This window comes from Pseudomonas putida, assembly GCF_001636055.1.
Classification (GTDB): domain Bacteria; phylum Pseudomonadota; class Gammaproteobacteria; order Pseudomonadales; family Pseudomonadaceae; genus Aquipseudomonas; species Aquipseudomonas machongensis.
In genome coordinates this window covers 2,166,814-2,397,499 of the sequence record NZ_CP011789.1, presented here as the reverse complement: position 1 = coordinate 2,397,499, position 230,686 = coordinate 2,166,814, and the positions used below count along the sequence as shown (strand labels likewise).

The following is a 230,686-nucleotide window of genomic DNA, read 5'->3' as shown; positions in this document are numbered from 1 at the left end:
TCGCCGCTCAGCCCTTGGGCCGATTTTTGCGGCGGCATACATTAACAGCTTTGTGCGGTTAGCGGCTATTGACGCGCTGCTCGAGCAGCACCCGATTGGACAGCGACACCAACTCGCCATCATCGGTCAGCAGCGTCGTCTTGACCGTCCCGATCTCTTCGATATGCCCTTCGACCTCTCCAATCCGCACCTGCTGGCCAACCTGATACAACTCGCGCACGTAGATCCCGGCAAGGATCTGTCCGGCGATTTCCCGGCTGCCCAGGCCCATTGCCAAGGCCACGGCCAGACCAACGGTAATCAGTCCGATGACGATCACATGGTTGAGCAAGTCGGTCTTGACCTCAAGCTGGCTGATCGCCACCGAGATCGCGATGATGATGACCAGCCCCTGGGCAATGCGCCCGACGCCCGCTGCGTATTCCAGGCCGATGCCTTCGGCAGCGCCGCGCACCAGGCCGTTGACCAGCTGCGCCAGCAGTACACCGGCCAGCAATACCAGCGCCGCACCAAATACTTTGGGCAGGTAGAGGGCAAGCATGTCGAGGGTGGCGGAAACCCGCTCCAGGCCCAGCGATTCGGCGGCGGAAACCAGGAAAATCAGCAGGATGAACCAGTAGACGATCTTGCCGATCAAGGTCGAGATCGGCACCTGGATACCGACCCGGCCGAGCATCTTGGTCAGCCCGGTCCCGCTCATCAGGCGGTCGAGACCGAACTTGGCGAGCAGCTTGGACAGCAGTGTGTCGAGCAGCTTGGCCACCACGAAACCGAGCAGCACCACGACCAGCGCGCCGAACAGGTTGGGGATGAAGTTCGCCACCTTGGTCCAAAGGGCAGTCATGGCGGTGACCAGGCTCTGGGTCCAGAGATCGAGTTCCATATTCAATCGGCCTTATCAGCTTTCTGTCTGCCAGCGGCAGGGGTACGGCGCACCGGCGCGACATGCGCCGAGCCATTGTTGACAGCGATCAGCAGCGCCTGGCTCCAGCGGCCCAGCAGGCTGAACAGATCGCCCGCGCCAACCTGACGGTTGGCGGTTTTCAGCACGCGACCCAGGCAGGCATCGTCATCTCGGTCATGGCCGGACGGCGACGCCTTGAGCAGGTCGCGCAAGGATTCTTCAAACGGATCGTGCATGGGCACCTCGCGTGATGTCAGTCAAAGACGAGAGCTCTGGCCAACGGGTCACACAGCGATGTGGGACGAATGTTTCAAAATACATACGTGATCGTCGCTCAGACCCAGCGCAACTTGCGCAACAACCACCATTGCCCTGCGGCCAGACCCAGCACCACCAGGCAGGCGAACAGGAAGCCGTAGGGATTCTCGGCCCCCGGAATACCACCGACATTGATGCCGAGCAGGCCGGTGATGAAGCTCATCGGCAGGAAGATGCAGGTGATGATGCCGAAGCGGTACATGGTCCGGTTCATCCGCTCGCTGCGCCGCCGGTCCTCGCCTTCCAGCACCAGCGCAGCGCGCTCTCGGGCCAGTTCCAGCTCCTCGAGATAACGGATCAGGCTGTTGTTCAGCTCGTTCCAGTAATCGGCATCGGCGTCGGCGAACCAACTCCACTTGTTGCGCGAAAGCTGAGCATAGATGTCACGCTGCGGCGCCAGGAAGCGACGCAGGCCGGCGGCACGACGACGAATCTGCTGCAGGTTGCCCTGGGCCGGGCTATACCGTTCGTCGGATTCTACCTTTTCTTCCTCGAGATCGACCGCTTCGGACAGGTCGCTGACCAGTGCCTGGACCTTTTCGGTCAACAGTTCACCCATCAGCAGCAGCAGTTCGGAGGCCGATTTCGGCCCCCTGCCCTCATCCAGTTGCTGCAAGACTTCATCGCTCGCGCGCAAAGGCCGCAGCCGCAATGAAATGACGCGCTGCGCTTCGGCGAAGATGCGCACCGAAACCATGTCTTCCGGCTCTGCGCCAGGGTTGAGGTTGACCCCGCGCAGAAACAGCAGCAACTGCTCGTTGGCCAACGGCAGCAGGCGTGGGCGAGTGTTCTCCTCGAGCAGCAGGTCGCAGGCGAACTCGCTCAGGCCGCTGTCGTGCAGCAGCCAGGTGCGGGTTTGCGGATGACTGCGGTCCCAGTGCAACCACAGGCTCTCTTGCGCCTGCAATTGCAGGTTGTCCAACTCGGTACGGGCAATGGCGCGCGCGCCTCCCTTGCCGTCGAGCACCAGGGCATGGACCAGCCCCCACTGCGCGTTGTCTTCCTCGAACATCAATGCTCCATCAGCGCGCGCGGCGCATCACTCCGGCATTTTCAGGGGGCTTGGCGAGACGATCACGCCATTGTTGTCGGCGTAGATGTATTCGCCGGGGCGAAAAGTCACGCCGGCAAAGCTGACCACGACGTCGAGGTCGCCAATGCCGCGCTTGTCGGTCTTCATCGGATGGCTGGCCAGGGCCTGCACGCCGACATCGGTCTGCACCAGCACATCCACGTCACGCACACAGCCGTAGATCACCAGGCCTTCCCAGCCATTCTTCGCCGCTTTTTCCGCGAGCATGTCGCCCAGCAGCGCCCGGCGCAGCGATCCGCCGCCATCGACCACCAGGACCTTGCCCTTGCCGTCGAGCTCGACCTGCTCCTTGACCAGGGAGTTGTCCTCGAAGCACTTGATGGTGACGATCTGGCCGCCGAAGGAATCGCGGCCGCCGAAATTGCTGAACATCGGCTCCAGCACCTGGACCAGGTCCGGGTAGGCGTCGCACAGGTCGGGCGTTACGTAATGCTGCATGAGAAGCTCCTGTCAGTCACAACGAAAGCGGATATCGGGCAAGGCTACACCCTGAAGGCCGTTGCAGTCATCCGGGACCAGGCAGTCAGTTCGGCGCTACGACTTGCCCGCGAATGACCTGCTTACTCAATTGTGGCGGGCGGCGCCTGAACGTCGCTCAGCCAGCGCGCCACCAGCGGCCACACCTGCGTCTGCGCCGCCTTGCTCACCAGCATGTCGACATGCCCGAAGGCTTCGAAGCCCTCTTCACGGCCCAGGCGCAGGAACTGCTTGCGCTCATCGCCCCACTGCTCGAACAGTTTGCGACAGGCCCACACCGGATCCTGGAAATCCGCCGCACCCGCGACCGCCAGCAGCGGTACATCCATCTGCGCCAACCCCGCCCACCAGTCTCGGTCCTTGACTCCGAAACGGCCGAACAGACCATGCCAACGCAAGCTTTCCAGGGCCAGCCCGATCGGCTCGTCCTCCGGCCCACGCTTCAACCTGGGGCCGGAGAGCTGGGCAAAACGCTTGACCAGCAAGCGCGCACCCCACGCCACTGGCGGCACTTTCAACGGCCAGTAGACCCGGCTGACCTGGGTGCCGAACAACGCCACGCTGGCCACGCAGGCGCTGTCCAGGTAGCCGCCACCCAGTGCGGCCGCCAAGGTGGTGCCGCCCAGCGAATGGCCAATCCAGTGCGGCGCCTGGCCGGCCATTTCCTGGACGAAGGCGCCGATCACCGGCAGGTCGAAACGCGCGTAGTCGGCCACGGTGTTCTGTCGCCACTGGCGATTGCGCGGCGACAGGCCATGCCCGCGCATTTCCGGAATCCACACGTCGAAACCGGCACGTGCGAGGAAAGCCCCCAGGCCAATGCCCTTGGGCGAATACCAGAAACGACGATTGGAGAAACTGCCGTGCAGGAGAATCACCGGCACTCCGGGGGTGGAGTGTTGATCGGCAAGCCCGAGACGGGTCAGGGCCAGTTCGACACTGGCGTCGGGGCTGTTGCCCGCCTTGATCCGGTAAACGTCTTCACAGAGGTCGCCGCGGCGCTCGGCACTGAGCAGGGCCACGGGAAAAAGGGTGCTGCTGCTTTGCATGGATTCACAGAATGAAAAGAGGAAACAGGATGGGGAACTGCCACGCTGAACCTGGGCTGCAGCGCATTCGCGGGCAAACCCGCTGCCACAGGGCTCGGTGGCAGCGGGTTTGCCCGCGAAAAGGCAGAAACGCGGAGCGCGTCAGGACGCGCCCCGCGCGGGTTACATCAAGCGGCGCCCTGACCTTCGGCCAGGAAGAACCAGGTCTCGAGTACCGAGTCCGGGTTCAGCGAGACGCTCTCGATGCCCTGCTCCATCAGCCACTTGGCGAGGTCAGGGTGGTCCGATGGGCCCTGGCCGCAGATGCCGATGTACTTGCCGGCCTTGTTGCACGCGGCGATGGCATTGGCCAGCAGCTTCTTGACCGCAGGATTTCGCTCGTCGAACAGGTGGGCGATGATCCCCGAGTCGCGGTCCAGACCCAGGGTAAGCTGGGTCAGGTCGTTGGAGCCGATCGAGAAGCCGTCGAAATATTCCAGGAACTCTTCGGCGAGGATGGCGTTGGACGGCAGCTCGCACATCATGATCACGCGCAGGCCATTGTCGCCGCGAGCCAGGCCATTCTCGGCGAGCAGGTCGACGACCTGGCTGGCTTCGCCCAGGGTGCGCACGAACGGCACCATGATCTCGACATTGGTCAGGCCCATCTCGTTGCGCACGCGCTTGAGGGCGCGGCACTCGAGCTCGAAGCAGTCACGGAACGACTCGCTGATGTAGCGCGAGGCACCGCGGAAGCCCAGCATCGGGTTTTCTTCTTCAGGCTCGTAGAGCTTGCCGCCGATCAGGTTGGCGTACTCGTTGGACTTGAAGTCCGACAGGCGCACGATCACCTTTTTCGGGTAGAAGGCTGCGGCCAGGGTGCTGATGCCCTCGACCAGCTTCTCGACATAGAAGCCCACCGGATCGCTGTAGCCAGCGATGCGCTTGTCGACGCTCTCTTTCAGCTCAGGCGGCAGGCCCGCGTAGTTGAGCAGGGCCTTGGGATGCACGCCGATCATGCGGTTGATGATGAACTCCAGGCGCGCCAGGCCTACGCCCGCATTGGGCAGTTGGGCGAAATCGAAGGCGCGGTCGGGGTTGCCGACGTTCATCATGATCTTGAATGGCAGTTCCGGCATGGCATCCACCGAGTTCTGCTTGACGTCGAAGCCCAGCTCGCCCTCGAAGATGAAGCCGGTGTCGCCTTCGGCGCAGGATACGGTCACGCCCTGGCCATCTTTCAACACCTGGGTGGCGTTGCCGCAACCGACCACGGCCGGGATACCCAGCTCACGGGCGATGATCGCGGCGTGGCAGGTGCGGCCACCGCGGTTGGTGACGATGGCGCTGGCGCGCTTCATGACCGGTTCCCAGTCCGGGTCGGTCATGTCGGAAACCAGTACGTCGCCTGGCTGCACCTTGTCCATTTCGGACACATCGTGGATCACGCGGACCTTGCCAGCGCCGATACGCTGGCCAATGGCACGACCTTCGACCAGTACCGTGCCCTTCTCTTTAAGCAGGTAGCGCTCCATGACATTGGCGCTGGCGCGGCTCTTCACGGTCTCGGGGCGAGCCTGCACGATGTACAGCTTGCCGTCGTCACCGTCCTTGGCCCATTCGATGTCCATCGGGCGCTGGTAGTGCTGCTCGATGATCATCGCCTGCTTGGCCAGTTCGTTGACCTCGGCGTCGCTCAGGCAGAAGCGCGCACGCTCGGCACGGTCGACCTCGACAGTCTTGACCGAACGACCGGCCTTGGCTTCGTCGCCGTAGACCATCTTGATCGCCTTGCTGCCCAGGTTGCGGCGCAGGATGGCCGGGCGGCCTGCCTGCAGGGTGTTCTTGTGCACGTAGAATTCGTCAGGGTTGACCGCACCCTGCACGACGGTTTCACCCAGGCCGTAGGCGCCGGTGATGAACACCACATCGCGGAAGCCCGACTCGGTGTCGAGGGTGAACATGACGCCAGCGGTGCCGGTTTCCGAACGCACCATGCGCTGCACGCCGGCCGACAGGGCGACCAGCTTGTGGTCGAAGCCCTGGTGCACGCGGTAGGAAATGGCGCGGTCGTTGAACAGCGAGGCGAACACTTCCTTGGCCGCGCGGATCACGTTGTCTACGCCACGGATATTGAGGAAGGTTTCCTGCTGGCCGGCGAACGAAGCATCCGGCAAGTCTTCGGCAGTCGCCGAAGAGCGCACGGCCACGGCCATGTTGTCGTTGCCGGCAGCCATTTCGGCGAAGGCGGTGCGGATTTCGGCGTCCAGGCGTGCCGGGAAATCGGCCTCCATCACCCACTGGCGAATCTGTGCGCCGGTCTTGGCCAAGGCGTTGACATCGTCGACATCCAGCGCGTCGAGCGCGGCATGGATGCGGTCGTTCAGGCCACTTTGTTCGAGAAAGTCGCGATACGCCTGAGCCGTAGTGGCAAAGCCGCCCGGCACCGATACGCCGGCACCGGCAAGATTACTGATCATCTCGCCCAGGGATGCGTTCTTGCCCCCCACATGCTCTACATCATGGACGCCGAGCTTATCGAGGGAAACTACGTACTCTACCAAGGTGATCTCTCCACTAACTGTATTGGAAAAGCTCAAGGGCGCCCGCCTGTCGACTCAGCGGCTGGGCCGGGACGCTTGTGGCCTGGACCTGGAAAATAAGTGAGAATGCCGAACGACCGCGTTCGGCAAACCGAACCTATCATATCCAGAAACATTCGGCAGCTTAAGGCCTCAGGTGCAAATGAAACGATCCGCGTTCTTCATCTCCGACGGTACCGGCATCACGGCCGAAACACTGGGCCAAAGCCTGCTGGCGCAGTTCGAAAGCATTCCCTTCGCCAAATTCACCCGCCCCTACATCGATACGCTGGACAAGGCACGCGCCATGGTCCAGCAGATCAATGCCGCGGCCGAGCGCGACGGTGTGCGCCCCATTATCTTCGATACCATCGTCAACCAGGACATCCGCGAGGTCATGGCTACGTCCAATGGCTTCATGATCGACATCTTTTCGACGTTTTTATCCCCGCTCGAGCAGGAATTGACCGCCCATTCGTCGTATTCCGTGGGCAAATCCCACTCGATCGGTGGCAATTCCAACTACATGGAGCGCATCGAGGCGGTCAACTTCGCCCTGGACAACGACGATGGTGCGCGCACCCATTACTACGACAAGGCCGACCTGATCCTGGTGGGTGTGTCGCGCTGCGGCAAGACACCAACCTGCCTGTACATGGCCATGCAGTTCGGCATCCGCGCCGCCAACTACCCGCTGACCGAAGACGACATGGAGCGCCTGCAGTTGCCAGCGGTGCTGAAAAAGCACCACAACAAGCTGTTCGGCCTGACCATCGACCCCGACCGCCTGACCGCCATTCGCCACGAACGCAAACCCAACAGCCGCTATTCGAGCTTTGCCCAGTGCGAATTCGAAGTGCGCGAGGTGGAGAACCTGTTCCGCCGGGAGAACATTCCCAACATCAACTCCACGCATTTTTCGGTGGAAGAGATTTCGGCGAAGATTCTCGTGGAGAAAGGCGTGGAGCGGCGGTTCAAGTAAGGTCCGCGGAAGCCTTTTAGCGGGCAAGTCGCAGCGGCGAGCCACAGCCCACAGGGCCGCTAGAGACGAACAAAAAAGCCCCGGCATTGCTGCCGGGGCTTTTTCATTTCAGGGCCAAGGTCAGGACGGAATCACAACCGACTGCCCACTCAGCGCCAGGTCGACCAGCTCGCGGTTGGCCACCGCGTACATCGCATAGTCGGTGCCTGTGGCGTTGCGCAGGTCGTCGAGCATGGCGCGCCAGCGCTCGACCATCACCCGGTGCTGCTCGGCCCACAGGGCCACGCGGGCGTCCATGTCGTCCGGTGCATCGGCCATCTGCAACACGGAAATGGTGATCGCGCGCTGCTGCAGGTCGATGTCGTCGCGGAACGCTTCGCGGGCCAGCGCCTGCCAGTTGTTCTCCACCGGCAGGTTGCTGATTTCCTGCAGGTACCAGGTCAGGTCGAGCGCGCTGCCCACGGCGAAGAACGCCTTGGCCACCTGCGCCGGATCGTGACCGGTGACATCCGAAGCTTCGATGATCGGCAGCAGGGTGTACAGGTGAGTAGTGCCTGCCACCATACGCGCCAGCAACTCCGGCACCCCGGCTTCGACGAAGCCCTGGTAGCGCGCCTGCCAGCGTTCGCGGGTCGGCCCTTCCAGCAGTTCGTCGAGCTTGAGCCCCAGTTGCGCGATCTTCGGCCCGAAATGGGCAGCGTCACGACCGGCATCCTGCTCGTTGCGACGGCTGCGCAGGAACCAGCGGGTGGCACGACGCCCCAGGCGCATCAGCTCGTCCATCAGGGTCAGCTGGATCTCGGCGGGCACCTGGTAGTCCAGCGCCTCGATCTGGCGGAACCAGTGCGGCAGGTGGAAGATGTCGCGCACGATCACATACGCACCGGCAACGTTGGCCGGGCTCATGCCGGTGGACTCCTTCAGGCGCTGCACGAAGGTGATGCCCATGTTGTTGACCAGGTCGTTGGCGATCTGGTTGCTGACGATCTCGCGCTTGAGGCGGTGACGGCGCATGGCCTCGGCGAACTTGCTGACCAGTGACGGCGGGAACGCCGTCTCCATGTCACGGGTCAGGTAGTCGTCGTCCGGCACCAGCGACTTGAGCAGTTGCTCCTTGAGGTCGATCTTGCTGTACGAAATCAGCACCGACAGCTCGGCACGGGTCAGGCCCTGGCCAGCCGCCAGGCGTTCGGCCAGTTGCTCTTCGGTCGGCAGGAACTCGATGGCGCGGTCCAGCTTGCCCCGCGACTCGAGGTCGGCCATCAGGCGCTTGTACTCGGCGATCCGCTCGCGGGCGCGGCGGGCCGCAAGCGACAGGGCCTGGGTCTGCTTGTAGTTGTTGCCGAGCACCAGCGAGGAGACTTCCTCGGTCATGCTGCCCAGCAGCTGGTTGCGCTGCTTCTCGGTCATGTCGCCAGCCTGCACCACTTCGTTGAGCAGGATCTTGATGTTGACCTCGTGGTCGGAGCAGTCCACGCCACCGGCGTTGTCGATGAAGTCGGTGTTAGTGGCGCCGCCATGCAGGCCGAACTCGACGCGACCGAGCTGGGTCATGCCCAGGTTGCCGCCCTCGCCCACCACCTTGCAGCGCAGCTCGTTGCCGTTGACGCGCAGGGCGTCGTTGGCCTTGTCGCCGACATCGGCGTGGCTCTCGCTGCTGGCCTTGACGTAGGTGCCGATACCGCCATTCCACAGCAGGTCGACCGGCGCCTGCAGCAGTGCGTGCAGCAGTTCGGTCGGGGTCAGGCGATCGGCTTCGATGGCGAAGCGTTCCTTCATCTGCGGGCTGATGGCGATGCTCTTGGCGCTACGCGGGAAAATCCCGCCGCCTTCGGACATGATCGCGCTGTTGTAGTCGGTCCAGGCCGAACGCGGCAGCTCGAACAGGCGCTTGCGCTCGGCGAAGCTGGTGGCCGGGTCCGGATTCGGGTCGACGAAGATGTGCAGGTGGTTGAATGCGGCTACCAGTTGCAGCTTGTCGGACATCAGCAGGCCGTTGCCGAACACGTCGCCGGCCATGTCGCCGATGCCGACCACAGTGATCGGGTCTTCCTGCACGTTGATGCCGCGCTCACGGAAGTGGCGCTGCACGCCCACCCAGGCGCCACGGGCAGTGATGCCCATGCCTTTGTGGTCGTAGCCAGCCGAGCCACCGGAGGCGAAGGCATCGCCGAGCCAGAAGCCGTAGTCGTTGGCGATGCCGTTGGCGATGTCGGAGAAGGTCGCGGTGCCTTTGTCTGCAGCTACTACCAGGTAGGGGTCGTCGTCGTCATGACGCACCACGTTGGCCGGCGGCACCACGCCACCGTCCTTGAGGTTGTCGGTGATGTCGAGCAGGCCACTGATGAAGATGCGGTAGCAGGCGATACCCTCGGCGGCGATCTCGTCGCGGCCGCCACCCAGCGGCAGGCGACGCGGCAGGAAGCCACCCTTGGCGCCGACCGGTACGATCACCGAGTTCTTCACCTGCTGCGCCTTGACCAGGCCCAGCACTTCGGTGCGGTAGTCTTCCTCGCGGTCCGACCAGCGCAGGCCGCCGCGGGCGACGTTGCCAAAGCGCAGGTGCACGCCCTCGACCCGTGGCGAATAGACGAAGATCTCGAATTTCGGCACCGGCTTGGGCAGCTCGGGGATCAGGCGCGGGTTGAACTTGAAGCTGAAGTACGACTTGCTCTGGCCAGCGGCGTCGGGCTGGTAGAAGTTGGTGCGCAGGGTGGCCTTGATCAGGTCCAGGTAGCGACGCAGGATGCGGTCCTCGTTGAGCACCTGGACGTCGTCCAGGGCGGTGAGGATCGCCTGCTCCAGGCGCTGCTGCTTGTCGTCCAGGTCATCCTGGCCGAGCTTGCGCGCGAGGTAGAAGCGGGTCTTGAACAACCGGGTCAGTTCGCGGGCGATGTCGGTGTGGTTGTTCAGGGTGCTGGCGATGTAGCCCAGATCGAAGCCCAGGCGGATCTGCTTCATGTAGCGGGCGTAGGCGCGCAGCAGTGCCACATCGCGCCATGGCAGGCCAGCGGTGAGCACCAGGCGGTTGAAGGCGTCGTTCTCGGCGTCGCCCTTGACGATGTGGATGAAGGCATCCTGCAGGGTGTCGTTGAGCTGCTGCAGGTCCAGGTTCAGGCCTTCGCTGTAGGTGAAGGCGAAGTCATGGATCCAGAACTCGCGACCGTTGGCGTGGCGCAGGCGGTACGGGAATTCACCCAGCACGCGCAGGCCGAGGTTCTCCAGGATCGGCAGCACGTCGGACAGCGCCAGCGGCGTGTCGGCGTGGTACAGCTTGCAGTGCAGCTGGCGCTCGCCCAGTTGGGTGAGTGGCTGGTAGAAGCTCATGGCCAGCGGCTTGGCTTCGGACAACGCCAGCACATGCTGCATGTCCACCACCGCCGAATGCGCGGCGAAGCGCTCGCGGTAACCCGCCGGGAAGCCCTTGGGGAAGTCGGCGAGGATGTTGGTGCCCTGGGCTTCGCCGAAGTTCTCCACCACCAGCGCGGAGAAGTCGTCCTGCCACGAGCGGCAGGCCTGGATCACTTCGTTTTCCAGCTGCTGCGGGTCGATGTCGATGCGGTTCTTCGGGTCGACCCGCAGGATCAACTGCACACGCGCCAGCACCGACTCGGAGAAGAAGGTCCAGAACTCGCAGTCGGTAGCCTTCAGGCGCTCCATCAGCACCTGCTGGATCTTCTGGCGCACTTCGGTGGAGTAGATTTCACGCGGCACGTAGGCCAGGCAGTAGCAGAAGCGGCCGTACGGGTCCTTGCGCAGGAACACGCGGATCTTGTTGCGTTCCTGGATCTGCACGATCGACATGACGGTGTTGAACAGCTCGTCGATCGGGGTCTGGAACAGGTCGTCGCGCGGCAGCACTTCGAGCACCTGCGTGAGTTCCTTGCCCAGGTGCGCCTTGGGGTCGAAGTGCGAGCGGCGCTCGATCTCGGCGACTTTCCCGCGGATGTACGGGATGGTGTACACGCTTTCACCGTACACCGTCGAGGTGTACAGGCCCATGAAGCGGCACTCCTTGATGACCTTGCCATCGGCATCGATCTGGCGGATCGACACGTAGTCCGGGTAGGCCGGACGGTGCACGCGGCTTGGTTGCGAAGCCTTGGCGAACGACAGCAGGCGCGGCTCGCGCAGGTAGCTGACGGCGTAGTCCTCGATGCGCAGGTCTTCATTGCTCAGGCCGCTGCGCAGCACGCGCGGCAGGCCGAGGAAGGACGATTCGTCGTAGACCAGGCTGCCGCCGGCAGCGTCGGACTCGACCACGAACTCTTCATAGCCGAGGAAGGTGAAGTGGTTGTCTAGCAGCCAGGTGAGGAAGCTCTGCACCTCGGCCTTGTCGTTCTGCGCCGGGCCGAAGGCGTTTTCGCCCACCAGCGCCAGCAGGTCGCGGACCTTGGCCTTCATCGGGTCGAAGTCGGCAACGACGACGCGCACATCGGCCAGCACCAGCTCCAGCTCGCGGGTCAGGCTGGTCAGCTCGGCGGCATTGGCGCAGCGGTCGATCTCCAGGTACATCAGCGACTCGTGGCTGACGCCTTCACCCTGGGTGCCTTTGGGCAGCAGTTCGAGCAGCTCGCCCTTCGGCCCGCGGCGGGCGCTGAGCACGGTAGTCTGCAGGGTGTGGATGCTGTAGCCGCGGCGGTTGAGTTCGGTGCGTACCGAGTCGACCAGGAACGGCAGGTCATGGTGCAGGACTTCGACCACGGTGTGCGTGGACTGCCAGCCGTGGCGTTCGTAGTCAGGGTTGTAGACCCGCACTTGCGCAGTGTTCGGGTCGAAGCGCTCGATGGTGCGCCAGGCAGAGAGGGTGCAGCCGGCCAGGTCGGACAGCCGACGCTGGGTGAGTTCGTCCAGAGAGATGATGCCGAAGAACTGTTCGGCGAACAGCGCCACTTGTGGCAGGGACTGCTCGCTGATGTGCTGCGCCAGGGCCGCCTGCAGTTGATGCTGGAAGTCGGCTTTGCTGGCTGCGGTGAAAAACGCCATCTGTGGTACTCCGCTTGGGCTTTGTTATAGGTGAAGCGTCGTGTACGTGCGCCATGTACGGATCAACGATAGCCAACCCGTAGCAGGAAGACGGTAAAACCAAGGCGTAGGACGCTTCCTTCGCGTCCATGTTCCAGGGATGGGCAGCTGCAAAGACGACTGCCGGTGGCTGTGTCTTTACGGTTGTCCATCAACTGGGCAGCTTAACGACTGAGCGGTCATCCCGGCTTGCAGCGCTGCGACATATTCGGTCAAAGGGCGGTAACATTGCGTTTATGCGCAAGGCCCAGACTGGCACAATCGCATTTCATTTCCTTGAACCGAGCTGCCCATGCAACTGAAAACCGCCCTGCTCTTCGCCACCCCCTGCGATGACGAGGAAGACAACATGGCGACCCTGTGCTGCCACAGCGACAAGGGCCAGATGTTCCTGCTCACCCGCTATCCGGACGAAGACACCGTCGATCTCACGCTGGACGACGAACCGTCGACGCTGGACGGGCTGAAAGTGACCTTGAGTGCCGAGCGCCTGCTGATCGAGGTTTCACCAGGGGATCGGGATGCACTCAGGGGTGATGAATCGCTGGAGATCCTGCTTACGTCGGCCGGAAGCGATCTGGAGGAAGTGGCGCTGACGCTGCGCAATATTCTCGAGGGAACGGGGACGTTCGTTTCCGAGATCTGAGACGGCGCTCCCGTTGCGGGTCAGCCCGCACAGGGGTAAGCAAGCACCGACAGCGCACACAACAAAGGCGACCCAAGGGTCGCCTTTGTGTACTTGCGGATCAGCGCATGGATCGAAAGCGCTTACTTGCTTTCCTTCGCGAGGGTGCCCAGCGACGCATCCTTGACCAGGTAGCGGCCTTCAAGGTCGCTCAGCACCTTGAGACTGTTGCGCCCCATGACCACGCCGACTTCGACTTCCTGCTTGAGGTAGATGACCTCACCGGCCTTCGCGTTCACGGTCATCTCGGCCCAGTTCTCGGCCTTGGAGCTGATCCCGAATTACACAAATCGCTGTAATAAGCTGGTTTGACTGCTCCTCCAGAGGAACCCCCACCCCATAACTTCAAGAACTTGGCTTGCCCGCTATTTTTTATCGAAGGGTCCAGTCATGTATTGATATAAAATGAATAAATTGCTCTGGAGCGTCTTCCAAAGAAGACCTATGGTCCGTCACAAAACTAATCCCCGTCAATATGCTTCCATTTTTCCCCAAAAGAAAGTCATCATCCGCATCATTGAACAAAACATCAAATTCCTTTTCCAATCGCCGAAGGTCATCCCCCACACTGACATTATTAAATTTCCCACAATACCCCTCACCTACCGCAATCCTATAAAGCTTTCCGCTACTCTCAAAGTACAGCGACACCATCTCATTCATAAATCTATATGAAAGTAACCGCTCATTACCAAAACCAATCTTCCTCTCAACTCCCACCCATGAGTTATTCTTAAGGAGAATATCACGAACAGCCACTTCCGGACCGTACCACTCAACCGCACCAACTTTATTGCCAACGTCGGAAAACGTTTCACCTAGAGAAAATCCAGCGGCTGACGTACCCGGGACAAGATCAGAGTACAAATCAGGGAACAAATTGCTCATAGATCACTCCCACCCTTTCCATTCACCGCCTTCATATTTCAGACGATTTCCATGGGTATCATAGTATTGTTGATAACGCGTAATGGTGCCAGGACTAAAATCAGGCGAAGGATCAATTACCCGTATCTCTATATTTTTATTGCCAATCTTTGCAGTACTAATAATTTTATAATACGGACTATCACCGTGAGTTCCCCCACCTGGATGGAACTCTACCTCTTTTATTGCAGGGTGTCCTTCAACGCTAAAGACCTTTGCTTTACCTGAAGTTCCAGCCAATGGTGCTTTCGGCGTAACGCTCGCACCATCAAGCGTTAGTGACTGCTTGATATCATCAATCGATTTACCCCACATGCTAGACGGCGATTCAGCAATATTTCGAGGAATACCTGCCTGGGCGGCCAGATCGTCTCGCAGACCAACACGCGCGATTGCAGACGTAGCCGGTACTTCTGCTGCACCAGTCGCTTTCGCCCCACCTGCCAATTTCGAGTCAGCAACGACTACAGGCCCCGCTCCACCCTTGATGGCAGGAATCCCCAGTGTAGCCATCCCCAGCAGGCCGGCCACCATATTACCAGCGGCATTCCATCCATCACCATCAACCGCTTGCTTGGCACCCTGGGTAAACTGCAGCGCCCCGTTGGTCGCCGCTACAGCCCTGATCGTGCTGCCGATAGAGCCGGTCAGGAAGTAGATCGCAGGATCACCCAGGTTGGCCAAACCTTGCTGCTGCTCGCCAATGCGCAGGCTGGACTTGGCATCAAGGTAGGTCTGCTCGTCGACGCTGCGGTCCCGAGTCCAGGCCAGGTTTTCAACCAGTCCCATTTGGCTGCGCTGAGCATCTGCCCACGCGAGCTTGTCCTGGCTGCTACCTGCATAGGGATAGCCATAGCCCAAGGTCTGCTCACCACTGAGCAAACTGGCGACACTTGCCTGGACGGTTGCCAAGCTATGGCTGATACCCAAGCCATTTTGGGCATCCAGTTTCCTGACGGCATCCAGTCTCTCGAAGGCATAAACCTGAAGGTATGCCGCGAGCTCGACCTTGTCATCCTGGCTAAGCAATGAGGGATCGCGCTTGTAGACTTGCAACAGCTTGTCGCTACGCTGATCCGCGCCTTCGAGGTTGACCAGATCACGCGCGGCGTCCATTCCGCCGTCTTTGCGATAATTGTCCCTTGCCTCGTCTCGCTGCTTGGCCGAATGGTCCCCAAGGATGTTGTATTGGGTGCCGTTCTTGGCGACCCATGCCGCTTTGTTCAACGAGCTGGCATCAGCATCCTCCTGGCTTGCCGCCGCCAGCACCCCGACGATCTGCGAGCTCATGGTCAGCAGGTTTTCATTTCCTCCAACCAGCTTGTTGAGCTGTACCACCAGCGCTTCATTCGCGCCGGCCGCCAAGGCACCCGTTTTGAAGTCACCGCCAGTGGCCTTCGACAGCAAGCCACCCACCATCGCATGGATGGCAATCTTGGGAAGGCTGCCGTTCTCGATGCCGAACTGCTTGGTGTAATCCCCCACCGCATTGAAACTGGCTGCCGCCAGCGTATTGAACAGCGCGCTTTTCAACGCATCGCTGGCACTGCCGCCCTGCCCAAGGGCTTTGCTCAGCAGCAGGGAGGTGCCATTCTGCAACGTCTGGTTGGCTGCGAACTGACCTACGCCTTTGATCGTGTACAGTTTCGGCCCCAGGACTTTGCCCGTGACTGGGTCAGTTTTCGTTCCCGTCCAGCCATCGAAATAGGCCGCTGTCAGACCTGCAGCCACACCCGAAATGACATAGCCTTTCATCGCATCGGAGGAGGTCACATCCTTGACCACAGCCCCCAGATTGCCTCGATTATTGACGACGCTTACCGAAGCATTGGTCGCAGCGCCCGTGGCAACGGCCCCGACGGCGGCTCCAGCGACACCGCCGTTGGCCCAAGCCGCTGCGGCAGGGCCGACGACGGCCGCCATGACGATCGCAATCGCGAGCTGAGCAGCCGGCCCCAACCCCGAATTGCTGTACTTGAACGAGTCGTGGATTTCCTTGACCTGACGCCAGTCCACGCCACCTTGTGCTTCGACCTGCTTGAGCCAGGCCAGCTTGGGATCGGCCTTGACCATGGCATCGATGGACTCGCTCACCGTCTGCTGGTTGACCTGGCGCACATCCACATGAATCTTGCCAACGGCATTGATCACCAAGTCGCCTTTGGCGACCAGCTCGCTCTGGCGAACCGTTTCATCCGTACGGCCCTCGCCCTTCATGCTGAACCAGCCAACGTTGGACTTGCTCTTCTCGTGACTCTCCTGATGCAGGTCCTTGACCGCCTCGAACGTCACCGCGCCGCCACTATCGATGGTCAGGTCATTACCCGAGGCGAGCTTCGCCCCCTGGTACAGCTGATCACCACCGCTCTTGAGCGTCAGATCACCACCGCTGCTGACTTCGCTGCCCACCGCCTTGACGTCGGTGACTTCGTCGCGCTGGGTCTGCTTGCTGCCCCAGCCGCCTTTCTTGCTCATGTCGTACAGCGAGTACTGGCTGTCGTTGGCCGCCAGCAGTTCCAGCTTGTCGCCCGCCACCAGGTAGGCTTCCTCGCCGGCGCTGACTTTGCTCGCCACCAGGCGCAGGTCACGCCCGGCGTCGATGGCCAGGTCGCCGCCGGCCTTTACCACGGCAGACTGCTGCTCGACGTCATCCTCCTGCCGCTCGTACTTGGTCTTGCCCTTCTTGCCCTTGGCGTAGCTGTGCTCCTCGTTCGCCGCAGCAGCCAGGGTCACGTCGCGGCCGGCCTGCAGGGCCAGGTCGCGGCGTGCCTCGACTTCGCTGGCGACGATGCTCAGGTCCTGGCCTGCCGTGGCGGTGAGGTTGCCGCCTGCGCTGATCTCGCTGCCGTACTGGGTGATGCTGGTGTCGTGGCCGCTGACACGGCGGCGTTGATACTCGTGGCTGTCGACGCCTTCCTGGCTGACGATGGACAGGTCGCGACCGGCATCCAGCCTGATATCGCCACCCGCCTTGAGCACCCCGCCCACGTTGCCGATATCGCGCCCGGCGGTGATGGTCAGGTCGTTCGCCGCCTCGATGCGCGCAGCAGTGTCGACCAGGTCCTTGGTCACATGCTCACCACCGGCCCGGCCTTCCAGGCGGGTGACGCTGCGTTCGTTGATCACGTCGCCGGTCAGCGCGGTCAGGCTCACTTCACGACCGGCGATGATCCCGCCCTGGGCGTTGCGGATCGAGTCGGTGGCGAGCATGTCCAGGCGTCCGCCTGCTTCGATCAGCCCGCTGTTGCTGATGTTGGTGGCGCTGGCGGCGAGGTTGTTGGTGGCACGCAGGGTGCCGACGTTGACCAGGTCGCCGCCGCTGATCAGGTTGACGTCACGGCCCTGGATCAGCGCGCCGTTGGGGGCGACGCGACCGTTGGCGTGGGCCAGGTACAGCACTGGGGCCAGCACCTTCTCACCGTTGACCTCGACCTGCTCCATCCAGACGATGTCGTGGGTCAGGGCGGCGACCTGCTCGGCGCTGAGCGACACGCCCACGCTCAGCGACAGCTTGTCCTTGCTGGCGATGGCGTTGTCCATCAGGTAGCGGAACAGCGTCTCGTCGCTGGTCATGCCATCGATGTAGCGCTGGCCGGTCCGGGCCACCACGGCTTCGCGGATCAGGCGTTGTTCGTAGAGGCCGTCGCCCAGGCGCTTGATGGCCTGGTCTGGATTGACGTTGAGCTGGCCAAGCAGGTAGTCGGAGCTCAGGAACTGCTTGAGGTCGGTCAGGGCCGGGTTGGTCTCCACCAGGTATTTGTGCGAGGTACTCGGCACGCTGCGCTCAGGTACGCCCTGGACCAGTCGAACACCCGCTGCCAGGCCATCCAGCGCCACACCGGCGCCGCTGACGGCGCCTTGGGCCGCAGCCGAGCCTGCGGCGGCCAGCGTCTGCGCTGCACGGTTGTCGGCATTGGTGGTGCTGGCCAGCGGTGAGATGAAGGTGCCACTGCCTGCTTGGGTATGGTCGGCGGTGGCGCCCAGGGCATCGCCGCTGATCGCGGCCTGACCGGTCTGGGTGCTGATGCGGAACAGGCCGTTGCTGCCTTGCGGCAGGCTGAAGCTGGGCAGCGTGACCGGGTTGACCTGGCGCTGGGCGAGGTCGGGCGGCAACTGCGGGTTGAGCGCGCGCACCTGGGTCTGGGCCTGGCGCGGAGCAGCCGTGGCATCGCCACGGGCGCCGATGGTACCGGCGCCGGCCTGGTTGACGCGCACCACGCTGTTGTCGATGCGCTGGGTGGCGTTGATGGTCACCGCGCCAGCCGACTGCACGACCGCCGGGGCAACCACGGCGCCAGCGATCGGCGTCCTGTTGTCGATGACGTCATAGATGCTGTACTGCGGATACCCCGCAGCGGCCATGACCTGGTCGAGGGTCAGCGAGCCGGGGTTCTGGTTGAACTGGTTCTTGGCCTGGATGAACGCGTTGTACTGGCCGCGATCACGGGTATACATGCTCGCGGTGAGGTTGCGCTGCTCGCCTCCACCGGCGCCCTTGTTCTCGAACACCGCCGTGTTGATGGCGATATCACCCGCCGCCGAAACACTGCTGTAGTGGTTGCGGAATGCGTCACCGGCGAAGGTCAGCTTGCTGCCGGTGGTGATGAAGGCGGTGGGGGTATCGCGGTCGATGACGTCTTCCCAGCTTTCCGTTGCCGAGAAGTACAGCTCGCAGCCCTTGCCCTTGCAGCGGTCGTCGGAATAGACGTTGACGTTGCCGGCGACCAGTTTCTTGGTCGAGCTCAGGAATTCCTTGCGGTTGAGCAGCGTGTCCACTGCCAGGGTCATGTTGCCGGCGCTTTCCACGCTGCCGGAGATGTTGTCCAGCAACACCGCGCGGGCACTGGCGTTGCCGGCAAAATCAAGGGCACCAAGGCTGTAGATATCGCCGTAGTAGTTGCTCAGGCTGCCGACGCGCAAGGTCATGTCATTGCCGCTGAACACCAGGCCGCGCTGGTTGCTCAGGCTGTTGGCGGCCAGCTTCACCGCCGCAGCGCCACCCAGGGTGCCGCGGTTTTCGAGGCTGGCGGCCGTCACCGTCAGGCCGCCCAGGGCGGTCAGGCGACCGTCGTTGCTCAGCAGGTTGCGCGCGGTCACCGCGGTGTCGGCGCCACCGGCCAGGCTGGCGGTACTGGACAGGCGGATATCGTTGGCGCCCAGCGTCAGTGCGCCAAGGCTGCTCAGGCGGCCACTGCCGTCATAGTTGCCGGTCAGATCCAGTTGCAGGCTGCCATCGCTGGCCAGCAGGCCATGGTTGGTCCAGTCGCCGCCCCGGCCCTTGAGGCTCTCGACGGCCAGCAACTTGCCGCTGGCGGTCTGGACGAAGCGACCGATGTCCAGCTCCAGGCGCCGGGCTTGCAGCACGCTGCTGTTGGTCCAGCTGGCAGCGGCGATGCTCAGCAGGCCATCGGTGTGCAGCACGCCGCCGGCCTGAGTGACCTTGTCGGAAGCCAGGCCGAAGCTACCCTGGCCGGTGTGCAGCAGTTGCCCGCCGCTGTTGCTCAGGCCACCGATCTGCAGGTCGAGGTCCTGGTTGGCGGTGGCCAGCACGCCGTTGTCGTTGAGCAGGTTGCCCGCGACGATCAATCGACTGGTGCCGGTCTTGCCAAGGGCGCGCAGGTTGCCGCTGCGGTTGTCGAGTTCGTTGGCACGCAGTTGCAGCTCGCTCTCGCTTTCCAACTGGCCGAGGCTGTTGTACAGCGCGCCGCTCAGGCCAAAGTCGATGCGCCCGGCGCCGATCTTGCCGCTCTGGTTGAACAGTTGCTGGCCCTGCACCTTCAGCAATCCGGCCGCGTACAGGCCACCGCCGCGGTTGTCGAGATCGGCGGTGACGATCTTGCCGTCACCGCCCAGCGCCGAAAGGTAGCCGCCCTGGTTGTTCACCTTGGCATCGGCTGCGATGTCCACGGACTGCGCCTGGGTGGTACCGCCAGCGTTGTCGAACAGGTCGCTGAAGACGCCCTTGAACAGGCCTTTGGCCGCGCTGAGCATGCCGCTGCCACTGTTATCGAGGCTCGCCGCGTGCAGTTCGAGGTTGCCTGCCTGGCTCTCCAGGCGACCGCCGCGGTTGTCCAGGCGCTTGTCCAGGCGCACATCGATATCGCCTTGGCTCTTGAGCGTGCCGGCCTGGTTGTCCAGGGCAACGGCATGGATGTCGAGCTTGCCGTGCTCACTGAACAACAGGCCATCGTTGCCGTTGAGCAGATCGCCGCTCAGGCGCAGCACCAGGTTCTGCTGGCTGGCCAGATTGCCACCGTGGCTGTTGTCCAGCGTGCCCGAATCGACATGCAGCAACCCATGGCTGATCAGCTTGCCGCCTTGGTTGTCGACACGCGCGGCCTTGAGCAGCAGGTCGGCGCCACTGACCAGGCGCGCGCCGTCGGTATTGAGCAGTGCATCGGCCAAGGTCAGGTCGAGCGCCGCGCGGCTGATGAGCTGGCCCTTGCCGTTTTCCAGACGCTTGCCGGCGACGCTGATCGCCTGGCCGTTGATCTGCCCGCCCTGGTTGTCGATGACGGTGCTGTCCTGGTCGAGCGTCAGGTCACCTGTGGCGGAAATGAGGCCGCCGCTGTTGTCCAAACGATCGCCGACACTGAGGGTGATCGCCTGCTCCGAGGAGACGATGCCCTTGCGGTTGTCCAGGCTGGCCGCCGTAACCTGCTGGCGGCCCTTGCTGACCAGAGCGCCCTGGTCACGGTTGTCGAGGGCGCCTGTCAGGGTCACGGTAAGATCGCCGTCCTTGCTCGACAGTGTGCCCTCGGCGCTGTTGTTCAGGTCGCTGCCGGTGACCTGCAAGCCTTGAACGCCGGACATCAGGCCCTTGGTGCTGTTGTCCAGCTGTGCCGCCTCTAAGGTCAGCCCGCCGTCGCTGAGGATGCGGCCCTGCTGGTTGTCGATGCGCTTGGCGAGCAGGCTGAAGGACTGCTGGCTGGTGACTTCGCCAGCGCTGTTGTCGAGCTTGCCCAAGCGCTGGATGATCAGCGGGCCATTGGCACTGATCAGGCCGCCCTGGTTGGTCAGGTCGCCGCCGTTGAGGTCGAGGTCGAGTTTCTGTTCACCGATCAGACGCCCCTGGCGCTGGATCAACGCACTCACCCGCAGCAGCAGATCGCCCTTGGCGGAGATCTCGCCGCCCTCGCTGGAATCGACCTGCCCGGCCACCAGCGTCAATTCGGCATCGCTGTGGATGCGACCGCCGCGCTGAAGGGCATCGGCGCCGTTGCGCACGTCGCCCGTGGTCAGGGTCATGGCCTGCTTGCTGCTCAAGGCGCCGCCACGGTTGTCGAGGCCGTCGCTGGTGACGGTCATCGCCGCCTGGCTGATGAGCTGGCCGCCCTGGTGGTTATCCAGTTGTCCGGTCGTGACGGTCAGGCCGGTGTTGCCCGACAGCAGGCCGCGCTCGCTGTTGAGCACACCTGCACTGGTGACGGTCAGCGCTGCGGCGGCAGAAAGGATGCCCTGGTCGTGGTTGTCGAGTTGGCCGTCGATCACGGCCTTGAGGGCCTTGCCGCTGGCCAGGGTGCCGCCGCTGAAGTTATCGAGGCTGGCAGCCTCGACGTCGAGATCGTGGCTAGCCGACAACACGCCCTTGAGGCTGTTGTCCAGAACACCGGCAATGCGCAGGGTCAGGTCCTGGGCGCTGATCAGGCGTCCGCCACGGTTGTCGAGGCGGTCGGCGACCAGGCTGAAGCCGTGGTCGCTGGAAATCTCTGCGCCGTTGCGGTTGTCCACCGCGCCGATCTGGCGCAACAGCAGGCTGCCTGGCGAGCGCAGCAAGCCCCCGTCGCGGTTCACCAGCTGGCCGTGCTGCAGGTCGAGGTCGATGCCGGTCCCGCTGACCAGTTGCCCGTGGTCATGCTGGTCGAGGCCGGTCAGCGTCGCATCGATCTGGCCGGAGGCACTGATGCGACCACGGGCGCTGTTGTCGAGCTGGGTGGCGACCAGCAGCAGGCTGCCGGCACCGATGTTGCCCTTGGCGCTGTTGTCGATGGCGCCGCTGCGCAACTGGGCATGGCCAACTGCACTGATGGCGCCGCCCTGGCTGTTGTCCAGGCGGGCGGCGTCAAGCACCAGCCCGGCATCGGTCACCAGAATGCCGCCCTGGTTATCCAGCAACCCTTGGCTGGTCAGGCCCATGGCAGCGATGGCCGAGACCTTGCCGCCCTGGCGGTTACGCAACGTGCCGGCGTTCAGCGTGAGGGTGCCGTCACTGACGATGAGGCCAGCGTCGCTGTTGTCCAACTGGCCGTCCAGGGCCAGCTCGATATGCGTGTGGCTGCTCAACCGGCCGCCGTTGTTGAGCAGTTCGGTGCCTTTCAGGCTCAGGCTGTCGTAGCCGCTGAGCAGGCCCTTGTTCTGGTTCAGCAGGCGCTGGACGGTCAGGGTCAGGCCACGGTCGCCAATGACCTTGCCAGCCTGGTTGTCCAGCAGTGCGCTGGCGTCGAGCACGACCTTGCCTGCGCTGGAGATCTCACCCTGCTGGTTGAGCACGCGCGCCGCGCGGATGTCGACCAGGTGGGTCGCGCCAATCCCGCCGCCGTTCTGGTTGTCGATCGTGTTGGCGGTGAGCAGCAGGCTGCCCAGGCTGGTCAGCCTGCCGCCCTGCTGGTTCAAGGTGCCCAGGTGAGCTTCGAGGTCACCCTTGGCAGTGATGTTACCCAGGCGTTGATTGTCGACCTTGTCGGCGATCAGCTCGAGGCGGCCATCGCTCTGCAGGTGGCCGGCATCGCTGTTGGCCAGGCTGGCAACTTCGATGTGGGCCTTGCCCTTGGTGGTGGCTACGCCCTTGTCGCGGTTGTCGAAGTCCCCACCGGTGACGGTCAGCGAGCGGTCGGCAAGCACCAGGCCGCCACGGTTGTCGAGGCGTTCGCCATGCAGTGAGAGATCGCCGACGCTCGACAGCATGCCGTTGTCGCGATTGTTCAGGGTGGCCACTTTGACGGCCAGTGTGCCGTCGCTGAGCAGGTTGCCCTTGCCGCTGTTGTCCAGGCCCACGGCTTTGAGATCGAGCAGACGCTTGGCCGAGATCAGGCCGAGGCGGTTGTCGATGTCGGCGCTGGCGACTATCAGCACGTCGCCGCCCAGCATCTGCCCGCCGCTGTTGAGCAGCCCGGCGGTGGTGATGTCGAGGCGATCGGCCTTGAGCTTGCCGCCGTTCTGGTTGTCCAGCAGCGCGCGGGTGGTCAGCCTGGCCTGCTTGTCGCTGCCGATCAGACCGTTGCCGCGGTTGTCCACCTGGGCGGCGGTGACCTGCAGATCCCCCTGGCCGACCACGCGGCCGCCACGGTTGTCGAGGTTGCCGGTGATGTCCACCACGGCCTGGCCCTTGCCTTGCAGCAGGCCTTGCTCACGGTTGTCGATCGCACCGCCCGTGGCTTTCAGGGTGTCGTCGGCCAGCACCTGGCCTTTGCGGTTATCCAGCAGGCCTGCGGTCAGCGTGGTGGTGCGGCCCTTGAGGCTGCCACCTTGGTTGTCGAGCGTGGCGCTGCTGTCGATCTCGAGGTTGCGGTTGGCGACCACGCTACCGCGGTTGTGCAGGGTCTGGCCCTTGAGGCTCACGTCGCCCTGGGCGTTGCGGCTGTTGTCTGGCTCCACGCCGGCTTCGATGATGCCCTGGTTGTCGATCCGCGCGCCCTGCACGCTGATGCTGCCCTTGGCGGCGAGGCTCTGGCCGACAGTCACATCGTCACGCACACGCACGGTGGCGCTGCCGGCGGTGTAGGTCTTGCCGGTCAGCTCGGCGCTTTGCGCGGCAATCTTCAGGTCGCCGGCGCTGGAGGTCTGAGCAAGCGTCACCTTGCCGTTGGCGTCTACCTGGATATCGCCGGTGGTAGCGGCCATGTTGCCAGCCAGCTTGACGCCCACGCCCTGCTCGGTGCCGACCAGGCGGATGGTGTTGGCATACATGCCGCCCAGCGCCGAGCTGTCGATGGCCAGCAGGGGCTTTTCGCTGCCGTCATCGGCACGCGGGGTGGCTTGCAGGGTATCGGCCTGGACGTCGTTGCGCCCGGTGACGATGTTCAACTGCTTGGCATGCAGCTCGGTATTGAGCTTGGCACTGCGGGTGATCAGGTCGAACTGGTCGAGGTTGGTGGCGTTGAGCGCATCGCCCTCGATGGCGATGTCGCCGCCATCGACCTGGAAGCGGTCCAGGCGCTCGCCGTCCATGATCGGCTTGCCGGTGGTGAGGGTCGCCCGTGGCGTGTTGATGAAGCCGCAGCCGTTGCAGGTGATGCCGTGGGGGTTGGCGACGATGACCCGGGCCGCCTGGCCCGCCACCTCGGTGTAGCCTTGCAGGGTACTGCGGTTGCCGCCGGTGACCTGGTTGAGGATGACCTGGGCCGCCTGCCCCCTGAGATTGGGGTTGCCGACGATGATGCCGCCCAGTTGAGTCGACTGGGTCTTGCCGGTGGCGTTGTTGAGGATCAGCCCGTTGCTGCCGACGTTGTAGTCACGGAAGGTGTTGCTCGACAGGCCGCTGCCGTTGGGGGTGGCGATATTGACGATCGGCACCCCGTTGCCGGCCTGGTTGATGCTGGTGTTGGCATTGGCCGCCGCATCGACGGTCAGCTGTGCAGCCGTGCTGACGATGGGGTTGAGAAACATCACGCCAGCAACGATCAGGGCGATGCACTGGTTCAGTGGGGTGCGGATATCCATGTCGAACAAACTCCAGTCGCAGCTCAGGCCAGTTGCCGGCCTGCCCCGCAAGGGGCAGCGATGTCACGGGTAATGGGTAGGGCCGGCGCTCAGAAGAAGGCGTCGACGCGGAAATAGATCGGGTGCTCGCGGCGGGTTACCGCATCGGGGCGCTCCAGCGAACGGGCAAAGGTTGCGCTGGCAGCGAAGTACTGGCCGCGCACATTGAACTCCAGGGCATTGCCGCTCAGGCGCCCATGGTCCTTGCCGTTGCCATGCTGGCCCTTGATCACACCGGCGTCGTAGGCGAACGCCATGCCGTATTCGCGCAACCAGGGCTGCAGCGCAGCCCAGGTGACCGGCCGACGCCAGCGCAACTGGTTGCGCCAGTAGCCGCCGCTGTCGCCGGTGAGGGTCTGATCCTTGAAGCCACGCACCGAGGTCAGCCCGCCGACACTGATGCGCTGGGCACTGTAGAGCGCGTCCTCGCTGCGCTGGCCGGTGGCCAGGCTGTCGAAGCTGAACTGCTCGCCCCACAGCTGGAACGGCTGCAGGTAGCTCAGGGTCAGGGTGTACTTGTTGTAGCGCGACACCGGTTCGTTGCCGTGGGGGTCGCCTGCGCCCTGGGCGTCGAGCGCGCCGATGCCCTGCTGCCAGCCGGCATCGAGGTTGACGAAGGCATTGCCGATGCGTCGGCCGTGGTTGACGCCAAGCTGACGCTCGGTGATGCGGGTGCTGGAGACATCGATCAGGGTGTCGTCAAGGTAGTTGCGCGCACGCAAGTGGCTCACCCCGATATTCACCGCCGTCTTGCTCAGGCTGTCGCGGTGGATCACCCGTTCGGCCTGGAACTGGTGCACGCTGTTGTCGCCGTCGAGCTTGAAGGGAAAGCCGCTGGAGGTGTCGCGGGTGCGGTAGTAGTTGTGGTTGTAGCTGTAGTTGAAGGTCCACCAGCCCCACGGCAGGCTGTAGTTCAGGCCATGGCTGTCGGAATGGCGCCAGTGGTCGCTGACCACATCACGCCCGCCCCTGAGGCTCAGCTGATCGGCCAGGCCCAACGGGCTGTCCCACTCCAGGCCCAGGTTCATCTGCTGCTCGCCGCTGCTGGCATCACCATTGTTGTGGCGGCTGGCCGAGACTCGCCAGGGTTTGTCACGCTGGCCCTTGAGCTGCACGCGGCTACCGCCGACTTCCTGGCCTGGCACCAGCTCGACTTCGACCTGACGCGACGGCAAGCGACCAAGCTGGTCGACCATCTGCTCCATGTCGCGCAGGTTGAGCACTTCGGAGACCTGGCCGGGGAAGGTCATGGCCATTTCCCGTGGGCTGGCAAGCGCTGAGCTGTCCAGGCCTTCCAGGCGTCCTTCGACGATGATGATCTGCAGGATGCCCGAACCCAGGTCCTGCTGCGGCAGGTAGGCACGGGTGGTCAGGTAGCCACGGTCGATGTAGTGATCGGTGATGCGCTTGAGCAGGCCGTTGAGCTCGCCCACCTGCAGGCACTTGCCTTCATAGCCCTCGACCAGTGCCTGGCGTTGCCGCTCGCTGAGCAGGGTCGCACCTTGCAGCTCGACGCTGCGGATCTGGAAGCACCGCCCTTGCTCCGCGGGCGCCACGGGGGCCTGAGGGGCCTGCTTGCCGGGCAATTGCTGCAGTTCCTCAAGGCGCTTGCGCTGCTCTTGCAGAAGGTTTTCCTGACGGTCACGAATCAGGTCGCGGTCGCCGGGAGACTGGAAGGGGGCGGCACTGGCAAGCAGCGGCAGGAGCGCAAAGCCGGTCGCCAGCGCACGGAGGAAGAGGGACATGCAAGTAATCCGTCACTTGAGAACTGATCGCATCACTGCGAAAGGGTGCGCAGGATACAAGAGCAGAACCACGCCATCAACGCGCCACTCAGTGCTTTGCGACGAACGCTGATACGTTTCCATGCCTGGAATAGCGGAGGGATGCGGGACTGGGGGATCGGGCGGGGTTTCGGACAATTGCTACAGAATGAAAAAAGCCCGCCAGTGTGATAGCGGGCAAGGACCTACGAAGATTCTTCTAGCGACCAACTAGCTCCCACGATAGGTCGAATAGCTGTACGGCGAGATCAGCAACGGCACGTGATAGTGCTCCTGCCCTTCATCGATGCCGAAGCGCAGCACCACGACATCGAGAAACGCCTGGTCAGGCAGTGCAACACCTTTGGCCCGGTAGTAGTCCCCGGCGGCGAACTGCAACTGGTAGACACCAGTACGGTAGTCATCGCCCTGCAACAAAGGCGCATCGACACGGCCATCGCTGTTGGTCAGTGCGCTGTTCACCAGCTCCAGTTGCTGGCCTTCGACACGGTACAGCTCGACCTTGATCGAGCTGCCCGGGCAGCCGTGAGCGGCATCCAGTACGTGTGTGGTCAAACGTCCCATTTGCTTGTCGCCTCTTGTCGTTTGCATGGGCAGAAAATACACGGCATGCACCAACACGAGGCTGACGAAATGCCGGAATGGGCTCATTAAGACACTTTCGATTCAGATTGTACACAATTTTTTGAACCCCGCTGCGCACCGCTCACACCAGGCCTTCCGAGCATGAGCATCCGTCGCAAATACAGGGCCTGTGCAGCAGGCCGAGGCATTATCTGACCGATCAGGCAGGTTTCTTGCAGTGCTTTTCCAGCCTGAGTTTGAGGCGACAAGTGGGAAGAAATGCGGAAAAACGGGCTTACAAATGGTCAAATAAGTTGTATACAATCATCCCATCCGGTGCGTGCGACAACCCGCCGCGGTCCACCCACCACCCGCACCTACGAACATAAGGAAGACTGCAGTGAGCGCTGACTACCCTCGCGACCTGATCGGTTACGGCAACAACCCACCTCACCCGCAATGGCCGGGCAACGCCCGCATTGCCCTGTCTTTCGTGCTCAACTACGAAGAAGGTGGCGAGCGCAACATCCTGCACGGTGACAAGGAATCCGAAGCCTTCCTCTCTGAAATGGTGGCTGCCCAGCCGCTGCAGGGCGTGCGCAACATGAGCATGGAGTCGCTCTACGAATACGGCAGCCGCGCCGGGGTGTGGCGCCTGCTCAAGCTGTTCAAGGACACCGGCGTACCGCTGACCGTGTTCGCCGTGGCCATGGCCGCCCAGCGCCACCCGGACGTGATCCGCGCCATGGTCGAGGCCGGCCATGAGATCTGCAGCCACGGCTACCGCTGGATCGACTACCAGTACATGGACGAGGCGCAGGAACGCGAGCACATGCTCGAGGCCATCCGCATCCTCACCGAACTGACCGGCGAGCGCCCGCTGGGCTGGTACACCGGGCGAACTGGCCCGAACACCCGGCGCCTGGTGATGGAGGAAGGCGGCTTCCTCTACGACAGCGACACCTACGACGACGACCTGCCCTACTGGGAGCCGAACAACCCCACCGACAAGCCGCACCTGGTGATCCCCTACACCCTGGACACCAACGACATGCGCTTCACCCAGGTGCAGGGCTTCAACTGCGGCGAGCAGTTCTTCCAGTACCTCAAGGACGCCTTCGACGTGCTCTACGAAGAAGGCGAGCACGCGCCGAAGATGCTCTCCATCGGCCTGCACTGCCGCCTGGTCGGCCGCCCCGCGCGCCTGGCAGCGCTCAAGCGCTTCGTCGAGTACGCCAAGAGCCACGAGCAGGTCTGGTTCGCCCGTCGCGTGGACATCGCCCGCCATTGGCACGCCACCCATCCGTACAAGAAAGAGAACGCCTGATGACCGCTTTCAACACCCTCAAGCCCTCGACCCTCGGCCGTGACGCCTTCGTCGCGGCCTTCGCCGACATCTACGAGCACTCGCCGTGGGTCGCCGAAAAAGCCTACGCGCTGGGCAACCTGAGCGAGCTGGACGAGATCGAGGTGCTGCACCAGCGCATGAGCGACATCCTGCTCAGCGCCAGCCACGCCGAGCAACTGGCGCTGATCAACGCTCACCCGGACCTGGCCGGCAAGGCAGCGGTGCAGGGCGAACTGACCGAATCGAGCACCAACGAACAGGCCGGCGCCGGCATTCACCAGTGCACTGCCGAAGAGTTCGCACGTTTCACCGAACTCAATGACGCCTACAAGGCAAAATTCCAGTTTCCGTTCATCATGGCGGTCAAGGGCAGCAACCGGCACCAGATCCTCGCCTCCTTCGAAAAGCGCATCCACAACGACACCGATGCCGAATTCAAGGAAGCACTGGCGCAGATCAACCTGATCGCCCTGTTCCGCCTGCTGCAGCTTTGAGGACCAAACCCGGACTGGCCCGAGTGCGTGACGCGACCGCACCCAGGGCCTGCCCGAACGAGGTCCGCCCTACATACCGATAACGAATACAGAAGAGATAACCGCATGCGTACCCTGATGATCGAGCCCCTGACCAAAGAAGCCTTCGCCCAGTTCGGTGACGTGATCGAAACCGATGGCAGCGACCACTTCATGATCAACAACGGCTCGACCATGCGCTTCCACAAGCTCGCCACGGTCGAGACCGCCGAGCCGGAAGACAAGGCGATCATCAGCATCTTCCGCGCCGACGCGCTGGAGATGCCACTGACCGTACGCATGCTGGAGCGCCATCCGCTGGGCAGCCAGGCTTTCATTCCGCTGCTCGGCAACCCCTTTCTGATCGTGGTCGCGCCAGTTGGCGATGCACCTGTATCAGGCTTGGTCCGAGCCTTCCGCAGCAACGGCAGGCAGGGCGTTAATTACCATCGCGGCGTCTGGCACCACCCGGTGCTGACGATCGAAAAGCGGGATGACTTCCTGGTGGTTGATCGCAGTGGTTCCGGCAACAACTGCGACGAGCATTACTTCACCGAGGAACAGATGTTGATCCTCAATCCCCACCAATAAGAAAAGGTCGGTCATCCCGGGTCTCGGCCTGTCGGTGATCGGCAGAGGTACATACTGTGGAAGCACACCTTCACGAATGGCTGAACCTGAGCATTCGCTGGGTTCACATGATCACCGGCGTAGCCTGGATCGGTGCATCGTTCTACTTCGTCTGGCTGGAGAACCACCTGAATCGAAGCAACCCGCGCGATGGGTTGTCAGGTGACCTCTGGGCCATCCATGGCGGTGGTATCTACCACCTGGAGAAATACAAGCTCGCACCACCGAAAATGCCCGAGAACCTGCACTGGTTCAAATGGGAAGCCTACTTCACCTGGATGTCCGGGATCGCCTTGCTGTGCGTGGTGTTCTACTGGAACCCAACCCTGTACCTGCTGGCACCTGGCAGCACCCTGAGCGGCGCCGAAGGCGTGGCCATCGGCATCGGCTCACTGGTCGTCGGCTGGTTCGTCTACGACTTCCTCTGCGACTCACCACTGGGCAAGCGCCCCGCCCTGCTCGGCGCCGTGCTGTTCGTGCTGATCATCGCGGCGTGCTGGGGCTTCAGCCTGGTGTTCAGCGGTCGTGGCGCGTACCTGCACACTGGCGCGATCATCGGCACCATCATGGTGGGCAACGTGTTCCGCATCATCATGCCGGCCCAGCGCCAGCTGGTGGCGGCGATCGAGAACAACCAGACCCCTGATCCGGTACTGCCGGCCAAGGGCCTGCTGCGCTCGCGACACAACAACTACTTCACCCTGCCGGTGCTGTTCATCATGATCAGCAACCACTTCCCGAGCACCTACGGCAGCCAGTACAACTGGCTGATCCTGGCCGGGATCGCAGTGGCTGCGGTACTGATCCGTCACTATTTCAACACCCGCCACGACAGCAACAAGTACGCCTGGACTCTCCCTGTAGGTGCCCTGGCGATGATCTGCCTGGCCTATGTGACCGGTCCCAAGCCGCTGCCGACCTCGCCCGAGCAGGCTGCTGCGAAGATCGAGTACCAGCCATTGCCCGCCACTGCAGTCGGCGGCAAGACCGCTGCCGAGCTGCGCGCCGAGGAAGCTGCCAAGGCTGCCCAGGCACCTGCCGAAGCGCCGGCCCAGGCCACCGCCCAGGCTGCGCCCGGCAACTTCGAGAAGATCCACAACGTCATCCAGGAACGCTGCACCGTGTGCCATTCGTCGAAACCGACCAGCCCACTGTTCAGCACCGCCCCGGGCGGCGTGATGTTCGACACCCCGCAGCAGATCCAGGCCCAGGCCGCGCGCATCCAGGCGCAGGCCGTCGCCAGCCAGATCATGCCGCTGGGCAACATCACCCAGATGACCGTCGAGGAACGCAAGCTGGTCGGCGACTGGATCGCCAAGGGTGCCCCGGTCAACTGACACCCCACATCCTGTTTGTGGGAGCGGGCTTGCCCGCGTAGAGGCCGGTGTTGCCGGCCTCGCTTCCAATGAAACACCGTAACAAGCAAGCATCGAGCGTACGGCTCCATCCGGAAACCCCAGGTCCTTCAACCGAAGCGCCTGCCGCCTGGAGCCGCCCGCTTGGATCCGAGAATAAAAACAAAACTCGAGGTGCTGCATGTCCGAGTCACCCAAGGCGTACATCCCCGTTGCGCCGCCACGACAGCCCCTGCCCCTGTTCCAGCTGATCCTGGTGGGCCTGCAACATGTCCTGCTGATGTACGGCGGCGCCATCGCCGTGCCGCTGATCATCGGCCAGGCCGCCGGGCTGTCCCGTGAAGAAGTCGCCTTCCTGATCAACGCCGACCTGCTCGTGGCCGGTGTCGCTACCATCATCCAGTCGTTCGGCATCGGCCCGGTGGGCATCCGCATGCCGGTGATGATGGGCGCAAGCTTCGCCGCCGTCGGCAGCATGGTGGCCATGGCCGGCATGCCCGGTGTGGGTTTGCAGGGGATCTTTGGCGCGACCATCGCCGCCGGGTTCTTCGGCATGCTGATCGCGCCGTTCATGTCCAAGGTGGTGCGCTTCTTCCCGCCGCTGGTCACAGGTACCGTGATCACCTCCATCGGCCTGTCGCTGTTCCCGGTCGCGGTCAACTGGGCCGGCGGCGGGCAACAGGCGGAAACCTTCGGCTCGCCGATCTACCTGATGGTCGCAGGCCTGGTGCTGGCCGTGATCCTGCTGATCAATCGCTTCATGCGTGGCTTCTGGGTCAACGTGTCGGTGCTGGTGGGCATGGGCCTGGGTTATGTGCTGGCCGGTTCCATCGGTATGGTCAACCTGTCGGGCCTGAACGAAGCGCCTTGGCTGCAGGTGGTCACGCCACTGCACTTCGGCATGCCGACCTTCAGCCTCGCGCCGATCCTGTCGATGTGCCTGGTGGTGGTGATCATCTTCGTCGAGTCCACCGGCATGTTCCTGGCCCTGGGCAAGGTGACCGACCGCGAGGTGACACCCGGCATGCTGCGTCGCGGCCTGCTGTGCGATGCCGGCGCCTCGTTCGTGGCCGGTTTCTTCAACACCTTCACCCATTCCTCCTTCGCCCAGAACATCGGCCTGGTGCAGATGACCGGGGTGCGCTGCCGCTATGTCACGGTGGTCGCGGGCGCGCTGCTGATCCTGCTCAGCCTGCTGCCCAAGGCGGCCTTCCTGATCGCCTCGATCCCGCCTGCGGTACTGGGCGGCGCGTCCATTGCCATGTTCGGGATGGTCACCGCCACCGGCATCAAGATCCTCCAGGAGGCCGACATCAGTGATCGGCGCAACCAGTTGCTGGTCGCAGTCAGCGTCGGCTTCGGGCTGATCCCGGTGGTGCGTCCGGAGTTCTTCGCGCAGATGCCCCAGTGGATGGAGCCCATCACCCACAGCGGCATCGCCATGGCCACGCTCAGCGCCCTGATACTGAACGTGCTGTTCAACATCCTCGGGGGCGCCGAACGCGCGACCCACAACGAGGCCTGTCACCCGCACTGAGTCAGCGGGCGGCGCCCTGGCCGCCCGTCTCGTCCAAGCAGTGAAACGCAGTACCGGCGGCCCACGGGAGCGGGTCGTCCGGGGCGCCTGCGCGCCGAAGAAACCTCGAACAACAACAAGAACACGGGAATTCGCACATGAAGCGCACCACCTCGTCCCTGCTGCTGGGCAGCAGCCTGCTGGCCACCCTCCCCGCGTTCGCGGGCGACTGGCTGCAATGGCACGGCGAAAGCCTGACCTACCTCTACGGCAAGGATTTCAAGGTCAACCCGGACATCCAGCAGACCATCACCTTCGAGCACGCCAACAAGTGGAAGTACGGTGACACCTTCCTGTTCATCGACAAGATCTTCTACAACGGCAAGACCGACGCCAGCAAAGGCGTGAACACCTACTACGGCGAGTTCAGCCCGCGCCTGTCGTTCGGCAAGATCCTCGACCGCAAGCTGGCCTTCGGCCCGGTCAAGGACGTGCTGCTGGCCATGACCTACGAGCGTGGCGAAGGGTTGAACGCCGCCTACCTGATCGGCCCCGGGTTCGACCTGGACATCCCTGGCTTCAACTATTTCTACCTCAACATCTACCTGCGCAACACCGAGGGCAGTCGCCCCGGCGACAACGTCTGGCAGTTCACTCCCGGCTGGTCGTACACCATTCCCCTGGGCCGCTCCGACCTTCTGATCGACGGCTACATGGACTGGGTGACCGACAACGACCAGACCCGCCGCGGCACCTACCACGCCAACCTGCACTTCAACCCGCAGGTCAAGTACGACCTGGGCAAGGCCCTCAACCTGGGCGCCAAGCAGTTGTATGTCGGGTTCGAGTACAGCTACTGGAAGGACAAGTACGGCATCGACAGCCGCGGCAATCTGCAGAGCAACCAGAGCGTGGCCAGTGCGCTGGTCAAGGTGCACTTCTAATAACCTGACCGAACGCCCAACTTTGTATCACCGCGCTCCAGGACGGAGCACTTGAGGACCGGCGCGCAAGCCAGTAATCTGCGCGCCCCCTCGCTCAGGGCAGGCCGGATCCTGCCCGCGTTTACTGACCGCTCAGTCAATGAATTCGGGCGGTTGGTCGATGTTTTGCCAGCCAGAAACACCCTTTTCATCCGTTCAGAACGACGTCGAGCAGGATGGTTGTGACCAACCCGGAAAGTTGGCGCAGCACTTGCCAGAGAGCTGTGGCCAATCCGAAAAAACTGACCCGAAAGACAAGAAAGGCGCCGACACGAGCGCTGACAGCAACATCCAATCAAGGGAGCGACACACGCAATGCGCATCATCAACAGCCTGATCCTCGCCGGCGGCCTGCTCGCCTGCGGCACCAGCTTCGCCGACGACCTGCTGCAGTGGCAGACCAACAGCCTGACCTACCTCTGGGGCAAGAACTTCAAGGTCAACCCCGAGACCCAGCAGACCGTCACCTTCGAGCACGCCGATGCCTGGAAGTACGGCGACAACTTCATCTTCGTCGACAAGATCTTCTACCAGGGCAAGAAAGACGCGAACAACGGCCCGAACACCTACTACGGCGAGATCAGCCCGCGCCTGTCGTTCGGCAAGATCTTCGACCAGAAGCTGGAGTTCGGCCCGGTCAAGGATGTGCTGCTGGCCATGACCTACGAGTTCGGCGAGGGTGATACCGAGTCCTACCTGATCGGCCCTGGCTTCGACCTGGCGATTCCTGGCTTCGACTATTTCCAGCTGAACTTCTACCACCGCACCACCGATGGCAGCCGCCCGGGTGATCATGTCTGGCAGATCACTCCAGTGTGGTCCTACACCATTCCCGTGGGCTCATCGGATGTGCTGATCGACGGCTTCATGGACTGGGTGGTGGACAACGACGAGAACAGCCGTGGCAGCTACCACGCCAACCTGCACTTCAACCCGCAGGTCAAATATGACCTGGGCAAGGCATTGCACCTGGGTGAGAAGCAGTTGTACGTCGGTATCGAGTACGACTACTGGAGCGACAAGTACGGGATCAAGGACAGCGATGCCTTCACCACTGACCAGAACACCATGAGTTTCCTGGTCAAGGTGCACTTCTGATCTGAGCGGTGGGTCTGCTTCGCGGGTAAAACCGCGAAGCAGACCCACCGATGATCACGCTGCTGGCCGCAGCATCCGCCACAACTTGCCAGCCACACTTACCACCGCCAGCACCACCGCCCCGGCTACCACTCCCAGCACGCCGTTGATCAACGCCCCGGTCAGCGCTCCGCCACGTCCGTCGGCAAAAGCCTCGATGGCATGGTACAGCGGCGCGATGCCATGCACGAGAATGCCGCCACCGACCAGGAACATGGCCGCGGTGCCGATCACCGACAGACTCTTCATCATGTAGGGGGCCGCACGCAGGATGCCATTACCGACCGCTTGTGCCAGGCTCGAGCCCTTGCGGGTCAGCCACAGCCCCAGGTCATCGAGCTTGACGATTCCGGCCACCAGCCCGTACACACCCAATGTCATGACCACGGCAATGCCTGACAGCACGATGATCTGCTGGCTCAGCGGCGCATCGGCCACCGTACCGAGGGTGATGGCGATGATTTCGGCGGAGAGGATGAAGTCCGTGCGCACTGCGCCCTTGATCTTGTTCTTCTCGAAGGCGACCAAGTCGACATTCGCATCGGCCACGGCCTCCTTGCGTGCCGTGTGCTGCGCCTGATCCTCCTCCTTGCTGTGCAGGAACTTGTGCGCCAGCTTCTCGAAGCCCTCGAAGCACAGGTAGGCGCCCCCAAGCATCAGCAACGGCGTGACCGCCCAGGGGATGAATGCACTGATTAACAGGGCAGCCGGCACCAGGATCGCCTTGTTCAGCAGCGAGCCCTTGGCCACCGCCCAGACCACCGGGATCTCCCGCTCGGCCCGTACCCCGGTCACCTGCTGGGCGTTGAGCGCCAGGTCATCGCCCAGCACGCCTGCGGTCTTCTTCGCCGCGACCTTGGTCATCAGCGAAACATCGTCCAGCACCGTGGCGATGTCGTCGATCAACACCAGTAAGCTGCTTCCTGCCATGTCGTTGTGTTTCCAATGATTGCAAAGGTCCGATTCTAGCCCAATGCCGTCGCCTTGAGCCGCTCTCCGGGCCGGTGCTACCATGCCCGACGCTCTCAGGGTCTGTATGAAAAGCCTTGAGACGAAGGTCAGGCAAGGCGAAAACAGCCGAGGAAGCGGAGTTTACGGATTGTAAATGAGCATTCCGAGGCTGTTTTCAACGCAGCATCACCGAGTATCAAGGCTTTTCGTACAGAGCCTAGAGGCGGCCAGTCACAGGAAGATTCATAGACCATGAGCACGATTCGCGAGCGCAACAAGGAACTGATCCTGCGCGCGGCCAGCGAGGAATTCGCCGACAAAGGCTTCGCCGCCACCAAGACCAGCGATATCGCTGCCAAGGCCGGGCTCCCCAAGCCGAACGTCTACTACTACTTCAAGTCGAAAGAGAACCTCTACCGCGAGGTGCTCGAGAGCATCATCGCGCCGATCATGCAGGCGTCCACGCCGTTCAACGCCGATGGCGATCCCAAAGAAGTGCTCAGCGGCTACATCCGCTCGAAGATCCGCATCTCCCGCGACCTGCCGCATGCCTCCAAGGTGTTCGCCAGCGAGATCATGCACGGCGCCCCGCACCTCTCGCCTGGGCAGGTCGAGCAGCTCAACGAGCAGGCGCGTCACAACATCGAGTGCATCCAGCGCTGGATCGAACGCGGCCAGATCGCCCCGGTCGATCCACATCACCTGATGTTCAGCATCTGGGCGGCGACGCAAACCTACGCCGACTTCGATTGGCAGATTGCCGTGGTGACCGGCAAGGCCAAGCTCGCCGACAGCGATTACGACGCCGCCGCCGAAACCATCATCCGCCTGGTTCTCAAAGGGTGTGAGCCCGAGGCGGCCTGACGGTCGGCGTACACCGCTCCCATCCTTGGCCGACGGGCCCTGGCGGGAGCGCAGGCCAACGCGGTATCAGACAGCTACCCCAGCATCAGCCGTAAGCCCGAGCGCCTCGATGGCAGTGATTGCGCACTGCTCGTCGATGTCCGACGTGTCCCCGCTGATCCCCACCGCACCCAGCACTTTCCCCGCCTGATCACGGATCAGCACCCCACCTGGCGCGGGGACCACCGACCGCTCGCCCAAGCCGTTCAACGCCGCGAAAAACGCCGGTCGCTGCTGTGCATCCAGCGCCAGCAGGCGTGACCCCTTGCCCAGGGCCACAGCCCCCCAGGCTTTGCCCATGGCCACCTGCGGACGTAACAGACTGGCACCGTCCTCGCGTTGCAAGGCCAGCAGATGGCCGCCGGCATCCAGCACCGCCACCGTCAGCGGTGCGGCGTCGATCTTGCGCCCGGCGGCAAGGGCAGCAGCGACCAAGGTGTTGGCGACGTTGAGCGTCATTGCGTTCATGGAAAGGTCCTCTTCTTGTTGTGAGAAGCCCTGAGGGGCAGTTGAAAACCGATAAGCAAATAGAACACAACAGAAAGTTTTTTTGTATACAATATTTTTGAACGATCGTACTCCATCAGATAGAACGCCTTTTCTGTGGGGTTTCCAGCGAAAGCCAATCGACCCGATGAAAATGCATTGACCTGAAGCTCAGAGCGTGAATACACTTTGGCGCAAAGCAAGTTGTATACAATTACAAAATCGATGAGGCACAAATCATGAGCAAAATGAGAGCAATCGATGCAGCCGTTCTGGTCATGCGCCGTGAAGGCGTAGAGACGGCATTCGGCATTCCCGGGGCTGCCATCAACCCGCTGTACTCGGCCCTGAAGAAAGTCGGCGGCATCGATCACGTCCTCGCTCGCCACGTCGAAGGTGCCTCGCACATGGCCGAGGGCTACACCCGCGCCAACCCAGGCAACATCGGTGTGTGCATCGGCACCTCCGGCCCAGCCGGCACCGACATGGTCACCGGCCTGTACAGCGCCTCGGCCGACTCCATCCCGATCCTGTGCATCACCGGCCAGGCCCCCCGCGCCCGCCTGCACAAGGAAGACTTCCAGGCCGTCGACATCACCAGCATCGTCAAGCCGGTGACCAAGTGGGCCACCACTGTGCTGGAGCCGGGCCAGGTGCCCTACGCCTTCCAGAAAGCCTTCTACGAGATGCGTACCGGCCGACCAGGCCCGGTGCTGATCGACCTGCCGTTCGACGTGCAGATGGCCGAAATCGAATTCGACATCGACGCCTACGCGCCGCTGCCGGTACACAAGCCTTCGGCCACGCGAATCCAGGCCGAGAAAGCCCTGGCCCTGCTCAATGACGCCGAACGTCCGCTGCTGGTCGCAGGTGGCGGCATCATCAATGCCGACGCCAGCGACAAGCTGGTCGAGTTCGCCGAACTGACCGGCGTGCCAGTGATCCCGACCCTGATGGGCTGGGGCACCATCCCTGACGACCACGAACTGATGGTCGGCATGGTCGGCCTGCAGACCTCGCACCGCTATGGCAACGCTACGCTGCTCAAGTCCGACCTGGTGTTCGGCATCGGCAACCGCTGGGCCAACCGCCACACCGGCTCCGTCGATGTCTACACCGAAGGCCGCAAGTTCGTGCATGTCGACATCGAACCGACCCAGATCGGCCGTGTGTTCACCCCTGACCTGGGCATCGTCTCCGACGCCGGCGCTGCGCTGGACGCCTTCCTGGAAGTGGCCCGCGAATGGAAAGCGGCCGGCAAGCTCAAGTGCCGCAAGGCCTGGCTGGAAGATTGCCAGCAGCGCAAGTCGAGCCTGCAGCGCAAGACTCACTTCGACAACGTGCCGGTCAAGCCGCAGCGCGTATACGAAGAAATGAACCAGGTATTCGGCAAGGACACCTGCTACGTCAGCACCATCGGCCTGTCGCAGATTGCCGGCGCGCAGTTCCTCCACGTGTACAAGCCGCGCCACTGGATCAACTGCGGCCAGGCCGGCCCGCTGGGCTGGACCATCCCCGCGGCCCTCGGCGTGGTCAAGGCCGACCCGAAACGCAAGGTGGTGGCGCTGTCGGGTGACTACGACTTCCAGTTCATGATCGAGGAGTTGGCGGTCGGTGCGCAGTTCAACCTGCCCTACGTCCATGTGCTGGTGAACAACGCCTACCTCGGCCTGATCCGCCAGGCCCAGCGTGGCTTCGACATGGATTACTGTGTACAACTGGCGTTCGAGAACATCAACTCCAGCGAAGCCGGCAGCTACGGCGTGGATCACGTCGCCGTGGTCGAGGGCCTGGGCTGCAAGGCGCTGCGCGTGTTCGAGCCGGGCGAAATCGCCCCTGCCCTGCTCAAGGCGCAGAAAATGGCCGAAGAGTTCCGCGTGCCGGTGGTGGTCGAGGTGATTCTCGAGCGCGTCACCAACATTTCCATGGGTACCGAGATCAACGCGGTCAACGAGTTCGAAGACCTCGCGCTGGTCGGCAACGACGCGCCGACTGCCATCTCGCTGCTCGACTGATTGCCGACGCCCCCGCGCAGGCTGCCGGGGGCTTTCATCTGCAAGGAGACAACCATGCCTCGCTTCGCTGCCAACCTGTCCATGCTGTTCACCGAACAGGACTTCCTCGCCCGCTTCAAAGCCGCTGCCGACGCGGGCTTCAGCGGTGTCGAATACCTCTTCCCGTACGACTTCAGCGCCAGCGAGATCAAGCAGCAGCTCGATGCCCACGGCCTGACCCAGGTGCTGTTCAATCTGCCTGCAGGCGACTGGGCCAAAGGTGAACGCGGCATCACCTGCCACCCTGATCGCATCGAAGAGTTCCGCGCCGGCGTCGACAAGGCCATCGAATACGCCAAGGTGCTGGGCAACAAGCAGGTCAACGCCCTGGCCGGCATCCGCCCACAAGGCCTGCAGTGCGCCGAGGTGCGCAAGACCTTCGTCGACAACCTCAAGTACGCCGCCGACAAGCTCGAAGCCGCCGGGATCCGCTTGGTCATGGAGATGATCAACACCCGCGACATCCCAGGCTTCTACCTGAACACCACCGCCCAGGCCCTGGAGATCCAGGCCGAGGTGGGCAGCGCCAACCTGTTCCTGCAGTACGACATCTACCACATGCAGATCATGGAGGGTGACCTGGCGCGGACCCTGGAAACCCACCTCAAGCAGATCAACCACATCCAGCTCGCCGACAACCCCGGCCGTCACGAGCCGGGCACTGGCGAGATCAACTACCGCTTCCTGTTCGAGCACCTGGACCGCATCGGTTACCAGGGCTGGGTGGGTGCGGAGTACAAGCCCAAGACCACTACCGAGGCCGGGCTCGCCTGGCTGAAAACCCATAACGCGATCTAACGAACACAGTCGCTCCCTGTAGGAGCGGGCTTGTCCCGCGAGGGCGCCCGCAAGGACACCTCCGTCGCCTGACCTGCCGCATTCGCGGGCAAGCCCGCTCCCACAAGGCGCTCAGTTCGCTTGAGATATCACAAATACAAAGAGGCACATTCTCATGGCTAAAATCGGTTTCATCGGCACCGGCATCATGGGCAAGCCCATGGCCCAGAACCTGCAGAAAGCAGGTCACAGCCTGTTCGTCTCCACCCACCACGACGCCGCTCCTGCCGACCTGGTCGCCGCAGGTGCCGTGGCCCTGGCCAACCCTAAAGAGGTGGCGCAGGAAGCCGAATTCATCATCGTGATGGTGCCCGACACCCCGCAGGTCGAGAGCGTGCTGTTCGGTGAAAATGGCGTCGGTGAAGGCGTCGGCCCGAACAAGGTGGTGATCGACATGAGCTCGATCTCCCCCACCGCGACCAAGGCCTTCGCCGAGAAAATCAAGGCAACTGGCGCCACCTACCTGGACGCCCCGGTATCCGGCGGTGAAGTCGGCGCCAAGGCCGCAACCCTGAGCATCATGGTCGGCGGCTGCCCGAAAGCCTTCGAGCGCGCCCTGCCGCTGTTCGAAGCCATGGGCAAGAACATCACGCGCGTCGGTGGCAATGGCGATGGCCAGACCGCGAAGGTGGCCAACCAGATCATCGTCGCCCTGAACATCCAGGCCGTCAGCGAAGCGCTGCTGTTCGCCGCCAAGAACGGCGCCGACCCGGCCAAGGTGCGCGAAGCGCTGATGGGCGGTTTCGCCTCCTCGAAGATCCTCGAAGTCCATGCCGAGCGCATGATCAAGGGCACCTTCGACCCGGGCTTCCGTATCAGCCTGCACCAGAAAGACCTCAACCTGGCCCTGCAGGGTGCCAAGGAGCTGGGCATTAACCTGCCCAACACCTCCAATGCCCAGCAGGTGTTCAACACCTGCGCGGCCCTGGGTGGCAGCAACTGGGACCACTCGGCACTGATCAAGGGGCTGGAGCACATGGCCAACTTCTCGATTCGTGACGACCAGTAATTTGTAAGCCTTACCGGCCGCTTCGCGGGCAAGCCCACTCCTACGAGGGATCCACAGTCCCCGAGGACTGCGTTGACCCTGTAGGAGCGGGCTTGCCCGCGAAGAAGCCAACACCGCTGAACCTGCGACCACAGGCTCAGGGGTGACACCGAGCAACACCCGCCCCTGGTTCGGCCTGCACGGAGGCAGTTCCAGGGGCGTTTTCGATTCTGCAGAACAACAAGAACTTTGGGAGCCTGCCATGTCGGTCGATCCACAGAAACTCCTGCGCGAGCTGTTCGACACAGCCATCGCCGCCGCCCATCCCCGTCAGGTCCTCGAACCTCACCTGCCCGCCGATCGCAGCGGCCGGGTCATCGTCATCGGCGCTGGCAAGGCCGCCGCCGCCATGGCCGAAGTGGTCGAGAAGAGCTGGCAGGGCGAAGTCTCGGGCCTGGTCGTGACCCGCTACGGCCATGGCGCCAATTGCCAGAAGATCGAGGTGGTCGAAGCCGCCCACCCGGTCCCCGACGCCGCCGGCCTTGCGGTTGCCAAGCGCGTGCTGCAACTGGTCAGCAACCTCGATGAAGACGACCGCGTCATCTTCCTGCTCTCCGGCGGCGGCTCGGCCCTGCTGGCACTGCCCGCCGAGGGCCTCACGCTGGCCGACAAGCAGCAGATCAACAAGGCGCTGCTCAAGTCCGGCGCCACCATCGGCGAGATGAACTGCGTGCGCAAGCACCTCTCGGCGATCAAGGGCGGACGCCTGGCCAAGGCCTGCTGGCCCGCCACCGTCTATACCTACGCCATTTCCGATGTGCCGGGCGATCTGGCTACCGTCATCGCCTCCGGCCCCACCGTGGCCGACCCGAGCACCTCGGCCGATGCCCTGGCGATCCTCAAGCGCTACGACATCGAGGCGCCCAAGGCGGTCATCGACTGGCTGAACAACCCGGCATCGGAAACCGTCAAGGCCGATGACCCGGCCCTGGCGCGCAGCCACTTCACACTGATCGCCAAACCCCAGCAATCGCTCGAGGCTGCCGCGGTGAAAGCCCGCCAGGCCGGTTTCAGCCCACTGATCCTGGGGGATCTGGAAGGTGAATCGCGCGAAGTGGCCAAGGTGCACGCCGGCATCACCCGGCAGATCGTCCTGCATGGCCAGCCGCTGAAGGCCCCTTGCGTGATCCTGTCCGGCGGCGAGACCACCGTCACCGTGCGCGGCAATGGCCGTGGCGGGCGCAACGCCGAGTTCCTGCTCAGCCTCACCGAAAGCCTCAAGGGCCTGCCTGGCGTGTACGCACTGGCCGGCGACACCGACGGCATCGACGGCTCCGAAGAAAACGCCGGTGCCCTGATGACCCCGGACAGCTTCAGCCGCGCACAGGCCCTGGGCCTGTCGGCCAGTGACGAGCTGGACAACAACAACGGCTATGGCTACTTCGCCGCGCTCGATGCCTTGATCGTCACCGAGCCAACCCGCACCAACGTCAACGACTTCCGCGCCATCCTGATCCTCGAGACCTCGCAATCATGACGCCCGATAAAAAAGTGAAAATCCTCGCCACCCTGGGGCCGGCGATCAACGGCATCGATGACATCCGCCAACTGGTCGAAGCCGGAGTGAATATCTTCCGCCTCAACTTCAGCCACGGCGAACACGCCGATCACGCCCTGCGCTACCAGTGGATCCGCGAGGTCGAGCAGCAACTGAACTACCCGCTGGGCATCCTCATGGACCTGCAGGGGCCGAAACTGCGTGTCGGCCGTTTCGCCGAAGGCAAGGTGCAGTTGCAGCGTGGCCAGGCCCTGCGCCTGGACCTGGACAAGGCCCCCGGCGACAGCCGCCGGGTCAACCTGCCGCACCCGGAAATCATCGCCGCGCTGGAGCCCGGCATGGACCTGCTGCTCGACGATGGCAAGCTGCGCCTGCGGGTCACCGCCAAGCATGCCGACGCCATCGACACCGAAGTGCTGGCCGGCGGCGAGCTGTCCGACCGCAAGGGCGTCAACGTCCCTCAAGCTGTGCTGGACCTCTCCCCGCTCACCGAGAAAGACCGCCGCGACCTGGCCTTCGGCCTGGAACTGGGCGTGGACTGGGTGGCGCTGTCGTTCGTCCAGCGCCCAGAAGACATCGTCGAGGCGCGCCAGTTGATCGGCGAACGTGCCTACCTGATGGCCAAGATCGAGAAGCCCTCGGCGGTCGAGCAACTGCAGGCCATCGCCGAGCTGTCCGATGCGATCATGGTCGCCCGTGGCGACCTGGGCGTGGAAGTGCCGGCTGAAAGCGTGCCGCAGATCCAGAAGCGCATCATCAGTACCTGCCGCCAACTGGGCAAGCCGGTGGTGGTGGCGACGCAGATGCTTGAGTCGATGCGCTTCTCGCCTGCTCCGACCCGCGCCGAGGTCACCGACGTGGCCAATGCCGTGGCCGAAGGCGCCGACGCGGTGATGCTGTCGGCCGAGACCGCCTCCGGCGACTACCCACTGGAGGCGGTGCAGATGATGAGCAAGATCATCCGCCAGGTGGAAAACGGCCCGGACTACCAGGCCCAGCTCGACGTCGGCCGTCCCAAGGCCGAGGCCACGGTTTCGGACGCCATCAGCTGCGCGATTCGGCGCATCAGCGGCATCCTGCCGGTGGCGGTGCTGGTCAACTACAGCGAGTCAGGGGCCTCGACCTTGCGCGCCGCCCGCGAGCGGCCACGGGCCCCCATCCTCAACCTGACGCCGAACCTCAAGACCGCGCGCCGACTCAGCGTCACCTGGGGTGTGCATTCGGTGGTCAACGACCGCCTGCGTCAGGTCGATGAGATCTGCTCGACTGCGCTGGAGATCGCCCAGGCACAAGGCATGGCCAGCCGTGGCGACACCCTGCTGATCACCGCGGGGGTGCCGTTCGGCCAGCCGGGGAGCACCAATACCTTGCGGATCGAGACCTTGATCTGAAGACCGGCCCTGCAATTTTGTAGAAGCAACTGTCTTGTTCGAAATCTAAAGGCCAGCCCAATCCCTGTGGGAGCGGGCTTGTCCCGCGAACACGGGCGTAGCCCGTGCCAGGCAGCGCGGTGTCTTTTTCGCGGGCAAGCCCGCTCCTACAGAGCGCGCAGAGCCAATCCAATGGCGCACAACCGAGGCCCGAAGAGGCCCAGCGCCTTTCACTCACCTTGCCGACTGCCCATGTACACCAAGAATTTCATCAACCCGTGCCCCGACTGGGCCACGGCGCTGCTCAACGGCTTCAGCCAGGTGCTGCTGCTGCGCGATCCCCTGTGCGGCCTGTGCTGCCTGCTGGCCATCCTCCTCACCGCCCCGGACCTGGTCGGCGGCGCGCTGCTCGGCGCCCTCGCCGGCCTGCTCACGGCGCAGCGCCGCGGCTATGCCCGCGCTGATCGCCAGGCCGGCCTTTACAGCTACAACGGTGTGCTGATCGGCCTGCTGATCAGTGCGCTGGTGCCTTGGTCGGCGATCGTGCCTGCGCTGATCCTTGCTGCCGGCGGCCTGTCGAGCATCATCACCCACCAGTGGCGCAAGCGCGGCGGCCCTCTGCTGTTGGCCTACACTGCGCCTTTCGTGCTGCTGGGCTGGATCATGCTGCTGATCATCGAGCCCGGCGTCAGCGGCCAGGCCGAAGCCAGCCACGTGCACGGGGTACTGCGTGGGGTCGGCCAGGTGTTTCTGCTCGATGCACCGTTGGCGGGCCTGCTGATCGTCGCCGGCATGTTCTTCGCCCATCCTCGTGCTGCGTGCTGGGCCCTGATCGGCTCAGCCATCGGTGGCGGTGCGGCCTTGCTCGCTGACCAGGCAGCTGCGGCCTGGATGGGCTTGTATGGTTTCAACACCGCACTGGCCGCACTGGCCTTCAGCCGCCAGGGCGAACGCCCCTGGGTCCCGCTGCTGGCCATCGCCCTGGCCCTGCTGCTGCAGGCGCTGTCCAGTCTGTGGCCGCTGCCGGCGCTCACCGCGCCCTTCGTCCTCGCTTGCTGGTTGATGCATCTGGGCGGCCACCTCGTCCAGCAAGCCCGACAGCGCAGCGCGCAGCGCTTGCACGGCTGAGAGCCAGCCCCTAGGCTCTCACCGGCAACGTATAACGGAACGAGCCCATGGACACCCCTTCGAGCCTGCGCGAGCGGCTCTATGTGATCGTCTTCCAGACCGACACCGTCGCTGGAAGACGCTTTGACAAGATCCTTCTGCTGATCATCCTGGCCAGCCTGGTCACCGTCATCCTCGACAGCATCGACGATGTGCACCGCAATTATTCCGGCCTGCTGGCCGGCATCGAGTGGGCCTTCACGGCGATCTTCCTCGCCGAGTACCTCACCCGCCTGTACTGCTCGCCAAAGCCGCTGCGCTACGCGTTCAGCTTCTACGGCCTGGTCGACCTGCTGGCCATCGTGCCGGGGATCATCGCCCTGTACTACAGCGACGCCCAGTACCTGCTGATCATTCGGGTGATCCGCATGCTGCGGATCTTCCGCGTGCTCAAGCTCAGCCCCTACCTCAAGCAGGCGCACTATCTGCTCGAGGCGTTGCGCGGCAGCAAACAGAAGATCATCGTGTTCCTGGTCAGCGTTTCGACCCTGGTCACCGTGTTCGGTACGCTGATGTACGTGATCGAAGGGCCCGAGCACGGCTTTACCAGCATTCCCAAGGGCATCTACTGGGCCATCGTTACCCTGACCACGGTCGGCTTCGGCGACATCGTGCCCAAGACGCCGTTGGGCCAGGTACTGTCATCGCTGGTGATGATCATCGGCTACTCGATCATCGCCGTGCCCACCGGGATCTTCACTGCCGAGCTGGCCAACGCCATGCGTGGCGAACAGTTGCGCCACGATTGCCCGACCTGCGCCAAGAAAACCCATGAGCCGACGGCAGCATTCTGTTCGCGCTGTGGCAATGCGCTGTTTCCCAAGGCAGCGACCAAGCAGGCATAAGCAAAGTCTGTTTTGATCTTTAATGGCTCAAGAACCAGAGGTTATAGTTACTGGCACATTGCCAAACTTTCACTCACAACAAGGAATGCCCCTGTGAAAAAACTCTTCAGCGCCTCGCTGCTCGCCGCAGGCCTGGCCCTCGGCAACCTGGCCCAGGCCGCGCCGACCCTGCTGAACGTCTCGTACGATGTGATGCGCGACTTCTACAAGGACTACAACCCGGCGTTCCAGAAGCATTGGGAAGAAGAGCACAAGGAAAAGGTCGTTGTGCAGATGTCCTTCGGCGGCTCGAGCAAGCAGGCGCGTGCCGTGATCGATGGCCTGCCGGCCGATGTCATCACCATGAACATGGCCACCGACATCAATGCCCTGGTCGACAACGGCAAGCTGGTGCCGGACAACTGGGTTACCCGCCTGCCGAACAACAGCGCGCCGTTCACCTCGGCCACCGTGTTCATCGTGCGCAAGGGCAACCCGAAGGCGCTGAAAGACTGGCCGGATCTGCTCAAGGATGGCGTGCAGGTGATCGTGCCCAACCCCAAGACCTCGGGTAACGGCCGCTACACCTACCTCTCGGCCTGGGGCTACGTACTCAAGCAAGGCGGCGACGAAGCCAAGGCCCGTGATTTCGTCGGCAAGCTGTTCAAGCAGGCACCGGTGCTCGACACTGGCGGTCGCGCTGCCACCACGACCTTCATGACCAACCAGATCGGCGACGTACTGGTCACCTTCGAGAACGAAGCCGAGATGATCGCCCGCGAGTTCGGTCGTGATCAGTTCGAGGTGGTCTATCCGAGCGTGTCGGCAGAAGCCGAGCCACCAGTGAGCGTGGTCGACAAGGTGGTCGACAAGAAACAGACCCGCGCCGTGGCCGAGGAATACCTCAAGTACCTGTGGTCGCCGGCGGCCCAGGAAATCGCCGCGCAAAACTACCTGCGCCCGCGTGATGCCACCGTCCTGGCCAAGTACACCGACCGCTTCCCGAAAGTCGATTTCCTCTCGGTGGAGAAGACCTTCGGTGACTGGCGCACCGTGCAGAAGACCCACTTCAACGACGGCGGCGTGTTCGACCAGATCTACACCAACAAGTAACTGGCTTGGGGCGCGCTGCGCCCCAACACTTACAGCGAGATAGGACGGCGCCCGGCAAAGGCATGCGCAAGCGTGCCACCGTCCACCAGCTCCAACTCCCCACCCAGCGGTACGCCATGGGCGATACGCGAGGCAGTCAGGCCCTTCTCGGCCAGCAACTGGGCGATGTAATGCGCCGTCGCCTCACCTTCCACCGTGGGGTTGGTCGCCAGGATCACCTCGCTGAAGGTGCCCTGCTCCTCGATCCGCGCCATCAGTTGTGGAATACCGATCGCTTCGGGGCCCAGGCCGTCGAGCGGCGACAGGTGCCCCTTGAGCACGAAGTAACGGCCACGGTAGCCGGTCTGCTCTACCGCATACACATCCATCGGCCCTTCCACCACGCACAGTTGCGTGTCGTCGCGGCGTGGATCGGCACACTGCGGGCACAGCTCCTGCTCGGTCAGGGTGCGGCACTGGCGGCAATGGCCAACACCTTCCATGGCCTGGCTCAGGGCCTGTGCCAGGCGCGCGCCTCCGCTGCGGTCGCGCTCGAGCAACTGCAGGGCCATGCGCTGGGCGGTTTTCTGGCCGACACCCGGGAGCACACGCAGGGCATCGATCAGTTGGCGGATCAGGGGACTGAAGCTCATGTAGGCAGGCCTGTCAGTGTTACAGAATGAAGAAGGGAGCAGCGATCAGTCGATCGTGCTCCCCATGTACTGCAAACCGTCGATCAGAACGGCATCTTGAAACCAGGCGGCAGCTGCATGCCGGCAGTCATGCTGCCCATCTTGTCCTGGCTGTTCTGCTCGACCTTGCGCACGGCGTCGTTGAGTGCCGCGGCGATCAAGTCCTCGAGCACTTCCTTGTCGTCCGGATCGGTCGACATCAGGCTGGCGTCGATGTTGACGCGCTTGACGTCATGACGACCGGTCATCACCACGCTGACCAGACCTGCACCGGACTGGCCGGTGACTTCTGCATTGGCCAGCTCTTCCTGCATCTTGGCCATTTTTTCCTGCATCTGCTGAGCCTGCTTCATCAGGCCGGCCATGCCACCTTTCATCATGGGAGAATCCTCGATTGGGTCATGTATGCGGCCGGCACGAGGCCGGGCGCAAGGGGTTCGCTTCACTGCCCCGGGGTTGCCAGGGCCGCGTCTACAGGTTCGATTGTATCGTGCCGCACCCTGGCGCCGAACTGCTTGATCATCTGCTGGATGAGCGGGTCCTGCTCGATCGACAGCTCCGCGTCGTGCTGGCGCTCGGCGCGCTTGCGCGCGGCGGCCTGCGCGGGGGTTTCCTGCTCGGGGCGGATCAGCTCGATCTGCAGGCGTAGCGTACGCCCCAGATGCTGGTTGAGCGCCTCGTTGAGTCGGCGTTGCTGGGTGCTGTTGAACAACGCACCCTGGCCTGGGTCCAGGTGCAGCAGCCAGTCATCGCCATCGGCGCTGATCAGCGTACAGTTCGCGGCGATGTTGCCTGTCATACCGGAGACAGGCAACTGTGGGAATAATTCCAGCCATTGCAGGGCCAGGCCCGTGGCCGGCTGCGCCGCAGGCAGAGGCTCGGGCGCCGCCGCAGGCGCGTCCTCCTGGATATGCTCGGCGAGCTCGTCCAGGTAGCTGAAACCTGTCGGATCGGCTTGCGGCACGTAGTAATCGTCATCCGCACCGTCGTCGTCGCGCTCCATGCCGACCGACGCATACGCCGACGGATCGAAGGGCGGTTCGTCGTAGTCCGGCTGATCGTCAGGCGGCTGCGCGACGACGGCCGGGATGACCGGCGCCGAGGGCGCGACTGTTGGGGAGGGCTCTTCCCACGGCAGATCGACGACTGTCTCTGGCCCCGCAACGGCGTGCACGGGCTCGGGCTCGATCGCAGGCACCGCTTCCGGAGCCACGGCGGACGCAGCAGCAGCTACCGGCTCGGCGGCGGGTGCTTGATCGACCACAGGTGCGGGCGGCGCAACAGGCTCAGGCGCAGCGGCAACCACGGAGGGCTCGGCAACCACGGTCGCAGTTGCCACCGGTCTGGCTGGATCAGCTGTGGCCTGGCTGATCCCCACCGGCTTTAGCACAGGTTTCGGCGCGTCATCGGTGTCGGCCGGACGGAAGGCGAGCATGCGCAGCAGGACCATCTCGAAGCCGCCCCGCGGATCCGGCGCCAGCGGCAGGTCGCGCCGACCGATCAGGCCCATCTGGTAGTAGAACTGTACATCCTCGGCCGGCAACGCAGCCGCCAGCGCGAGCACCTTGTCGCGATCGCCCTGGCCGTTGTCCACCGCCTCCGGCAAGGCCTGGGCGATGGCGACCCGGTGCAGCACATTGAGCATCTCGGACAATACGCCATTCCAGTCAGGCCCCTGCTCGGCCAGGGCGCGCACCGCCTCGAGCAGCGCCCGGGCGTCACCTTCGAGCAAGGCCTGCAGCACACCGTACACCTGGCCATGATCGAGCGTGCCGAGCATCGCCCGCACATCGGCGGCCAGTACCTTGCCCTCGCCGAAGGCGATGGCCTGGTCGGTCAGGCTCATGGCATCGCGCATCGAGCCGTCGGCGGCGCGGCCCAGCAGCCACAGGGCATCTTCCTCGAATGGCACGTTTTCGGCGCCGAGCACGTGGGTAAGGTGCTCGACCACCCGCTCCGGGCTCATGTTCTTCAGCGAGAACTGCAGGCAGCGCGAAAGAATGGTTGCCGGCAACTTCTGCGGATCGGTGGTGGCGAGGATGAATTTGACGTAGGGTGGCGGCTCTTCCAGCGTCTTGAGCAAGGCGTTGAAGGAGTGGGTGGACAGCATGTGCACTTCGTCGATCAGGTAGACCTTGAAGCGTCCGCGGCTGGGCGCGTACTGCACGTTGTCGAGCAGTTCGCGGGTGTCTTCGACCTTGGTGCGGCTGGCGGCGTCGATCTCGATCAGGTCGACGAAGCGGCCTTCATCGATTTCCCGGCATACCGAACAGGTGCCGCAAGGTGTGGAGGTGATACCGGTTTCGCAGTTCAGGCACTTGGCGATGATCCGCGCGATGGTGGTCTTGCCGACCCCTCGGGTGCCGGTGAACAGGTAGGCGTGATGCAGTCGCTGGTTGTCCAGGGCGTTGATCAATGCCTTGAGCACATGGGTCTGGCCTACCATCTCGCGGAACGAGCGCGGGCGCCATTTACGTGCAAGAACCTGATAACTCATCAAAAAACCATCGCAGCCTGATCGAGCGGAAGATCGCTAATGCTAGCGGAGCGGGGGCAAAATTGCACCCTGCCCGGCTCGTCTAGACTATGGGCGCTGCCGGTGAACATGGAAAGTCCAAGGAGGATAGACGTGCGGCGACTTCTCGCCATCCTGTTGCTATGGAGCTCAAGCGGCCTTGCCGAGCAGCCGGTGCTGCGCTTTTCCGTCGCGGAGAGCTGGAGCATGCCGTTGATGCGCACCGAGGGCGACGTGCCGGTCGACGGCATTCTCTTCGACCTGATCCAGGCCCTGGCCCGCGAAGCTGGGGTACGCCCGCAATACCACGTGATGGCGCGCCTGCGCCTGGAGCAGGCCATGGCCGCTGGCGACATCGACGTGCGCTGCTACGTGGCCAGCAACTGGCTCAACGAACGGCCCGGTGAGTTCATCTGGAGCGTGCCGCTGATCCACCAACGCGACCTGCTGGTCGGGCGTGCTGGCGATGGGCTGCCCGGCGGCCTGGCGCAACTGCCCGCACAACCCATCGGTACAGTACTGGGCTACACCTACCCGACCCTGGACCCGATGTTCGCGCAGCGTCTGCTGACGCGGGAAGACAGCCGCAACCAGGACCTGGCCCTGCAGAAACTGCAAGCCAGCCGTTATCGTTATGCGGTGAGCAACCAATTGTCGCTGCAATGGTTCAACCGCCAGCAACCCCGGGAGCAGCGCCTGCGCCCGCTGGCCCTGCTGGAAGAGCAGGACCTGGGCTGCATGGTGCGCAACGACCCGGCCATTCCCGCTCAGCAGGTGCTGCGGGCCTTGGTGCGCCTGAAGCAGTCCGGCGAGATCGATCGGATCATCGAGCGCTACACCCAGGTGCAAGGGGCGCTGTCGGCCGATCAGTAGCCGTGTGACTCGCGGAATTTCTGGCCCTTGTGGTACGCCACCCACTCGTCCACATCGTAGGGCAGATACAGATGGCGCCGGGCACGTGACAGCGCGATATAGACCGCGCAGACCCGGTTGTCGAAGGCGTAGGCATCCTTGAACGGATTCAGCGCCATCAGCTCCTGGGTCAACAGCACGTGATCGAACTCCTGCCCCCCGGCCTCCTGCGCCGGCATCAGCAACAGGCTGTCCGGCTCATTGGAGAAGCGTGCCGACAAGGCGTTGAGCTCGGCAATCCGAAAACCATCCTGCAGCCGCGCCTCGACCCACAGGAATGACTCGTCGAAGCGATTGTCCTCATGCACTTGTCGCCAGTTCAGCGCATGGGCGAAATAGGCATGCGTGTCCTGGCCATCGCTGCCCGCGCCATAGAGGTCGGCACGGAACAACTGCACGGCGCTGGACATGAAACGCTGCATCCCGACGTTATCGGAGAAGCCCACCCGGCACTGGTTGTCGGCCAGTTGCATGGCCCACTTCATCGAATCCCAGGGCGACGCGGTGAGCACCACACAACCTTGCGGTGGCACGAAATCGAGGGGGTAGTGCTCGATGCCGACATCCACGCTGCCGGCGCCTTCGAAGGCGAGCTTGGATTTTTGCGAATGCACCCCGATCAGCGGGTTGATCAGCCGCTCCACTTTCGGCCCGCAGCGCACCGAGAAGGCGATGTCGCGCTGGCGCACCTGACGAGCGCGGCGCAGCCCAGGCCCGTCGGCACGCTGGTATTCGTCACCCAGCGTGATCAGCACCTGGCGGCCACGCTTGATGATCTGCATCAACGGGCCAGGCATGTCCTGGCTCTCGTCGACGATCACATGGCTGTAGCGGCTCGGCACACTGTGGCCAGCGAGGCTGGCGCGCTTGAGCAGCAGCAACGTGGGGAAGCCGGTCTGGCGATCCCAGGCAGGATTGTCCTGCAGATAGGTCCACAGGCGGCTGGCGTATTCGAGCAGCACCTGGCTATCCAGCCGCGACAGCGCCTGGGCGAAGTGCGGAAGGTGGCGCACAGTGAGGCTGTGATCGCGAGACTCACAGTAGTTTTTCAGCAGCTCCAGGCAGATATCCAGAGTCTTTTCGCCGTCGTATTGGCGAAAGCCCAGGATGTTCAGGGTTTCGGCCACCGCGCGCTTGCCCGGCAGGCGTGCCGATGCGCGTGCGGCAGGCCGCCCAGGCACGCTCAGCAGGGCCTGGGCAAACTCGGCGAACGTCTTGCCAGCCTTGGAGCCTTTTCCGATACGCCGCCGCAGGGCGTCGAGCTTGCCGGGCGTACGCGCCAGTGCCAACACCCGCCCCCTGGGCAGGCAATCGATCAGCGCTCCCAGCAGGTAGCTCTTGCCGATGCCCGCATAGCCCTGCACATGCAGGTCTTCGTCAGGATTGGCGCGCAGCACCCGCAGCAACTTGTCTTGCTCGCGGGTCAGCCAGCGCTCTTTATTGAAGCCGGTGATGGCCTGCTGGCTGAACGGATTGTGGCGCGGGTGGCGAAGCGACCTGAAGCGCATGTCCCAGGTCCCGTCAGCCAACAAGTACTCGCGCTGCGCCACCTCCTCGGCCCCCAGCAGTTGCAAGCGCGAGCCCTTGATGACTTCCAGGCCGAAATACAGCTTGCGCGCATCGAACAGCCGCCGCGCCTCGGAGCCCAGCCCTACGCCCGGCGCATGCGGCCCCCGCACCGACCACTGCAGCAACCTGGCCAGCACCTTTTCCGCCGCCGCAGGGTCGAGCACCTGCTCGCGCGCCTGGGACAGGTTCTGGATCACCAGCACCGCCGCCAGCTCCGGATCGCTCAACCCTTCGAGCCCGGAGGCATCCTCGAGCAGGCCTTGGCAGACTTCCAGGGTGACGGGAAGAAACACGGTGTCGGCGAAATCGTAATGTTCAGGTTGCATGCGCGCAGGTCATTCGCTGGTGTCGGGATTGGCTTCAAGTTCATAGGCGTAGGCGCCCAACGAGCCGGACATGCCGCCCGGGTAGACGCGCCGCGCGTCATCCTCGCAGCGGGCTTCGGCAGCCAGTGCGCTATCGAGCTCGTGCAGCGCCATCTCCAGCAGCTTGCGCAGGTCCTGGGCATTGCGCGCCGAGACGCTCAGGCGAAAATCCAGCCCCGGTGCCTGATCGACCGCTGCTGGGGTGTCGGCTGCGGGCGTGGCTTCGCCAAGGATGCGTTCGTGTTCCTCTTCCATCTGGTCGAGTACTTTCGAAAGCTCAAGGGTGCGCTCGGGGTGCGAGGCCATCTGGTCCTTGATCTCCAGGCGGCGCGCTTGCCAGTCGCGGATGCGCTGGCGGGTCAGATCGTCAACCTGATCCATGCTGATGGCCTCTCTCAGAAATGGGTGGGCTGCGAGAGGCGCATCATAAGCCTGTTTGCCGATAAATGCAGGTGCGGCGGGCTCGGCTCGTCACCCGAGCTCAGCTTCAGCCCTTGGGCGCAACGAGTCGGCGGTACTGATCCTGGCTGATCCAACCCGTGAACGAGCGGTCGTCCTGGTTGATGAACTCGACCTTGGCCCAGCCGTCCTTGAACGCCAGCACGCCCACTACATCGCCTTTGACGATATAGGGTCGTTTGCTCGCGCTGCTGCCCGCCTGCTTGCGCAGATAGGCCTTGTCGGCAGTGACCGTCAGCAGCGCGATCCAGGGCTTTTCCGCATAGCGACTGAGCTCCAGCCCCGTGGCGATCTCCGGCATCAGCACACTGACGCAGCCGGGGTGCTCGCGGCCTCGTGCAACGGTGAGGGTAACGCCATCGCCCGTGGCCGCCAGGCTGCCGGGGAAGGTCTGGTCTTCCCAGGTGGCCAGCGCAACCGCCCCATCGCCGCTGATCTGCCCCTTGAGGTAGAAGGTGCAATGCCGGGTCACACCTTCGCCAAGGGTCTCGGAATAATAGCCCTCCACCTGGCGATCCGGCGTGACCGCCAGCATCAGCGCATCGTATTGCCCAGGCTTCAGTACGGCGGCGTCTGCATGAACAGCCCCGGACAATCCCAGCAGTGCGGTGGCCAGAACAGTCAGTCGCCGCGAGAAACTCTTTGCCATGTCACTTCTTCCCTTCAAGTGCTTCGTAGGCCTTCTTGATACGCACGTCATAGTCACCATAATCCTTGCCGTTGTAACTGGCGGCCATGCCGGCGTAGTCCTTGTTCTTCGCAGCCTTGATAAACGACGGGTTCTTGCTGCAGAAACCGAGGAAGGCCTTGAGTTGCTGCCCGGCATTGAGTTTCATGGCCGCGACGAATTCAAACACATTGGCATGCCCGCAATCGGCGAAGTTGAAGCCCATGATCTGGAACATGCCCCAGGAAGCAGATTTCAATGCCGCCTCCTGATCCAGCCCGAATGCCGTGGCCATGGTTTCCCAGGCCTTGGCCTGGTCCTTGTTGTTGGCTTGCCACTGCGGGCCGGCTTTCTTCTTGTACTTGTACGAGAGCAGCGGATGAGTCTGGTCGTACTTGTGCTTGGTATAGCGCTGGAAGTGATGCCCCTCGAAGGCAATCACCGGCAGCTTGGCCGGCCCGAAACCCGAACGGCCACCCGACTCCACCGTGGCAAATGCCTTGATCAGGTTGGCTGAAATGCCGTTGCCCAACTGAGTGGCGGCGTTCTGGAAGTCGCTGTCGCTGAGCGTCATGCCGCCATCGCAGGTGACCTGCAGCACCATCTGCCGATTGCGCCGCTCGGCTTCGATCACCGCGCGCATCCGGTCCAGATAATGATTGACCGTGGCCTGCACCTGGGCGTCGACATTATTGGCGAAGACATTGATGAAGGTGGGCAGGCGCAGTGCTGGAATCAACTTGACCGGCACTCGAACAGCCTCCTCGACCAGGCTGTTGAAGGTGCGCCCATTCGGATCGACGACCCCATCGGGATGCGCGTACTTCAGGTGACGGAACTGGTACTGACTGATGCGCTGCACCAGCTGCCCGTCGCAACGGCCATTCTCGGGCAATGGAAAACCGAGCCGCGGGATGAGTAGGTTGAACAGGTACTGGATGCACTGAACATCGGCGGGCAAGTTTCGGGCTTTACCGGGCGTGCCTACCGAAGCGCTGATAAGACTGGGCAAACCTTGCAGGCTTTTCATTCAATGCGTCCTTGCTCGTCATAAATTGATATCAAATCAATATCACTTAAGTGCCACTGTCATATTTTGAAATATATGGCGGACGCAAACTAACAAGGGTGTTTTCAGTTGTCCAGAACCGGATTTCAAGGCTGTGAAGCAGTCTTCACCCGCAGCGAGAATCGCTAGGCTTCGAACTGACTCATGAAGAGCAAGGCTGAATCGCCCCTGGTTTCCTAGACACTCTCCAAGCTCAGGAAATAGCGTTTCTCATACTCTACTGGAGACAGCTGCATAGCACTGCTGTGTCGACGCTTGGGGTTATAGAACATCTCGATGTAATCGAAAAGATCACTTCGGGCTTCGTCACGCGTTGCGTAGATCTTCCGTCGGATTCGCTCCCGTTTCAAAAGCTGGAAAAAGCTCTCGGCTACGGCATTGTCGTAGCAGTTTCCCCGTCGGCTCATGCTGCTGATCACATTGTTGGCCTTCAGGAAGCTTTGCCAATCTGAGCTACTGAACTGACTGCCTTGGTCTGAGTGAATCATCACTTGCTGCTGTGGCTTGCGTCGCCACACGGCCATCAGCATGGCGTCGATGGCCAGGTCGCTGCTCATCCTGGGCTTCATTGACCAACCAATGACTTGGCGAGAGATAAGATCCAGCACTACCGCCAGGTACAGCCACCCTTCATAGGTGCGGATGTAGGTGATATCGGTCACCCAGACCTTATTCGGCTCACAGACCTTGAACTGCCGGGCCAGATGGTTGGGCGATGCCACTGTTGGTTTTCCGCCATAAAACCCAGGACGACGGCGATAGCCCGTTTGCGAACGCAGCCCCTCTGCCTGCATCAAGCGACCGACTCGATTTCGCCCACAAATCTCTCCTAGCTCTCGCAGGTCATCGTGAATCTTGCGGTAGCCATACACGCCGCCGCTTTCTAACCAGGCCTGCTTGATCAAGCCAAGCAGGCGCTGATCTTCTTTGGCTCGGGCAGATTGAGGCTCGGCCAACCAAGCGTAGTAGCCGCTGGGATGCACCTTGAGGGTTTGGCAAAGGCGACGCACTGGGTAATCCGTCGAGTGCTTGTTGATGAAGGCGTACTTCAGCCGCACTCCTTGGCAAAGTACGCGGCGGCCTTCTTTAAGATGTCTCGCTCTTCTGTCACCCGCTTGAGTTCAGCGCGTAGCTTGCGCAGTTCAGCCTGCTGATCATTGTCTTGCTGACGCTGCTCTTGGGGCTTGCTGTAGACCTTGATCCAAGCGTAAGGGCTGTGCACGGACATGCCCAGGCGCTGGGCGACCTCGGCGACAGGTTTGCCTTTTTCGGTCACTTGCTTGACCGCTTCGATCTTGAATTCTTCGGGCTAACGCTGACGACTCATGGCACCTCCTATTTGGGCCTCATTATGAGGCTTGGAGGTGTCTACGAAACCAGGGGCGATTCAGTTTGATCCAGGCCCAACACGCTCATCCTTCCGCATGGTAGTTGCTACCTTATAACTGTTCTCGGTAGAGCCGAAGTCGATAATCTGCGGTTCAGTCATGTACGAATTCTTCAGAGCGCCAGCCATCAAGCCTGTCTTACGCTCAACCGTGAACTACTTGCCGATGAAGATATGGCTTATCGAGCTTTCGGAAGCAGAGACTGCCCGCTCTACGGTACAGCGGTAGTCAGGTAGCGCCCAAGCATTCCCCATCCCAATCAATGTGACGAATGCAGCTATCCCTGCTGATTTCAGCTCGACGCCCCCTGTGTAATCACGTGATGATACAGAGTGGCCACACCTAACCGAAGGTATTCGGTCTATAGCAAAGGAAATCTGATGACCGCAAAATCTACATGGACGCCGATGATAGCCGACGCCTACGCCAAGAGGTATGGCGAGGTGGCGCAAGACTTTCTGTCACTGGTGGTTGAGCCATCGTTAGCTGCCCTGGAGCTGAGAAGGGCTGAGATCGCTGCACAACCAGATCAGATAGTTGCCGCCTTCCATTTGTACGACCACTACCATCTGATGACCAAGACGAGTATGGCGCTGTGTTTAGGCATCCAATCGCTGTGGGAGCAACAGTTACGCGAATACCTTGGCAATTGCGGTTCACGAGTTCATCTGAATAGTTCAACGCGGAGCAACATTAAAGGGGCAAACTGGGGTGTCTCCGGTAGATTCCCTTCTTTGAACCAACTGTTTGTCGAGATCCGCGGTTTAGAGCTTGAGAACTTCACGTCCTACAAGCGCCTTGAGAAGCTTCAGCTACTAGGGAACGTATGTCGGCATGGTGAGGGCGGATCAGCGGTAAAGCTCCGGGCGAATTACCCTGAGCTATGGCCGAGCTGTGAAGCCGATAGCTTAAGGTCGGTAGACGGTATGCTGATCTCCACTTTCCTACTGCGGGACTTGGTGAATGCCGTGGTGTTGTTCTGGCTGGACATGGATATTGCGTGTACTGAAGCCCTGATTCCAAATAACCCAGCTATGATCGAGGAAGTGGCAAGATTGCGAGCCTTAAGGCCTGCCCTCCTATGACTCAGGCAACACCCTACTGAAACTATCATTTCCCAAACAGGCGTGAAGCTACACGAATTTAGCAGCAAGCCAATCGATGCTAGACACACTCGCACATTCGAGGTATCACCACATGGACGACAAGGCCGCAATAGCCGCAGACACCCTCGAACTACGATGATGAATCAGACAGCCATCCGGGCCGCCCTGGAAGAGTTGTCGTTATGGGTAAGCCAGCGGGGCTCGACTCACATTCATGAGAACGTGCTAGGAGCCTTGGAAACGCTGGACGGGAACACAGCAGCAATTCTCTTAGGAATAGGTAGGTTACGATCGTAGATTCACAGAGTACGAGCCAAGTGCCTCCAACAGCCGCCAGCGGGCGGCGGGCGGCTTTTAGTACCTGTAATGTTTTAGTCAGCAGCAGTGAGCAACATGGCCCGGTGGTTTGCCATTGACATAGCCCGAAAGGAATTGTCGCGTGAATTCATGAGCCAGTAGCGTTGGCTTCAAATTGAGTAGCATTATCCAAAGTCGCTTCTCCCAACACTGGCTCGGGCACTTCAAGAGACTCATTATCCGGCTCATTCTCGACAAAGTTCATCATGTCACTTACAAGCGTGCGGTAGCGAGCTCGGGCCTGCCTGCCCAAGTCTTCAATAAGTGGCGCTAAGGCAGCGTGATTATCCTTAGAGTCGTACTGAATCACGACTAGCTTTCTAAGCCGCTTATGAACCTCAACTATATTTTCCTCTATACCTTGCGGAGTGAAGATGTAATGTGGGCGCGACGTCGGATAACGAAGAGTATACATCTCCATCAGAGACGTAATAGCCGGATCATCCATCGAAAACCCCACATATATGAAAGTGAAGTTTAAGAGCAAAGCCTCAAGGAAGTTGGAGTAGTTTTCATTACCAAATGCAAGCCTAATATATTCAGAACGCGAAAATATAAGACTCCTAGCATCATCAAAGGTCCCATGAATCTTTAGAAGGTATTTGCCCTCATGATCCTTGAGAACACGAAAAACTTGTTGATCAACCCCAGATATAACTTTAGGGAGATGTGTTCCCCCATCCGTAAAATTCGCCCAAGCGGTTTCGATTAGCTTATCAAAGTTCGTGGTAATAATGATCCGCTGACGAAGCCCAAGCAACGCCGCATGAAGTGGCGAAGGAGTTGCCTGCTGACCAAACTCGGCTGTAACGATATCCCCCCAGTCATCACCAAAATGATGCTGAAGCAATTCACAAGCCAGCAAGTAATCCTTTCCATCTAACAACCTCACGAGCTGAGCCCTTAATGGATCATCAGTCCTCTGTGCACAGTCACGCAGAAACTTCGGCCACCCTGCAATACGTTGCCCACTTGCAGTAATAGCACTTGCAGAAACCCCTGCACCGAGGAAAAGAACTACTCTTTGGCGAGCCAAATCACCCAAAAGGTCTCGGTTAAATACCCTAGACAATTTAGAGACCCTTCGAAGTAATCAAATTCTGGAGATACCGACGAGCAATATCTCGATAAATTTCCCGTGCCTGTTTCCTCATCTTCGTGTAGCTACCAGTCCCGAGAACTGAAATCATTGGAACATGCTGGCTTTGAGAACGGGGAGCGAGACTACCCAAATGACGAATATCCCCCAAGTGAGGATTCGTTACTTCATGATCATAGAAATCCCCCAAATTCCTCGCCACTTCAGCCGGGAAACTGGATCCGATATCTTCGTAAGCCTGAACGCGGCGGCGAGTTTTAATCTCATCGCCACCATCTTCGCTTGCTTCCTTGTCATAACCAGCACGCTCTTTATGCTGCTGGGTAACATACCCGAGGAAACCCAGACTCCACCCTGACTTTAGCCCAGCAAGCTCTGATGGTTCCTCAGCAAGCTTGAGGCCAATGGCGAGCTCCTTCTGCCAGACACCAACCGTACTCCCGATATTCTTAATCGCCCAAACAGAGAAGATATCAATAGACATCGGGACTACGAAGTAGTCCATCGCCAACAAAACGGCTCGGTTAATCGCACCCAGCGATGGCCCCATATCAAAGAACACGAAGTCGTAAGACAGCTCTTTCGCTTGGCGAACTAATTCAGCAAAAACGAATGTGGTGCGAATACCGCGCATCCCACCACCCCGCGCGTCTCTCCAATCGCCGGCCAGCAGGTCTTCCTGCAAGGCAAGACGCGGGTCACCAATAATGATATCGAATCCGAAACTTTCACTCTTCCTGATTGGCAGAGTATCGCTATATCCACGCCCCAAGGAGATAGGGCGAATAACACTATAAACACTCGAGGGATCACTCTCCGAGTAAATATCTAATGATTCATCCTCACTCAGAACATATTGAGTAAAGTTACACTGTGGATCAGCATCAACGACAAGAACTTTTGCGCCAAAATTCAACGCAAGCTCTGCGGCCAAGTTTGCAACCAAGGTGGTCTTACCGACACCCCCCTTGTTGTTGAAGAAACAAATCGCTTTGGTGCCAGAGGCTTTCACGTCTTGGAAAAGCTTCAGGTCTTCCTCGGAAAGCGGCAGATTAGGTGTTCTTTTCCTGGCCATCTGGATCTCGATCTTCCATTAAATTCCAGAGATTCTAGGTCCACTGAAGACCACGATGCAACCATAATATGGAGCCCCGTGCCCTTAGTTACCTATAGACGCAAGCAATATCGACGCAAGAGCGATTCGCTACTCGACCATTCGAATAGGGCTGCCTTGTAGACTTTGACAGCGAGGATCTTCAGCAGGACTTATATGAGGCTCAATCCGACACTGGAATTGATTGACATCCGCCTCTGCATCGAGGACGAGCATAAAAGTCTGCTTGGGGATGACCCGCTACAGCCGCTATGATGCCACTCATGGCGCACCACTTAGGTGTACCTTAACACTGTCACACTTCGAGATTTTTGAGAGAGAAATCCTTGAGAAATCAAGGACTTGCGTAATGGAGGCGGCCCCACCAGCCACACCCCGGCACTCGATGTTCCCGCTGTGGCTGCTCCCTTCCGGGCCTGACCAGGTTAACGGGTAATCAATGCGGGGGGACCGGTGGGGCCACCATAACGCAGCTCATCAGGTGACGAGCCGCGCCATTGTACCGTTACGGAGGGAAGTTACAACCTTTGATGGCAAAAAAACCATCATTTCTCAAGGACTTGTCCTTTTCGCCCGGAAGATTCTGGGTGTTTGCGCTGGCGCTTTCGCGGGCAAGCCCGCTCCTACAGGTACCATGACAGCTGCAGATTTACCTGTGGGAGCGGGCTTGCCCGCGAATAGGCCGGCACTGAACCTCAAACCGTAATGCCCTGCTCCTCAAGGAACGCCACGAAGGCCTCTTCGTCCAGCACCTTGACCCCCAGCTCACTGGCCTTGGCCAGCTTCGATCCCGCCCCCGGACCTGCCACCACGCAGTGGGTCTTGCCGGACACCGAACCCGCCACCTTGGCGCCGAGGCTTTCCAGCTTGTCCTTGGCGATGTCGCGACTCATGCGTTCCAGGGTGCCGGTCAGCACCCAGGTCTGACCGGCCAGGGGCAGGCCCTCGGTGGTTTTCTTCTCGCTGTGCCAGTGCATGCCGAACGCTTGGAGCTGGGCTTCGATGGCGCGGGCGAGTTGCTGGTTGGCCTCGACCTTGAAGAACTCGCGCACGGCATCGGCCTGCTTGGTATTCAGGGCCTGGCGCAGGTCGATACCGTCGGCGGCGATGATCTTGTCGAGGGTGCCGAGCTTGTCCACCAGCTTCTCGGCGCCGGTCGGGCCGACCGAGGGGATGTCGAGTTTGGCGATCATGCCGGCGAGGGTGGTGCTGGCGGCGAACTCCGCCGCCAGCTCGCCCTGGTCCTGTAACTGCATGCCGCTGTCGAGCAACTGCTGGATGACTTCGCGGTTGTGCGCATCCTCGAAGAAGTTATGGATCTCGTAGGCGACTTCAAGGCCGATGTCCGGCAGGTAGGTCAGCACCTGTGGCAGTGCCACCTGCACCCGTTCCAGGCTGCCCAGGGAGCGGGCCAGGACCTTGGCGGTCTCCTCGCCCACATCGGGGATGCCCAGGGCGAAGATGAAGCGCGCGAGCGGCGGGCGCTTGCTCGCCTCGATGGCTTCTAGCAGCTTGCGGCTGGAGACTTCGGCGAAGCCCTCCAGGTCGACGATCTGCTCGAACTGCAGCTTGTACAGGTCTGCCGGGGAACCGATCAGGCCTTCGTCGACCAATTGCTCGACGCTCTTCTCGCCAAGGCCGTCGATATCCATCGCCCGGCGCGACACATAGTGAATGATCGCCTGCTTGAGCTGGGCGCCACAGGCCAGGCGGCCGACGCAGCGATACACCGCCCCTTCGCTGGTGGTCTCCTTGCCCTTGCTGCGCTTGACCAACTGCGTGCGCTCGACCTGCGAGCCGCACACCGGGCAGGCGCTCGGCACCTCGACCGGGCGAGCGTCATCAGGGCGACGATCGAGCACCACCTGCATCACCTGCGGAATCACGTCACCGGCACGGCGGATGATCACCGTGTCACCGATGCGCAGGCCCAGGCGGGCGATCTCGTCCATGTTGTGCAGGGTGGCGTTGGACACGGTCACCCCGGCCACCTTGACCGGTTTGAGGCGAGCGACCGGCGTCACCGCGCCGGTACGGCCGACCTGGAACTCGACGTCCAGCACCTCGGTGAGCTCTTCCATGGCCGGGAACTTGTGGGCGATGGCCCAGCGCGGCTCACGCGCACGGAACCCAAGCTCGCGCTGGGCCGCCAGGCTGTTGACCTTGAACACCACGCCGTCGATCTCATAGGGCAGCGCGTTGCGGCGGGCGCCGATGTCCTGGTAATAGGCCAGGCATTGTTCGATACCGGCGGCGTGCTTGAGCTCAGGGCTGATCGGCATGCCCCAGACCTTGAGCTGCTCGAGGATGCCGATATGGCTGTCGCCGACGCTCGCTGAAGTCTGGCCGATGCCATAGCTGCAGAATTCCAGCGGGCGGCTGGCGGTGATCTTCGAGTCCAGTTGACGCAGGCTGCCAGCGGCAGCGTTGCGGGGGTTGGCGAAGGTCTTGCCGCCGATTTCGGCCTGAGCGGCATTGAGCCGCTCGAAGCCCGCCTTGCTCATGTACACCTCGCCACGCACTTCGAGCACTTCGGGCCAGCCGCTGCCATGCAGCTTCAACGGAACGTTGCGGATGGTGCGCACGTTGGTGCTGATGTCTTCGCCGGTCGTGCCGTCGCCACGGGTGGCGCCCTGCACCAGCTGGCCGTCGCGGTACAACAGGCTCACCGCCAGGCCATCGAGCTTGGGCTCGCAGCTGTAGTCCACCGCCTCGGCCTGGTCGAGCCCTTCGACCACGCGCCGCCCGAACTCACGCAGGTCAGCCTCTTCGAAGGCGTTGCCCAGGCTGAGCATGGGGATCTCGTGGCGCACCTGGGTGAAGGCCGCCAAGGCTGCACCGCCGACGCGCTGGGTGGGCGAGTCGGGGGTGACCAGGTGTGGGTTCTCGGCTTCCAGGGCCTTGAGTTCGTTGAACAGCCGGTCGTATTCGGCGTCGGGCACACTGGGCTCGTCCAGCACGTAGTAGCGATAGTTGTGCTGGTCGAGTTCGGCGCGCAGTTCGTGGATTCGGTTTTCGGCGTTCATCTTTCAGGTCTCTTGCAAAGCAAAAGAGCAGCCTGGGTGATGCCGGCACGGATCGGGATGCTGTTCAGCATGTACTGACCTCATCACCGGACAAGCCGGACGCCGCACCGCCGCTCCCACAGACAATCGTGTATCTGTGGGAGCGGCGGTGCGGCGTCCGGCTTGTCCGGCAATGGGGCCGGCACAGGCAACGACATCTGCCGAACCGACCAGCAATCCCCATGGGCTGCTCTTGAGTCTGGATCTATCAGCGCTTCTGGGTCAGCGCACGGCGCTCGAACTCGACGATACGCTGGCGGTAGTGCTCGATGGTCTGCGCGGTCAGTACGCTGCGCTGGTCATCCTTGAGCTCACCGTCGAGCTCGTGGGCCAGCTTGCGCGCGGCGGCAACCATCACGTCGAAGGCCTGCTTCGGATGACGCGGGCCGGGCAGGCCGAGGAAGAAGCTGACCGCACGGGTGCTGAAATGGTCGATGTCATCCAGGTCGAATATGCCTGGCTTGACCGCGTTGGCCATGGAGAACAGCACCTCGCCGTGACCGGCCATGCTTTCGTGGCGATGGAAGATGTCCATCTCGCCGAAACGCAGGCCGCTTTCCAGGATGTTCTGCAGCAACGCTGGGCCCTTGAAGCCACCTTCGTCACGGGAGATGACGCTGATCACCAGCACCTCTTCGACCGGAGGCAACTCTTTGGCGGCGTTGTTGCTCGTGGCGAAACCGCTGTTGCGGTTGTTGTCGGCACTGAAGTCGTCATCGCTGTCGGCGAACAGGTCCGGCTCGCGCGGTTCAGCGACCAGATTCAGGTCGCCCTGCTGCGACTCGGCAGCAGCACGCTTGCCACGCTTGGGCGCCTTGGCCGGCTTTGGCTCGCGCTCGCGTTCACGGGCCGGGGCGCTCATCGACGGCAGGTCGGTTTCGTCCAGCTCCGGCTCTTTATGCGTGTCCAGGACGCGCGCAGGGCCGAGCACCTCGGCACTGCCCTCGTCGTCCGGGAGGTTGGAATAGCTACGATCCAGACGGAACTTCAACTTGCCCTTGCCGCCGCGCATGCGGCGCCAGCCGTCGAAAAGAATACCGGCGATGACAATGATGCCGATGACGATCAGCCACTCGCGCAGACCGATTTCCATGTAATCCCGTGCCTCTATAAAAATATGCTTGAAAACAAAGGCTTCAAAGCCCTTTAACACGTGGCGCCAACTCTATGTTCTGACAGGCGTTTTACCCACGCAAAAAACGAGTGACATTAAGCTAGCACGACCAAAGACAACTTTACACCGTCTGTCGCACATGCAAGGCGCATTTGCCTACAGATATCGCCCAATCTTCACGCGTCAGGCGTCAACCATGGCCATGGCCTCCTCCACATCAACTGCAACAAGACGTGAACAACCGGGCTCATGCATGGTGACCCCCATCAATTGATCGGCCATTTCCATGGCAATCTTGTTATGCGTAATGTAGATGAACTGCACGGTCTCGCTCATTTCCTTCACCAACCGGGCGTAACGCCCGACGTTGGCATCGTCCAGCGGCGCATCGACTTCATCGAGCATGCAGAACGGTGCCGGATTCAGCTTGAAGATGGCGAACACCAACGCCAATGCGGTCAGTGCCTTCTCGCCGCCGGACAGCAAATGGATGGTGCTGTTCTTCTTGCCCGGCGGGCGCGCCATGATCGTCACCCCTGTATCGAGTAGATCTTCGCCCGTCAGTTCCAGATAAGCGCTGCCGCCACCGAAAACTTTTGGGAAAAGTGCCTGTAATCCGGCATTTATCTGATCAAAGGTATCCTTGAAACGGTTTCGGGTTTCCTTGTCGATCTTGCGGATGACGTTCTCGAGCGTCTCCAGCGCCTCGACCAGGTCAGCGTTCTGGGCATCGAGATAGCGCTTGCGCTCGGACTGCTGCTCGTACTCCTCGATTGCCGCCAGGTTGATCGCACCCAGGCGCTGGATCCGCGCTTCGGTCTGCTCCAACTCCTGCTCGGTACCCTGCTCGCTGGACTCGGGCTCGAGCGTGGCGAGCACACCCTGCAGGTCGTAACCGTCGGCGAGCAGTTGCTCTTGCAAGGTCTTGCGCCGCACATCCAGGCCCTGGGACTCAAGGCGTGATTGCTCCAGTTGCCCGCGCAACAACTGGGCCTGCTGTTCAGCCTGGGCACGGCGCTTTTCGACGTCGCGCAGTTCGCGATCGGCCTCGTCCATGTGCAGGCGCGCCTGGCGCATTTCCTCATCGACACTCATGCGCCGTTCGAGCAGCTCTTCGAGCTTCAGGCGCAACTCTTCCAGCGGCGCCTCGCCCTCTTCAAGATTGAGGCTCAACTGCTCCTGGCGCTCGCTCAGGCGTGCAGCCTGCTGCTCAAGACGTTCCAGGGCCTGGCGCGTGGAGTCGTGCTGGGCACGCAGGGAACCCAGGCGCACCGCCAACTGGTGGGCATGGTCCTTGTGCTGACGGGCCTCCTGGCGGACGCGATCGAGGGTTTCGCGCAGGGTGTCGCGACGGGCCATCAGTTGTTCACGCTGCTCGGTGTCCTGGGCCATGAGATCCAGGGCTTCCTGTAGCACCAGGCGTGCTTCGCCCAGTTGTTCATGCTCCAGGGCGCGTTGCTCCTGGAGTTCGGCCAGTTCTTCCTGCAAGCGGCGGCGGCGCAGCTCCAACTGTTCGGCACGAGCACGCCCGGCAGACAGGCTCGCCTTCAGCTCGCCAAGCTGCCGGTTTTCGTCCTGGCTGCGGCGGCGCAGTTGCTCGCGCTGTTCTTCCTGGTCGAGCTGTTGCTCGCGAAGGTCTTGCAGCTGCTGCGTGAGCTGTTCGAGCAACGCCTCGTGCTCCAGTTGCTCATGGCCGAGGCGCTCGATCTCCTGCCCTCGCGCCAACACGCCACCCTGGGACTCGCCACCGCGGCTGACCCGCAAGAAATGCCGGCCCACCCAGTAGCCATCGCGGCTGACCAGGCTGTGGCCCTCTTCAAGCGTGGCGCGCAGGGCCAAGGCCTGTTCCAGGGACTCGACCGGCTTGACCTGGCCGAGCCAGGGTGCCAGATCGATGCGTCCGTCGACCTTGTCCAGCAGGCTGCCGGGCAGGCGCGCACCCTCGCCGCTCGCCTGCAGCAGGCGCAGGTCGCCCTGCTCCAGGGCGGCAAAATCAAGTGCAGCAAAATCGTCCACCAGCACCGCCTGCAGGTCGGCACCCAGTACGGTCTCCACCGCCAGCTCCCAGCCGGGCTCCACACGCAGCCCTTCAGCCAGGCGCGGGCGGCTGCCCAAGCCCTGCCCCTGCAGCCATTCAGCCGCGCCACTGCCGGGTTCGAGGGCCGCTTGCTGCAGGGCCTCCAGTGACGCCAGACGCCCGCCCAGGCGCTGCAATTCACCCTGCTGTTGCTGCTGGGCCTGGGTCGCCTGCTGCAGTTGCTCGCGCACAGCCTCAAGCCGCTCGACCACCTGCTGCTCCTGCAATTGCAACGCTTCGAGCTGCAACTCGCTGCCAGCCACCTGCTCCGACAGTTCGAGCATGGCGGCGTCCTGGGGATCGGCGCCCAGTTGCTGGTTCTCTTCGCTCAGCTTGCGCTGGCGCTCGGCCAGACGTTCCAGGCTGCTCTCCAACTGCTGCAGGCGTGCCTGCTGGACCTCGGCCTGACGCCGTGGCTCGGCGGAGCGGGTATTGAAATCGTCCCACTGAGCCTGCCAGCCGTGCATGCCCAGCTCGGCCTCCTCGAGCGTCGCAGCGGACTCTTCGGCGGCGGCGAGGGTCATTTCCTGCTCGGGCTCGAGCATCGCGAGATCTTCGGCCAGGGTCGCCAGCAGGGTGCGGTCGTGGCCCAGGTGCGACTCGGTTTCCAGGCGCGTGCGCTCGGCTTCCTTGAGATCATCCTGCAACTGGCGCAGGCGCTGCTGGCCGTGCTGGATGCTCTGCTCGACCCGCGCGATATCGCCCGCAACGGAATAGAAGCGCCCCTGCACCTGGTTGAACCGCTCGGACAGCTCATGGTGCCCGTCGCGCAGGCGTTCGATGCTGGCATCGGCATTGCGCTGCTCGGCCACCAGTGCCTCGAAGGCCACTTCCTGGTCACCGATGATGCTTTCGCGCTGGCGCACGCGCTCATCCAGTGCACGCCAGCGCAGTGCCGACAAGCGCGCCTTGAGTTGGCGCTCCTGGGCCTTGTATTCGCGGTATTTCTCGGCGGCCTGGGCCTGGCGATGCAGGCGTTCGAGCTGGCGCTCCAGCTCTTCGCGCAGGTCGGTCAGGCGCGCCAGGTTCTCCTGGGTGCGGCGGATGCGGTTCTCGGTCTCGCGGCGACGCTCCTTGTACTTGGAGATGCCCGCCGCTTCCTCGATGAAGTTGCGCAGCTCCTCGGGCTTGGCCTCGATCAGCTTGGAGATCATGCCCTGCTCGATGATCGAGTAGCTGCGCGGGCCCAGGCCGGTGCCAAGGAAGATGTCAGTGATGTCGCGGCGGCGGCACTTGGTGCCGTTGAGGTAGTAGGTGTTCTGCGCGTCGCGGGTCACCTTGCGACGGATGGAGATCTCGGCATAGGCGGCGTATTCACCGACCAGGGTGCTGTCGCTGTTGTCGAACACCAGCTCGATGCTCGCCTGGCTCACCGGCTTGCGCCCGGAGGAGCCGTTGAAGATGACATCGGTCATCGACTCGCCACGCAGGTTCTTCGCCGAGCTTTCGCCCATCACCCAGCGTACGGCGTCGATGATGTTGGATTTGCCACAGCCGTTGGGCCCGACCACCGCCGCCATGTTGCTGGGGAAATTGACCGTGGTGGGGTCGACGAACGACTTGAACCCGGCCAGGCGAATGCACTTGAGGCGCATCGGTCAGGCCTGCGCCAGCGCAGCCAACACCAGCTCGCAGCTGCGTTGGCAATAGGCGATCAGTACCTCGCGGATACGCGGCAGGTCGCGCAGCAATACTGCCTCCAGCAGGCGGGCGAACAGGTCGACGTAGTCGTCCATGCTGGCCTGGCGTTGATCCAGCGCCAGGTAGTAGGCGCGGCTCATGGCCGGCTGCAGGTTCTCCACGGTCTCCTGCAGGTAAGGGTTGCGTGCGAAGGGGAAGGCGGCGCGCATGACGGCGAAACTTTCGGCGACGAACGCCTTGATGTCCAGGTTGTTGCGAGCTTGGTGCAGGCGCTGCTGGATCTCCAGGAACGGCAGCAGGTCGGTCTCGCTGCGCCACTGCTGGGCGACGGCGTTGCCCAGCAGGATGTACAGCTCGCCCATGAGGCTGCACAGGCTGCGCACACTGTGCTCGTCGAGCTCGGTGACGTGGGCTCCGCGACGCGGCAGGATCGCTACCAGATGACGACGTTCAAGAATCAGCAGCGCTTCGCGTACCGAGCCGCGGCTGACATTCAGGGCCTGGGTGACCTTCTGCTCCTGGATGCGCTCGCCGGGTGCAAGCTCGCCGCGAATGATCCGCTCGGCCAGGTAGTGGGCAATTTGCTCGGAGAGGCTGTCCGGCGCCTTGAACGTCATGATTTTCCTTCGGAATCGAAAACGGGGCACGAAAGGCGCGATTGTAGCGCACTCGCCGGGCTTGCGCGCAGCGGCGCGCGAGGCTTTGTGCGACCTGTCGGTCAGTTGCCATGTCCGGCGCGATCTATGCTTGTAAAGAGACAGGGTTGGGCGGCCAGAACCCGGCACGGGTAAAATCTTGACCTTTTGGTCAGAAAAATATTGACCTCAAGGTCAGCCCTTGCTTAGAGTCCGCCCAACAACAATAAAACCATTACGAGGCCTTCCCCGTGATCCAGTTTCTCGTCAACCAGGAGCTGCGCAACGAGCACGCCCTGGACCCGAACATGACGGTGCTGCAGTACCTGCGCGAGCACCTGGGCAAACCCGGCACCAAGGAAGGCTGCGCCAGCGGCGACTGCGGCGCCTGCACCGTGGTCGTGGGCGAACTGACCCCGGATGACCTGGGCCAGCCGACGCTGCGTTATCGCAGCCTCAACTCCTGCCTGACGTTCGTTTCCTCCTTGCACGGCAAGCAACTGATCAGTGTCGAGGGCCTCAAGCACCAGGGCGAGCTGCACAGCGTGCAGAAGGCCATGGCCGACTGCCACGGCTCGCAGTGCGGCTTCTGCACTCCAGGCTTCGTCATGTCGCTGTTCGCCCTGCAGAAGAACAGCAGCGGCCACGACCTGCACCAGGCCCAGGAAGCCCTGGCCGGCAACCTGTGCCGCTGCACCGGCTACCGGCCGATACTCGACGCCGCCGAGCAGAGTTGCGCACGCCCCTGCCAGGACCAGTTCGACGCCCAGCAGGCGCAGACCATCGCCCGTCTCCAGGCCATCGCCCCGCAGCAGACCGGCGAGCTCAACAGTGGTGACAAGCGCTGCCTGGTCCCGCTGACCGTCGCCGACCTGGCCGACCTGTACAGCTCGCACCCCGAGGCACGCCTGCTCGCAGGCGGCACCGACCTGGCACTGGAAGTCACCCAGTTCCACAAGACCCTGCCGGTGATGATCTATGTCGGCCATGTCGCCGAGCTCAAGCGCATCGACAAGACCAGCAGCCACCTGGAAATCGGCGCCGCCACCCCGCTCACCGACTGCTATGGCGCGCTGAACGAGGAATACCCCGACTTCGGCGCCCTGCTGCACCGCTTCGCTTCGCTGCAGATCCGCAACCAGGGCACCTTGGGCGGCAACATCGGCAACGCCTCGCCGATCGGCGACTCGCCACCCCTGCTGATCGCCCTCAACGCACACATCGTCCTGCGCCAGGGCGATCGCCAGCGCACGATGGCGCTGGAAGACTATTTCATCGACTACCGCATCACGGCCCGCCAGGACAGCGAGTTCATCGAGAAGATCCTGGTGCCACGCGCCAGCAACGACTGGACGTTCCGCGCCTACAAGGTGTCCAAGCGACTGGACGATGACATTTCTGCGGTATGCGCAGCGTTCAACCTGAACATCGAGAACGGCGTGGTCGCCGGCGTGCGCATCGCCTTCGGTGGCATGGCAGCGATTCCCAAGCGTGCCCGTGCCTGCGAGGCGGCACTGCTTGGCAAGCCCTGGAACCAGGCGAGCATCGAGCGCGCCTGCCAGGCACTGGCCGAAGACTTCAGCCCGCTGACGGATTTTCGCGCCAGCAAGGAATACCGCCTGCTGACCGCGCAGAACCTGCTGCGCAAATACTTCATCGAACAGCAATCGCCGTACATCGAGACCCGGGTGACCGCTTATGTCTAACCATCACGCCGTCAAGAGCCAGGCCGAGATGGCCGAACTGTTCAGCCAGGACCTGACCAGCGGGGTCGGTCGCAGCGTCAAGCACGACAGCGCCGACAAGCACGTGTCAGGTGAAGCGGTGTACATCGACGACCGCCTGGAATTCCCCAACCAGTTGCACGTCTATGCGCGCACCGCCGACCGTGCTCACGCGCGCATCCTGCGCATCGACACGACCCCCTGCTATCAGTTCGAAGGCGTGCGCATCGCCATCACTCACGAGGACATCCCTGGGCTCAAGGATATCGGCCCGGTCGTCGCAGGCGATCCGCTGCTGGCCATCGACAAGGTCGAGTTCTTCGGCCAGCCGGTGCTCGCCGTCGCCGCCCGCGACCTGGACACCGCTCGCCGCGCCGCCTTGGCGGCCATCGTCGAGTACGAGGACCTGGAACCGGTGCTCGATGTGGTCGAGGCCTTGCGCAAGAAACATTTCGTGCTCGACAGCCACACCCACCAGCGCGGCGACTCGGCCAAGGCCCTGGCCAGTGCCCCGCATCGCCTGCAAGGCACCCTGCACATCGGCGGCCAGGAGCACTTCTACCTCGAAACCCAGATTTCTTCGGTAATGCCTACCGAAGACGGTGGCATGATCGTCTACTGCTCGACGCAGAACCCCACCGAGGTGCAGAAGCTGGTCGCCGAAGTGCTCGACGTGCCGATGAACAAGGTGGTGCTGGACATGCGCCGCATGGGCGGCGGTTTTGGTGGCAAGGAAACCCAGGCCGCCAGCCCCGCTTGCCTGTGCGCGGTGATCGCGCGCCTCACCGGGCAGCCGACCAAGATGCGCCTGCCGCGGGTCGAGGACATGACCATGACCGGCAAGCGTCACCCGTTCTACGTCGAATATGACGTCGGCTTCGATGATGAAGGCCGCCTGCACGGCATCGAATTCGACCTGGCCGGCAACTGCGGTTATTCGCCGGACCTGTCCGGCTCGATCGTCGACCGCGCCATGTTCCACTCCGACAACGCCTACTACCTGGGCGATGCTACGGTGAACGGCCACCGCTGCAAGACCAACACCGCGTCGAACACCGCCTACCGCGGCTTCGGCGGCCCGCAGGGGATGGTCGCCATCGAGCAGGTGATGGACCACATCGCCCGCCACCTGGCGCTCGACCCACTGGCGGTGCGCAAGGCCAACTACTACGGCAAGACCGAACGCAACGTCACCCACTACTACCAGACCGTCGAGCACAACCTGCTCGAAGAAATGACCGCCGACCTGGAAGCCAGCAGCGACTATGCCGAGCGGCGCAAGTCGATCCGCCAGTTCAACGAACACAGCCCGGTGCTGAAGAAGGGCCTGGCTCTGACCCCGGTGAAGTTCGGTATCTCGTTCACGGCCACCTTCCTCAACCAGGCGGGCGCCTTGATCCACATCTATACCGACGGCAGCATCCACCTCAACCACGGCGGCACCGAGATGGGCCAGGGCTTGAATACCAAGGTCGCCCAGGTGGTGGCGCAGGTGTTCCAGGTCGATTTCAACCGCATCCAGATCACTGCCACCAACACCGACAAGGTGCCCAACACCTCGCCAACGGCGGCGTCCAGCGGCGCCGACCTGAACGGCAAGGCGGCGCAGAACGCGGCCGAGATCCTCAAGAAACGTCTGACCGAGTTCGCCGCACGGCACTACCAGGTCACCGAGGAAGATGTCGAGTTCCGCAACGGCCATGTACGCGTGCGCGACCAGTTGCTGAGCTTCGAGCAACTGGTGCAACAGGCCTACTTCGCGCAGGTGTCGCTGTCGAGCACGGGCTTCTACCGCACGCCGAAGATCTTCTACGACCGCAGCCAGGCGCGCGGCCGGCCGTTCTACTACTTCGCCTTTGGCGCCGCCTGCGTCGAAGTGATCGTCGACACCCTGACCGGCGAGTACAAGATGCTGCGCGCCGACATCCTGCACGACGTCGGCGACTCGCTGAACCCGGCGATCGACATCGGTCAGGTCGAGGGTGGCTTCATCCAGGGCATGGGCTGGCTGACCACAGAGGAGCTGGTGTGGAATGCCAAGGGCAAGCTGATGACCAACGGCCCGGCGAGCTACAAGATCCCGGCGGTGGCCGACATGCCCCTGGACCTGCGCGTGAAGCTGGTGGAAAACCGCAAGAACCCCGAGGACACGGTGTTCCATTCCAAGGCCGTGGGCGAGCCGCCGTTCATGCTCGGTATCGCGGCCTGGTGCGCGATCAAGGATGCGGTGGCGAGCCTCGCCGACTATCGCGTGCAGCCGCACATCGACGCCCCGGCGACACCCGAGCGGGTGCTGTGGGGGTGCGAGCAGATGCGCAAGGCGGTGGCGCAACAGCAGCCGACCGAACAAGAACTGGAAACCGTCACCCACTGACAGCGAGGGATTCCCTGGGAGCGGGCTTGCCCGCGAATGTGAAGATGGCCTTACCGTCCTCTTCGCGGGCAAGCCCGCTCCTACAGGGCCCTCAGCATGGTTTAGAGAGGCTACATCATGCACCAATGGATCAATGCCCTCGCCGACCACCAGTCCCGCGGCGAACCCTGCATCCTGGTGACCATCATCGAGGAGCGCGGCTCGACGCCACGCAACGCTGGCTCGAAGATGGTGGTCAGTGCCAGCAACCTGTTCGACACCATCGGTGGCGGGCACCTGGAGTTCAAGGCCCTGCACATCGCCCGGCAGATGCTTGCCGAGCAGCGCAGCACACCGCATCTGGAGCGCTTCAGCCTGGGCGCGAGCCTGGGCCAGTGCTGTGGCGGCGTCACGGTGCTGTTGTTCGAACCCATGGCGCCGGTGCAGGCGCAGATCGCGGTGTTCGGCGCGGGCCATGTCGGCCGGGCTCTGGTACCCTTGCTCGCCGCATTGCCCTGCCGGGTGCGCTGGATTGATTCGCGCGAGCAGGAGTTCCCGGCGCTTATCCCCCACGGGGTGACCAAGGTGGTCAGCGAGGAGCCGGTCGACGAAGTGGCCGAACTGCCGCCGGGCAGCTACTGCATCGTCATGACCCACAATCACCAGCTCGACCTGGAACTGACCGCCGCCATCCTCAAGCGCAACGACTTCACCTGGTTCGGCCTGATCGGCTCGAAGACCAAACGGGTCAAGTTCGAACACCGCCTGCGCGAGCGCGGCTACGACGATGCCGTGCTGGCACGCATGCGCTGCCCCATGGGCCTGCCGGAGGTCAAGGGCAAGCTGCCCATCGAGATCGCGGTGTCCATCGCCGGCGAAATCATCGCCACCTACAACGCCTGCTTCGGCCAGCATGACGCTGGCGCCAATGCAGGCCCCATTGCCCAGTTGCTGCCGCCCTCCCGGCGCAGCCAAGCCATTTGACGAGCGCTTTATGACTGCAACCCGCAAAGCCTACCGAGCCGCCATCCTGCACAGCATCGCCGACCCTGCCGAGGTCGGCCTGGAGGCCTCCCACGAATACTACGAAGACGGCCTGCTGGTGGTCGACGAAGGCCGCATCAGCGCCCTGGGGCACGCCACCGACCTGCTGCCGACCCTCGACGCCGATATCGAAGTGGTGCACTACCAGGACGCCCTGATCACCCCGGGCTTCATCGACACCCATATCCATTTCCCGCAGACCGGCATGATCGGCTCCTACGGCGAGCAACTGCTGGACTGGCTGAACACCTACACCTTCCCTTGCGAAAAGCAGTTCGCCGACAAGGCCCCTGCCGACAAGGTGGCGAAAATCTTCCTGCAGGAACTGCTGCGCAACGGCACCACCACCGCGCTGGTGTTCGGCAGCGTGCACCCGGAGTCGGTCAACGCCCTGTTCGAGGAGGCCGAGCGCCTGGACCTGCGCCTGATCGCCGGCAAGGTGATGATGGACCGCAATGCCCCCGACTACCTGACCGACACCGCCGAGTCGAGCTACAGCGAGAGCAAGGCGCTGATCCAGCGCTGGCATGGCAAGGCTCGCCTGCACTATGCGGTGACGCCGCGCTTCGCACCCACCAGCACGCCTGAACAACTGGCCATGGCCGGGCAACTGCTCAAGGAGCATCCGGGCGTGTACCTGCACACCCACCTGTCGGAGAACCTCAAGGAGATCGACTGGGTCAAGGAACTGTTCCCCGAGCGCAAGGGCTACCTGGACGTCTACGACCACTTCGAACTGCTGGGCGAGCGCTCGGTGTTCGCCCACGGCGTGCACCTGTGCGACGAGGAATGCCAGCGCCTGGCCGAGACCGGCTCGGCCGTGGCCTTCTGTCCGACGTCCAACCTGTTCCTGGGCAGTGGCCTGTTCAACCTGCCCCAGGCCGAGCGTTTCAAGGTCAATGTCGGGCTGGGCACCGATGTGGGCGCTGGAACCAGCTTCTCGCTGCTCAACACGCTGAACGAGGCGTACAAGGTGATGCAACTGCAGGGTGCGCGCCTGCACCCTTACAAGTCGCTGTACCTGGCGACCCTCGGCGGCGCCCGGGCCCTGCGTCTGGACGACCGCATCGGCAGCCTGCGCGCCGGCAACGATGCCGATTTCGTGGTTCTCGACTACAAGGCCACGCCGCTGCTGGACTACCGCATCCAGCAATCCAACAGCATCGAGGAGACCTTGTTCGTGCTGACCACCCTGGGCGATGACCGTACCGTGCGCGAGACCTTCGCCGCGGGGCGCTCGGTACATCGGCGCTGATGCACAAAGGGCCGCTGCGCGGCCCATCGCGGGACGAGCCCGCTCCTACAGAGAAAGCACCGGGCCCGAGGGGTGTGCTGTACCTGAACTGCCGCAAAGGTTGGATTCATGTCCAACTTGGCAGCAGTCCAACCTGTGGGAGCGGGCTGGTCCTGCGATGGGCTGCACAGCAGCCCTCGGTCATTCATTCAGGCAAACGATCAACCCTTGGCGGCAGCCTTGGGTTTTTTCAGCAGGTGCGAGAACACCGCATGCAGGTCGTCGGACGCGCTGTCTTCGTCAAGGTTGAGCTTGCTGTCGATATGATCCATGTGATGCATCATCAGGCTCACCGCCTGCTCGGCATCGCGCGCCTCGATGGCATCGATCAGCTGCATGTGTTCATCGTACGAGCAATGCGAGCGGTTGCCGCTTTCGTACTGGGCGATGATCAACGACGTTTGCGACACCAGGCTGCGCTGGAAGCTGACCAGCGGTGCATTGCCGGCCGCCTCGGCCAGCTTGAGGTGGAACTCGCCGGAAAGACGGATGCCGGCGCCACGATCGCCACGCGAGAAGCTGTCGCGCTCATCGCGGACCATCTGGCGCAGTTCGTTGAGTTGCTCGCCGGAGGCGTGCTGCACCGCAAGCTCGGTGATGGCGCGCTCGACCATGCGCCGGGAGAAGAACACCTGGCGCGCCTCCTCCACCGTGGGGCTGGCCACGACCGCACCACGGTTGGGTCGCAACAACACCACGCTTTCATGGGCCAGACGCGACAAGGCGCGGCGAATGATGGTGCGGCTGACGCCGAAGATTTCGCCCAGCGCTTCCTCGCTCAACTTGGTGCCCGGCGCCAGGCGCTGTTCGAGAATGGCCTCGAAAATGTGCGCATAGACGATGTCGTCCTGGGTACCGCTGCGGCCGGCCTTGGCTGTGCGCGCAGGTTTCTTCAGAGGTTGCAGCTGTTCGTTCATGGGCACTCGAGCACAAGGGATCGGCCAGTGGAACCTCGACTGTAATACCTGTCAGAGGGTGGCTGGCAAGTCCTGGGGTGAAAAAAGGGATCAAGGTATCTGCGCATTGTACACAGGCTGAGCCGTTTCTGCAGGTGGCCAATACCCATATAGCTGCGTGAGCACAGATTGTGCGAACAAAAGATAAAACATTATTTGCATTCTTTGTACACAAAAGCATAATCCACCGAGCAACTTCCTGACCCAAAAGTCAACAAAGCCGTCAGGCGTCTGCCACCCCCTCGCGGAGCCGCCAAGTGCATGCGCAGGACCAAGGCTCCAGAACAACAAGAAAGACTTGAGGAGTACTCGCTGTGGAAAGCCGCAAATCCGAAGCCCCAACGCTGGATCTCGCTGCGTCGCCCCGACCGGGATGGCTGGAGCGGATCTTCAAACTCCGGCACCACGGCACGACCGTCAGGACCGAAATGATCGCCGGGATGACCACTTTCATCACCATGGCCTACATCATCTTCGTCAACCCCAACATCATGGCCGACGCCGGTATCGATCACGGTGCCGCCTTCGTCGCCACCTGCATCGCCGCCGCCCTGGGCTGCCTGCTGATGGGCCTGTACGCCAACTGGCCGGTGGGCCTGGCACCGGGCATGGGGCTCAACGCCTTCTTCACCTACACCGTGGTCGGCACCATGGGCTACACCTGGGAGGCCGCGCTGGGCGCCGTGTTCGTCTCGGGCGTGCTGTTCATGCTGCTGACCCTGTCGCGGGTGCGCGAGTGGCTGCTCAACAGCATTCCGGTGAGCCTGCGCCATGCCATGGGTGCCGGGGTCGGGCTGTTCCTCGGGCTGATCGGCCTGAAGACCGCCGGCATCATCGTCGACAGCCCGGCGACGCTGATCAAGCTCGGTTCGCTGCATGAGCCCGGACCGCTGCTGGCGGCCGTGTGTTTCCTGATGATCGCGGTGCTGAGCTACCACCGGGTGTTCGGCGCCATTCTCATCAGCATCATCGCCGTGACCCTGGCCGGCTGGGGCCTGGGCCTGGTGCAGTATGGCGGGGTGTTCTCGCTGCCACCGAGCCTGGCACCGACCTGGATGGCCATGGACGTGGCCGGGGTATTCAACGTCAGCATGATCAGCGTGGTGCTGGCCTTCCTGTTCGTGCACATGTTCGACACCGCCGGCACCTTGATGGGCGTGGCGCAGCGGGCGAACCTGGTGGCCCCGGACGGTCGGATCGAGAACCTGTCGCGTGCCCTTAAAGCCGACAGTGCCTCCAGCGTGTTCGGCGCCGCAGTAGGTGTACCGCCGGTGACCAGCTACGTGGAAAGTGCCGCCGGGGTCGCCGCGGGCGGGCGCACCGGCCTGACGGCGGTGGTGGTCGGCCTGCTGTTCGTTGCGGCGATGTTCTTCGCCCCGCTGGCCGGGATGATCCCCGCCTATGCCACGGCCGGCGCGCTGATTTACGTGGCGATGCTGATGATGGGCAGCATGGCGCACATCAACTGGGACGAGGCGACCGACAGCATCCCGGCGATCGTCACCGCGATCATGATGCCGTTGACCTTTTCGGTGGCCGACGGCATCGCCCTGGGCTTCATCAGCTACGTCGTGCTCAAGGCCGGGACCGGCAAGTACAAGGAAATTTCCGCAAGCCTGTGGGTGCTGTGCGTGATCTTCATCGCCAAGTTCGTGTTCCTCTGAAACGTCGCCGGGCCCGCAACGGGCCCGGCCCACCCCAGCCGTCAGGAATTTTTCGGAAACCCAATTGGTCGCCGCACCCCTGGATGGATTAAAGTATCACCCCCTGCCCGGCAACCGCCCTCCCCCAAGCGCCCGGCCCATTTCCAGGAACCGCCGACGATGGAACACCGTGAAGCGCTGATCGCGCTGCGCACCTTTCTCTCCTCCCAGATCCTTGGCCAGGAGAAGCTGGTCGAGCGCCTGCTGATCGTCCTGCTCGCCGACGGGCACATGCTGGTCGAGGGTGCACCGGGCCTGGCCAAGACCAAGGCCATCAAGGAGTTGGCCGAGGGTATCGAGGCGCAGTTCCACCGTATCCAGTTCACCCCCGACCTGCTGCCAGCCGATATCACCGGCACCGAGATCTATCGCCCGGAAACCGGCAGCTTCGTGTTCCAGCAAGGGCCGATCTTCCACAACCTGGTCCTGGCAGACGAGATCAACCGCGCCCCGGCCAAGGTGCAATCGGCACTGCTCGAGGCCATGGCCGAGCGCCAGGTCAGCGTGGGCCGCAGCACCTACGAGCTGTCGCCGCTGTTCCTGGTCATGGCCACGCAGAACCCGATCGAGCAGGAAGGCACCTACCCGCTGCCCGAAGCGCAACTCGACCGTTTCCTCATGCACGTGAAAATCGGCTTCCCCGACGCGGCCGTCGAACGTCGTATCCTCCAGCAGGCCCGTGGCGAGGCGCTGGGCGGCGAGGTCAAGCCGGAGCGCCAGGTCAGCCAGCAGGCGATCTTCGCCGCACGCAAGGAAATCCTCGGCCTGTACATGGCCGATGCCGTTGAGGAATACCTGGTGCAACTGGTCATGGCCACGCGCACCCCGGCCAAGTTCGACAGCGAGCTTGCCGACTGGATCGCCTACGGCGCCAGCCCCCGTGGCTCGATCGCCCTGGACCGCTGCGCACGTGCCCATGCCTGGCTGGCCGGGCGCGACTTCGTCAGCCCGGAAGACATCCAGGCCGTGCTGTTCGACGTGCTGCGCCACCGCGTCATCCTGTCGTTCGAAGCCGAAGCTGCGGGCATCGACCAGGACCGTGTGGTACAGCGTATCCTCGACGTCGTCGCCGTCGCCTGACCCCATGCCCGCCACGCACCTCGCCGAACCCGGCATCCGCATCGGCCTGGCCGAGCTGATCGACATGCGCCACCGCGTGCGCGAGATCCAGCTGTTCTCACGGCCCGGCCAGCGCAGCCCGCTGGTGGGCCTGCACCATTCCAAGCTGCGCGGACGCGGGGTCGACTTCGACCAGGTGCGCGTGTACCAGGCCGGCGACGACGTGCGCAACATCGACTGGCGTGTCACCGCTCGCACGCAGGAACCCCACACCAAGCTGTTCCATGAAGAGCGTGAGCGGCCGATCTTCATCATGGTCGAGCAGAGCCAGCGCCTGTTCTTCGGCTCGGGCCTGATGTTCAAGTCGGTGCTCGCGGCCCAGGCGGCGGCGTTGTTCGGTTGGGCCGCGCTGGGCCATAACGACCGCATCGGCGGCCTGGTGTTCGGCGACAACGAACACCACGAGATCAAGCCCCGGCGCAGCAAGCAGAGCCTGCTGCAACTGCTCAACCGCCTGGCCAAGGTCAACCAGTCGCTGCACACCGAAGCGCTGTCCCAATCCGACAGCCTGGGCCTGGCCTTGCGCCGCGCGCGCGAAGTGCTGCGCCCCGGCAGCCTGGCTATCGTCATCTGCGACGAACGCGCACTCACCCCAGCCGTCGAACAGCACCTGGCAATGCTCTCACGCCACTGCGACGTGCTGCTGATGCCGGTCTCCGACCCTCTCGACCACGCCCTGCCCGCCGCTGGCCTGCTACGCTTCGCTCAACGCGGCGCGCACCTGGAGCTCGACACCCTGGACGCCAACCTGCGCCAGCTCTATCGCCACCAGGCCGAAGCACGTATCGAACGCTGGGAACTGCTGGCGCAGAAAATGCGCGTGGTGCTGATGCCGTTGAGCACCCAGAGCGAAATGATCGAGCAGTTGCGCGAGTACCTCAACCAGCGTCCGGGAAGCGGCCAATGAACCCGCTCGACCAGCTGCAACCCCTGATCGCCCCGCCGGCCATCGGCCTGTGGCCACCGGCGCCGGGCTGGTGGCTGTTGCTGGCCCTGCTGCCGCTGCTCGGCTGGGGGCTATGGCGCCTGCGCCGCTGGCGGCCAGGCCGACGCCAGGCGCCGCCCGCCGAACAGCCGCTGGACCCGATCCGCGTCGAAGCCCTGGCCGAACTCGCCCGCTTGCCGCGCCCCTACGACGGTGCACCGGCGGGTGCCTGGCTGCAGCAGATCAATGCCCTGCTCAAACGCCTGTGCCGCAATCACTACCCTGGCGCCAACAGCCACACGCTCAACGGTCGCCAGTGGCTGGCGTTTCTCGACAACCGCTGTCCAGCCGCGGGCCTGACCCGCTGGATGGTGCTGGTCGAAGGCGCCTACAAGCCCGAGTGCAAGCTCGACGACAAGGCCATCGCCGGGCTCGCCCAGGCGGTCGAGACCTGGATTCGCAAACATGTTTGACCTGGCCTGGCCGTGGATCTTCGCCCTGCTGCCGCTGCCCTGGCTGATGCGCCTGCTGCTGCCTGCCGCCGACAGCGGCGAGCCGGTGCTCAAGGTGGGCTTTCTCGATGAACTTGAAGGCCTTGCCGGGCGCCGCGCCCGCCTCAACCTGCCAACCTGGCGCCAGCAGGCGCCGTTCGTGGTGATCTGGCTGCTTCTGCTGCTGGCGGCCGCCCGGCCACAGTGGCTGGGCGACCCGGTACCGATCGCGGCCAGCGGCCGCGACCTGCTGGTAGCGGTGGACGTGTCGGGCTCGATGGACTTCCCCGACATGCAATGGAAAGGCGACGAAATCAGTCGCCTCGACCTGGTCAAGGCGCTGCTCGGTGACTTTCTCCAGGACCGTGAAGGCGACCGGGTCGGGCTGATCCTGTTCGGCAGCGAGGCCTACCTGCAAGCCCCGCTGACCTTCGACCGACGCACCGTGCGTACCTTCCTCGACGAAGCGCAGATCGGCATCGCCGGCAAGAACACCGCCATCGGTGATGCCATCGGCCTTGCGGTCAAGCGCCTGCGTCAGCGCCCGGCACAGAGCCGGGTGCTGGTGCTGGTGACCGATGGCGCCAACAACGGCGGGCTGATACATCCCCTGACGGCCGCGCGCCTGGCGGCCCAGGAAGGCGTACGCATCTACACCATCGGCATCGGCGCCAACCCCGACGCCAGTGGTACTCCAGGCCTGCTCGGCCTGAATCCGAGCCTGGACCTGGACGAAGCTTCGCTCAAGGAAATCGCCGAGCTCACCCATGGCGCCTATTTCCGCGCCCATGACGGCGCCGAGCTGAACAGCATCGGTGACACCCTCGATCAGCTCGAACCAGTGGCCCAGCAACCCACCCAGGCGCGCACCGCCAGGGAGCTGTATGCCTGGCCGCTGGCCCTGGCGCTGCTGCTCAGCGTCCTGTTGGTGATCGCCGTGCAGTGGCCTGACAATCTGCTGCAACGCGCGCTGCGTCGACCACGCTTTCTGCAGCCCCACCCCGAATGGCGCCAGCGCCTCAAGCGCCTGCGCCTGAGGAGGCGGCGATGATCGAACTCTGGCCACAATGGCTGCGCCCACTCTGGCTGCTGGTGGTGCCCCTGCTCGGCTGGCTGCTGTTCAAGCTCTGGCATCGGCGCAAACGTGCCGGACGCTGGCAGATGATCCTGCCGCAGCAGTTCCATGCAGTGTTGCTGCGGGGCGGCAATGGCAGCACCAGCAAGCTGCCGTGGATCGCCCTGGGCCTGGCCTGGCTGCTGGTGCTCCTGGCCCTGCTCGGGCCCAGCTGGCAGCGCCTGGAAGAAACCCGCCAACGCCCTGCCGACCCGCTGGTGATCCTGCTCGAACTGACCCCGCAGATGCTCGCCGAAGACAGCCCGCCCAACCGTCTGGAACAGGCCCGACGCAAGGTGCTCGACCTGCTCGAACACCGTCGCGACAGCCAGACCGCGTTGATCGTCTATGCCGGCAGCGCACACACCCTGGTGCCACTGTCGGATGACCTGGGCACCACACGCAACCTGCTCGAGGCCGTCGACCCCTCGATCATGCCGCAGCCCGGCCACCGCGCCGACCTGGCAGTGCAAAAGGGCCTGGCATTGCTCGCTCAGAGCGGCCTGGGGCAAGGCCGCGTGCTGCTGATCGGGAGCTCGCTCAGCCAGCAGGAGCGCCAGGGTATCGTCCAGGCCCTGGGTCGCCAGGGCCCCTCTTTGTTGATGCTCGGCGTCGGCACCGCCGAGGGCGCGCCCGTGCGCCAGGCCAGTGGCGAGTACCTCAAGGATGACCAGGGCGCCATCCTCGTCCCACGCCTGGACAGCGCCGAGCTCAAGCGCTTCATCGTCGGCACGGGCGGACGCTACCGGCATGCCCGTATCGACGATCTCGACCTGCGCGGTCTGGGCCTGTTCGACTCCCCCCGCGCCCTGCGCAACGACGGCCAGACCCTGCAACTGGACAGCTGGGCCGACCAGGGCTACTGGCTATTGCTGCCCCTGTTGCTGCTGGCCGCCTGCGCCGGTCGTCGCGGCTGGCTGTTCTGCCTGCCACTGCTGCTGGCCCTGCCCCAACCGAGCCAGGCGTTCGAATTCCAGGACCTCTGGCGTCGCCCCGACCAACAGGGCCAGCACCTGCTGCAACACCAGCGCCCCGCCGAAGCCGCCCAGCGCTTCGAGGATCCGCAGTGGCGCGGCATGGCGCTGTACCAGGCGGGCGACTACACTGGCGCCGCCCAGGCCTTCGCCCAGGGCAACAGCGCCGCGGCCCACTACAATCGAGGCAACGCTCTGGCCCGCGCCGGCGAACTGGATGCCGCTCTGGATGCCTACGAACAGGCACTGGAGCGCCAGCCCGACCTGCAACCGGCGCTGGACAACCAGGCACTGGTGCAACAACTGCTGCAACAACGCGAGGGCCGCGCCGAGCAAAAACCGGACACCAGCGACGCACAACCGACGCCGAGCCGCGACACCGACGGCAACAGCAGCTCGGCGTCCAGCAGTGCCCAGGGCACGCCCGGCAACGACGAACAGAGCCCCGCGCAGGACGGCGGCGACAGCACCAGCAACAGCAACAACCAGGCGTCGTCCGGCAACCAGGGCGGCGATGATGACAGCCTCACCCAGCCGCCGCAGCGGCCCACCTCTACCAGCCTCGACGCCGAACAGCGCCAGGCCCTGGAGCAGTGGTTGCGGGAAATCCCCGACAACCCGGCGCAGCTGCTGCGACGCAAATTCTGGTACGAACAGCAATTGCATCAGGAACCCCAACGATGAGTCGCCTCGGCGTCTTCTTGCTCAGCCTGCTCTGGCTCACCCTGGCTCAGGCCCAACCGGCGCTGCAGGCGAGTGTCGATCGCACCCGCGTGGAAGCCGGCGAAACCCTGGAGCTCACGCTGGAAAGCCAGGATGTCACCCAGTTCGGCAAACCTGACCTGCGCGCCCTGGAGGGCGACTTCGAAGTGCGCGGCACCCGCCAGCTCAACAGCCTGCACACCCTCGATGGCGAAACCCGTGCCAGCACCCGCTGGATCGTCACCCTGCTGCCACGGCGCAGCGGCAGCCTGCAGATCCCGGAGCTGCAACTGGGGCAGTCGCGCAGCCAGGCCATCGAACTGCAAGTGGTACAACCCGACTCCAATCGCCCGGACAGCGCCTCGCAGGTGTTCATCGAGGCGACCCTCGACAGCTCCGAGGTCTACGTCCAGGCCCAGGCGGTACTGACCCTGCGCATCTACCATTCGGTGTCGCTGTACGACGACAGCAACCTCAGCCCGCTGCGTCTTGAGAACGCCAAGGTCGAGCCGCTGGGCGAGTCGCGCACCTACGAAAAAGAAATCAACGGCGTGCGCCATGGCGTGATCGAAACCCGCTACGCGCTTTATCCGCAACAGAGCGGCGCACTGCAAGTGCCTCCCCTGACCTTCACCGCCACCGCTGCCGACAGCGCTGAACCGCCTGCTGGCGGGGCACGCAGCGGGCGCCAGGTGCAGGTCAGCTCGCTGCCGCTTGACCTGCAGGTCAAGGCCATCCCTGCGACCTGGCCTGCCGGTGTAACCTGGCTCCCGGCCCGCAGCCTCAGCCTGGAAGAACGTTGGAACCCCGACCCGAACCAGCAGCCGACGCAGATTGGTGATTCCCTGACGCGCAGCATCACCCTGCGCGCCGAGGGGCTGTCCAGCACGCAGTTGCCACCGCTGCCGGCTACCGAGGTCACTGGCCTGCGCCGTTACCCGGACCAACCCCTGCTGCGCAACGAGATCAATGAACGCGGCATGACCGCCAATCGTGAGGAGCGCGAAGCGCTGGTGCCGATCCACAGTGGCAACCTGATGCTGCCTGCGCTGGAGGTCACCTGGTGGAACACCCTCGAAGACCATCTGGAGCACAGCAGCCTGCCGGCGCGAAGCATCAAGGTCGACGATAACCCGGCGTTGAGCGCCGACACGCCGGTGGGGGATGTCAGCAGCGGATCTGCGCTGCTCTGGCCGTGGCAACTGGCAACGATGATATTGGCGCTGACCACGCTGCTGGGCTTTGCCCTCTGGTGGCGGGCGCGTTCGCAACCGGCGGTATTGCGCGCATCGCAGAGTGGGCCGAGCCCGCGTACGCTGCTCGACGATCTCAAGCGCGCGACCCTCGCCAACGATCCGCAGGCGACGCGCCAGGCGCTGGACGCCTGGGCGCGGCAGCAACCCGAGACCCTGGCGGAGATGGCGGCGCGCTTCGTGCCCTTGTCCAATGCCCTGGATGGGCTCAATGGCGCGCTCTACAGCGAGGCGGGGCAGCATTGGCAGGGGGATGAGTTGTGGCGGGCGATCGGAGATATTCCTTCGGCTCAGCAGGGGTTGCCTGTGGGTGGGGATGGTGGGGGTTTGCCGCCGCTTTATCCCAAGTGATTTTTCACAGTGCTCGCATTTGATTGCGTGAGGGCTGACAGGTGCTCGCCGATAGATTTTTAGCGCCCGTGAGATCGAGCGCCGCCCGCGCGGCGCTCGATCTCACGGGCACCAAAAATCTTTCGGCGAACACCTATCAGCCTCTACGCAAACACTCGCCTGGCGACCTCGCAGCAACAGCAAAAGCGAACCTGCGCAGCCACTTGGGTTACCATACCCGCCCTCCGAGACCCCATCTCAAGCGCAGCCCCGGCCGCTCGCTTGATTCGACACCAACAGGTCCTCCATGCGTCTGTTTCACACCTCCGACTGGCACCTGGGCCAGAGCCTCCACGGCCAGGAACGCGACTTCGAACACGCCTGCTTCCTCGACTGGCTGCTCGGCCAGCTGCGCCTGCGCCAACCCGACGCGCTGTTGATCGCCGGGGATATCTTCGACACGGTCAACCCACCGGTCAAAGCCCAGGAGCGCCTCTACGACTTCATCGTCCAGGCCCACGAACAGCAGCCCAAGCTGGACATCGTGATGATCGCCGGCAATCACGACTCCGGCTCGCGCATCGAATTGCCCGCCGCCCTGATGCGCCGCCTGCGCACTCACGCCCTGGGCCGAGTGCACTGGCTCGACGAAGGCCAGCTCGACGCCGAACGCCTGCTGATCCCGCTGACCAACGCCCGCGGCAAGGTCTGTGCCTGGTGTCTGGCCCTGCCCTTCCTGCGCCCGGCAGAAGTCACCGGCCCGCAACTGGGCGATGACTACCTGCAAGGCATCACCCAGGTGCATCAGCAACTGATCGCCGCCGCCCTTGGCAAGCGCAAGAAGGACCAGGCGCTGATCGCCATCAGCCACGCCCACATGGCCGGCGGCTCGATTTCCGAAGACTCCGAGCGCAGCCTGATCATCGGCAACGCCGAAGCCCTGCCGGCGCGGTTGTTCGACAAGGCCATCAGTTATGTCGCCCTGGGCCACCTGCACAAGCCACAGAAGGTCAACCGGGAGAACCGCATCCGCTACAGCGGCGCGCCTATCCCGCTGTCGTTCGCCGAGATCAACTACCCGCACCAGGTACTGGAGATCGAGCTGGACGGCACCGAGCTGCTCAGCGTCGAACCGCGCCTGGTACCGCGGGCCGTGGCCTTGCAGCGCATGGGCCCGGCACCGCTCGGTGAACTGCTCGAGCAGCTTGCCGACCTGCCGGTGATCGACCTCCTCGAAGACCCCAACCGCCAGCCGTGGCTGGAAGTGCGGGTACGCCTGGACGAACCGCAGCCCGACCTGCGCCAACAGATCGAAAGCGCACTGCAGGGCAAAGCAGTGCGCCTGGTGCGCATCAGCGCCGAATATGCTGGGCGCAACGCTCAGGACGAGGACGCACAGGCCTTCGTCGAGCTGTCGCAGATGACCCCGCAGGACCTGTTCGGCCGCGCCTGGGAGCAGGCCTACGGCAGCCCCGTCGATGAACAGACCCTGAGCGACTTCGCCCTGCTGCTGCAGGACGTGCAACTGGAGGAGCAGCCATGAAGATCCTGGCCATCCGCCTGAAGAACCTTGCCTCCCTGGCCGGCCCCATCGACATCGACTTCACTGCCGAGCCCTTGGCCAGCGCCGGGTTGTTCGCCATCACCGGCCCGACCGGCGCAGGCAAGAGCACCCTGCTGGACGCCCTGTGCCTGGCGCTGTTCGGTACGGTGCCACGTCTGAACGAGATCGGCCGCGAAGCCAAAGTGCCGGACGCCGACGGCGAAATCCCTACCTCCGATCCGCGCAACCTGTTGCGCCGCGGCACCGGCAGCGGCTTTGCCGAGGTCGATTTCGTCGGCATCGATGGCAAGCGCTACCGCGCCCGCTGGGAAGCCAACCGAGCGCGTGACAAGGCCAACGGCAAATTGCAGCACAGCCGCCAGAGCTTCTACGACCTGGACGGCGAACAACTGCTGGCCAGCGGCAAGAACGAATACAAGCAACTGGCCGAAGCACGCCTGGGGCTGAATTTCGAGCAGTTCACCCGTGCGGTGATGCTGGCCCAGAGTGAGTTCGGAGCCTTCCTCAAGGCCGACGATCGCGAACGTAGCGAACTGCTGGAAAAGCTCACCAACACGGCCATCTATACCCGCCTGGGGCAGCGCGCCTTCACCCGCTCGCGCGAGGCCTTTGACGCGCTCAAGGATCTTGAGGAGCGCGCCAGCCACCTGCTGCCGCTGGCTGCCGAGGCCCGTGCCGAACTTGACCTGCGCCTGGAGCAGGCGCAACAGCACTTCAAGGGCGAACAGGCGCGCGAGCGGCAGCTTGAACAACAGTGCGCCTGGCTCAGCGAACAACAGCGCCTGCTGGCCCAACACGCCGAAGCCAGTGAAGCGCTCAAGGCCGCCGAGCACGCCAGCGCACAGCTCAGCGAGCAGCGCATCGACCTGCAACGCCTGGAGCGCCTGGCCCCGCAGCGCCATCAGTTCCACCGTCAGCTGGCCCTGGCCGCCCAGCTCACGCCGCTGGCCGCCGAAATCGCCGAGCAGGTACGCCAGCAGACCGAACTGCACACCCGTACCGGCGAACTGGAACAGGCGCAGCTCGCGGCACGCGACGCGCTCACGCAATGCCAGGCGCAGCACAGCGAGAACGCTCCCCGCCTGCGCCAGGCCTTTGCCGCCCAGGACGGCCTCGCCCGCCTCGACCAGGACCTGGCAAAACAGCACTCGGCCTGCCAGCAGGCTGAGCAGGACCTTGCCGAAAGCCAGCAGCACCTGCAGCAGTTGGAACAGAACCAGCAGCGCAGCCTGGAACAACTGGCCCTGATCGACACCGCGCTGGCCGACAGCCAACACCTGGCGGGCCTGGCCAATGCCTGGCAGGCCTACCTGCCGCAGCTCAAGCAGGTGATGCTGATCGGCGGTCGTCTGGCCAAGGGTCGCGAAGAACTGCCAGGCTTGCAGGCGCAGGCCAGCCAGGCCAATACCCAGCTGCAAACCCAGCGCGACAGTTTCGAACTGCTGTTCCGCGAAGCCAAGGCCGAACGCCAGGCCCTGGCCGAACAGATCGACTTGCTCGGCGGCATGCTGCAGGACAACCGCAAGCAGCAGCGTGCTGTCGAGGAACTGTCGCGCCTGCACGGTCGCGAGATGGAACTGCGCCAGCAGCTCGACGCCCTGCGTGAGCGGCAGCAACAGGCCATGCAGCAGCGCCAGCAACTGATCAGCGACGGCACATCGGCCAAGGCCCGGCTGGAAACGGCAGAACAGGCGCTCGCCCTCACTCGCCAGTTGCTCGATCGCCAACGCCTGGCGCGCAACACCAGCGTCGAAGAATTGCGCGGCCAACTGCGCGACGGCGAACCCTGCCCGGTTTGCGGCAGCGCCGAGCATCCGTTCCACCAGCCCGAAGCGCTGTTGCAGAGCCTCGGCCGCCATGACCAGGCCGAAGAAGAGGCCGCGCAGCAACAGGTCGAGGCCCTCAACGGTCAGCTGGTGGAGCTGCGCACCCAGTTGGGCGTGGTCAACGCCCAGCTCAAGGATTTCCAACAGCAGCAACAGCAACTCGGCGAACAGCTGCAGCCCTTGGTCGCACAGGTGCAGGCCCACAGTCTGTGGCCAGCCCTGGCACCGCAGGACGACAAGGCTCGCAGCGCCTGGCTCGACAGCCAGCTGCGGCGCCTGGACGAGGAAATCGGCAAGGACGAGAAGCGCCAGAGCGCCCTGCTCGCCCTGCAAAAGGACGCCGCCCGCCTCACCCAGCAGTTGCAGGCGGCGCAGGAGGCCCAGCAACAGGCCCAGCGCCATCTGGAGCAACAGCACCAGGCCTTGGCCAACGACGAGCAACAACTGGAACAAGGGCTGAAGGACCTCGCCAGCGTACTGCCGGACGACGTGCTCAAGGCCCTGAGCGACGACCCGACCCACGCTTTCGTCGCCCTCGACCAGCAGATCACCCAGCGCCTGCAGCAGCTCGAACAGCGCAAGGACGAACAGGAAGAACAGCAGGCGCGCCAGCTACAGCTGGACAAGCTGCGCGATCAGCATCAAGCACGGCTGGACACCCAGGAACAATTGCGCCAGCAACTCGCCGCCCTCGAGGCCCAGCGACAGCAGGCCCAGGCCGCGCTGGCCGAGTTGCTCGGCGAACAGCCCAGCGCCGAAGCCTGGCAACAGCATATGGACGCGCAACTGGAGCAGGCACGGGCGCTCGACGCCGATACCGCACAACACCTGCAGACGCTGCGCACCCAAGGCGTGCAGTTGGCCAGTGAGCTCAAGGCCAACGGCAATCGCCAGCAGGCACTGGAACAGGAACACCAGCAACTGCACAGCGACATCGCCCAATGGCGCGCCGAGCACTCTGAGTTGGACGACGTTGGTCTGGAGCGCCTGCTGGCCATCGACGACGCCGCCGTCAGCGCGCTGCGCCAGCACCTGCAGGAAGCCGACAAGGCCGTCGAGCAGGCGCGGGTGCTGCTGCACGAGCGCGAACAGCGCCTGCAACAGCACAGCGCCGATTCGGCCGTCCAGGCGTCGGCCGAAGACCTGCAGCAGAGCCTTGGCGAACTGCGCGAGCAATTGGCCATCCACGAACAGCACTGCGCCGAACTGCGCGCCCAACAGGCCGACGACCAGCGTCGCCAGCAGGCGCACCAGGCACTCGCCGACGACATCGACAAGGCCCGTGGCGAGCGCCAGCGCTGGGGCCGGCTCAATGACCTGATCGGCTCGGCCTCAGGCGATGTGTTCCGCAAGATCGCCCAGGGCTACAACCTCGACCTGCTGCTGCACCACGCCAACAATCAGTTGCGCCAGTTGGCCCGACGCTATCGTCTCAAGCGCGGCGGCAGCGCCCTCGGCCTGCTGGTGCTGGACACCGAGATGGGCGACGAACTGCGCTCGGTGCACTCGCTGTCGGGCGGTGAGACCTTCCTGGTCTCGCTGGCACTGGCACTGGGGCTGGCGTCGATGGCCTCGAGCACCCTGCGCATCGAGTCGCTGTTCATCGACGAAGGCTTCGGCAGCCTGGACCCCGAGTCGTTGCAGCTGGCCATGGACGCGCTCGACGGCCTGCAGGCCCAGGGGCGCAAGGTCGCGGTGATTTCCCACGTGCAGGAGATGCATGAGCGCATTCCGGTGCAGATCCAGGTACGCCGCCAGGGCAATGGCCTGAGCGATGTCGAGGTCTGCGGGTGATCCTCTATTCATTCCGCCGTTGCCCCTGGGCCATGCGTGCGCGCCTGGCCCTGCGTTATGCAGGCTGTGACGTGGAAGTTCGCGAGGTGGCGCTCAAGGACAAGCCGGCCGAACTGCTGGCCCTGTCGCCCAAAGGCACGGTGCCGGTGCTCGATACCGGGGAACGGGTGCTGGAGGAGAGTCTGGACATCATGCGCTGGGCGCTGGCGCAGGACGACCCGCAAGACTGGCGGCTGCTGGCCGATCCACTGGCGGCTGAACGGGGGGAAGCGCTGATCGCGCGCAATGACCGGGATTTCAAGGCGCAGGTCAACCTGTACAAATACGCCGAGCGCTACCCGGAGCATTCACGCGAGCATTACCGCCAGCAGGCCGAAGCCTGGCTGGCGGAGCTCGAAGGCCTGCTCGAAAACAGGCCTTTCCTGCTGGCGGACCACCCAAGCCTGACTGATGCCGCGTTGCTGCCATTGCTGCGCCAGTTCGCCGGGGTCGAACCTCAGTGGTTCGCCGAGGCGGCTTATCCGCGGGTGCGGAGCTGGTTGCAGGGATGGCTGGCATCGGACCTGTTCAAGGCGATCATGGCCCGCTGAAAAACCCATTGACCAGGTTTCTGTGGGAGTAGGCTTGCTCGCAAACACCGGCGGAGTCGGTGCCATGGCACCGTGGTGACTGCTTCGCAAGCAAGCCCGCTCCCACAAAAACCTGTCAGGGGTCGATCAGCTGCTGTGCTTGGCACTCAGGGCTGCGTGGAAATGGGCACTCTGGCGCAGGTACTGTTCGGTGTAGCTGTGGGTTTCGACAGTTTTGCCGCGGCTTTCCGACTGGGCATGAACCGGCAGTACGACGGAAGCGGAAATGGCAGAAGCGGCAATGACCGGGAAGAGATTGAAGTTCATCGGTGTGTCCTCGTCTTCGCTGTTTGACAGTGGCCCTCTTGGGCCTTGGGTCAAACTTACGCCGACGAGGCGCTTGGCTGAAATTCATTGCAGCAGTAGCGATTATCAAGCCGATTGATAGTCAATCGAGAAACTTCAGGTCCGAAGGTGCATCCTGGGGCAACGTTTGCACCGTTTCGCCAAGCTTGCCGCTACGCGGATCACGGCGCATGACCACGATCTGGTTGCTCTTCTGGTTGGCCACCAGCAGGAAGTTGCCGCTTGGATCCAGGGTGAATTCCCGGGGATGATCGCCTTCCACCGAGCGACGCTGCAGCAAGGTCAACTGGCCGTCGTCCTTACCCACGGCGTAGACCACGATCTGGTTGGCGCTGCCGCGGTTGCTGACGTACAGGAAACGTCCATCGGCGGACAAGTGCAGGCCGCCCGCGGCCTTGGCGGCAGGTTCGGTGCTGTCGGCCAACGGCAGGCGCTGACGCTCGAGCAACGCACCGTCCAGAACGTCGAAGGCCACCACCTCGGCACTCATTTCCAGCGTGAGGTAGGCATGCCGTCCTTTGGCATCGAACAGCAGATGCCGTGGCCCGCTGCCTGGCGGCAAGGTGACGAATGCGGGTATCGCCGGGCTCAGCGGCCGGTCGGCACTGGCACCGTCGTAGCGGTAGATGAACACCTTGTCGGCGCCCAGGTCACTGGCATACAGGTGGCGCCCATCGGGCGACTGGACCACCGAGTGCACATGGGCACCGGTCTGGCGCTCGGGATTGACCTTGCTCGGGGCATGGCGCAACTGCTGTAGCACCGCCTTGAGCTTGCCGTCGCGCGCCACCGGGACCACCACCAGGCTACCGCCAGGATCGGGCGCCACGGCGTAGTTGGCGACGAACAGGTAGCGCTGGTCGTGACTGAGGCTGGCGTGGGTCGGTTCATCGCCCAGGCTGGCGACCTGGTTCAGCGGCGTTATCTCGCCTTTGCCACTCACGCCAAAGCTGCTGATGTGGCCCGCGGGCGTCTCGTTCACCGCGAACAGTTGACGCTGGTCGGCAGACAGTACCAGCCAGGACGGGCTGACAGCCTTGACCACCTGCTGGGCTGGTGTGGCGATCTGGCCACTGCGCGGGTCGAATTGATAACGGTAGATGCCTTGGCTGGCACCTTCGGTGTAACTGCCGACCAGCAAGGTGGCAGCCTGGGTGTGGATCGACAGGCTCATCAGACTAGCGGTCAGCAGGCTCTTGGAGGTCAGCTTCATCTTCGTCATCTTCCGGGGCGCGAAACGCACTCATCAAGACTAGACGGTGTTCTGCTTGGGCATCGTCGAGCAGCCAATCGTTCCCCTCTGCCCGCGCAGCGGCGATCTGTTCGGGGGTGAAGCTCCAGCGGCGCAACTGGCGCCCGTCCATGCATTCGATGGTGAGGCCAGAGCTGTCGCAGGTGAATTCGAAGGCGTGCAGGCCGTCGATCAGGAGCATGTCGCAGGTTTGCAGGGCGGTTACGAGAGGGGGCATGGGTGCACCTTGGGGTAGGAAGGTGGCCATTATATCTTCGGATCACTGCAAGAGGCCTTGAAACTGTGCAGGAGCGGCCTTGCGCCGCTCCTGCACGAATGGCGTCAGTTTCCTCAATGGGCGAAGATCGAGCCCCCCTCCTTGCCCACCATCTTCTCGGGCTTGATCAGGAACCGTGCCAGCGCCGGCAGCAGCCACAACGCGCCGAACATGTTCCACAGCAGCATGAAGGTCAGCATCAGGCCCATGTCGGCCTGGAACTTGATCGCCGAGAAGATCCAGGTGCACACGCCGATCGCCAGGCACAGGCCGGTGAACAGCACCGCCTTGCCGGTGGAGCGCAGGGTCTCGTAATAGGCTTCCTGCAGCGGCAGGCCCGCACGCAGGAAGCTTTCCAGACGGCTGTAGATGTAGATGCCGTAGTCCACACCGATGCCCACGCCGAGGGCGACCACTGGTAGCGTCGCGACCTTCACGCCAATGCCCATGAACGCCATCAGCGCGTTGCCCAGTACCGAGGTCAGGACCAGCGGCAGAACGATGCACAGGGTGGCGGCGAAGGAGCGGAAGGTGATCATGCACATCACCGCCACGCAGATGTACACCAGGATCAGGATGGTCAGCTCGGCCGACTTGATCACCTCGTTGGTGGCCGCCTCGATGCCGGCGTTACCGGCCGCCATGAGGAACTGCAGGCCTTCCTTGTTGTGCGCATCGGCAAAGGCCTTGGCCGCCGTGGTGACGCGCTCGAGGGTCTCGGCCTTGTGGTCGTTGAGGAACACCAGCACCGGTGCCAACGAGCAGTCGGCGTTGTACAGGCCGTCTGCGCGGGCGATGGAGTTGTTGAGGATGTCCGGGTTGCGCGAGAGGGTCTCCCACTTCAGGCTGCCCTCGTTCATGCCCTTGATGACCTGCTTGGACACGGTCACCAGGGAGATGGTCGACTGCACGCCCGGCGTGTTGTCCATGGTCCACATCAGCTCGTCGATCGGCGCCATGGTCGAGTGGATCGAGCAGCTCTCTGCCGGGGTCTTGACCATGATCACCAGCACATCCGAACTGGTCGAGTAGTTGTTGATGATGAAGCTGTTGTCCTGGTTGTAGCGCGAATCCGGACGCAGCTCCGGCGCGCCCTGGTCGAGGTCGCCGATCTTCAGGTTCTGGCTGTACCAGAGACCGCCGGCAAAGGCGACCAGCGCGAGCGCGATCGACACCGGTGCCACCTTGGGGCTGGCGAAGTTCGACAGCAGGCGCCAGAACGGGTGCTCGCAGACCGCGTCCTTCTTGCTGCGGGCGATGGCCTTCTGGCTGATGCCGACGTAGCTGATCGCGACCGGCAGCAGGATCAGGTTGGTGAAGACGATGACCGCCACACCGATCGAGGCCCCGATGGCCAGTTCGCGGATCACGCCAATGTCGATGATCAGCAAGGTGATGAAGCCCACGGCGTCAGCGAGGATGGCGATCATCCCCGGCAGGAACAACTGGCGGAAGGTGCGCCGCGCTGCGGTCAGGGCGTTGTCGGCATCGCTGGACTGCAAGGCGATGCCGTTGATCTTCTGCACCCCGTGGGAGATACCGATGGCGAAGATCAGGAACGGCACCAGCATCGAGTAAGGATCGAGGCCGAAGCCGACCGCATGCATCAGCCCTAGCTGCCATACCACCGCCACCAGCGTGGTGATGAGCACGGCGATGGTGCTGCGAATGCACCAGGTGAACCAGTACAGCAACGCCCAGGTGATGACCAGCGCAACCCCGAAGAACATCGCCACCATCACCAGGCCGTCGATCAGGTCACCGACCTTCTTGGCGAAGCCGACGATGTGGATCTTCACGTTCGGGTTCTGCGCCTGGAACTTGTCGCGGATCTTCTCTTCCAGTTGGTGGGAGAATTTCTGGTAGTCCAGCTTGGTCAGCTTGCCCGGGTCTTGTGGGTCGGGGAAGTTTTCCAGCAGCGGAATGTCGACGATGCTCGACTTGAAGTTGTTGGCCACCAGGCGCCCGACCTGGCCAGACTTGAGCACGTTGTCACGCAAGGTGTCGAGGCTGTCCTGCGAGCCATTGTAGGTGTTGGGGATGACCTCGCCGCCGGAGAAACCCTCCTCGGTCACCTCGCTCCAGCGCACGCTCGGGCTCCACAACGACTTCAGCCCGGCACGGTCGACGCCGGGGATGTAGAACACCTCGTCGTGGATCTGGCGCAGGGTCTCCATGTAGTCCTTGTCGAAGATGTCGCCGTTGACCGCCTCGACCGAAATGCGCACGGTGTTGCCGAGGTTGGCCAGGTCATTGCGGTGCTCCATCATCTGTTCGATGAACGGGTGCTGCAGCGGGATCATCTTCTCGAAGCTGGTGGAGGGGCGAATCTGCGTGGCCTGCCAGAACAGGAAGATGCTCACCAGCACGCACAGGGCGATGACCACGGGGCGGTTGTTGAAGATCAGCCGCTCGAGCAGGGTGGCCTTGTCCTTGTGGTGGGGCATGTTGAAATTCTCCGGACGGGTCATGGCCGAGCCTCCTCGGCGCCTTCGGCGGTGGCCAGGTGTACGCCACCCTGCCCCACCAGCAGCAGGCCGCCATCGGCCAGACCGCTGACACCGGACAGCGCGATGCGATCGGCGCGGTTGTAGACCGTGAACGTCTCACCGTCGTCGCGGCTGCGTAGCACGCTCCCACCGTTGCCGACCACGACGAGGCTGCCATCATCGAGAAGCGTAGCGTTTGCCAGGCCGAATTCGAGCGCCCCCCGTCCCGCCTCCAGCGGGATGGCTTGCCAGGTGTCGCCAAAGTCGGTGGAGCGGAACAGGTTGCCGCGCAGCCCGTAAGCCAGCAGCGTGTGCGCTTGCCCAGTGCCGGTCACGCCGAACAGCGAACCCTCGTAGGGGCTTTCGACGTGCGACCAGGTCTGGCCGTCGTCGCTGGAGCGGAACATGCTGCCCTGCTCGCCCACGATGAACAGGCCGGCATCCTTCACCTGGGTGATGCCATTGAGGTGCAACTGGTCGGGGTTGTCGAGACGCTCGGCGACGTCCTGCCAGTTCTGCCCACCGTCGGTGGTTTCCAGCAGCGCACCATAGGCGCCGACGGCGAAGCCGTGCTGGGCATCGACGAAACGCACGTCGAGCAGCGGGGCTTCACGGGAGAGGTCTTCGAACTGCTTGCTCCAGGTTGCCCCGCCGTCGTTGCTGGCGAGAATCTGCGCGTCATGGCCGACTGCCCAACCACGCTTGTCGTCGAGGAAGAACACGGCGGTGAGCAGTTGACGGGTTGGCACCCGAGCCTGAGTCCAGGTCTTGCCCTGGTCGTCGGAGAACAGGATATGGCCGCGATCGCCGACCACCACCAGGCGCTTGCCGGCGTGCACGGCGTCGATCAGCAGGCTCTGGCTGGCCTTGGCCGATTCCACCGAATATTCGGCCACGGCCGCGGCCTGTGCGGTACCTGCCCATGTGCCCAGCGCCAGTAACGCGCTGGCCGTCAACGCCAAGGCTCCGCGCCTGGCATCCGCCTTCAGCCATTCCCTCATGACCGCCCCCTGTTGTGTTCTTGTAGTGGGTCAATGCCTTGCAGGTACTGCGAAAACCCTTGATCCAGAGCCCTGCAATAGCTTTGGGCCATCCTATCGGGGAAAATCGCGCGAACACAACGGGCGGGACGTTATGTTTTGTTAACCGCCAAAAAGCATCGCGGGCAAGCCCGCTCCCTGATCCTCGTGGGAGCGGGCTTGCCCGCGAATAGGCCAGCCCGGTTTAAAAGTAAATCAAGCCAGGCTCTTGCTCACCACCTCATACACATCACTGGACAATGCCCCGGAAGCGAGAATCCGCTCCAGCTCGCCCTTCATCAGCGCCTGACGCGCGGCATCGTACTTGCGCCAGCGGGTCAGCGGCGCCAGTTGGCGCGAAGCGATCTGCGGATTGAGCGCGTTGAGCTCGATCACCAGGTCCGCCAGGAAGCGATAACCCGAACCGTCGCCGGCGTGGAAGTTGACCAGGTTCTGCCCGGCAAAGGCGCCAACCAGCGCGCGCACCTTGTTCGGGTTCTTCAGGGTGAAGGCCGGGTGCTGCATCAACGCCTTGACCCGCGCCAGCCCGCCCGGAAGGCTGCTTGCCGCCTGCACGCTGAACCACTGGTCCATGACCAGGGGGTTGTCCTTGAAGTGCTCGGCGAAGGCCTCCAGCGCCTTGGCGCGCTCGGCTTCGAACGGCGAGTTGACCAGCACTGCCAGCGCGGTCAGGCGCTCGGTCATGTTGTCGGCGTGCTCGAACTGCTCGAGGGTCGCTTCCAGCACCTGCGACTTGCCGGTTAGCATCAGGTACGACAGCGCGATGTTCTGCAGGCTGCGGCGGGCGAAGTGCTCGGCTGCGGCTACATAAGCAGTGCTGCGCGACACCTGGCGGTTGGCCTGGTAGCGCGCCCACAGCGCATCGAACAACTGCTCGGCGATCTGCTTGCGGGCGAACTCGCGGGCCGCGTGAATCGCGTCGACGTCAGCCACCTGGCTGATTTCGGTGAGGTAGGCCTCGCCGGGCAGCGACAGCATCTCGGCGACCATGGCCGGGTCCAGCGACTCGTTGCCCAGCACCGTACCCAAGGCGGTGATCAGCCGTGGGTCGAGTTTCAGCGCTTCGCCGCGCTGATGCTGGCCGATCAGCTCCTGCAGCACCTGCACGGCCAGCTGCTGGCCCGCTTCCCAGCGGTTGAAGCCGTCGCTGTCGTGCTGCATGAGGAACATCAGCTGGTCGCGGTCGTAGGGGAAGCTCAGCTTGACCGGCGCACTGAAGCCACGCAGCAACGACGGAAGCGGCTTGGCGACGATGCCCTGGAAGGTGAAGGTCTGCTCGGCCTCGGTCACCGACAGCACGCGCTGGGTAGCGACGTCAGCAGCTGTTTCACCGGCCAATTGCAGCGGCAGGTCATTGCCCTGAGCATCGAGCAGCCCCAACGCCACCGGAATCACGAATGGCAGCTTGTCGAGCTTGTCCGGCGTCTGCGGGCAGCTCTGACGGAAGGTCAGGCTGTAGGTCTGCGCCGCGGCATCGTAGGTTTCGTTGACCTCAAGACGCGGCGTGCCAGCTTGGCTGTACCAGCGCTTGAACTGGGTCAGGTCGACGCCGTTGGCGTCTTCCATGGCCTTGATGAAGTCGTCGGTGGTCACCGCCTGGCCATCATGACGTTCGAAGTACAGGTCGCTGCCCTTGCGGAAGCCCTCGGCGCCCAGCAGGGTACGGACCATGCCTACCACTTCGGCGCCCTTCTCGTACACGGTCAGGGTGTAGAAGTTGGAAATCTCGATGAAGCTGTCCGGACGCACCGGATGGGCCATGGGGCCGGCATCTTCGGCGAACTGGTGGGTGCGCAGGTAGGCGACGTCCTCGATGCGCTTGACCGTGCGCGAGTTCATGTCGGCGCTGAACTCGGCATCGCGGAACACCGTGAAGCCTTCCTTGAGCGACAGTTGGAACCAGTCGCGGCAGGTCACGCGGTTGCCCGACCAGTTGTGGAAGTATTCGTGGGCGACCACCCCTTCGACGCGCTGGTGGGCGGCATCGGTGGCGGTTTCGGCGCGGGCCAGCACGCAACTGGAGTTGAAGATGTTCAGGCCCTTGTTTTCCATGGCGCCCATGTTGAAGTCGTTGACCGCGACGATCATGAAGATGTCCAGGTCGTATTCACGGCCGTAGACTTCTTCGTCCCAGCGCATGGACTTCTTCAGGCTGACCATCGCGTGGTCGCACTTGTCGATGTTCTCGGGTTCGACGTAGATGCGCAGGGTCACGTCGCGACCCGACTGGCGGGTGAAGCTGTCCTCGACGCACCAGAGATCGCCCGCGACCAGCGCAAAGAGGTAGGCCGGCTTCTTGAACGGATCTTCCCAGGTTGCCCAGTGACGGCCGTCTTCTGCCGGGCCGCTGCCGACCGGGTTGCCATTGGACAGCAGCACCGGGTAGCGGTGCTGCTCGGCGATCACCGTGGTGGTGAAGGTGCTCATCACATCCGGGCGGTCGAGGTAGTAGGTGATCTTGCGGAAACCTTCGGCTTCGCACTGGGTGCAGAACATCTTGCCGGACTTGTACAGGCCTTCCAGCGCGGTGTTGCTTTCCGGGTGGATCTTCACGCTGGTGTCGAGGGTGAAGCGCTCAGATTTGGGGTGGAGGGTCAGGCTGCTGTCATCGAGCTGGTAGTCACCGGCCTGCAGCTCCTGGTCATCCAGCGCGGCGCGCTGCAGCTCCAGCTGCTGGCCATCGAGCACCAGCGGCGGCAGGCCGGCGCCGCGCTCGGGGTTGCGGCGCATGACCAGTTGCGCATGGACCAGCGTGTGGTCCTCGAACAGCTCGAAGGTCAGGTGCGTCTCGTCGATCAGGTACTCGGGCGCCTGATAGTCCTTGAGGTAGATCACTTGCGGTTGTTCGGTACGCATGGTGACGATCCTTTTACTGGAGCACGGCCAGCTGGTAGGCCGTGTACTTGCGAATATTGATCACGCCGGTGTCGAAGATCAGGTACTGGCCCTTGATGCCCAGCAGCGTGCCTTCCACCACCGGGTCCTTGTCCAGGTTGAAGCTGACGATCTTCTTCGGGTAGGCCTGGACCGGGTAGCGCATCTCGACCACTTCGGCGTCGGGCAACGGTTGGATCGCCTGCAGGCCGAAGCGGCCTTGCAGCTCGCGCAGGCCTTCGGCGCAGGCATCGAAGATCTGTTCGCGCACCGCGACCAGGTCCAGTACCTCGGCATCGCCCTTGAGCAGGGTGCGCCAGTTGGTGCGGTCCGGTACCTGGCTGCGCAGCAGGTCTTCGACCAGGCCCGACTGCTGGCGAGTGGCCACGCGCATGATCGGCAGTGCCTGGCTGGCGCCCTGGTCGAGCCAGCGTGTGGGCAGTTGCGTGGCACGGGTAATGCCCACCTTGATGCCCGACGAGTTGGCCAGGTACACCACATGGTCGGTCATGCAGAACTGCTCGCCCCACGACGGCTCGCGGCAGGTGCCGGCGTCGTAGTGGCAGCGTTCAGGGGCCATGATGCACACATCGCACTGGGCCAGCTTGGTCATGCAGGGGTAGCAGTAGCCCTGGCTGAAACTGGTCTTGGTGCGCTTGCCGCAATGGGTGCAGTGGATCGCACCGAGGTATTCCAGACGCAGCGACTGGCCGATCAACGGGTTGACCGGCACCTGCTCCTCACCGAGGCGAAAGCTGTACTGCACGACCGGTGCTTCGAGACGCACCGCCATCTTGCTCAAGGAGCCACGAGCGAGTTCGATCAATGTACCGAGTCCGACTTGAACAGGATGTTGGGGATCGGCGCGGACTTGGAGGCGCATTCCTGCGGCCCCATGTAGCCGGTGCGCTCTTCCTCGGGCAGGTTCTGGATTTCCCAGGCAATCACCGCTTGCAGCGACAGCTCCTTCTGCTCGGCGGTGAGCTTGCGGCCATCGGACCATTTGCCGATTTCCACCGCCGTCTTCAGGCTCTGGTAGATCTCGGGGGTGATGTTTTCGATCATTTGCGCGAAAGTGGACATGAGCGTCTCCTAAATCAAGCCGACAGTTTACGCCGCGCCAGCAGTCCACCCAAGAGGCCTGTCAGGCATCCGATGAGCAGCCCGCCGACGTGTGCGGCATTGGCGATCTGGCCGAAGCCGAGCTGGCCGACCACACCACTGAGGCAGATCACCAGCCAGATGAGCATCATCACCAGCACGCCGCGAGGCAGGCTGAACAATGGGGTGGGCGCCAGCCACTGGTAGAGCCAGAGGTAACCGAGCAAGCCATAGAGCACTCCGGACAAGCCACCGAACAGGTTCGGGCCGCCGATGAAATGCTGGGCCAGGTTCGACACCAGGCTGAACACCAGGGTCAGCGCCAGCAACGCCCAGGGCCCCTGGCGCAATTCGATGCGCCGCCCCAGCTCCCAGTACCACAGCCCGTTCATGGCCAGGTGCAGAACGCCGAAGTGCAGCAGCATGGGCGACACCAGGCGCCACCACTGGCCCTCGCCCAGGCTCTGGGCCAGCGGCACGAAATAGAGGTAGTCGCCCTGTACCTGGTAGTCCTGGAAGGTGAACCAGCTCAGGGTCGAGAGGTTTTCGCCCAGGCCGGTCAAGCCAACGACGGCCATGCACAGCAGCAGCATCCCCGCGGTAACCTTGCAGGCGCGCAACTGTTCCTTCAGCGGGGGCCGGGCCGGCTCGCTCGCCGGCAAGCCTGCGTCCATGACCGGCTCCACGTCGGCATTGCCGTCAGGGTAGCGCCGGTAGAGGTCAAGCACCTGGGCGGCCATGGCGGGCGGTACCCAGAGCACCTGCTCACTGCCCTCCTCGACCACCCGGTGCGGCACCTCGAGGCGCCGCAACAGGGCAACGAAACCACTGAGGTCGACACCCAGCGGCAGACGCATCACTTCGACCACGTTCATTGGCTGGCCTGCGGTCGGTCGACATCGACCCAGACGAACTTGTGCGGGTCGATGCGGGTTTCGTCGTCCAGTCGGTAGGCGGCCAGCTTGCCGTAGAGCACCGCGCTGTAGTCCAGGCAGGCCAGGTTGGCGCGAATCGGCGCGGGGTGGCCGCTGCGCCAGTAATGGCCGACGAACAGCAGTGGCTCATCCTCCGAATAACGCAGCAGCGCGTTCTTCTGGCTGTGGCTGAGCGGCGCGCGGGCCACTTCCTCGGGCAGCGCATCAGGTTGGAACACGATGTCGCCATAGGTTTGTGGGTCTTCTTCCCAGAACTTGGTGCGGAAGAAGGCGCGGGTCAGACCGTCGCCGCCGGTCAGCGTGAGACCGTCCGGCAGGCGCATGTCGGTGCCGCGCAGCAGGCGGTTGCACACGGTCGAGGCGAAGCTTCCCGACACCGCCGAGGCCTGCACGAAGTGTTCGTCGATACGGCCGTCCGGGTACTGGGCGCGCAACTGTGCGATCAGTTGATGATCCCAGCAGGCATGCACCAGACGGAAACGCCCGGCGTCGACGAACAGCGGCAGGGTGTAGAACCACTGGATGAAATCGTGCCAGTCGCCGGGATGCTGGGCGAACTGGGTGAGGGTCTCGTCGATCAGGCGGGCATGACGCGGCGTGTGCTCACGCACGAAGGCCTTGCCGCTGCCGGGGAGTGCCGGCGTGACCCAGCCCAGGGCGTTGTACTCGTGATTGCCCATGATGCAGTGGGCCTGGCCGGCTTCGACCATGTCGTGGACGATATGCAGCGCCTCGCGGATGCGCGGGCCACGGTCGACGATGTCGCCGAGGAACAGCGCCTGGCGCCGCGGATGGCGCCAGACACCGCCCGTCCGCGTGTAGCCAAGGGTGTCGAGCAGGCGTTCGAGGGTCAACGCACAACCGTGAACGTCGCCGATGATGTCGAAACTGCGTGCCGGATCGAGCATCAGTCGTCCCTGCCCCCCAGGCGACTGCCCCAGCCAAGCTTGGTGCGGCAGACTTCGTAGTAGTTATGATCCAGTGGATGGATCAGGCGCAGCTTCTGCGGCTTCTTGCTCACCGTGATGGTGTCGCCTGGAGCGCAGGTGAAGTGGTTCTGCCCATCGCAGGAGACCTGTGGGTAGATCTGCAGGTCCTTGGCGACGACGATCTTCAGCTCGCTGTTGCCATCGACCACGATCGGCCGGCCAGACAGGGTGTGCGGGTACATCGGCACGATGACGATGGCATCGAGCTTGGGGTGCATGATCGGGCCGCCGGCAGACAGCGCATAGGCGGTGGAGCCCGTGGGCGTGGCGACGATCAGGCCGTCGGCCTTCTGGCTGCAGACGAACTGGCCGTCGATGTAGATCTCGAACTCGATCATCCGCGTCGACTTGCCCGGGTGCAGCACCACATCGTTGAGCGCGTCGCCCTGGCCAATGGCCTCGTTGTGGCGGCGAACCTCGGCCTGCAGCAGGAAGCGGTTCTCGACCAGGTAGTGGCCGTCGAGCACCTCGGCGACCTTGGTTTCCAGCTCGTCGGGGCGAATGTCGGTGAGAAAGCCGAGGTTGCCGCGGTTGATGCCCAGCACCGGGATGTTATGCCGGGCCAGCGCTCGAGCGGCGCCCAACAAACTGCCGTCGCCACCGACGACGATGACCAGGTCACAGACCTCGCCCAGCAGCTTGCGCGTGGAGGTCTGCAGGCCGTGGCCCGGCAGCACTTCGGCGATAGTGTCCTCGAGGATCACGTGCAGGTGGCGCTCGAGCAGGAACTTCTTCAGTCGGCGAATGGTGTCGAGCACCTGCGAGCTGCCGAGGCGTCCGATGATACCGATATTGCGAAATTGCTCCATGGGGCTCCTGCAAGGCTCTGCGGCGGGTGACAATGCCTGGATTATGGGCGAAACGACCGGCCAGCGGCAAACCGGCTATGCTCGCAGGATGACACCCTTCACCGACCTCCACGCCCTGCCCCGCCAGCTCCGCCACCCTGCCGTGCGTGATCTGGCGTGGACGCTGCTGTCGCCGCCGCTGCTGAGCGAACCGCCCTGCCCGCAACGCCATCCGCTGGCGGCCAGCGGCTGGGCGGACGATCCGGGGCGGTTACACGACTGGCTGCTGGCTCTGGACCATGATGCGCAGCCCTTGCAGACGTGGCTGGCGCGCCTCACCAGCCGGCGGTTGGGGCTGTACTACGAAAGCCTCTGGCAGTTCGCCCTGCAACAGGCACCCGGTGTCGAGCTGCTGGCCGCCAACCTGGCGATCCGCCAAGGCGGGCAAACCTTGGGTGAGCTGGATGTCCTGCTGCGCGATCGCACGGGTGACCACCACCTGGAACTGGCGATCAAGCTTTACCTCGGGCCGGATCAGGCTGATGCCCACGACCCGGCGCAGTGGCTGGGGCCAGGCTGTCACGACCGCCTGGGCAGCAAGCTGGCGCACCTGGTCGCACATCAGTTGCCGATCTCGGCTCGGGCCGAAAGCCGGGAAGTCCTGAATCAACTGCAGGTGGGCGATGTGCAGTCGCACCTGTGGCTGGGTGGCTATCTTTTCCATCCATGGCCAGGGCAACTCGCCTCACCCTTCGGGGCAAACCCTGCGCACCTGCGCGGGCGCTGGCTGCATCGACGCGAGTGGGCGCAATATGCCAGCGCTCACCCAACGGCACTCTGGCAACCGCTGCAACGCCATGCCTGGCTGGCACCTGCACGGGTCGAGGCTGGGGATCGCTGGGGGGCGGCGGGTTTTGCAGCCTGGCTGTGGCGCCTGGAGGAAGGAGCCGCGGCACAATTGCTGGTGAGGTTGGAGGAGGATGGTGAAGGCGCCTGGCAAGAGGCGGAGCGAGTGTTTCTGGTGAGTGACAGCTGGCCACACTTACCGGGATGACCTAGGACCAGTGCTGGAGAAAATGCCGTTCCGAGCCCAAAAATCAACGAAACAACCGACCTGAAACAACGAAAAATTACCAATCGACGCGCTAAAGTCCACATCAGGCGCCAGCAAGAGCGCCCATCCAACCTGATGACGAGGACCGACCATGGTTTCATCCACTCCCGCGCCACACTATGCGCGCCTGTCCATCACCTTGCACTGGCTGATGCTGGTGCTGCTCGCCGCCGTCTATGCCTGCATCGAGCTGCGCGGCTTGTTCCCCAAGGACAGCGCCGAGCGCGACCTCATGAAGAGCCTGCACTTCATGCTCGGGCTCACCGTGTTCGTGCTGGTATGGCTGCGCCTGGCCATGCGCCTGGCACGCCCGACACCGCCTATCGTGCCCAAGCCACCCGCCTGGCAGACCGGCCTCTCCCATCTGGTCCACGTGCTGTTGTACCTGCTGATGATCGGCATGCCACTGGCCGGCTGGCTGATCCTCAGCGCTGCGGGCAAGCCGATACCATTCTTTGGGCTGGAGCTGCCTGCACTGATCGGCCAGGATCCGGACCAGGCAAAGTTCATCAAGGGCTGGCATGAACGCATCGGCACCTGGGGCTACTGGCTGATCGGGCTGCATGCCGTTGCCGGGCTGTACCACCACTACGTACGCCGGGACAACACACTGCTGCGCATGCTGCCTTACAAGTAGCCGCGCCGCCCCTGCAGGCCACCGGTATGAACGAAGATCAGGCGGGTGCCGGGTGAAAATCGCCCGGCCTCGACCTGCTCACGCAGCGCCCACAGCGCCTTCCCTGTGTAGAGCGCTTCGAGTGGCAGACCGCTGTACCGCTCGCTGTCTGCGATGAATGCCAGCAACGCGTCATCGCGCCGGGCGAATCCGCCGCGGCAGGCGTCGTGCAGGCAATAGCCCGCTGTACCCACCAGTTGCGCAATGCCCTGCTCCACACCATGATCGCGCGGCACCGCCAAGGCGCCATGCACCGGATGCGCGCCCTGCTCGGCCAGTACCAGGCCTGCCAGCGTGGTGCCGGTGCCCACCGCCAGCCACCAGGCGTGGTAATCATCCCAACCGATCGACGCCAATTGCGCTTGTGCCTGCTCGACGATCTGCCCACATCCCAAGGCACCTTCCACACTGCCCCCACCTTCGGGGATGCAATGCCAGCCGGGATAACGCGCCTGCCAGGGTTGCCAGAAGCCTGGCGCGTGGCGCGCCCGATAACCACCGTAGCCCAACCAGTGCAAGGTCATGCCCAGCGCTTCCAGATCACGGACGGTCGGGGTGTCTTGCCGCTGGCCTCGCAACAACCCGACGGTGGCGAAGCCGAAGCGCCTGCCCGCAGCGGCCAAGGCGTGCAAATGATTGGAATGGTTGCCGCCCAGACTGATCAGGCCAGGTGCGTTGGCCTTCCGGGCAGCACGCAGGTGATGCTGCAGCTTGAACCACTTGTTGCCACTGACCAGTGGGTCGATCAGGTCCAGACGCAACACCGCGCACGCCACACCGGCGTGCGCCAACCAGGGCAGGTGCAGACTTTGCAGGGGCGCGGCGGTGGAGCCGGAAAGTCCATCGAACATCTATAGCCCCCCGAAAAGCCCGCACGTTAGCAGGTCAACGGCGCCCCGTCTTCCAGCTGTGGGCGTTACCGACATTGATGTAGTCTTCCAGTGGCGTCAGCAGCGCGGAAACGCGCTTCACCCATTCAAATACCGCGCGCTCGGGACGTACGCCGTTGTCCTGCGAGTGGAAGATATACAGCTTCGCCTCGGTCAAGGCCTTCTCGATCGCGCTGGCGCTGTGCCGCATCGTATTGAGCAGACCAGGGCCAGTCACCTGGGATACCTCACGCATGTACTCGGTGAAACCAGGATCGGAAAACTTCGGACGATGCCCAAGCTTGCGGCTAGCGCTGAAACGCTGGGACATTTCCCGCAACACCGCATCGAGCAATGGGTTGCCCTTGAGCGAGGCGAAATGACTGTTGTTGGGGCCGTTGAGCATCAGGGTCGCGTTGCTCACCACCCCGCCCACCGCCAGTTGCCCAGGGCGCAATGTCAACTGAGGCAGCGGGCGGAGCAGCACATCGTCCATGTCCATGTACACCCCGCCCAACTCATCTATCAACTTGTAGCGCAAGGCGTCGCAGGCCGCCGCATAGTTGCGGGTTTCCGGCCGCAGGAAGAACTTGAACACCTCACCCTGCGGACCCTCCTCGAAATCCTTGAAGAACGCGTCTCCCTTCAAGGACGTGCAGGTTGCTCCTGGGTAGCGCGAGCGTAGCTTGCGCAGCTGCAACGCATTGTTCACCCCCCATCCACTGCGGCCTAGAAAATGCAGATGCAACTGATAACCGCCAGCCCGTGCCATCTCGATGTTGCCCTTGAGCGTGGAGTCGTGAGACGCAATCAGACTGTCTGCGCTGCCGATCCAGATCTGGTGGATAACCTTCGGGAGCAGCTCCAGCCCACTGCTCGGCGGCAGCTCTGGTAACACCGGCCGCTGGAGACACTCCAGTTCCAGGCGCGCTTGCTGGCGCTCCAATCGAGAAGCCGTAGCGCCAGGGTCAACGGCGCCCAGATAGGTATTCGTCTGCTCATCCCGCCGGTAATAACGACCTTTGGAAGATGAGTACCAGCAGCAATAATCCAGATCGAACATCACCTCCACCTCCTGGGCGCCGTCCATGATGCGGAAAGTCCTGCCACTGCTATTGGCGCTTTCTCGGACCCCGCGCATCACCTTCACCGGCATTGGCCGGACCGGCAGCGGTTGATCCATTCCGCCCAGCAGCCCCGGGCGGCGCACGATCAGCCAGTCGCCTGTACGTGGATCACGTTCGATTCTTGGATCGGGATTGGAAAACAACGAGCGGCTTTGAACCCCGTCGCCTGACCCGATATAAAAAGTCGAAGTGCGTTGCAGCGGGTCACGCACTTCGTAGACGGGGTAGTAACGGCCCTGCAAAGACACGTTCAACCGGCCATCGAAGACCAGTAACCCCTTGCGCAGGCCGTGAGAAATGACAAAGAGCGCGCCCTGAGGCTTGGGCACTTCGTCGATCGCGACGACCGACCGTAAACCGCTGCCGCCCACCAGTCGCAGCGGCACTCCCGAAGCAGCGGGAGCCCTGAACCGGTAGAACTTTGCGTTAGCCAGGCCGCTCAGGCTGGTCAAGGCCTCGAGGGCATAGGTTCCGGCCTGCTCGCGCTGCCCGCTGGCCAGCGCCGCATAGCTGTTGAACATGTAATAACCAAGCTCTGCCAGGTCGAGCACGGTCATGACCCGCGCGGGAATCAGCGCGCTCAGCACGCGGAACACGGTGACGGCGATATCCAGGCCTCGCTCCAGCCGCAACTCGGCATCGGAAACCGCCAGGCTGTTACCTTCGGCCACCAGATAAGCGATGCGATAATTGAAAATTGCCTTGCCTATCGGTTGGTTGAGGGTTTGCGTCGCCAGCTCTGCACCGGCCTTGCCATCAGCGATGCGGAGCAACAGAGGCAAGGCGGTCCCGAGCTGATGACGGCCGAACCGCGACACCCAGTATTCAGTGCTTGCAGGCCACGGCGACGTCCGTTGCAGACCCTCGAGCTCTTGGGCCAGCACGCTGCGCAGAGCCCTGCGAGAGCTGTGGCGCCTGAACGGCTTGCCAGATGGATGGCCGGGTGTATAGCAGATCAGTGACGACTCACCGACTTCATGGAAGATCAGCACGTCACGCAGGGAGTTGCCACCCAGCGTGAGCAGCTGCAACTCGGCACGCTGCCCTTCGCGTATTGGCCGCTGGTCCGGCGATGGATGATCCAGAATGTCCTGGACAGCCTGATACCCGGAATCGTCAAGGTCACCGGTAGCATGCGCCAGGAACGCATCGAGCCGCAGACGTTTCTCGAACAGGCTTGTCGCAGCATCGTGGCGCCGCTGGTGCAGGCCCTTGGTTTCGCCATCGGAAGGTGTCTTCAACGCGTCGCTGATTGCTTGTAGATAGTGCGCCTGCAGGTCCAGCCGCTGGATCAGGCTGCCCAGCCGAGTACTGGAAAGATAGCGTGACTGAGCCTGAGTAACGCCACTGAATTCGACCGTCCAACTGGCGTCGGCCCTGGCATCCATGCGCATGGCGATGTATTCGAGCAACGAGCACTCGCTCTGCACGCTTTGCGCCTGTCCAGGATCAGGAGTGACGCCCGGCGCAAGTTCCGACTCTGGCAATTCGGGGCTGTATTCGACGACGTCGATCTCGACGGTGACAGCACGGGGGTCCAAATCCTGCCCGTCCTTGCGCAATTCGGTGCGAATCCGATCACGGGCGAAATCCTCGAACGCGGGTAACTGCTGCCAATAGTCCTCGGCGAGGCTCTGCTGCTGGGCAATGTCCAGCAACAGGCCATCCAGTATGTCTTGCTGCGCTTGGCCAAGGTTGCGCAGACCATCCGGTAGTTGCGCCCGCAACGACTGGCGTTCGGCCTCGAACGCCAACAACACCTGCGTTGAACGTGCACGCGATACATCCAGGCCGATACGATCATCCCATACACCGGGCTGCTCGCAGGTCGCGCTCGCGCGCCACGCCTCGCACTGCTGTCTGGCCAGGTGCTCGAACGGATTGCCCTCGATCACCCCCGCTCTCACTTCGAAGCTTGCGTCTTCGCGCTCCCATTCTTCCAGCAACGCCTGCTGCGCCTCCGGTGCCAGGCGCATCAACAAGGCCAAGCCCCAGGCGCGATCCTCCAACAATGCCTTGCGCACCCCATCCAGGGTGGCCTGGAGGTTGTCGTGACGACGGATGAAACCGAAGTGCCCGCTGCAATACAGCACAGCTTCGCCGGTCAGATCCTGCCGCTCGGTAACGTAGGACAGTGCCGGGTCGTAGCCGGCCGGGATTTCGCTGAGGACCAGCATGCCTGGCAAAGAGAAGGACTTCGAGCTTCCACCGGTGCGCACCGTCAGGTCATAGACACCTCTTGGCACGCTGCGGTCGGAGAAACGGGGGTGGGCGACGATGTCTTCGATCAGCGCCCTGGCTTGGGCAGTGAGCGTTCCGACGCTCTCCAGCAGTTGCACATCATCCGCCAGGCTCGCGCGCACCTGCTGCTCCATGGCCAGTTGCCGAGGGGCCAACGACAGCTGCGCGGGAACCTCCCAGTAGGTTTGCGCATCGACCTCGAAGCGGCTGAGCACCGTCTTGGCGTCTATAAGCTTCAAGGCGTCGTGCACCTGATCCAGGGTCACGTCCGCAATCAGGTCGGCTTCGGCCAGCGAACTGGCGCTCGACGACAGCACCGCCTGTGCCGGGTCGAAGAGATCAGCCGTGGTCTGCCCCAGGCGTGCGGACTCGACCAGGCTCTTCAGGGTGTGGCCATGGGTGACCGTACGCTCCTCGGAGCCCTCGTCGTCGATGAATTGCAACAGGTAGGGGGCACGCGCCAGCAGGCCTGGCAACTGTGCCTCGAACAGCGCAAGGGCCGACGCGCCGAGCGTGGGCAGGGCATCGGTTTGCGGGAATTGATCCGGCAGTTCGGCGGCAAGCGGCTGGGGTTGCGGGGGATGGGTCATGGCGGCAATCTCTTTTGAAAATCGAGAGGTTGCCGCCACCAGACGGACAATCGGTGCTAAGTATGTCTTCCTGGAGCTCGGTCTTCCTAGAGCTCCGCTGCCAGGCGCGATCCCTGGTTGATCGCGCGCTTGGCATCGAGCTCGGCAGCGACATCCGCACCACCGATCAGGTGCACCGATTGCCCCTTGGCCAGCAGCCCTTCATACAGCTCGCGCTGCGGCTCCTGCCCGGCGCAGATCACCACGTTGTCCACCGCCAGCACCTGCGGTTCGCCCTCGCCAATGCGCACATGCAGGCCCGCATCATCGATCTTCAGGTAATCGACGCTGTTGAGCATCTGTACCTGTTTGTTCTTGAGACCCGTACGGTGAATCCAGCCAGTGGTCTTGCCCAGGCCGTCGCCGACCTTGGTCTTCTTGCGCTGCAACAGATAGACCTGGCGTGCCGGGGCATGGGGTTCAGGCTTGACCCCCGCGATACCGCCGCGGGCCTCAAGGCTGGCATCGATACCCCACTCCTTCCAGAACGCAGCGCGATCCTGGCTGGTGGCGATGCCCTTGTGCACCAGGTACTCGCTGACGTCGAAGCCGATACCACCGGCGCCGATCACGGCAACCCGCTCACCTACTGGCTTGCGCTCGAGCAGCACATCAAGGTAGCTCAGAACCTTGGCATGCTCGACCCCGGGGATGGTTGGCGTACGTGGGGTGATCCCGGTAGCCAGGATAATCTCGTCGAAGCCGCCCGCCGCCAGTTCGTCGACACCAACACGGGTGTTCAGGCGCAGCGTCACGCCGCTGTTCTTCACTTTGTTGGCGAAGTAGCGCAGGGTCTCGAAGAACTCTTCCTTGCCCGGCACACGCTTGGCGACATTGAACTGCCCACCCATCTCGGCGCTGGCATCGAACAGGGTCACCTCGTGCCCACGCTCGGCGGCGACCGTCGCCGCGGCGAGGCCAGCAGGCCCTGCGCCGACCACGGCGATGCGTTTCACCGCACGTACCGGCAGGTAGTTGAGCTCGGTCTCGTGGCAGGCACGCGGGTTCACCAGGCAACTGGTCAGCTTGCCGCCGAAGGTGTGGTCCAGACAGGCCTGGTTGCAGCCGATGCAGGTGTTGATCTCGTCCGCGCGGCCCTCGGCAGCCTTGTTGACGAAGTCAGGGTCGGCGAGGAAGGGCCGGGCCATCGATACCATGTCGGCATCGCCTTCGGCCAACGCGGCTTCGGCCACTTCCGGCGTGTTGATGCGGTTGGTGGTGATCAGCGGAATCTGCACTGCGCCGCGCAGCTTGGCGGTTACCTTGCTGAACGCTGCGCGCGGCACCTTGGTCGCGATGGTCGGGATGCGCGCTTCGTGCCAGCCGATGCCTGTGTTGATCAAGGTGGCGCCCGCCTGCTCGATGGCCTTGGCCAACTGCACGATCTCGTCCCAGTTGCTGCCACCCTCGACCAGATCGAGCATCGACAGGCGGAAGATGATGATGAACTCACGGCCCACCGCTTCACGTACGCGTCCGACGATCTCTACCGCAAGACGCATGCGGTTCTCGTAGCTGCCACCCCAGCGGTCGGTGCGGTGGTTGGTGTGCGCGGCGAGGAACTGGTTGATGAAGTAGCCTTCCGAACCCATGATCTCGACGCCGTCGTAGCCGGCACGCTGGGCCAGTACCGAACAGTTCACAAAGTCATCGATCTGCTTCTGGATGCCCGCCTCATCCAGCGCCTTGGGCTTGAACGGGTTGATCGGTGCCTGGATGGCACTGGGCGCCACTTGCCGCGGGCTGTAGGCGTAGCGTCCGGCATGCAGGATCTGCAGACAGATCTTGCCCCCTACCGCGTGCACCGCCTCGGTGACGATCCGATGCTTATCGGCTTCTTCGTCGGTGCTGAGCTTGGCCGCACCGGAGTACACGCCACCCTCGTCGTTCGGCGCAATACCGCCGGTCACCATCAGGCCCACCCCGCCACGGGCACGTTCGGCAAAGTAGGCGGCCATCCGCTCGAAGCCACCCGGGCGCTCTTCGAGACCGGTGTGCATGGAGCCCATCAGGGTGCGGTTACGCAGGGTGGTGAAGCCCAGATCGAGCGGGGCCAACAGGTGTGGGTAACGTTCGGCAGCCATGGAGGGACTCCTGATGAGGCGTGATCACGGAATGCGGGTGCCTCACACGGGCCCCGTCGTTTGTCTGCCGTCGACATTAAACAGGCGTTTGAACCGGCTCAATGATCGAAACTGACAACTTATTGATCCTGCTGCACAGCGGGACTACCCTAGAGCACCCTTGGCCTCAAGATGCCGTACCGCTTCATGCGCAAACTCCTGGCAAGCGCCCTGGCGCTGGTGATGATCGCCGCCCTGTTCAGCTATGGCTTCTGGACCCAACAGCGCCCGGAAGGTCATTACCTGTCCGATTTGCGCATCGAACTGGCGCTCAACCAGGGGGTACCCGGCGAGCACGGCAACCTGCTGGGCATCGAGCCGTTGCTCTACCCCAGCGACTACCAGAACCTCGGGCGCCTGCACCGCAAGCTCTCGGCCTATCTGGAACAGGCCCGTGCCCAAGGCTTGGTCAACCCGCGAACGGTGGTGGTGCTACCCGAGCACATCGGCACCTGGCTCTGGGCCCGCGGCGAGAAAAAGGAGCTGTACCAGGTCACCCAGTTCCGCGAGGCCTGGCAGTGGCTGGAGCTGAGCAACCCCGTGCGCTACGGCCTGGCCATGCTGGCGGCCACTGGTGATGATCGCCGCTCCGACGCGCACCTGCGCATGAAGGCGCGGCAGATGGCCGCTGACTACCAGCAACTGTTTGGCGGCCTGGCCCGCGAGTTCGGCGTCACCCTGGTGGCCGGCTCCATCGTGCTGCCGTCACCCTATGTCGAGGAGGGCCAGTTGCATGTCGGCAAAGGCCCGCTGTTCAACAGCAGCCTGGTGTTCGCCAGCGATGGCACACCGCTTGGCCAGCCGCAGTTGCAGCAATACGCCGATAGCGAGGTCCGTCGTTTCATTCAAGATGGCCAGGCCCAGCCGCTGCAGGTCGTGCAGACCCCGGCGGGGCGCCTGGGTGTACTGGTGGGCAGCGACAGCTGGTATCCGCGCAACCATGAACTGTTGGCTCACCAGTCGGTGCAACTGATCGCCAATCCGGTGTTTCTCAGTGGCAAGGGAAGTTGGCAGGAACCCTGGCGCGGCAACCGCCACCAACAGGCTGCCAACCAGTTGCCGCTGAGCAAAGGCGAAGTCAGTGAAGAGGCGGCTTGGCGTCAACTGATCCTGGCCGCCAACCCCAAGCTGCCAAGCATCAGTGTCTTCCTGCGCGGCCAGTTCTGGGAGCTGGGCAGCGACGGCCAGGGCTTTGCCAACCAGGCGGGCGCGCAACTGGCTGGCAATCCCAGCCAGGGTGCCCGCCTGCTGAACCTGTGGCTGTAAGGGCATGCGCCAGCCACGCGTGCGCCTGGGTGACCTCTCGGTAGGTTTCGTCCAGCCCCTGACCGAAGCCCTGCAGGAGCTGGGACATGACCCGGCACCGCTGCTGCAACGTTATGGGCTGGATGCCATGCGCATGAACGAAGCCGGTGCCCGCCTGTCGATTCCCCGCTACATGCACCTGGGGCATGCAGCCATCGAGCTCAGTGCCGAGCCCGCCCTGGGGCTGCGCATGGGACGCCTGAGCCGCCTGGCCCAGGCTGGCCTGGCAGGCGTGACGGCAGCGCAAGCCCCGAACGTGCGCGAGGCCGCGCGTACCCTGCTGCGCTATGAGCCGCTGTACGCTGCCAACTATCGTGGCAGCTCGGCCTTCATCGAAGACGCCCACGGGGCCTGGCTGCGCTTTTATTCGATCAGCCCGTACAACACCTACAACCGCTTCGTGGTCGATTCGTTGCTGGCCGGCTGGCTGGCACAGCTGTCAGGGCTGGCTGGCACGCCGCTGCTGGCCGAACGCATGGAAATCGAGTTCGAGGCGCCCGCCTACAGTACCCTGTACCAACCATTGTGCAGCACGCCCGTGCAGTTCGGTGCCGCCAGCAACCAGCTGCGCCTCGGCCAGGCCGCCCTCGCGCTGGGCAACCCACACCACTGCCCCAGTACCTGGCAGCACCTGCTGCAACTGTGCGAGGCGGAGCTGACCCAGCGCACGCGTGTGCGCAGCCTGGGCGAGCGCATCACACATCTGCTCGGCCCATTGCTCAACGGCGGACGGGAGCCTGACCTGGAGGAGGTGTCACGCCACCTGCAATTGCCCACCTGGACCTTGCGTCGCAAGCTGGCCGAGGAAGGCTCGAGCTTTCGCGGCCTGCTCAATGACACCCGACGCGACCTCGCCGAAACCTATATCCGCGACACGGAGCTGGCCTTCGGTGAAATCGCCTATCTGCTGGGGTTTGCATCGGCCGAAGCCTTCCAGCGCGCATTCAAGCGCTGGACGAGGCTGACACCGGGGGAGTTTCGCCGCCATCAGCGGCAAGTAGGCTAGAGCTCCGTGGCGTCTTCCGCCGGCTCCGGGGTATCCAGTTCATATGCCTGGAATTCGAGAAGTTCTTCCTGATAGTCGTCCATTGGCCTGCGTCCTCTTGCATTCATTTTTTCATGGGTCTGGCCATCAAGCTAAGCGGGCCGGATGAAGGAATCATGACATCCCCATGAGGAATAAACGTAGCAGGCGTTCAGGTCGTTAACCGCAGTACGTGTGTAACAGCAGATGAAGCATTTCCCTAGAGTGACGAAGGTACCGGCTCGCCGGTGGGTGCCGCTTGCTGCACCTGGATCGGCGCAGCTTCGACCGGCGGCGCAATAGGCTGGGAGCCCTGGCTATCGTCGACCACTGGCGCCGCGGGCGCCTCGCTGGCGGCTGGTGTTGCAGCGGTCGGCGATGGCGCGTGCTCCGAAGGAGTCACCGGCGCTGCCGGCTCGACCTGCGGCGCGCTGCCAGACACCGGCACCGCCGCTGGCTGTGCGGCCGGGGCCAATGCCGCAGGCTCGGGCAAGCCCAACTCCTGCGCCGGTTTTTCAGGCTTGGGCGCCTCCACCTGAGGGGCGGCCTTTTTCTGCTTCTTCGGTTTTGGCAGGTAGCTTTCGACCAGCGCGAAATAACGCTCGTAGAACTGCGGCGAAGTCACGGTTTCGCTGGCCACCTTGACCATGGAGTCGTCGGTGGAGCCGATCGGCATCGACACCGAGCCGAGGATGCCGACACCGAGGCTGGCCGAGGTGTTGGATTTTTTCAGGGTGTAGCGATCCTGCAGGGCGTTGGCAAAGATCGTCGAACGCTGATCGTCGCTGCTGTCGGGGGCGCAGGTGATGTTGAAGCTGATCTGCAGGTGGTTCTCGGCGTTCTGCTGGAAGCTTTTATTGCCCGCCACCTGGCTCGCGTCACTGCTGGTGATGATATAGCCCTGGCTCAGCAATGCCCGGCGCGCGGCTTCGCACGACCCGGCATCGCTGACCTGGAAGCTGCGCGAGAACGTCCCCGAGTCGTCGAAGTTCTCGTGTTCGTAGATCGCTGCCTTTTTCGAGGAACAGCCGGAAACACCCGCCAGCACCAGGGCCAGCCCGAGCGCTACAGAGACGGTAGATCTGGACATTGTCAATTCCGGGAAGAACGAATGGTGCCTATTGTGCAACACATCGCAGGGTCGCTGAAACCGCTGGTCGGTGAAGAGTCTGTCAGCATCGGGTAAATGTTCGGAGTGACCCCGTCAGCTTCACGCCGATGTCTAACAGCACTGGCGATTGATACCAAGGCCGGCACTAGCCATTCACCAGGCCACAGAAACAAAAAAAGCGACCCTAAGGTCGCTTTCTTTGTGCTTCGAGGGGTTCAGTGACCTCGAAGCGAATATGGCGCAGCGGACGGGACTCGAACCCGCGACCCCCGGCGTGACAGGCCGGTATTCTAACCGACTGAACTACCGCTGCGTATCGCACAGGCCGAAGCCTGCTTGAAACTGGGATCTGCGTGCCAGCGCATGACGCTGGTGTTGCAGGCACAAAAAAGGCGATTGGTTTATCGCCTTCAATGTCGCTTGGAGGAGTTCTAGGGCCTCGAAGCAGAAGATGGCGCAGCGGACGGGACTCGAACCCGCGACCCCCGGCGTGACAGGCCGGTATTCTAACCGACTGAACTACCGCTGCGTATCTCGCAGGCCGTAACCTGCTTGAAACTGGGATCTGGCAGAAAGGTCTTGCCTTCATGCCACAGACCGGTGAAGCTCACCCATCTGTTGAAGTAAGTGGCGCAGCGGACGGGACTCGAACCCGCGACCCCCGGCGTGACAGGCCGGTATTCTAACCGACTGAACTACCGCTGCGCATATGGACTTGCGTCCTGTTCCTCTCTGGTAGGAAGCTTCTTTCGAAGCGCCCTGGGCCAGGAACAATCTCAGGAAGTGGTGGGTGATGACGGGATCGAACCGCCGACCCTCTGCTTGTAAGGCAGATGCTCTCCCGGCTGAGCTAATCACCCTCGCGATGTTGCTTGTTGCGTTTGCTTCGCTGAGGCCGCGAAATTTACGCAGGTACCGATGCTAAGTCAATAGCCCCGTTGAATTTTTTTTCAAAAACCTGAAAAAGCGTCAGAACGAAAAAGGAGCCTTGTCGGCTCCTTTTGCTTTGCACAGCGGCAAGTGGCGCGTCAGCTGTAGATCATCTTGCGGCTCATGCCGCCATCGACCACAAATTCCTGGCCGGTGACGAATCCGGCCTGACGCGACAACAGCCAGGCCACCAGTGCCGCAACATCCTCCACCGTCCCTACCCTGCCCGTTGGATGCTGGGCATGGTCGGCTTCGGTGAGGGGTTCGGCGCGGCGCTGGGACGGATCGCGGGCGTCGATCCAACCAGGGCTGACGGCGTTGACCCGGATCTCCGGCCCCAGGCTCATGGCCAGGGCGTGGGTCAGTGCCAGCAGCCCGCCCTTGCTTGCGGCATAGGCTTCGGTGTCCGGCTCCGACTGACGTGCACGTGTGGAGGCCAGGTTGACGATCGCCCCGCCATGCGCGCGCAGGTAAGGCGCACAGTGCTTGGCCAACAGCATCGGGCCACTGAGGTTGACCGCCAATACACGATTCCATTGCGCAAGGCTCAAGCTCTCGAGCGTATGGTTGTGCGGGTTGGCGATGGCCGCGTTGCACACCAGCGCATCCAGACGCCCGAATTGGCCCAGCACCTGCGCCACACCAGCGCTGACCTGGGCCTCGTCGGAGACGTCCATGGCGATGAACCAGGCGTTGCTGCCCAGGGTCTTGGCAACCTTGGCACCGCGCTGGCGGTCCAGGTCACTCAACACCACCTGCCAACCTTCGCAGATCAGCCAGGCGGCGATGCCCAGGCCGATGCCGCGGGCGGCACCGGTTACCAAGGCCACCCGACCGTTATGGTCTGGCTCGCCACCTGTCCAGTCGATCACAGCGCTGCCAACCCACGCGCCAGGTCGGCCTGCAGATCGACGACGTCCTCAAGCCCTACCGCAACACGAATCAGGCTGTCACGGATGCCGGCCGCCTCGCGCTCCTGCGGGCTCAGACGACCGTGGGAGGTGGTCGCCGGATGGGCGATGGTGGTCTTGCTGTCACCCAGGTTCGTGGTGATCGAAATCACCCGAGTGGCGTCGATAAAGCGCCAGGCGCCCTCTTTGCCGCCCTTGACCTCAAAGCTGACCACCGCGCCGAAGCCACTCATCTGGCGCTTGGCCAGTTCGTGCTGTGGGTGGCTTGGCAAGCCGGCGTAATGCACCTTTTCCACACCCTCCTGCTGTTCCAGCCATTCAGCCAAGGCCTGCGCGCTCTCGCAGTGCGCACGCATGCGCAGCTTAAGGGTCTCCAGGCCCTTGGTGAAAATCCAGGCGTTGAACGGGCTGAGGGTCGGCCCCGCGGTACGCAAGAAGCCCACCACTTCCTTCATCTGCTCGGCACGACCGGCAACCACGCCGCCCATGCTGCGGCCCTGGCCGTCGATGAACTTGGTCGCGGAGTGGAAGACGATATCGGCCCCCTGCTTGAGCGGTTGCTGCAGCGCCGGCGTGCTGAAGCAGTTGTCCACTACCAGCATCGCGCCACCGGCGTGGGCGATTTCGGCCAGTGCGCCGATATCCACCAACTCCGCCAGCGGGTTGGACGGCGACTCGACGATCAGCAGCTTGGTATTGGCCTTGATGGCGTTCTTCCAACCACCAAGATCGACCAGCGGCACATAGTCCACCTGCACACCGAAGCGCTTGAAATACTTCTCGAACAGGCTGATGGTCGAGCCGAACACGCTCTGCGACACCAGCACGTGGTCGCCAGCGCTGCACAGCGACATGACCACGGCGAGAATCGCCGCCATGCCGGTGGACGTCGCCACGGCCTGCTCTGCACCTTCCATGGCCGCCAGGCGCTCCTCGAAGGCACGCACGGTCGGGTTGGTGTAGCGTGAGTAAACGTTGCCCGGCGTTTCACCGGCAAAACGCGCAGCCGCATCGGCGGCCGTGCGGAAGACATAGCTGGAGGTCAGGAACAGCGCTTCGCTGTGCTCGCCCTCGGGCGTACGGTGCTGACCGGCACGCACTGCCAGGGTGTCGAAACCGACACCCTCCAGGTCGCTGTCCAGCCGTCCGGCATCCCATTGATCCGTCATGCCGTTACTCCTAAAAAGCCCAAAGTCAGTTGTTGTACAGGTCGATGATCGCGCTGACAGCCTGGGTCTTGACCTTGGCCGCATCGTTGCGAGCCTGTTCGATACGGTCCAGGTAGGCATCGTCGATGTCGCCGGTAACGTATTCACCGTTGAACACCGCGCAATCGAAGTGCTCGATCTTGATCTTGCCGCCACCGACCGAGTCGATCAGGTCCGGCAGGTCCTGATAGATCAGCCAGTCGGCGCCGATCAACTCGGCCACCTGTTCAGTGGTACGGTTGTGGGCGATCAGTTCGTGAGCGCTCGGCATGTCGATGCCGTAGACGTTGGGGTAACGCACAGCCGGCGCCGCGGAGCAGAAGTAGACGTTCTTCGCGCCTGCCTCACGGGCCATCTGGATGATCTGCTTGCAGGTGGTGCCGCGTACGATCGAGTCATCCACCAGCATCACGTTCTTGCCGCGGAATTCCAGCTCGATGGCATTGAGCTTCTGGCGTACCGATTTCTTGCGCGCGGCCTGGCCGGGCATGATGAAGGTACGGCCGATGTAGCGGTTCTTGACGAAGCCTTCGCGGAACTTCACACCCAGGTGGTTGGCCAGCTCCAGGGCCGCGGTGCGGCTGGTGTCCGGGATCGGGATGACCACGTCGATGTCGTGCTCCGGGCGCTCGCGGCGAATCTTCTCGGCCAGCTTCTCGCCCATGCGCAGACGCGCCTTATACACCGAGACACCGTCCATGATCGAGTCAGGACGAGCCAGGTAGACATGCTCGAAGATGCAGGGCTGCAGTTTCGGGTTGTTGGCACACTGCTTGGTGTACATCTGCCCTTCTTCGGTGATGTACACGGCCTCGCCTGGCGCCAGGTCACGGATCAGGGTGAAGCCGAGGACGTCCAGGGCAACGCTTTCGGAGGCGATCATGTACTCGACGCCTTCGTCGGTGTGGCGCTGGCCGAACACCACCGGACGAATGCCGTTGGGGTCACGGAAGCCGACGATGCCGTAGCCGGTGATCATCGCCACCACCGCATAGCCACCGACACAGCGGCTGTGCACATGGGAGACCGCCGCGAACACGTCCTCCTCGGTCGGCTGCAGCTTGCCGCGTACGGCCAGTTCATGGGCGAACACGTTGAGCAGCACTTCCGAGTCGGAATTGGTGTTGACGTGACGCAGGTCGGACTCGTAGATCTCCTTGGCCAACTGTTCGACGTTGGTCAGGTTGCCGTTGTGCGCCAGGGTGATGCCATACGGCGAGTTGACGTAGAACGGCTGAGCCTCGGCCGAGGTGGAGCTGCCCGCGGTCGGGTAGCGCACGTGGCCGATGCCCATGTGGCCGACCAGGCGCTGCATGTGGCGCTGCTGGAAGACGTCGCGCACCAGGCCATTATCCTTGCGCAGGAACAACCGGCCGTCATGGCTGGTCACGATACCGGCAGCGTCCTGGCCGCGGTGCTGGAGGACCGTTAGCGCGTCATACAGCGCCTGATTGACGTTCGACTTACCGACGATACCGACGATGCCACACATGCGACGCAACCCCTACTTTGACGAAACTTGAGTGAAAAGCGCTCAGGGCCGGGATGGACCGAGCAGCTGTTCCTTGAACGGAAGATCAACTGGAGAGCTGATCCCACTGGACATCCACTGACCGGCGAAACCGAGAATCAGGTTCTTCGACCAGTCAGCGACCAATAGAAATTGTGGTATCAGGCGTGATTCCTGCCACCACGGATCCTGTTGCACCGGGCCCAGGCTGAGCAAGCCGACGGCCACCACCACCAGCAAGGCCCCGCGCGCGGCGCCGAACACCATGCCGAGGAAACGATCGGTGCCGGACAGCCCGGTCACGCGGATCAGCTCGCCGACGAGGAAGTTGATCATCGCCCCCACCAGCAGGGTGGCGACGAAAAGAATGGTACACCCGGCGATGATCCGTGCCGAGGGTGTCTGGATATAGCTCTCCAGGTACTGCGACAGCGACCCGCCGAACATCCAGGCGACCGCGCCGGCAATGATCCAGATGAGCAAGGACAAGGCTTCCTTGACGAAGCCGCGCTTGAGACTGATCAGTGAGGAAACGGCGACGACCGCAATGATCGCCCAATCAACCCAGGTAAATGCCACGGTGCTGCCTGCAGACGTTTGAGGCGGCGTATTTTAACAGAGCGGAGGGCTTGGGGTAAGCGGAATGTCAGGTCGTTGAAGGCCTGCAGCTTGACTTCCAGGACAACTTTGTAGCTCTTGCGAGGGGTGGAATCCGAATGAAAAACGGCCCCGCCCGACCGGCGTCAATACGCTGATCTGGCAGGGCCGCCAGGAATTAGCCTCGTTCCGGCTGGAAACGAACCACGATACCCTTGAGATTCTGCTGGCGGTTGATCACATCACGCAGGCGCTCGGCTTCGGCACGCTCGATCAGTGGGCCGACGAATACCCGGTTCATGCCGTCAGCCGACCGGATGTAGGCGTTGTAGCCCTGGCTGCGCAGCGTCTTCTGCAGGTTATCGGCCCCAGCGCGATTGGACAGGCTGGCCAGCTGGATCGACCAGCTCACCGGCAGGCCGTTGGCGTCGATCTTCGACGCTGTCGCCGGCTTGCTTGCACTGGCAGTGGCAGCAGGTGCGGGAGTGGCAGGCGGCACCGGGCGCGCTTCAGCTTTAGCGGCAGGTGCTGGGGCTGGCGACTTGGCCACCGGCACCTGGGCGACCTGCGCAGGTGACGGCGTGATCGGCTGGGTTGGCGCGCTGACCGGTGCAGTGGACTCGTCGACCACCACTGGCGGTTGCTCCGAGGGATCAGGCAGCGCCTGAGGCTCCGGCACCTGCACAGGCTCCACCTTGACGTCGGGAAGGCTTGGCATGGCCGGCGCCTGGGGCGCCTCGACGCGCACCTGGCGCATCTCGTCCTCGCGGGTGAACAGCATCGGCAGGAAGATCACCGCCAGCGCCACCAGCACCAGCGCACCGACCATGCGCTGCTTCATCCCTTTATCCAGCACTGCCATCTACTCCATCCTCCGGGACCTGCCGCTCGAGCCATTCCAGGGCTTGGCCGACGCAGAAAAACGAACCGAACAGCAAGATCTGGTCATCCGCCGTTGCCTGTGCACACTGCCCTTCTAAGGCAGCGGCGACACTGGCATAAGACTTCACCGTAGCACCTTGGTTCGTCAAGGCAGTGGCCAGTTCGGCAGCCGCACGACTGCGCGGGGTATCCAGGGGGGCTACCGCCCAGTCGTCGACCAGGCCCTGCAGTGGCGCGATCACGCCCTCCAGGTCCTTGTCGGCGAGCAGGCCGAACACCGCCAACCGACGCCCCTTCAACGGACGCGCGGCCAGGCGGCGAGCCAGGTACTCGGCGGCATGCGGGTTGTGCCCGACATCCAGCAGCAGCTCCACCGTCTTGCCCTGCCAGGTCAACTGGCGACGGTCCAGGCGACCGGTAATGCGGGTATCGAGCAACGCCCGGCGAACCTGCTCGGCCTGCCACGGCAAGCCCATCAGCAGGTAGGCCTGCAGTGCCAGGGCAGCGTTTTCCATGGGCAGGTCGAGCAGCGGCAGGTCATGCAGCGCCACCGGCTGACCATCGGTCGAGGTGCCACGCCAGCTCCAGCGGCCGTCGGCGCTGTCCAGGTCGAACTCACGGCCACGCAGGAAAAGCGGCGCAGCCAGTTCGGCGGCCTTGTCCAGCAGTGGCTGCGGTGGGTCCAGGTCGCCACATAGCGCCGGCTTGCCCGCACGGAAGATGCCAGCCTTCTCGAAGGCCACCCGTTCACGGGTATCACCCAGGTAATCGACATGGTCGACACCGATGCTGGTCACCAGCGCCATGTCGGCGTCCACCACGTTCACGGTGTCCAGACGGCCACCAAGGCCCACTTCGAGCACCACGGCATCGAGCTGCGAATGTTGGAACAGCCAGAAGGCCGCCAATGTACCCATCTCGAAGTAGGTAAGGGAAATCTCGCCCCGCGCCGCCTCGACGGCGGCGAAGGCTTCGCACAGACGCTCATCGCTGGCTTCGACGCCATCGATCAGCACCCGCTCGTTGTAACGCAACAGGTGCGGCGAGCTGTACACGCCGACCTTCAAGCCCTGGGCACGCAGCAACGAGGCGATGAACGCACAGGTCGAACCCTTGCCGTTGGTGCCGGTGACCGTCACCACCCTCGGCGCCAGCCGACCGAGCGCGAGGCGCGCCAGCACCTGCTGTGAACGCTCCAGGCCCATGTCGATGGCCGAAGGGTGCAACTGCTCGAGGTATGCGAGCCACTCGCCCAGGGTACGCTGGCTCATCACGCGACGACGGCCGCTTCTTTTGCCTGCTCGGGAGTCGGTTGGCCGGTCATCTGTGCCAGCAGGCGGGCCAGGCGTGGACGCAGCTCATGACGGGAGATGATCAGGTCGATGGCACCATGCTCCAGCAGGAACTCGCTGCGCTGGAAGCCTTCCGGCAGTTTTTCGCGCACGGTCTGCTCGATCACACGCGGGCCGGCGAAGCCGATCAGCGCCTTCGGTTCACCGACGATGACATCACCCAGCATCGCAAGACTGGCGGACACACCACCATAGACCGGGTCGGTCAGTACCGAGATGAACGGGATGCCTTCTTCACGCAGGCGCGCCAGCACCGCCGAGGTCTTGGCCATCTGCATCAGCGAGATCAGCGCTTCCTGCATGCGCGCACCGCCGGAGGCGGAGAAACAGATCATCGGGCAACGGTTTTCCAGGGCGTAGTTGGCTGCGCGCACGAAGCGCTCGCCGACGATGGCACCCATCGAACCACCCATGAAGGAGAACTCGAAGGCGCTGACCACGATCGGCATGCCCATGAGTGTGCCGCTGACCGAGACCAGCGCGTCCTTCTCGCCGGTCTGCTTCTGCGCGGCGGTCAGGCGATCCTTGTACTTCTTGCCATCACGGAACTTCAGGCGATCGACCGGTTCCAGGTCAGCGCCCAGCTCGGCGCGGCCTTCGACATCGAGGAAGATGTCGATACGCTCACGGGCGCCGATACGCATGTGATGGTTGCACTTGGGGCAGACGTCGAGTGTTTTTTCCAGCTCCGGACGATACAGCACGGCTTCGCACGCCGGGCACTTGTGCCACAGGCCTTCCGGCACCGAGCTCTTCTTCACCTCGGAACGCATGATCGAAGGGATCAGTTTGTCTACCAACCAGTTGCTCATGCTCTATTCTCCCGTTTTGGCCGGTGGCGGGCTTGCTGTCGCCTGCCCTGCCCCGACCCTTGAGCTCAAATTCGTGTTCTAAACGACGATGGACCGGTCACAGGGACCACCCGCGCACCACTCCACCTTCAACCTGTACGCCGACGCCCCTGGCGTCGCGTGTTCTGATGACCAGCCCCACGGGGCCAGCCGGGCAGCACCGGGCTGCGATAGCTATGGACGATGGCACGCCGCCAACCGTCACATCCACCGTCACGCCGCGCGGACCGCGCGCATGAAGGCTTCGATCTTGCTGGCATCCTTGATGCCCTTGGCCTGCTCGACGCCGCCACTGACGTCCACCGCATAGGGGTTGACCTGGGCGATGGCCTGACCGACGTTGTCCGCCGACAACCCACCCGCGAGGATGATCGGCTTGCTCAAGCGCGCCGGCACCAGCGACCAATCGAAGGCTTCGCCAGTCCCCCCCGGCACACCAGCCACGTAGGTATCCAGGAGAATGCCACGGGCGCCGGAGTACTGCTGGCAGGCAGCCTCGAGATCATCCCCGGGGCGCACTCGCAGGGCCTTGATCCATGGGCGGTGATAGCCTTCGCAATCGGCGGGGGTTTCGTCGCCGTGGAACTGTAGCAGGTCCAGTGGAACCACCTCGAGGATCTCGTTCAGCTCACAGCGTGACGCGTTGACGAACAGCCCCACCGTGGTCACGAAGGGCGGCAACTGCTCGATGATCGCCCGCGCCTGGCGTACATCCACCGCGCGCGGGCTCTTGGCATAGAAGACGAAGCCAATGGCATCGGCACCGGCCTCGACGGCGGCCAGCGCGTCTTCGATGCGGGTAATCCCGCAGATCTTGGTGCGGACGTTGCTCATGGACGACGAACCTTGAGTGATCGGTGAAAGGCCGGATGTTAGCAAATGACGTTTCACCCGTCAGTCTGCCAACGCCTCGTAGCCGGTAAGAAAGTGTGGGCCGATGTAACGCTGCGGCAGGGCGAACTCTTCCGGATACTCCACCTGCACCAGGTACAGGCCGTAGGGATGCGCCGTCACGCCCCCCTCCCGACGGTTGCGCCCCTCCAGTACCTCGCGGGCCCATTGCACAGGGCGCTCGCCGGCACCGATGGTCATCAGCACACCGGCGATATTGCGCACCATGTGATGCAGGAACGCCGTGGCGCGCACATCGAGGACGATCATCCGACCATGGCGGGTAACGCGCAGGTGGTGGATATGCTTGATCGGCGACTTGGCCTGGCATTGGCTGGCCCGGAATGCGCTGAAGTCGTGGGTGCCGAGCAGGTATTCGGCGGCCTCGGCCATCGCCGCGACGTCCAGCGGGCGGTGATTCCAGGTTACCTCTTCGGCCAGGTGCGCCGGACGGATCGGATCGTTGTAGATGACGTAGCGGTAACGCCGGGCAATGGCCTTGAACCGCGCATGGAAGTGCGCCGGCATCGTCCGTGCCCAGGCCACGCTGATGTCATGGGGCAGGTTGAAGTTGGTGCCCAGGGTCCAGGCACGTTCGTCACGCACGGCGCGGGTATCGAAGTGCACCACCTGGCCACAGCCGTGAACGCCAGCGTCGGTGCGCCCGGCGCACATCACACTGATCGGTGAGTCGGCGACCTTCGACAATGCCTGCTCCAGCGCCTGCTGGACACTGGGCACACCGCTGGCCTGGCGTTGCCAGCCGCGGTAGCGCGAACCTTTGTATTCCACGCCCAGGGCGATGCGCGAGTACCCTTCGGCCGCCGATTCGGCCGCGTCGATGTCGTTGATGTCCAAGAAAGCCAAACCTGTGGATGAAACGAAAAGGCGGCCATTATAACGACAACGGCAGCCCACAGGGCTGCCGTTGTCCGATCAGGGCAAGCTACGCGTCAGACCAGACGCGACAGCATGTCCTGCGCCTCCTGGCGCTGGCCGTCGTCGCCATCCTTGACCACCTCGTCGAGGATATCGCGAGCGCCCTGGTGATCGCCCATGTCGATGTAGGCTCGAGCCAGGTCGAGTTTGGTCGCCACTTCGTCGGTGCCGGAGAAGAAGTCGAAATCCAGGTCATCCAGGGCTCCGGGCTCGAGCGCCGCATCCTCGGCGGTGAAGTGTGGCTCGAGCGACGGCGATGCCAGGCTCTGCGACAACTTGTCGAGCTCGGCGTTGACGTCACTGAGTTCCGAGGCGAAGTGCTTGTCGGCTGGCGATTCGTCGTCCAGCGACAACGACAGGTCGAAGTCGTCCGGCAGCTCGAGTTCGGAAATCGGGTCGAATTCCGGAATCTCGTCGAATGCCGCCAGCTCGGCGGTGACATCCACGGGCGCCTCCGGCTCGGCAGCAGGCGGCGCGGCTACGGCCGGCTCACCGACATCCAGATCGAAGTCCGCCAGATCATCCAGACTTTGTGGCTCGGATTGCGCCTGAGCCTGGGCCAGCAATGCCTCGAAATCGTCGTCGGCATCGCTCTCGACGACCGGCTCGGCCTGCACCGCCGGCTCAACCACGACCTCGGGCGTTTGCGTCGTATCAGGTGCATCCAGCACCGGGGCATCGAGCGAGTCGTCAAGCGCGAGGTCATCGTCCAGACTCAGGTCGAACGCACTGTCCAGATCGTCCGTGGCGGTGACGGGCACCTCATCGAGATCTGGCACGCTGTCCAGCACAGGCTCTGACTGGGGCGCCGCGGCCACCGCTTCGTCGACAACCGGCTCGGGCTCTGCGACAGGTGCCGCCTCGTGTTCCTGGAGCAGCTCCTGCACATACTGCTCGTCCATCTCCGCAGCCAGCGCAGCCGCGCCGAGCCCTGCCGCCGCAACCCCGAGCATGGCCGGATAACGTTGCTTGAGCTCCTCGACTTCGCCCTGGTTTTCAGGTGTACCAGGCAACTGGCGCTCCTGGCCGACGAACGCGTCCTGATCGCCTTGGCGAGCGTAGACTTCCATCAATTTCAGGCGCAGGTCGCTGCGCTGCGGCTCGGCAGCCATCACCGGCTCCAGCAGAGTAGCTGCGTGATTCAAGCGCCCCTTGGCGACGCTCTCGTCGACCTCGGCCAATAGCGCCGCGTGCGGATCGGCATCAGCCGGCGCACTGGCAACGACTGGCTTTTCCGCCGCCGCCGCTGCTGCAGCGGAGGCCGCCACCACGGCAGGCGACAAGGTCACGCTCGGCGCCGAGACGTCCAATCCATCGAAGCTGCTGGGCGGCAGGTCCAGATCCGGACCGCGCTCACCTTCCTCGGCCAAGGCTCGGGCCATGCGCAGGTGCTTCTCAGCCTCCTGCTGGGCCTTGCGCTTGCGCGCAAGAAGCAGCAACAGCAGCAGCAACACGAGGAAGGCCGAGCCCGCCAACAGCGCCAGCAACAGCGGATTGCCCAGCAGTTCGTCGAGTGGACTCGGTGGCTGCTCCGGCGCCGCCGCTGCTTGCGGCGCAGTATCCGCTGCGGCTGGCGGCGGCGTGACCGCAGGTTCGGCAGGGGCCAACTGGGCGTTGACCACCGGCTCGACCGGCGGCGTCGCGGCTACAGGTGCTGCAGGCTCGGCGGCCCCTTGCGCCTCGAGACGCGCCAACTGGTCGTTCTTCAATTCGATCAGACGCTGCAGCTTGTCCAGCTGGCTCTGCAGGTCGGTCATCCGGCTCTTGAGTTCTTCGTTGTCGCGGCGGCTGGTATCCAGGCTTTCCTGGGCCACGGCCAGCTTGTCGTTCAGCGCCTTGGCGCTGTCGGCCCCCGTCTGCGTGCCGGGCGCAACCAGCCGCAGGTTATCGCCCTGGGCGATACGTGCAGGCGCGGCTTCGGCAGCACCCCGACGGGTGGCGTCCAACTGTCGCGCACGCGGCCCCAGACGCCGACCTTCGCGCCAGGCGGCGTACTGCTCGGAAACCTCGCGGATCGCCTCCCCCTGGGCAATGCTGCGGATCTGCTGCTCGTCTGGAAGCCGCAGGACCTGACCGGTCTTGAGCTGGTTGATGTTATTGCCGATGAAGGCATCGGGGTTCAGGGCCTGGATCGCCAGCATGGTCTGCTGGATCGAACCGCCGTGGGTGTTGCGTGCAGCGATCTGCCAGAGCGTGTCGCGCTGGCGCGTCGTGTAGCTGGCGGCGCTCACTGCCGGGCTGATGGCGCCCTGGGCAGGCTTGGCGCTGGCCTGCTGCGGCTGGTCGAGCGCCACGTTGTAGTCACGCAACAGCCGCCCTTGGGGCCACATCACCTGAACCAGGAACTTGACCACCGGCTCCGGCAGCGGCTTGCTGGATGTCACGCGCAACACGCTGCGACCGTTGGGGTTGATCACCGGCGTGAACGTCAGGTCTTCCAGATAAGCAGGCAGCGTCACCCCTGCCTTGGCGAACTCCTCGGGAGGGGCCAGGCTTGGCGCCACTTCAGCGGCGGTGAGGTCGCGCACATCGAGCAACTCGATCTCGGCATCCAGCGGCTGGTTCTGCGCCGACTTGAGGGTCAGCTCCCCCAGGCCAAGGGCATTGGCCATGCCGGACGACAGCGCCGAGGCGGCCGCGATGGCCAGAACCAGTTTGCGAATTCGAAGCATGACCTCTTCCCTTGTATGAATCGTCCTAAAAACCTGCCAGTGGTGTAGGACAAAATTGCTGGCCAGTATCTTTTACGCCATTTTTTTTATCAACAATTGCGCCAATTGTACGGCGTTGAGCGCCGCACCCTTGCGCACGTTGTCGGTGGTCAGCCACAAGTTGAGCTGCTGATCCTCGTCGACGCCATGGCGTACACGACCAACATAGACCACGTCTTGCCCCACTGCGTCACCGACGGGTGTCGGATAATCGTCATTTTCCACTCGCTCGACGCTGGCAGCGGCGTCCAGCGCCTGGTTGACCGATTGCAGATCGACCGACTGGCGACTCTGCACCGTCACACTGAAGCTATCGCCGAAAAACACCGGGACTTGAACGCAGCTCACGGAAATCTTCAGCTCAGGCAACCCCAGCAGCACGCGCAGCTCGCTGACCAGGCGACGCTCCAGGGCTGCATGCCCCTGCTCATCGGTGGTCCCCACCTGCGCCAACAGGTTGAACGCCACCTGGCGGTCAAAGAAACGCGGCTCCAACGGGCGGGCGTTGAGTAACTCGGCCGTCTGCCGCGCCAACTCGTTCACCGCTTCGCGCCCCTGGGACGAAACAGCCAGGCAGGCCATTACCTGGACCCGCTCGATATCCAGCAACCCCTTGAGCGGCGCCAGCGCAACGGCCAGCGCGACAGCGGCGCTGCTTGGGCTGGCCAGCAAGGCTGGCAATGCAAGGCTGTCGACGACCTCGCCATTGGCCTCCGGCACCAGCGCCAGCGCGTCATCCAGCCCGCCCGACAGATCGATCACCGAGCAGCCGGCCTCGCGCGCCTTCTGCGCAAAGCTGCGGCTGACTGCAGCACCGGCGGCGAAGAACGCCAGCTTGGCCTGGGCGAAGTCGAAGCTGTCCACCTCACGCACTCGCACCTTCTTGCCAGCAAACATCACACTGCTGCCGGCAGATTCCATACTGGCCAGCAGGTGCAGGGTCGCGACCGGGAACTCCAGCTCCTCGAGAATCTGCACGAGGGTCTCACCGACACTTCCGGTGGCGCCGACGACGGCGATATCTAGGGGTTGGCTCATGGTTTGGCTCCTTCTGCGGGTACGGCGGGAGCGGCACTTTACTTGATTGCCGCACAAACAAAAAACCCGCGCTGTCTCCAGCGCGGGTTTTCGATCAACTTGAGGCGATCAACGCTCCAGCAGAATCCGCAACATGCGGCGCAGCGGCTCGGCAGCGCCCCACAGCAACTGGTCGCCGACCGTGAAGGCGCCCAGGTATTGGGACCCCATGTTCAGCTTGCGCAGACGACCGACCGGAATGTTCAGGGTACCGGTCACGTTGGTAGGACTCAGTTCCTGCATGCTGATCTCACGCTGATTCGGCACCAGCTTCACCCATGGGTTGTGCTGGCTGATCATGCCTTCGATATCGGCGATCGGCACATCCTTGTTCAGCTTGATGGTAAGCGCCTGGCTGTGGCAGCGCATGGCGCCGATACGTACGCAGATGCCATCGACCGGGATCGGGCTCTTGAAGCGGCCGAGGATCTTGTTGGTCTCGGCCTGAGCCTTCCACTCTTCGCGGCTCTGCCCGTTCGGCAGTTCCTTGTCGATCCACGGGATCAGGCTGCCAGCCAGCGGCACGCCGAAGTTTTCAGTCGGGTAGGCTTCGCTGCGCATGGCTTCGGCAACCTTGCGGTCGATGTCGAGGATCGCGCTGGCCGGGTTGGCCAGATCGTCGGCCACCGCAGCATGGGTTGCCCCCATCTGCTTGATCAGCTCGCGCATGTTCTGCGCACCGGCACCGGAGGCCGCCTGGTAAGTCATCGCGCTCATCCACTCGACCAGGCCGGCTTCGAACAGCCCACCCAGGCCCATCAGCATAAGGCTGACGGTGCAGTTGCCGCCGATGTAGTTCTTGGTGCCGGCGTCCAACTGCTGGTCGATGACCTTGCGGTTGACCGGGTCGAGGATGATGACTGCATCATCCTGCATACGCAGGGAAGAGGCAGCGTCGATCCAGTAACCCTGCCAGCCGGCTTCACGCAGCTTGGGGAAGACCTCGTTGGTGTAGTCGCCGCCCTGGCAGGTCAGGATCACGTCGAGGGTCTTGAGCTCTTCGATCGAATAAGCGTCCTTGAGCGGAGCAATATCCTTGCCCACGTTCGGGCCTTGGCCACCCACGTTGGAGGTGGTGAAGAACACCGGCTCGATAAGGTCGAAGTCCTGCTCCTCCAGCATCCGCTGCATGAGCACGGAACCGACCATACCGCGCCAACCGATCAGACCTACACGTTTCATCGCAACTACACCTTTGCTAAAAAGTGGGCCGCCATCGAAGGGAAACGATGGCGGGCCAGAGAGATTACAGATTCCGCAGCGCTGCGACTACTGCGTCGCCCATTTCCTGCGTACCGACCTTGGTGCAACCAGCCGACCAAATGTCACCGGTGCGCAGACCCTGATCCAGCACCAGGCTCACAGCCTGCTCGATCGCCTCGGCAGCGGCCTGCTGGTTGAAGCTGTAACGCAGCATCATCGATACGGAGAGGATGGTCGCCAGCGGGTTGGCGATACCTTGGCCTGCGATGTCGGGCGCCGAACCGTGGCAAGGCTCGTACATGCCCTTGTTGTCGGCATCCAGCGAAGCAGAAGGCAGCATGCCGATGGAACCGGTCAGCATGGAAGCCTCATCCGACAGAATGTCACCGAACATGTTGTCGGTCACCACCACGTCGAACTGCTTGGGTGCGCGCACCAGTTGCATCGCGGCGTTGTCGACGTACATGTGGCTCAGCTCGACGTCCGGGTAGTCCTTGGCGACGTCTTCGACCACTTCGCGCCACAGCTGGCTGGAAGCCAGGACGTTGGCCTTGTCCACCGAGCACAGTTTCTTGCCGCGCACGCGAGCCATGTCGAAGCCCACGCGGGCGATACGGCGCACTTCACTCTCGCTGTAGGGCAGCGTGTCATAGGCTTGGCGCTCGCCACCTTCGAGCTCGCGCTGGCCACGCGGAGCACCAAAGTAGATGCCGCCGGTCAGCTCGCGGACGATGAGGATGTCCAGCCCGGAGACGATCTCGGGCTTGAGCGACGAAGCGTCAGCCAGTTGCGGATAGAGGATCGCCGGACGCAGGTTGGCAAACAGGCCCAGTTGCGCACGAATCTTCAGCAGACCGCGCTCAGGACGGATATCACGCTCGATCTTGTCCCACTTCGGCCCGCCGACGGCGCCGAGCAGGACGGCATCGGCCTTGCGCGCGCGCTCCAGGGTTTCGTCAGCCAGCGGTACGCCGTGCTTGTCGATGGCCGCACCACCAATCACGTCGTGCTCCAGGGCGAAGTCCAGGCCGAACTTGTCATTGGCCAGCTCCAGCACCTTGACCGCCTCGGCCATGATTTCCGGACCGATGCCATCACCTGGGAGAATCAGAATCTGCTTGCTCATGCTTTCCTCTATTCATTCAAACAGCGCGGCTCGGTCAGCCACGCCGGAAACTCTATCGCTCGGCCCACAGCACCAGGACATCCGTGCTGAAGGAGCCATCAGCCTCGATCTGGTAATACTGCCGCACTTCCTCGCCCATCGCCTGCTGCAGCTGGCGAATGGCCATACGCATCGGTTCGGGAGTACGCATGCGCTCCACCCAGGATGCGAACTCCAGGCGCAGGCGCTGGCGGCTATGGCTGCGCGTGAACAGCCCTGCCTCGCTGACCTGACGCTGCCACTGGGCAGCAGAATAATCGCGTACATGGCTGGTGTCGCGCAGCACTTCGACACTTTGCAAGTAGGTGTCGAGCAACGGGCTGCCCGGCGACATGACATCGACGAACGCCGCCACGCCACCCGGCTTGAGCACCCGACGCACTTCACGCAGTGCCAGGCCCAGGTCGCTCCAGTGGTGTGCCGAGTAACGGCTGAAGACGAATTCGAACGACGCGTCGGCGAACGGCAGACGCTCGGCGGCACCGCGCTCGGTGACGATATTGGCCAGCCCACGCTCGCTGGCGGCCTTGGCAACCACGTCAAGCATCGACTGGGAAAGATCGTATGCCACGACTTGGGCCACCAGTGGCGCCACGTGAAAACTGACATGACCGGCGCCACAGCCCAGGTCCAGCACGCGAGCAGCGCCCTGCCCTTGCAGCTCGGCCTGCAGCAGGGCGAACTCGCTGCCCTGGGCATGCACGGTGCTGCTGAGGTAGGCGCTGGCCTGCTCGCCGAACTGGCGCTGGACTACTTCGGTGTGGCTGGTACCCGTCATGATTCAATCCTTTTGGTTTTATTGCCTGTACCGGCCTCTTCGCGGGCAAGCCCGCTCCCACTGGTACAGCGTTGCCTCAGGCCTTGCGATATCTGTAGGAGCGGGCTCGCCCGCGAAGAGGCCGGTACTGTCACCTACCTGCTTCAGGCATCCCGGAACAGCCAGGGCTGCGTGGCGCGGTGCTTGCCTTCGAAGGCCTTGATCGCGTCACTGTCCTGCAAGGTCAGACCGATGTCGTCCAGGCCGTTGAGCAGGCAATGCTTGCGGAACGCATCGATCTCGAAGTGCAGCACCTTGCCGTCTGGACGGGTGACAGCCTGCGCCTGCAAGTCGATGGTCAGCTGGTAGCCCGGGTTGGCTTCGACCTGCTTGAACAATTCATTCACTTCCTCATCGCTGAGGATGATCGGCAGCAGGCCGTTCTTGAAGCTGTTATTGAAGAAGATGTCGGCAAAGCTCGGCGCAATGATGCTGCGGAAACCGTACTCGTCCAACGCCCAAGGGGCATGCTCGCGGCTGGAGCCACAACCGAAGTTTTCCCGCGCCAGCAACACGCTGGCACCCTGGTAGCGTTCGTGGTTGAGCACGAACTCCTGGTTCACCGGGCGCTTGCTGTTGTCCTGGTAGGGCTGGCCCACGTCCAGGTAGCGCCACTCGTCGAACAGGTTGGGGCCGAAGCCGGTACGCTTGATCGACTTGAGAAACTGCTTGGGGATGATCTGGTCGGTGTCGACGTTGGCACGATCCAACGGCGCGACGAGGCCGGTGTGCTGGGTAAAGGCTTTCATGCTGCGCTCCCTTGGATCAACTCGCGGACATCGATGAAGTGGCCGGTTACCGCAGCGGCGGCGGCCATGGCCGGGCTGACCAGGTGGGTACGACCACCGGCGCCCTGACGGCCTTCGAAGTTGCGGTTGGACGTCGAGGCGCAATGCTCGCCGCTTTCCAGGCGGTCCGGGTTCATCGCCAGGCACATGGAGCAACCTGGCTCACGCCATTCGAAGCCCGCCGCGAGGAAGATCTTGTCCAGGCCTTCACGCTCGGCCTGGGCCTTGACCAAGCCCGAACCCGGCACGACGATGGCTTGCTTGACGGTAGCGGCAACCTTGCGGCCCTTGGCGATGTCCGCCGCAGCGCGCAGGTCTTCGATCCGCGAGTTGGTGCAGGAGCCGATGAACACGCGGTCCAGCTGGATATCAGTGATCGCCTGATTGGCGGTGAGCCCCATGTACTTGAGTGCGCGCTCGATCGAACCACGCTTGATCAGATCGGCCTCGGCGGCCGGATCCGGCACGCGCTGGTCGACGGCGAGCACCATTTCCGGGGAAGTGCCCCAGCTGACCTGCGGCTTGATCTGTGCGGCGTCGAGTTCGACCACGGTGTCGAACACGGCATCGTCGTCGGAAACCAGGTCTTTCCAGGCTTCGACGGCACGCGTCCAGTCCTCGCCCTTCGGCGCATACGGACGGCCTTCGACATAGGCAACGGTGGTCGCATCGGTAGCCACCAGCCCGACACGGGCACCGGCTTCGATGGACATGTTGCAGATGGTCATGCGGCCTTCCATCGACAGCTCGCGAATAGCGCTGCCGGCGAACTCCATGGCGTGGCCGTTGCCACCGGCAGTGCCGATCTTGCCGATCACGGCAAGCACGATATCCTTCGCGGTGACGCCGACAGGCAACTGGCCTTCGACGCGGACCAGCATGTTCTTCATCTTCTTGGCGACCAGGCACTGGGTGGCGAGCACGTGCTCGACCTCGGAGGTGCCGATGCCATGGGCCAAGGCCCCGAAGGCGCCGTGGGTCGAGGTGTGCGAGTCACCGCAGACCACGGTCATGCCCGGCAAGGTGGCGCCCTGCTCCGGGCTGATGACGTGGACGATGCCCTGGCGCTCGTCGTTCATCTTGAATTCGACGATGCCGTATTCGTCACAGTTCTCGTCCAGGGTCTGCACCTGCAGGCGCGACACCTGGTCGACGATGGCCTCGATACCCCCCTTGCGCTCTGGCGTGGTCGGCACGTTGTGGTCGGGCGTGGCGATGTTGGCGTCGATGCGCCAGGGCTTGCGATTGGCCAGGCGCAGGCCTTCGAAAGCTTGCGGCGAAGTCACTTCATGGATGATGTGACGATCGATATAGATCAAGGACGAGCCATCGTCGCGCCGTTTGACTTCGTGCGCATCCCAGAGTTTGTCGTAGAGCGTTTTGCCAGCCATCAGACTGTTCCTCATCAGCGTCTTTCTATGCCAATAACCCCTTGGCTTGTACGGACGATGCTATGGGGTTAGATTGAATAACTCAAATTCATAATTTTTATGCTTTGGATAACCAATAGGAATTCGAGCGCATGGACCTCGCCAACCTCAGCGCTTTTATCGCCATCGCCGAAACCGGAAGTTTTTCCGGCGCCGGTGAACGCCTGCACCTGACCCAACCCGCCGTCAGCAAACGCATCGCCGGCCTGGAGCAGCAACTGGATGTACGCCTGTTCGATCGCCTGGGCCGTGAGGTCACCTTGACCGAAGCCGGCCGAGCCCTGCTGCCTCGCGCCTATCAGATCCTCAATGTACTGGATGATACGCGCCGCGCCCTGACCAATTTGACAGGAGAAGTTACCGGGCGCCTGACCCTGGCCACCAGCCATCATATCGGCCTGCACCGCCTGCCCCCGCTGCTAAGGGCTTTCACCCGACAGCACCCTTCCGTGGCACTGGATATTCAGTTTCTAGATTCAGAAACGGCCTACGACGAAGTTCTCCATGGCCGCGCGGAAATCGCAGTGATCACCCTGGCCCCCGAGCCCCATCACCTGGTCCGGGCCGTTCCAGTGTGGGATGACGCCCTGGATTTCGTAGCGGCCCCGGAGCACGCCCTGGCCCTTGATAGCGATGTCAGCCTGGCCGATATCGCCCGCCACCCCGCCGTGTTCCCCGGCGGCAACACCTTTACCCACCACATCGTGCAGCGCTTGTTCGAGAGTCAGGGCCTGACGCCGAACATCGCCATGAGTACCAACTACCTGGAGACCATCAAGATGATGGTTTCAATCGGCCTCGCGTGGAGCGTGCTGCCACGTACTATGCTCGATGAACAGGTTGCACCCATCGCCTTGCCCGGCATACAGCTGTCGCGCCAGCTAGGCTACATTTTGCATACGGAACGAACGCTGTCGAATGCGGCAAAGGCGTTCATGGCATTGCTCGACAGCCACTCGGGGTCCGCCTGACCGTCCATCAGCCAGGCATTTCACTTACAAGGACGCTTCATCCGCCAAAGGTCTGGTACCGATGCCCAAATCAGCAAACCGCTTTCCGCGCCTGCCGCGCATCCCTGCGGTCGATCCCCAGGAGTCCGAGCAGGCCTGGCAGAATGCTCCGCAATTGCTCGCCGCGCTCAACGGCGCACGCCTGGGCGCCTGGCTGTGGGATATCGAAACCGGCCGGGTGAGCTGGTCACGAGGCACGCAGGCGCTGTTCGGCTTCGATCCCCTGCGCCCGTTGCCCGCGGATATCGACTACCTGGACCTGCTGCCGGAGGAGGATCGCGCCCGCACCCGCCAGCTGTTCCACGCCGTGGTCAACGGCGAGCCCGTGGAGCAGGCCATGCGCCATCGCATCCGCTGGCCGGACGGCAGCCTGCACTGGCTGGAAATCAATGGCAGCCTGACCCACGATCGCCATGGCCGCCCCCAGATGATCGGCGTGATCCGCGAGATCACCCGTCAGCGCGATCGCGAAACCGCACTGATCAACTCGGAAAAGCGTTTTGCCACCCTCTTCCACCTCAGCCCCAATGCCATCCTCCTGACCCGCCGCCACGATGGCATGATCTTCGAGGTCAACCAGCACTTCGAGGACATGTTCGGCTGGCCCGGCGCCCAGGTCGTCGGCAAGACCAGCGTGGAACTCGGCCTCTGGGTCCACCCCGAACAGCGCCAGCAAGTACTGGAAGCCACTCGCAACAATGGCAGCCCGGTGATCATGGAAGTCCAGTTCCGTGCCACCAGCGGCAACATCCACGATGGCATCCTCTGCACCCAGGGTATCGAGCTCGAAGGCATCACCTACCTGATCAGCACCTTTGTCGACACCACCGAACGCAAGCGGGCCGAGCAGGCACTCAAGGACAGCCAGGAGCGCCTGGACCTGGCCCTGGACTCGGCGCAGTTGGGCACCTGGGACTGGCACATTCCCAGCGGCATGCTCTATGGCTCGGCGCGCGCCGCGCAACTGCACGGCCTTGACCCGGTGCCCTTCCATGAGTCCTTCGAAGCCTTCTTCGAAGGCGTGCCCGAGGAAGAACGCAGCGTCATGCGTCAAGCCTACCGCAGCCTGCGCGAAGGGCCGGCCGGCAACTACCAGATCACCTATCGCGTCCAGCTGGAGAACGGCGCATCGCGCTATATCGAAAGCCGTGCGCGGCTTTATCGCGACGAGCATGGCAACCCACTGCGCATGGCCGGCACCTTGCTGGACATCACCGACCAAGTCGAGCGCGAGCAACGCCTGAGCGCCTCGGAAGAGAAGTTCGCCAGCCTGTTCCAGGTCAGCCCCGACCCGATCTGCGTCACTCACCAGGATACGGGCCAGTTCATCGAGATCAATCCAGCCTTCACCCAGACCTTCGGGTGGGACGCCGAACAGGTCATCGGGCGCACCGCCGAGCAGATCGGCCTCTGGGCCGAGTCGTCCGCGCGCGCACAACGCATCGAACGGGTAATCCGCGATCAGGCCTTGAGCAATGTCGCGGTCGTGGTCAACCACCGCAATGGCTCACCACTGACCTGCGTGATTTCCAGCCGCCTGATCACCGTGGACAGCCAGCCCTGCAGCGTCACCACGCTGCGTGACATCACCCAGCAACAGCGCGCCGAGGCGGCACTCAAGGCCAGCGAGGAGAAGTTCGCCAAAGCCTTCCACTCGAGCCCCGACGCCATCACCATCACCGAACGACTCAGTGGACGCTATGTCGAGGTCAACGACGGCTTCTGCCGCCTGACCGGCTACAGCAGCATCGAGGTGGTGGGGCGTACCGTTTTCGAACTGGGCATCTGGGCCGACGACAAGCAACGGGCAGCCTTGCTTGCCGAACTCAAGGAGCGCGGCCGGGTACACCACCGGGAGATGCTCGGGCGCAACAAACGCGGAGACATCCTGACCGTCGAGGTGTCCGTCGAGCCGATCAGCCTCAATGAAACCGACTGCCTGCTGTTGACCGCCCGCGACGTCAGCCAGTTGAAGAACGCACAAGCGCAGATCCGCCACCTGGCCTACCATGACCCGCTGACCAACCTGCCCAACCGCGCCCTGCTGATGGACCGGCTCAGCCAGCAGATCGCCCTGCTCAAGCGCCACAACCTGCGCGGCGCCCTGCTGTTCCTCGACCTGGACCACTTCAAGCACATCAACGACTCTCTGGGCCACCCCGTCGGCGACACGGTATTGAAGATCATCACTGCCCGCCTCGAAGCCAGCGTGCGCCTGGAAGACACCGTGGCACGCCTGGGGGGCGACGAGTTCGTAGTCCTGCTCAGCGGTCTGGAGGGGAGTCGCGAGCACGTCGAGGGCAAGGTTCGCGAGTTGGCCGACACCCTGCGCGAACTGCTGGCCGAACCCATGTCGCTGGACGGCCAGCGCCTGCAGGTGACGCCGAGCATCGGCGTGGCACTGATTCCCGACCATGGCATCACCCCGGCCGATCTGCTCAAGCGAGCAGACATCGCCCTTTACCGCGCCAAGGATTCCGGACGCAATACCACCCAGCTGTTCCACACCACCATGCAAAAGGCGGCCAGCGAGCGCCTGCGCATGGAAAACGACCTGCGTCTGGCGCTGGCGCGCGGCGAACTGGCCCTGCACTTCCAGCCCCAGGTGGACGCCCGCGACAACCGCATCGTCGGTGCCGAAGTGCTCTTGCGCTGGCACCATCCGCAACTTGGCCAGCAAGCACCCTCCCAGTTCATCCAGGTGCTCGAGGAAAGCGGCCTGATACTCGAGGTGGGTAGCTGGATCCTTGACGAAGCCTGCGACGCCTGCGCGCGCATGCTCGAGGACGGGCTGATCAGTGCCGACGATTTCAGTCTCTGCGTGAATATCAGCCCCCGGCAATTCCGCCAGAATGATTTCGTCGAACGAGTGCTGCGCAGCCTGGACGACTATCGCTTGCCCAGGCGCATGCTCAAACTGGAGATCACCGAGGGCATTGTCATCCAGAACCTGGAAGACACCATCAACAAGATGCGTGAGCTCAAACGCTACGGGGTGAGCTTCGCCATGGATGATTTCGGCACGGGCTATTCGTCGCTGACCTACCTGAAGCGCCTGCCGGTGGATGCCCTGAAGATCGACCAGACCTTCGTGCGTGACGCGCCCAACGACCCCAATGATGCCGAGATCGTTCGAGCCATCGTGGCCATGGCGCGAAGCCTGGAGCTGGCGGTGATAGCAGAAGGTGTCGAACTGACGGAGCAACTGGAATTTCTCGAGCGACAGGGCTGTTACCTGTACCAGGGCTACCTGCACAGCCGACCGCTGCCCTTGCCGGAGTTTCGCCAGATCTTGCAGGAAACCCCGGCAGACTATTAATAGCGCCCTGCCTCTACGGGAGGGGGTGTGCCCCATGAATGCGAAAGGGCACCCTAGGGTGCCCTTCCATTCACTTCACTGCATTCAATTCAGTGCAGCCTTTTCACCATTGATCGGAATACGCTTGGCCTTGGCTTCTTCCGGCACGATGCGCAGCAGGTCGATGCTGAGCAGGCCGTTAGCCAGACCGGCAGCTTTTACTTCAATGTGATCCGCCAGGCGGAACGACAGCTTGAAAGCACGCTGGGCGATACCCTGATGCAGATAGGTGACTTCGGCAGCGCCATTTTCGCGCTTGCCACCGGTAACGGTCAGGACGCCTTTTTCGACCTGAAGGTCGAGATCCTGCTCCTGGAAGCCGGCTGCAGCAACCACGATGCGATAGTGGTCATCGCCATGCTTTTCGACGTTGTAGGGCGGGTAGCTGCTACCGGCCTCATTACGTGCCGCGGATTCGAACAGGTCATTGAAACGATCGAAACCTACGGAATGGCGGAACAGTGGTGCGAGGGAGAAAGCAGTAGTCATGGTCATAAACTCCTGAGATTCAGCAAGTAAGTCACTACGCGACCCGACTTCGGCATCGCGTACTCAAGAGATAGGGTCAGGCAACGGACTTTCAAGGGCTCTCATGAAAAAATCTTCCCACCCCGCACGACGCAGTTGCACATCAGGCGACGCACTCGGTGAAAGAGGCCGGTTTCACTGGCTCGACACCCAGCAGCCGGCTGATGCGGGCGCAATCATCCTCGCGCCGCAACTCGGCGAACAACAGCACCGCCTCCGGGTAGCTGCGGGTCAACATCGCCAACCACTGCTTCATCCGCCCGGGCGCATAGCGCGGCGACAGTTTGGCCTGCGCCTGGCGCCAGAACTCGCGCAGCAGCGGTAGCAGGTCGCCCCACACCATCGGCTGGTAGTCCCGCCCCTCGCGCGCCGCGGCGATCTGCAAGCCCAGATCCGGCCTCGACACCAGCCCGCGCCCGAGCATGATGTTTTCGGCGCCGCTGACTTCGCGGCAGCGTCGCCAATCATCGACGGTCCAGATCTCGCCATTGGCAAAGACCGGCACCTTGACCACATCCTGCACCCGCGCCACCCACTCCCAGTGAGCCGGCGGCTTGTAACCCTCTACCTTGGTTCGCGCATGCACCACCAAGTGCTGCGCCCCACCTTCGGCCAGCGCGATGCCACACTCCAGCGCACCATCCGGGCTGTCGAAGCCCAGACGCATCTTCGCCGTCACCGGGATCTGCGCCGGTACCGCCCGTCGAACTTCACGAACGATGGCATGCAGCAGCTCGGGCTCCTTGAGCAGCACAGCGCCCCCGCGAGACTTGTTCACGGTCTTGGCCGGGCAGCCGAAGTTGAGGTCGATTACCGGTGCCCCGAGTTCACAGGCCAGGGCGGCGTTGTCCGCCAGGCACAGCGGATCGGAGCCCAGCAACTGCACACGCATCGGCGTGCCGGCAGCCGTGCGCGCACCGTTGCGCAACTCGGGTGCCAACTTGTCGAACGACGAAGGTGGCAGCAGGCGATCACAGACACGGATGAACTCGGTGACACACCAGTCGATACCCCCGACGCGGGTCAGCACGTCGCGCAGGATGTTGTCGACCAGCCCCTCCATGGGGGCCAGGGCAATTTGCATTTCAGGGTCCCGACGAGAAAAGGCGGCAGTCTAGCAAAAAATGCCCGTGGATCAGGCGCCGATCAGCGCCGGACCATAGCCCTCGATGAACTCGGCCGGCATCCGCCTGGGCTTGCCGCTGGACAGTTCGATACAGGCAAAGGTGGTTTGCGCGCGCAACAGGGTGACGCCGTCACGTGGGCGCTTGAGTTGAAAACGACGGGTCATGCGCAGGCGCTGATCCCAGTCGATGATCCAGGTGGCCAATTGCAGCTCGTCGTCTTCGTACGCCGCTGCCAGGTAGTCGATCTCATGGCGCACCACGGCCATTGCCCGGTCCAGACGACGGTACTCGGCCAGGTCCAGTCCCAGGCGCTGAGAGTGGCGCCAGGCGCAGCGCTCCAGCCAGGTGACGTAGACAGCGTTGTTGGCATGACCGAGGCCGTCGATATCCTCGGTGCCAACGCGAAGGTCGATGATGAATGGCGCTGCCAGATCCCAGCTCATGCCCGCTCCTGTAGTCAGTGAACGGGCAGAGTGTAACGGATGCTCAGGCGCTTTGCCGTGCCGGTTGCGACGTACGCGCCAGCAGCTCGAGCACAGCCTGGGCCAGACGCGGGTCAGCCAGCACCCGTTGATGCCCACCTTCCTCCAGCAGCAACAGGCGACTGTCGAACCAGGCCTTGTGGATGAGCTGCGCCTCACTGGCCGCGACCAGCGCATCGTCGGCTGCATGAACCACCAACCCAGGCAACTCGAGCTGGTAGCCACTGACATCCAGCCGATCGATCTGCACGCCCACATCACGCTCGACCTGGCGGATGAAGGCTGCACGCGCCCGCCTGGGCATCCCCAGGCGCCGGGCAAAACCGCGCAACACCCCGAGCAATTGAGCAGGTGCCGCAATGCTCACCGCCGACTCGGCACGCAAGCCCCACTGCAAGGCCAACATGACACTGGCGCCCCCCATCGAATGACCGATCACGGCCCGCAACGGCGGCAGCTCCGCCGCGGCTTCAAGCAGTGCCCGGGCGAACAGCACCACATGCGCCTGCTGCCCCGGCGAACGGCCATGGGCTGGCCCCTCCAGGGACACGACCGTGTGCCCTGCCTGCACCAAGGCTTCGATCAGCGCGGCAAACTGGGTGGGCCGCCCTTCCCAGCCGTGCATCAGGAGCACCGTCGGCCCCTTGCCCCAGCGCAAGGCCGAAAGACCGAAGCGCAGGGTGATACGCTCGGCCGAAGCCAATAGCGGCAACTCCCACTGCCGCGCAGGCAGGTTACGCGGCGTCATGAAGGCGCGCCGCATGCGCCCGGCGACATGCTCGGGGGCCAGATGGCCGAGGGTGCCGTTGACGCTGCGAATCCAGCTCAGGGTCGTCATCGCCTTGCTCCAGAGTTGAGGTTGCTCAGATAACCGCCGACTTGGCGGCGCGCAGAATACGGTCGGAAAGTTCGGTAGCGCCCAGGGCTCGGGCCAGGGCCAGGCCACCGACCATCAGGGCGAGGTCGGCGAACGCCTTGTCGATATCCTCGGGACGATCAACCATCTGCGCCGTCATAAGCTCGAGGTGTTCGGCCAACATCTCGCGAAAGGCTGCCGGTAACCGCTGCATATCACCCAAAGCATTAGGCAAGGGACAGGCGTGCTCATGGGCATCACGGTGCTTGCGCGACAGATAGAAAGCCGCTGCCAGCGCACGACGCTCAGCACCAGACAGGCTGGGGTCGACCTGCGAAAGCAAGGCCCGTCGTTCACCGAGCAACTGGTCGAATGCCGCCAGCATCAATTCATCCTTGCTATCGAAATGGGCGTAGAAGCCTCCGACGGTGAGGCCTGCTGCAGCCATTACCTGACCTACGCTGGGGTCGGCTGGCCCCTGCTGGATCAGTGCGCTACAGGCGGCGTCGAGAATACGCTCGCGAGTCCTGGTCTTTTTATCGTTCATGGGCACCCCCAAATATGATGACCGAAATATTACGCATGTAATATTTTCTGGCAAGCGAAATCGCGTACCGCTGATCGGGCACCTGGAAGATTAAGGAGGTAGAAAAACAAAAGGCCCATTCAATAATCGAATGAGCCTTTGAAGTCCCGTAAAACACGGGTAAAAGTGGCGTCCCCTAGGGGACTCGAACCCCTGTTACCGCCGTGAAAGGGCGGTGTCCTAGGCCACTAGACGAAGGGGACGTAACCTTCGTGCCGATCCGTTTTCACGAACCGTGGCAGATTGGTGGAGCTAAGCGGGATCGAACCGCTGACCTCCTGCATGCCATGCAGGCGCTCTCCCAGCTGAGCTATAGCCCCGAAACAAAACAAAAAGCTCACTCAACAGTCGAATGAGCCTTTCAACCCCGCAAAACGCGGGAAGAAATGGCGTCCCCTAGGGGACTCGAACCCCTGTTACCGCCGTGAAAGGGCGGTGTCCTAGGCCACTAGACGAAGGGGACGTAACCTTCGTGCCGATCCGTTTTCACGAACCGCGGCAAAATTGGTGGAGCTAAGCGGGATCGAACCGCTGACCTCCTGCATGCCATGCAGGCGCTCTCCCAGCTGAGCTATAGCCCCGGATTTCTAGCCTCTCGGCCCAGCGACATCATGAAATATCGCTTGTGCAATACTGGCGTCCCCTAGGGGACTCGAACCCCTGTTACCGCCGTGAAAGGGCGGTGTCCTAGGCCACTAGACGAAGGGGACGAACCTTCTTACCTTCAAGACCTGGTTGCTGGACCAGTCTTGCTTCACGACCTTGATCACGAAGCGGAATTTGGTGGAGCTAAGCGGGATCGAACCGCTGACCTCCTGCATGCCATGCAGGCGCTCTCCCAGCTGAGCTATAGCCCCACAATGTCGCTTTGAACTGAATCACCGGCTGGGTGCCTGGTGCTTCATTTTCGTTCATCGCTGTGGACGGGGCGCATATTAAGATCGGATTGCAGCACTGTCAAACGAATTCGTGAAAATATCAAAAATTTTTTTCACAGATAACAATCACTTACCGCCCTGCCCTGCTCCCGGCGATTGCCAGGTCCTGTGGCAGCGGGCAAGCCCACTGCCACAGGAGCGTGAGATAAGCCAATCAGGCGATGTTCGCCAGCAGCTTTTCCCACTCCTTGTTCTCTTTCTTCGACACGCCGCCCAGCAGTTCCAGCGCCTGGCGCAGACGGTAGCGGGTCAGGTCGGGGCCGAGAATCTCCATGGCATCGAGCACCGACACCGAGCTGGCCTGCCCCGAAATTGCGGCGAACATCAGCGGCATGGCGTCACGCAGCTTCAGCTCCAAGGCCTCGACCACCGCCTGGATGCAGCCGGTAATACGCTCCTTTTCCCACTGCCGCAGGCTTTCGAGCTTCCACAAGATCAACTGCATGACCTGACGCACCTGATCGGGCGACAGTTTCTTGTGCTCGAACAGCTTGGCATCGAGCTTGAGGGCGCCCTCGAAGAAGAACCCGCCCAGTGGCGCGATCTGGCTGAAGGTTTCGACACGACCCTGTACATGCGGTGCGATCTTCATCATGTAGTCGCTGTTGAACGCCCACTTCTGCACGCGCGCAGCGAACTCCTCGACCGGCAGGTCGCGCAGCCACTGGCCATTGAGCCAGGACAGCTTCTCGATGTCGAAGATCGGCCCGCCAAGGGAAATACGCGACAGGTCAAAATGCTCGACCATTTCTGCCAGGGAGAACTTCTCGCGCTCATCCGGCATCGACCAGCCCATGCGCCCCAGGTAGTTGAGCATGGCTTCAGGCATGAAGCCCATACGCTCGTAGAACGTGACCGAGGTCGGGTTCTTGCGCTTGGACAGCTTGGATTTGTCCGGGTTACGCAGCAGCGGCATATAGCACAGCTTGGGCTGCTCCCAGCCAAAGTACTCGTAGAGCTTGATCAGCTTCGGCGCCGACGGCAGCCACTCCTCGCCTCGCAAGACGTGGGTGATGCCCATCAGGTGGTCATCGACCACGTTGGCGAGGAAGTACGTCGGCAGGCCATCGTTCTTCATCAGAACCTGCATGTCCATGCGGTCCCATGGAATCTCGACATCGCCACGCAGCATGTCCGGCACCACACAGATACCTTCGCTCGGCACTTTCATGCGAATCACGTGGGGCTCGCCAGCGGCCAGTCGACGCTGCACTTCCTCGGCGCTCATTTTCAATGCGCGGCCGTCATAGCGCGGTGTTTCGCCACGGGCCATCTGTTCGGCACGCATCTGATCCAGCTCTTCGGCGGTGCAGAAGCAATAGAACGCATGGCCGGCATCGACCAGTTGCTTGGCGTACTTGGCGTAGATCTCGCCGCGCTCGCTCTGGCGGTACGGGCCGTGCGGGCCGCCAACGTCCGGACCTTCATTCCATTCGATACCGAGCCAGCGCAGGGCATCGAAAATCTGCTGTTCCGACTCGCGGGTCGAACGCAACTGATCGGTGTCTTCGATGCGCAGGATGAACTCGCCGCCGTGCTGCTTGGCAAAGCAGTAGTTGAACAGGGCGATGTAGGCAGTGCCGACGTGGGGGTCGCCAGTGGGCGATGGCGCGATACGCGTGCGAACGGTGGTCATGGACAGTCTCGGACGAAAGATGAAACAAAGGCGGGATGTTAGCAGGGTGCGGGCATCGGGCTCCAGCAATGGCGCTATCGTCACTTGTGACGGTGCATTGCCGAGCTGTTAAATTTGCTTACATTTCTGGAACGATAGTCCCTATGCCTGCTCAACTCAAACGCCGCCTGCTGATCTTTCTCACCTTGGTGGTGCTGATCGCCCTCGCCTTTCTCGCCCACTGGTATTTCAAGGGGCGTTTCTACGAGAGCACCGACAATGCCTATGTGCAGGGTGAGATCACTCGCATTTCCAGCCAGCTGGGTGCGCGGGTCGACGAGGTGCTGGTAGAGGACAATCAACACGTCACGCAAGGCGATCTGCTGGTCCGCCTGGAGGTCGCCGACTTCCAGCTGGCGGTCGAGCGTGCCCGCGCGGCACTGGCTACGCGTGAAGCCGAACGCGTCCAGGCGCAAAGCCGACTGACCCAGCAAGACAGCTTGATCGCCGCCGGCCGAGCCCAGGTGGCCGCCAACCAGGCCACCCTTGATCGCTCGCGCCTGGACCTCAATCGTGCCGAAGCCCTGCGCAAACCTGGGTTCGTCTCGGAGGAGCGAGTCACCACCCTGTCTGCGGAAAACCACGTCGCCCGCTCCCAAGTCGACAAAGCCCAGGCCGACCTGCAGAGCCAGCGCCAGCAGATCGATGCATTGACGGCCGAGCTCAAGCGCCTCGATGCGCAAATTGCCAACGCCCGGGCAGATCTGGCACAGGCAGAACTCAACCTTACCCGCTGTGAAATCCACGCCCCCATCAGTGGCACCATCGGCCAGCGCAGCGCCCGCAATGGCCAGGTGGTGCAAGCCGGCGCCTATCTGCTATCGATCGTCCCGGACGAAGACATCTGGGTGCAGGCCAACTTCAAGGAAACCCAGATCGGCAACATGCATCGGGGTCTGCGTGCCGAACTGATCTTCGACAGCTATCCCGACACCCCGATCGAAGGCCGTGTCGACAGCCTGTTCGCCGCATCCGGGGCGCAATTCAGCCTGCTGCCTCCAGACAATGCCACCGGCAACTTTACCAAGGTGGTGCAACGCATTCCGGTCAAGCTGACCTTTGCAGCCAATAACCCCTTGCACGGTCGCATTCGCCCAGGCATGTCGGTAACCGCCACCGTCGACCTGCGCAACAGCGCCGATCAGGCAGAGCGCGGCGAAACTCACGATGGCCGGTGACCAACTGCTGCGACCGACTGCGGAGCCTAGCCGGCGCGACTGGATTGCGGTGATGAGCGTGATGCTCGGTGCATTCATGGCCGTGCTGGACATTCAGATCACCAACTCCTCGCTCAAGGATATCCAGGGGGCGCTGTCTGCCACCTTGGAAGAGGGCTCGTGGATCTCGACCTCCTATCTCGTGGCGGAAATCATCATGATTCCGCTGACTGCCTGGCTTGTGCAGTTACTATCCGCACGGCGCCTGGCGGTGTGGGTCTCGCTTGGTTTTCTGGCGGCCTCGCTGTTGTGCTCGATGGCCTGGAACCTGGAAAGCATGATCGTGTTTCGCGCTCTCCAGGGGTTTACCGGCGGCGCACTGATTCCGCTGGCCTTCACCCTGACCCTGATCAAGCTGCCCGAACACCATCGAGCCAAGGGCATGGCGATGTTCGCCATGACCGCGACCTTCGCCCCCTCCATCGGTCCGACCCTGGGCGGTTGGCTCACCGAAAACTGGGGGTGGGAATACATCTTCTACATCAACATCCCGCCGGGGCTGGTGATGATCGCAGGGCTGCTCTACGGGCGGGAGAAGAAAGAGGCGCACTGGGAGCTGCTCAAAAGCACCGACTACGCCGACATCGTCACCCTGGGGGTCGGCCTGGGCTGCCTGCAAGTCTTTCTGGAAGAAGGCCATCGCAAGGACTGGCTGGAGTCGAGCCTTATTGTCGGCCTGGGTACCGTGGCCCTGCTCTGCCTGATCACCTTCGTCATCCTCCAGCTTTCGCGGGCCAACCCCCTGATCAACCTGCGCATCCTCGGCAACCGCAACTTCGGCCTGTCGAGCATCGCCAGCCTGGGGATGGGTGTTGGGCTTTATGGTTCGATCTATCTGCTGCCGCTGTACCTTGCGCAGATCCAGGGCTACAACGCCCTGCAGATCGGCGAGGTGATCATGTGGATGGGAATTCCACAGCTGTTCCTGATTCCGCTGGTGCCGCAACTGATGAAGGTGATTGCGCCCAAGTTGCTCTGCGCACTGGGCTTTTGCCTGTTCGGGGCTGCCAGCTTCGGCTCGGGAGTGCTCAACCCGGACTTCGCAGGGCCACAGTTCAACCATATCCAGATCATTCGCGCACTCGGGCAGCCCATGATCATGGTCACCATCTCGCTGATCGCCACAGCTTACATTCAGCCCCAGGATGCGGGCTCGGCTTCGAGCCTGTTCAACATCCTGCGCAACCTGGGCGGCGCCATTGGTATCGCCTTGCTGGCCACCTTGCTGGATGCAAGGACCAAGGTGTATTTCGACTACCTGCGCGAATCAGTGGTGCCAAGCAACCCGCAAGTGGCGGAGCGGCTGGCCCAGTTGGCCGAACGACTGGGCAGTGACAGCGCGGCACTGGGGCGCTTGAGCGAAATCACCCACCAGCAGGCATTGATCATGGCCTACAACGATGCCTTCCATCTGGTAGGGATCGGTTTGGCGGTCAGCATGGTGGCGGTCTTGCTGACACGCAAACTGCCGCAGGGGCTGAAGGCCGGCGAGGCACACTGACCCTGTAACCCGGCCATTTCTGCGCCGACGAGTGCACTCAGCTGGCGATCAGGCGCTCACGCAGTTGCCCGATCTCGTCGCGCAACTGGGCGGCGGCCTCGAACTCCAGGTCGCGCGCCAGCTGGAACATCTTCTCTTCCAGCACCTTGATGCGCTTGGTGATCTCGCCAGGAGTGGCGAGCTCTGCCTCGTAGCGCGCAGCCTCCTCCGCCGCCTTGGCCATGCCCTTGCGCTTCTTGCTGCGCGCACCGGGCACCGTGGCGCCTTCCAGGATATCGGTGATGTCCTTGACCACCCCCTTGGGCACGATGCCATTCGCCTCGTTGAACGCCACCTGCTTGGCCCGACGCCGCTCGGTCTCGTCGATCGCCCGCTGCATGGAGCCTGTCACCTGGTCGGCATAGAGAATCGCTTTGCCGTTTAGGTTGCGCGCAGCGCGGCCAATGGTCTGGATCAGCGAACGCTCCGAACGCAGGAAGCCTTCCTTGTCGGCATCGAGAATGGCCACCAGCGACACCTCCGGCATGTCCAACCCCTCACGCAACAGGTTGATGCCCACCAGTACATCAAAGGTACCCAGACGCAGGTCTCGGATGATCTCCACCCGCTCCACGGTGTCAATGTCCGAGTGCAGGTAGCGCACACGCACATCGTGGTCTGCGAGGTAGTCGGTAAGGTCCTCGGCCATGCGCTTGGTCAGGGTCGTCGCCAGCACCCGTTCCCCCACCGCCACGCGCTTGCCGATTTCCGACAGCAGGTCATCCACCTGAGTGAGGGCTGGACGCACCTCTACCTGAGGATCGACCAGACCGGTTGGCCGCACCACCTGCTCGACCACACGCCCGGCATGCTCTGCCTCGTAAGGGCCAGGCGTCGCCGAGACGAAGATGGTCTGCGGGCTGACTGACTCCCACTCGTCGAAGCGCATAGGCCGGTTATCCAGCGCCGATGGCAGGCGGAAGCCATACTCCACCAGTGTCTCTTTGCGAGAACGGTCGCCCTTGTACATGGCGCCGACCTGAGGAACGCTGACGTGTGACTCATCGATCACCAGCAACGCGTCGGCAGGAAGATAATCGTAGAGCGTCGGCGGCGGGGCGCCAGCCGGGCGACCGGACAGATAGCGCGAGTAGTTTTCGATACCGTTGCAATAACCCAGCTCGAGAATCATCTCCAGGTCGAAGCGCGTACGCTGCTCCAGACGCTGGGCCTCTACCAGCTTGTTGGCCTTGTTGAGGTACTCCAGCCGCTCGCCGAGCTCCTCCTTGATGCCGTCCACCGCCTCGAGCAGAGTCTCGCGCGGGGTCACATAGTGGCTCTTGGGGTAGAAAGTGAAACGCGGCAGCTTGCGGATCACTTCGCCGGTCAAGGGGTCGAAGGCGGCAATGTTCTCCACCTCGTCGTCGAACAGCTCGATACGGATGGCCTCAAGGTCCGATTCGGCCGGAAAGATGTCGATCACATCACCACGCACCCGGAAGGTGGCACGGGCGAAGTCCATCTCGTTGCGGGTGTACTGCAGGTCGGCCAGCCGACGCAGCAGTGCGCGCTGGTCGAGCTTGTCGCCGCGATCGACGTGCAGAACCATCTTCAGGTAGGTTTCCGGGCTGCCCAGGCCATAGATACACGACACCGTGGTGACGATGATCGCGTCGCGCCGCTCCAGCAATGCCTTGGTCGCCGACAGGCGCATCTGCTCGATGTGGTCGTTGATCGAGGCATCCTTCTCGATGAAGGTGTCCGACGACGGGACGTAGGCTTCCGGCTGGTAGTAGTCGTAGTAGGAGACGAAGTACTCCACCGCGTTGTGCGGGAAGAAAGCCTTGAACTCGCCATACAGCTGGGCAGCCAGCGTCTTGTTCGGCGCCAGCACCATGGTCGGGCGCTGGACCTGTTGAATGACATTGGCGATGCTGAAGGTCTTGCCGGAGCCGGTCACCCCGAGCAGGGTCTGGTGCGACAGGCCCGCTTCGATACCCTCGACCATCAGGCGAATGGCTTCGGGCTGGTCGCCGGCCGGCTGGAATCGGGTAACGAGCTGGAACTCGGACATGACGGACCTCTTGGATGTCGCGGCAACTGTAAATTTAGCCAGTAGTCTATACGCAAAAAGACGCGTCGGGGTGGCCTTTGCCGCCGCAGATGTGAACGCTCATTGCGGTGGACAAGGCAATTCGACCAATGGTCGAAAAATATTTGCGCAAAGCGCCTGAAAACCTGTGCCAGAGTGTCGCAGTGACCGATCGGTATCACTATACTGACTCCCCGTTTGCACCGCTTCAGTGCACTGGGCTGGAGGGTGCATTTCCTATCACTCTCCTATTCAGAGCCAAGGTAACAATGAGCCTGTTTTCCGCTGTCGAGCTGGCACCCCGCGACCCCATCCTGGGCCTCAACGAAGCATTCAACGCTGACCCACGTACCGACAAGGTCAATCTGGGCGTTGGCGTCTATTGCAATGAGGAAGGCCGCATCCCGCTGCTGCGCGCGGTGATCGAAGCCGAAACCCAGCGTGTCGCCCAACATGCCTCCCGCGGCTACCTGCCGATCGACGGTATCGCTGCCTACGACCAGGCCGTACAAAAACTGCTGTTCGGCGCTGAATCCGCACTGCTGGCTGAAGGCCGCGTAGTGACCGTGCAGGCTGTCGGCGGTACCGGCGCCCTCAAGATCGGTGCCGACTTCCTCAAGCGCCTTTCGCCGAACGCGGTAGTCGCCATCAGCGATCCGAGCTGGGAAAACCATCGCGCCCTGTTCGAGACTGCAGGCTTCCCAGTACAGAACTACCGCTATTACGACGCACCGAGCAACGACGTCAACCGTGCCGGCATGCTCGAAGACCTGAACACGCTGCCCTCGGGCTCGATCGTCGTCCTGCACGCCTGCTGCCATAACCCGACCGGTGTCGATCTGTCGCTCGACGACTGGAAGAACGTACTGGAAGTGGTCAAGGCAAAAGGCCACGTGCCATTCCTCGACATGGCCTATCAGGGCTTCGGCGAAGGCATCGGCGAAGATGCCTTCGCCGTACGCCTGTTCGCCGAGTCGGGCCTGGAGTTCTTTGTCTCCAGCTCGTTCTCCAAATCGTTCTCGCTGTATGGCGAGCGCGTCGGCGCGCTGTCGATCGTCACCGCTTCGAAAGACGAGAGCACGCGCGTGCTGTCGCAGGTCAAGCGCGTGATTCGCACCACCTACTCCAACCCGCCGACTCACGGTGCAACCATCGTCGCCACCGTGCTCAACAGCCCGGAACTGCGTCAGATGTGGGAAGCCGAACTGGGCGAAATGCGTGAACGTATCCACGGCATGCGCAAACAGATGGTCTCGCTCCTGGCCGAGTACGGTGCCAACCGCGACTTCAGCTTCGTCGGTCGCCAAGTCGGCATGTTCTCCTACTCGGGCCTGACTGTGGAACAGGTCGCGCGCCTGAAGAACGACTTCGGCATCTACGCGCTGGACACCGGTCGCATCGCTGTGGCGGCACTGAACCAAAGCAACATCCACGTGGTCACCAAGGCCATCGTCGAAGTGCTGTAACTGCTTGATTTGCCAGGGGGCAGCTTGACTTCCCCTTGGCATTCAGTAAGATACGCGCAGATTCCGCGATAGCTCAGTCGGTAGAGCAAATGACTGTTAATCATTGGGTCCCTGGTTCGAGTCCAGGTCGCGGAGCCAGACACTGAAAAACCTCCAGATGCGCAAGCACTGGAGGTTTTTTGTTTTCCGGGATCAGAAAGATCGTCGCAAGATGCGCTCAGTGGTCGCGCCCGATAGGGTAGAACACCCCGCCACTCCAAACCCCCAACCATTCCTCGCCATCGATCACGCGCGGTACCGCAAGCTCCACCATCTGGTAGAACACATTGCGGTGGATGAGCGCTTCGAGGTTGCTGCGCATCAGCAGGTAAGGCGATGGCTCATGCGTTGTCGGATCGGTCTCTACCCGAATGGGGTGATCAGGACCGGCTTCGACCTGATCCTCGACATTGCTGGTGAATCGCAGGACCTGCTGCTCACCACTGCCCTCCACTTCCAGGCTGACCGCCACGAACGGCGCATCATCGACACGAATGCCCACCTTCTCCACAGGCGTTACCAGGAAATAGTCATCACCGTCGCGACGAATGATGGTAGAGAACAAGCGCACCATCGGCTTGCGCCCGATCGGCGTCCCCAGGTAGTACCAGGTGCCGTCGCGGGCGATGCGCATGTCGATGTCGCCGCAGAAATCGGGATTCCACAGATGCACGGGAGGCAGCCCCTTCTCCTTGGGTATCTGCGCCAGAAGATCGTTGGCCTTGCCCGTACCTGTCATCGCCCGTTCCTTACCGACTCATTCCCAGGAGGCTACGAGCGTACTCGCGCATGGGTGCCGCGAGCAAATCCTGCGGCGTATTGTCGTGGAACGTCAACAAACCGCCACGGCTCTTGATTCGCGCGGTATCGATCAAATAGCGCGTGCTGGTTTCGATCAGCATCATCTGCACCACACCGGTATCCCAACCGAGGCGATCCACTGCCTGCTCGTCGTACCATTCGTCGCCATTACCAATGCGGTCATCGGTGCGAGCGAAACGGGTATAGAGCACGTAATGGGCTCCGACCGAACGCGCCTCGGCTATCGCGTCCTCCAACCCCAACGGCGCCCTGGCGCGACGCACCAGCGGGAAGTACTCGACGAAGCTCTTGAATGCTTCTTCTGCAACGGCATTCTGCTGCGGCACCGGCCCTTTTCCAGGCGGCACGAAAGCGCCCTGGCCAATGAAGATGAACGAATCAGGCTGCAGCCGAACCGACAGGGTTCGAGCGGTATCGCTGTGATCGAGCAGACCGGCGTCGCTCATCTGATAGCGAACACCTTCGCCCATGTCGCTGACTTTCATGCAGCCGCTCAACGCCATCAGCGCCAGCAGCAAGACCAGGCTACGCATCTTTCCTCCAGTGACCGGTGACGAAAAACCGGCGAATAGCCGCCAGATGCAGCTTTTGCGCCAGCTCAGCCGCCGATCACCTTCATCACTGTCACACCCCCCGAGAACGCCAGCTCCTGCTTGTCCGCCAGAGCCTTGACCAGCAGCCGCTGAATCACTGGAAGTGCCTGGTGACGCGGCTTGTCGAGCAGATCGCCGATAAAGTGGCGATTGCCCGAAGACAGGCAGCCATGCAGCCATCCAGTAGAGGACAGACGCAAGCGCGAGCAGGTCCGGCAAAACGGCACGCTCTCGTTGGCAATCACACCAAAGTAACCTTGGCCCGGAATCTGGTAGCGCAGGGCCGTTGAATCCAAAGCCGCTGGCGCCTGCTGGAAGTGATGATGATCGCCGATCAATGCCAGCAATTGCTCGAGACTGACGAACTGACGCAGGAATGCATTCGAATCAAGCGCCAGGTGACCCATGCGCATCAACTCGATGAAACGCAGTTCATAGCCTCTTGCCAGGCAGTAGTCGAGCAGCGGCACCACCTGATCGAGATTGCGCCCGCGCATCGGCACCATGTTGACCTTGATGCGCATACCCGCCGCACTCGCCTCCTCCATGCCCCTCAGCACGCTGGCCAGGTCGCCGCCCCGAGCGATGCTGCGAAATGCGGTTGGGTCGAGGGTATCGAGCGAGACATTGAGCCGGTCGATACCCGCTGCACGCAACATCGCAAGCTTGCGACTGAGCAACTGACCGTTGGTGGTCAAGGCGATATCCTTGAGCCCCAAGCCACCGATAACCTTCAGGAACGGCTCCAGGCGGGGGCTGATCAATGGTTCGCCACCGGTGATGCGCAGACGCTCGATACCTGCGGCATCGACCAGAAGAGCCACACCGCGCGCCAGTGCATCGGCGGACAGCTCATCCTGCGCCGCCACCAGGCGCTTGCCATCGGGCACACAGTAACTGCACGCATAGTTGCAGGCAGCTGTCAGGCTGACGCGCAGGTTGCGAAAACGCCTGCCTTGACGATCGACGATCATGGGTGACTCCGGCATGAGAAAAGCGAGCCGGCAAAACTTGACTCAAAGATCAGGTTTTTGCAAGCCCTGTCGCCGAAGCAGAAGTGACTGGCGGAGCCTGTCCGTCATGGACAACGCTCCGCAGGGGTCTTCAGGTGGCCGGTTCCGGGTCGCGCTTGCGCTTGTTGCCCATGCGCACGCCGATGTCCATCAGGAACTGGAAGAAACCTTCCTGATCCTCGAGAACGTTGCTCCAGAACGGCGAGTGATACAGCGCTACGGCGCCATGCACCAACGCCCAGGCAGCGCAGTAGTGGAAGTATGGCGGCACATCCTCGAGCTTGCCTTCACTGATACGGCCCTTGATCAGCTGGGTTAGTCGCTCGAAATTGGAGGCGCGAATACGGTGCAGTTCCTCGACCATCTCCGGCACCTGGTTACCCTTGACCACCTTCTCCTCGAGACGGTCGAACAAGCGGTAGCGCTGGGGATCGCGCATGCGGAACTCGAAATAGGCTCGCGACAGGGCTTCCTTGTCGCGATCGACGTCGTCCGAATGCAACAGCGCGTTCAAATCACGCTCGTAGTCGAGCATCAGGCGCAGGTAGATCTCCGCCTTGGACTTGAAGTGCTTGTAGATCGTGCCTTTGCCGATACCGACCGCGTCGGCGATCATCTCGACGGTGACACTGTCTTCACCCTGTTCGAGAAACAACTTGAGCGCCGTGTCGAGGATTTCTTGCTCGCGGCGACGAAACTCACGGACCTTACGAGGTTCTTTCTGCATAAGAAGGACTGGATGACAATCGAAGCGGATTATTATGCCTAACTTGCAGCAAATTGCACGGATCATCCAACCATATCTGTGTTTCATGATGAGTTCGAGTGCAGACCGGGTCTGCTTGGTCTGAATCCCAGGGGTGCGTGAGATACTCCGCGCCCGACTGACACTCGTCTACAACCGACGCGGCAGGGCTCGCCAGACACGCCAGGCTCATCAAACGCTGTACGCGGCCGGGAAGCCGCGCACAATCTACGCACCCTTTAAACTTTTCACCGTACATCAATACAGATAGCTACGTAATAGCGGCAAACTCATCCGATTTCTGCCGGCTGCCATACCCTGATGGCCCATTGGTTGTCAGGTGTATTCCAAATCTGTTTAAAAAACGACCAACTGACGCTGGCAGTGCGAGGATACTCGCCAATACTTGAAGTGTTGGCGCGGCGCATCCCCCCAAGTGGCGCGCCGATAAAGGTGCCCAGGGACCGCGTACCTTTGTTTTACTCCTAATGGTCTTAACCCGGATTCCTCCCCCAGAATCCGGGTTTTTTTTGCCCGCCTTGCTTTAGCTTCAGGCGACGCGGGCCAAGGGGAACAGGCGCTTGAAGTTGGCGGTCGTCTGCTCGGCCAACTGCGCGTAGCTCACCCCTCGCAATGAGGCGACGTACTCGGCGACTTCACGCACGTACTGCGGCAGGTTCGGCTTGCCGCGATACGGGATGGGCGCCAGGTATGGCGAGTCGGTCTCTACCAGCAGCCGGTCTACAGGCACCTGGCGTGCGACCTCGCGCAGGGCTTCGGCATTGCGGAAGGTGACGATTCCGGAGAGCGAGATGTAGTACCCCAGATCGAGTGCAGCCTTGGCCATGTCCCAGTCTTCTGTAAAGCAGTGCAACACGCCCGCCTGCGGCAGACTGGCCTCGCGCAGCAGCGCCAGGGTGTCGGCCCGCGCCGCACGGGTGTGAACGATCACCGGCTTGCCTGTCTGCCGAGACGCCTCCAGGTGCAGGCGGAAAGACGCCTGCTGCAACTCGGCGGCCTCAGGCTCGTAGTGATAGTCCAATCCGGTTTCGCCAATGGCCACCACGTGCGGGTGAGCCAGCTCGCGCAACAACCATTCCAGCGCCGGCGTCTCCCCCGGGGCCAGGTCGAGCGGGTGCACGCCTACCGAACAGTCGACGTCGGCGTACTGCTCGCTCAGGGCCTTGACCGCCCCGGCGTTCTCGGCGCTTACGCCGATGCACAGAAAATGCCCGACCCCACGCTCGCGGGCCGCCTGCAGGGCGGCGTCGAGCGAGCCCGCATGGGCGCTCAGGTCAAGTCGGTCGAGGTGGCAATGGGAATCTACGAGCATGGAATGAAAGCACACATGAAAATGAACGATGGGGAATCAGCGCGTGGCCAGCATCTGCAGCCAATGGGCCAACAGGGCTTCGAGCAGCAGCACGCGATTGAGGTTGGCCTTGCCCTGCACTTTCTGGCGCTGCTCGAGAATCCAGGCCTGGACCTCGAGCACCCTGCCCTGCCTGCTCTTCTGCGCAAGGTATTGTATGACCTTGCGCATGTCGGCCAAGCCTAGCCCGTCTTCGTCCTGGGTCAACTGGTAGCGCAGGATCAGGTGCGACCAGTCGCAGAACCAGTCGAACAGCAACAGCAGTGGCACGTTGTTCCAGGCCTCGGCCAACTGGCTGGGCGATTGCTGCTGCTTGATCAGCTTCTTCACCCCCTCGGTGACCAGTGCCCGTTGCTCGCGCACACCCTGGGACTGCAACTTTACAGCCATCAGAGGCGACTCTGCCGCCAGGGTCAGCAGTTCGTCACGCTCGACCTGATCGAGCTCCGGGAGCGCCGTCGCCAGCCAGGCCTGACTCTGCGCAAGCGTCGGCTGCGCACAGGCGACTTGCTGGCAACGGCTCTTGATCGTTGGCAACAAACGGCTGGGCTGATGGCTCACCAGCAGCAGCACAGTATCGCCCGAAGGCTCTTCGAGACTCTTGAGCAAAGCGTTGGAGGCGTTGACGTTCATCGCTTCGACCGGCTCGATCAGTACCACCTTGCGCCCGCCCAGCTGCGCAGTCTGCACCACGAACGAAACCAGATCCCGCACCTGGTCGACCTTGATGGGCTTGTCGGCCTCTTCGGGTTCCAGCACGAAGTTATCGGGATGGCTGCCAGCCTTGAGCAACAGGCACGACTTGCATTGCCCGCAGGCATCCACCCCTTGCGGCTGCTGGCACAGCAGGCGAGCCATCAGGCGCTCGGCCATGGCGCGCTTGCCGATACCCTGCCGCCCGTGCAACAGGTAGGCATGGGCATGCTGGCTGCGCCCGGCCAACTGCTGCCAGAGCGCTTGCTGCCAGGGGTAGGCCTCAGCCACGGCAACGCTCCAGGATACCTGGCAGCAATGCGTCGATGGCGCGCTGCACCGCCTCAAGCGGCTGCCCGGCATCCAGCAGGCTGTAGCGCTGCGGCGCTTGGCCTGCGCGCTGCAGATAAGCCTGACGCACCGCCTCGAAGAATGCCTGGCCCTCCTGCTCGAAGCGGTCCAGGCGACCGCGGGCGGCAGCACGGGCAAGACCGACTTCTACTGGCAGGTCGAAGACCAGGGTCAGGTCTGGGCGCAGCGTGCCCTGAACGAAGTCTTCCAGCACCGCGATGCGCTCCACAGGCAGGCCACGTCCCCCGCCCTGATAAGCGTAGGTGGCGTCGGTGAAACGGTCGCAAAGCACCACGGCGCCCCGCGCCAGTGCTGGGCGAATGACCTCGGCCAAGTGCTGGGCGCGCGCAGCGAACATCAACAGGAGCTCGGTGTCGACCGCCATGGTTTCGTCGCTGGGAGCGAGGAGCAACTCGCGGATACGCTCGGCCAACGGCGTACCACCAGGCTCACGGGTCATGACCACATCCACGCCCTGCTCACGCAGGCGCGCGGCCAGGTACTCGCGATTGGTGCTCTTGCCCGCGCCTTCGGGGCCTTCCAGAGTGATGAACAAACCGCTCACGGGCATTCCTTACTGTTTTTCGGTGGGCGCCGGCGCTTGTGCGGGCGCGGGCTCTTCGGCGGACTGGGCTGGTGCGCCTTCAAGGGGTTCGCCGGACCGAGGCGCGGCGTCAGTCGGCGGCTCGGCGTTCGGTGCCTGATCGGCCGTACCCTGCGGGGCTTGTGGCGCCGGGCTGGAACGGTAGTCGGCGCGGCGCTTGAGCTGATATTCGCGCACAGCCGTGTTGTGGTCGTCCAGGTCATCGGAGAAGACGTGGCTGCCATCGCCACGCGCGACGAAATACAGGCTGGTACCGTCTGACGGATTCAGCGCGGCGTGAATCGCTTCGCGCCCGACCATGGCGATCGGTGTCGGCGGCAGGCCGGTCATGGTGTATGTGTTGTAGGGTGTCGGTGCACGCAGGTCGGCACGCGTGATCTTGCCGTTATAGCGCTCCCCCATGCCGTAGATAACCGTAGGATCGGTCTGCAGCATCATGCCCAAGCGAAGGCGGCGCACAAATACGCCTGCGATCTGCCCTCGCTCCTGAGGAATACCGGTTTCCTTCTCCACCAGCGAGGCCATGATCAGCGCCTGGTAGGGATCACGGTATGGCAAATCGGTCACCCGATCCGCCCACTCCTTGGCCAGCACCTCCTCAAGGCGCATGTAGGCTTGCTGCAACAGTTCGACATCGGTCATGCCGCGCACGAAGCGATAGGTGTCCGGGAAGAAACGCCCCTCAGGGAAAACACCGGTATGCCCAAGCTTGTCCATCACTTCAGTGTCGGAGAGCCCGTCGAGGGTGTGCTTGATCTTTTCATGCCTGGCCACGGCCGTGCGCACCTGGCGGAAGGTCCACCCCTCGACCAGGGTGAGGTTGTACTGCACCACATCGCCACGGCGCCAGGCGTCGAACAGGGCTTCGACGGTCATTCCGGGCGTCAGGCGGTACTCACCCGTATGCAGTGCGGTGCCAGCCATATTGAAACGCCAGTAAAGACGCAACCAGAAGGCATCGTCGAGCAGCCCCTCGCTCTGCATGCGGTAGAACATGCGGTTGGGGTTGGTGCCATTGGGCACATCGAGCAGGCGCTCTTCGGTGACATGCAGCGGCTGCTCCAGGACCGAGTTAACCTTCCAGGCCGACCAGCCTACGGCCAGGCCGGCAAGGATCAGGCCCATTTCCAGCAGCAGCAGGATTTTGCGTCTCACGAATCAGGTATCCAGTAACGTACGGGCAACGGCCTGCAGTTTACGGGTGAGCGGCCCGGCCGGCCAGTCGAGGTTGAGCGCAGCGACAGTACGCACGGGCCAAATTCCATACACGCTGTTGCAGACGAACACCTCGTCGGCCGCCTCCAGATCGGCTTGCACAAGGTCGCCGGTCCGGACTTCGATACCCAGCGCCGGGGCTTCGTCCAGCAGCGCAGCGCGCATGACGCCTGCCACGCCGCAGCGGCTCAGGTCGGCAGTCAGCAGCACGCCGTCGCGGACCAGGAACAGATTACTGTAGACCCCTTCGATCAGGTGCCCCTGCACGTCACGCATCAGACCCTCGGCACAGGCAGAGTCCTGCCATTCGGCGCGAGCCATTACCTGCTCCAGGCGATTGAGGTGTTTGAGCCCGGCCAGCAGCGGCTGCTGCGCAAGACGGGTCTGGCAGTCGAACAGCCCGATGCCTTGCTCCGCGTTGCCCGCAGGATAAGCTGGCATTGGACCGCCCTGGAGAATGCGTCGGGTCAAGGCTTCGGAGGCGGGCGCATAGCCGCGCTGGCTATCACCACGAGTGACGATCAGTTTGGCTACGCCTTCACCGAGCTGGCTGGCGTAGCGCAGCAACTCGTCGCGAACAAGCGCAAGATCGATATCGATCGCCAGCCGCTGGCAACCCAGCGCGAGACGTTCGAGATGTCGCGACAGCAGGCTGGGCCTGCCGCCGCGCACGGCGATAGTCTCGAACAGACCATCGCCATAGGCCAGGCCGCGGTTCTGCAGGTTGACTGCAGTCGCCGGCTGACCGTCGATCCAGCTGTGCATCAATCGGCGAACCGGCGGAATACCAGCGAACCGTTGGTACCGCCAAAGCCGAAGGAGTTGGAGAGCACGACATCGATCGGCATGCTGCGCGCCTGGTGCGGCACGAAGTCCAGATCGCAACCTTCGTCGGGCTCGTCCAGGTTGATGGTCGGCGGCGCCATCTGGCTGTTGATCGCCAACACGCTGAAGATCGCTTCTACCGCACCGGCAGCCCCCAGCAGATGGCCGGTCATCGACTTGGTCGAGCTGACGGCCAGCTTGTAGGCGTGCTCGCCGAAGACACGCTTGATGGCCGCCACTTCGGCGATATCGCCAGCAGGAGTCGAGGTGCCGTGGGCGTTGATGTAGCTGACCTCTTCAGGCTTCACACCCGCATCACGCAGGGCGTTGACCATGCAGCGTGCAGCGCCGTCGCCGGTATCCGGTGGCGACGTCATGTGGAACGCGTCGCCGCTCATGCCGAAACCGACCAGCTCGGCATAGATGGTCGCGCCACGAGCCTTGGCGTGTTCGAGTTCCTCCAGCACCAGGGCACCGGCGCCATCGGACAACACAAAGCCATCGCGCCCCTTGTCCCACGGACGGCTGGCACGGGACGGCTCGTCATTGCGAGTCGAAAGCGCCCGCGATGCGCCGAAACCGCCCATGCCCAAACCGCACGCCGCCATTTCCGCACCGCCGGCGATCATCACGTCGGCCTCGCCATAGGCGATATTGCGCGCAGCCATGCCGATACAGTGGGTACCGGTGGTGCACGCAGTGGAGATAGCGTAGTTGGGGCCCTGCAGCCCAAGGTGGATCGACAGGAAGCCGGAGATCATGTTGATGATCGAGCCGGGGACGAAGAATGGCGAAATCCGGCGCGGCCCTTGCTCGTGCAGGGTTCGGCTGGTGTCTTCGATATTGGTCAAGCCACCGATGCCCGACCCCATGGCCACGCCGATACGCTCGCGGTTGGCGTCGGTCACTTCCAGGCCGGCATTGCGCACCGCCTGGAAACCGGCCGCCAGACCGTACTGGATGAACAGGTCAAGCTTGCGAGCTTCCTTGGCCGACAGGTACTGCTCGACCTCAAAGCCCTTCACCGAGCCGCCAAAACGGGTGGAGTAGGCACTCAGGTCCGTGTGTTCGATCGGACCGATGCCACTGCGGCCAGCCAGAATGCCCTGCCAGGTGCTTGGTACATCAGTACCCAGTGGCGACAGCATACCCATACCGGTGACCACGACGCGTCTACGCGACACAGCACTCTCCTTTTCTAATAACAGAGTCTCTTGCGATTGCATTCAGCATGGCCGAATGAAATGGCAACAGGCTCTCGATTGCCCGGTGAATGACGCCAATGGCTCGCAAAGAAAAAACCGCACGCCGGCAAAGGCAGTGCGGTTTTTCCCGACAAGAAGCGTCGACTGAAACGTCTTAGGCCTTGTGGCTGTTGACGTAGTCGATTGCAGCTTGAACGGTAGTGATCTTCTCGGCTTCTTCGTCAGGGATTTCGGTCTCGAATTCCTCTTCCAGAGCCATCACCAGCTCAACGGTGTCAAGCGAATCGGCACCCAGGTCATCAACGAAGGAAGATTCGTTCTTGACTTCCTCTTCCTTGACGCCCAGTTGCTCGGCGACGATTTTCTTGACGCGTTCTTCGATGGTGCTCATACCTAGTTTTCACTCCTAATGGACATATGTCATGCAGCTGGCCGGTGACCAAGTTTATAGGAAGACGCCTGCTTTTCAAGCGTAACGCGCCTTCACGAGAGACACCCGGCCTGCCACCTGGAATCTGGTTGCAGCTTTATAACGGATTTTAGGCTTGCAGTATGACTGTTTTTTTAAGCAATCCGTCACATTGAGTTGCTGATGTTACATGTACATCCCGCCGTTCACCGGCACGGTAGCGCCTGTGACATAGGCTGCGCCGTCGGATGCCAGGAAGGAAACCACTTTCGCGATCTCCTCGGCCTGACCCAGGCGGCCCAGCGGAATCTGGGTCTGCAGCGCTTCACGCTGCGCTTCGGGCAGCTCGCGGGTCATGTCGGTATCGATGAAGCCCGGGGTGACCGAGTTTACAGTGATACCGCGCGAGCCCACTTCACGCGCCAGGGCTCGGCTGAAACCTTCGAGGCCCGCCTTGGCAGCGGCGTAGTTGGCCTGGCCGGCGTTACCCATGGCCCCGACAACCGAACCGATGCTGATGATACGACCCCAGCGCGCCTTGGTCATGCCGCGCAGCACGCCCTTGGACAGACGGTAGAGGCTGTTGAGGTTGGTGTCGATGACATCGAACCATTCTTCATCTTTCATGCGCAGCATCAGGTTGTCGCGGGTGATGCCGGCATTGTTGACCAGGATCGCCGGAGCACCGAACTGCTCGGTGATCGCTGCCAGCACGGCACTCACGGACTCTTCGCTGGTGACATTGAGCTCAAGACCGGTACCGGTGATACCGTGTTCCTTGAGGGTCTCGGCGATACGCTGGGCACCCGAAGCGGAAGTGGCGGTACCGATTACGGTAGCGCCCTGGCGGCCCAGTTCCAGGGCGATGGCCTGGCCGATACCACGGCTGGCGCCGGTGACCAGTGCAACTTTACCTTGCAGGCTCATGCAAGTTTCTCCAGATATCAGGCCAGCGCCGCGCGGGTGGCGGCGACGGCGTCAGGGGTATTGAGGTTGTAGGTGGTAACGCCATCGGCGCAACGCTTGTTCAGGCCAGCCAGGACCTTGCCCGGGCCGCACTCGACCAGATTGACCGCACCGCTGGCCGCCAGGGTCTGCACACACTCCACCCAACGTACCGGCTGGTACAACTGCGCCAACAGGTCGCGCTTGAGTGCGTCGAGATCGGCGGCGATGGCGGCGGTGACGTTCTGCACTACCGGAATCTGCGGCGCCTTCCACTCGATGGCGTTGACCGCTTCAGCGAAACGCTCGGCAGCCGGCTTCATCAGCGCACAATGCGACGGCACGCTGACCGCCAGTGGCAGCGCACGCTTGGCGCCCTTGGCCTTGCACAGCTCGATCGCACGATCGACCGCCGCCTTGTTACCGGCGATGACGACCTGGCCCGGGGAGTTGAAGTTGACCGCACTGACCACTTCATCCTCGGCAGCCTCGGCGCAGATGGCTACCACATCAGCATCATCCAGGCCGAGAATCGCAGCCATGGCACCGTGACCTGCAGGCACGGCCTCCTGCATCAGCTGGCCACGGCGCTCGACCAGGCGAACGGCGTCCTTGAGCGACAGGCTACCGGCAGCGACCAGGGCACTGTACTCACCCAGGCTGTGACCGGAGACCAGGGCGGGTTGCGCACCACCCTCCTCCAGCCACAGACGCCAAAGGGCGATCGAGGCCGTCAGGATCGCCGGCTGGGTCTTGTCGGTTTGATTGAGTTGTTCTTCCGGACCTTCCTGGACCAGCTTCCACAGGTCGTAGCCCAGAGCCTCGGAAGCCTCCTTGAAGGTCTCGACGATTACCGGCTTTTCAGAGCCGAGTTCGGCGAGCATGCCCAGCGACTGGGAGCCTTGACCAGGAAAGACGAATGCGAGGGATGCAGACATTGAACAAGCCCTTATGATCTTGTCGTCGGATAGGGTGCGCCCCACCAATGGCGAGGCGCGGAATCTGAAAACTTGGATGGAAACGCAGACCAAGCGGTCACATTTAACCACTTCATCGCCAATATGCCTAAAGCAACAGGTCTTCGAGACGACCGTGCAGCCGCTGCGGCAGGTTTTCCTGGATCTCGATCAGCGCGCGCTGGATGGCGCTCTGCAGGCCCTGTACGCCTGCCGAACCATGACTCTTGATGACGATCCCCTGCAAACCGAGAAAACTTGCGCCATTGTGTCGCGCCGGCGCCAGGTCAGCCTGCAGGCGCCTGAGCAACGGCATCGCCACCACCCCGGCCGCACGAGAAAACAGCCCACCCTTGAACAGCGCCTCTATACGCGCACCGATCATGCTCGCCAGCCCTTCGCTGGACTTGAGCAGGATATTGCCGACGAAGCCGTCGCACACCACCACATCCGCCTCGCCGCGATACAGGCCATCGCCTTCGACAAAACCGATGTAGTTCAGCCCACGGGCATTGTGCAACAGACTGGCGGCCAGTTTGACCTGCTGGTTGCCCTTGATATCCTCGGTACCGACGTTGAGCAACGCCACGCGCGGTCGCTGGATCCCCAGGGCCTGAGCCGCCACCGACCCCATCACGGCGAACTGGTAGAGGTTCTCGGCACTGCAATCGACATTGGCCCCCAGGTCAAGCAACTGACAATAGCCAGCCTGGGTCGGAATCGCCGCCACCATGGCGGGGCGATCGATGCCCGGCAGCGTCTTGAGGACAAAGCGCGACAGCGCCATCAGCGCCCCGGTGTTCCCGGCGCTCACACAGGCCTGAGCCTTGCCGTCACGCACCAGCTCAAGGGCGACGCGCATCGACGAATCAGGCTTGCCGCGCAACGCCTGCGAAGGCCGCTCGTCCATGCCCACCACCTCGCTCGCCGCGACAATTTGCAGGCGCGCACGATCGGCAGCTGCAAGGCCACTGACAAGTTCTTCGAGGAGAGAGGGTTGACCGACGAGGGTCAGGTGCAGCGAGGGGGTAGCCGAAAGGCAGGCAATGCTAGCCTGGACAATGCTGCGGGGACCGAAGTCCCCGCCCATTGCGTCGATCGCGATGATCTGAGCGGACAAGGATTACTCGTCAGCGCCCTTGTCGATCACTTTGCGACCACGGTATACGCCTTCTGGCGAAACGTGGTGGCGCAGGTGTACTTCACCGGTGCTCTTCTCTACGGACAGCGCGTTTTCCGACAGGGCGTCGTGCGAACGGCGCATGTCACGGGCAGAGCGGGATTTTTTGTTCTGCTGAACAGCCATAATTGATTAACTCCTAAACGTTTGGGTCACGCTTTAACTGCGCCAAGACACTGAACGGGTTGGACCGCGATACCTCGTCCTTGCTCGATTCGGGCTCGTCTGCGCCCGCCGGCTGCTGGCATTCTTCCGGATGATGAGCAGGCACGATGGGGAGGGCGAGCAAAAGCTCCTCCTCGATCAGCGCCTGCAGATCCAAAGGATCTTCGCCCAGTTCCAGCACGTCATAGCCTTTCGGCAACGACTGGGTATTCGCACCCTCCTTCACCACGGCATAAGTACATTCGCTGTGGATCGGCAGGGTGACCAGCTCAAGACAACGCTGGCAAACCATTTTGACTTCGACATTCAGATCGCTGTGGATAACCACAACGTGCTGCTCGTCTCGCTCAAAATCGAACTTCGCCTGCACCGTACCGACATTATCGGAAAGCGGGTCGCAGAGTCTTTCCAAATCAGCGAGTTGCAGCGAACCTTGGAGGGTTACGCCACGATCGGCTAATTTGCGCGGGTCAACGTGAGGTGGAATCGGGTCATTCAACATAGGCGCAGCATTCTAGGGATGCCCCCCGCCCCTGTCAAAGGAAATTAGGCGGCATCACGCATGTTAGAATCGGTTCAATTGCGAAGGAGTCTACCATGCTTCCCCTGCTGCTTGCTTCAAGCTCCCCCTACCGGCGCGAATTGCTCCAGCGCCTGCGCCTGCCTTTCACCTGGGCAAGCCCCGATATAGACGAAGGGCGCAATGCCGAGGAGCCGGCCACCGAACTGGTTCGCCGCCTGGCCCGACAAAAAGCCGAAGCCCTGGCGAACAGCCATTCGCAACACCTGATCATCGGCTCGGACCAGGTCGCCGTGCTGGGCGAGCAGATCCTTGGCAAGCCACACACCTTCGAACGCGCGTGCGAGCAATTGCTGGCTGCCAGCGGCCAGCAAGTCACTTTCCTGACCGGCCTCGCCCTGCTCAACAGCAGCACAGGGCAATGCCAGGTCGACTGCATACCATTCACCGTAACCCTGCGCGAACTGGACCGCGAACGGGTCGAGCGCTACGTGCACGCAGAGCAACCACTGGACTGCGCAGGGAGCTTCAAGGCGGAGGGATTGGGGGTGACACTGTTCCAGAGCACCCACGGCTGCGATGCGACGAGCCTGATCGGGCTCCCGCTGATTCGCCTGGTGGACATGCTGCACGCAGAAGGTGTGCAGCTACCCTGAAAGACGGGGCTGCCAGGCAGCCCCACTCATGATTCAACGCAGGGATGGCCCCTGGAAGCCCATGTACATGGCCAGACGCTCGGCGACGCTGGCACCGATACGCTTGGAGAAGCGATCGAACGGCGATTCCTGCACCGTGAAGTCCACCAACTCCTTCTCGCCGACAATGTCACGCGCCACATAGCTGGCACTGCCCAGGCCATCGATCAAGCCTAGCGCCTTGGCCTGCTCGCCCGACCAGATCAAACCACTGAACAGCTCGGGATGCTCCTTGTCCTTCAGACGCTCACCTCGCCCCTGCTTCACCATGGCGATGAACTGATTGTGCGTGGTATCCAGCACACCCTGCCAGAACGCTGTCTCTTCAGGCTTTTGCGGCGAGAACGGGTCGAGGAAGGCCTTGTGCTCACCAGAGGTATAGGCACGACGCTCGACACCAAGCTTCTCCATGGCGCCGACGAAGCCGTAGCCCGCGGCAGTCACACCAATGGATCCGACCAGGCTGGCCTTGTCGGCGTAGATCTCGTCCGCCGCACTGGCGATGTAGTAGGCGCCCGAAGCACCAAGGTCAGTGATCACCGCATACAGCTTGATTGCCGGATATTCAGCACGCAGCCGACGAATCTCGTCATATACGTAACCCGCCTGCACCGGGCTGCCGCCCGGACTGTTGATGCGCATCACCACAGCCTTGGTCTTGGCGTCCTTGAACGCCTCGCGCAGGCTCTTGATGATGTTGTCGGCGCTGGCAGCTTCCTGATCGGCGATCACCCCGCGCACTTCCACCAAGGCGGTATGATTGGCACTGCGCGAAGCCGTGCTCTCCATATCCATCAGCGGAGAGAACAGGAACAGGAGACCGAACAGGTAGAGAAAGGTCAGCAGCTTGAAGAAGATCCCCCAGCGCCGCGCACGACGCTGCTCCTGAACACCCGCCAGGAGCGTCTTTTCGAGCAGCTTCCAGCTCTTGCGCTCTTCCTTGTCCTGCGCCGCACCCTCGGACTCAGGGGCTTTCCACTCGTCAGCCATGCTCACCTACCTTGGAGTTGAAGCTGCGCGGGACCAGCCAGCCACTCACGCAACTGTGAAAAATGCTCGACGCACACCTGCGGCCCGAATTCGCTCAGCGCCTGCAGCGACATCGCACCATACCCCACCGCAACCGAGTGCATGCCTGCATTACTGGCCATCTGCAGATCGAATGCCGAATCTCCGACCATCAGCGCCCTGCCAGGTTCGACCCGGCAATGGGCGAGAATTTCCTCAAGCATCAACGGATGGGGTTTACCGCGGGTTTCATCAGCGGCCCGAGTGATATCGAAATACCCTTCCCAGCCATTGGCCTTGAGCACCCGGTCGAGCCCACGACGCGCCTTGCCGGTGGCCACCGCCAGACGATAGCCCTCGCTACGGAAGGCTTCCAGCGACTCCACCACCCCTTCGAACAGCGGTGAGGGCTGCTGATCCAGCGCCGTGTAGATATCTGCATAGTGCTGGCGAAAAATCTCGAGCTGCCGGGCATCCAGATGCGGATAGAGCACCGAGATCGCCTCGCTCAGGGCCAGGCCAATGATGCCCTTGACCGCAGCGTCGGCACTGGGAGCCTCGCCGGCACGCTCGGCAGCGGCATTCATCGCTTCGACGATGCGTCCGATGGAGTCGGCAAGTGTGCCATCCCAATCGAAGATCAGCAGCTCGTAGGGTTTGCTCATGACAGGTCAGGTCGCACTCAGGCGCTCCACGGTCTTGGCCCACATCTCGTCCACCGGCGCCTCGAGCTTCAATTCGCCACCGTCCGGCAGGGGCACGGTCAACGCATAAGCGTGGAGGAACAGGCGCTTGCCGCCCAGATCACGAATTTCGCGGGTGAAGTCTTCATCGCCGTACTTGCTGTCACCGGCGATCATGTGCCCGGCATGGAGCGTGTGCACACGGATCTGGTGGGTGCGACCGGTAATCGGACGCGCCTCGACCATCGTGGCGAACTCACCGAAGCGACGCAGCACGCGGAACAGCGTCAACGCTTCCTTGCCCTCTTCGTCTACTTCGACCATGCGCTCGCCAGAGCGCAGGTTGCTTTTCTGCAAGGGCGCATTGACCTGTTTCTTCGACGTTGGCCAGTGCCCACGCACCAACGCCATGTAACGCTTGTCGACGCCATCGCCACGCAGCGCTGCGTGGAGGTGACGAAGCATGCTGCGTTTCTTGGCGATCATCAGCAGGCCCGAGGTGTCGCGGTCCAGCCGGTGCACCAATTCGAGCTCCTTGGCATCCGGACGCAACTGGCGCAGCGCCTCGATCACCCCGAAGCTCAGGCCACTGCCACCATGCACGGCAATACCGGCGGGCTTGTTCATCACGATCAGCGCCTTGTCTTCGTAGACGATCGCCGCCTCCAGCCGCTGTAGCAACCCCTGCGCCACAGGAGCCGGCTCGTCGCGCTCGGGCAATCGGACAGGCGGCACGCGCACGATGTCACCCGCCTGCAGCTTGTATTCGGGTTTGATGCGCCCCTTGTTCACCCGCACCTCACCCTTGCGCAGGATGCGATAGACCAGGGTCTTGGGCACGCCCTTGAGGGCCGTGATGAGGAAGTTGTCGATGCGTTGGCCGGCAAGTTCCGGCGCGACTTCGATCAGCTGAACGCCGGAAGTCGGGGGATTATTGGTCGTCATTGCTGGATCATAACAATTTTTTATGGAATTGAAGCACTTAATGATTACTGCTATAGTCGCGAACGCCGCCAAAAGCGGTAGGTCAGTACCGCACGGTTTCGAACCGGCCCTGACCAACGCAATTCTCGAGGACGCGAGGCCGTCCGACGGGGTTTTCGCCAGTTTACCGAAATGCCTGGAATCGCCACCAGCGCCGAGCAGAGAAGAACGAAAAAAAACGACAAGTGCGGTGTTTCACCTCCCTCCTGTTCTTTTTCGCATGCCCCTGCCCCGCCTCGTCGCTTCCGTGCAGCGCCTGGCGAATGCTTCGGAAATACCTGCCTTGGACATGAATGGCGCCAGCCCAGAATCTGCGCTGGCGAAAAATGCAACCCGTTGCGGATTCAGCGCGCGGCAGCACCCGAATTATCAGGGATACGTGCAGGGTGGAGATGTACAGCCCGGACCGTACAGCACGGCCGGCCACCGGCCCACTGTAATGGCCCGGCGAGCGGAACCGGTGTTTGCAGATGCCCCAGAGGCGTCCACGGCCCTCGGCTGATTCCTCCTCCTGACTGAGTGCGATAGGCACCGCAGCAAACAGGACGCGTCGTCGCGACAACGGCAGGCTGGGCAACCGGCTGGTGCCGAACGTCGTTGGACACGGGGGTGGCACGCCACCCTTTGCGCACCTTGGCACCGACCATGAGAAGTCGTGTGTGCCGAACGCCGTTTCCGGCAGCCCGGAAACCGACGGTACAACATGAAAAGAATGCTGATTAACGCAACTCAACCCGAAGAGTTGCGTGTAGCCCTGGTGGATGGCCAACGCCTCTACGACCTGGATATCGAGTCCGGCGCGCGTGAGCAGAAAAAGGCCAACATCTACAAAGGCAAGATCACCCGCATCGAACCCAGCCTCGAAGCCGCCTTCGTCGACTTCGGTTCCGAACGTCACGGCTTCCTGCCGCTGAAGGAAATCTCCCGCGAGTATTTCAAGAAGTCGCCTGAAGGTCGGGTGAACATCAAGGAAGTGCTGAGCGAAGGCCAGGAAGTCATCGTCCAGGTCGAGAAAGAAGAACGTGGCAACAAGGGCGCTGCCCTGACCACCTTCATCAGCCTCGCCGGCCGCTACCTGGTCCTGATGCCGAACAACCCACGCGCAGGCGGCATTTCCCGCCGCATCGAAGGCGAAGAGCGCAACGAGCTGCGCGAAGCCCTCAACGGCCTGACCGTTCCCGGCGACATGGGCCTGATCGTGCGCACTGCCGGCCTGGGCCGCAGCAGCGAAGAGATGCAGTGGGACCTCGACTACCTGCTGCAACTCTGGACCGCCATCAAGGAAGCCTCCCAGGATCGCGTCGCGCCCTTCCTGATCTACCAGGAAAGCAACGTCATCATCCGCGCCATTCGCGACTACCTGCGCCAGGACATCGGTGAAGTGCTGATCGACAGCATCGATGCCCAGGAAGAAGCCCTGACCTTCATCCGCCAGGTGATGCCGCAGTACGCCAGCAAGGTCAAGCTGTACGAAGACAGCGTCCCGCTGTTCAACCGCTTCCAGATCGAAAGCCAGATCGAGACCGCCTTCCAGCGCGTGGTCGACCTGCCGTCCGGCGGTTCGATCGTCATCGATCCGACCGAAGCCCTGGTCTCCATCGACATCAACTCGGCGCGCGCCACCAAAGGCAGCGACATCGAGGAAACCGCCCTGCAGACCAACCTGGAAGCGGCTGAGGAAATCGCCCGCCAGCTGCGCCTGCGTGACATCGGTGGCCTGATCGTCATCGACTTCATCGACATGACCCCGGCCAAGAACCAGCGCGCCGTCGAGGAACGCGTTCGCGAATGCCTCGAAGCCGACCGCGCCCGCGTCCAGGTCGGCCGCATCTCACGCTTCGGCCTGCTGGAGATGTCTCGCCAGCGCCTGCGTCCGTCGCTGGGCGAAAGCAGCGGCATCGTCTGCCCGCGCTGCTCGGGCACCGGCATCATCCGTGACGTCGAGTCCCTGTCGCTGGCGATCCTGCGCCTGATCGAGGAAGAAGCACTGAAGGACCGTACCGCCGAGGTACGCGCACAGGTGCCGATCCCGGTAGCCGCCTTCCTGCTCAACGAGAAGCGCAACTCGATCACCAAGATCGAACTGCGCACCCGTGCACGCATCATCATCCTGCCGAACGACCACCTGGAAACCCCGCACTTCGAAGTCCAGCGCCTGCGCGACGACAATCCGGACGTGCTGAACAACCAGTCGAGCTACGAGATCGCCACCAGCGAAGCCGAGGAAGCGCCGCAACCAACCGCTACCCGCACCCTGGTTCGCCAGGAAGCTGCAGTGAAGACCGCTCCGGCTCGTACCAACGCTCCCGAGCCTAGCCCGAGCGAAGAAAAACCTGCTGCAACCGCTCCAGCGCCTGTCGCCGCGCCAGAGCCAAGCCTGTTCAAGGGCCTGGTCAAGTCGCTGGTCAGCCTGTTCGCCGGCAAGGAAGAACCCGTCGTCGCTCCCGCCGCCACCCCCGAGAAGCCAACCACCGAGCGCAGCCAGCGCAACGAGGAACGCCGCAACGGCCGTCAGCAGAGCCGCAACCGCAATGGCCGTCGCGATGAAGACCGCAAACCGCGTGAAGAGCGCAGTGAGCGCACCCCACGCGAAGAGCGCCAGCCACGTGAAGAGCGTGCTCCACGCGAAGAGCGCGCACCTCGTGAGGAACGTGCACCACGCGAAGAACGCGCACCTCGTGAGGAACGTGCACCACGCGAAGAACGTGCACCTCGTCAACCACGCGAAGACCGCCGTGGTAATCGTGAAGAACGCGTCCGCGAATTGCGCGAGCCACTGGATACCGCCCCGGCGGCCCGTGAGGAGCGTGCTCCACGCGAAGAGCGCGCACCTCGCGAGGAACGCGTAGCCCGCGAAGAGCGCGCGCCACGTGAGGAACGCGCACCACGCGAAGAACGTGCCCCACGCGAAGAGCGCGCACCTCGTGAAGAGCGCCCGGCCCGTGAGGAACGCGCACCACGCGAGGAGCGTGAAGAGCGCGCACCACGCGAAGAACGGCAACCACGCCAGCCGCGCGAAGAGCGCCAGCCACGTGCCGCCGAACAGGCTGCCGAGGCGAGCGAGGAGCAACTGCCTAACGAAGAACTGCTGCAGGATGAGCAGGAGGGTGCCGATGGCGAACGCCCTCGCCGCCGCTCCCGTGGCCAGCGTCGCCGCAGCAACCGTCGTGAGCGCCAGCGCAATGCCAATGGTGAACTGATCGACGGCGATGATGAAACCGGCGAAGAGCAGCAGCCACAGCAGCACAAGGCCACTGAGCTGGGTGCCGAACTGGCCGCAGGCCTGGCAGTCACCGCTGCCGTTGCCAGCAGCAATATCAGTGCCGACGCCGAGGCCCAGGCCAACGAGCAGGCCGAGCGCGCCACCGCCACTGTCGTGGAGGCTGACGACCGTGAAGTGGTTCAGCCCGCCGAGCCGGCCGAGGTTGTCGCCAAAGCTGAGGAAGTCGCGATCGCGCCTGTCGTCGAGCAGCCGGTCAATGCGCCTGTGACCGTGGTCGAACCAGGCATCGAGCCTGTCGTCGAAGCGCCTGCACAACCACAGGCCGAAGTGGCCACCAGCGAGCCTGCGCCTGCAGTCGAAGCGCCAGCCACCGAAGCACCGGCCGTGGAAGCGAGCGAAGCGGAGAAGGCACCGGTTGCTGAAACTGCCGTAGAGCAAGCACCCGCTGTCGAAGCCGAAGTGATCGAGCCTGTCGTGGTCGAGCCAGTGGCTGTCGAGGCAGCACCGGTCGTCGCTGAAGCAGCCCCTGCCGAAGAGCCTGCCCCTGCCGTAGCTGAAACTGCTCCGGCCCAAGAGCCGGCTGTCGAAGAAGCGGCCACCATCATGCTGCCGAACGGCCGTGCGCCGAACGACCCGCGTGAAGTGCGTCGCCGCAAGCGTGAGGCTGAAGCCGCTGCCGCTGCTGCTGCCGCAGCCCAGGCTGCCGCCGAAGCTGCCCCGGCACTGGAAACCACCGAGGATGAGCACAAACCTCACCACGGTTGATTCCAGCAGCTGAATGAAAAACCCCCGCCAGTGCGAACTGGCGGGGGTTTTTCTTTATCGCTCAAAACCCAGGAAAGCCGGGCCAGCCTGGTGGTGGCGATCAGTACAGATTTGGCTCCATCTCCAACTCGACGCCAAACCGTTCAAGGATATCCGCCTGGATTCGCTGCGCCAGGGCGTGCAACTGTGCGCCACTCGCCTGGCCGTAATTGACCAGCACCAGCGACTGCAAGCGATGCACACCAGCATCACCCTCACGGTAGCCCTTCCAGCCCGCCTGCTCGATCAGCCAGCCTGCCGCCAGCTTGACCTGCCCCTCAGACTGGGGATAGGCGACCAGACTCGGATAACGTGCGCGAATACTCTCAGCCAACTGCACCGAGACCACCGGGTTCTTGAAGAAGCTGCCAGCATTGCCCAGCTCTGCCGGATCCGGAAGCTTTTCGCGACGAATACTGCAGATGGCATCGCTGATGGCCTGTGCAGTCACTTCCTGCACGCCCTGCTCTTGCAAGCGCTGTCGAACCGGCCCGTAGTCCAGGTGCGCACGCAATGTACGGCTCAGCACAAAACGCACACGCAGGATCAACCAACGGCCCGGGTTGCGCTTGAACACACTGTCGCGATAGGCGAACGCACACTCGTTCAACGTGAAGTCGCGCAGCTGGCCGGTCTCACGGTCCAGAGCGGTCAAGCCTGCGAACACATCCTTGATCTCGACCCCGTACGCACCGACGTTCTGCATCGGTGCCGCCCCGACCGTGCCGGGAATCAGGCTGAGGTTCTCCAGCCCGCACAGGCCCTGCGCCAGGCTCCATTGCACGAACGGGTGCCAGGGCTCGCCTGCCTCGGCCTCGATCACGACACGCTCGCCATCGTCACTGAGGATGCGTCGGCCACGACTGGCCATGTGCAGTACCAAGGCATCGACGTCGCGGGTCAGCAGCAGGTTGCTGCCGCCGCCGACCACCAGCACCGGCAACTGCCGTTGCGCAGCCACTGCCAGAGCCTGGCGGATTTCATCGTCGTCATGGGCCAAAGCGAGGTAGCGCGCCTTGACGTCGATACCGAAGGTGTTGAACGGCTTGAGCGATACACGCTCCTGCCACTGCGCTGTCATAACCGCCCCTTGATTTCCACGACCAGCTCGCGACAGGCCGCTTCGATCAGGTCCAGCACCTGCTCGAAACCTTCGGCACCGCCATAGTAAGGGTCCGGCACCTCATCCAGCATCGCGCCATACCTGCGCAGGAACAGGTCGAGCTCGCCGCGAGCATCCTGCGGGCGTAGCGCCTGCAGGTTACCCAGATTGCTCTTGTCCATGGCCAGGATCAGGTCGTACTCACCGAAGTGAGCGGCCTTGACCTGCTGTGCGCGCTGGCGCGACAAGTCATAACCCCGTACCAGTGCAGCCTTGCAGGTACGGCTGTCGGGCGCCTTGCCCACGTGCCAGTCTCCGGTGCCTGCTGAGGCCACGTGCACGCGCTCTGCAAGCCCTGCAGCCTGCAATTGGTGGCGCAGAACACCCTCGGCGGTGGGTGAACGGCAGATGTTGCCCAGGCAGACGAACAATACGCGCATCAGGCCTCCAGCAAGCGCCGTACGCGCTCCAGGTCTTCAGGGGTATCGACACCCACTGCCGGCGCTTCGATGGCATCCTCGACATGGATACGCACCCCATGCCAAAGCGCCCGCAACTGCTCCAGCGCCTCGGTCTGCTCGAGCCAGCACGGGCCCCAACCGACGAAATCCTGCAGGAAGCCGACACGGTAGGCATACATGCCGATATGACGACGATACGGCACCCCTTCCGGCAACAGGTCGCGGCCTTTGGCGAAGGCATCGCGCGCCCATGGCAGCGGCGCACGACTGAAGGTCAGGGCAAGGCCATTCTTGTCGCTGACCACCTTGACCGCGTTGGGGTTGAACACGCTTTGCGGCTCGTGGATCGGTTCGGCCAGGGTTGCGATACCCGCCTCGGGGTGAGCCGCCAGATTGGCGGCCACTTGGTCGATGATCACCGGCGGAATCAACGGCTCGTCGCCCTGCACGTTGACTACGATGGCGTCTGGCGGCAGACCCAGATGCGCGACCACCTCGGCCAAACGGTCGGTACCCGACTCATGGTCGGCACGCGTCATCAGCACTTCGGCGCCAAAGGCCTGGCATGCTTCGAGAATGCTGGCATCGTCGGTAGCAATGACTACACGTGCGGCACCGCTCTTGAGGGCCTGTTCCCAGACATGTTGGATCATTGGCTTGCCGGCGATCGGTAGCAACGGCTTGCCTGGCAGGCGCGTGGAGCGCAGCCTGGCAGGAATCACCACAGTGAAATTCAGGCTCATTTGTCCAGGCGCTCGTCGTCGCTCAGGGTGCGCGCCTCGCTCTCCAGCATGACCGGGATGCCGTCGCGGATCGGATAGGCCAGGCCGGCGCCCTTGCTGATCAGCTCGGTCTTGTCGGCGCTGAGCTTGAGTGGGCTTTTGGTGATCGGGCAGGCCAGGATATCGAGCAGTTTGGTGTCCATGGAGGTGTCCTTGAGGCCGGAGGCCGGAAAGTGGAAGTGATTCAAGGCAGCAGACGAGCGAGCTGCGCATCGAACCAGGCGACGAAGGATGGAGACGGTTCGGCATCAACGGCCAGGTACCACCAGTCGTCACCTGCAAAGTCACGGCATTTCACCGCGTCCTTTTCAGTCATGACCAATGGCAGCGGTGGCTCGAATGCCAGGCTCTGGGCATCGAACTGCGCATGGTCGGCGAAAGGGTGCGGCACGGGCTGCCAGTTTAGCCCTTGCAGGGTGTTGAAGAAACGTTGTGGGTTGCCAATGCCAGCCACGGCATGCAGGGCCTGACCGGCAGGAAAATGCTCGAGCGGACGACGCTCGCCGGTCCGTAGGTTGACCAATGCACTCGGGCGCAGACCGAACGCGAATCCACGCGGCGGATCGACGGTCGCACCGTTGTGCAGCACTGCACCGACGTCATCCAGGCGCTCGACCGGCTCACGCAACGGGCCGGCCGGCAGGCATCGGCCGTTGCCGAGACCACGGGCCGCGTCGATCAGCACCAGCTCCAGGTCGCGCGCCAGCCGGTAATGCTGCATGCCGTCATCACAGAGAATCAGGTCCAAGGGCTCGCTGGCCAACAGCGCTCGCACGGCACGGGATCGGTCAGGGTCGATCATCAGCGGCACGTCGGTACGCTGCACGATCAGCAACGGTTCGTCTCCGGCCTGCGCAGCGCTCTGACTGGCGCGGACCCGCCAGGGGAAATGAGGCGGCTTGGCGCCATATCCACGACTGACCACGCCGACCTTCAGCCCCAGGCTTCGGCAATGCTCGATCAGCCAGAGGATCATGGGCGTCTTGCCGGTCCCCCCGACGGTGATATTACCCACCACGATGACCGGCACCGGAGCCCGATAGCTGGCGCTTTCGCCACTCAGGAAACGCGCACGCTTGCGCGTCACCACCCGCCGGTAAAGGGCCTCGAGCGGGCGCAACAGTCCCAGAGCGGGATGGCCTTGGTACCAGGCCGCGAGCAGACGATCGGTGAAAGCCATCAGGGCGTCCCCGGAGCCGCCTCGACGGTGGTCATGCGCAGGTGGCTGAAGCCGAGCTTGCCGGCAGCATCCATCGCCGTGATCACCGCCTGGTGCGGGGTCTTGCCATCGGCACTGATCGCCAGAGGCAATGTGTTGTCCCCCCCGGACTCTCGCTCAAGGGCCTCGGTCAGGGTGGCCAGGTCGCTCTTGGGCAGCAGGTGGTTGTTCACCGAATACACGCCATCGGCGCTGATCGTCACCTCCACCAGCTTGCCATCCTGCGGCGCGGCCGGTGCGCCGCTGGCGGCCTCGGGCAACTCGACACGCAGTTGGGTCTCGCGGGTGAACGTGGTGGTGACCACGAAGAACAGCAAGAGCACGAACACCACATCGATCAGCGATGCAAGGTTGATGTCGACGTTCTCGCGTTGTCGATTGCGCCGGAACTTCACGCCTTGCCTCCGGCCACCTCGACCTCGCGATCGCCCTGCAGCACCTCGACCAGCTTGATCGCCTCCTGCTCCATGCCAACCACCAGCTCATCGATGCGGCGCAGCAGGAAACGGTGGAAGAATACGGCGGGGATACCAACCATCAGGCCCGCTGCGGTGGTCACCAGCGCCTTGGAAATACCCCCGGCGAGCACCGCGGCGTTGGCAGTCATCTGCGAGCCCATGAACGCACTGAAGATGTCGATCATGCCAAGTACGGTGCCAAGCAGACCGAGCAACGGCGCCATTGCAGCGATGGTGCCCAGCGTGCTGATGTAGCGCTCGAGCTCGTGGATGACCCGGGAGGCGGCCTCCTCGATGCATTCCTTCATGATCTCGCGGCCATGGCGAGAGTTTGCCAGGCCCGCGGCGAGAATCTCGCCCAAGGGGGAGTCGGCGCGCAAAGCCTTGAGCTTGTCACTGGTCAGTTGCTTGTCCTTGATCCACATCCATACCTGGCCCAGCAGGTGCGGCGGGGTGACGCGACTGGCACGCAGGGTCCACAGGCGCTCGACGACAATTGCCATGGCTGCGACGGAGCTCAGAATGATCGGCAGCATCATCCAGCCGCCGGACTTGACCAATTCCCACACAGTAAGCATCCCCCTGAAAAAGGCCGCCACTCTACCATAGGCAGACATGGGGCTCATCTGCCGAAGGTCAGGGGCTGGCGGGTGACCAGCATATTTCAGGTGTGCACGGCCTAGGAAGGCGGCTCACGCCAGAAGCGCCGCTGCGCACGCAATCCCTCGACCTCTCCGTGCCTGCCCAGTCGCAGGCGCAGCGCCCCTTGCAGTGCCGTGTCATGCACTGCCAGCCCATGCCGCCGATAGCGCTCGATCACCTGCGGGTGCGGGTGACCGAAACCATTGTGTCGCCCACGGGAAATCATCACGCCACGCGGCGCGATGGCGCGGATGAAAGGCTCGGTGGAGGAACTACGGCTACCATGATGCGGGGACTGCAGCCAGTCGATACGCGCCGCATCGGCGGACTCCAGCCAGGCACGCTCGGCACCGGCCTCCATGTCGCCAGCCAGCAGCAAGCGCTCACCCTGGGCCTCGACCAGCAGCACACAGGAGCGGTCGTTGCTGTTCTTGCCACTGGGCCAGTGCCACAGCGAGAACATCACGCCATCCCACTCCCAGCGCTCACCACTGCTGCACACCTGCGCGTCCAAGACTGCGGGCAACTCCCGTGCTTCGCCAGCCAGCACCCGCACCACCGGCAGGCCGCGCTGCACGGCGAGAGCGCCGCCGGCGTGGTCGGCATGTGCATGGCTGATCAGCATCAGATCGAGCTGGTTGACACCCAGCCTGCGCAAGGTCGGCAGCACCACGCTCTGCCCAAGGTCACTGGTGCCCATCGCCGGCCCGGCATCGTAGAGCAGGCTGTGATGCCGCGTGCGCAACAGCACCGCCAGGCCTTGACCCACGTCCAGTTGCCAGACTTCCACCTCTGCGTGCGGCACCTGCTCGCGAGGCGCCCACAGCGCCAGCAGCATCACCGCCCCCAGTCCTCGCAGCGGCACGCCGCGTGGCAGCAAGAGCAGCAACGCGCCCGCACACACCAGCGTCCACGCCCACAGCGAAAGCGGCGGGGGCGTCCAGGGTGGACGCCATTCGGCCAGCAGGCCGAGCGCGCGAAACATCAGGTCGATCAACCCACCTGCCAGCCACAGCAACGATTCCCCCACCCCTGCCAACGGCAGCGTCGCCGTTCCGAGCAGGGCCAATGGCAACACCGCCAGGCTGATCCAGGGTACTGCCAGGAGATTGACCAACGGCGCGCTGAGGCTGACAGGCAGACCCAGCGCCAGCATCGCGGGCAGCAAACCGATGGCGATCACCCATTGAGCACGACTCCAGGCCTGCCAGGGCCGCCAGCCACCCAGACGCGCGCTGAAGCAGTAGATCAGCACTGCCACCGCCGCGAAAGACAGCCAGAAGCCCGGCATCAGGCTGGCCAGGGGCTCGAACAGCAATACACCGACCAAAGCCAGCAACAAGGGGAAGAACGCCCCCAGATGACGAAAGCGCAGACGCCAGACCAAGACAGTGGCCAGCATCAGGCATGCACGCTGCACAGGCACCTGAAAGCCAGCCAGGGCGCCATAGGCCAAGGCTGCCGCCATCGCCAGGCCGCACGCCCAGGGCAACCACGGTAGCCTCCCTGGCCAGGCACCCAGACGGGCCAGTCCGGCAACCAGCCCATAGATCAGCCCCGCCAGCAAGCCAATGTGCTGCCCCGAAATCACCATCAGGTGCACGGTGCCGGTCGCCTGCAAGGCCTGCCAGTCCTCCCGCGCCAGCCCAGAACCGTCACCGAGCACCAACGCCGCCAGCACCACCTCCCGCCCTTGGGCGTCCACCGCCAGCAAGCGCTGGCGCAGCCTGTCGCGCCAGCCCCCGCTCGCCGGGGCCAGCATCTCCCCGGCCCTGACCGTTCCTGTGGCACCAATGCGCCGTGCCAGCAGCATCGCTTCGCGGTCGGGACCATGGGGATTGAGCAGCCCCTGAGGGCGTCTGAGGTTGACCGCGAGCCGCCAGCGCTCGCCAGTCCGGACCATGGGACCGTCGAACCAGCTCAGTTGCATCCGGCGGGGTAACTTCGCACGCCGGGACTGTGCCTCGTCCAGCTCGAAACGCACGCTGCGCCCGGACTGCGTCGCCAGCCCCGTCACCCTGCCCTCCAGCCACAGCGTGCGCCCATCGAGCTCGGCGATCAGGCGATCATCAAGGGCCTGCTGCGCCGACCAGCAGGCCCAGTTCAGCCCCAGCAGGAACCACCCTATCGGCCAGACGCGAGTGAACAGGCACATCAGTGCCGACAAGAACAGAAGGAACAGCCATCCGACCGACGGCAAGGCAGGCAAGAGACCCAGGCTCAACAACCCGAGCGCCAGCGCAGACATCCCTGTGCGCATGAAGTAAAGCTCCGCAAGCGTAATCGCCCCGTCAGGCTAGGCCTGTTTGGCCGCCGAGCTCACTCAACAATTGTCACAAACTCTGAACGAGGCTGACGTGGAATCAAGGCATACTCGCCCTATTCGAGCACCGGGAGCCTACATGCCGCGCCGCCTCTTCAAACGCTACATGCCGGATCCGACCAGCATTCGGGAACACAAGTCCTTACGCTTTTTCGGCCGATTGCTGCACGACCCCAACCTCTGGCACCTGAATCGCCATTCGGTCGCTCGGGCCATGGGCGTAGGGTTGTTCGCAGCGCTCATCCCCATCCCCATGCAGATGCTGCTGGCCGCCAGTCTGGCGATACCGGTACGCGGCAACCTGCCCATCGCGGTCAGCCTGGTCTGGCTGACCAACCCGCTGACCATGCCACCGGTGTTCTTCGTCACCTACATGACCGGCGCGTGGCTGATGCAGATTCCTCCGCGAACGCTCCCGGAAGAACTGACCTTCGAATGGATCACCGACCAACTGTCCACCGTCTGGCAGCCTTTCCTGCTCGGCTCGGTGGTGTGCGGCGTGATACTGGGCGTTGCCGCCTACTTCACCACCTTGCTCTACTGGCGCTGGTGGGTCGGCCGGCAGTGGCGCCGGCGCAAGTGCAGGGTGTCATGCACGCATGCCGCGACCACTGACCAGCAGGCGGACGCACAGGGTATAGAGCACCGCGGTAGCCACCAGCATGAAGGTGATCGCCGTACCAATGCTGATATCCGACACCCCTAGAATGCCGTAGCGGAACGAGTTGACCATGTGCAGCACCGGGTTCGCCAGCGACACGGTCTGCCAGAACGGCGGCAGCAGGTTGATGGAGTAGAACACGCCACCCAGGTAGGTCAGCGGTGTCAGAACAAAGGTCGGAATGATCGAGATATCGTCGAAATTACGTGCGAAAACGGCATTGACGAACCCCAGCAGCGAGAAGATCGTCGCCGTCAGCAGCACCACGACGACGGTCACACCCAAGTGATGCACCTGCAGGTGAGTGAAGAACATCGACAGGATGGTCACGATCACGCCTACCGCCAGGCCGCGTAACACACCACCGAGGGCGTAGCCGACGAGAATGGTGTGCGGCGAGACCGGCGAGACCATCAACTCTTCGATCGAACGCTGGAACTTGCTGCCGAAGAAGCTCGACACCACGTTGCCGTAGGAGTTGGTGATCACCGACATCATGATCAGCCCCGGCACGATGTACTCCATGTAGGTGAAGCCACCCATGTCGCCGATCTGACGGCCGATCAGGTTACCGAAGATGACGAAGTACAGCACCATGGTGATCGCCGGCGGCAGCAGGGTCTGCGGCCAGATACGCAGAAAGCGTCGAACCTCGCGATAGACGATCGTATTCAGGGCGACCCAGTTGGTGCGCAGTTCCACACTCATACCGCCACCTTCGACAGGTTCTTTTCCACCAGGGCCACGAACAACTCCTCAAGTCGGTTGGTCTTGTTACGCAGGCTCTGCACCTCGATGTTCTGCAACGCCAATTGGCCGAACAACGCAGTGATGCCGATATCCTTTTCCACCTGCACTTCCAGCGTGTGCGGCGTGATCAGCCGGCACGGGTAACCTTGCAGCTTCGGCGCCGCGGGCAGGTCCTGCTTGAGGTCGAGGACGAAGGTCTCGACGTGCAGCTTGCCCAGCAACTGGCGCATGCTGGTGTTCTCGACAATGGTGCCGTGGTCGATGATGCCGATGTTGCGGCACAGCTGCTCGGCTTCCTCGAGATAGTGGGTGGTGAGGATGATGGTGATGCCTTTCTGGTTCAGCTCGGTGAGGAAACTCCACATCGAGCGACGCAGTTCGATGTCCACGCCAGCCGTCGGCTCGTCGAGGATCAGCAAGCGCGGCTCATGGATCAGCGCACGGGCGATCATCAGGCGACGCTTCATGCCGCCGGACAGCGACCGCGACTGCACGTCGCGCTTGTCCCACAGCCCCAGTTGGGTGAGGTACTGCTCGGCACGCTCCTTGGCCAGCTTCGGCGGGATGCCGTAGTAGCCGGCCTGGGTGACGACGATGTCGAAGGTCTTCTCGAACTGGTTGAAGTTGAACTCCTGGGGCACCACGCCGATGCTGCGCTTGAGCGCGGCTGGCTGGCGATCCAGGTCGTGGCCGAAGACATTCACCGTGCCGCTGGTCTTGTTCACCAGGGTCGAAAGAATGCCGATAGTGGTGGATTTACCGGCGCCATTGGGGCCCAGCAAGGCAAAGAAGTCACCTTCGGCGACCTCCAGGTCGATGCCCTTGAGGGCCTGAAAGCCGTTGCCGTAGGTCTTGGTCAGCTGTCTTATGGACAGGGCAGAACTCATAGCGGGTCACGTACCGAAGAAAAAGGTTCAGGACACGCCAGGTCAAGTCACTGGCGCAGTGAGTAGTGCGGCCATGGTGCAAGGCCTGACCGCACAAGTACAGTCATGTATATCGATAGTGACTATCGAAACGGGCGGGGTATCCGCTCAGGTCAGCGCCGTCATTACTGCGGCCTTATAGGCCGGACGCGCCTTCAGGCGCTCGTACCAGGCCTGCAGGTTGGGGAGATCGGGACGCTCGATGGGCATCTCGAACCAGGCGTAGGCAAAGCAGCCCAGCGGAATGTCGCCCATGCCGATCTGCTCACCGGAAAGGTAGGGTTGGGTGGCCAGCGTCTTGTCGACGATCGCCAGCAACTCGCCGCACTTTTCCCGCGCAGCGTTGATCGCCGTCCAGTCACGCTCATTCTCTGGGGTACGCAGCATGCCCCAGAACAGCGGGCGGAACGGCGCGGCAAAGGAAGAGGTGGTCCAGTCCATCCACTTGTCCGCCAGGGCACGCTGGCGCGGATCGTCCAGGTACCAGCCCTGCTCGGCACCATATTCGGCGCTCAGGTAGCGCACGATGGTGTTGGACTCCCAGAGGACGAAGTCGCCATCCTCGAGCATCGGCACCAGGCCATTGGGGTTGCGCTCACGGTACTCAGGCTCGTTGACCACACCGAACGCCCCACCGGCGTCGATCGACTCGAACTCCAGCCCCAACTCGTGGGCAATCCACAACGCCTTGCGCACATTGCTCGAGTTCTTGCGACCCCAGATCTTCAGCATGACAACGTCCTTAGTGAGTGCAGAGGGTGGACAGTCTACTCCACAGTGACGCCACCTGTACCAGGGGACAATGCTCTGAAACTCCTGTGGCCACACCCTGTCACTGTTCTTAGCGAGCCATCCGGCGCATCGCGTCTAAGCTATCCAGGATGGCTCGAGCCCAAGCTTCCAAGGAGGAAGAACTATGCTGCTGTTGTGGTTGGTGGTGCTGGTGATCGGCGCCGCATATCTCACCCATCGACGTCTGGCACCGCTGCAGATCCTCGGGGTGATCGCCGCCTATGTGCTGTTGATGGGCATCTTCGCCGACGCACCTGGCTGGCTGCTGACCGTGATCTGGCTGGTGCTGGCCGCCAAGGCCGCCCTGCTGATATTGCCGCAGTGGCGGCGCCAGGTGTTCACCGGCCCCGTGTTCAAATGGTTCCAGCGCACCCTGCCCCCCATGTCGCAGACCGAGCGCGAAGCGATCGACGCGGGCACTGTATGGTGGGACGGCCAGCTGTTCAGCGGCCAGCCCGACTGGAACACCCTGCTCGACTACCCTGCCCCCACGCTCACCGCAGAAGAACAGGCGTTCATCGATGGCCCCACCGAGGAACTCTGCGCCCTGGTCAGCGACTGGCAGATCGGCCAGGACCTCGACCTGCCACCCGCAGCCTGGGAACACATCAAGCAGCACGGCTTCTTCGCCCTGATCATCCCCAAGGAATACGGCGGCAAGGGCTTCTCCGCCTACGCTCACTCCCAGGTGGCGATGAAACTCGCCACTCGCAGCGGCGACCTGGCTTCGACCGTGATGGTGCCCAACTCGCTCGGCCCGGCCGAACTGCTGCTGCACTATGGCACCGATGAACAGCGTAACCACTACCTGCCGCGCCTGGCCCGTGGCGACGAAATCCCCTGCTTCGCCCTCACAGGCCCACTGGCCGGCTCCGACGCTGGCGCCATGCCTGACACCGGCATCGTCTGCAAGGGGGAATGGAACGGCGAGGAAGTCATCGGCCTTCGCCTGAACTGGGAGAAGCGCTACATCACCCTCGGCCCGGTGGCCACCCTGCTGGGCCTGGCCTTCAAGGCCTACGACCCCGATCACCTGCTGGGCGAACAGGAATGCCTGGGCATCAGCCTGGCACTCATCCCCACCGACACCCCGGGTGTGGAGATCGGCAAGCGCCACCTGCCCCTGGGTGCAGCCTTCATGAATGGCCCGAACAGCGGCAAGGACGTGTTCGTGCCCCTGGACTTCCTCATCGGCGGCAAGGACATGCTCGGCAAGGGATGGATGATGCTGATGAACTGCCTGTCGGTTGGGCGCTCCATCTCGCTGCCTGCGGTTGGCACAGGCGCTGCCAAGTACACCAGCCTGGTCACCGGCCAGTACGCCCGCGTCCGCGAGCAGTTCAACGTGCCGCTGTCCGCCTTCGAGGGCATCCAGGAATCGCTGGCACGAATCGGTGGCAACGCCTGGCTGATGGACAGCGCCCGCCTGCTCACCGCCAAGGCAGTGGACCTGGGCGAGAAGCCCTCGGTACTTTCGGCAATCCTCAAGTACCACCTGACCGAACGCGGCCGTGAATGCATCCAGCACGCCATGGACGTACACGGCGGCAAGGGCATCATCATGGGCCCGAACAACTACCTGGGTCGCAATTGGCAGGGCGCGCCGATCTTCATCACCGTCGAGGGCGCCAACATCCTGTCACGCAACCTGATGATCTTCGGACAGGGCGCGATCCGCTGCCACCCCTTCGTCCTCAAGGAAATGGCTCTCGCTGGGCGCGAGGATCGCGAGCAGGCACTCAACGAGTTCGACGATCTGCTGATGAAGCACATCATGTTCGCCGCCAGCAATGCGGCCAGCACTTTCGTGCTCGGCATCGGACTGGGGCACTTCGAGAAGATGCCGGGCGACGCCCTCAGCCAGGGCTACTTCCGTGCGCTGAACCGTCAGGCGGCCGCATTCGCCTTGCTTGCCGACCTGTCGATGATGCTGCTCGGCGGCGCGCTGAAGCGGCGCGAACGCCTGAGCGCGCGTCTGGGGGATGTCCTCAGCTACCTGTACCTGTCATCCGCAGCGCTCAAGCGCTATCACGACCTCGGCTCACCCGAGCACATGCAACCTCTGCTGCGCTGGGCGCTGGAAGAAAGTCTGGGGCAGGCCGAAAAAGCCCTCGACCGGCTGCTCGATAACTTCCCCAATCGCTTCCTCGGCTGTGCGTTGCGGGTTCTGGTCTTCCCGTTCGGTCGCCGCCACACCGGACCAAGCGATGAACTGGATAAAGAAGTTGCTGAACTGATCGGCCGACGCAAGGGTGATCCGGCACTGGAGGAACTGCTGGCGGGCTGCTTCCGCCCTGACGGCGAAGGTGATCCGGTAGCCGCCCTGCAGACAGCTTGCGACCTGCTGGACGAGGTGGCGCCACTGCACAAGGCGCTGCACCAAGGACTCAAGGAGGGCAAGGTGCATCCCTCGCCGGGCCAGTCGGACATCGAAGCCGCCGTGCAGGCCGGCGTGCTGCAGGCTGATGAAGGCGAGAGACTCCAGGCAGCCGAAGCCGCGCGCCGGACAGTGATCGATGTAGATGCTTTCGACAAGGCGCAACTGCTGCCCGCGGAGGGCAAGGTGCGCTGAGCACCTTCAGTCAGACAGATCCCCGGCCCCTGGCGGGCCGGCGGTCAGCGCAGTGCGAGCGGCTGCGCCTGCCCCTGCGGGGCAAAACCTGCGTATACTCCGGCCCCCGTTTCAACACCAGAGGATCGCCCCATGGCCAACCCCCACCTGGAGTACCACCTGCAACTGCTCCAACACCTGCGCACCATCCTGGTGGCCCTGGGCGACGCCGAGCAAGTGCCGGAAGAAAGCCACGCCCTGTTCCTCGAACGCTTCGACGAACTGCTGACCCTGCTGCCGCAGAACCCACTGGAAAGTCAGTATCTGGGCCAGGACCTGATCTGCCAGGTGATCACGCGCTACCCGCAAATCGCTCATCTGGTTCCGCGTGACCTGCTGTGGTTCTTCGGCGGCGACTGTCTGCACTACATGCCCGATGAAGAACTCGAGCTGTACCAGACGCTGGAAGAGCGTCGCTACGAGGCCGAGCAGAATGAAGAGCCCTTCGACTGGAACCTGGAGAAGCAGTTGCTGAGCGCACCCGACCAGGGCGAGCGCCACTGAGCAAAAATGGCCACGGGCATTACAAATGTCCGTGGCCCCATGGCTGCGATGTTTTTGAAGGCAAAAAAAACGCCACTTCGATGAAGTGGCGTTTTCAAATGGAGCGGGAAACGAGACTCGAACTCGCGACCCCGACCTTGGCAAGGTCGTGCTCTACCAACTGAGCTATTCCCGCAATGTGAAGCAAAACCGCATTTGGCGTGAATGGCCTGAACCTTTCACTGCCGCTGCACCGTCAATGGACGCCACAGTTCTAAAACTGGAGCGGGAAACGAGACTCGAACTCGCGACCCCGACCTTGGCAAGGTCGTGCTCTACCAACTGAGCTATTCCCGCATTGGCGTCCCCTAGGGGACTCGAACCCCTGTTACCGCCGTGAAAGGGCGGTGTCCTAGGCCACTAGACGAAGGGGACACACTACAACTTCACTGCCTGCTGCGTTTGGCTGTGTGCTTTACGCTGCAAGTGGCGCGCATTCTATGGATGCCTCGACAAGCCGTCAACCCCTTTGTGGAAATTTATTTAAATCAACGACTTCCGCCCCTGTACATAGGTCGCGCATGATGCGCCCGGGGATTGGCGTTGCTTTTCTGACGCCAGCCCGGCAAGCTCGCATCAAAGTGCCAGCACTGTAGATTTTTGCCCTTGAGCCGACACCCATGGGTAGAGCCTGTCCGCCAGGCTGCACTGTTCGCCCCCTGGCGAACTCACTACACTCAATGATGCAAAACTTCTTCATGAGGCGTTAACGGTGACACCACTTCTGATCACCCTGCTCATCGTGGCGGGTATCGCGTTGCTGATCGTGATCGGCTACCTCAACAATGTCGTGGAAAACGCCAAGCTCGAGCGCGCGCGCCTTAAAGTCGAGCTGACCGAACGCCTGCGCCGCTGCGGCGAGATCACCGAAACCTTCCCCGGCCAACTGATGACTCCGGCGCTCAAGCTGCTGCTGACCCGCCTGGAGCTGAATCTCAATCAGCGCCTGCTGGCGCTGGACAAGCACAACGGCGATTTCAAGGCGCGCATCGTCGAACTCGAAGGGTTGATTGCCAAGGGCGACAAGTTGCCGGTCAACAACCCGCCGAGCCCGATTCAGACCGAGGTCAAGGCCAAGGACGTGCGCTTCCTGCTCGAGTCGCTGCATAACCAGATCGTGCGCGCTACTCAGGAAAACTTCCTGCAGTCCAACGAAGGCAAGTACTGGGTCAGGGAAATTCGCCACATCCTGGTGCTACTGCACATCGAATTCTTCAATAACCTGGGCCAGCAGGCGTTGCAGCAGAATCAACCAGGCCATGCGCGCCTGGCGTTCGAACGCGGCGTGCAGTACCTGCGCAAACAACCAGAACCGAAACAATATGAAGAGCAGCTGACCTACCTGGAAAAACTGCTCGCTCGCGCCAACGCGCAAGTACTGGACCAGATGGAACCGGCCGAAAATGACCAGAACGCGCTGACCCAGGGTCTGAAAACCGATGAAGACGAGACGTGGAAAAAGCGGGTGATCTACGACTGATCCACAACCGTTGAAAACAAGAAGGGCCGCAAAAGCGGCCCTTCTTGTTTTTCAGCAGTCGCTCAACGCCAGGAAGATCGACGCCAGGCGTTCCAGCCCTCGCTGATCGGCCTCACTGAAACGCGCAAGGCTCGGGCTGTCCAGGTCGAGCACGCCAATCAGCCTGCCCTCCTTTACCAGCGGAATCACCAGCTCGCTGTTGGATGCGCTGTCACAGGCGATGTGTCCAGGGAAGGCATGCACATCCTCCACTCTCTGGGTCTGCAGGGTGGCTGCTGCCGTGCCACACACACCCTTGCCGAATGCGATGCGCACGCACGCCACCTGCCCCTGGAACGGCCCGAGCACCAGTTCTTCGTTGCGGTTGAGGTAGAAACCCGCCCAATTCAGGTCTTCCACCTGGTGGTAGAGAAATGCCGAGAACTGCGCGGCGTTGGCGATGAAATCACGCTCGTCGGCGAACAGCGCCTGCACTTGCGCAGCCAGCAGGTCGTAGCCATCGAGGCCTTTGCCACTGGCGTTGAGGTCGATCATTGGTTCTGCTCCAGCAATTGCAGTCCAACCCAGTAGCGGGCGAACTGGTAGGCACAACGGCCATTACGGTTGCCGCGGCCGGTGGCCCAGCGCGCAGCGAGGATGTCGAGTTCTTCAGTACGCTGCCAGACCAGCCCGGCCGGGCGCGCCAGTTGGCCGATCCAGTGCTCGACCACGTTGAGGAAATGCTCCTGGGTGAACGGGTAGAACGACAACCACAAGCCAAAACGGTCGGACAGGGCGATCTTGTCTTCCACCGCTTCGTTGGGGTGCAGTTCGCCGTCGATCATCTTCCAGTTTTCATTGTCGCTCTGCTTCTCGGGCACCAGGTGACGGCGATTCGAGGTGGCATAGAGCAGGACGTTGTCCGGCGCCTGTTCGAGCGAACCATCGAGCACACTCTTGAGCACCCGGTAATCGCCCTCTCCCGCCTCGAACGAAAGGTCGTCGCAGAACAGGATGAAGCGTTGCTCGAGCTTTTGCAGTTGCTCGACCACCCGCGGCAAGTCGGCCAGATGATCGCGCTCGATCTCGATCAGGCGCAGGCCCTGCCCGGCATGTTCGGCCAGCAGCGCGCGTACCAGCGACGACTTGCCGGTGCCCCGCGAGCCCCACAGCAGGGCGTGGTTGGCGGGCATGCCATTGATGAACTGATGGGTGTTGCGGCCCAGTTGCTCACGCTGCTGATCGACCCCGATCAGGTCCGAGAGCCGGATGTCGAGGCTGACTTCCAACGGCATGAGGTAGCCGCTGCGGCCATCACGCTGCCAGCGCGCAGCGAGGGTCGACGACCAGTCGATCTGCGGGCGGGGCGCCGGCAGCAGTGGTTCGAGGCGCGTCAGTATGGATTCAGCGTGTTCCAGGAATGCAATGAGGCGGGTGTCCATGAAGGTTTCCTTAATCAAGACCGGTTCAGGAGCCGAGGCGCAGCCATTGCGCGACGACACTGCCCCTACAGAGCCAACAGGGGTTGTGGGAGCGAGCTCGTCTCGCGATGGCCGCGCACCGGCCCATTGATTGGATCGCTCGAAACAACAGACAGACCCGCCAGCAGCCGGGGCTGATCGGCTATGCTTGCGCAGCGCAAGGGGCGTTGAACCGGCTCGGGAACCATGGATATCAAGTTCACCAATCGCCTGTCATACAAGCAAGCCCGGTTGACAGTCCTGGTCGGCTTCATCCTGGGAACATTGCTCAGTCTCATCCAGATCGGCATCGATTATGCCAGCGAAGACGCGTCCATCAACCGCGAAGTGCAGGCATTGCTGCAAATAAGCCATGACCCGGCCTCGCGCATCGCCTACAACATCGACGCGGAGCTGGCGCAGGAGCTCACCGGCGGGCTGCTGCAATCGCCAGCGATCATCCGCGCACGCCTGATCGACAACAACGATACGGTGCTGGCCGACGTCCATCGCCCGCGCCAGGAAGACAGCTACCGGCCGCTCAGCGACTTCCTGTTCGGCGAGCAGCGCCAGTTCAAGGATCGCCTGTTCCTCGCCCACATGCCCGACGATTACCTCGGCACCCTGTACCTGGATGTCGACACCTATGCCTTCGGCAGCCGCTTTCTCGACCGAGCCGGCATCACCCTGCTCAACGGCTTCGCCCGCAGCCTGGTGCTGACCGGCATTCTCCTGGGGTTGTTCTACATCATGCTGACCAAACCCCTGGTCACCGTCATCGGCGCCCTGAGCGGCAGCGACCCACGCCAGCCCGGCCAGACCCGTCTGGACTACCCCAACGGTCATGAGCACGACGAGATCGGGGTACTGGTGAAGGTCGCCAACCAGCAATTCGTCAGCATGGCCACCGAGATCCAGCAGCGGCGCAACGCCGAAAACCGCCTCACCCAGTACCTCAACGAACTGGAAGACATCGTCTCGGCCCGCACCGAAGAACTCAAGGCCAGCAACAGCCGGCTGAGCCAGTCCAACGAGGAACTGGAGGAAGCCCGCCGCCGCGCCCTGGACATGGCCCAGGCGCGCGCCGCCTTCCTGGCCAACATGAGCCACGAGATCCGCACACCGCTCAACGGCATGCTCGGCATGATCGCCCTGGCCCTGGACAGCGGGCTGAACGCCGAGCAACGCCAGCAGCTGTCGATCGCCCACGACTCAGGCAAGGTGCTGGTCGAGCTGCTCAACGATATCCTCGACCTGTCCAAGTTCGATGCCGGGCAACTGGAGCTCGAACGCATCCCTTTCGACATGGGGGCGATGGTCGAGGACACCGCCAACCTGCTGTCGCAGAACGCCGCGCCCAGTGTGGAACTGACCTGCCTGATCGCTCCGGACTTTCCCAGCACCGTGCTCGGCGACCCCACCCGGGTGCGCCAGATCGTCAGCAACCTGCTGTCCAATGCGCTCAAGTTCACTCGCTTCGGGCGTGTCGACCTTCGTCTTTCGAGCATCGTCGGCGGCGTACGCCTGGAAGTGTGCGACACCGGTATCGGAATCCCGGAGGAAGCCCAGGTGCGCATCTTCCAGCCCTTCACCCAGGCTGGCGCAGGCATCACCCGCCAGTATGGCGGCACCGGCCTGGGCTTGGCCCTGACCCGTAACCTGTGCAAGGCCATGCAGGGGCATCTGCATATCAACTCGCAAACCGGCTTCGGCAGCCGCTTCAGCGCCGATCTTCCGCTGCCCACACACACCGAAGCAGTCCCGCCTGCGCCGCTGAAGGGTCAGGTGGTGGCACTGAGCAACGCCTCCAGCGGTCTGGCTGAACTGTTGCATGGCCTGCTGCCAAGCTGGGGGCTGGATTATCAGCGACGCGACGATGCCAGTGGGCTCGACGGCATGGCCATCGACCTGCTCATCACCGACGACACCGAGCACCTGTTCGAACTGCGCCCCGGTATCAACGCACCGATCCTGCTGGTCACGGCCTATGGCAACTTCCTGCCCGCAGAGCAGACCGCGCAATTGGCCCCTTTGCACCAGCAGGCTCGCCCGCTGGCGCGCAATGCCCTGTACCAGATGCTGCGCCGCACCCTGCAAGGCGAAAACGCTACACCCGCACCCTCCGAGGTCGGCCGCCTGCTGGAGCGACGCGCACAGATCCTTCTGGTGGAAGACAACCCCGTGAACCAGTTGGTAGCCAAGGGCATGCTCGCCAAGCTCGGCTGCCAGGTACAGGTGGCCGCCCATGGTGCCGAAGCGCTGGAGATCCTCGAGCGCGAAGGCTTCGACATGGTGCTGATGGACTGCAACATGCCGGTGATGGATGGCTACGAGGCCAGCCGACGCATCCGCCAGAGCGGGCGCTGGCCCGACCTGCCGATCGTCGCCCTGACCGCCAACGCCATGCCCGAAGAGCGCGAACGCTGTCGCGCCGCGGGCATGAACGACTACTTGGCCAAGCCGTTCCGGCGCGAAGAATTACTCGCCCTGATCGACCATTGGGTGCCGGTCAGCGGCTGAGCAGACGCTCGATATCGGCTTCCAGCGCCTGCGGCTTGGTGGTCGGTGCGTAGCGCGTGACCTTGCCACTGGACGGGTCGACCAGGAACTTGGTGAAGTTCCACTTGATCTTCTGCGTCCCCAGCAGGCCGGGCGCTCGCTTCTTCAGCTCGGCGAACAGCGGGTGGGCGCCCGGGCCGTTCACCTCGATCTTGCGAAACAGCGGGAAGCTCACGCCAAAGTTGAGTTCACAGAACTGCGAAATTTCCAACGCATCGCCCGGTTCCTGCTTGCCGAACTGATTACACGGAAAGCCCAGTACCACAAGGCCCTGCGCGGCATGGTCCTGCCACAGTTTCTCAAGCCCCTTGTACTGCGGTGTGAAACCGCACTGACTGGCGGTATTGACCACCAGCAGCGCCTTGCCGGCGAAGTCGCCGAGTTTTTTCTGCTCCCCCTTGAGGGTGACGCAGGGAATGTCCAGCAACGCATCGGCCATGTCGATCTCCCTTCACGCTTGCGGTTTGAAATCCAGGCATACCGAGTTGATGCAGTAGCGCAGCCCAGTCGGTGGCGGGCCGTCCGGGAACACGTGGCCCAGGTGCGCATCGCACTGGGCGCAGGTGACTTCGGTGCGGATCATGCCGTGGGAGGTGTCGCGGATCTCGATCATCGCACTGTCCTCGATCGGCGCGTAGAAGCTCGGCCAGCCGCAACCGGAGTCGAACTTGGTCTGCGCATCGAACAACGGCAGGCCACAGCAGATGCAGTTATAGATGCCGGCGCGCTTTTCGCTGTTGTATTTGCCTGTGAACGGTCGTTCGGTCCCCTTCAGGCGGCATACCTGGTATTGAGCGGGGTCGAGCATCTCGCGCCATTCTTCAAGTGTTTTGTCGATCTTTTGCATGGATGGACCTCGGCAGGCTGAATTTCACCCTGCGCCGTCTTTTCCCTGGCGCGGGTGGCACGTATATTAGTTGGCTTGTGTGCAGACGATCAGTCTGGCACCCGCGCCCCGTCCTTTTCAAACCTTTTGACGACCGCGCCCCGCGACTTATCCATTCGGGATCACATCATGCAGTTCAGCAAATCGAACAAGCTCGCCAATGTCTGCTACGACATTCGCGGTCCGGTGCTCAAGCACGCCAAGCGTCTGGAAGAGGAAGGCCAGCGCATCCTCAAGCTGAACATCGGCAACCCGGCGCCCTTTGGTTTCGAGGCGCCGGACGAAATCCTCCAGGACGTGATCCGCAACCTGCCGACCGCCCAGGGCTACAGCGACTCCAAAGGCCTGTTCAGCGCGCGCAAGGCGGTGATGCAATACTGCCAGCAGAAGCAGATCGAAGGCGTCGGTATCGAGGACATCTACCTGGGCAACGGCGTGTCCGAGCTGATCGTGATGTCGATGCAGGCGCTGCTCAACAACAATGACGAGGTGCTGATCCCGGCCCCCGACTACCCACTGTGGACCGCAGCGGTGAGCCTGGCCGGCGGCAAACCCGTGCACTACCTGTGCGACGAGCAGGCCGACTGGTTCCCCGACCTTGACGATATCAAGGCCAAGATCACCCCGAACACCAAGGCCCTGGTGATCATCAACCCGAACAACCCGACCGGCGCGGTGTACTCCAGGGAGCTGCTGCTCGGCATGCTGGAACTGGCCCGCCAGCACAACCTGGTGGTGTTCTCCGACGAGATCTACGACAAGATCCTCTACGACGAAGCCGTGCACATCAGCACCGCCTCGCTCGCCCCGGACGTGCTGTGCCTGACCTTCAACGGCCTGTCGAAGTCCTATCGGGTCGCAGGCTTCCGCTCCGGCTGGCTGATCATCTCCGGGCCCAAGCACCACGCGCAGAGCTATATCGAAGGCATCGACATGCTGGCCAACATGCGCCTGTGTGCCAACGTGCCGGCGCAGCACGCCATCCAGACCGCCCTGGGTGGCTACCAGAGCATCAACGACCTGGTATTGCCGCCGGGCCGCCTGCTCGAACAGCGCAACCGCACCTACGAGTTGCTCAACGCCATCCCCGGCGTCAGCTGTGTCAAGCCAATGGGCGCCTTGTACGCCTTCCCGAAAATCGATCCGAAGGTCTGCCCGATCCACAACGACGAGAAGTTCGTCCTCGACCTGCTGCTGTCGGAGAAACTGCTGATCGTCCAGGGCACCGCCTTCAACTGGCCGTGGCCGGACCACTTCCGCGTCGTCACCCTGCCGCGAGTGGATGACCTGGAGCAAGCCATCGGCCGCATCGGCAACTTCCTGCGCACCTACTCGCAGTAAAGCGATCAAGGCCTTGTCGTGCCAACCGGCCGTGTTGGCACGACGTCCTCCGCACCACGGATGAATTCTTACATCCTGCAACGGTCTATCTCCCGGCGACTCGCCGCGGCTCTGTCATACTTCGCGGTACACAGTTTGAAATAGTCGGCCAGTTGAATCGCCTTGGCCGCCACCTTATATACCCCGCAGTAGAGCGACATTTTCATCCGTCAGGAGAACGTAACAACCATGATGCGCATTCTGTTGTTTGTAGCCACCAACCTTGCGGTGGTGCTGGTTGCAAGCATTACCCTCAGCCTGTTCGGTTTCAACGGGTTCATGGCCGCCAACGGCGTCGACCTGGACCTGAGCCGCCTGCTGGTCTTCTGCGCCGTGTTCGGGTTTGCTGGCTCGCTGGTTTCGCTGTTCATCTCCAAGTGGATGGCGAAGATGACCACCGGTACCCAGATCATCACCCAGCCGCGCACCCACCACGAACAGTGGCTGCTGCAGACGGTCGAGGAGCTGTCCCGCGAGGCGGGCATCAAGATGCCGGAAGTGGGCGTGTTCCCCGCCTACGAGGCGAACGCCTTCGCCACAGGCTGGAACCGCAACGACGCACTGGTCGCCGTTTCGCAGGGCCTGCTCGAGCGCTTCTCGCGGGACGAAGTACGTGCGGTACTGGCCCATGAGATCGGCCACGTCGCCAACGGCGACATGGTCACCCTGGCACTGGTCCAGGGCGTGGTGAACACCTTCGTGATGTTCTTCGCACGTATCATCGGCAACTTCGTCGACAAGGTGATCTTCAAGAACGAAGAAGGCCAGGGCATCGCCTATTACGTCGCGACCATCGTCGCCGAGCTGATCCTGGGCATTTTGGCCAGCATCATCGTCATGTGGTTCTCGCGTCGCCGCGAGTACCGCGCCGACGAAGCCGGGGCGCGCCTGGCAGGCACTGGCGCGATGATCGCTGCCCTGCAGCGCCTGCGCTCGGAACAAGGTATGCCGGTGCACATGCCCGATACGATGAAGGCCTTCGGCATCAACGGCGGCCTCAAGCAGGGCCTCGCCGGCCTGCTGATGAGCCACCCGCCGCTGGAAGACCGTATCGATGCACTGCGTCGTCGCGGTTGATTCAACGCGGCAATTGGAAAGGGCGACTCAGGTCGCCCTTTTCTTTGCTCGTATTCTGGCCAGAAGAAGGCCGATCATCGCTGCAACCGATAGACCCGCTCCATCAGGCTGCCGACTCCCGCCTTCTGGAATTTGGGGCTGTCCTCGATGATATCCGGCGCCTCCAACTCGGCCACTTCTTGCCATCCAGCAAATCCGCGCCGGACTTCGTCATCCGGCACCGAGAACGGCGGCCCATCCAGACGCGACTGATCGTAATCCAAGGTAACCATCAGCCCCTGGCAAGCAGCCGGCAGGCAGGCAGAAAGCAACTCAAAGTAACGGGTACGCAGCGCCTGCGGTAGTGCAATCACCGCAGCGCGGTCATAGAGCCCCGTGCACTGTGCCAGATCTTCCGCCTGCAACGCGAAGAAGTCACCACACCACATCTCCACCAGGCCGCTGCGCCAAGTCTCGAAGGCGCCATGGCGGGACACCTCGGCCTCAAGGCTGTGCTCCCGGAAGAAATCCGCCACCGCACGTTGCGACATTTCCACCCCTAGCACGCGATACCCCTGCCCCGCCAACCAGGCGACGTCCAGGCTCTTGCCGCACAAGGGCACCAGCACCTGGCTGCCGGGGGCCAGCATTGGCCAGTGTGCCTGCAGGTACGGGTTCACCTGCGACTGGTGAAAGCCGATCTGGTTGTCCGCCCACCGCTTGTGCCAGAACGCTGGCTCCATGACTCCTCCGATTTTTTCGATAGATAACTTGCAAAACTTATATTGGATGTCGATCGGTAACTGATCGAAGATGGCGGCATCTTAACCGCTCAGGACCCCGCCATGCTGCCTAGCCTGTTCATTTCCCATGGTTCGCCCATGCTTGCCCTGCAACCCGGCGCCAGTGGACCTGCACTGGCCCGCCTGGCGGCAGGCCTGCCGCGGCCGAAGGCGATAGTGGTGGTTTCCGCGCACTGGGAGAGCCAGGGACTGTCGGTGATGAGTGGCGCCCAGCCCCAGACCTGGCACGACTTTGGCGGCTTCCCTGCTGCGCTGTACGCCGTGCAGTATCCGGCCCCTGGCGCTCCCGAGCTGGCACGCCGGGTAGCAGGCTTGCTCGGTGACGCCGGGCTGCCCGCCCAGCTCGATGCACAACGCCCCTTCGACCACGGCACCTGGGTGCCACTGTCGCTCATGTACCCGGATGCTGGCATCCCGGTAATCCAGGTTTCGCTGCCCAGCCGCCAGGGCCCGGCCCTGCAGTTGCAGGTTGGCAAGGCCCTGGCCGGCTTGCGCGCCCAGGGCATACTGCTGGTCGGTTCCGGCAGCATTACCCACAACCTGGGCGAACTGGACTGGCATGCCGGGCCAGACGCCATCGAGCCCTGGGCACGCGCGTTCCGCGACTGGGTGGTCGAGCAATTGAAGGCAGAGGATACGGCCACGCTGGAAGACTATCGGCAGCAGGCACCTTTCGCGGTGCGCAACCACCCGAGCGATGAGCACCTGCTGCCCTTGTTCTTTGCCATGGGCGCAGGCGACAGGTTCGGGATCGTGCACCAGGGCTTCACGATGGGAGCACTGGGAATGGATATCTACAGATTCGACTGATTTCATACACCCCAATCGGCAGGCAAAAAAAATCCCCGGCAAGCCGGGGATTTTTCATTGCTGCAGGACTCAGTCCTCGCGATAGCGGCGCAGCTTCAGTTGCTTGCCGGCCACGCGGGTGTCCTTGAGCTTGGACAGCAGACGCTCCAGGCCCTCTTCCGGCAGCTCGACCAGGCTGAAGCTGTCGCGCACCTGGATGCGACCGATAGCGTCACGGGCCAGGCCGCCTTCATTGAGGATCGCACCCAACAGGTTCTTGGCGGCGATACCATCACGGGCACCCAGGGCGGTACGGCAACGCACGCGGCCTTCGGCCAGCGGCATCGGCGCGCGACGCTCGCGGTCACCGCGCTCGCTGCGCTCACCACGATCACTGCGCTCGCCGGTGCGCTCACGCGGCGTGTAGGTCGGCACCAGCGGTTGCTCGCGCTCGACGGCAGCCAGGTCCAGCGGCTGGCCATTGGTGGCCTTGCGCAGCAACGCAGCAGACAGCGCGCGAGCCGAGCAGCCCAGGTCGGCGGTCAGGCGGTCGAACAGCTCACCATGGGTGGCCTCAGCTTCAGCCACCAGCGGTGCGAGGCTTGCGGTCAGCTTCTTGATACGCGCATCCAGCACGGCCTGTGGGCCAGGCAGACGAGCCTCGGCAACCTTCTGCCCGGTAACACGCTCGATCACCTGCAGCATGCGACGCTCACGCGGCGTCACCAGCAGCAGTGCGCGGCCATCGCGACCAGCACGACCGGTACGGCCGATACGGTGTACGTAGGATTCCGGATCGTATGGCATGTCCACGTTGAACACGTGGGTGATGCGCGGTACGTCCAGGCCACGGGCAGCGACGTCGGTAGCGACGACGATGTCCAGGCGACCGTCCTTGAGCGAGTCGATGACGCGCTCACGCTGGTTCTGGGCGATATCGCCGTTCAGCGCGGCAGCCTTGTAGCCCTTGGCTTCCAGCGCGGCGGCCAGGTCCAGGGTGGCTTGCTTGGTACGCACGAAGGCGATCAGCGCGTCGAATTCCTCGACTTCCAGCAGACGCAGCACAGCCGGGATCTTCTGGTCGGCGTGGACCATCAGGTGGGCCTGCTCGATCGCGGTGACGGTCTGGGTCTTGCTCTGGATCTTGACGTGCTTGGGCTCGCGCAGGTGACGCTCGGCGATCGAACGGATCGACGACGGCAGGGTCGCGGAGAACAGCACGGTCTGGCGGGTGGCAGGGATGGCGTCGAAGATCACTTCGAGGTCGTCCATGAAGCCCAGCTTGAGCATTTCGTCGGCTTCGTCGAGTACCAGGTACTGAACGGTGGACAGCACCTTCTCGTCACGACGCAGGTGGTCGCACAGACGGCCAGGCGTGGCGACGACGATCTGCGCACCGTTACGGATGGCACGCAGTTGTGGGCCCATCGGGGCACCACCGTACACAGCCACCACGTTAACGCCCGGCATCTGCTTGGCGTAGGTTTCGAAAGCGGTGGCTACTTGCAGCGCCAACTCACGGGTTGGCGCCAGGATCAGGGCTTGCGGTTCGCGCTTGCTCACGTCGATCTTGTTGAGGATCGGCAGGGCGAAGGCAGCGGTCTTGCCGGTGCCAGTCTGCGCCTGGCCGATCATGTCATGACCGGCGAGGATGATCGGGATCGACTGTTGCTGGATGGCCGACGGCTCTTCATAGCCGGTGGCCAGAACGGCGGCAACGATGTTCGGATGAAGATCGAGAGCGGCGAATCCGCCGGTTTCCTGGGTCATGGGTCTGCCTCTATGTGCATCCGCAAAGACCCATGCTCCAAAGCTGCACATGCCTTGAAAGACCCGGAGGTCACCCAGGCAGCTTTGGCGGCGGGGATTTGCGAAAACGATTGAAAAAGAATTACGTGGGAAAGGTCCGCCTAGCGGACGTGCAGCCGAAGCTGGACTCGGAGGGTTTGCACCACCTGATTTTGAGGTCCGCTAAAAGACCGGCGCGTACTATATACGAATTCGCGTTGATCTGTGAGAACTTTTTCACAGGCAGTGGCCATTATAAGGCCATCATTTAATCGAAAACTGAAACGTTTTTTCACGAGCGGCGGCGACTGCTTCGCGGGTAAACCCGCTCCCACAGGGGCAGCGCTGTCCCTGTGGGAGCGGGTTTACCCGCGAAAGGTACACCGCAGCTTTACGATCAGCTCGCCGGCCGAACTTCGCGAATCAGGTAGTCCAGCGAATAGCCCAGCCGCGCTGCCAACGCCTCGGCCCGCGCCCGCAACCCCTCCAGATCCAGTGCCTGCTCCAGATCCGCCGGCACCAGCAGGATCACGTTGCCCTCCTTCACCGGCAGCTCCCAGTAATGCCGGTGATACAACCCACGCAACAATGCCGCACCCAAAGGCCGACCATCGTCGCCGGCCCACTGGTTGATCACCAGCCAGCCTCCCGGATTGAGCTGCTGCTGGCACTGCTCCAGAAAGCCCCAGGCCAGATGGCCTACGCCCGGGCCATGATCGGTATAGAGATCGACGAAGATCAGGTCGGCCTTTTCAGCCGTGGGCAGCAGTTCCAGGGCATCGCCAACGCGCACGTACAAGCGCGGATCATCGTCGAGCCCCATGTATTCCATGGCCAGACGCGGCACGTCCGGGCGCAGCTCGATGGCCTCGACATCCTCCAGCGGCAGGAACTTCAAGCAGGCCTGGGTCAGGGTACCGGCCCCCAGCCCCAGGAACAGCGCGCTCTCCGGCTGCGGATGGCAGAGTGCACCGACCAGCATTGCACGCGTGTAGTCGTACTCCAGCCAACTGGGGTCGGCGGTGAAGGTACAGCTCTGCTCGATGGCGTCACCGAATTCGAGGAAGCGATAGTCCTCGACCTCGTACACACTGATGACCCCGAAGGCATCTTCCACCCGGGCCAGCAGCCGTTCTTCCCGCTCCGTCGCCATCGCCTGCCACCTGCACACACAAAAACCGGCATTGTCCGCCAATGCCTGCGGTGCAACAAGCGCGCTGCCAACTGTTACCATGGCAGGTACGCCTGAACCGACCACATCGAGCCCGTGATGAACCGACCCTGGACCCCCGACAGCTGGCGCGCCCTGCCGATCCAGCAACAACCGACCTACCCCGACGCCGCTCACCTGCTCAAGGTCGAGCAGACCCTGGCCAGCTACCCGCCGCTGGTGTTCGCCGGCGAAGCCCGCGAGTTGCGCCGCCAGTTCGCCGAGGTCACCCAGGGCCGCGCCTTCCTGCTGCAAGGTGGCGACTGCGCCGAGAGTTTCGCCGAGTTCTCCGCCGCGAAGATCCGCGACACCTTCAAGGTGCTGCTGCAGATGGCCATCGTCATGACCTTCGCCGCTGGCTGCCCGGTGGTGAAGGTCGGGCGCATGGCCGGGCAGTTCGCCAAACCGCGCTCGGCCAACGACGAAACCATCGGCCAGGTCACCCTGCCCGCCTACCGCGGCGACATCGTCAATGGTATCGGCTTCGACGCCGCCAGCCGCGTCCCCGACCCTGAGCGCCTGCTGCAGGCCTACCACCAGGCCACCGCCAGCCTCAACCTGCTGCGCGCCTTCGCCCAGGGCGGCTTCGCCGACCTGCACCAGGTGCACAAGTGGAACCTGGATTTCATCGCCAACTCGGCGCTGGCCGACAAATACCATCAGCTTGCTGATCGCATCGACGAGACCCTGGCCTTCATGCGTGCCTGTGGCCTGGACAGCGCACCGCAACTGCGCGAGACCAGCTTCTTCACCGCCCACGAGGCGCTGCTGCTCAACTACGAGGAAGCCTTCGTACGCCGCGACAGCCTGACGGGGGACTACTACGACTGCTCGGCGCACATGCTGTGGATCGGCGACCGCACCCGCCAGCTCGACGGTGCCCACGTGGAGTTCCTGCGGGGCGTGCACAACCCGATCGGGGTCAAGGTCGGCCCAAGCATGAACACCGAGGATCTGATCCGCCTGATCGACGTGCTCAACCCGGACAACGACCCCGGCCGCCTTAACCTGATCGTGCGCATGGGGGCGAACAAGGTCGGCGATCACCTGCCCGGGCTGATCCGCGCCGTCGAGCGCGAGGGGCGCCAGGTGCTGTGGAGCTCCGACCCGATGCACGGCAACACCATCAAGGCCAGCAGTGGCTACAAGACCCGCGATTTCGCGCAGATCCTCGACGAAGTGCGGCAGTTCTTCCAGGTGCACCAGGCCGAAGGCAGCCACGCCGGGGGTATCCACATCGAGATGACCGGGCAGAATGTCACCGAATGCATCGGCGGCGCCCGACCGATCACCGAAGATGGCCTGTCGGACCGCTACCACACCCATTGCGACCCCCGGATGAACGCCGATCAATCACTGGAACTGGCCTTCCTGATCGCCGAAACCCTCAAGCAGGTGCGTCGCTGAGGGCCTGACGCAACGGCCCTGCCGACTCGCGCGCGCAATCCAGGCGCACCCGCTCCAGGCCCAGCCACCCCGCCAGCCGTTCCAGACTGCGGGCCAGGGCCTGGAAGCCCTCTTCATCCAGTCCCTGGACCTCCTCATGCACGGCATGCACCGCCAGCTCACCGCGTGCTCGCTCTGCACGCAGGTCCAGGCGCGCGGCGATACGGCCGTCGTGCAGGAACGGCAACACGTAGTAGCCATAAACCCGCTTGTGCGCCGGGGTGTAGATCTCCAAACGGTAGCGAAAGTCGAACAGCCGCTCGGTACGGGCCCGCTCCCAGACCAACGAATCGAACGGCGAAAGCAAGGCACTGGCCTCCACTCGCCGGGGAATGCGCGGCGTGCCGGCGCAGTACGCCGGCTGCTTCCAGCCCTGCACCGTGCAGTGTTGCAAGCGACCCTCGGCGAGCAGTTGCGCCAGGGCAGCCCGCGCCTGCGCAGGCGTGAGCCTGAAATAGTCGCGCAGGTCTTGCTCGGTCGCCACGCCCAAGGCCGTGGCGGCTTGCAGCAACAGTCCTTGCTGGGCTTCGCTGTCGGATAGCTCGGGCTGATCGAGGATCGCCGCCGGCAGCACGCGCTCCGGCAGGTCGTACAGGCGCTCGAACCCGCGGCGCCCGGCGACGGTGACCCGCCCGGCAGCGAACAGCCACTCCAGGGCATGCTTCTCCTCGCTCCAGTCCCACCATGGGCCGGCGCGCTCTTGCCGGGTCGACAGGCTTCCGGCGCCCAAGGCGCCCTGGTCACGCACCGCAGCCAGCACGCGGGAAATGACATCCTGACGCTCGCGGCCGAACTGCGCCAACTGCCGGTAGATACCCTCGCCCTGTTGCGCCCGCGCCATGCGCCAACGCATCAGCGGATAGAGCGACAGCGGCAGCAAGGCTGAAGGTCACGGCAAGAGCTCCACGGCAAGTCGGGTCACAGTGTAGCGCCATGACCGTCTTTACCCAGCCTTTACCCTGCCCTGACCGCCCTTGACCTTGATCTCCCTAGACTGGGCTCATCCGGTAACCACCGGCCTCAGAAAGGAGAAACACCATGCGCAAGACCCTTATCGCCCTGATGTTCGCCGCAGCCCTGCCGACCGTAGCCATGGCCATGCCAGACGGCGGCCCACGCGGTGACGGCCCGCATCACCGCGGTGACGCGCCTTTCGCGCAGCTTGACCTGACCCGTGACCAGCGCCAGCAGATCGGCAAGTTGATGGGCGAGCAGATGAAGCAGCGCCGCGACGTCACCGAACGCTACCTGGCCAAGCTGCCGGCAGCGGACCAGAAAGCCATGCAGGACGAGATCAAGGCCGGTCACGACAAGACCCAGAGCCAGATCCGTGCCCTGCTCAAGCCAGAGCAACAGAAGCAGTTCGACGAACTGCAGAGCAAACGCGCGGCAGACAAGGCTGAATGGCAGCAGTTCCAGGCCTGGAAAGCTGAAAAAGCCGCCAAGGCCCAGTAAGCTGTCCGACCGGTGCCCGGCTCGCGGTAATGCGGGCCGGGCCTTTCTCGTGTGTGGGAGGTACTCGTCTTGCGTTCATTGTTCTGGCGCATCCTGGCCAGTTTCTGGCTGGCCATCGCCCTGGTTGCGGGCCTGTCGATCCTGCTTGGCCACATGCTCAACCAGGACGCCTGGATTCTCAGCCGCCACCCGGGCCTGAACACCCTGGCCAGCCGCTGGGTACAGCACTATGAACAGGAAGGCCTGGAGGCATCGCAGCGCTTTCTGGAACGACGCAAGCAGCGCTACAAGATCGACGTCCAGGTGCTCGACGACAGCGGCGATGCCGTGGTACCCGGAACCTTCCCGCGTCGCGCCGAAGATTTCGAGCGACGCCAGCACAACGACGAGCGGCGCCTGCCCTGGCGCCGCCTCACCGAGGAGTACACCAGCCCTGCCACAGGCGAAACCTACCTGCTGATCTACCGCATCCCCCACCCGGAGCTGATGGCCTGGCACCGTGAAAGCCTGATCTGGCCGCTCAGCGCCCTGGGAATCGCCCTGGTGGTGCTGACCTTGTTCAGCTTGCTGGTGACCCTCTCGATCACCCGCCCTCTCAGCCGCCTGCGCGGTGCGGTGCACGACCTGGGCCAGACCAGCTACCAGCAGAACAGCCTGGCGCGACTGGCGGTACGCCGCGACGAGTTCGGCGTCCTGGCCAACGACTTCAACAAGATGGGCGCCCGCCTGCAAAGCCTGATCGGCAGCCAGCGCCAATTGCTCCGTGACGTATCCCACGAACTGCGCTCGCCGCTGGCGCGCCTGCGCATCGCCCTGGCCCTGGCCGAACGCGCCGAGCCCGAACAGCGCCAGGCCCTCTGGCCGCGCCTGACCCGCGAGTGCGACCGACTGGAAGACCTGATCAGCGAAATCCTGGTGCTCGCCAGGGTCGATGCCGAGCAGGCGCATGCCGAGCCCGTCGATCTCAACGCACTGCTCGGCAGCGTGCGCAAGGATGCCCAGCTCAGCGTGCCGGAACAGGAAGTACGCCTGGAGGCCGAGCCAGGGCTGACCCTGCAGGGCTGGCCGACCTTGCTGGAGCGGGCGGTGGACAACCTGGTGCGCAATGCGCTGCGCTTCAGCCCGGCAGGACAGCCCATCGAGATTCGCGCCAGCCGCGAGCAGGAACACCTGCTGCTGAGCGTGCGCGACCACGGCCCCGGTGTGGCGCCAGAACACCTTGCGCAGCTGGGTGAGCCGTTCTTCCGCGCGCCGGGGCAGGACGCGCCGGGCCACGGGCTTGGCCTGGCGATCGCCCGGCGCGCGGCCGAGCGACATGGCGGGACGCTGGTGCTGGAGAATCATCCGCAGGGGGGCTTTGTCGCGCGGCTGGAGCTGCCGGTGGCCCAGGCAACGGCTTGAACGTGCAAGAGCCGACTGGGCCCGCGCTTGGGCTGCGCAGCAGCCCAACACCCCCTCCGATCACTCGCCCCAGGCGCTGACGAACTCGGCCGTCTCCAGCACTGGCGGGGTACGCGGCTCATTGATCGGCGTGCCCAGGTACAGGTAACCGATCAGTTCTTCGTTCTCGGCCAGGCCCAGGCCTTTGTTCACATGGGCATCGAACGCCATGTCGCCGGTGCGCCACACCGCGCCGATCCCCTGGGCATGTGCCGCAATCAGAATGCCGTGGGCAGCGCAGCCTGCCGCCAGGCGCTGCTCCGACTTCGGCACCTTGAAGTGATCCTGTAGACGGGCAATGACCACAATCAGCAAGGGCGCGCGCAGCGGCATGGCCCGGGCCTTGTCCAGTGCCGCCTGGCTGGCATCGCCTTTGGCCTGCACGGCTTCGGCGAACAGCTCGCCGAGCTTCTCGCGCCCCTGCCCTTCGATGGTCAGAAAACGCCACGGCCGCAGCTGGCCGTGGTCCGGCGCACGCAGCGCCGCCTGGAACAACCCCTCGCGTTGGGCGGCATTGGGCGCGGGTTCAGTCAGGCGTGGCACGGAAACACGGTTGAGCAATGCGTCGAGAGCCTCCATCGGCTACCCTCCTGGCAGAAGAAATGTGACGTCATTCTAAAGGACCTCGCGCACATGTGGAGTCGACTTGCCCGCGATCGCGATCAAAAGACCGCACCCCCACCGCCGGGCACACGTTTACATCCGGCGACCCACAGGTAGAATGGCGCCCTTTCCGTTTCGAGTCAGAGCAGATCACATGGCGTTGCCGACCTTAAGGATCATTGGTTTCATCATCGGCATCTTCCTGATCACCCTGGCGGTGAGCATGGTCGTGCCCATGGCGACCCTGCTGATCTTCGAGCGCACCGGCGACCTGCCGTCGTTCCTCTGGTCGAGCCTGATCACCTTCATCGCAGGCCTGGCGATGGTCCTGCCGGGCCGCCCGGAACACGTGCACCTGCGCCCCCGCGACATGTACCTGCTGACCGTCAGCAGTTGGCTGGTGGTCTGCGTGTTCGCCGCCCTGCCCTTCCTGCTGACCCAGCACATCAGCTACACCGACGCCTTCTTCGAAAGCATGTCCGGCATCACCGCCACCGGCTCCACGGTGCTCAGCGGCCTGGACAACATGTCGCCGGGCATCCTCATGTGGCGCTCGATGCTGCACTGGCTCGGCGGTATCGGCTTCATCGGCATGGCGGTCGCGATCCTGCCGTTGCTGCGCATCGGTGGCATGCGCCTGTTCCAGACCGAGTCCTCGGACCGTTCGGAAAAGGTCATGCCGCGCTCGCATATGGTCGCCAAGTTCATCGTCGCGGTGTACGTCGGCATCACCGTACTCGGCAGCCTGGCGTTCTGGTGGGCGGGGATGAGCCCCTTCGACGCGATCAACCACGCCATGTCGGCGATTTCCACCGGCGGTTTCTCCACCTCCGACCTGTCGCTGGCCAAGTGGGACATTCCTGCGGTGCACTGGGTCGCGGTGGTGGTGATGATCCTTGGCAGCGTGCCCTTCACCCTTTACGTGGCCACCCTGCGCGGCAATCGCCGGGCGCTGATCCGCGACCAGCAGGTACAGGGGCTGCTCGGGTTGCTGGTCGCCACCTGGGTCGTGCTCGGCACCTGGTATTGGGCCACCACCGACCTGCACTGGCTCGACGCCTTCCGCCACGTGGCACTGAACGTCACCTCGGTGGTCACCACCACCGGATTCGCCCTGGGCGACTACAGCCTGTGGGGCAACTTCTCGCTGATGCTGTTCTTCTATCTCGGCTTCATCGGCGGCTGCTCCGGCTCGACCGCCGGTGGCATCAAGATTTTCCGCTTCCAGGTCGCGTACATCCTGCTCAAGGCCAGCCTCAACCAGCTGATCCACCCGCGCGCAGTGATCAAGCAGAAATACAATGGTCACCGCCTCGACGAAGAAATCGTGCGCTCGATCCTGACCTTCTCGTTCTTCTTCGCCGTGACCATCTGCGTCATCGCCCTGTTGCTGTCGCTGCTGGGTGTGGACTGGATGACCGCCCTGACCGGCGCGGCCAGTACCGTTTCCGGCGTGGGGCCGGGCCTGGGCGAGGTGATCGGCCCGGCCGGCAACTTCGCCAGCCTGCCGGATGCCGCCAAGTGGATTCTCGCCGGCGGCATGCTGCTCGGCCGCCTGGAGATCATCACGGTGCTGGTGTTGTGCATGCCTGCGTTCTGGCGTCACTGACCACTGACGCCTCCAGGCGCGCGCGGTACTCGCTGGGCGTGACGTCGAACCAGCGGCGGAAGGCCCGGTAGAAATTGCTCGGATCGGCAAAGCCCAGCAGATAAGCGGTTTCCAGCAGGGTCATGCCTGGCTGCGCCAGGTATTGCTCGGCCAGCTCGCGCCGGGTGTCGTCCAGCAGGGTCTGGAAACTGGTGCCTTCCTCCTGCAAGCGCCGCTGCAGCGTGCGCTGGGACAGGTGCAAGGCCTGGGCAACGGTTTCGCGCTTGGGTTCGCCCTGGGGCAGGATACGGCACAGGGTCTGGCGCACCCGATGGGTGACGCGACTTTCCGAGAAGCGCGCCAGGTATTCGCCCGCAAAACGGTCATGGAGAATTGCCATCGCTTCGTTGGCGGTGGGCAGCGGCGCTTCCATGTCGGCTCGCTCGAGCACCAGCGCATCGTGGGGAGCCCCAAACACCAGTGGCGCGCGGAACGCGACCCGATAAGGCTCGACATTCCTGGGTTGCGGCCCCTGGATCAGCACCCGGCGCGGCTGTACCGGACGACCACTGAGCCAGCTGCACAGCGACAGCGCGCAGGCCAGCGAGGCTTCCGAGCTGTGCCGGGTCGGCGGCAGGTGATCACCGTGGACGGTAAGAATCAGCGAATAGCCCTCAGGCCCGAGACGAAAGCTCAGGTCGGAGCTTTCGGCGATGATCCGCTGATAACGCACCAGCCGCTCGAAACCTTCGGCCAGCGTACGGCTGGACATCAGCGCATAGCCGACCACGTGGAAGGACGCCGGCCGCACCACTCGCGCCATGTTCAGGCCAATGGCCTCGTTTCCCGACAGCTCCACCGCCAACTGCCAGAGGCGGGTCATGGCGTCCTGGGGGAAGCGTGCATCCGGATCGTCCAGGGCGGCGAAATCCAGCCCGAGCTGCTTGAACATGGCACGGCAGTCGAGCCCTTCCAGCTCGAGCGCCTTGACGATCCCTGATGCCCAGCTGGCTGACGTGGTTCTTTCACTCATGACAGATTTCTTGTGCTGACCGCTCCAGCGGTGAATCAAAAGGATAGTCAATTGGCGCCAATTGTCACTGGTAGCCACTCCCGGTGACTCTAGACTCGAAACAGGCTCCACGCCGTGTATCCTGAACAAAAACGCACCTGCGGGAACACAGCCCATGAACAGCACAGCGCAGTTTCGCAGTTTTGCCGAGTTCTACCCCTACTACCTTGGCGAACACGCCAACCCTACTTGCCGACGCCTGCACTTCGTCGGCACCAGCCTGGTCATCGCCCTGCTGGCCTACACCATTGGCAGCGGCAACTGGCTGCTATTGCTGGCCATACCGTTCGCCGGGTACGGCTTCGCCTGGGTCGGACACTTCTTTTTCGAGAAGAACCGACCGGCCACCTTCACGTATCCGCTGTATAGCCTGATTGGTGATTTCGCGATGTTCCGCGATATCTTGCGAGGCAAGATCAGTCTTTGAGAGGCCTGCGGCCGCGCCGTACTATGCCGGCGCGCGCAATGCAGCGAGACGCTCGGTCTCCCGCGCCTGGGCATCGGCCAGACGGTACAGTTCGATGTGGCCGTCCCAGTGCTCGATCAACGCCGTGCACGATTCCACCCAGTCTCCGCAGTTGAGGTACTCGACCTCGCCCACCTTGCGGATCTCGGCGTGGTGAATATGCCCACACACCACGCCCTGGAACCCCCGGCGTGTGCACTCATGGGCAATCGCATCCTCGAAGTCGCTGATGAAATTCACCGCACCCTTGACCTTGTGCTTGAGGTACGCCGACAACGACCAGTAGCCATACCCGTAGCGGGCACGCCAATGGTTGAGCCAACGATTGAGCACCAGGGTGAATTCATAGGCACGGTCGCCCAGAAACGCCAACCAGCGGTGATAGCGGGTGATCACATCGAACTGGTCACCGTGCACCACCAGCAGGCGCCGACCATCGGCGGTAAGGTGCTCGGCCTCGTCGACCAGTTGGATATTGCCCAGGATCAGCTTCGAATAACGGCGCAGGAACTCGTCGTGGTTACCGGTGACGTAGATCACCTCGGTACCGCGCTTGCTCATGGTCAACAGGCGACGAATCACATTGGTATGGGCTTGCGGCCAATAGATACCGCTACGCAGCTTCCAGCCGTCGATGATGTCGCCGACCAGGTAGACGCGGTCGGCCTGGTAGCCCTTGAGAAACTGCGACAAGTGCTCGGCCTGGCAATCCCGGGTGCCCAAGTGCACATCGGAGATCCACAGGGTGCGCACCCGCTGCTTGCGTGACGGACGGACAAGTTCGGCATGTGTCATGGGGCGGCCTCCGGCGCTGTTTGCAGGAGACTGGCAGGTGCGCATGACAGATCGGTGGCAGTCGTGTGACGAGTGGTCGGGCGCGGATTGCGCATTTTTTACCTTTCGCGGCTAAAACCGCTCCCCCTGCGCGGCACTGCGATACACTGCTCCCCTGCCCCAAGGATGCTCCCATGGTCGGTCCGATCCTGTCCCTGCGCCATTACCGCGACGAGTTGCTCGCCCATAGTCACGAACACCCGCAACTGGTGTTCGGCCTGCGTGGGCACCTCGATTTCGAAGTACAGGGCCGAGGCACGCGCATCGACCGCCAGGGGCTCATCGTGGTCCCCGCCGGTTTTCACCACACCTGCGCCAGCGACGCGGGCAGCCACTGCCTGGTGCTGGATATTCCAGGCGAGCATTGGCTGCGCGAGCAGATGGGCGGCCACGCCGAGGCCAGCCACCGCCTGCTCGAACGCCCAGCGGCGCTGCTGCTCGACGGCCGCCAGCAGCAACTGGTGGATTGGCTCGCAGCGAGCGCGGTGGACGATCCGCTGATCAGCCGCCAAGGCGCACTCCTGCTGCTGGCCAGCCTGAACACCGCCGCCGCCCCCACCACGCCCAGCAAACGCCTGCCCTACGCAGCCTTCGATGCACATATCGAGCGTCATGCCGCACACCCTCTGCAAGTCGCCGACCTGGCAAGGCTGGCCGGTTTGTCAGGTGCTCGCCTGCACGCACGCTTCGTCGAGGAATGCGGCATGACACCGATGGACTACATCCGCCAGCGGCGTTTGCTCAAGGCGCGGCAACTGATCGTCCTTACCTCGCTGCCGATGGGCGAAATCGCCGCACAGGTGGGTTACAGCTCGCAGAGTGCGTTTTCGGCGGCGATATTGCGGGCGTTCGGCCTTACGCCGCTGGCGCTGCGACGAGAGTCTGGCGACAACTGACGCCAGGATGACGACAGAATCTGTTTTCCCCCGGCTCTACACTGTGCCTGTGCCAGCCTGTGGGTATGGTCTACCCGCGCAAGTGCCAGCAAAGATCTCGAGCAAGGACTCACCATGAACCACCGTACTGCCCTCGGCGCCCTGCACATCGGCGCGCTGTTCTTCGGCCTCACCGGCGTCTTCGGCAAACTGGCCGCCAGTGCCACGCCCTCGATCATCGTCTTTGGCCGCGCACTCTTCGCGGTGCTGGCCCTGGCCCTGTTCGCCGGCCTCGCCCGCAAGGGCTGGCAGCGACTCAGGGCCCAGGACCTGGGGCGCCTGCTGCTTGGCGGCATATTGCTGGCCGGGCACTGGGTGAGCTTCTTCATCGCCGTGCGTGTCGGCGGCGTTGCCATCGCTACCCTCGGCTTTGCCAGCTTTCCAGCGTTCACCGTGATCCTCGAAGGCGTGCTGTTCCGCGAGCGCATCCGTCGCAACGAAGCCCTGCTGGTACTGCTGGTAAGCATCGGCCTGGTGCTGGTCACCCCGGCGTTCAACCTGGCCAGCGAGGCCACGGGCGGCCTGCTCTGGGCCTTGCTTTCGGGCCTGCTGTTCTCGCTGCTGTCGCTGACCAATCGAGCCGGCTCCGGCCGCGTGCCTGCGGTACAGGCTGCGCTGTGCCAGAACCTGGTGGTCGGTGTGTGCCTCCTGCCCTTCGCCTTGCCGGGGCTCGGCGCGGTGAAGCCCATGGACTGGCTCTGGATCGCCCTGCTCGGCATCTTCTGCACCGGGGTGGCGCACAGCCTGTTCGTCGCCAGCCTGGCAGTGATCAAGGCCCGCACCGCCTCGGTGGTGTTCGGCATGGAACCGGTCTACGGTATCGCCGTGGCCTGGATGGTGTTCGCCGAGACGCCCACCCTGCGCATGCTCGCTGGCGGGGCGCTGATCATCTTTGCCATCGTGCTGTCCAGCCGCCTGTCTGCCGAGCCACCGCCAAGGAGGGAACGCCTGGCCGAAGGTGCATGATCAACGGTCGTTGTGGCCCAGGTCTCGCTGCGGGTCGATCTGGTCACGCACCCGCTGCTTGAGCACCTTGGCCTCGGGGAAGCCACCATCGAGCTTGCGCTCCCAGATCTGCGCGCCGTCGCAGGTGATGCGAAACACCCCACCGGTACCCGGTTCCAGGGACACTCGGGCAAGATCGTCGCTAAAGGTGCTGAGCAGCTCCTGAGCCAGCCAGGCAGCACGCAGCAGCCATTGGCACTGCGTGCAATACGTGATGACAACTTCTGGCTTGGTATCGGCCATGTGGAGACAGTTCCTGGTGAGTGAGCCGCTTATACTAGCGGTCTTTGCCCATCGCGTTGAGACTCACAATGCATCATCTGCTGTTATGCCTGTTGCTGGCGCTCACCTCGTTCACCGCCCTGGCCGTGGAGCCGCCTCGGCCCAAGGTCGGCCTGGTGCTGTCGGGGGGTGCTGCCCGCGGCCTTGCGCATATCGGCGTGCTCAAGGCCCTGGAGGAACAAGGCGTGCACATCGACGCCATCGCCGGGACCAGCATGGGCGCGGTGGTTGGCGGCCTGTATGCCTCCGGCTACAGCATCGAGGAGCTCGAACACCTGGCCCGTACCCTCGACTGGCAGCAGGCACTTTCCGACGCACCGCCGCGCAAGGATGTGCCGTTTCGCCGCAAGCAGGACGACCGCGATTTCCTGGTCAAGCAGAAGCTGAGCTTTCGCGATGACGGCAGCCTTGGCTTGCCGCTGGGGGTGATACAGGGCCAGAACCTGTCATTGCTGCTGGAAAGCAAGCTGGCCCACACCGCTGACATTCGTGACTTCGACAAACTGCCGATCCCGTTCCGCGCCGTTGCCACCGACATCGCCAGCGGTGAGAAGGTGGTGTTCCGCCGTGGTCACCTGCCTCAGGTGGTGCGCGCCAGCATGTCGATTCCGGCAGTGTTCGCCCCGGTCGAGCTCGATGGGCGCCTGCTGGTGGACGGTGGCATGGTCGACAACATCCCGCTGGATGTGGTGCGCGAAATGGGCGTGGACATGGCTATCGTCGTCGATATCGGCACCCCGCTGCGCAGCCGCAAGCAACTGGCCACGGTCGTGGACGTGCTCAACCAGTCGATCACCCTGATGACCCGGCGCAACTCCGAGGAGCAACTGGCCAGCCTGCACCGCGACGACATCCTGGTACAGCCAGCACTGGCAGCCTTTGGCGTGACCGACTTCGGCCGTGCCCAGGACATGATCGACGCCGGCTACCGCGCCACCCGCGCCCTCGACGCACGCCTGGCGGTGCTGCGCCAGGCTGGCGGCGACAGCCAGTTGGCCGTGGCCCGCTCTGCGCAACAGCGCACGCCCATCATCACGGCGATCAAGGTGGAGAACGATTCAAAGGTCAGCGATGACGTGATCCGCTACTACATCCGCCAGCCCCTGGGCGAGCCGCTGGAGCTGGAGCGCTTGCAAACCGATATGGGTACCCTCTACGGCCTGGACTACTTCGACCGGGTGCAGTACCGCGTGGTGCACAAGGGCGAGGAAAACACGCTGGTGATCAACGCCCGGGGTAAACGCGGCGGTACCGACTACCTGCGCCTGGGCCTGAACCTGTCCGATGACATGCGCGGCGACAGTGCCTTCAATCTGGGTGCCAGCTATCGGATGAACGGCATCAATCGCCTGGGCGCTGAATGGCTGACCCGGGCACAGATCGGCGATCAGCAGGAGCTCTACAGCGAGTTCTACCAGCCGCTGGACGTCGGCTCGCGCTACTTCGTCGCCCCGTACCTGTCGCTCGGCTCGCAGAACATCGAAGCGACCCTGGACAACGACCCGGTGGCCGAGTACCGCCTGGAACGCTACGGCTTTGGTCTGAACCTGGGTCGACAGATCGGCACCTACGGTGAAGTACGCCTGGGCGTAGGCAAGGCCTGGGGTGAGGCTGAAGTGCGCATCGGCGACCAGGACCTGCCAAAGGTCAGCTTCAATGAAGGCTTCTACGAACTGAAATACTCCTTCGACACCCTCGACAACGTGTACTTCCCCCACAGCGGCGAAGACATCGGCCTGACCTTGCGCAAGTACGACCGCTCGCTGGACTCGGACAGCGACTACCGACAGTGGCAGTTCAACATCGACAAGGCGTTGAGCTACGGGCCGAACACCTGGGTATTCGGCGGCCGCTATGGCCGCACCCTGGACGATACCGAGGTGGTGACCTCCAGCTTCGTGCTTGGCGGCGCTCGGCAGCTATCGGGCTTTCGCCAGGACTCGGTGTCGGGGCAGAACATCAGCCTGATGCGCGTGGTCTACTACCGTCGCCTGACTCCCCGCGCCTACCTGCCGCTGGACTTCCCGCTGTACCTGGGCGGGTCGCTGGAGCGTGGCCGCGCCTGGAACAACGACAACGAGTTCGACAGTGGCTATATCAACGCCGCGAGCATCTTCCTCGGGCTGGACACGCCGCTTGGGCCGCTGAACATCAGTTATGGCGCCAACACCGAGCACCAGAAGGCGGTGTACCTGAATCTGGGACACACCTTCTAGAGCGTACGAAGGCGCGACATAAAAAAACGGATAGGGCGTGAGCCACTATCCGTTTTCTTGTACCGCCAAGCGTGGTGCGGGGGTCAGGACTTCTCGAGATTGCCCAGAATCTTCGCGTGCACACGCATGCACACCTCCAGATCCGCCTCATCAACGCCCGTGAAGAGTTCGGCGCGAAGGGCATTGGCAATGGTTTCGATCTGATCGATGAGCGGTTTTGCAGGCGGGCACAACAGGATCTTCTTCGCCCGCCGATCCTCCATGACCGCTTGGCGCCGTACCAGCCCCTGACTTTCCAGGCTGTCGAGCAGACGCGCCAGGGTCGGGCCTTCGACGCCGACACTCTGCGCCAGCTCGCGCTGGGTCGGCGATTCGTCGAAACGGGCCAGGTGCAGCAGCACCAGCCAGCGGGCCTGGGACAGGTTCAGCCCAGCCAGGCGGCGGTCCAGTTCGGCGCGCCAGCCCCGGGACATCTGGGCCAGCTGCATGCCGAAGCGGTGTTGGTTGTCGGTCAGGGGCATAAGCAACTCGATCGATAGAACTAATTATTAGTCAGCTAATCATGCCCCGGGGTATCAGGCAAGGCTCGACGAGTGGGAAAGGTCCGATAATCGACAAAAAGAATGACAAAGGTCAGCAATGGCCGGGATACCCGGCGTTGTCAGCGGCACCCTACGCTTGCGGCAACAGGCACTGCTGCCTCAAAGCTCGAACTCCGCCGCCAGCGCCGCCCGCACGCAATACAGCACCCCTTCCGGCACGCGTTGGCCAAACTGCGGAGCGATGGCCGAAACCGGCGGCAGTTCACCCTCCCCGTCGAGGAATGCGTCCTGCACCTCCATCATCAATTCTTCTGGCAAGTCCAGCGCCTGCTCCAGGCTCAGCTCCTGGCGCCCGATGGCCTCGGCCAAGAGGTTGTAGACGTTCTTCTCGCTGCAGTTCAACTGCCCGGCGATCTGCGCCGGAGTCATCCCAGCGCGGGCCAGGCTGACCAGTTCATGCCGCAGGTCGAGCACCACCTTCGGCGCCTCCTCGGTGCCGCCGGCGCCGTTGAGTACTTCCAGGAACGCCTGGCCATAGCGCTCCAGCTTGCGCGCGCCCACGCCGCTGACCTGGGCCATGTCGCTGAGACTGGTGGGCTGGCTGCGCAGCATCTCGAGCAACGTCGAATCGGGGAAGATGACATAGGGCGGCACGCTGTGCTCCTCCGCCAGCTTGCGGCGCAGTGTGCGCAGCGCTTCCCACAGCTCGCGCTCTTCGGCACGCACCAACTGGCTGGCTGGGCTGCCGCCGCCACTGCCCGAGGACTTGGCCACGGTCTGCGGCTTGAGATCGCGGCGCAATTGCAGGTTCACTTCGCCGCGCAGCAGTGGCCGGCAGGTGTCGGACAGACGCAGGCCGCCATAACCCTCGAGGTCGATGTCCACCAGGCCGCGGGCAACCAGCTGACGGAACAGCGACCGCCATTCGTGCTCGCCCAACGCCTTCCCGACCCCGAACACCGACAGTTTCTCGTGACCGAAATTGCGTACCTTCTCGGTATCCTTGCCCAGCAGGACATCGACCAGATGGCCGACCCCATAGCGCTGGCCAGTGCGAAACACGGCTGACAGTGCCTGACGCGCGGGCTCGGTGGCATCCCAGGTCTGCACATTGTCGACGCAGTTGTCGCAATGGCCGCAGGGCTGCTCGAGCACCTCATCGAAGTAGGCCAGCAGCGACTGGCGCCGGCAGCGCGTCTCTTCGCACAGCGCCAGCATCGCGTCGAGCTTATGTTGTTCGATACGCTTGTGACGCTCATCGCCTTCGGAGTTCTGCAGCATCTGCTTGAGCATCACCATGTCCTGCAGGCCATAGGCCATCCAGGCATCGGAAGGCAGGCCATCACGCCCGGCCCGACCGGTTTCCTGGTAGTAGGCCTCTAGCGACTTGGGCAGGTCCAGGTGAGCGACGAAACGCACGTTGGGCTTGTCGATGCCCATGCCGAACGCGATGGTGGCCACCATGATCAGCCCTTCCTCGTTGAGGAAGCGGTGCTGGTTGGCCGAGCGGGTCTCTGCTGCCAGGCCGGCGTGATAGGGCAGCGCCGGGAATCCCTGCTCGCAGAGGAAGGCGGCGGTTTCATCGACTTTCTTGCGCGACAGGCAGTAGACGATGCCGGCGTTGCCGCGCCGCTCGCCGAGAAACGCCATCAGTTGCTTGCGTGGCGACTCCTTGGGCACGATGCGATAGAAGATGTTGGGCCGGTCGAAGCTCGATAAGAAACGCTCCGCGCCCTGCAGGTGCAGGCGCTGGACGATTTCCTCACGGGTGCGCATGTCGGCGGTGGCGGTCAGGGCAATACGCGGCACGTGCGGGAACAGTTCGGCAAGCTGGCCCAGTTGCAGGTACTCGGGGCGGAAATCATGCCCCCATTGCGACACGCAATGCGCTTCGTCGATGGCGAACAGCGAGATGTCCAGGTCGCGCAGGAACTCCAGCATGCGTGGCTGCACCAGGCGTTCAGGCGCCAGGTACAGCATCTTCACCTCACCGCGGCGCAGGCGCCCAGCCAGGTCGCGCTGCTGCTCGGGGCTGAGCGTCGAGTTCAGCGCGGCCGCGGCCACCCCCAGCTCGTCGAGCGTGGCGACCTGGTCGTCCATCAACGCGATCAGCGGCGACACCACCACGGTCAGGCCCGGACGCAGCAGGCCTGGCACCTGGAAACACAGCGACTTGCCACCACCGGTGGGCATCAGGACCAGTGCATCGCCCCCGTTGGCCACGCATTCGATGATCGCCGCCTGGCGACCTCGGAAGCTGTCGTAGCCGAAGATATCCTTGAGGACGCGCTGAGCCTGTTCGAGCATTTGCCACTCCAAATCGCCGTACCATCCTGGACACAGGCTGGACGATAAATCCGCCGCGCGCACACCGAATGCGTAAGCGGTTTTTGCCGGGCTGCGCAGAAACGCCAGCTGGCTTGAAAAACCGCGGAGTATACCCGACTGCCCTGCTCTGCGGCAGGCTACGGTGACAGACGTTCCCTTTGCCCCGCCAAGGCTGCAAGGTGCTAGAATTCACTATCGTTTATTCCCCAAGGTAGCCCTGTAATGTCCTTCGCCGAGCAACTGACCCGCCTGCAAGCCTTCCTCGACGCCGACGAGCTGCACGAGGAAGCACTGGACTACGTCGCCGCACACGGCTACCTGACCGCGTTGTCGATCTGTGCCGAGGACGTCCCCGAGCGCGAATGGATCGACGCGCTTTTCGCCGAAGAACCTCACTACGCCAGCGAAGCCCAGCGCACCGAGATCGAAGCGACGCTGGTGGCCCTCAAGGGCCACATCGCTCGCCAGCTGGCCAGCGACGAAGAGTTCGACCTGCCTTGCGAGCTGGACCTGACCGACGAGCCGGACGATTCCGACCTGCGCGGCTGGTGCATCGGCTTCATGGAAGGCGTGTTCCTGCGTGAAGAGGCCTGGTTCGAGAACGCCGAAGAGGAAGTCAGCGAAATGCTGCTGCCGATCATGGTTGGCTCGGGCCTGTTCGACGAGCAACCTGAGTTCGCCGACATCGCCAGCAACGCCAACCTGCAGGACGACATGGTCGTGCAGATTCCCGAGGCACTCAGCGCGCTGTTCCTGCTGCTGCACGCGCCGGACGAAAAACCAGCCCTGCTCAAGCCGCGCCACCACTGATTCGCAGTGGTGCGCTACCTGCTGCTGGCCGTCGGCTGGCTCAGTGTCGCGCTGGGGGTGCTGGGGATCTTCCTGCCGGTGTTGCCCACCACCCCTTTCCTGCTGCTGGCGGCGGCCTGTTTCGCCCGCAGCTCACCACGATTCCACGACTGGTTGGTGAACCACCCCAGGCTCGGACCGTGGATTCGCGACTACCTCAACGGCGACGGTATCCCGCTCAAGGGCAAGGTCTACGCCATCGGCCTGATGTGGGCGAGCATCGGGCTGTCGTGCTATCTGGTGCCGCTGTTCTGGGCCAGGGCCTTCATGCTCACCAGTGCCGTACTGGTCACCCTCTACATCCTCAAGCAGAAGACCCTGCGCCTGCCCTGAACACGCGCCTACAGAAGGCAAGCCCGGTCGTCACACGGTATCCACCTTCAACGAATGATCGTTGAGCATGCCGTTGATGACGGTCGCGGTATCGTGCCCCGCCGCGATCATGCCTCCAGCTCCAGCCGTCACCCCGTAATGCTGGGCCAGGTCGACACCGGCAAGATCGATGGTCTGGGTCGCCGCAGCGCCCGCCACGCTGCTGACCTCAAGGGTCGAGACCACATTGACCCCACTGCCACTGACCTTGAAGTGCAGGTAGTCATCCAGTGACGCCGCCGTGGCGTTCTCGCCCTGCAGCAATTGCGACAGGTCGAGCCGGTCGCTGCCCGGCGTGAAGTCGGTCACCCGGTCGTGCCCGGTGTCGCCTTTCTGCCAGACGAAGGTATCGTTGCCGCTGCCGCCGGTGAGTGTGTCGTTGCCTGGCCCGCCAATTAGGATGTCGTTACCGCCACCGCCGATGAGAATGTCGTCCCCCAGGCCACCGCTGAGCACATTGTCCCCATCGTTGCCGATCAGCGTGTCGTTGTCGTCCGAGCCGATCAGGTTCTCGATGCTGACCAAGGTGTCGAGCCCCGCACCGCCGGTGTTCTGCGCACCGACATGGCCGAGATCGACCGTCACCCCGGCAGTGGCCGACGCGTAGCTGGCGGTGTCATTGCCTGGCCCACCGTCCAGCAGGTCGTTGCCGGGGCCACCGATCAGCAGATCATCTCCCTCCCCGCCGTACAGGGCGTCGTTCCCCACCCCTCCCACCAGCACATCGTGACCGGCACCACCGTTCAAAGTGTCATCGCCATTGCCCGCCAGCAGTACATCGTCGCCCGCCGTGCCCTGCAAGGTGTGACCTGCCTGATAGGTGATGTCCACCGCCCCGGAGGCGCTGCCACCATGGTTGTCGCTGAGCGTGTAGCTGCCCTGGTAGACCTCGTTTTCGGCATGGCTGTAGTCGATCACCAGGCTCAGCTTGTAGTTCTCCGCCGCCTTGCTGTTGCCCAGGGCGTTCTCGCTGTTGATCACATGAATGCTGTACACACCGTCGTGGCTGGCCGTGAAGCTGCCACCGTCGGCGATGGGCTGGTAGTTGCCATTGGCATCCTTCCATTCCAGCATCAGGTTGCCTGCCGGGCGGTCATGGTCGAGGCTGAGGCTTTCGCCCTTGCGCAGGGTTACGGTCAATGTGTCCTCATCGTTGGCATTGCCGGTGCTGATCGAACCCAGGTAGCCAGCAATCACCAAGGCCGCTGTCATGGAACCCGAGACCGCAGTGAAGTCACTGCGCGCCAGGTCCTTGAGCTGGTTCTCGGGCTTGTTGACGGTGCCGTCGAACTTGAGCGTCTGCACCTGGCTGCCCACCGTGAAGCCCGCGCCTTTGTCGGCAAAGCCCGTGTTGAAGGTGATGGGCGCAGCGCTCAGGTGGTCGTGATCCGCATCGCTGTCATTGGCCAGCAGCGCCTCGGCCGGTACGGTGACGCTGGCACCGGCGATGTTGGTGATGATGTGGTCGGCCCCCGCCACCGGGGCGCTGTTGCTGTTGATCTTCACCACCAGGCTGGCACTGCTGGTGTCGCCATCGTTGTCGCTGACAGTGAAGCCGAATTTCTCGACCTGGCTGCTGCCGGCGTCCTTTGGCGGCGTGTAGGTAAATTCGCCGGTGTCCATGTCCACCAGCAGCGTGCCACCGAGCGCTGTCTTGATCGACAGGGTATTGCCGGTGGTGTCGAAACTGGCCTTGTCCGGGCCACCGGCTACCGTATAGCCGCCCTGGCCGGCGTTGGCTTTCGGGTCGAAGGTGTAGGTGGTGCCATCGACCAGCAGCGCCTTGATGAAGCCGCCATCGGCACCGAAGTGGCCACCGCTCATAAGGCTGCCGGTAATCGGCGCACCTTGTACCGTGCCGGACAGCACCGCGCTGAGCTGGCTCAGATCGGTGACCACCACCGAGTCGGTGTCGACATGGCTGCTGCCATCGTAGGCCAGCGGGTCGAGGTTGGCCTGGTTCACCCCGGTGCCGAGGCCAATGGCGTAGGACTTGATCCCGTTGTTGTCGAGGAAGCTTTCCCAGGCTGTTTCGCGTACGGCGGTCATCGAATGGCCGTTTGTGGGCACGCCGTCGGAGAAGAAGTAGCTGATGTTCTGCGCCCCCGCGATCTTGCCGCTGGTGACAAAGGCTTCCTGCGCCTTGGTCGCGGCGGAGTCGTAGTAGGTCGAGCCGTCTGCGCTCAGACCGGCGACGATACTCTTGGCCTCGGCGATCGACACCCAGACCGGCGTCTTGACCCAGGCCCCGGTGGCGAAGGTGACGATCTGCACCTTGATATCGCCCATGTCGTCGTACTTGTCGAGCAAGGCGTTGATCGCCTGCTTGGCCAAGGCCAGACGGCTCAGCCCCTGCACACCAGAGTCAACGTTCATGCTTCCGGAGACATCGATCACCAGCAGGATATTGGAGTCCACCTGGCCGGGCGTGATGCTGCGCTCGGCGCACACGGCCTTGGGCACATCATCGACGATGGAAATGGCGATGCTGCTGGTGACACTGTTGCCCAGTGAATCGGTGGCCTTGTAGGTGAAGTACTCGACGACTCGATTGGCGCCATCGTCCGCCCCACCCGGCGTTTTCGGTGCCGAGGTCAGGGTGTAGGTGTAGGAGCCGTCGGCGTTGATCTGGATTTGCCCGAACTGGCCGACAGCATTGCCCACCAGGCTATAGGTCAATGCACCAACACCCCCGCCGACCGATCCCACCAGGCTGCCGGAGGCGGTTTCCGCCGTTGAGTGCGGGTCGCTGCCCGTGACCGTACCCGCCGCCAGGTCGTTACCGTCCTTGACCAGGTCCAGCGCCTTCTCGTACACGGTGACGTCACGGTCCTCACAGGCCACCAGCTTGCTGTCCTGCACATTGATGGTGATGGTCGTGGTGCTCTCGTCACCATCGGCATCGCGAATGGTGTAGACGAACACGTCGCTAGCGCCGGCCTTGGACACACTGTCAGGGTTGGCGTGATAAGTCGCATTGCCCTGGGCATCGAGGGTCAGGTAGCCGTACTGGCCCATGACCTGGCTGCCAAGCTGGCCAATTGCCGAAGTCGAAGTATCGGAGCCTGCGCGCACGCCGACCACATACTGACCATCTGCCCGTGCATCGGCACCGACAATGTCGTTGTCCAGCACATTGCCGCTGACCACACAACCTTCAGTCACGCTGGCCACATCGCAATGGGCCTTGGGTACGTCGTCGACGATGGTGATGACGATGGTGCTGGTGGTCGAGTTACCTACGGAGTCCGTCACTTTATAGGTGAAGGACTCGGTCAGGCTGTTCGCGCCATCATTGGCGTTGCCCGGCGTTTTCGGTGCAGAGGTCAGGGTGTAGGTGTAGGAGCCATCGGCATTGAGCTGGATCTGCCCATATTGCCCCGTGGCGTTGCCCACCAGGCTGAAGGTCAGTGCGCCCACACCCCCGCCCACCGAGCCCGCGAGGCTGCCGGATGCAGTTTCCGCTGTCGAGTGCGGGTCGCTGCCGGTGACATTGCCTGCCGCCAGGTCGTTGCCATCCTTGTTCAGGTCCAGTGCTTTTTCATACACCTTCACTTCGCTGTCTTCGCAGGCCACCAGCTTGCTGTCGTGCACGTTGATGGTGATGGTCGTCGTGCTCTCGTCGCCGTCGGCATCGCGGAGGGTGTAGACGAACACGTCGGTAGCGCCGGCCTGGGACACGCTGTTGGGGTTGGCGTGATAGGTCGCATTGCCCTGTGCATCGACGGTCAGGTAGCCGTACTGGCCCATGACCTGGCTGCCGACCTGGCCAATCGCCGAAGTCGAGGTGTCGGAGCCGGCACGCACGCCGACCACGTACTGGCCGTCCCCCCGCACATCGGCGCCGACAATGTCGTTGTCCAGTACGTTGCCGCTGACCACACCGCCTTCAGTCACGCTGGCCACATCGCAGTGCGCCTTGGGCACATCGTCGACGATGCTGATGACAATGGTGCCAGTAGTCGAATTACCCAGCGAATCCTTCACCTGGTAGGTGAAGGACTCCGTCAGCGTGTTCGCGCCGTCGTTGACGTTGCCCGGCGATTTCGGCGCCGAGGTCAACGTGTAGGTGTAGGAACCATCGGCATTGAGCTGAATCTGCCCGTACTGCCCGGTGGCGTTGCCCACCAGGGTGAAGGTCATCGCCCCGATACCGCCACTCACCGACCCGGCCAGCGAGCCCGATGCCGTCTCGCCTGGGGAATGCGGATCGCTGCCGGTGACGGTACCCGGCGCCAGATCATTGCCATCCTTCACCAGGTCCAGCGCCTTCTCGTACACCGTCACGCCGCCATCAGGCGTCGCGACCAACGAGCAGTCGTGGATATCAATGGTGATGGTGGTGGTGCTCTCGTCACCGTCGGCATCGCGGATGGTGTAGACGAACACATCCGTGGCACCGGGCGGCGTGACGCTGTCGGGGTTGGCGTGATAGGTCGCGTTGCCCTGGGCATCGAGGGTCAGGTAGCCATACTGACCGACCACCTGGACGCCCAGTTGGCCGATGGCCGACGTGGAAGTGTCCCCGCCTGCGCGAACCCCGACCACGTATTTGCCATCGGCCACCACATCGGCACCGAACACATCGTTGACCAGTACGTTGCCACTGACCGTGCCGCCCTCGAAGACATTGGCAAAATCGCTGTGTGCCTTGGGCACGTCGTCGACGATGGTGATGACGATGGTGCTGGTGGTCGAGTTGCCCAGCGAATCCTTCACCTCGTAGGTGAAGCTCTCGGTCAGACTGTTCGGCCCATCATTGACGTTATCCGGCGATTTCGGCGCCGAGGTCAGCGTGTAGGTGTAGGAACCATCGGCATTGAGCTGGATCTGGCCATACTGGCCCACCGCGCTGCCCACCAGCGTATAGGTCAGGGCGCCAATGCCACCGCTCACCGAACCCGCCAGGCTACCGGAGGCGGTTTCGCCGGTGGAGCTCGGCGCACTGCCGGTGACGGTACCCGGCGCCAGGTCATTGCCATCCTTCACCAGGTCCAGCGCCTTCTCGTACACCGTCACGCCATCGTTAGGCCCCGCGATCAGCGAGCAGTCCTTGACGTTGATGGTGATGGTGGTGGTGCTTTCGTCTCCATCGGTGTCGCGAATGGTATAGACGAACACATCGGTGGCACCGGCCGGCGCCACGGCATTCGGGTTGGCGTGGTAGGTGGCGTTGCCGGCGGCATCGATGGTCAGGGTGCCGTACAGGCCACCGATCGCGGTATTGAGATTGCCGATGGCCGAGGTCGAGGTATCGGACCCCGCCCGCGCGCCCACCACCACATTGCTGGTGCCGGCCTGGTCGGCGCCCAACTGATCGTTAAGCAGCACATTGCCGCTGACCGTGCCACCTTCCACCACGCTGGCCGAATCGGGCTGCGCCTGGGGCACGTCGTCGACGATGTTCACATCCAGGGTGGCCGTGGCGCTGCTGCCATCGGTGTCCTGGGCGATCACGCTGAAATGCTCGCTCAGGCTGTTGGTGCCCTCGCCCACGGGATGGCCTTCGTTACCGAGCAAGGTGTAGCTGTAGCTGACCACGCCGGTGGTCGGGTTGTAGCCGGTGATGGTCAGGGTGTTGCCCAGCGCGGTCGTGATCGACTGCGGGAAGCCCGCCACCAGGCCGCCGCTGACCACGCTGATACCGCCGACCGTCAGGGTCTGCAGGCCGTCCGGTGCACTGACGGTAAAGCTGCCGCTCTGGGTCAGGGCGGTGCTGTCCGGCGCACTGCCGTTGCTCAAGTGCTTCTCGTAGACCGTCAGTTCACCGCCCTCCACATCCAGGCCGCCGAGCGTTACCGGATCGTCGAGGTTGGTGATGTTCAGGGTCAGGGTCGCACTGCTGGTGTCACCGTCCGCATCCTTCAGGGTGTAGGTGAAGGTCTCGACGCCATGTCCGCCACCGTTGAGGTTCTTGAAGTCCGCATCCTCGGGGTTGAGCGTGTAGGTGTAGGAGCCGTCCGAAGCGAGCACCAGGGTGCCGTAGGTTCCGACGTAGGTGCCGGCCACCACGGGTCCGCCGACCACCCGATCGGCGCCCTGGACGTCGTTGTCCAGCACGTTGCCGGTAAGTTGGGTGTGCTGCTCGGTGGCAGTGACCGCATTGGTGTCGTTGACCGCCGTGGGCACATCGTCGCGAATGATCACGTCCAGCGAACCACTGGCCACATCGCCATCCGTGTCGCTGACCAGCACCGGGAAATGCTCGCCGAGTTCGTTGTTGCCCGCTCCGTCCGCATGCTGCTCGGCGCCAGTGAGGGTGTAGCTGTAGCTGACCACGCCCGTGGACGGGTTGTAACCGGTGATGGTGAGGATGTTGCCAAGGCCCGTGGTGATCGACTGGCCCACGCCGGTCACCACCCCGGCAGTCACCACGTTGATACCACCGACGCTGAGGTTGAACACACCATCCGGCGCGACCACGGTGAAGCTGCCGGACTGGGTCAGGGCCGCCGGGTTGCTGGCCGACCCCAACGGCAGGTTCGCTTCGTTGAGAGTCAGTTCGGCGGGGCTCAGGTCGAGCCCGCGCAGGGTCACAGGATTGTCCGGCGGTGTGACAGGCGGATTTACAGGAGGATTGATCGGTGGATTGATCGGAGGAATGGCCGGAGGACCGAACGGCCCTGCGTTGTTGTCGACATCCAGGGTACCGATGTAGCGGTTGGCCAGTTCCGGAATACCGTTGAAGCCTGCGGTGGGGAAGCCGATGGTCGGATCGACCCGCCCGGCCACTTCGGTCAGCAACACGAAGCTGTGCCCGCCGCCCAAGGCCCCGGGCGCGCCATTGGCGCCAGGCCCGGCGGCGGGTGCCTCGCCCTCCTGCGTCGGGTCGGCACCTGCGGCAATGGCTTGTTGCAGGCGCTCGACATCACTGAGCTGTGCCTGGCTGGGCAGCGTATCAGGGGCATGTACGTGGGGAGCTCGATTGGCCAGCAGGTCCGGGGTCATCTCCAGGCTGCTGCCTCGTCCCAACGTCAGCTCGGCGCCGTTGTGCAAACGTACGGCCACAGCACCCGCGGCTCCGGTTTCCAGCTGCTCGCCCGCGAACAGCCGATCGCCTTCCACCAGCAGGCGCTTGGCACCGTCGCTGCCCACCGCGAATACCTGACCTATGACCTTGCTGACCACGCCAATTGATTTAGCCATGAACGCACGCCTCCCCTGCCGATTGGCTTTCTGCAGTGGCGGACAGGCCAGGTAATGCGGGAAGCGATCCTTTGCGGGTCTCGCGTCTGTCACAAGGGTGAGAAATCGCCTTCACCAAGACAGCTCAACACGTGCGGTAGTGGTAATTGGCCATTATTTTCATGCCAATTTTTTGTCGCCAAATTCCGCCGTTGTTGTCCTCTCCAGGGTCCTTAGCTGCAAAAAATCTGGAACTTTCTCAGAAGCCCGGAAATCAGGTACTGCAGCCGATTTACCCGAGCGCTTGATTAGAACAATGTCTCGGTTTGCTTAGACCGCATAAGTTTTTTTTCGCATAGACCTTATGAAAAAATCTTCTTAGCTCGCCCGTTAAATGTTCTTAGCTCTGTTGTTACAAACCTGAAACGGTTTCAACTCAATTTTTCGTCATTTTTTTGGCGAATAGCAGGATCTTTTTAAAGACCAGGGAGAAGTACCCCATGCGCGTGTTAACCCCCATCACCAGTGCGATTCTGTTGGCCATGGCCTGTGCCAACGCTCAGGCGATGTCGATCACCGAAGCTGTCCAGAGCGCCGTGGACTACCACCCTCAGATCAGCTCCAATCGCAACAGCAAGCTGTCGGCCGATGAGGATGTGAAGTTCGCGCGCGGAGGCTACTTCCCCACGGTCGACCTGGTGGCTGGCTATGGCCGTCAGCGCTCGGACAACCTCAATACGCGCGGCATCAACCCCGACGGCACGCGTAACCACAACAAGGAAACCCTCAACTACACACAGTCCGAACTGCGCCTGCGGCAAATGATCTTCGACGGCTTCAACACCTCCAACGAAGTCGGGCGTACCGAATCGGTGGCCACCTCGCGCGCGTACTACACCCAGGCCATCGCCCAGGATGTCGCCCTGCGCGCCATCGAGGTGTACTTGGAAGTACTCAAGCGCCGTGAGCTGGTGACCCTGGCCAAGAACAACCTGCAGGCGCACCTGCGCGTCAACGACCAGATCGGCCTGCGCAGCGAACGCGGTGTCGGCAGCACCGCCGACCTCGACCAGTCCCGCGCCCGTCGCGCCCTGGCGGAAAACAACCTGGACACCGCCGAGGTCGACCTGGCCGACGCCGAGGCCAACTTCTACAGCGTCATCGGACGTCAGCCCGACGAACTGGAAACGCCGACCTCGATCAAGATCCAGATGCCCAGCACCCTCGACGAAGCCCGCCAGGGCATGCGCGAGAACAACCCGTACCTCAAGTCCGCCCAGGCCGATGTCAACGCGGCGGAGAAACAGTACGAAGTGGCCAAGTCGCCGTTCTACCCGCGCCTGGACGCAGTGCTGGCCACCGGCGCCAACAACAACCTGGGCGGCGAGCGCGGCCACAGCAACAACGACTGGCAGGCCGGCGTCGAGCTCAGCTACAACCTGTTCCGTGGCGGCAGCGACAAGGCGCGCCTGCAGTCCGATGCGCACAAGATCAACCAGGCCATGGACATCCGCAACAATGCCCTGCGCGAGCTCACCGAGAACCTGAGCCTGGCCTGGAACGCCATGAACAACGCGCGCAAGCAGACCCCTAGCGCCCGCGAATACGCCGAGACCACTCAACGCGTACGCGGTGCCTACCAGGACCAGTTCGGCCTGGGCCAGCGCACCCTGCTCGACGTGCTCGACAGCGAGAACGAGCTGTACAACGCCAACCGCCGCTACACCGAGGTGCGCTACACCGAAGAATTCTCCATGTACCGGGTGCTGGCGACCATGGGCGAGTTGCTGAGCAAGCAGCGCATTTCGCTGCCACCGGAAGCCATCGCCAAGACCGACGTACGCAATGAGGCGCAGTTGCCCGACATGCGCTAGGCCCTGCATCAGGCGGCTGTAGACCTCTGCAGCCGCCTCCCGTCCACCGCGGCAGGAGTAGGCCATCGTGACCAGTATGCATAGCACGCAGCCCACCCTGGCTGCGGATGATCCGTTGCTCGATGGCCTGCTGATCCTGTGCAAGGTTCATGGGTGCCCGGCCAGCCGTGCCAGCCTGTGCGCCGGCCTGCCGCTGGCCGACCAGCGCCTGAGCCTCGAACTATTGCCCCGCGCCGCCGCCCGCGCCGGCCTGCAGGCACGCGTACTGCGCCGCGAACTGAGCGCCATCAATACACTGAACCTGCCGGTACTGTTGCTGCTCGGCGATGGACGCAGCGCCGTGCTGCAACGCTGGAACGAAGATGGACGGGCGCTGATCCTGCCCTGCGAGGCCGACGGTGGCGAGCAATGGGTCGAGCGCCAGGCGCTGGAGCAGGCCTACAGCGGGCAAGCCCTGTTCGCCCGCCCGCGACATTCCCTCGAAGACCTGCGTACGCCACTGCTGCCACGGGTCGAAGCATGGTTTCGCGACACCCTCAGGCATTCGCGCTGGCTGTACAGCGATGCCCTGCTGGCCAGCCTTCTGATCAACCTGCTCGGGCTGATGGTGCCGCTGTTCGTGATGCAGACCTACGACCGCGTGGTGCCCAACCAGGCCCTCTCGACCCTGTGGGTGCTGGTCATCGGCCTGTTCATCGGTACCGCCTTCGAATTGGTGCTGCGCATGGTCCGGGCACACCTGCTGGACCAGGCCGGCAAGAAGACCGACCTGATCCTGTCGGCCACGCTGTTCGAACGCATCACCGGCATGGCCATGAAAGCACGTCCGGCCAGCATCGGCGGCTTCGCCCAGAGCATCCACGACTTCCAGGGCCTGCGCGAATTCCTCACCGCCGTGACCCTGACCAGCATCATCGACCTGCCCTTCGTGGTGCTGATGTTGCTGGTCATCGGCCTGCTCGGCGGCTGGCTGGTGGTTATCCCGCTGGTCGCCTTCCCCCTGGCGGTGGGCGTGGCGTTGTTCATCCAGATACGCCTGCGAGACACGGTGCAGAAAAGCCTGAGCCTCGGCGCCGTGCGCCAGGCCTTGCTGATCGAAACCCTTGGCGGCCTGGAAACCCTCAAGGCCTGTGGCGCCGAAAGCGAGCGCCAATACCAGTGGGAACACACCAACGGCGCCATCGCCCGTCTCGATGCCCATGCCCGCAACCTGTCGGCCCTGGCCAGCAACGGCACGCTGTTCATCCAGCAGTTCTGCGGCATGGCCACCATCGTCGCGGGGGTCTACTCGATCATCGCCGGCAGCCTCAGCGTGGGCGCGCTGGTCGCCTGCTACATGCTCGGCAGCCGGGTGCTGGCGCCGCTGGGCCAGATCGCCGGGCTGATCACCCGCTACCAACAAGCACAACTGACCATGCGCAGCACCGACGCACTGATGAGCTTGCCGCAGGAGCGCCAACCCGGTCAGCAGGCGCTGGAGCATACGGTGCTGCAAGGCGGCCTGGGCATCAGCCACGTGACGTTCCGCTACCCCGGTCAGGTCGCCGCGGCACTGAACGATATCAGCCTGTCGATCAAGCCCGGCGAGCGCATCGGCATCATCGGCCGCAGCGGTTCGGGCAAGAGCACGCTCGGGCGATTGTTGATGGGGTTTCATCACCCTGACGAAGGCCAGGTGCTGCTGGACAACCTTGACCTGCGCCAGCTGGATATCGCCGACCTGCGCAATCAGCTTGGCTATGTCGCCCACGACATGCCCCTGCTGGCAGGCAGCCTGCGCGACAACCTGACCCTGGGCGCACGCCACGTCAGCGATGCGCGCATGCTCGAAGTCGCTGAGCTGACCGGAGTCAGCGAACTGGCCCGCCAACACCCGCAGGGCTTCGACCGCCCGCTGGGCGAGCGCGGCCAACTGCTCTCCGGCGGCCAGCGCCAGGCCGTCCTGCTGGCCCGTGCACTGTTGCTGGAGCCGCCGATCCTGATCCTCGACGAACCCACCAGCCACATGGACAACAGCAGCGAAGACCAACTGCGCCAACGCCTGCTGGCCTGGGTGCCCGGCAAGACCCTGCTGCTGGTCACCCACCGCAGCTCGATGCTCAGCCTGGTGGATCGGCTGGTGGTACTCGACAACGGCAAGGTGGTGGCCGACGGGCCGAAGGACGCGGTGATCGACGCCCTGCGCAAAGGCCGTATTGGCGCAGCCCTGTAAACGACGTGAAGGACGGCGCTGCCACAGGCACCGTGGTTTTCATAGGAGGTAGACATGCCCCTCAGCCATAGTGTGCGCAGCCAACTCTCCGGCGCCGACAAGCATGCCGAGCGCGACTACATGCCGGAGCTGGCAGGTGCCACCCTGCAGGACTCGCCGCGCCTGTCGCGCATCACGGTGTGGCTGGCAGCAGCGCTGTTGCTGGTGGCCCTGGTCTGGGCAAAGTTCGCCGTGCTCGACGAGGTCACGGTCGGCGAAGGCAAGGCCATCCCCTCGAGCAAGGTGCAGGTGATCCAGAACCTCGAAGGCGGCATCGTCACCGAGATCTTCGTGCGCGAAGGGCAGATGGTCGACAAGGGGGCCACCCTGCTGCGCCTGGACGATACCCGTTTCAAGTCGAACAAGGGCGAGAGCGAAGCCGACCGTTATGCCCTGACCGCACAGGTCGAGCGCCTGTCGGCCGAGGCAGAAGGGCGCCCCTTCGCGCTGTCGGACGAAGTCCGCGCCAAGGCACCGCAGGTGGCCGAAGACGAAATCGCCCTCTATCAATCACGCCAGCGCCGGCTCGCCAGCGAGAAGCAGACACTCAACGAACAACTGCGGCAGAAGACCCAGGAACTCGCCGAATTCCGCTCCAAGGTCGAACAGTACCGCTCGGCCGTTGGCCTGCTGCAACAGGAGCTGGACATGTCGTCGCCCTTGGTGAGCAAGGGCGCCATTTCGCCGGTGGAGATCCTGCGCCTCAAGCAGCGCAGCGTCGAAGCCCGCGGCCAACTGAACGCGACCAATCTGGCCATCCCTCGCGCCGAAGCGGCCATCGCCGAGATTCGCAGCAAGATCCAGGAGTCCGATGCAAGTTTTCGCTCGGACGCCGCCAAGGAGCTCAACGACAAGCGCACGGAACTGTCGAAGATCACCGCCACCAGCATCGCCATCGACGACCGGGTCAACCGCACCACCGTGGTGTCGCCGGTACGGGGCATCGTCAAGCTGCTCAAGGTCAACACCATCGGCGGCGTGGTCCAGCCCGGCAGCGACCTGGTGGAGATCGTCCCAATCGAGGACAACCTGCTGATCGAAGCCAAGGTGCGCCCGCAGGACGTGGCGTTTCTGCATCCGGGGCAGGTGGCGATGGTCAAGTTCAGTGCCTACGACTACACCATCTATGGCGGGCTCAAGGCCACGCTTGAGCTGATCAGCGCCGACACCGTCACCGACGACAAGGGCAATGCGTTCTACCTGATCCAGGTGCGCACCGAGAAAAACCATTTGGGCGGGGACAACAAGCCGCTGCTGATCATCCCGGGGATGACCGCGACAGTGGACATCATCACCGGGCAGAAGAGCGTACTGGATTACCTGCTCAAGCCGGTGATGAAGGCCCGGACCGAGGCGATGCGTGAGCGGTGAAAGTCTTGGGATTGGTGGTGGCCTTTTCGCGGGCAAGCCCGCTCCCACAGGGGCCCCACAGCATTCAGAATGTTATGGGGCAGTCCAATTTGTGGGAGCGGGCTTGCCCGCGAAAAGGCCAACACCAACCTGTCATCCTTCCCCATGATTCCGAGCAAAGGTCTCAGCCCCCATGGCGCTGATCTGCCCCTCGATCAATGCCTCGAACGGCCTGAGCAATTCATCGAAATTCGCGGGCTGCTCCAACACATTCAGCGCCTGCACCACCGCTTCGATGGTCGACACCGCACCTGCCTCCGGCGCCTTGCGCAGTCGGTAGCGCGAGGGCTGGACCTGGCCGAGCGTCACCCGCGGCAACCCCTCCAGCAGCGGGTTGAGGTACAGCAACTTGCGTGCCTTGCGCCAGGTCCCGTCTGGGACGATCAGCAGCAACGGCAACGCATCGCCTTCGCCATAGGCCGACACCACCTCGGCCTGCTCGCCCGGGAACAGCAGCACCGGACGATAGCCGGGAGTGGCCAGCAGTGCGGGCAGATCCTCGAAGACTTCGCCAATCGACAGCTCGGCATTGCGCAGCCCCAACGCCGCCAGGCGGGCGGTGTTCAGGGCGTGGCTGGTTTCACTGGGGTGCTGCAGCAGGACCACACGGGTGCGGCTGTCTATTGATGGGATCAGTGGGCAGAGGCAATGGGCGAGCGGGCGCTGGCAGCGCTCGCAGCGGGGTCTGGGCATGGGGGTCTCCGTTGGCGGAGGGATTTTGCCATATGCCGGGGCTATATGCCGGAAATCGGGGCCCGCCTTGCGGGCCATTCGCGGGACAAGTCAGGACGCCGAACCGCCGCTCCCACAGGACAGCACCACGCGCCTCGAATGCGGCGCTGTCCTGTGGGAGCGGGCTCGTCCCGCGATGGGCCGAGCAGCGGCCCCAGGATCTGTGCAGCTACACAGGATGCAGGGGCTGCTACAGCAGATCGCAGTACCTGGCAGGAGCAGGTTTGTCGGCGTCGCCATCCCCTCTAACGATTGAACCGCTCCGCCAGGCTATGCAGGTACTCCGCCATCCGCTCCAGGTCCTGGCTGATCTCGGCGCCCTGCTTCGCCTGCCCAGCGCTTTCGTCGCACAGGTGGGCAATGCGCACGATCTGCTGGTTGATATCCTCCGCCACATGGCTCTGCTGCTCGGACGCAGTCGCCATCTGCTGGCTCATACCGGTAATGCGGCTCACCGCCTGGACGATGCCTGTCAGCGCCGACTGTACCGCCTCGACGCTGTGCACGCTGTCGCGGGAAATCTGCTCGCCGCGGCTGGCGCTGCTCACCGCACGCTCGGCACCGGCCCGCAGCGAGGCGATGATCTGGTGGATTTCCTCGGTGGAGGTGCGGGTGCGCTGGGCCAGCGAGCGCACCTCGTCGGCCACTACCGCAAAGCCCCTGCCCTGCTCCCCGGCACGCGCCGCTTCGATAGCGGCATTGAGCGCCAGCAGGTTGGTCTGCTCGGCGATCGAGGTGATCACATCCACCACACTACCGATCGACTGGGTCTGCTCGGCCAGGGCATTGACCGCCTGGCCGATGTCGTTCACCGCCTCGCTCATGCTGCCCATGGCCCGCAGGCTCTGCTGGGCCAGGTCACTGCCCTGCTGCGCGAGCTGGTCGGCATCGCCGGCCGCATGGGCGGTGCTCTGCACGTTATGGGTCACCTGCTGGATGGTCGCCGCCATCTGCGCGATGGCGGTGGCCGACTGGTCGGTTTCGCTGCGCTGTCGGTCGAGCATCTGCGCCTGGGCATCAGACAGTTCCGCTGACTGTGCGGCCCGTGACTTGACCCCAACGCCAGCGTCCACCAGCCGCGTGAGCGCAGTCTGCAGACGTGCCTCTTCGCTGATGATCGCCAGGTCGAGCTGGCCGCGCAGACCGGGGTTGTCACTGTAGGTCAGGGCAACCAGCGGGCTGGTGAAGGCCTTGGGATGCTCGGCCAGGGTACGGCGGATGGCCTGGTTCTGCCGGTGCTCGATCAGGTACCAGGCACTGAACAGGCTGACCATCAGCAGGCCCAGCGCCGCATAGGGCGGTAGCCACAGGTAGCCTGCCGCCGCAATCAGCCCGGCACCCACCAGTGGCCAGCCAGTCCCCAGGCCATGCGCCAGCCGCGCCGCCCAGGGCACTGGCGAGCGTTCGGC

178 protein-coding genes, 14 tRNA genes, 1 other RNA gene and 3 pseudogenes (1 of these 196 cut by a window edge) are annotated in these 230,686 nt (G+C 63.2%); 68 read left to right on the top strand and 128 right to left on the bottom strand.

The features are described 5' to 3' along the window. Window positions 1-58 precede the first annotated feature (58 nt). The 6 genes from AB688_RS10855 to ppsA form a co-directional block, all read right to left on the bottom strand. Complete coding sequence (locus tag AB688_RS10855) at window positions 59-883, bottom strand: mechanosensitive ion channel family protein (RefSeq protein ID WP_054892469.1); 825 nt, start codon at window positions 881-883, stop codon at window positions 59-61. Between the two features lie 2 nt (window positions 884-885). Next, the gene (locus tag AB688_RS10850) at window positions 886-1,140 is read right to left on the bottom strand and encodes a hypothetical protein (protein ID WP_054892470.1); all 255 of its coding nucleotides are present in this window, start codon (window positions 1,138-1,140) and stop codon (window positions 886-888) included. 98 nt (window positions 1,141-1,238) lie between these two features. Next, complete coding sequence (locus AB688_RS10845) at window positions 1,239-2,234, bottom strand: zinc transporter ZntB (RefSeq protein ID WP_054892471.1); 996 nt, start codon at window positions 2,232-2,234, stop codon at window positions 1,239-1,241. A 27-nt stretch (window positions 2,235-2,261) separates the two neighbouring features. After that, window positions 2,262-2,753 (bottom strand): ribonuclease E activity regulator RraA, encoded by a 492-nt coding sequence (gene rraA / locus AB688_RS10840; protein WP_054892472.1) that lies wholly within the window; start codon window positions 2,751-2,753, stop codon window positions 2,262-2,264. Window positions 2,754-2,875: 122 nt separating this feature from the next. After that, window positions 2,876-3,841: an alpha/beta fold hydrolase gene (locus AB688_RS10835; protein WP_063543987.1), complete on the bottom strand. Its 966-nt coding sequence runs from the start codon at window positions 3,839-3,841 to the stop codon at window positions 2,876-2,878. Window positions 3,842-4,008: 167 nt separating this feature from the next. Then, complete coding sequence (gene ppsA / locus AB688_RS10830; RefSeq protein WP_054892474.1) at window positions 4,009-6,384, bottom strand: phosphoenolpyruvate synthase; 2,376 nt, start codon at window positions 6,382-6,384, stop codon at window positions 4,009-4,011. Between the two features lie 181 nt (window positions 6,385-6,565). On the opposite strand from ppsA, the gene AB688_RS10825 reads away from it, so the two are divergent. Further along, window positions 6,566-7,384, top strand: a complete 819-nt coding sequence (locus AB688_RS10825; RefSeq protein WP_054892475.1) for a pyruvate, water dikinase regulatory protein — start codon at window positions 6,566-6,568, stop codon at window positions 7,382-7,384. Between the two features lie 120 nt (window positions 7,385-7,504). Here AB688_RS10825 and AB688_RS10820 read toward each other — a convergent pair whose 3' ends face one another. Next, entirely contained in the window at window positions 7,505-12,370 is a 4,866-nt protein-coding gene (locus tag AB688_RS10820; RefSeq protein ID WP_063543985.1) for an NAD-glutamate dehydrogenase, read from the bottom strand. 331 nt (window positions 12,371-12,701) lie between these two features. Between AB688_RS10820 and AB688_RS10815 the strand changes: the two genes are divergently transcribed. Next, window positions 12,702-13,055: a hypothetical protein gene (locus tag AB688_RS10815; RefSeq protein ID WP_063543983.1), complete on the top strand. Its 354-nt coding sequence runs from the start codon at window positions 12,702-12,704 to the stop codon at window positions 13,053-13,055. A 122-nt stretch (window positions 13,056-13,177) separates the two neighbouring features. Here the strand turns inward: AB688_RS10815 and AB688_RS10810 are convergent. The 5 genes and pseudogenes from AB688_RS10810 to uraH form a co-directional block, all read right to left on the bottom strand. Next, window positions 13,178-13,369: pseudogene (locus AB688_RS10810) on the bottom strand (hypothetical protein); the annotation flags it as partial. A gap of 97 nt (window positions 13,370-13,466) precedes the next feature. Further along, window positions 13,467-13,982: a hypothetical protein gene (locus tag AB688_RS26780; protein WP_155738201.1), complete on the bottom strand. Its 516-nt coding sequence runs from the start codon at window positions 13,980-13,982 to the stop codon at window positions 13,467-13,469. A gap of 3 nt (window positions 13,983-13,985) precedes the next feature. Next, window positions 13,986-24,680, bottom strand: a complete 10,695-nt coding sequence (locus tag AB688_RS10800; RefSeq protein WP_063543979.1) for a DUF637 domain-containing protein — start codon at window positions 24,678-24,680, stop codon at window positions 13,986-13,988. 89 nt (window positions 24,681-24,769) lie between these two features. After that, entirely contained in the window at window positions 24,770-26,464 is a 1,695-nt protein-coding gene (locus tag AB688_RS10795) for a ShlB/FhaC/HecB family hemolysin secretion/activation protein (protein WP_063543977.1), read from the bottom strand. A gap of 249 nt (window positions 26,465-26,713) precedes the next feature. After that, on the bottom strand, window positions 26,714-27,067 hold the full coding sequence (gene uraH / locus AB688_RS10790; protein WP_054893660.1) for a hydroxyisourate hydrolase: 354 nt from the start codon (window positions 27,065-27,067) through the stop codon (window positions 26,714-26,716). Window positions 27,068-27,467: 400 nt separating this feature from the next. Here uraH and puuE point away from each other — a divergent pair, with 400 nt between their 5' ends. The 7 genes from puuE to AB688_RS10755 all read left to right on the top strand — a co-directional run bounded on the left by puuE (window position 27,468) and on the right by AB688_RS10755 (window position 34,509). Further along, window positions 27,468-28,394: an allantoinase PuuE gene (puuE, locus tag AB688_RS10785; RefSeq protein ID WP_054893659.1), complete on the top strand. Its 927-nt coding sequence runs from the start codon at window positions 27,468-27,470 to the stop codon at window positions 28,392-28,394. Further along, window positions 28,394-28,909 (top strand): 2-oxo-4-hydroxy-4-carboxy-5-ureidoimidazoline decarboxylase, encoded by a 516-nt coding sequence (gene uraD / locus AB688_RS10780; protein ID WP_054893658.1) that lies wholly within the window; start codon window positions 28,394-28,396, stop codon window positions 28,907-28,909. The genes puuE and uraD overlap by 1 nt, the downstream gene beginning before the upstream one ends. A 105-nt stretch (window positions 28,910-29,014) precedes the next feature. Beyond that, on the top strand, window positions 29,015-29,518 hold the full coding sequence (locus AB688_RS10775) for an ureidoglycolate lyase (RefSeq protein ID WP_054893657.1): 504 nt from the start codon (window positions 29,015-29,017) through the stop codon (window positions 29,516-29,518). A 56-nt stretch (window positions 29,519-29,574) separates the two neighbouring features. Next, window positions 29,575-30,894: a urate hydroxylase PuuD gene (locus AB688_RS10770; protein ID WP_063543975.1), complete on the top strand. Its 1,320-nt coding sequence runs from the start codon at window positions 29,575-29,577 to the stop codon at window positions 30,892-30,894. Window positions 30,895-31,093: 199 nt separating this feature from the next. After that, a complete protein-coding gene (locus AB688_RS10765; protein WP_063543973.1) occupies window positions 31,094-32,449 on the top strand; it encodes a nucleobase:cation symporter-2 family protein in 1,356 nt (451 codons plus the stop codon). Between the two features lie 137 nt (window positions 32,450-32,586). Beyond that, complete coding sequence (locus AB688_RS10760) at window positions 32,587-33,372, top strand: outer membrane protein OmpK (RefSeq protein ID WP_063543971.1); 786 nt, start codon at window positions 32,587-32,589, stop codon at window positions 33,370-33,372. Window positions 33,373-33,726: 354 nt separating this feature from the next. Next, entirely contained in the window at window positions 33,727-34,509 is a 783-nt protein-coding gene (locus AB688_RS10755) for an outer membrane protein OmpK (RefSeq protein WP_054893653.1), read from the top strand. Between the two features lie 54 nt (window positions 34,510-34,563). On the opposite strand, the gene AB688_RS10750 is transcribed toward AB688_RS10755, so the two are convergent. Beyond that, the gene (locus AB688_RS10750; protein ID WP_063543969.1) at window positions 34,564-35,478 is read right to left on the bottom strand and encodes a DUF808 domain-containing protein; all 915 of its coding nucleotides are present in this window, start codon (window positions 35,476-35,478) and stop codon (window positions 34,564-34,566) included. Window positions 35,479-35,751: 273 nt separating this feature from the next. Here AB688_RS10750 and AB688_RS10745 point away from each other — a divergent pair, with 273 nt between their 5' ends. Further along, a complete protein-coding gene (locus AB688_RS10745) occupies window positions 35,752-36,363 on the top strand; it encodes a TetR/AcrR family transcriptional regulator (protein WP_054893651.1) in 612 nt (203 codons plus the stop codon). Window positions 36,364-36,429: 66 nt separating this feature from the next. Here the strand turns inward: AB688_RS10745 and AB688_RS10740 are convergent, their stop codons facing one another. Beyond that, the gene (locus tag AB688_RS10740; RefSeq protein ID WP_054893650.1) at window positions 36,430-36,870 is read right to left on the bottom strand and encodes a GlcG/HbpS family heme-binding protein; all 441 of its coding nucleotides are present in this window, start codon (window positions 36,868-36,870) and stop codon (window positions 36,430-36,432) included. 257 nt (window positions 36,871-37,127) lie between these two features. Here AB688_RS10740 and gcl point away from each other — a divergent pair, with 257 nt between their 5' ends. The 8 genes from gcl (at window position 37,128) to AB688_RS10700 (ending at window position 46,799) form a co-directional block, all read left to right on the top strand. Further along, complete coding sequence (gene gcl, locus AB688_RS10735; protein WP_063543967.1) at window positions 37,128-38,903, top strand: glyoxylate carboligase; 1,776 nt, start codon at window positions 37,128-37,130, stop codon at window positions 38,901-38,903. Window positions 38,904-38,957: 54 nt separating this feature from the next. Beyond that, on the top strand, window positions 38,958-39,740 hold the full coding sequence (hyi, locus tag AB688_RS10730) for a hydroxypyruvate isomerase (protein WP_063543965.1): 783 nt from the start codon (window positions 38,958-38,960) through the stop codon (window positions 39,738-39,740). A gap of 154 nt (window positions 39,741-39,894) precedes the next feature. Further along, a complete protein-coding gene (locus AB688_RS10725) occupies window positions 39,895-40,788 on the top strand; it encodes a 2-hydroxy-3-oxopropionate reductase (protein ID WP_063543963.1) in 894 nt (297 codons plus the stop codon). A gap of 241 nt (window positions 40,789-41,029) precedes the next feature. Continuing rightward, window positions 41,030-42,304: a glycerate kinase type-2 family protein gene (locus AB688_RS10720; RefSeq protein ID WP_063543961.1), complete on the top strand. Its 1,275-nt coding sequence runs from the start codon at window positions 41,030-41,032 to the stop codon at window positions 42,302-42,304. Then, the gene (pyk, locus tag AB688_RS10715) at window positions 42,301-43,716 is read left to right on the top strand and encodes a pyruvate kinase (protein ID WP_054893645.1); all 1,416 of its coding nucleotides are present in this window, start codon (window positions 42,301-42,303) and stop codon (window positions 43,714-43,716) included. Before AB688_RS10720 ends, pyk begins: the two co-directional genes overlap by 4 nt. Window positions 43,717-43,947: 231 nt before the next feature. Beyond that, complete coding sequence (locus AB688_RS10710; RefSeq protein ID WP_063543959.1) at window positions 43,948-44,823, top strand: urea transporter; 876 nt, start codon at window positions 43,948-43,950, stop codon at window positions 44,821-44,823. 47 nt (window positions 44,824-44,870) lie between these two features. Continuing rightward, window positions 44,871-45,707, top strand: coding sequence for an ion transporter (locus tag AB688_RS10705; protein WP_063543957.1), 837 nt, complete (start codon window positions 44,871-44,873; stop codon window positions 45,705-45,707). 93 nt (window positions 45,708-45,800) lie between these two features. Next, window positions 45,801-46,799: a sulfate ABC transporter substrate-binding protein gene (locus AB688_RS10700; RefSeq protein WP_063543955.1), complete on the top strand. Its 999-nt coding sequence runs from the start codon at window positions 45,801-45,803 to the stop codon at window positions 46,797-46,799. 29 nt (window positions 46,800-46,828) lie between these two features. Here the strand turns inward: AB688_RS10700 and recR are convergent, their stop codons facing one another. The 3 genes from recR to dnaX form a co-directional block, all read right to left on the bottom strand. Next, window positions 46,829-47,431, bottom strand: coding sequence for a recombination mediator RecR (recR, locus tag AB688_RS10695; protein WP_063543953.1), 603 nt, complete (start codon window positions 47,429-47,431; stop codon window positions 46,829-46,831). A gap of 83 nt (window positions 47,432-47,514) precedes the next feature. Beyond that, entirely contained in the window at window positions 47,515-47,850 is a 336-nt protein-coding gene (locus tag AB688_RS10690; RefSeq protein ID WP_054893640.1) for a YbaB/EbfC family nucleoid-associated protein, read from the bottom strand. A 62-nt stretch (window positions 47,851-47,912) separates the two neighbouring features. Further along, on the bottom strand, window positions 47,913-49,967 hold the full coding sequence (gene dnaX / locus AB688_RS10685) for a DNA polymerase III subunit gamma/tau (RefSeq protein WP_063543951.1): 2,055 nt from the start codon (window positions 49,965-49,967) through the stop codon (window positions 47,913-47,915). A gap of 132 nt (window positions 49,968-50,099) precedes the next feature. On the opposite strand from dnaX, the gene AB688_RS10680 reads away from it, so the two are divergent. Continuing rightward, window positions 50,100-50,858, top strand: a complete 759-nt coding sequence (locus tag AB688_RS10680) for a substrate-binding periplasmic protein (RefSeq protein ID WP_063543949.1) — start codon at window positions 50,100-50,102, stop codon at window positions 50,856-50,858. Here the strand turns inward: AB688_RS10680 and AB688_RS10675 are convergent. The 5 genes from AB688_RS10675 to AB688_RS10655 all read right to left on the bottom strand — a co-directional run bounded on the left by AB688_RS10675 (window position 50,852) and on the right by AB688_RS10655 (window position 56,320). Further along, a complete protein-coding gene (locus AB688_RS10675) occupies window positions 50,852-52,792 on the bottom strand; it encodes a hypothetical protein (RefSeq protein WP_063543947.1) in 1,941 nt (646 codons plus the stop codon). The two genes, AB688_RS10680 and AB688_RS10675, sit on opposite strands and share 7 nt — an antisense overlap. Window positions 52,793-52,801: 9 nt before the next feature. Next, on the bottom strand, window positions 52,802-53,212 hold the full coding sequence (locus AB688_RS10670; protein WP_063543945.1) for a hypothetical protein: 411 nt from the start codon (window positions 53,210-53,212) through the stop codon (window positions 52,802-52,804). Between the two features lie 106 nt (window positions 53,213-53,318). Next, window positions 53,319-53,939: a hypothetical protein gene (locus AB688_RS10665; RefSeq protein ID WP_231100314.1), complete on the bottom strand. Its 621-nt coding sequence runs from the start codon at window positions 53,937-53,939 to the stop codon at window positions 53,319-53,321. Window position 53,940: 1 nt separating this feature from the next. Beyond that, entirely contained in the window at window positions 53,941-54,987 is a 1,047-nt protein-coding gene (locus tag AB688_RS10660; protein WP_054893635.1) for an N-acetylmuramidase family protein, read from the bottom strand. A 215-nt stretch (window positions 54,988-55,202) separates the two neighbouring features. Beyond that, window positions 55,203-56,320 (bottom strand): IS3 family transposase gene (locus AB688_RS10655; protein ID WP_419555267.1). Its coding sequence is split into 2 segments (ribosomal slippage): window positions 55,203-56,119 and window positions 56,119-56,320, totalling 1,119 coding nucleotides; the frame shifts between segments, so codons are not numbered across the junction. Between the two features lie 474 nt (window positions 56,321-56,794). Between AB688_RS10655 and AB688_RS10645 the strand changes: the two genes are divergently transcribed. Next, window positions 56,795-57,499: a hypothetical protein gene (locus tag AB688_RS10645; RefSeq protein WP_063543939.1), complete on the top strand. Its 705-nt coding sequence runs from the start codon at window positions 56,795-56,797 to the stop codon at window positions 57,497-57,499. 466 nt (window positions 57,500-57,965) lie between these two features. On the opposite strand, the gene AB688_RS10640 is transcribed toward AB688_RS10645, so the two are convergent. The 7 genes from AB688_RS10640 to AB688_RS10610 form a co-directional block, all read right to left on the bottom strand. Continuing rightward, window positions 57,966-58,922, bottom strand: a complete 957-nt coding sequence (locus tag AB688_RS10640; protein ID WP_196759885.1) for an SIR2 family protein — start codon at window positions 58,920-58,922, stop codon at window positions 57,966-57,968. A gap of 28 nt (window positions 58,923-58,950) precedes the next feature. Beyond that, on the bottom strand, window positions 58,951-60,051 hold the full coding sequence (locus AB688_RS10635) for a ParA family protein (RefSeq protein ID WP_063543937.1): 1,101 nt from the start codon (window positions 60,049-60,051) through the stop codon (window positions 58,951-58,953). 398 nt (window positions 60,052-60,449) lie between these two features. Further along, window positions 60,450-60,546, bottom strand: an RNA gene (gene ffs, locus AB688_RS10630) — signal recognition particle sRNA small type. 239 nt (window positions 60,547-60,785) lie between these two features. Beyond that, on the bottom strand, window positions 60,786-63,116 hold the full coding sequence (ligA, locus tag AB688_RS10625) for an NAD-dependent DNA ligase LigA (RefSeq protein ID WP_063543935.1): 2,331 nt from the start codon (window positions 63,114-63,116) through the stop codon (window positions 60,786-60,788). A gap of 247 nt (window positions 63,117-63,363) precedes the next feature. Then, window positions 63,364-64,248 (bottom strand): cell division protein ZipA, encoded by an 885-nt coding sequence (gene zipA, locus AB688_RS10620; RefSeq protein ID WP_054893632.1) that lies wholly within the window; start codon window positions 64,246-64,248, stop codon window positions 63,364-63,366. A 204-nt stretch (window positions 64,249-64,452) separates the two neighbouring features. Beyond that, window positions 64,453-67,941 carry a chromosome segregation protein SMC gene (gene smc / locus AB688_RS10615; RefSeq protein ID WP_063543933.1) on the bottom strand — a complete coding sequence of 1,163 codons (3,489 nt, stop codon included), beginning with the start codon at window positions 67,939-67,941 and terminating at the stop codon, window positions 64,453-64,455. A gap of 3 nt (window positions 67,942-67,944) precedes the next feature. Further along, window positions 67,945-68,604: a GntR family transcriptional regulator gene (locus AB688_RS10610; RefSeq protein ID WP_063543931.1), complete on the bottom strand. Its 660-nt coding sequence runs from the start codon at window positions 68,602-68,604 to the stop codon at window positions 67,945-67,947. Window positions 68,605-68,873: 269 nt separating this feature from the next. On the opposite strand from AB688_RS10610, the gene xdhA reads away from it, so the two are divergent. The 4 genes from xdhA to guaD all read left to right on the top strand — a co-directional run bounded on the left by xdhA (window position 68,874) and on the right by guaD (window position 74,998). Then, a complete protein-coding gene (gene xdhA, locus AB688_RS10605) occupies window positions 68,874-70,328 on the top strand; it encodes a xanthine dehydrogenase small subunit (RefSeq protein ID WP_063543929.1) in 1,455 nt (484 codons plus the stop codon). Beyond that, complete coding sequence (gene xdhB / locus AB688_RS10600) at window positions 70,321-72,720, top strand: xanthine dehydrogenase molybdopterin binding subunit (protein WP_063543927.1); 2,400 nt, start codon at window positions 70,321-70,323, stop codon at window positions 72,718-72,720. The genes xdhA and xdhB overlap by 8 nt, the downstream gene beginning before the upstream one ends. Before the next feature lie 117 nt (window positions 72,721-72,837). After that, window positions 72,838-73,683 (top strand): xanthine dehydrogenase accessory protein XdhC, encoded by an 846-nt coding sequence (gene xdhC, locus AB688_RS10595; protein WP_063543925.1) that lies wholly within the window; start codon window positions 72,838-72,840, stop codon window positions 73,681-73,683. Between the two features lie 10 nt (window positions 73,684-73,693). After that, entirely contained in the window at window positions 73,694-74,998 is a 1,305-nt protein-coding gene (guaD, locus tag AB688_RS10590; protein ID WP_063543923.1) for a guanine deaminase, read from the top strand. Between the two features lie 200 nt (window positions 74,999-75,198). On the opposite strand, the gene AB688_RS10585 is transcribed toward guaD, so the two are convergent. After that, window positions 75,199-75,954, bottom strand: a complete 756-nt coding sequence (locus tag AB688_RS10585; RefSeq protein ID WP_063543921.1) for a GntR family transcriptional regulator — start codon at window positions 75,952-75,954, stop codon at window positions 75,199-75,201. A gap of 467 nt (window positions 75,955-76,421) precedes the next feature. On the opposite strand from AB688_RS10585, the gene AB688_RS10580 reads away from it, so the two are divergent. The 10 genes from AB688_RS10580 to AB688_RS10535 all read left to right on the top strand — a co-directional run bounded on the left by AB688_RS10580 (window position 76,422) and on the right by AB688_RS10535 (window position 90,378). Continuing rightward, window positions 76,422-77,657, top strand: coding sequence for an NCS2 family permease (locus AB688_RS10580; RefSeq protein ID WP_371105597.1), 1,236 nt, complete (start codon window positions 76,422-76,424; stop codon window positions 77,655-77,657). Between the two features lie 159 nt (window positions 77,658-77,816). After that, complete coding sequence (locus tag AB688_RS10575) at window positions 77,817-78,776, top strand: AAA family ATPase (protein WP_054893623.1); 960 nt, start codon at window positions 77,817-77,819, stop codon at window positions 78,774-78,776. A 4-nt stretch (window positions 78,777-78,780) separates the two neighbouring features. After that, complete coding sequence (locus AB688_RS10570) at window positions 78,781-79,722, top strand: DUF58 domain-containing protein (protein WP_063543919.1); 942 nt, start codon at window positions 78,781-78,783, stop codon at window positions 79,720-79,722. After that, window positions 79,719-80,213 carry a DUF4381 domain-containing protein gene (locus AB688_RS10565; protein ID WP_063543917.1) on the top strand — a complete coding sequence of 165 codons (495 nt, stop codon included), beginning with the start codon at window positions 79,719-79,721 and terminating at the stop codon, window positions 80,211-80,213. Before AB688_RS10570 ends, AB688_RS10565 begins: the two co-directional genes overlap by 4 nt. Then, entirely contained in the window at window positions 80,206-81,282 is a 1,077-nt protein-coding gene (locus AB688_RS10560) for a vWA domain-containing protein (RefSeq protein WP_054893620.1), read from the top strand. Before AB688_RS10565 ends, AB688_RS10560 begins: the two co-directional genes overlap by 8 nt. Beyond that, window positions 81,279-83,003, top strand: a complete 1,725-nt coding sequence (locus AB688_RS10555) for a tetratricopeptide repeat protein (protein ID WP_063543916.1) — start codon at window positions 81,279-81,281, stop codon at window positions 83,001-83,003. Before AB688_RS10560 ends, AB688_RS10555 begins: the two co-directional genes overlap by 4 nt. After that, complete coding sequence (locus AB688_RS10550) at window positions 83,000-84,625, top strand: BatD family protein (protein WP_063543915.1); 1,626 nt, start codon at window positions 83,000-83,002, stop codon at window positions 84,623-84,625. Before AB688_RS10555 ends, AB688_RS10550 begins: the two co-directional genes overlap by 4 nt. 286 nt (window positions 84,626-84,911) lie before the next feature. Further along, entirely contained in the window at window positions 84,912-86,147 is a 1,236-nt protein-coding gene (locus AB688_RS10545) for an exonuclease SbcCD subunit D C-terminal domain-containing protein (protein WP_063543913.1), read from the top strand. Then, entirely contained in the window at window positions 86,144-89,788 is a 3,645-nt protein-coding gene (locus AB688_RS10540; protein WP_063543911.1) for an AAA family ATPase, read from the top strand. Before AB688_RS10545 ends, AB688_RS10540 begins: the two co-directional genes overlap by 4 nt. Next, window positions 89,785-90,378: a glutathione S-transferase gene (locus AB688_RS10535; protein WP_063543909.1), complete on the top strand. Its 594-nt coding sequence runs from the start codon at window positions 89,785-89,787 to the stop codon at window positions 90,376-90,378. The genes AB688_RS10540 and AB688_RS10535 overlap by 4 nt, the downstream gene beginning before the upstream one ends. A 126-nt stretch (window positions 90,379-90,504) precedes the next feature. Here AB688_RS10535 and AB688_RS10530 read toward each other — a convergent pair whose 3' ends face one another. The 11 genes from AB688_RS10530 to AB688_RS10480 form a co-directional block, all read right to left on the bottom strand. Continuing rightward, window positions 90,505-90,684 carry a hypothetical protein gene (locus AB688_RS10530; RefSeq protein ID WP_063543907.1) on the bottom strand — a complete coding sequence of 60 codons (180 nt, stop codon included), beginning with the start codon at window positions 90,682-90,684 and terminating at the stop codon, window positions 90,505-90,507. A gap of 121 nt (window positions 90,685-90,805) precedes the next feature. Further along, complete coding sequence (locus AB688_RS10525) at window positions 90,806-91,936, bottom strand: lactonase family protein (RefSeq protein WP_063543905.1); 1,131 nt, start codon at window positions 91,934-91,936, stop codon at window positions 90,806-90,808. Continuing rightward, window positions 91,902-92,192 carry a DUF5629 family protein gene (locus tag AB688_RS10520; RefSeq protein WP_063543903.1) on the bottom strand — a complete coding sequence of 97 codons (291 nt, stop codon included), beginning with the start codon at window positions 92,190-92,192 and terminating at the stop codon, window positions 91,902-91,904. The genes AB688_RS10525 and AB688_RS10520 overlap by 35 nt, the downstream gene beginning before the upstream one ends. 113 nt (window positions 92,193-92,305) lie before the next feature. Further along, window positions 92,306-94,678 (bottom strand): efflux RND transporter permease subunit, encoded by a 2,373-nt coding sequence (locus AB688_RS10515; protein ID WP_370671066.1) that lies wholly within the window; start codon window positions 94,676-94,678, stop codon window positions 92,306-92,308. Between the two features lie 20 nt (window positions 94,679-94,698). Then, window positions 94,699-95,721, bottom strand: a complete 1,023-nt coding sequence (locus AB688_RS10510) for a YCF48-related protein (RefSeq protein WP_063543900.1) — start codon at window positions 95,719-95,721, stop codon at window positions 94,699-94,701. 234 nt (window positions 95,722-95,955) lie between these two features. Next, window positions 95,956-98,616 carry an aminopeptidase N gene (pepN, locus tag AB688_RS10505; protein ID WP_063543899.1) on the bottom strand — a complete coding sequence of 887 codons (2,661 nt, stop codon included), beginning with the start codon at window positions 98,614-98,616 and terminating at the stop codon, window positions 95,956-95,958. Between the two features lie 13 nt (window positions 98,617-98,629). Continuing rightward, on the bottom strand, window positions 98,630-99,460 hold the full coding sequence (locus AB688_RS10500) for a DUF2797 domain-containing protein (protein ID WP_063543897.1): 831 nt from the start codon (window positions 99,458-99,460) through the stop codon (window positions 98,630-98,632). Beyond that, window positions 99,457-99,717 (bottom strand): YeaC family protein, encoded by a 261-nt coding sequence (locus AB688_RS10495; protein ID WP_054893122.1) that lies wholly within the window; start codon window positions 99,715-99,717, stop codon window positions 99,457-99,459. Before AB688_RS10495 ends, AB688_RS10500 begins: the two co-directional genes overlap by 4 nt. Window positions 99,718-99,731: 14 nt before the next feature. Continuing rightward, a complete protein-coding gene (locus AB688_RS10490; RefSeq protein ID WP_063543895.1) occupies window positions 99,732-100,610 on the bottom strand; it encodes a rhomboid family intramembrane serine protease in 879 nt (292 codons plus the stop codon). Next, complete coding sequence (locus AB688_RS10485; protein WP_178117541.1) at window positions 100,607-101,581, bottom strand: metallophosphoesterase; 975 nt, start codon at window positions 101,579-101,581, stop codon at window positions 100,607-100,609. The genes AB688_RS10490 and AB688_RS10485 overlap by 4 nt, the downstream gene beginning before the upstream one ends. Beyond that, on the bottom strand, window positions 101,578-102,468 hold the full coding sequence (locus AB688_RS10480) for an NAD(+) kinase (RefSeq protein ID WP_054893119.1): 891 nt from the start codon (window positions 102,466-102,468) through the stop codon (window positions 101,578-101,580). Before AB688_RS10480 ends, AB688_RS10485 begins: the two co-directional genes overlap by 4 nt. Window positions 102,469-102,511: 43 nt before the next feature. Between AB688_RS10480 and AB688_RS10475 the strand changes: the two genes are divergently transcribed. Both AB688_RS10475 and AB688_RS10470 read left to right on the top strand, forming a co-directional pair. Beyond that, window positions 102,512-103,501, top strand: coding sequence for a DUF1853 family protein (locus tag AB688_RS10475; protein WP_196759900.1), 990 nt, complete (start codon window positions 102,512-102,514; stop codon window positions 103,499-103,501). A gap of 151 nt (window positions 103,502-103,652) precedes the next feature. Next, window positions 103,653-104,198 (top strand): cytochrome b, encoded by a 546-nt coding sequence (locus AB688_RS10470; RefSeq protein ID WP_054893117.1) that lies wholly within the window; start codon window positions 103,653-103,655, stop codon window positions 104,196-104,198. Here AB688_RS10470 and AB688_RS10465 read toward each other — a convergent pair. The 3 genes from AB688_RS10465 to AB688_RS10455 form a co-directional block, all read right to left on the bottom strand. Continuing rightward, the gene (locus AB688_RS10465; RefSeq protein WP_063543889.1) at window positions 104,189-105,088 is read right to left on the bottom strand and encodes a 1-aminocyclopropane-1-carboxylate deaminase/D-cysteine desulfhydrase; all 900 of its coding nucleotides are present in this window, start codon (window positions 105,086-105,088) and stop codon (window positions 104,189-104,191) included. The two genes, AB688_RS10470 and AB688_RS10465, sit on opposite strands and share 10 nt — an antisense overlap. Window positions 105,089-105,122: 34 nt before the next feature. Next, on the bottom strand, window positions 105,123-109,064 hold the full coding sequence (locus AB688_RS10460) for a dermonecrotic toxin domain-containing protein (RefSeq protein WP_063543887.1): 3,942 nt from the start codon (window positions 109,062-109,064) through the stop codon (window positions 105,123-105,125). 86 nt (window positions 109,065-109,150) lie between these two features. Continuing rightward, window positions 109,151-111,187 (bottom strand): NADPH-dependent 2,4-dienoyl-CoA reductase, encoded by a 2,037-nt coding sequence (locus AB688_RS10455; protein ID WP_063543885.1) that lies wholly within the window; start codon window positions 111,185-111,187, stop codon window positions 109,151-109,153. A 186-nt stretch (window positions 111,188-111,373) separates the two neighbouring features. Between AB688_RS10455 and AB688_RS10450 the strand changes: the two genes are divergently transcribed. Together AB688_RS10450 and AB688_RS10445 are read left to right on the top strand one after the other, a co-directional pair. Further along, entirely contained in the window at window positions 111,374-112,492 is a 1,119-nt protein-coding gene (locus AB688_RS10450) for a nitrilase-related carbon-nitrogen hydrolase (RefSeq protein ID WP_063546687.1), read from the top strand. Window positions 112,493-112,496: 4 nt separating this feature from the next. Next, window positions 112,497-113,537 (top strand): AraC family transcriptional regulator, encoded by a 1,041-nt coding sequence (locus tag AB688_RS10445; RefSeq protein WP_063543883.1) that lies wholly within the window; start codon window positions 112,497-112,499, stop codon window positions 113,535-113,537. Between the two features lie 238 nt (window positions 113,538-113,775). On the opposite strand, the gene AB688_RS10440 is transcribed toward AB688_RS10445, so the two are convergent. The 21 genes from AB688_RS10440 to leuC all read right to left on the bottom strand — a co-directional run bounded on the left by AB688_RS10440 (window position 113,776) and on the right by leuC (window position 133,889). Next, window positions 113,776-114,645: a DUF2242 domain-containing protein gene (locus AB688_RS10440; RefSeq protein WP_063543881.1), complete on the bottom strand. Its 870-nt coding sequence runs from the start codon at window positions 114,643-114,645 to the stop codon at window positions 113,776-113,778. Window positions 114,646-114,902: 257 nt separating this feature from the next. After that, window positions 114,903-114,979, bottom strand: a tRNA-Asp gene (locus AB688_RS10435). A gap of 139 nt (window positions 114,980-115,118) precedes the next feature. Further along, a tRNA-Asp gene (locus AB688_RS10430) sits at window positions 115,119-115,195 on the bottom strand. 99 nt (window positions 115,196-115,294) lie between these two features. Further along, window positions 115,295-115,371, bottom strand: a tRNA-Asp gene (locus AB688_RS10425). Window positions 115,372-115,450: 79 nt separating this feature from the next. Then, a tRNA-Val gene (locus AB688_RS10420) sits at window positions 115,451-115,526 on the bottom strand. Window positions 115,527-115,694: 168 nt separating this feature from the next. Next, on the bottom strand, window positions 115,695-116,468 hold the full coding sequence (locus tag AB688_RS10415; protein ID WP_063543879.1) for an SDR family oxidoreductase: 774 nt from the start codon (window positions 116,466-116,468) through the stop codon (window positions 115,695-115,697). Then, the gene (locus AB688_RS10410; RefSeq protein WP_063543877.1) at window positions 116,465-117,676 is read right to left on the bottom strand and encodes an O-succinylhomoserine sulfhydrylase; all 1,212 of its coding nucleotides are present in this window, start codon (window positions 117,674-117,676) and stop codon (window positions 116,465-116,467) included. Before AB688_RS10410 ends, AB688_RS10415 begins: the two co-directional genes overlap by 4 nt. Window positions 117,677-117,701: 25 nt before the next feature. Continuing rightward, window positions 117,702-119,207, bottom strand: a complete 1,506-nt coding sequence (gene purF / locus AB688_RS10405; RefSeq protein WP_063543875.1) for an amidophosphoribosyltransferase — start codon at window positions 119,205-119,207, stop codon at window positions 117,702-117,704. 42 nt (window positions 119,208-119,249) lie between these two features. Then, window positions 119,250-119,804 carry a CvpA family protein gene (locus AB688_RS10400; RefSeq protein ID WP_054893108.1) on the bottom strand — a complete coding sequence of 185 codons (555 nt, stop codon included), beginning with the start codon at window positions 119,802-119,804 and terminating at the stop codon, window positions 119,250-119,252. 196 nt (window positions 119,805-120,000) lie between these two features. Continuing rightward, the gene (locus AB688_RS10395) at window positions 120,001-120,684 is read right to left on the bottom strand and encodes an SPOR domain-containing protein (RefSeq protein ID WP_063543873.1); all 684 of its coding nucleotides are present in this window, start codon (window positions 120,682-120,684) and stop codon (window positions 120,001-120,003) included. Beyond that, a complete protein-coding gene (gene folC / locus AB688_RS10390) occupies window positions 120,668-121,975 on the bottom strand; it encodes a bifunctional tetrahydrofolate synthase/dihydrofolate synthase (RefSeq protein ID WP_063543871.1) in 1,308 nt (435 codons plus the stop codon). The genes AB688_RS10395 and folC overlap by 17 nt, the downstream gene beginning before the upstream one ends. Continuing rightward, entirely contained in the window at window positions 121,975-122,868 is an 894-nt protein-coding gene (accD, locus tag AB688_RS10385) for an acetyl-CoA carboxylase, carboxyltransferase subunit beta (RefSeq protein ID WP_054893105.1), read from the bottom strand. The genes folC and accD overlap by 1 nt, the downstream gene beginning before the upstream one ends. Before the next feature lie 252 nt (window positions 122,869-123,120). Continuing rightward, entirely contained in the window at window positions 123,121-123,741 is a 621-nt protein-coding gene (locus AB688_RS10380; RefSeq protein ID WP_063543869.1) for a phosphoribosylanthranilate isomerase, read from the bottom strand. 60 nt (window positions 123,742-123,801) lie between these two features. Continuing rightward, complete coding sequence (gene truA, locus AB688_RS10375; protein ID WP_063543867.1) at window positions 123,802-124,656, bottom strand: tRNA pseudouridine(38-40) synthase TruA; 855 nt, start codon at window positions 124,654-124,656, stop codon at window positions 123,802-123,804. Window positions 124,657-124,751: 95 nt separating this feature from the next. After that, on the bottom strand, window positions 124,752-127,409 hold the full coding sequence (locus AB688_RS10370; RefSeq protein WP_063543865.1) for a FimV/HubP family polar landmark protein: 2,658 nt from the start codon (window positions 127,407-127,409) through the stop codon (window positions 124,752-124,754). A gap of 72 nt (window positions 127,410-127,481) precedes the next feature. After that, on the bottom strand, window positions 127,482-128,486 hold the full coding sequence (locus AB688_RS10365; protein ID WP_063543863.1) for an aspartate-semialdehyde dehydrogenase: 1,005 nt from the start codon (window positions 128,484-128,486) through the stop codon (window positions 127,482-127,484). 108 nt (window positions 128,487-128,594) lie between these two features. Beyond that, a complete protein-coding gene (asd, locus tag AB688_RS10360) occupies window positions 128,595-129,707 on the bottom strand; it encodes an aspartate-semialdehyde dehydrogenase (RefSeq protein WP_054893100.1) in 1,113 nt (370 codons plus the stop codon). A gap of 64 nt (window positions 129,708-129,771) precedes the next feature. Beyond that, window positions 129,772-130,854 (bottom strand): 3-isopropylmalate dehydrogenase, encoded by a 1,083-nt coding sequence (gene leuB / locus AB688_RS10355; protein WP_063543861.1) that lies wholly within the window; start codon window positions 130,852-130,854, stop codon window positions 129,772-129,774. A gap of 52 nt (window positions 130,855-130,906) precedes the next feature. Further along, window positions 130,907-131,671: a class I SAM-dependent methyltransferase gene (locus tag AB688_RS10350; RefSeq protein WP_063543859.1), complete on the bottom strand. Its 765-nt coding sequence runs from the start codon at window positions 131,669-131,671 to the stop codon at window positions 130,907-130,909. A gap of 143 nt (window positions 131,672-131,814) precedes the next feature. Beyond that, a complete protein-coding gene (gene leuD / locus AB688_RS10345) occupies window positions 131,815-132,459 on the bottom strand; it encodes a 3-isopropylmalate dehydratase small subunit (RefSeq protein WP_063543857.1) in 645 nt (214 codons plus the stop codon). After that, entirely contained in the window at window positions 132,456-133,889 is a 1,434-nt protein-coding gene (leuC, locus tag AB688_RS10340; protein ID WP_063543855.1) for a 3-isopropylmalate dehydratase large subunit, read from the bottom strand. The genes leuD and leuC overlap by 4 nt, the downstream gene beginning before the upstream one ends. A 131-nt stretch (window positions 133,890-134,020) precedes the next feature. Here leuC and AB688_RS10335 point away from each other — a divergent pair, with 131 nt between their 5' ends. Then, a complete protein-coding gene (locus AB688_RS10335; protein WP_054893095.1) occupies window positions 134,021-134,899 on the top strand; it encodes a LysR family transcriptional regulator in 879 nt (292 codons plus the stop codon). A 61-nt stretch (window positions 134,900-134,960) separates the two neighbouring features. Continuing rightward, window positions 134,961-138,257 (top strand): bifunctional diguanylate cyclase/phosphodiesterase, encoded by a 3,297-nt coding sequence (locus AB688_RS10330; RefSeq protein ID WP_063543853.1) that lies wholly within the window; start codon window positions 134,961-134,963, stop codon window positions 138,255-138,257. Window positions 138,258-138,341: 84 nt separating this feature from the next. Here the strand turns inward: AB688_RS10330 and AB688_RS10325 are convergent, their stop codons facing one another. The 12 genes from AB688_RS10325 to gltX form a co-directional block, all read right to left on the bottom strand. Next, a complete protein-coding gene (locus tag AB688_RS10325; protein WP_054893093.1) occupies window positions 138,342-138,785 on the bottom strand; it encodes an Hsp20 family protein in 444 nt (147 codons plus the stop codon). A 142-nt stretch (window positions 138,786-138,927) separates the two neighbouring features. After that, the gene (locus tag AB688_RS10320) at window positions 138,928-139,908 is read right to left on the bottom strand and encodes a tRNA dihydrouridine synthase (RefSeq protein WP_063543851.1); all 981 of its coding nucleotides are present in this window, start codon (window positions 139,906-139,908) and stop codon (window positions 138,928-138,930) included. 51 nt (window positions 139,909-139,959) lie between these two features. Next, window positions 139,960-140,394, bottom strand: a complete 435-nt coding sequence (locus AB688_RS10315) for an acyl-CoA thioesterase (RefSeq protein ID WP_054893091.1) — start codon at window positions 140,392-140,394, stop codon at window positions 139,960-139,962. A 43-nt stretch (window positions 140,395-140,437) separates the two neighbouring features. Then, entirely contained in the window at window positions 140,438-141,271 is an 834-nt protein-coding gene (locus tag AB688_RS10310; protein ID WP_063543849.1) for an alpha/beta fold hydrolase, read from the bottom strand. A 25-nt stretch (window positions 141,272-141,296) separates the two neighbouring features. Continuing rightward, window positions 141,297-141,836, bottom strand: coding sequence for a TetR/AcrR family transcriptional regulator (locus tag AB688_RS10305; protein WP_063543847.1), 540 nt, complete (start codon window positions 141,834-141,836; stop codon window positions 141,297-141,299). 166 nt (window positions 141,837-142,002) lie between these two features. Then, window positions 142,003-142,078: transfer RNA gene (locus AB688_RS10300), tRNA-Glu, on the bottom strand. A 41-nt stretch (window positions 142,079-142,119) separates the two neighbouring features. After that, window positions 142,120-142,195 (bottom strand) — tRNA-Ala (locus tag AB688_RS10295). A 67-nt stretch (window positions 142,196-142,262) separates the two neighbouring features. Beyond that, window positions 142,263-142,338: transfer RNA gene (locus AB688_RS10290), tRNA-Glu, on the bottom strand. 42 nt (window positions 142,339-142,380) lie between these two features. Then, window positions 142,381-142,456, bottom strand: a tRNA-Ala gene (locus AB688_RS10285). A gap of 53 nt (window positions 142,457-142,509) precedes the next feature. Then, window positions 142,510-142,585, bottom strand: a tRNA-Glu gene (locus AB688_RS10280). Between the two features lie 71 nt (window positions 142,586-142,656). Further along, window positions 142,657-142,732: transfer RNA gene (locus AB688_RS10275), tRNA-Ala, on the bottom strand. 235 nt (window positions 142,733-142,967) lie between these two features. After that, window positions 142,968-144,449 (bottom strand): glutamate--tRNA ligase, encoded by a 1,482-nt coding sequence (gene gltX / locus AB688_RS10270; protein ID WP_054893088.1) that lies wholly within the window; start codon window positions 144,447-144,449, stop codon window positions 142,968-142,970. A 143-nt stretch (window positions 144,450-144,592) separates the two neighbouring features. On the opposite strand from gltX, the gene AB688_RS10265 reads away from it, so the two are divergent. Continuing rightward, the gene (locus AB688_RS10265; protein WP_054893087.1) at window positions 144,593-145,666 is read left to right on the top strand and encodes an HlyD family secretion protein; all 1,074 of its coding nucleotides are present in this window, start codon (window positions 144,593-144,595) and stop codon (window positions 145,664-145,666) included. Between the two features lie 49 nt (window positions 145,667-145,715). Next, window positions 145,716-147,206 carry an MDR family MFS transporter gene (locus AB688_RS10260; protein ID WP_196759898.1) on the top strand — a complete coding sequence of 497 codons (1,491 nt, stop codon included), beginning with the start codon at window positions 145,716-145,718 and terminating at the stop codon, window positions 147,204-147,206. A gap of 37 nt (window positions 147,207-147,243) precedes the next feature. Here AB688_RS10260 and uvrB read toward each other — a convergent pair whose 3' ends face one another. Further along, a complete protein-coding gene (gene uvrB / locus AB688_RS10255; protein ID WP_054893085.1) occupies window positions 147,244-149,259 on the bottom strand; it encodes an excinuclease ABC subunit UvrB in 2,016 nt (671 codons plus the stop codon). Here uvrB and AB688_RS26775 point away from each other — a divergent pair. From AB688_RS26775 to AB688_RS10245, 3 genes are all read left to right on the top strand, one after another. Then, window positions 149,258-149,419 (top strand): hypothetical protein, encoded by a 162-nt coding sequence (locus AB688_RS26775; protein ID WP_155738200.1) that lies wholly within the window; start codon window positions 149,258-149,260, stop codon window positions 149,417-149,419. The genes uvrB and AB688_RS26775 overlap by 2 nt on opposite strands. 127 nt (window positions 149,420-149,546) lie before the next feature. Then, window positions 149,547-150,743 carry an amino acid aminotransferase gene (locus AB688_RS10250; RefSeq protein WP_063543843.1) on the top strand — a complete coding sequence of 399 codons (1,197 nt, stop codon included), beginning with the start codon at window positions 149,547-149,549 and terminating at the stop codon, window positions 150,741-150,743. Window positions 150,744-150,805: 62 nt separating this feature from the next. Then, window positions 150,806-150,881, top strand: a tRNA-Asn gene (locus AB688_RS10245). A gap of 79 nt (window positions 150,882-150,960) precedes the next feature. Here AB688_RS10245 and AB688_RS10240 read toward each other — a convergent pair. From AB688_RS10240 to AB688_RS26240, 16 genes are all read right to left on the bottom strand, one after another. Beyond that, entirely contained in the window at window positions 150,961-151,521 is a 561-nt protein-coding gene (locus AB688_RS10240) for a DUF1285 domain-containing protein (protein ID WP_063543841.1), read from the bottom strand. Window positions 151,522-151,531: 10 nt separating this feature from the next. Next, window positions 151,532-152,137: a DUF4823 domain-containing protein gene (locus tag AB688_RS10235; RefSeq protein WP_054893082.1), complete on the bottom strand. Its 606-nt coding sequence runs from the start codon at window positions 152,135-152,137 to the stop codon at window positions 151,532-151,534. 65 nt (window positions 152,138-152,202) lie between these two features. Then, a complete protein-coding gene (locus tag AB688_RS10230) occupies window positions 152,203-153,171 on the bottom strand; it encodes a GTP 3',8-cyclase MoaA (RefSeq protein ID WP_063543839.1) in 969 nt (322 codons plus the stop codon). A 130-nt stretch (window positions 153,172-153,301) separates the two neighbouring features. Further along, window positions 153,302-153,937 carry a TetR/AcrR family transcriptional regulator gene (locus tag AB688_RS10225; RefSeq protein ID WP_054893080.1) on the bottom strand — a complete coding sequence of 212 codons (636 nt, stop codon included), beginning with the start codon at window positions 153,935-153,937 and terminating at the stop codon, window positions 153,302-153,304. A 568-nt stretch (window positions 153,938-154,505) separates the two neighbouring features. Continuing rightward, window positions 154,506-155,288, bottom strand: coding sequence for a TatD family hydrolase (locus AB688_RS10220; protein ID WP_063543837.1), 783 nt, complete (start codon window positions 155,286-155,288; stop codon window positions 154,506-154,508). A 36-nt stretch (window positions 155,289-155,324) separates the two neighbouring features. Then, window positions 155,325-156,311 (bottom strand): DNA polymerase III subunit delta', encoded by a 987-nt coding sequence (locus AB688_RS10215; RefSeq protein ID WP_063543835.1) that lies wholly within the window; start codon window positions 156,309-156,311, stop codon window positions 155,325-155,327. Beyond that, the gene (gene tmk, locus AB688_RS10210) at window positions 156,304-156,936 is read right to left on the bottom strand and encodes a dTMP kinase (protein WP_054893077.1); all 633 of its coding nucleotides are present in this window, start codon (window positions 156,934-156,936) and stop codon (window positions 156,304-156,306) included. The genes AB688_RS10215 and tmk overlap by 8 nt, the downstream gene beginning before the upstream one ends. A gap of 9 nt (window positions 156,937-156,945) precedes the next feature. Beyond that, window positions 156,946-158,130 carry an endolytic transglycosylase MltG gene (gene mltG / locus AB688_RS10205; RefSeq protein WP_063543833.1) on the bottom strand — a complete coding sequence of 395 codons (1,185 nt, stop codon included), beginning with the start codon at window positions 158,128-158,130 and terminating at the stop codon, window positions 156,946-156,948. Window positions 158,131-158,133: 3 nt separating this feature from the next. Further along, the gene (gene pabC / locus AB688_RS10200; RefSeq protein ID WP_063543831.1) at window positions 158,134-158,955 is read right to left on the bottom strand and encodes an aminodeoxychorismate lyase; all 822 of its coding nucleotides are present in this window, start codon (window positions 158,953-158,955) and stop codon (window positions 158,134-158,136) included. Further along, on the bottom strand, window positions 158,955-160,199 hold the full coding sequence (fabF, locus tag AB688_RS10195) for a beta-ketoacyl-ACP synthase II (RefSeq protein ID WP_054893074.1): 1,245 nt from the start codon (window positions 160,197-160,199) through the stop codon (window positions 158,955-158,957). The genes pabC and fabF overlap by 1 nt, the downstream gene beginning before the upstream one ends. Before the next feature lie 175 nt (window positions 160,200-160,374). Further along, window positions 160,375-160,611 (bottom strand): acyl carrier protein, encoded by a 237-nt coding sequence (gene acpP, locus AB688_RS10190; RefSeq protein ID WP_054893073.1) that lies wholly within the window; start codon window positions 160,609-160,611, stop codon window positions 160,375-160,377. A gap of 204 nt (window positions 160,612-160,815) precedes the next feature. Then, window positions 160,816-161,556, bottom strand: a complete 741-nt coding sequence (gene fabG / locus AB688_RS10185; protein WP_054925392.1) for a 3-oxoacyl-ACP reductase FabG — start codon at window positions 161,554-161,556, stop codon at window positions 160,816-160,818. Between the two features lie 17 nt (window positions 161,557-161,573). Beyond that, window positions 161,574-162,512 (bottom strand): ACP S-malonyltransferase, encoded by a 939-nt coding sequence (gene fabD, locus AB688_RS10180; protein WP_063543829.1) that lies wholly within the window; start codon window positions 162,510-162,512, stop codon window positions 161,574-161,576. A gap of 127 nt (window positions 162,513-162,639) precedes the next feature. After that, window positions 162,640-163,650, bottom strand: a complete 1,011-nt coding sequence (gene plsX, locus AB688_RS10175; protein WP_081255216.1) for a phosphate acyltransferase PlsX — start codon at window positions 163,648-163,650, stop codon at window positions 162,640-162,642. Window positions 163,651-163,653: 3 nt separating this feature from the next. Continuing rightward, on the bottom strand, window positions 163,654-163,836 hold the full coding sequence (rpmF, locus tag AB688_RS10170; protein WP_008096416.1) for a 50S ribosomal protein L32: 183 nt from the start codon (window positions 163,834-163,836) through the stop codon (window positions 163,654-163,656). Between the two features lie 13 nt (window positions 163,837-163,849). Then, entirely contained in the window at window positions 163,850-164,377 is a 528-nt protein-coding gene (locus tag AB688_RS26240) for a YceD family protein (protein ID WP_081255215.1), read from the bottom strand. Window positions 164,378-164,472: 95 nt separating this feature from the next. Between AB688_RS26240 and AB688_RS10160 the strand changes: the two genes are divergently transcribed. Further along, window positions 164,473-165,051, top strand: coding sequence for a Maf family protein (locus tag AB688_RS10160; RefSeq protein ID WP_063543828.1), 579 nt, complete (start codon window positions 164,473-164,475; stop codon window positions 165,049-165,051). Between the two features lie 33 nt (window positions 165,052-165,084). Here AB688_RS10160 and AB688_RS10155 read toward each other — a convergent pair whose 3' ends face one another. From AB688_RS10155 to rluC, 3 genes are read right to left on the bottom strand one after another with little or no spacing between them, the layout of a single operon-like run. Continuing rightward, entirely contained in the window at window positions 165,085-166,080 is a 996-nt protein-coding gene (locus tag AB688_RS10155; protein ID WP_054893067.1) for a S49 family peptidase, read from the bottom strand. Window positions 166,081-166,082: 2 nt separating this feature from the next. Next, window positions 166,083-166,763, bottom strand: a complete 681-nt coding sequence (locus AB688_RS10150) for an HAD family hydrolase (RefSeq protein WP_054893066.1) — start codon at window positions 166,761-166,763, stop codon at window positions 166,083-166,085. A gap of 6 nt (window positions 166,764-166,769) precedes the next feature. Then, the gene (rluC, locus tag AB688_RS10145) at window positions 166,770-167,726 is read right to left on the bottom strand and encodes a 23S rRNA pseudouridine(955/2504/2580) synthase RluC (protein WP_063543827.1); all 957 of its coding nucleotides are present in this window, start codon (window positions 167,724-167,726) and stop codon (window positions 166,770-166,772) included. 742 nt (window positions 167,727-168,468) lie between these two features. Between rluC and rne the strand changes: the two genes are divergently transcribed. Then, window positions 168,469-171,753 carry a ribonuclease E gene (rne, locus tag AB688_RS10140; protein ID WP_063543825.1) on the top strand — a complete coding sequence of 1,095 codons (3,285 nt, stop codon included), beginning with the start codon at window positions 168,469-168,471 and terminating at the stop codon, window positions 171,751-171,753. 100 nt (window positions 171,754-171,853) lie between these two features. Here rne and murB read toward each other — a convergent pair whose 3' ends face one another. The 8 genes from murB to AB688_RS10100 all read right to left on the bottom strand — a co-directional run bounded on the left by murB (window position 171,854) and on the right by AB688_RS10100 (window position 178,716). Beyond that, window positions 171,854-172,873: a UDP-N-acetylmuramate dehydrogenase gene (gene murB / locus AB688_RS10135; RefSeq protein ID WP_063543823.1), complete on the bottom strand. Its 1,020-nt coding sequence runs from the start codon at window positions 172,871-172,873 to the stop codon at window positions 171,854-171,856. Further along, window positions 172,870-173,334, bottom strand: a complete 465-nt coding sequence (locus AB688_RS10130; protein WP_063543821.1) for a low molecular weight protein-tyrosine-phosphatase — start codon at window positions 173,332-173,334, stop codon at window positions 172,870-172,872. Before AB688_RS10130 ends, murB begins: the two co-directional genes overlap by 4 nt. Beyond that, window positions 173,334-174,098 (bottom strand): 3-deoxy-manno-octulosonate cytidylyltransferase, encoded by a 765-nt coding sequence (kdsB, locus tag AB688_RS10125; RefSeq protein WP_054893061.1) that lies wholly within the window; start codon window positions 174,096-174,098, stop codon window positions 173,334-173,336. The genes AB688_RS10130 and kdsB overlap by 1 nt, the downstream gene beginning before the upstream one ends. Beyond that, complete coding sequence (locus AB688_RS10120) at window positions 174,095-174,280, bottom strand: Trm112 family protein (protein WP_054893060.1); 186 nt, start codon at window positions 174,278-174,280, stop codon at window positions 174,095-174,097. Before AB688_RS10120 ends, kdsB begins: the two co-directional genes overlap by 4 nt. A 41-nt stretch (window positions 174,281-174,321) precedes the next feature. Continuing rightward, window positions 174,322-175,317, bottom strand: a complete 996-nt coding sequence (lpxK, locus tag AB688_RS10115) for a tetraacyldisaccharide 4'-kinase (protein ID WP_054893059.1) — start codon at window positions 175,315-175,317, stop codon at window positions 174,322-174,324. Continuing rightward, window positions 175,317-175,751, bottom strand: a complete 435-nt coding sequence (locus tag AB688_RS10110) for an ExbD/TolR family protein (protein ID WP_054893058.1) — start codon at window positions 175,749-175,751, stop codon at window positions 175,317-175,319. The genes lpxK and AB688_RS10110 overlap by 1 nt, the downstream gene beginning before the upstream one ends. Further along, complete coding sequence (locus tag AB688_RS10105) at window positions 175,748-176,383, bottom strand: MotA/TolQ/ExbB proton channel family protein (RefSeq protein WP_054893125.1); 636 nt, start codon at window positions 176,381-176,383, stop codon at window positions 175,748-175,750. The genes AB688_RS10110 and AB688_RS10105 overlap by 4 nt, the downstream gene beginning before the upstream one ends. A gap of 110 nt (window positions 176,384-176,493) precedes the next feature. Next, window positions 176,494-178,716: a DNA internalization-related competence protein ComEC/Rec2 gene (locus AB688_RS10100; protein ID WP_063543820.1), complete on the bottom strand. Its 2,223-nt coding sequence runs from the start codon at window positions 178,714-178,716 to the stop codon at window positions 176,494-176,496. Window positions 178,717-178,858: 142 nt separating this feature from the next. Here AB688_RS10100 and AB688_RS26230 point away from each other — a divergent pair, with 142 nt between their 5' ends. Beyond that, window positions 178,859-179,485 carry a DUF2062 domain-containing protein gene (locus tag AB688_RS26230; protein WP_151924181.1) on the top strand — a complete coding sequence of 209 codons (627 nt, stop codon included), beginning with the start codon at window positions 178,859-178,861 and terminating at the stop codon, window positions 179,483-179,485. On the opposite strand, the gene AB688_RS10090 is transcribed toward AB688_RS26230, so the two are convergent. The 3 genes from AB688_RS10090 to AB688_RS10080 form a co-directional block, all read right to left on the bottom strand. Further along, entirely contained in the window at window positions 179,369-180,148 is a 780-nt protein-coding gene (locus tag AB688_RS10090; protein WP_063543818.1) for an ABC transporter permease, read from the bottom strand. The genes AB688_RS26230 and AB688_RS10090 overlap by 117 nt on opposite strands. Next, the gene (locus AB688_RS10085; RefSeq protein WP_063543816.1) at window positions 180,145-181,077 is read right to left on the bottom strand and encodes an ABC transporter ATP-binding protein; all 933 of its coding nucleotides are present in this window, start codon (window positions 181,075-181,077) and stop codon (window positions 180,145-180,147) included. Before AB688_RS10085 ends, AB688_RS10090 begins: the two co-directional genes overlap by 4 nt. Window positions 181,078-181,224: 147 nt before the next feature. Beyond that, window positions 181,225-181,848 carry a glutathione S-transferase gene (locus AB688_RS10080; RefSeq protein WP_063543814.1) on the bottom strand — a complete coding sequence of 208 codons (624 nt, stop codon included), beginning with the start codon at window positions 181,846-181,848 and terminating at the stop codon, window positions 181,225-181,227. A 184-nt stretch (window positions 181,849-182,032) separates the two neighbouring features. On the opposite strand from AB688_RS10080, the gene AB688_RS10075 reads away from it, so the two are divergent. Next, entirely contained in the window at window positions 182,033-184,480 is a 2,448-nt protein-coding gene (locus AB688_RS10075; RefSeq protein ID WP_063543812.1) for an acyl-CoA dehydrogenase, read from the top strand. Window positions 184,481-184,612: 132 nt separating this feature from the next. Continuing rightward, window positions 184,613-185,023, top strand: coding sequence for a PA2817 family protein (locus AB688_RS10070; RefSeq protein ID WP_054893051.1), 411 nt, complete (start codon window positions 184,613-184,615; stop codon window positions 185,021-185,023). 99 nt (window positions 185,024-185,122) lie between these two features. Here AB688_RS10070 and AB688_RS10065 read toward each other — a convergent pair. The 3 genes from AB688_RS10065 to AB688_RS10055 all read right to left on the bottom strand — a co-directional run bounded on the left by AB688_RS10065 (window position 185,123) and on the right by AB688_RS10055 (window position 185,437). Continuing rightward, window positions 185,123-185,198: transfer RNA gene (locus AB688_RS10065), tRNA-Gly, on the bottom strand. Between the two features lie 85 nt (window positions 185,199-185,283). Next, window positions 185,284-185,359: transfer RNA gene (locus tag AB688_RS10060), tRNA-Gly, on the bottom strand. A gap of 2 nt (window positions 185,360-185,361) precedes the next feature. Further along, window positions 185,362-185,437 (bottom strand) — tRNA-Glu (locus tag AB688_RS10055). 337 nt (window positions 185,438-185,774) lie between these two features. On the opposite strand from AB688_RS10055, the gene AB688_RS10050 reads away from it, so the two are divergent. Further along, a complete protein-coding gene (locus AB688_RS10050; protein ID WP_054893050.1) occupies window positions 185,775-186,542 on the top strand; it encodes a hypothetical protein in 768 nt (255 codons plus the stop codon). 51 nt (window positions 186,543-186,593) lie between these two features. Here the strand turns inward: AB688_RS10050 and AB688_RS10045 are convergent, their stop codons facing one another. Further along, a complete protein-coding gene (locus AB688_RS10045; RefSeq protein ID WP_063543810.1) occupies window positions 186,594-187,076 on the bottom strand; it encodes a GAF domain-containing protein in 483 nt (160 codons plus the stop codon). Next, window positions 187,073-187,963 (bottom strand): ATP-binding protein, encoded by an 891-nt coding sequence (locus tag AB688_RS10040; protein ID WP_054893048.1) that lies wholly within the window; start codon window positions 187,961-187,963, stop codon window positions 187,073-187,075. The genes AB688_RS10045 and AB688_RS10040 overlap by 4 nt, the downstream gene beginning before the upstream one ends. Before the next feature lie 225 nt (window positions 187,964-188,188). Between AB688_RS10040 and AB688_RS10035 the strand changes: the two genes are divergently transcribed. After that, entirely contained in the window at window positions 188,189-190,501 is a 2,313-nt protein-coding gene (locus tag AB688_RS10035; RefSeq protein WP_063543808.1) for a hybrid sensor histidine kinase/response regulator, read from the top strand. On the opposite strand, the gene AB688_RS10030 is transcribed toward AB688_RS10035, so the two are convergent. Next, window positions 190,491-190,979 carry a glutathione peroxidase gene (locus AB688_RS10030; RefSeq protein ID WP_063543806.1) on the bottom strand — a complete coding sequence of 163 codons (489 nt, stop codon included), beginning with the start codon at window positions 190,977-190,979 and terminating at the stop codon, window positions 190,491-190,493. The genes AB688_RS10035 and AB688_RS10030 overlap by 11 nt on opposite strands. Before the next feature lie 12 nt (window positions 190,980-190,991). Further along, a complete protein-coding gene (msrB, locus tag AB688_RS10025; protein WP_054893045.1) occupies window positions 190,992-191,387 on the bottom strand; it encodes a peptide-methionine (R)-S-oxide reductase MsrB in 396 nt (131 codons plus the stop codon). Between the two features lie 168 nt (window positions 191,388-191,555). On the opposite strand from msrB, the gene AB688_RS10020 reads away from it, so the two are divergent. Both AB688_RS10020 and htpX read left to right on the top strand, forming a co-directional pair. Continuing rightward, window positions 191,556-192,767: a pyridoxal phosphate-dependent aminotransferase gene (locus AB688_RS10020; protein WP_054893044.1), complete on the top strand. Its 1,212-nt coding sequence runs from the start codon at window positions 191,556-191,558 to the stop codon at window positions 192,765-192,767. A gap of 228 nt (window positions 192,768-192,995) precedes the next feature. Then, window positions 192,996-193,883: a protease HtpX gene (htpX, locus tag AB688_RS10015; RefSeq protein WP_063543804.1), complete on the top strand. Its 888-nt coding sequence runs from the start codon at window positions 192,996-192,998 to the stop codon at window positions 193,881-193,883. A 74-nt stretch (window positions 193,884-193,957) separates the two neighbouring features. Here htpX and AB688_RS10010 read toward each other — a convergent pair whose 3' ends face one another. Then, complete coding sequence (locus AB688_RS10010) at window positions 193,958-194,605, bottom strand: thiopurine S-methyltransferase (RefSeq protein WP_063543802.1); 648 nt, start codon at window positions 194,603-194,605, stop codon at window positions 193,958-193,960. 102 nt (window positions 194,606-194,707) lie between these two features. Here AB688_RS10010 and AB688_RS10005 point away from each other — a divergent pair, with 102 nt between their 5' ends. Beyond that, window positions 194,708-195,475, top strand: a complete 768-nt coding sequence (locus tag AB688_RS10005; RefSeq protein WP_063543800.1) for a DODA-type extradiol aromatic ring-opening family dioxygenase — start codon at window positions 194,708-194,710, stop codon at window positions 195,473-195,475. 69 nt (window positions 195,476-195,544) lie between these two features. Here AB688_RS10005 and AB688_RS10000 read toward each other — a convergent pair. Both AB688_RS10000 and AB688_RS09995 read right to left on the bottom strand, forming a co-directional pair. Beyond that, window positions 195,545-197,258, bottom strand: a pseudogene (locus AB688_RS10000) (DEAD/DEAH box helicase). A gap of 381 nt (window positions 197,259-197,639) precedes the next feature. Further along, window positions 197,640-198,395, bottom strand: a complete 756-nt coding sequence (locus tag AB688_RS09995; protein ID WP_063543798.1) for a spermidine synthase — start codon at window positions 198,393-198,395, stop codon at window positions 197,640-197,642. A 117-nt stretch (window positions 198,396-198,512) separates the two neighbouring features. On the opposite strand from AB688_RS09995, the gene AB688_RS09990 reads away from it, so the two are divergent. Beyond that, entirely contained in the window at window positions 198,513-199,859 is a 1,347-nt protein-coding gene (locus AB688_RS09990) for a class II 3-deoxy-7-phosphoheptulonate synthase (protein ID WP_054893253.1), read from the top strand. Here the strand turns inward: AB688_RS09990 and AB688_RS09985 are convergent. Further along, window positions 199,840-200,784: pseudogene (locus AB688_RS09985) on the bottom strand (winged helix-turn-helix domain-containing protein); the annotation flags it as partial. The gene AB688_RS09990 and the pseudogene AB688_RS09985 sit on opposite strands and share 20 nt — an antisense overlap. Before the next feature lie 152 nt (window positions 200,785-200,936). Between AB688_RS09985 and AB688_RS09980 the strand changes: the two are divergent. Both AB688_RS09980 and AB688_RS09975 read left to right on the top strand, forming a co-directional pair. Further along, a complete protein-coding gene (locus AB688_RS09980; RefSeq protein WP_054893255.1) occupies window positions 200,937-201,353 on the top strand; it encodes a Spy/CpxP family protein refolding chaperone in 417 nt (138 codons plus the stop codon). Window positions 201,354-201,422: 69 nt separating this feature from the next. Continuing rightward, window positions 201,423-202,754, top strand: coding sequence for a sensor histidine kinase (locus tag AB688_RS09975; RefSeq protein WP_063543796.1), 1,332 nt, complete (start codon window positions 201,423-201,425; stop codon window positions 202,752-202,754). A gap of 60 nt (window positions 202,755-202,814) precedes the next feature. Here the strand turns inward: AB688_RS09975 and AB688_RS09970 are convergent, their stop codons facing one another. Continuing rightward, a complete protein-coding gene (locus AB688_RS09970; protein WP_054893256.1) occupies window positions 202,815-203,372 on the bottom strand; it encodes an NAD(P)H nitroreductase in 558 nt (185 codons plus the stop codon). 178 nt (window positions 203,373-203,550) lie between these two features. Here AB688_RS09970 and AB688_RS09965 point away from each other — a divergent pair, with 178 nt between their 5' ends. Beyond that, on the top strand, window positions 203,551-205,005 hold the full coding sequence (locus tag AB688_RS09965; RefSeq protein ID WP_063543794.1) for a TrkH family potassium uptake protein: 1,455 nt from the start codon (window positions 203,551-203,553) through the stop codon (window positions 205,003-205,005). Here the strand turns inward: AB688_RS09965 and AB688_RS09960 are convergent. Then, window positions 204,962-206,017: an AraC family transcriptional regulator gene (locus AB688_RS09960; protein WP_054893258.1), complete on the bottom strand. Its 1,056-nt coding sequence runs from the start codon at window positions 206,015-206,017 to the stop codon at window positions 204,962-204,964. The genes AB688_RS09965 and AB688_RS09960 overlap by 44 nt on opposite strands. Window positions 206,018-206,171: 154 nt before the next feature. On the opposite strand from AB688_RS09960, the gene AB688_RS09955 reads away from it, so the two are divergent. Next, window positions 206,172-206,483: a DUF962 domain-containing protein gene (locus AB688_RS09955; protein ID WP_054893259.1), complete on the top strand. Its 312-nt coding sequence runs from the start codon at window positions 206,172-206,174 to the stop codon at window positions 206,481-206,483. Between the two features lie 21 nt (window positions 206,484-206,504). Here AB688_RS09955 and AB688_RS09950 read toward each other — a convergent pair whose 3' ends face one another. Further along, window positions 206,505-207,317, bottom strand: coding sequence for a UDP-2,3-diacylglucosamine diphosphatase (locus AB688_RS09950; RefSeq protein ID WP_063543792.1), 813 nt, complete (start codon window positions 207,315-207,317; stop codon window positions 206,505-206,507). Between the two features lie 173 nt (window positions 207,318-207,490). On the opposite strand from AB688_RS09950, the gene AB688_RS09945 reads away from it, so the two are divergent. After that, window positions 207,491-208,252 carry a helix-turn-helix transcriptional regulator gene (locus tag AB688_RS09945; protein WP_063543790.1) on the top strand — a complete coding sequence of 254 codons (762 nt, stop codon included), beginning with the start codon at window positions 207,491-207,493 and terminating at the stop codon, window positions 208,250-208,252. A 114-nt stretch (window positions 208,253-208,366) separates the two neighbouring features. Next, window positions 208,367-209,257, top strand: a complete 891-nt coding sequence (locus AB688_RS09940) for a DMT family transporter (RefSeq protein ID WP_063543788.1) — start codon at window positions 208,367-208,369, stop codon at window positions 209,255-209,257. On the opposite strand, the gene AB688_RS09935 is transcribed toward AB688_RS09940, so the two are convergent. Beyond that, complete coding sequence (locus tag AB688_RS09935; protein WP_063543786.1) at window positions 209,258-209,539, bottom strand: SelT/SelW/SelH family protein; 282 nt, start codon at window positions 209,537-209,539, stop codon at window positions 209,258-209,260. A 68-nt stretch (window positions 209,540-209,607) separates the two neighbouring features. Here AB688_RS09935 and AB688_RS09930 point away from each other — a divergent pair, with 68 nt between their 5' ends. After that, the gene (locus AB688_RS09930; protein WP_063543784.1) at window positions 209,608-211,794 is read left to right on the top strand and encodes a patatin-like phospholipase family protein; all 2,187 of its coding nucleotides are present in this window, start codon (window positions 209,608-209,610) and stop codon (window positions 211,792-211,794) included. A gap of 83 nt (window positions 211,795-211,877) precedes the next feature. Here AB688_RS09930 and AB688_RS09925 read toward each other — a convergent pair whose 3' ends face one another. Beyond that, entirely contained in the window at window positions 211,878-212,315 is a 438-nt protein-coding gene (locus AB688_RS09925) for a MarR family transcriptional regulator (protein WP_054893265.1), read from the bottom strand. A gap of 180 nt (window positions 212,316-212,495) precedes the next feature. After that, window positions 212,496-214,643, bottom strand: a complete 2,148-nt coding sequence (gene recQ / locus AB688_RS09920) for a DNA helicase RecQ (protein ID WP_063543782.1) — start codon at window positions 214,641-214,643, stop codon at window positions 212,496-212,498. Window positions 214,644-214,886: 243 nt separating this feature from the next. Between recQ and AB688_RS09915 the strand changes: the two genes are divergently transcribed. Both AB688_RS09915 and AB688_RS09910 read left to right on the top strand, forming a co-directional pair. Further along, window positions 214,887-215,474, top strand: coding sequence for a YecA family protein (locus tag AB688_RS09915; RefSeq protein ID WP_054893267.1), 588 nt, complete (start codon window positions 214,887-214,889; stop codon window positions 215,472-215,474). Between the two features lie 9 nt (window positions 215,475-215,483). Then, window positions 215,484-215,846 (top strand): YbaN family protein, encoded by a 363-nt coding sequence (locus AB688_RS09910; RefSeq protein ID WP_054893322.1) that lies wholly within the window; start codon window positions 215,484-215,486, stop codon window positions 215,844-215,846. Between the two features lie 30 nt (window positions 215,847-215,876). On the opposite strand, the gene AB688_RS09905 is transcribed toward AB688_RS09910, so the two are convergent. Further along, the gene (locus AB688_RS09905) at window positions 215,877-223,031 is read right to left on the bottom strand and encodes a retention module-containing protein (protein ID WP_063543780.1); all 7,155 of its coding nucleotides are present in this window, start codon (window positions 223,029-223,031) and stop codon (window positions 215,877-215,879) included. Between the two features lie 479 nt (window positions 223,032-223,510). Between AB688_RS09905 and AB688_RS09900 the strand changes: the two genes are divergently transcribed. The 3 genes from AB688_RS09900 (at window position 223,511) to AB688_RS09890 (ending at window position 228,506) form a co-directional block, all read left to right on the top strand. Next, the gene (locus AB688_RS09900; protein WP_063543778.1) at window positions 223,511-224,884 is read left to right on the top strand and encodes a TolC family outer membrane protein; all 1,374 of its coding nucleotides are present in this window, start codon (window positions 223,511-223,513) and stop codon (window positions 224,882-224,884) included. Window positions 224,885-224,960: 76 nt separating this feature from the next. After that, window positions 224,961-227,096: a type I secretion system permease/ATPase gene (locus tag AB688_RS09895; RefSeq protein WP_063543776.1), complete on the top strand. Its 2,136-nt coding sequence runs from the start codon at window positions 224,961-224,963 to the stop codon at window positions 227,094-227,096. A 54-nt stretch (window positions 227,097-227,150) separates the two neighbouring features. Continuing rightward, entirely contained in the window at window positions 227,151-228,506 is a 1,356-nt protein-coding gene (locus tag AB688_RS09890) for an HlyD family type I secretion periplasmic adaptor subunit (protein WP_063543774.1), read from the top strand. A 132-nt stretch (window positions 228,507-228,638) separates the two neighbouring features. On the opposite strand, the gene AB688_RS09885 is transcribed toward AB688_RS09890, so the two are convergent. Both AB688_RS09885 and AB688_RS09880 read right to left on the bottom strand, forming a co-directional pair. Further along, on the bottom strand, window positions 228,639-229,238 hold the full coding sequence (locus AB688_RS09885) for a tRNA-uridine aminocarboxypropyltransferase (protein WP_063543772.1): 600 nt from the start codon (window positions 229,236-229,238) through the stop codon (window positions 228,639-228,641). A gap of 284 nt (window positions 229,239-229,522) precedes the next feature. Continuing rightward, window positions 229,523-230,686, bottom strand: the 3' portion of a protein-coding gene (locus tag AB688_RS09880; protein WP_063543770.1) for a methyl-accepting chemotaxis protein. The gene runs 402 nt beyond the window's last position; the window shows 1,164 of its 1,566 coding nt (coding positions 403-1,566); its start codon lies beyond the right edge, outside the window; its stop codon occupies window positions 229,523-229,525.

Excerpts from the sequence above, each read along its gene's own strand:
- AB688_RS10855 (WP_054892469.1), bottom strand. The coding sequence starts at position 883 with ATGGAACTCGATCTCTGGACCCAGAGCCTGGTCACCGCCATGACTGCC.
- AB688_RS10850 (WP_054892470.1), bottom strand. The coding sequence starts at position 1,140 with ATGCACGATCCGTTTGAAGAATCCTTGCGCGACCTGCTCAAGGCGTCG.
- AB688_RS10845 (WP_054892471.1), bottom strand. The coding sequence starts at position 2,234 with ATGTTCGAGGAAGACAACGCGCAGTGGGGGCTGGTCCATGCCCTGGTG.
- rraA (WP_054892472.1), bottom strand. The coding sequence starts at position 2,753 with ATGCAGCATTACGTAACGCCCGACCTGTGCGACGCCTACCCGGACCTG.
- AB688_RS10835 (WP_063543987.1), bottom strand. The coding sequence starts at position 3,841 with ATGCAAAGCAGCAGCACCCTTTTTCCCGTGGCCCTGCTCAGTGCCGAG.
- AB688_RS10825 (WP_054892475.1), top strand. The coding sequence starts at position 6,566 with ATGAAACGATCCGCGTTCTTCATCTCCGACGGTACCGGCATCACGGCC.
- AB688_RS10820 (WP_063543985.1), bottom strand. The coding sequence starts at position 12,370 with ATGGCGTTTTTCACCGCAGCCAGCAAAGCCGACTTCCAGCATCAACTG.
- AB688_RS10815 (WP_063543983.1), top strand. The coding sequence starts at position 12,702 with ATGCAACTGAAAACCGCCCTGCTCTTCGCCACCCCCTGCGATGACGAG.
- AB688_RS26780 (WP_155738201.1), bottom strand. The coding sequence starts at position 13,982 with ATGAGCAATTTGTTCCCTGATTTGTACTCTGATCTTGTCCCGGGTACG.
- AB688_RS10800 (WP_063543979.1), bottom strand. The coding sequence starts at position 24,680 with ATGGATATCCGCACCCCACTGAACCAGTGCATCGCCCTGATCGTTGCT.
- AB688_RS10795 (WP_063543977.1), bottom strand. The coding sequence starts at position 26,464 with ATGTCCCTCTTCCTCCGTGCGCTGGCGACCGGCTTTGCGCTCCTGCCG.
- uraH (WP_054893660.1), bottom strand. The coding sequence starts at position 27,067 with ATGGGACGTTTGACCACACACGTACTGGATGCCGCTCACGGCTGCCCG.
- uraD (WP_054893658.1), top strand. The coding sequence starts at position 28,394 with ATGACCGCTTTCAACACCCTCAAGCCCTCGACCCTCGGCCGTGACGCC.
- AB688_RS10775 (WP_054893657.1), top strand. The coding sequence starts at position 29,015 with ATGCGTACCCTGATGATCGAGCCCCTGACCAAAGAAGCCTTCGCCCAG.
- AB688_RS10765 (WP_063543973.1), top strand. The coding sequence starts at position 31,094 with ATGTCCGAGTCACCCAAGGCGTACATCCCCGTTGCGCCGCCACGACAG.
- AB688_RS10760 (WP_063543971.1), top strand. The coding sequence starts at position 32,587 with ATGAAGCGCACCACCTCGTCCCTGCTGCTGGGCAGCAGCCTGCTGGCC.
- AB688_RS10755 (WP_054893653.1), top strand. The coding sequence starts at position 33,727 with ATGCGCATCATCAACAGCCTGATCCTCGCCGGCGGCCTGCTCGCCTGC.
- AB688_RS10750 (WP_063543969.1), bottom strand. The coding sequence starts at position 35,478 with ATGGCAGGAAGCAGCTTACTGGTGTTGATCGACGACATCGCCACGGTG.
- AB688_RS10745 (WP_054893651.1), top strand. The coding sequence starts at position 35,752 with ATGAGCACGATTCGCGAGCGCAACAAGGAACTGATCCTGCGCGCGGCC.
- AB688_RS10740 (WP_054893650.1), bottom strand. The coding sequence starts at position 36,870 with ATGAACGCAATGACGCTCAACGTCGCCAACACCTTGGTCGCTGCTGCC.
- gcl (WP_063543967.1), top strand. The coding sequence starts at position 37,128 with ATGAGCAAAATGAGAGCAATCGATGCAGCCGTTCTGGTCATGCGCCGT.
- hyi (WP_063543965.1), top strand. The coding sequence starts at position 38,958 with ATGCCTCGCTTCGCTGCCAACCTGTCCATGCTGTTCACCGAACAGGAC.
- AB688_RS10725 (WP_063543963.1), top strand. The coding sequence starts at position 39,895 with ATGGCTAAAATCGGTTTCATCGGCACCGGCATCATGGGCAAGCCCATG.
- AB688_RS10720 (WP_063543961.1), top strand. The coding sequence starts at position 41,030 with ATGTCGGTCGATCCACAGAAACTCCTGCGCGAGCTGTTCGACACAGCC.
- pyk (WP_054893645.1), top strand. The coding sequence starts at position 42,301 with ATGACGCCCGATAAAAAAGTGAAAATCCTCGCCACCCTGGGGCCGGCG.
- AB688_RS10710 (WP_063543959.1), top strand. The coding sequence starts at position 43,948 with ATGTACACCAAGAATTTCATCAACCCGTGCCCCGACTGGGCCACGGCG.
- AB688_RS10705 (WP_063543957.1), top strand. The coding sequence starts at position 44,871 with ATGGACACCCCTTCGAGCCTGCGCGAGCGGCTCTATGTGATCGTCTTC.
- recR (WP_063543953.1), bottom strand. The coding sequence starts at position 47,431 with ATGAGCTTCAGTCCCCTGATCCGCCAACTGATCGATGCCCTGCGTGTG.
- AB688_RS10690 (WP_054893640.1), bottom strand. The coding sequence starts at position 47,850 with ATGATGAAAGGTGGCATGGCCGGCCTGATGAAGCAGGCTCAGCAGATG.
- dnaX (WP_063543951.1), bottom strand. The coding sequence starts at position 49,967 with ATGAGTTATCAGGTTCTTGCACGTAAATGGCGCCCGCGCTCGTTCCGC.
- AB688_RS10675 (WP_063543947.1), bottom strand. The coding sequence starts at position 52,792 with ATGCAACCTGAACATTACGATTTCGCCGACACCGTGTTTCTTCCCGTC.
- AB688_RS10670 (WP_063543945.1), bottom strand. The coding sequence starts at position 53,212 with ATGGATCAGGTTGACGATCTGACCCGCCAGCGCATCCGCGACTGGCAA.
- AB688_RS10665 (WP_231100314.1), bottom strand. The coding sequence starts at position 53,939 with ATGGCAAAGAGTTTCTCGCGGCGACTGACTGTTCTGGCCACCGCACTG.
- AB688_RS10660 (WP_054893635.1), bottom strand. The coding sequence starts at position 54,987 with ATGAAAAGCCTGCAAGGTTTGCCCAGTCTTATCAGCGCTTCGGTAGGC.
- AB688_RS10645 (WP_063543939.1), top strand. The coding sequence starts at position 56,795 with ATGACCGCAAAATCTACATGGACGCCGATGATAGCCGACGCCTACGCC.
- AB688_RS10635 (WP_063543937.1), bottom strand. The coding sequence starts at position 60,051 with ATGGCCAGGAAAAGAACACCTAATCTGCCGCTTTCCGAGGAAGACCTG.
- ligA (WP_063543935.1), bottom strand. The coding sequence starts at position 63,116 with ATGAACGCCGAAAACCGAATCCACGAACTGCGCGCCGAACTCGACCAG.
- zipA (WP_054893632.1), bottom strand. The coding sequence starts at position 64,248 with ATGGAAATCGGTCTGCGCGAGTGGCTGATCGTCATCGGCATCATTGTC.
- smc (WP_063543933.1), bottom strand. The coding sequence starts at position 67,941 with ATGCGCCTCAAGTGCATTCGCCTGGCCGGGTTCAAGTCGTTCGTCGAC.
- AB688_RS10610 (WP_063543931.1), bottom strand. The coding sequence starts at position 68,604 with ATGACGTTCAAGGCGCCGGACAGCCTCTCCGAGCAAATTGCCCACTAC.
- xdhB (WP_063543927.1), top strand. The coding sequence starts at position 70,321 with ATGTCTAACCATCACGCCGTCAAGAGCCAGGCCGAGATGGCCGAACTG.
- xdhC (WP_063543925.1), top strand. The coding sequence starts at position 72,838 with ATGCACCAATGGATCAATGCCCTCGCCGACCACCAGTCCCGCGGCGAA.
- guaD (WP_063543923.1), top strand. The coding sequence starts at position 73,694 with ATGACTGCAACCCGCAAAGCCTACCGAGCCGCCATCCTGCACAGCATC.
- AB688_RS10585 (WP_063543921.1), bottom strand. The coding sequence starts at position 75,954 with ATGAACGAACAGCTGCAACCTCTGAAGAAACCTGCGCGCACAGCCAAG.
- AB688_RS10580 (WP_371105597.1), top strand. The coding sequence starts at position 76,422 with ATGATCGCCGGGATGACCACTTTCATCACCATGGCCTACATCATCTTC.
- AB688_RS10575 (WP_054893623.1), top strand. The coding sequence starts at position 77,817 with ATGGAACACCGTGAAGCGCTGATCGCGCTGCGCACCTTTCTCTCCTCC.
- AB688_RS10570 (WP_063543919.1), top strand. The coding sequence starts at position 78,781 with ATGCCCGCCACGCACCTCGCCGAACCCGGCATCCGCATCGGCCTGGCC.
- AB688_RS10565 (WP_063543917.1), top strand. The coding sequence starts at position 79,719 with ATGAACCCGCTCGACCAGCTGCAACCCCTGATCGCCCCGCCGGCCATC.
- AB688_RS10560 (WP_054893620.1), top strand. The coding sequence starts at position 80,206 with ATGTTTGACCTGGCCTGGCCGTGGATCTTCGCCCTGCTGCCGCTGCCC.
- AB688_RS10555 (WP_063543916.1), top strand. The coding sequence starts at position 81,279 with ATGATCGAACTCTGGCCACAATGGCTGCGCCCACTCTGGCTGCTGGTG.
- AB688_RS10550 (WP_063543915.1), top strand. The coding sequence starts at position 83,000 with ATGAGTCGCCTCGGCGTCTTCTTGCTCAGCCTGCTCTGGCTCACCCTG.
- AB688_RS10545 (WP_063543913.1), top strand. The coding sequence starts at position 84,912 with ATGCGTCTGTTTCACACCTCCGACTGGCACCTGGGCCAGAGCCTCCAC.
- AB688_RS10540 (WP_063543911.1), top strand. The coding sequence starts at position 86,144 with ATGAAGATCCTGGCCATCCGCCTGAAGAACCTTGCCTCCCTGGCCGGC.
- AB688_RS10530 (WP_063543907.1), bottom strand. The coding sequence starts at position 90,684 with ATGAACTTCAATCTCTTCCCGGTCATTGCCGCTTCTGCCATTTCCGCT.
- AB688_RS10525 (WP_063543905.1), bottom strand. The coding sequence starts at position 91,936 with ATGAAGCTGACCTCCAAGAGCCTGCTGACCGCTAGTCTGATGAGCCTG.
- AB688_RS10520 (WP_063543903.1), bottom strand. The coding sequence starts at position 92,192 with ATGCCCCCTCTCGTAACCGCCCTGCAAACCTGCGACATGCTCCTGATC.
- AB688_RS10515 (WP_370671066.1), bottom strand. The coding sequence starts at position 94,678 with ATGCCCCACCACAAGGACAAGGCCACCCTGCTCGAGCGGCTGATCTTC.
- AB688_RS10510 (WP_063543900.1), bottom strand. The coding sequence starts at position 95,721 with ATGAGGGAATGGCTGAAGGCGGATGCCAGGCGCGGAGCCTTGGCGTTG.
- pepN (WP_063543899.1), bottom strand. The coding sequence starts at position 98,616 with ATGCGTACCGAACAACCGCAAGTGATCTACCTCAAGGACTATCAGGCG.
- AB688_RS10495 (WP_054893122.1), bottom strand. The coding sequence starts at position 99,717 with ATGTCCACTTTCGCGCAAATGATCGAAAACATCACCCCCGAGATCTAC.
- AB688_RS10490 (WP_063543895.1), bottom strand. The coding sequence starts at position 100,610 with ATGAACGTGGTCGAAGTGATGCGTCTGCCGCTGGGTGTCGACCTCAGT.
- AB688_RS10480 (WP_054893119.1), bottom strand. The coding sequence starts at position 102,468 with ATGGAGCAATTTCGCAATATCGGTATCATCGGACGCCTCGGCAGCTCG.
- AB688_RS10475 (WP_196759900.1), top strand. The coding sequence starts at position 102,512 with ATGGGCGAAACGACCGGCCAGCGGCAAACCGGCTATGCTCGCAGGATG.
- AB688_RS10470 (WP_054893117.1), top strand. The coding sequence starts at position 103,653 with ATGGTTTCATCCACTCCCGCGCCACACTATGCGCGCCTGTCCATCACC.
- AB688_RS10465 (WP_063543889.1), bottom strand. The coding sequence starts at position 105,088 with ATGTTCGATGGACTTTCCGGCTCCACCGCCGCGCCCCTGCAAAGTCTG.
- AB688_RS10460 (WP_063543887.1), bottom strand. The coding sequence starts at position 109,064 with ATGACCCATCCCCCGCAACCCCAGCCGCTTGCCGCCGAACTGCCGGAT.
- AB688_RS10455 (WP_063543885.1), bottom strand. The coding sequence starts at position 111,187 with ATGGCTGCCGAACGTTACCCACACCTGTTGGCCCCGCTCGATCTGGGC.
- AB688_RS10450 (WP_063546687.1), top strand. The coding sequence starts at position 111,374 with ATGCGCAAACTCCTGGCAAGCGCCCTGGCGCTGGTGATGATCGCCGCC.
- AB688_RS10445 (WP_063543883.1), top strand. The coding sequence starts at position 112,497 with ATGCGCCAGCCACGCGTGCGCCTGGGTGACCTCTCGGTAGGTTTCGTC.
- AB688_RS10440 (WP_063543881.1), bottom strand. The coding sequence starts at position 114,645 with ATGTCCAGATCTACCGTCTCTGTAGCGCTCGGGCTGGCCCTGGTGCTG.
- AB688_RS10410 (WP_063543877.1), bottom strand. The coding sequence starts at position 117,676 with ATGACGGATCAATGGGATGCCGGACGGCTGGACAGCGACCTGGAGGGT.
- purF (WP_063543875.1), bottom strand. The coding sequence starts at position 119,207 with ATGTGTGGCATCGTCGGTATCGTCGGTAAGTCGAACGTCAATCAGGCG.
- AB688_RS10395 (WP_063543873.1), bottom strand. The coding sequence starts at position 120,684 with ATGGCAGTGCTGGATAAAGGGATGAAGCAGCGCATGGTCGGTGCGCTG.
- folC (WP_063543871.1), bottom strand. The coding sequence starts at position 121,975 with ATGAGCCAGCGTACCCTGGGCGAGTGGCTCGCATACCTCGAGCAGTTG.
- accD (WP_054893105.1), bottom strand. The coding sequence starts at position 122,868 with ATGAGCAACTGGTTGGTAGACAAACTGATCCCTTCGATCATGCGTTCC.
- AB688_RS10380 (WP_063543869.1), bottom strand. The coding sequence starts at position 123,741 with ATGAGCAACGTCCGCACCAAGATCTGCGGGATTACCCGCATCGAAGAC.
- AB688_RS10370 (WP_063543865.1), bottom strand. The coding sequence starts at position 127,409 with ATGCTTCGAATTCGCAAACTGGTTCTGGCCATCGCGGCCGCCTCGGCG.
- AB688_RS10365 (WP_063543863.1), bottom strand. The coding sequence starts at position 128,486 with ATGAGCCAACCCCTAGATATCGCCGTCGTCGGCGCCACCGGAAGTGTC.
- asd (WP_054893100.1), bottom strand. The coding sequence starts at position 129,707 with ATGAAACGTGTAGGTCTGATCGGTTGGCGCGGTATGGTCGGTTCCGTG.
- leuB (WP_063543861.1), bottom strand. The coding sequence starts at position 130,854 with ATGAGCAAGCAGATTCTGATTCTCCCAGGTGATGGCATCGGTCCGGAA.
- AB688_RS10350 (WP_063543859.1), bottom strand. The coding sequence starts at position 131,671 with ATGACGGGTACCAGCCACACCGAAGTAGTCCAGCGCCAGTTCGGCGAG.
- leuD (WP_063543857.1), bottom strand. The coding sequence starts at position 132,459 with ATGAAAGCCTTTACCCAGCACACCGGCCTCGTCGCGCCGTTGGATCGT.
- leuC (WP_063543855.1), bottom strand. The coding sequence starts at position 133,889 with ATGGCTGGCAAAACGCTCTACGACAAACTCTGGGATGCGCACGAAGTC.
- AB688_RS10335 (WP_054893095.1), top strand. The coding sequence starts at position 134,021 with ATGGACCTCGCCAACCTCAGCGCTTTTATCGCCATCGCCGAAACCGGA.
- AB688_RS10330 (WP_063543853.1), top strand. The coding sequence starts at position 134,961 with ATGCCCAAATCAGCAAACCGCTTTCCGCGCCTGCCGCGCATCCCTGCG.
- AB688_RS10325 (WP_054893093.1), bottom strand. The coding sequence starts at position 138,785 with ATGACTACTGCTTTCTCCCTCGCACCACTGTTCCGCCATTCCGTAGGT.
- AB688_RS10320 (WP_063543851.1), bottom strand. The coding sequence starts at position 139,908 with ATGCAAATTGCCCTGGCCCCCATGGAGGGGCTGGTCGACAACATCCTG.
- AB688_RS10315 (WP_054893091.1), bottom strand. The coding sequence starts at position 140,394 with ATGAGCTGGGATCTGGCAGCGCCATTCATCATCGACCTTCGCGTTGGC.
- AB688_RS10310 (WP_063543849.1), bottom strand. The coding sequence starts at position 141,271 with ATGACGACCCTGAGCTGGATTCGCAGCGTCAACGGCACCCTCGGCCAT.
- AB688_RS10305 (WP_063543847.1), bottom strand. The coding sequence starts at position 141,836 with ATGAACGATAAAAAGACCAGGACTCGCGAGCGTATTCTCGACGCCGCC.
- gltX (WP_054893088.1), bottom strand. The coding sequence starts at position 144,449 with ATGACCACCGTTCGCACGCGTATCGCGCCATCGCCCACTGGCGACCCC.
- AB688_RS10265 (WP_054893087.1), top strand. The coding sequence starts at position 144,593 with ATGCCTGCTCAACTCAAACGCCGCCTGCTGATCTTTCTCACCTTGGTG.
- AB688_RS26775 (WP_155738200.1), top strand. The coding sequence starts at position 149,258 with ATGACGGACCTCTTGGATGTCGCGGCAACTGTAAATTTAGCCAGTAGT.
- uvrB (WP_054893085.1), bottom strand. The coding sequence starts at position 149,259 with ATGTCCGAGTTCCAGCTCGTTACCCGATTCCAGCCGGCCGGCGACCAG.
- AB688_RS10250 (WP_063543843.1), top strand. The coding sequence starts at position 149,547 with ATGAGCCTGTTTTCCGCTGTCGAGCTGGCACCCCGCGACCCCATCCTG.
- AB688_RS10240 (WP_063543841.1), bottom strand. The coding sequence starts at position 151,521 with ATGACAGGTACGGGCAAGGCCAACGATCTTCTGGCGCAGATACCCAAG.
- AB688_RS10235 (WP_054893082.1), bottom strand. The coding sequence starts at position 152,137 with ATGCGTAGCCTGGTCTTGCTGCTGGCGCTGATGGCGTTGAGCGGCTGC.
- AB688_RS10230 (WP_063543839.1), bottom strand. The coding sequence starts at position 153,171 with ATGATCGTCGATCGTCAAGGCAGGCGTTTTCGCAACCTGCGCGTCAGC.
- AB688_RS10225 (WP_054893080.1), bottom strand. The coding sequence starts at position 153,937 with ATGCAGAAAGAACCTCGTAAGGTCCGTGAGTTTCGTCGCCGCGAGCAA.
- AB688_RS10220 (WP_063543837.1), bottom strand. The coding sequence starts at position 155,288 with ATGCTCGTAGATTCCCATTGCCACCTCGACCGACTTGACCTGAGCGCC.
- pabC (WP_063543831.1), bottom strand. The coding sequence starts at position 158,955 with ATGCACAGCTGGATCGACGGTCAGCCGGCGACTGCAGTCAACCTGCAG.
- acpP (WP_054893073.1), bottom strand. The coding sequence starts at position 160,611 with ATGAGCACCATCGAAGAACGCGTCAAGAAAATCGTCGCCGAGCAACTG.
- fabG (WP_054925392.1), bottom strand. The coding sequence starts at position 161,556 with ATGAGCCTGCAAGGTAAAGTTGCACTGGTCACCGGCGCCAGCCGTGGT.
- fabD (WP_063543829.1), bottom strand. The coding sequence starts at position 162,512 with ATGTCTGCATCCCTCGCATTCGTCTTTCCTGGTCAAGGCTCCCAGTCG.
- rpmF (WP_008096416.1), bottom strand. The coding sequence starts at position 163,836 with ATGGCTGTTCAGCAGAACAAAAAATCCCGCTCTGCCCGTGACATGCGC.
- AB688_RS26240 (WP_081255215.1), bottom strand. The coding sequence starts at position 164,377 with ATGTTGAATGACCCGATTCCACCTCACGTTGACCCGCGCAAATTAGCC.
- AB688_RS10160 (WP_063543828.1), top strand. The coding sequence starts at position 164,473 with ATGCTTCCCCTGCTGCTTGCTTCAAGCTCCCCCTACCGGCGCGAATTG.
- AB688_RS10155 (WP_054893067.1), bottom strand. The coding sequence starts at position 166,080 with ATGGCTGACGAGTGGAAAGCCCCTGAGTCCGAGGGTGCGGCGCAGGAC.
- AB688_RS10150 (WP_054893066.1), bottom strand. The coding sequence starts at position 166,763 with ATGAGCAAACCCTACGAGCTGCTGATCTTCGATTGGGATGGCACACTT.
- rluC (WP_063543827.1), bottom strand. The coding sequence starts at position 167,726 with ATGACGACCAATAATCCCCCGACTTCCGGCGTTCAGCTGATCGAAGTC.
- rne (WP_063543825.1), top strand. The coding sequence starts at position 168,469 with ATGAAAAGAATGCTGATTAACGCAACTCAACCCGAAGAGTTGCGTGTA.
- murB (WP_063543823.1), bottom strand. The coding sequence starts at position 172,873 with ATGACAGCGCAGTGGCAGGAGCGTGTATCGCTCAAGCCGTTCAACACC.
- AB688_RS10130 (WP_063543821.1), bottom strand. The coding sequence starts at position 173,334 with ATGCGCGTATTGTTCGTCTGCCTGGGCAACATCTGCCGTTCACCCACC.
- kdsB (WP_054893061.1), bottom strand. The coding sequence starts at position 174,098 with ATGAGCCTGAATTTCACTGTGGTGATTCCTGCCAGGCTGCGCTCCACG.
- AB688_RS10120 (WP_054893060.1), bottom strand. The coding sequence starts at position 174,280 with ATGGACACCAAACTGCTCGATATCCTGGCCTGCCCGATCACCAAAAGC.
- lpxK (WP_054893059.1), bottom strand. The coding sequence starts at position 175,317 with ATGGCTTTCACCGATCGTCTGCTCGCGGCCTGGTACCAAGGCCATCCC.
- AB688_RS10100 (WP_063543820.1), bottom strand. The coding sequence starts at position 178,716 with ATGCGCACAGGGATGTCTGCGCTGGCGCTCGGGTTGTTGAGCCTGGGT.
- AB688_RS26230 (WP_151924181.1), top strand. The coding sequence starts at position 178,859 with ATGCCGCGCCGCCTCTTCAAACGCTACATGCCGGATCCGACCAGCATT.
- AB688_RS10090 (WP_063543818.1), bottom strand. The coding sequence starts at position 180,148 with ATGAGTGTGGAACTGCGCACCAACTGGGTCGCCCTGAATACGATCGTC.
- AB688_RS10085 (WP_063543816.1), bottom strand. The coding sequence starts at position 181,077 with ATGAGTTCTGCCCTGTCCATAAGACAGCTGACCAAGACCTACGGCAAC.
- AB688_RS10080 (WP_063543814.1), bottom strand. The coding sequence starts at position 181,848 with ATGCTGAAGATCTGGGGTCGCAAGAACTCGAGCAATGTGCGCAAGGCG.
- AB688_RS10075 (WP_063543812.1), top strand. The coding sequence starts at position 182,033 with ATGCTGCTGTTGTGGTTGGTGGTGCTGGTGATCGGCGCCGCATATCTC.
- AB688_RS10070 (WP_054893051.1), top strand. The coding sequence starts at position 184,613 with ATGGCCAACCCCCACCTGGAGTACCACCTGCAACTGCTCCAACACCTG.
- AB688_RS10045 (WP_063543810.1), bottom strand. The coding sequence starts at position 187,076 with ATGATCGACCTCAACGCCAGTGGCAAAGGCCTCGATGGCTACGACCTG.
- AB688_RS10040 (WP_054893048.1), bottom strand. The coding sequence starts at position 187,963 with ATGGACACCCGCCTCATTGCATTCCTGGAACACGCTGAATCCATACTG.
- AB688_RS10035 (WP_063543808.1), top strand. The coding sequence starts at position 188,189 with ATGGATATCAAGTTCACCAATCGCCTGTCATACAAGCAAGCCCGGTTG.
- AB688_RS10030 (WP_063543806.1), bottom strand. The coding sequence starts at position 190,979 with ATGGCCGATGCGTTGCTGGACATTCCCTGCGTCACCCTCAAGGGGGAG.
- msrB (WP_054893045.1), bottom strand. The coding sequence starts at position 191,387 with ATGCAAAAGATCGACAAAACACTTGAAGAATGGCGCGAGATGCTCGAC.
- AB688_RS10020 (WP_054893044.1), top strand. The coding sequence starts at position 191,556 with ATGCAGTTCAGCAAATCGAACAAGCTCGCCAATGTCTGCTACGACATT.
- htpX (WP_063543804.1), top strand. The coding sequence starts at position 192,996 with ATGATGCGCATTCTGTTGTTTGTAGCCACCAACCTTGCGGTGGTGCTG.
- AB688_RS10010 (WP_063543802.1), bottom strand. The coding sequence starts at position 194,605 with ATGGAGCCAGCGTTCTGGCACAAGCGGTGGGCGGACAACCAGATCGGC.
- AB688_RS10005 (WP_063543800.1), top strand. The coding sequence starts at position 194,708 with ATGCTGCCTAGCCTGTTCATTTCCCATGGTTCGCCCATGCTTGCCCTG.
- AB688_RS09995 (WP_063543798.1), bottom strand. The coding sequence starts at position 198,395 with ATGGCGACGGAGCGGGAAGAACGGCTGCTGGCCCGGGTGGAAGATGCC.
- AB688_RS09990 (WP_054893253.1), top strand. The coding sequence starts at position 198,513 with ATGAACCGACCCTGGACCCCCGACAGCTGGCGCGCCCTGCCGATCCAG.
- AB688_RS09980 (WP_054893255.1), top strand. The coding sequence starts at position 200,937 with ATGCGCAAGACCCTTATCGCCCTGATGTTCGCCGCAGCCCTGCCGACC.
- AB688_RS09970 (WP_054893256.1), bottom strand. The coding sequence starts at position 203,372 with ATGGAGGCTCTCGACGCATTGCTCAACCGTGTTTCCGTGCCACGCCTG.
- AB688_RS09965 (WP_063543794.1), top strand. The coding sequence starts at position 203,551 with ATGGCGTTGCCGACCTTAAGGATCATTGGTTTCATCATCGGCATCTTC.
- AB688_RS09960 (WP_054893258.1), bottom strand. The coding sequence starts at position 206,017 with ATGAGTGAAAGAACCACGTCAGCCAGCTGGGCATCAGGGATCGTCAAG.
- AB688_RS09955 (WP_054893259.1), top strand. The coding sequence starts at position 206,172 with ATGAACAGCACAGCGCAGTTTCGCAGTTTTGCCGAGTTCTACCCCTAC.
- AB688_RS09950 (WP_063543792.1), bottom strand. The coding sequence starts at position 207,317 with ATGACACATGCCGAACTTGTCCGTCCGTCACGCAAGCAGCGGGTGCGC.
- AB688_RS09945 (WP_063543790.1), top strand. The coding sequence starts at position 207,491 with ATGGTCGGTCCGATCCTGTCCCTGCGCCATTACCGCGACGAGTTGCTC.
- AB688_RS09940 (WP_063543788.1), top strand. The coding sequence starts at position 208,367 with ATGAACCACCGTACTGCCCTCGGCGCCCTGCACATCGGCGCGCTGTTC.
- AB688_RS09935 (WP_063543786.1), bottom strand. The coding sequence starts at position 209,539 with ATGGCCGATACCAAGCCAGAAGTTGTCATCACGTATTGCACGCAGTGC.
- AB688_RS09930 (WP_063543784.1), top strand. The coding sequence starts at position 209,608 with ATGCATCATCTGCTGTTATGCCTGTTGCTGGCGCTCACCTCGTTCACC.
- AB688_RS09925 (WP_054893265.1), bottom strand. The coding sequence starts at position 212,315 with ATGCCCCTGACCGACAACCAACACCGCTTCGGCATGCAGCTGGCCCAG.
- recQ (WP_063543782.1), bottom strand. The coding sequence starts at position 214,643 with ATGCTCGAACAGGCTCAGCGCGTCCTCAAGGATATCTTCGGCTACGAC.
- AB688_RS09915 (WP_054893267.1), top strand. The coding sequence starts at position 214,887 with ATGTCCTTCGCCGAGCAACTGACCCGCCTGCAAGCCTTCCTCGACGCC.
- AB688_RS09905 (WP_063543780.1), bottom strand. The coding sequence starts at position 223,031 with ATGGCTAAATCAATTGGCGTGGTCAGCAAGGTCATAGGTCAGGTATTC.
- AB688_RS09900 (WP_063543778.1), top strand. The coding sequence starts at position 223,511 with ATGCGCGTGTTAACCCCCATCACCAGTGCGATTCTGTTGGCCATGGCC.
- AB688_RS09895 (WP_063543776.1), top strand. The coding sequence starts at position 224,961 with ATGCATAGCACGCAGCCCACCCTGGCTGCGGATGATCCGTTGCTCGAT.
- AB688_RS09890 (WP_063543774.1), top strand. The coding sequence starts at position 227,151 with ATGCCCCTCAGCCATAGTGTGCGCAGCCAACTCTCCGGCGCCGACAAG.
- AB688_RS09885 (WP_063543772.1), bottom strand. The coding sequence starts at position 229,238 with ATGCCCAGACCCCGCTGCGAGCGCTGCCAGCGCCCGCTCGCCCATTGC.